This is a genomic window from Paenibacillus sp. GM2FR (assembly GCF_002803325.1).
In the GTDB taxonomy this organism is placed as follows: Bacteria; Bacillota; Bacilli; order Paenibacillales; family Paenibacillaceae; genus Paenibacillus_AQ; species Paenibacillus_AQ lautus.
Map to the genome: position 1 here is coordinate 3,512,715 of NZ_MKZM01000008.1, position 230,686 is coordinate 3,743,400.

Consider the following 230,686-nt stretch of genomic DNA (forward strand, 5'->3'; position numbering starts at 1 on the left):
CGATTCTCTCTCTAAAATTCATATAGGTTACCATATTCAATGCTTCATCCATTGGAAAGAACCCTGATTCAAGACTTTCTGTTGTAGCTACCGGTGTACCCCCAACGTATTTAGCAAGAAATAATGTATTACAAATACTCTCCTTCACATTTTGGAATATCCCGCAAAACCTTATAATCTCAATATCCACTCCAGCTTCTTCTTTGGTTTCCCTGATTGCTGCTTGTGCCAAAGACTCTCCAACTTCAACCACTCCACCTGGCATCTCCCAGCCTCTTTCCGGGCCCCGGATCAGTAATATTTCATTTTTATCATTCAAAACAACCGCAGCAGCAGAGACAAAATGTTTTGGTAGATTCATCATATTTCTCCTTGTATAAATTTCTTCGATATAAAGTCAATTTAGGTTAAGTGACTCGCTGACTGCTTTACTCACCAAACATGTTTTCCATTGGCTCTTTGCAATGCTGGTAACCATTCTTTTTGTAAAAATCAACACCTTCATCACTGGGCCATACAATAATGAATTCATATTTGTTTTCTTTTGCCCATTCGTTGATTTTTGATATTAATTTACTTCCTATTCCTTTACCTCGATAACCAGGTTTCGTATACACATTCGTCATATATGCAAAGGGATGTGTAATTCTCCCTGGTCTCGGTACCTTGTGAATGAGTTCTATGTATATGTTGGACACGACCATGCCGTCTTCTTCAGCAACCCAAATACTCCAAATATCACTTTGAAAAGCATTTAATAAAAATTCGTAACACTCCTCGTAGAAGTCACTATAGGTTTCATTTTTTAATTTTCCATCTAAATCGTCTTCCAGTGTAAAATCCCATCTCATTTGAATGAGTTGATCCATATCTTCCTTAGTCGCAATTCTAATTATCACTGAATCACCCCAGAATTCATTAAAATCACTTCACCTTTCAACTAAGATAAAGAGATCTCAGTAGGCTAGGTCCCACAGCGTGAAAGCAAAATGTTACTACTTTGTACTGAATTCTTGAATGTATTTCTTTGAATCTTTCCTGTATCTCTCGATGTAATTATTCTTGGAATATTCACTGATTACTTTTCTCCAAAAAGATATGGCAGATGTATTACTCTCCATTTGAGCTACTTTCCAATTTGCTTTGAATAAGTCAAATGCCTGTTTGGCTGCGGTGCGGCCTATCCCATTTCTTCTATATTTCTTCAAAATCATAAAATCATATATTACATGCGTTGGGTCTGGATCCGTATCTAAGTTTTCAAAAAGCCAACTAAGAATCCTACGATTACTCCTGAAGATAAAATGAAATACGGGTTCCATCTAGGGTCGCCTTCCCAATAGAAATCAATATTCACCCCATATGTTCCATCATCATTTAAATCCTGATTCGTATATCGACTAAAATCATAATGATAATATTGATACATGTTCGATAATGTTTCTTTCTCTTGAACTATAACGGGAAGAAGTTTGATTTCCATAACGCTATCCCCCTATTATTTCTGAAAGTTTCAAAGGTTCCGCCTACAGATCCGGTTTACCTGGTTTCCAACCTATTTCTTGTGACCAAATATGTGCCTTTTGTATGATCTCCCACACAATTGGAACTTTCCCTTCAACATATTTTTGTCTTTCATGTTTATATAATTCCATTAACCGGTGTTATCATTGATTTTATATTTCAGATTCACAGTCAAACCCTCATAATATTTAAATTTACAGATTTAAAAACTGGAAGACTCCTCTTATTTCTCCGCAATTCCCATGATCCCTCGCTTAAATTGATTCCGTTTATTATCGTATAAAGGGAGCATCTACTTTTTCAGAAAGTAACTCTTTATAAGCTTTCACTTTCCTAAACGTATTGCCCATCATTTCTTGATTACGATATTTACGAATTTCATCCAGATCAAATTTTGCAATAAATACGCCTTCCGACACATTATCCGCCAGCATAATGGTGTTATCGACCGATTTCCCATCAGGGTCCCACATCATTGGACTATAGGCACAAGAACATCCCGCATTTTCACCAGGAGGGTTCGCCATCGCAATACCAACCATATTTTCATATGCTCTTGTTGAAAGTGCCTGTAATCTAGGCTCCATGGTTCCACAATCATTGGGAACCAAAATGATTTCTGCCCCTTTTAACATCAATACTCTTGCGCTTTCTGGGTACTCTCTGTCGTAACAAATCATGACCCCAATCTTCACACCGTCAAAATCACATACTTTAAATTCAGTACCAGGCTCAAGCATACGTTCAGTATCAAAATCGCATGTATGGACTTTGCTGTACTTTAATAAAATTTCACCTTTACGATCAATTACAAATGCTGAATTTTGGGGACGCTTTACCCCTTTTGTAAAACCCGTGATGACAATTCCAATCGATAATTCTTCAGCAATTTCTTGAAAAGCTTTTAAGGCTGTACTATTTTCGTTTAATGCCGCCTCATACCAAGCTTTGAAGTCAGGATGATTCTCTATCTCTTCTTCGGGGAGCTTGGTTTCAACGATGTCGGGAAAGGCATATGCTGTTATCCAACACTCCGGAAATAATACAATATCTGCTCCAAGCTCTTTGGCTTTTTTTACGTAGCTCAATCCAATTTCCGTATTTAGTTTTTGATCAGGTTCACTGCAATTATATTGTACGACTGCAACTGTAAAGGTTTTCATCATTCTGCACCTCACATTTATAATCTTTTTTACCGTCACTTCTTTCAAAGATTTACAAGTTGCTCTTTAAATTTTTAACTAAATAAATTAATAGATCATCATCAACCATAACGGATTCTCCCGGTTTTACCGGAATATTTTTATAGCACATGCCCCTACCATCCATGACGTATCCACGAGAAGTATACATTCGTTGGGCATTTCCATAATCTCTGTACAGCCCTACACCTAGCCCTATGTATTTAGAGGTCTTTGACGCAATAAGCTCTAATTCATCAAATAATCTGTTTGCTATATGCTTTCTTCTATACTCAGGAAATACGTTCAAATCATTAATCTCCGGGATATTGTTATCAAGAAAATGAGGATACTGAGAATCATAGATCAAATGACAGCATCCCGCTAACGAATCATTGTAATAAGCAATCATGGTTACTCGTTTATTGGTATTGTTCTCATTTAGGCACTTGTGAACATAATCTCCTTGTCGATACCACCCATAACGCTTAGCAAATTCTTGATCCAATAATTCAGCTTCTTCTAATGTAGTTAGTCTCTTTATATTTATGATGTCCCTCATGTTTTATCTCCTTCTCGGAACTCATTCACGAAACACAGCGATTTTCTTCGAAATACCTACATACATCATCATTTTAATACTTTCAATTCATTCAACTCTGAAGACAACTACAGTACCTGTCTCATTATTTTTAAAGGGTTTACTAAATTCCTTGAACACTAGCTCCATTCCTGAAATATCATCAGGTAATGGTGGAGATATTACATAGTTATAGGATGCATGACCAGAACAACTCCCGCCATTGGTCATTCGACAATCATATTGTTCTCCAACATACAATTCAAAATGGCTAAGGCTATATAAACTTGAAGTCTGCTCAATTGTCATGTCCCAATCAATGCTGAATGTTACTACACTTGCATTAGCGTATTGTCGTATTGAGTTTAGTGTATAAAAGAATGCTCCTTTTACAACTGATTTTAAAACCGGAATATGTTTTCTGAACCTTGTTGGATCAACCATGGGTTTATAATGTTCTTCACCCATAAACGTTCCAAAAACGGCTTTAAGAAAATCCTCGTAAAGTTCAAACGTTGTCGCCCATTGTGAAATATACTCAAATGGCGGAAAACCTGGATTGTTGCCTGAAAGTTCCTTCCGTTGTTTCAACAATGCACAAATTTGCTCATCAATAGTAATCAAATTTTCATCATAATGCTCGGTTGGACGTTCAAATGGCATACGTTTCATCATTTTTCTCCTTATTCGATATTTTCAAATTACTCCTTGAACTGGAACTCATGATTGCAAGATTTCACATACCGTTCTGTATATTAATGAAAAGCCCCAGCATAGATAGTCATCTTAGGCTGAGGCGTGATGTCGAGCTTGTGCGCAGTTTATTCGGGGCTCAACTGCCATTGATTGCAACTTTTAAGCCCCAACACGTTTCGAACTATTTATTCAGTGGAAAAGGATGAATATTCATGACCGTATGCGTGAGTTTCCGTCTTATTCACACTTAGGGGCTTACATCCCTTGGTTATAAAAACTGCCGCTTAACCCGCTTGCATGCTTTCTACTTATAGACCGTTTACACCTCTTCAAGCTAACTTAATGACTGTGCTGCAAAATGGTAAAACGCCATGGCATCCTCTCCGGTGGCAAAACCGGCCTGTGCTATCTTGTCGCTGCCTCCGCCTTTACCGCGATAATCGGCCAGATACTGCTTCAAGAACGCACCGCAGGCAAGTCCGCTCTGTCCTCCCTGGGCGAGGACAACCTTATGGTCGGCGTTGGACACGAACAGCACGATAACGTCAGCTTCTTCGGTGAGTTTAGCCGCCAGGTTCTGCATATCCTTCAGCGGCTTGTCCGCAAAAACATGTTTGATCAGGCTGCCTTGACGTTCGGCCAATAGCTTCCCGGCCAGGTAAGCGTCATTCTCGGCCTTCACGGCGTTCAATTCTGTCTGGAGCTGCTTCTGCTCCTGGTCCCATTTTGCAATCCGATCCAGAATCTCTTCCTTTGCGGTATTAAACCTAGCCGAAAGGCTGCCGAGAATCTCCATTCCGGCATTAAATTCTTTTAACGCTCGATATCCGCATTTAAAATAGAGACGCATATGCCCCTTCTGCTTCTCGGCTCTCAGCAGTTTGATCATTCCGATCTCACCGGTTGCAGATACATGTGTACCGCCGCAGGCGTTATATTCGATACCTTCGATTTCTACGATCCGGATATCGTCGGTTACCTTCGGCTGCTTCACCAGCGGCAGGGCGGCAGCCTGCTCCCGACTCACAACATAATTCGTTATCTTTCGATTAAGGTAAACCTGATCATTGACTTCCAACTCCAGCATCATCAACTGGTCCTGAGCCAGGTCAGATCGGGCGATATCAATGGTGGCGTAATCCTGACCCAGGTGGAAACTGAGTGTTTCCGCCTGGCATACTTGCAGACATATGGCAGACAGGAGATTCTGGCCGCTATGATGCTGCATATGGTCGAATCTTCTATCCCAATCCAAACGGCAGCCAACCACTTCTTTCTCAGGAAAACGCTCGACTTTATGCAGAATTTCTCCTTCCTCCTGGACGACATCAAGAACGGGAATTTTATCGATCCACCCTAGGTCACAAGGCTGCCCTCCGCCGTGCGGATAAAAGGCCGTCTCCTCCATTACCAGATAGGTTCCGTCCTCCCGCTCCAGTTTTCGTGTTATTCGTGTCTCCCACTCCCGAATATGAGTGGATTCGTAATATAACTTCTTTGTCATTTTCTTGTCCTCGCAGTTCTCAGGTTAAATTAACTTTAGTCACAGCTTGCTGGCACTCATTAGTTTTAATTACATTCTACTTCTTCTTCCCTTTTTCTTGAAACTAAAATCATGCTCACTATACTTAATAATAGAACAACAAAAAACATATACAAGGTAATTGGGTCTCCTCCAGATGGAACTTCATCTGCTATATATCCCGAGATGATCATATTTACTCCTGATACAGAACTAGAAACAACTGCCAACATACCCACAGCATATTTATTAACTGCAGGTTTTTTTAACAATATTAAAATCAATGTGATTAGCAAACTAAAAATAAAAATACTCATAGAAAGTTTTATATAATAAAAAACATCTACTAACATGAATTCAGCTCCTATAAAATCTTCTCGAAAATGTACGGTCATCTTCTTCTCTGAATTTGGTGAACCCGCACATGGTGTAGAAGTGATGATTTTTGACACTCCAGCTAGGAGTATCCAACCACCATTTTGTGCTATCCGGAAAACTTCCTTCAATGTCTTTCATTACTTTTTTACCGATTCCTTGATTCTGATAGTTTGGGTCAATAAAAATTCGCCCTAGATTATGTACTTGATTGCTTTCTATAAATATCATAGCTCCCCCAATTATTTCTCCATTATAGAGCACTTTAAAGTACTCACAATTTAGCATCATCTCTTCTTGCCAACTTATGGAGTCATAGCCTAGTGGACCACAGATTTATTTCAACGAATGCATGAATTGTTTATAACGTTTTGGTCACAAAGAAACAACCCAGCCTGAGACTGTTCTTATCTTAGGCTGGGTATTTGTTGTCTGAGCTTCTTCCTTATACCTCGGGAAAAAATGTCGTTAAAAGCTATCTCTCTCCTGTATCTTGAAGAGAAGAATAACCTTCTTATCTTAGCTCCAACGGAATTAGCCAATGCGGGGTCACTTGCCTGGCTTCAGTTCATGAAACACGTCAGGGAGACAGTCATTCCCCCTTAAAACCAACCATAGTACGATGCCGTCCAATGATATTGAATTGATTTAGTTCAGTTACTTGATTAAAGAAACCTTTAATCTCGATATGAGGTTCTTCTAAGTCAATATTACGGTTTCCTTCATACATTTCCTTCGGAGCAAATACAGTAAGAAGTAATTCTTCTCCTGGATCAATATTGAGTTTATTATTTCTAGCCTCGATCTTAAAATCATTCCCTTTAGCACCGTTTTCAATTTTTATGGGAAAACTTAAATAAACATTATTTTGTACTATAATATGACTAGTTTTGTTCTGTAATTTTAGTGTGAACATTGTTCCATTTGATTCTTCTTTTTGTTCAACTAATTCTAAACTTATATTGTCAATGTCGTCAGTAGCCATTTCGTTGTTATTACTACAACTTACGCTAATTAGTAAGCACAAGATGACGGAAATGATGAATATTGGTTTTCTATACACTTTCTGAATCCCTCCCAAACTTCCTTATTCTTTTAGGCGGATAGTCTGACGACATTAATTCACTTTGTAAAAATACGGCCCACACATGTCTTCATGGGTATTCACATACGTCCAAGTAAAGTTTTTATCAAAAATATATATATCTTGTTGAGAATCAAAATCCTCCGCGACTATGGCATTTGCGTTACTGTATAGAAATACATCGGGAGAGTTTTGGTACATTACATATAATTCATCTTTTATTTCAGTATTAAAAGCATTTCTTGCTGCATTTTCTTTCAAACAACCTTGTATTTCATAACTAAAAATATGCCACTTATATTGACTGTAATAAATGCTTTCTTTTACATCATCACTAATGTTTAGTGTAAATGTCTTATCCCATCTATCCATAATTTCTGTTGCTCCATCAAATATATCTGAGATGTTTACAGCTTTTTCAATTAACTTTTCAATCAATTGAATCTCTTTTCTGATCAAGTTCTCTCCCCCTAAATAAGTGTAAATACTTTATTATACTTATGGTCCCTCTTCTCGACTTGCTTACAAAAGGCTCTCTCCTAGCATCGGTTCAACTTGTTCTATCCATTTATGCTCTTTATCTGCTAACAAGGTTTTCCATCCGAGTTCGATAACCGGGATTAAGTTCTTTTCTTGATCATCAATATAAACAACCGTTTGGCCGGATTCAAATTGTTTCCCGACATGTTGAAAAATTCGTATATCGGGTTTGCTTAAACCTACTTGATTTGAAATCGTTATGCTCCTGGTATACGGTTCTACTCTTTCTAATATTGGTTCCAACCATTCCTTACAATGGTTACTTACTATGTGGATATCTGCGATTTCACTCCACTCAGCCAAGTAATTTAAGCCAGGGAGTGGTTCCAGTGATTGCATTAATAATTCTCTGGCTTGCTCTTTGTTGATCTGCTTCATTCGCTGGCTCATCCATCCCCAAAATTCCTCTTCTTTGATCTTTCCTGTCCATAAATCTTTTCGAATCTCATCAAATTGTTCTCTGATGTCTTGAAACGAGATTTCGGAACCTTCAGATAATTTGAGCCAAACCGCAGATGAAAAATTACTTACTAATACACCAGCTAAATCTAATACCAGTTGTGGCTTGGCAGTCATCGAATCATCTCCTAAAATCTTATACAGGCTTTACCGAGGGGTTAGGCGAAGTGGAGGGCATCATTGAAATACTAAGAATCGTCACTATTTTTTATGTCAATTGAAATATGTTTTCTTAAATTAGTAATGTATGCGTATGCATCATTAATCTCAGTAATTCCTTCAACAACATTGTCCCTTAATTCTTCAATAAAAAATTTAAGCCCACTCTCTCGTAAATCTATATCCTTCAAATAATTCTCATTATAATCCTTGATAAAATCTGACTTGCTCTTATAAAGTTTAAAACGTTCTAAAACATAAAGTTCCTTAAGGGTGATGAATAAAGCTAGAAAATCCCTAAGGTTTCTCGCAACCAAGTTTACTGCATTTTCAAAAAACATGGGTTGTATAAAAATAATTGGGGCCTCTTCTAAATCTTTAATAGATTGATTAAACGTGTAAAAAGCGAAGTGGTCCCCACCTACCCCTGTTCTCCCAAAAACTACAGCATCCTCTGGTGTGCATTCATATCTGTCATCATCATGATTAAAGCTAATATAAAAACCTATATAATGATCGACAGTATGCCCATTTCGTTGATGTAGGTCCTTATCCAATTGAACAAGCTTTTCTAAGGTTTCTGGCATTTTGTAATTTACCGGCATCTAAGACTCACCCTGCTATATATTGTTTGTTATATTTCGCATAACCTCTTGTATTCACGAGCTACGTTTTTATCATTATTCATTGGTCTTGTTTAATTCTTGATTTAGTCTATCAATTTTGTCTTCTATTCTTCTCAAGCTTTCTTTTGTATTTTTTGTGTGTAGAATGAATCTATTTACAAATCGAAATAATCCAACAAAAAACAGTATAACTAATAAAACAATGAATATGATTTGAAATAACATTGCCATCGAAAAAAAGCCCAAGATATTACCCCCTTAATAAACTAAAAACTAAATTACGCATTCTTCCATGATTATACATCTGGCAACCAAGGCATGGTAGTCCTGCAGTGTGAATACGTTGTTATCTGATGTAATTTCTTCACTCGAATCAACGATCTTCCCTCGCAGTTCAATCATTTATCGACTGACGTGTTGCTGCCAGTTGGCACAGTAAAAGCTGCCGAATATCTCTGCAGCAGCTTCTTGGCTGTGCTCTTGGTCCTGCGGAGCCCCGTGTTACTTAAAGTGCACACTCTTTATTCAGATCTATCTTGACACTTAAATTCGAAAATCTCATCAACAGCTTGTTGATACCCACCAGATTGTCGAAAGGATTCCCTAATATTTGCAGCCGCTTTCTTAAAAGATAAAAGGCTTAACACGTGATCTGCAGCTTCACGTAGTTGATTTGCAGTCAAACTTTGCATGTGTAATGTAATGCCTGCTCCGATATTGGCGACTTGCCCCGCAATGATCGGCTGATCCGCGTTTTGTGGAATGACAATCAGCGGAACACCATAATACAGACCTTCATGGGTGCTATTCATTCCACCATGTGTAATAAATAATTTAGCGTATGGCAGTACAACGGTTTGTGGAACGTAATTTTTAACGATGAAGTTTTTAGGAATTTCCCCTACATCAGAAATTTGGACTTTACTCCCAATCGACATGACAATCGTATGCTCCGTGTTTCCAAATGCCTCAAAACAAAGCTTATAGAAATCCATTGCATGATTAAACACGGTACCCAGTGATATGTAAATGGGGTTTTTCCCCTCGATGGCAGTAAAGTCGAAGTTTTCTTGCGTTAATCGTGAAGAGATGGATGGCCCTACAAATTGATACGTTTGGTCGAATGCTTCTTCTTCAGGTTGAAACTCCCTTGTTGTATAAACGATCGTAAGCGGCGCTGGATTGCAAAACACTTCGTAAGGCGAATCGATCTCCACCTCATATTTTTCCTTCACCATTGCCGTCAGGCTTTGAAATGTATCGTTTATCGGTTTAACGATGTCTGCAGGGACATTTTTAAAAAATGCTTCCAGCATTTTATCGAATGATTCTCGTGTCTGTGCAAAAGTAGTACAAGAGTTGATTGCAGGAAGCTTAAGAATTTGAGCAAGTAATCGCCCACAGCCAAACATCGAATCATGGATGATATAATCAAAATGCTCTCCTTTGATCTGTTCAAGAACGCTTGGTATGACGATATCTGCCGTAAGTAAAAGACCGTTGATTCTTTGGAGCATATAATCTCTTCCACCTGAAATAAAGGCTTTTATAAATTTTTGATCGTCAAATGTTCGAACGGTTGCTCCCGTCTTCTCCATACGCTCCCGAAAAGCCTCTATACAAAAGTACACGACCTCTTCCCCACGAGAAATAAGCTCCTGCACAACACCAATCGTTGGATTGATATGTCCCTCTGATCCGCCATTAATAAATAATACACGCGCCATTTCAACCACTCCTTTAGGTATGCAGTTCTCTAAACTATGAATGAGTAAGGGGCACTGTCCCATACCATTGATCGAATCCATAATGGAATCACGTTTATCATAGTACAATACTTGAAAATCTCAAACTTGGATCGCCATATTTTTCAGTTAAGCAATGTCGTTACAGAGCCGGTTTTACTTCATGGACAGTTTTGGACCTGGGGTACCAAAAATCAAAATCGTTCGATATACATGTTTCAATCCAATGCGAAGTGGGTAATTGTATTAAACATATTATTGCAGTTATACAGTCCTACTCGAAAGGAACTCGTTGCCTGCTTACGCATTTTGCATATATCCATTTGGGCTGAGGGAAGTAATACGAACAGGGGCATACAGGCTTGGAATACTTCTTCGGATGGATGTAACAAGGGATTGCACAGTTTGGAAAGCTATAATGCATATAAAGGTGGAATTTTGGGTATGTAAGTCAATGCCATAACGAAGATTCTCAACTTAAATTGTTAGTACCCTCAGGGCTTCCTCTTAGATTGTTCTCCACCCCTTAATCATGCGCTTAATCCTATTCCATTTTGATTTCTTTTAATGCTAACTTGCTTAGCTTCATTTTCCATTTCTACATAACAATGCTGAAGCCTTCCCTTAACTCTAGCACCACATTTCCCCCAACATTTTTGGGTCCCCGATGGATGATATGCCAAATGCTCCGCATAATATGGATACTGCTTGCAAAGGGGCGATTGGATGATAGTACTGGAGCATGTGAACAAGGTTTACGATAATGGCTTTCACGCGCTGAAAGACATTAATCTCGAATTCAAAAAAGGGGAAATTACCGTCCTCATCGGACCGAGCGGCTGTGGCAAATCAACGACCATGAAGCTGATCAACGCGCTCAATACGCCATCGTCGGGTAAAGTTCTGATTGACGGTAAGGATATCTCGAGATTGAATCCGGTTGAACTGCGGCGCAATATCGGTTACGTCATTCAAAGCGTTGGTTTATTTCCGCATATGAACATCTCCAAGAATGCGGGCGTGGTTCCACGTCTGAAGAAGTGGGATAAAGACACAACAGATCAAAAAGTTAATGAATTATTGGACATGGTCGGACTGGACCACACCATTTATGGTACGCGCTATCCATCCGAGCTTAGCGGCGGACAACAGCAGCGTGTAGGCGTAGTGCGAGCGCTGGCTGCTGAACCCGATATCATCCTGATGGATGAGCCGTTCTCCGCACTGGATCCCATCAGCCGCGAGCAGCTTCAGGATGAGCTGATCCGGCTTCAGCAGGAGCTCAATAAAACCATTATCTTTGTTACGCATGATATGGATGAAGCTATTAAAATTGCGGATACCATCGTTCTGATGAAAGATGGTGAAGTGATTCAAACGGGTAAACCGGACAGCATTTTACGGCATCCCGCAAACGAATTTGTACGTGACTTTATCGGTTCCAAACGTCTGCAAAATGAAAATGAAAGCGCCTATGAAATTCCGCTTGTGGATGAAGTGATGATTACGAATCCGGTCACGGCATTCCCGAGCCGGGGATTAGCCGAAGCCATCAAAATGATGGAAATGAAGCGGGTCGATTCGCTGCTGATCGTGGACCGTAACCGTCAGCTCCAAGGAGCGGTTTCGATCTACCGGGTTCTCGACCAATACGGCGAGGAAGGCAAAACTGTGGCGGACGTTATGCATCCGGTCCGTTTTTCCGTAGCTTCAGGAAGCACGCTTCCGCAGGCCATCGAGATCATGGACAGCCATCAGCTCAGTAATCTCCCTGTCATAGACAGTAATAACCGGTTCCTCGGATTAATCACAAGAGGCAGTGTGGTTAAACATTTGGCCGAAGTCTATCCTACGATGGTTCCTCCGGTGCTGAACGGAGAGGGTGAGTGATATGAACGCATTTTGGAGTTTCATCACAGATCGCTATCCGGATATTCTGAAGGCATTGCAGGAGCATCTGGTCCTCTCATTCTCTGCCGTGCTTTTGGGGACTGTTATTGCCGTACCGATCGGAATCCTGCTGGTCTACAACCGGGTCGGCTGGCTGAACAGCATCGTGTTTTTCATTACGAACCTGTTCCAGACGATTCCAAGCCTGGCACTTCTGGCGATACTGATTCCACTGCTCGGCATCGGCATGAAGCCGGCCATACTGGCGCTGTTTCTGTACTCCCTGATGCCAATTCTGCGGAATACCTATGACGGTTTTCAGTCCGTGGATAAAGGCGTGCTCAATTCGGCCAGGGGGATGGGATACAGCACCGCCCAAACGATTTTGAGAATTCAGCTTCCCTTATCGCTTCCTTACATCATGTCCGGTGTCCGCATTACGACCGTGTACATCATCAGCTGGGCAACACTGGCTTCCCTGATCGGTGCAGGAGGTTTAGGCCAGCTTATTGTATCTGGACTTGGCGTCAACAAGCCCGAGATGATCTTCATCGGTGGCATTGGCGCTATACTCCTGGCACTTGTAGCTGACGGTCTGCTTGGGCTGCTTGAGGGCTGGCTAAGCAAACACTACCATCAGACTCAGACCCGGGACGCTGCGATATGAGTTACATCAACCGTAAACAGCGGGCCGGACGGAACAAGGAAGGCGTGATGAAACTGAAAAAGCTCAAGAGGATACCGATGTTAGTCTGCATGCTGGCTCTTGCCGTTTTTACCTCCGCATGCGGAATTCAAAGCGACATTACGATCGGCACTCAAACCTATACCGAAACCAAGATTATTGCCGAAATGTATAAAGCGCTGATTGAAGACCAAACCGATCTGAAGGTGGATATTATCCCGGATCTGGCATCAAGTTCTTTGGTCATCAATGCGATGAAACGAAACGACGTTCAAATGGCGACATTATATACCGGTGAAATTTTCAACAACCATTTCCCGATCAGCGGTACCAAAGACCGCGCGAAAGTCTTGCAGGAGGCGCAGGATGGATTTCAGGAGTACTTTGGGTTTACCTGGATGAATCCGCTGGGTTTTGAGAACACCTACGCATTCACGGTAAGAAAGGATCTGGCCGAAGCCAACGGGTACACCAAAATTTCCGATGTCAAAAAAGACATGGCCACCATGAAGCTTGGTGTAGATACGACGTGGCTGGAGAGAAGCACGGATGGATATCCGGCGTTCTCCAAAGCGTATGACATCAAATTTGGTCAGGTCTTCCCCATGGAAATCAGCCTGGTATACAGCGCGGTAGCTAATGAGCAGGTGGATATTGTGCTGGCCTATTCAACGGATTCCCGGCTGAAAGCCTACCAATTGCAGACGCTTCAGGATGACCAGCAATTCTTCCCTCCATATGACGCAAGTCCGGTATTGCGTTCCGACCTTTTGAAGAAGCATCCTGAAATTGAGGATACGATAGCGCCTTTAATCGGTCATCTGGATGCAGATACGATGATATCGCTTAATTATCAGGTGGACATTGAGAAGAAAAGCGAGCGGGAGGTCGCCATCGCGTATTTGAAAGAGCAGGGCCTCTTGAAAAGCTAAAGGAGGGTAAGCATGGAAAGTGAACATTTAACATTTGCCGACTTTTTGTCGTATATATCACGAAATCAAGAATTGCTCTGGGAGTATTTCATCCAGCATATTACGATGGTCGTTATCGGGCTGGGGCTGGCATTCATCGTCGGCGTGCCGCTTGGCATCCTCTGCTCTAAAAGCAAATGGGCGGCCAAAATCATTTTGTTTATCACCAACATCCTACAGGTAGTGCCGAGCTTGGCCATGTTAGTGGTTCTCATGTTATGGATGGGACTCGGAACGACAACGGTCATGGTGGGACTCTTCCTATATTCCCTGAATCCCATCGTGCGGAATACGTACGTTGGGTTAAAACAGGTGGATCCCAGCTATCTGGAATCCGGAAAAGGAATCGGGATGAGCCCCTTCCAAATGCTCGTGAAGGTGCGTTTTCCGCTGGCGCTGACGTATATCATGTCGGGCCTGCGTATCGCAGCCGTCATTGCCATCGGGGTGGTAACGATCGCTCCCCTCGTGGGAGGGGGCGGGCTGGGACGTGAAATCTATGCTGGACTGAACAGCAACAACTCCCTGCGGATTTTTGCAGGCGCCATTCCTGCCGCGGTGCTGGCAATCCTTGCGGATATCGTGCTCGGCATGCTGCAGCGTAAGATGGATCTAGCCAAGCGGAAGTCAGGAGCGGCTCCGTCGCCTGCTAAGATATAAAATATGAACTGAGGATTGTAGAGGGTACATTCCAAAGGGGCATTCCAGAAGATCTCAGATCTTGCGGGATGCCTCTTTACTTTTAATTGTTAGCATGAGTGACATCCTTATTTTAGAAAATCCAAATATATCCTTACAAGTTTACTTAGAATCTCAATACTTTCCTCTACATTATTGGTCTCCAAGGAATGATTTGCATTAGGAATTTCAATGACCTCTCTGACTTTGTCTATGTTAATTTGGTCTGCAAGTTCACGATGAAACACTTCATCTTTTGTACCATAAACCACAAGTCCATTAAACTTGTTGATATAGTGAATGGTGTCTTTAATTGGTGTCAAAAATAAATGTTTTATTGGAATTTCAAGTTTCCCATGAACTTCTCCAGCAACTATTGTCCCTAAGCTCTTACTAATAAAAACAACTTGATTGTACTTGCCAATGATTCGTTGAACCGATTCGTGGCTTTCATCTATTACTCTTTGCAGATCATTAATATCCAAATTCGTTCTCGCAGCTTGATATCCATACTCCAGTACCATTAAGTCAAAACCACTTTGAAGTGCGGAAGTTCCAGCAAAATGTAGACTTGGTTTATCACAAGGATAGTTTTTTCCGGGGAACAGAACAACCAACTTGCTGTTTTCCTCATAAAGTTGATAATATTTTTGTTTCATTTCCGTTTTCCAAAACGAGGGCACCGTTAAAGTCTCTAATTTCATTCTCTCCCATCCTTTCCTGTTTCGGATGATTCGTTTTAACAACCTTGATGAGCTTTATAATCATTCTCCATCTTCCATTTGCTTTTCAATAAATTCATCTTTAGTTAAGCCAAACAAGATAAAATCTAACTATTTGCTTCTATGATCATTTCCCCTTCACCAGTAGGCACTTCAAAACCCTCTAGGAATGAAGATAATATATCTTCTGTTATTGTAAATGCTGCATTGGCATCGAATCGCTGGCTCCGAATGCGAAGTCGTTCACGTAATTCATCAGGATGAACTTTCAAATATATTAGTTTCCACACTCCGCCTCCATCTTCAATTAACTTCTTATATTCATTTCGTCTTTTTCGTTGCCAAAAACTGAAATCGACAACCACATTGCGCTTTTCATTCAAGAGATTGACGAGTTCATTACGCAACTTTAACTCGGCTTCAATTTTTAATTGCTCATACATTTCAATGGGGTAATCAATTCCGTAACGACCATGTGTAGCCCAGATTTCTTCATCAATGGAAAGACGTACAAAACCTCTCTTCTCAAATCTTTGAGCCAATGTTGTTTTTCCTGATCCTGCTACTCCACACATCATTGCTACTAATGGAGCGGAAGCATCCGCTTGGTTAATAAAATCATCTATTTCAAAATTGATATGCAACTAATATTCTCCTTTCAGAGGTTGCTGCCATCTTGAACAGTCAACCAGAAAACTCACTTATATTTCCTTTACTCTCGTGTGTGCAAAATAGTCATGTATACCTATTTTCCCTCTATTAAAAAATAAAACTACGATATATAGAACCAAAATTATATTGGGAATTAAAATTAAATATGGATTCTTAGGCATTTCAATACTCCACCAGGGTTGTGGAACCAGAATAATTACATGTGTTAGCTCCCATGGCAACAGTCTTATAAAGGTTCTGCATAATGCTTGATAAAAATTGATCTTTGATCCGTCTTTATTCATAACCCTTAACTTTAACAGTCGTTTTCCAATAGTTTGCTGTTTACACATCTCAAACGTAATAAAATATGTCCAAACTGGCAAGGACATGGATAAAAGTACCCAAATCTCTATTTCAATCCCCCTCTGTAAATAATCAAAGGGAAAGCCAGAAGTTATTTTATACATCAGCAATTGAAGGAAAATAAGAATAAATGCAATAAAAATAATAACAAACCAATACGCAACTAACCGTTTAAGGAATAATTTCATCCTAACCCCTTCTCATACCCTGCTCCCCTACATAGGTTGATAGTTTACGGTATTAAATAATTCTTCAGAATAAGTGATTCTTCCTCCTGAATTTCTCAAGTTTCTGTTGAATAAGTGAATCGAATGCTTTGCCTCCTTCATGCTGAACATGTCCCCCCGATCGCACTTCTTCCCCCGAACACAAACAAAGGCCCGCAGCAGGTCATGATCATGACTTATGCTGCAGGCCTTCGTTCTTCGAAGCCTCCCCCACTACCATGAACTCTTTTTTCACTGTCTACCATGAGGGGAAATTACCACGGAATAGCGCTCTTTATTTCACGTCCTTATTCCTGATCAAAATAAACGGTTTTTCCTGTATCTGCGGATACATACACCGCTTCTAATATTTGTGAAACAATCATCGCTTCCCTCGGTTTAACCAAGGGTTCGGTATCGTTCACGATACTGTGAATCCATTGTTTGGCTTCATATTCGAAATCCGTCAATTCTTCTCCCCTGAATTGCTCTCGTGCATTCGGATTCACTTCGATTTTATTCAGGAACAAGCTCCCGTCCCGCTCGCCATTGATCCGCAGTTCATTTTTGGCAAAATCCGCCCCGCCCTTCGTTCCGCACAGCAGGTTGCCGCCACCTTCCGCAATGTTCAGGGCCCAGCTGGTTTCAATGATGACCGTCGCTCCGTTTTTGAACTTCACATACCCGAACGCCGAATCTTCTACCTCGAATTCGTTTGGATCCCAGGCCCCCCATTCGTTCGCGGCATTTTCGGTATACTTCAGTTTATGGAAGACACTGCCGACGACGCTCACCGGCTCATAGTTATCCATCAACCATAGGATCAGATCCAGGGAGTGGGTTCCAATATCGATCATGGGACCGCCACCCTGTTTCTCTTTATCCAGAAACACGCCCCATGTCGGAACGCCTCTTCTTCGGGTAGCGACCGCTTTTGCAAAATAGATATCTCCAAGCTCCCCATCGGCGATCATCTTTTTTAACAGCTGGCTTTTGGCGTTGGAGCGATTCTGGTACCCGACGGTAAGCTTCTTGCCTGTTCGCAAGTGGGCTTCGTACATCGCTTTGGCCTCCGCACCTGTGACCGCCATGGGTTTTTCGCACATGACATGTTTACCGCTTTCGAGCGCATCAATGGAAATCGTCGCGTGCGAGCTGTTCGGTGTTAGCACATGCACGACCTCAATCTCTTCCATGGCAAGCAGATCGTTGTAATTAGTAAACACCTTTGCGTCAGGCGTGCCGTATTTTTTCGCGGCTTCCTCGGCTCTTTCCGGCTTCAAGTCGCAGAAGGCCACCATCTGTACGTTGTCTACCTTGGACAAACACGGCATATGTTTGCCGTTCGCAATCATTCCGCAACCGATGATCCCTACTTTTACGGTTCTCATGGAATTCCCTCCCTCGCGTTATTTGAACTCTACCGTTCGGTTTTCCTTATGAGCGATGTATGCCGCTTCCAATAGCTCCGTCAATTTCGTTCCCTCTTCCAATCCGAAGGGCATCGGCTTGTCATGAATCAAGGCATCCGCCCATTGGATGATCGGAAGCGGCTGCTCTTTAGGAAGTTGAGTGGGTGAGATCCATCCGGAAAAAGGGGCATCGAGCTTCTTCGAGATGACTCTGACGGTATCATCTGAGATCATCAAGGTGCCCTCCGTTCCGTAAATCTCGAGAGCGGAAGGAGTTCTGTACGTCACCAGGCTCGTTTCGACCAATGCGACCGCGTTGTTGACGAACTCAATGGAGCACTGCGCATTATCTTCCACTGCACGATGGGTGAAATAATGAAACATGGAGGTGATTCGTTTGGGCTGACCTAACATCCAACTGGCTAAGTACATCGGATGACATCCCAAATCCATCATCGCTCCGCCGCCGGTTTGCTTCTCATCGTACCAGTATTCCGGAAGCCAATTGTTCAATGCGCCGTCGTGGCCGTTCCGAATGCGCAAAAGGGTGACATCCCCTAATACTTTGTCATCGATCAGCTGCTTCGCGAACAATTGGTGAGGCCTTGTGCGAGCGGGAAATGAAATGCAGAACTTGACCCCTGCTTTACGTACCGCCGCTGATATCCGATCACATTCTTGGACGGTAAGAGCCATGGCTTTCTCAGTAAAAATGTGTTTGCCGGCCTCAGCGGCAGCTACCATAACGTCAGCGTGCATGCTTGTAGGGGCATCCACCACGACCCCATCGATGTCTTCCCGCTCTAGCAGCGTATCCAAATCCGCTTCAAAATCCGTTCCCAATCGGGCAGCCCATTCGCTTCCGCGCTCAGGCTGTTCGTCCCAGACTGCCGTGAGTTTAACGTTACCGTGAGATTGCAACCTTCTTGCATAATCATCTGCATGAACATGCCACTTACTTAACATCGCAACGTTCAACATGGGTTTCCCCTCCGTCATCTTTTGTATTTTTTTACAAGATTTTAGTTTTCTTCAAAGGGTGGTGGCGTATAACTTGCTCCAAATGGCGCATCAGGCCTTGAAAAATCCCCCATTAAAGCTCTTCGCACAGGCGTAGTTCTTTGCATAAAGTTGACATCGTTATGAAAACGGTCCGAGGGCTTTACCCACGGAGGGCTATAGATGTAATGCATGGTATAGCGGTCGTAATCCCAATTATGTTCGTACGCCCGATGCCATACTGCGTTGTGAAACACCAGGACTGACCCTGCAGACGCACATATCACATGGCTGATCGGCGTACCCGAATTTGCAGTCCGGATTGAATCCGGTAGTGGAACGAGACTGCGGTGGCTGCCTGGAATCAACTCCATATTCCCCATGCCGGGTTCTTCCTGATCGGTCAATAAAAATGAAGCACGGAGCTGAATAAGAGGGACTGGGTACCCCAGATTCTTAAAATCGAAGGCGCTGGATCCGTCTTGATGCCAGCCTCCCATCCTCCCCATTGCCGGCTGCATCGTATTCCACCCGGACTGCATAATGAATCGATCGCCAAGTAACCCCCTTATCTTCGGTAAAACCGAGGGATGATCCATTAAGTTTTCAAGAGCGTGTTCAGACTCATACCCTCTGCCGACTTGACCCCAACCGACTGTACCTGCCGCTTCATGAAGTCGAATTGATGCCTGCAGGCATTCTTTGACCTCCTCTTTCGACAGCACATTCGGAATGACAAAATAACCCCACGATTCGAACATAAACTTATCGAGTTCAGTGAATGCGCCTGCTGAAACGACCGGGTTTAACATGAGTTGTCCCCTCTCTTGCATATTTAAAAGAAGACTGACCTAGTATTCATGAAATATTCGGGATGGCAGTGACACCATCCCGCAAACCTCTTCACTAGAACCCGACATCATCCCGTTCTGCAGCTTTTTGAGCCACGAACTCCGCCATTTCTTCCACGCCGGCAGCTCTAAATTTTTCTTGAACACTATGAAGCATATTCAGAGCTTCTTCATCTGACGCCGCAAAAAAGGCTTTCTTAAATTCCTCATCGAAATTCAAACTGCTGGTTTTATCGATATATTCCTGATATTTAGGCCACTCTCTTGCAAGGTAGCTGGCGCTTACTTTGTCTATGATTTTGATAGGCATTTTTGCCGAGAAACTTTCCTCCAGCTTTTGCCACTCCGTTTTTTGATCTTCCGGCGTAGGCCAAGTGACTTCAGAGGAGAATGCCCCGATGAACCTTCCCGGAAGATAACTGAGCCCTGCGTCTCTTTTCAGATCCGGGTTTTCATCGAATTGTTTTTTCACATCCGGGATCCATTGGGGTATCCCGTTTTCCATCGTGTAGTGCGTTCCTTCGATCCCGAAATACGCAAGCAATCGGCCTTCTTCGCTGTTGACATAATCAATGTACCGCAAGGCCGCATCGGGATCCTTGATATTAGCGCTTAAGAAAAGGGCAGGGAAACCGGAACGGCCGGGTTTTTCCACTTGCGTTCGAATGTTTCCGCTCTTATTCTTCATCGGTCCGAGCAGTTCATATTGCATTTCCGGATTCGTTTTATAAAGCGTTTTTTGTAAATCAACTAACATAGGCTGGGCTCCGAATACGGCAAGCTTGCCCGTCGTCAGCTTTTCATTCGCTGTTGTGCTCGTATTGTTGAAGGCTTCAAGATCAAACAAACCTTCCGTTAATAACTTTCTCATGTATAACAACCTAGCTTCATGATCCTTGGACTGCGTCCAGTGAATCAGTTTTCCATCCACTTCACGGTAGTCCGAAATCGTGTAATCCGTCCACCCGGCAAGGAATTGGCCGTAATCCCATCCATTCCACATGGTTCCGGCAGGGATGACCGGCTTCCCGCCAATATCCTTGAAACCGCCATCTCTGATCTTGATCAATAGATCAACTAGCTCTTCTTGCGTATCAATATCCTCCGCTTTTACGTTTAATGCTTTCAGGATATCTCCCCTGGCAAAAAGGCCGTAATTCCAATTATGAATGCTCTCAGGGGTCCCGTCCGGGGTCTCCGTAGGAATGAGATAGGTCTTGCCTTCAAATTCGGGACTGTTGAGATCGAACTCGGCAAAATCCTTCGCGATCCCGGTCGTCACAAGTCTTTTAATATTCGGGTATTTATCGAGATAAGGGGTTAAATCCAGAAGCTGTCCTTCCATGGCCGCCTTCTTGATGACTTGTCCTTCTCCTCCTGTCGTAGACCAGAAAGGTGCGTTAACGATATCCGGAACCGTACCGGAAGCAAAAATGGTGTTTAGTTTTTCTACTTCACTGGTTGTGATGGATTCCAGTTTCAACGTGACCCCGGTTTTTTCCCTAATTTGCTGGGCTACGGGATTATTCTCCTGGTCCTGCGGGAAACCGGCTCCGCCACCGTTCCAAGCACTGAGGAAAGTTAAGGTTACCGGCTTTATTTCTTCAGTACCTTGCTCTTTCGGACCCGTGTCAACCGTGCCTGTTCCCTCTTCTTTTCCTGTTCCCGAGCATGCCGTCACGAGAAGCATGAAAACGATTAGTGTTATGCCAAGCACACTCCTGAGCCTGTTCTTTCTCATCCTACAATCCCCTTCCATTGGAAGATTATTTATATAAAAGGCACAGCCTTTTATACCAACTACTCCTTAAGAGAACCTACCAGTACGCCTTTCACAAAATATTTCTGAAGGAATGGATACACACAGATGATCGGAGTCGTTATGATAATGACGAAAGTCATCCTCAAGGCTTCCGGCGTTACGCCTCGCAGCTCCATCTGCGCCTCGGTCATGTTTTGAATGGCAGATCCGCTATTTCCCGAGGACGACGTCATCGACTGGAAAGACGCTTCGCTGATCATCTTGTTAAGAAACGTAGCTGCAGGTTGAAGGTTTTCATTCTGTATGAAAAACTGACCGGTAAACCAGTCATTCCACACGCCCACCCCAACAAATAAGGCAATGGTAGCAAGCACCGGCATCGAAAGAGGTAGTATGATTCTTGCAAATACCGACAACTCGCTTGCCCCGTCGATTCGGGCCGACTCCGACAGACCCTCGGGGATCCCGTCGAAGAAGGTTTTCATGATAATCGCATTGAAAAAATTATATAGGGATGGCAGCACCAACACCCAAAACGTATCCAGGATGTGGATTTGCCGGAACAGGATAAACGTCGGAATAAGTCCTCCGCTGAACAACGTCGTAAAGAAAAAGAAGAATACGATATACTTTCTTCCGGGCAAACCTTTCCGCGAAAGTGCGTAGGCTAATAAGGCCGTCAAAAATACGGAGGCAACCGTGACCACAACGGTTCGGGTAATGGAAATATAAAACGAATTCAAGATCAAATGGTTGCTGAAAGCTTTAGCATAGTTTTCTAATGTAAACACTCTAGGAAAAAAATAGATTCCACCCTTCATCGCATCGTAGCCGTCATTGAAAGAAAGGGCTAGAAAATAAATAAATGGATAGAGTGCCGTAGCGCAGAATAAAAGCAGCACCGCATAGTTAAGCGTCATATACATTTTATCTGCTGGCGTCAGCCTTCTCACACCCATACACACACCTCCTTGTCTTCAGTGCTAGCTGATTACCATAACGATACGTTACTCACGCGTCTGGATATATTATTGACAGCAACGATGAGCAGCAGCGAAATCGCAGACTTGAATAAACCAATGGCCGTGGAATAGGCTAGTTGCCCCTGTTGTAGGCCTGTTTTTAAGACATAGGTGTCCAATATCTCCGAGACGCTTAATGTGGCCGGGGACTGCATCAGCCAGATTTGGTCAAAACCCGCGTTCAGTATTCCGCTGAGGGAGAATATGAGCAATATGCCGATCGTTGGAGTCAGGCATGGAAGCGTGATCTTAAATAGTTTGCTCCATCGACCTGCCCCGTCGATTTCCGCAGCTTCATACAAGTGCGGATCGATATTCGTTAACGCGGCTAAGTAAATGATCGAACCCCAGCCTACACCTTTCCAGATGTCGGAAATGATGACCAATGGATAGAATAATTCCGGCTTTCCCATAAAAAAGATCGGATCCAAACCCATTTGGTAGCGAATGTCATTAATAAGCCCAACGTTCGGAGACAGGATTTTTTGAAGTAAGGTAACGACTACGACCCACGAAACGAAGTGCGGCAGATAGGAAATCGTTTGAAACACTCTTTTGAATTTTTTGTGCATGACGGCATTGAGCATTAAGGCCAGGATCAATGGAGCTGGAAATCCGAAAAAAAGCTTAAGGGCACTAATGGATAACGTATTGCGGAGTACATCGTAAAAACTGGAATCGTTTAAAAACTGTTCGAAATATTTAAAGCCTGCCCACGGACTCCCCAATATCCCCAAATTGAATTTGTAATCTTTGAATGCGATGATAATGCCGTACATCGGATAGTAAGCAAACACCAGAAACCAGATAAGAGCAGGAAGCAAAAATAAATATATATGCCTGAAATACCATATTTTACTGAGTTTCTTATTCTTCTTTAATTGCTCAAATCCAGGGATAACCACACCCTTTGATACCATTTTCCGAACACCTCCTACATCTTCGTCGTATCGGATTTTTACGAATCCATTCCCGATAGCTTAGGAACAGAGCCAATGCCCATGATTTTCGATGTTTCGACGGTATATAGCGACTGTCTCCCCCTCCTTTATTGCAAGCGGTTTCATATCTATAGTTTAAATATATTCAATATGGTGTTGAAATCATTCCATAATTTCCTCATTTGGATAAAAAGTAATCTTCAGGTCAAAAAGGTTCTGGTGGTTGCATTAATGAATGCATGGGGGCTGCTTGAAAAGAAAGCGGTTGTTGAGCAAGAGGATGCTCCTATTCTTTAGGTTATAAATAACGGATTAAGCACCCCTTCTCGCATCCTTCTTTTCAGGCGCTTTATTCCTTGATGAGGGTACATTATATTCAATATATACATATGAAATTGTTGGAAGAGCTTCTGCTGAATTTCTTTATGGATTTGGGACTTATTATGGGGGGGGATTTGATGTGAGGAAGTTGTAGTTGACCTAGCAGAAGAGCCCAAACGCCCTCGCTTCGTTCGAATAGAAAGCGCGTCGGACTCGTTATTAGGTTACCTATATATAAGAGAGTAGCGGGTGTTGATATCATGAAGTGGAGAAAACGTTTTTTCCCGTCGTCTCGCCAATCACCAATTCCGGCTCCACTAGGGTTTTAACGAATTTTCCGTGTTGCCCGTCTTCACTGTTAATGACCTCAAGCAGCGTGCAAGCCGCACGGTAACCCATGTCTCGTTCAAACTGTTTAACATGCGTGAACGTGCTGTATCCTTCGATGATGGAAGTCGGATCGTCAAAACTGATGATGGATATGTCCTCAGGCACCTTCAATCCAGCTTGACGCGCCATCTGATAGATTTTCACGCCAAGACTTCCATTTAGCGTAATGTAGGCCGTTGCCATTCGATTTTGAATATAGCGGTATAGGGGATGTGTTTGAGCTTGCACCAAACTTCCGATTTCAAAATCGGTTACGATGTGGGCAGGGTTAATGAGTGATCCCTTTTCCTTGAAGGCATTCATATATCCATCGATCCGCTCTTGAACAGTAACGGTTTGTATGGGCGAATCAGAGCAAATAGCGATATCACGATGCCCCAGCTCCCACAGGTAATTGACAGCCATGTTAACGCCAAGCCTACCGTCTGATGCTATATAATGAGTTTCCACCCCAGGAAGGTAACGGTCGATGAGAACGAACGGAAAACCCGCAAATTTCATGCTTAATATTTCCTCGTTGAATAATTCCTCGTCAACCGGGAAAATCAGTAAGCCTTCCACTCCGATTTTACTGCATGTCTGGATAGCCTCTTTTTCCTTATCTAGGTTGCCCTCTGATAAATAGATAACGCAGCGGTAATCGTTCTCATTTAGTGCTTGCTGAATGCCTTGTATAAGCCTAATGGTAAAGTAGTCATAAATGCTCGGCATAATTAGGCCTATCAACCGTGTCCGCGTTTCTCCGCTAGTTTTATGGATTGGCTTTACGGCACTTTTAGGAGGTGTCATCGGAATTTCATATTCAGGATCGCTTACAAAAGTCCCTTTTCCGGGCACCCTCGTTATGATTCTTTCGTTGACCAATCCGGAGAGGGCATTCACCACCGTAATCTTGCTTACTCCGAAACGCTCCATGAGTTCCTTTTCCGTAGGTATACGGTCACCGATTTTCAATACTTGCGATGTTATCAAGTCGCGTATATACTCTTGAACCATCTGATACAAAGGTATTCTTTCCGTTGGGTTCATCCGAATCACCACATTTCAATCAATATGTTCAATATATACATTACGAAAGACGCCATCGTTTTATTCCATTAGGATGGAAGATATGCGTCGTGCAGCTGGATGTGAATACCCATAGACTCTTTGATGGGGAGGGTGGATTTTCTTTTACCTGAGAAAATAGCCCGCCCTGAAAGGGACTTTTTGTATGATCAAAACGACAAATCCCAGTAAACGAGATTAACATCTCCCGGTTTTAATTTGCCCGTTAGCATAACAAAAAGCAGCCGACTGTTCTAACATCGACTGCCTTCTTGTCTTTGTAAGCTATCTTGCATGCCCCTGCACTACCATAAATTCCACATGTGCTTTTAGGTCTGAAAAGAAACCAAGGTAGCCGTGTTCGCAACTCCAATCATCGTTATGATCAATGTGTTCACCATTGCACCGAGCCAAATATTTCCTGTCAATTTGTACAGGCTTCGACTAATCATTGCCGCTGCAAATAACAAGACCATAAAGGGAAGTAAAACCATGGGATAAAGTCTCGTCTCTTGCCAGAATGAGTTACCCGTCATAATGCTATGTCATCCCCTATAAAGAACTCCATACTATCGGCATCGCTCTGCCGGAACCATAAAAAAAGAGATCCCCGCCTTCGCGGAAATCTCCAATGCATTTGAAATGATCATTCATTATTCATTATTTAATGTTTTCTAAACGAAGAGTTCAACTTCCTTACGAACACTTACTATACCCGCAGTTCCCGCACGTCTTGCACCCCTCGATGTTAATCAAGGATGCCCCGCCGCAGGATGGGCACAGATCCAGCGACATGGAGCCCCCGCCTGCGTGCGCGCCATGTCCGCCATATCCAGCAGCTGGCGTTGCCCCGGCTTCGCCTGCATCGACAGGCGCCATCGTGGCCGCGACCGGTGCCGGATCATGGTCATGATCCGCCTCGGCGTTGTTGGCCACATGCGTTTCGAGTGCCTTCGCCACGGCGTCGGCGATGGACTCGACGCGGTTCGCGCCGAAGCCGATCGCGCCGGTGCCGCCGATGCCCTTGAGGTGCTTGATCAGCAGCTCCACCTTATTGCCATGGTCCCCGTAACGGAGGAACAGGGAGCAAACGCGGCCCAAGGCTTCCGCCATCGCGAACACATCCGATCCGGCTTTGCCGACGTTCAGGAAGATTTCGCTTGGAATGCCGTCCAGATCGTTGATCGTAATGTACGCCATACCGAACGGCGTGTTCATTTTATAGGTCGCGCCGCGCAGCACTTGCGGGCGCTTCTTGTATTGTTTATCCAGCCCGCTCTTGCTCGGTGAGGCTGTCACGGCCATGCTTGCAGCCGCCGGCTCCACGCTCGCCGCATCCTCAGCCGCTTGCCCTGCCGCGCTTTGCTCAAGCGCTGTTTCCGCAGTAGAAGCTGTTGTCGCTTCGGCCGCTTTATCTTCTTTTCTCTCCGTTTGCAGCACCTGCACGTCGCGGCTGCCGTCGCGGTAGATCGTTACGCCTTTGCATCCCAGATCGAATGCCAGCTCGTACAGGCGCTTCGTATCTTCAACCGTGAAGTCCGCCGGACAGTTCGCCGTCTTCGAGATGGAGCTGTCCACCCAACGCTGAATCGCCGCTTGCACGCGGATATGATCCTCGGCGGAAAGACTCATCGCCGTGACGTAATAGTCCGGAAGCTCCTCACCCGGATGGCTGTCCAGCCAATCCTGGGCAATTGGGACGAACTGCTCGTCGAAGCCGAGACGGCTTTGACGGAAGTATTTGAAGGCGAAGTACGGCTCGATACCCGTCGACGTTCCGACCATCGTACCCGTGCTGCCTGTCGGTGCTTGGGTGATGACGGTTACGTTGCGTGCACCTTTGTTGCGTACCGCTTCAGCAACTTCTGGATATACCTCGGTCATATTTTTCATGAATCCGCTTTGCAGGTACAGTTCGGCATCGAATGCCTGGAACGAACCCTTCTCCTCGGCAATATCGGCGGATGCAAGATACGCTTCGCGCGCGATGAAGCCATACAGCTTATCCAGGAACTCCAGCGATTCCGGGCTGCCGTAACGGATGTTCAGCTTGATCATCAGCTCGGCCAGACCCATCGTTCCGAGACCCACGCGCCGCTCTTTCTTCTGATTTAATTCGTTTTCTTCAAAATGGTACGGCGTCCGGTCAATGACATTATCCAGGAACCGCACGGAGTAACGCGTCGTTGTCGCCAGCTCTTCCCAGGCAACGTCATGATTCGCTTCATCATAGAACTTCGACAGGTTCATCGCGGACAGGTTGCATACGCCCCAGCCCGGGAGTCCCTGCTCACCGCAAGGGTTCGTACAGATAATCGGGTTGAAATACCAGCTGTTGGACATCTGGTTGTAGTATTCCATGAAGACGACGCCCGGCTCTGCCGATTTCCACGCGGATTCGATAATGGTATGCCAGACCTCGCGTGCTTTTACCGTTTTATATGGAATGATACTGCGTCCAGCTTTCTTCCATTTATCCAGATCGCCGTCCCACAGCTCATCATAATCCGGATCGGTAGTATCCGGGAACACCAGCTCCCAGTCCAGATCTTCCTTTACGGCCTTCATGAAATCGTTGCTGACGCATACCGACAGGTTCGCATTCGTAACTTGTCCCATCGTCTGCTTTACCGTAATGAAATCCTCCACGTCCGGATGCCAATCGTTAATCATCAGCATGAGCGCACCCCGGCGGCTTCCGCCCTGCTCGATCAATCCCGTTGTATAACTGAACAATCCGCCCCACGATACCGCACCGCTTGAAGATCCGTTCACGCCTCTTACAATCGCGCGCCGAGGACGCAGGGAAGACAAGTTAATGCCGACACCGCCGCCGCGTGCCATAATCTCGGTCATCTCGGACAGGGTTTCCATGATACCGCCCCGGCTGTCCTTCGGTGAAGGAATCACGTAGCAGTTGAACAGCGTCAATTCATCGCTTGCACCCGCTCCGGCTGCAATCCGTCCGCCCGGCACCAGCTTCCAATCATCCAGAATCTCGCGGAACTTCCCGCGCCACTCTTCCTGCAGTTCCGGCGTTGCCTCAACCGATGACATGGCGGCCGCGAGTCGATCCCACATTTCTTCCGGCGTTTTCTCGATGGTTAACGTCAGCTTCTCCACATCCGATTCCACAAGCTCGCCCTTCCGTGTCTTCACCGTGACCTTGCGGCCTTCGCGCTTCACGATTTCGCCAACTTCCTTGGTCGGAAATTTAGGATCATCCTTCGTCAGAACGAGCACCACATCGCCTACCTTAGCGTTGTTGGTGTCGGCATCCTTCCAGGCATACCGGTCCAAAAAGATCTTCTCGCTTAAACCTTCCAGCCGCTGATTCTGCATCGTACTCAAGAGCAACTACCTCCTATATAAGATATAAAATTAAAAAGATTCCCCAGTATATGCGCTCACCAACAACATAACCTGTTATGTAGCCGGTCAAACATCAAAAACCACTATACACACCATATATAGTGCTGTTAATTCATTATACTACACTATATATAGGTTAACTATGCCGATATTGTGAAAATTAAGCCGACAAATCCAAGCTCCCGCTCGCAAGCTTCCGCTTTCTTCCTCTCGCTCTCTTTTTCGCCATTCCCTATGAAAAAAAAGGATGAAAATATCCAATTCCAGCAGCCGTGCGCCCTTCGGGTTATTCCACGCCCTTCCGAATCCGTGCAAGGTTATGAAGACTTCTTTTTTCGTCCATACTACATATACACCGTTGGCCCGGAATCTTTCACAACAGGAGGAGATCGACATGAACCATCAGCCATCTGCCGACTCAGGCATGATTTTCGACCCGCGCCTTCCCGTTCCACTGCAGATCGACCGTTCCTGGTTTGACGATCTCGCCGGTCGACTGGACAAGGGCGGACCTTGGGGTGACTATCGTCTGGCCCAGCTTGCCGTGGAGGGCGAGAAATCGCGTCTCGTTACAAGCTTTGAAGAACTGCAATGCCTCAAGCACCTTGGCGGCTTGTCCCCGCTCCCCCATCAGACCGATACCGCAAGACGCGTCTTGTTCGAGATGTCGGGCAGAGCGATTCTGGCCGATGAGGTGGGACTTGGGAAGACGATTGAAGCCGGCCTTATTTTAAAAGAATACATCGTGCGCGGCCTGGTATCCAAAGTGTTGATACTGGTTCCGGCTTCCCTTGTGCTGCAATGGGTTCGCGAGCTCAACTCCAAGTTCGGCATTCCCGCGATTGCGCAGAAAAAAGCGTACTCCTGGGGCAATGATATCGTTGTCGCCTCCATGGACACGGCCAAGCGCGATCCGCATCAGGAGATTCTGCTGAACGAGGAGTACGATATGCTCATCATCGATGAGGCGCATAAGCTCAAGAACAAGAAAACGTCCAATTATCAATTCATTCAAAAGCTGCGCAAAAAATACTGCCTCTTGCTGACGGCCACGCCGGTGCAGAACGATCTCAGCGAGCTCTTCAATCTGATCACCCTGCTGAAGCCGGGTCAGCTCGGAGGCCAAGGGCAGTTTGCCGCTAATTTTGTTGTCGATAAACGAAGACCCAAGAACCAGGATCAGCTCAAGGATGAGCTGTCCAAGGTCATGATCCGTAACCGCCGCGGCGAAGGCGAAGTGAAATTCACCAAGCGATCCGTCCGCAATGTAGGGCTTAGCCTCTCGCCCGAAGAACAGTCATTATACGACGGCGTCACGTCCTTCGTCAAAGATCAGTATCAGGCAGCAGGGGGAAATTTAAGCAGTATGCTGTCCCTCGTTACCCTCCAGCGTGAAGTGTGCAGCAGCCGCGATGCCGTCTTCGTGACTCTTGTTAATCTGTCCAAGAAGCTGCCGGAGGACTCGCCGCTGCGCGATAAAATCTGGGAGCTGGTCTATCTCATCAAGGCCATCAAAGCCAACACCAAGGCGGAAAAAGCCATTGAGCTGATCCAGCAAATGAACGAGAAGGTCATTGTATTTACGGAATACCGCGCCACGCAGGAATATTTGCTCAATTATTTCCGCGATCACGGACTGATCTCCGTACCGTACCGGGGCGGCATGAACCGCGGCAAGAAGGACTGGATGATGGACCTCTTCCGGGGCAAGGCGCAGGTCATGATTGCGACGGAAGCCGGGGGTGAAGGCATCAATCTGCAATTCTGCCACCATATGATCAACTTTGATCTGCCCTGGAATCCCATGCGGGTCGAGCAGCGGATCGGACGTGTGCATCGTCTCGGCCAGACCAATGACGTGAAGATCTACAACCTGTCCACGTCGGGAACCATTGAAGAGCATATCCTGAATCTGCTGCACGAGAAAATCAACATGTTCGAGATGGTCATCGGCGGACTGGACGTCATCCTGGAGCGGTTCGAGAAGAAGGAATCCATCGAGAAGAGCCTGTACAAAATCATGCTGGAGTCCGGCAACGATGATGAAATTCGCCAGCGCATCAGTACACTGGGTGACTCGATTCACCATATTAAACAGGATATCGAGCAAGGAAGCATCGTCGAAGAAAATCTGAGAGAGGAAGAGGCCTAATATGACCATGACGCCGCAGGAGGTGCAGCAGCACTTCATGGCCTATTTGGAAGCCACCGAATGCACCGTCATTGAAAAATCGCCTGAGCACGTCACCGTGAAACTGTCGCCGCAAGCTGACAAAATGCTCACCAACCGCCCGTATTACTGGGGCTTCGTGGAACGTACCGGCGCTCCCGCCGAAACGTTGTCGTTCAATTTCGTGTTTGATCCGGAAAAATACGACGAACGGCTGGCAAAGACCAAAGAAGCCGAAACCAAAGCGCAGCTCGCTGCGCCTGCGCAGGATCCGCTCCTGGCCCGCTTTTATGGGAATGCCCCGGTGCTGCCTATCCTTGGTCCCGGCCGCATTCAGCGGGAGAACATCGGCTACGGCAGCAGCCGGCTCGCACAGATCTGGAATGCTTCCCGGGAGGAAGGCAAATGCGTCTATCTGTTCCAGCAGCGCGAGACCGAGCCGCGTCCGCGAGCCCGTTCCACTCCGTATGAGCAGTGGCTGGGCGTCTGTTTCAAGGTGGAGTTCAGCTGTGATCTCAAGCGGGAGGAATTGTTTTTTCTCGGCATCTCACTATCCAGCCGTTCGATCGCCCAAGACTTCCCGGCGGTCCTGAATGGACGCGAACTGACGCCCCGCTTGCCGGAGAGCGTTCATGTCCGCCCGGCTGCGCTCACCTTGCAGCAGGCCGTAGATGCGCTGGAGAACCATCTCATCGACAAGCTAAGCAAGCTCGACTATGACTGGGCCACAAAAGCAAGAGAACGTCTTGAAGATGAACTGTTGGTCATCGACAGCTATTACGAGGACCTGCTCAAGGAGCAGGACGAAGAGAAAAAAGCGCTTATCGAGGAGCAATATAAGAACCGCCGGTCCGAAATGCAGTGGCAGTACGAGCCGAAAGTGAGCTTGTCCGTCATAACCTGCGGTCTATTTCATCTATGTTCGCCTGTGGGTGCGTCATCATGACGCCCCTCTACAAAAGCAGGCAAAAAAAGAACCATTCTCCCTTCTCCTGCCGCGACAGCTTGCAACAGCCTTTGCAGAGCTTGTCCGATATGATGATTCCATCACATCCATGGCGTGTAGGGCCAAGGAAAGGCGGTTAATGATTTGAAACGGTGGAACATGAAACTTCATAACCCTAATGACAAGGATTTTAAGCCCAGATCACCCTATAATAAGCAGTTGAGCCGATATCGAATGTTGTCTGTCTCCGTTATCGTAACGACCATCCTGTCGTTCAGCACGGTCCAGCCGCAGGCAAGCATAGCTGCCGCAAGCCAAGCCGATGTTTCCAATTCTGCGGATAGCCTTAGTCTGACAGGCACTCCGTTTACAGCGGATCATCATATATTAGGCATTTCAGGTGTTAATCCGAACAAAGCCGTGGCTCAGGTGCCCGGGAGTTTGATGGACTTTGCTGAGGAGACCGTCGCTCAATTATCGGCCCATGCGCCATTTACGACCTGGGACGAAGCAAAACTCGAATTCACCCCGCTCGGTCCGGGCACGCACGGCTGGCTGGTCACGATTTCCGCTGAAGGACTGCCGCAAGGATACATGATTATCAGTGCAGGAGAAGAGGGTGGATATATCCTAAGTGAATACGGGATCGGCTCGACCCTTCCCTACAGCCAAGCTCCGCTGAAAGAGCGGCTCGCTGCGGAAGGTCTTATGAAGGCCGGAGGATCATTGCCTCAAGGGAGCATCGTGCGTAAGCTGTATGAAGTATCCCCTGTCTGGCAGGTCCAGCTCCCCGGCAAAAAGCCGGTCTATTTTAGTGCACTGAACAGCGAAGCGCTCCCGGATGAGCCTCAGAAGACACAAACAAAGACTAAGCCGGTATCCATATCCCTGCCTGCCGCAGCCAAAGGACTCGTGGCTTCATCCACGTCGAATCGTTGGTTTGCCGGAACGCCGTCCATCGCATCCGGGGACTCTCTTGATCCTTACGATAATCTGCTGTGGCTGACCTCAAGCAATCTAACGGCCCGAAGCAGCGCCGATCTGCGGAATTTACTGCAGGAGCACTCCACCCTGATATTCAAGTCCAAAAAAGGCAATGCCGCTTACGGCGCACCTTTTAACTTAACCGGCTGGCATCGCTGGTCATCGGGGAATCAGGAGAACCCGGCTGCGCTATATGTTTCGGTTCCCTTGCGGAATACGGACACCCTCCGTTTCCTGCCGGCATCCCGGTTAATCGGGCAGGGACAATTTTATGCTCAGCCGGAAGAATACGGCTTCGGCAGCTAACAAGCGATTTACGAATATCATATGCCATCCCATACAACAGCCCTCATTCCTGCAAAATATGCCATAAATGACAAAAGGACGCGGCCCTTTCACAGGGCAGCGTCCTTTATGATTTCACGGCGTTTTACAACTTGTTCACCCACATGGGTCGACAGCCATCCAGGAGCTTGGTCGCCCCAAACCGGAGATCGTGCGCACATGAAGCAACTCGCACGATGTACAAAATGCGGATTCATAATAACATGCAGCAGCAGCTACTTTGTCTTTTTTTTGCGTTTGGTGGTTACATCCTCTTTCCACAGCGACATGGAGAGCGGAATCATGCCGAACCACCTTGTGGTCCAGGATTCCTTCACCTTCGCCTGGCGCCGAACGTCCTTAGGCGTATCTATATAATGAACCACTCGTTCGGTAATGTACTTGATCAATTCATCGCCGCTAGCCATACGAATCAACTCCTTATGGTTTTTCCACATCCCAGTATCAGTTTGCTCCATTTCGATCGATTCTAGACGCACGCACTTGAACAGCATGATTTTTCCGCCAAATGCACATTCTAAAAAAGCCGAAAATTTTACGTGAAAGAAGGGAGCCAACATGATTAAGACAGCCATGGTATGGATGCTTCTCTTTACACTGGCACTCCCGAGTTCTGTTATGGAAGCCTATCCAGTGAAGGAGCAAGCCATGACGCGCCCCGCGCATGCCGTTCATCCCATCCCCATATCGACAACAAGGCTACTGACCGAAACGCCGGAATCCACCCACTCTTCAGGGCAGGAGATCGACCAGTCAGAACTAAGGCAGCTGCACCCTTTTGCCCATGATGTCATTATGATCGATGTGGGTCATGGCGGAATCGATGGAGGAACGTCGTATGGAGACATTCTCGAAAAAGATATCAACCTGGCCATTTCGCGCAGACTGTTCATGCTGCTTCGCAAGGAAGGTTATCATGCCGTCCTGAACCGCGATGCCGATTACGCGCTTAGCGACGACAACCGTTGGCATCGAAGCTCCTCGAGGCATCGCCGCGATCTGTCGCAGCGCAAGCAGCTCAGCAGTGAAATCCCGACCAAGTTGGTGGTCAGCATTCATGTGAATTGGGGAAAGAACTCGTCCAAGCGCGGAGGCATCGTTCTGCATCAATCCGAGGGACGCAGCACCCTGCTTGCGGACACCATTCAAGAGCAGTTGAATCTGGTTTACCGTAACAACAATCACATCATGGTAGGTAAACCATATTATCTGCTGAATCAAACCAAAGTACCCGCCGTCATTGTGGAAACCGGCTTTCTCAGCAATATGGAGGACCGGACATTATTAACCGGCCGTAACGGTCAAATGCAGATCGCCGAGGCCATTGCCGACGGGATTATCAGTTATTTAACAGCCCTGTAGTTAGGGGCTGTTTTTTTGCTATATAGACCTGCCTGCTCCAATAATTAGGTCTATCAGCCTTATATTATGTAACTTTAATTAACATCAATATGAAAAAAGTATCATTTTTTTTGAAATTGTGATAGAAATTCCGGGATATTATGATAGTATAACTAACATATAGAAAGATAGATTACTCAAATAGGAATTGGGGGAGATCGCGATGTTGGACTGGCTTGGCTATCGCCAGGGACTTCCGCTCTGGATTTCATGGCGTCTGAATCGTAATTTGAAGAACGATGTTGAAGACATATTCGAAGGTATTGCCGAAACGCGTAAAGAACTGCTGTTCACTTGGAGTTATGAGTATTGGGGACATCTGGAACGACTGAAGGAGCAGCTGAACAAGGATAACCCCCATGATTCGCAAGTCGGCAGCGAACGTCCTCGCCCTTTGTCTTCAGACACCCGGTTGAATCAGGAACAGCTCTTCTCTGCCTTGTATTCGCGCGCTACCGACTTTACGGAATTATTCTTGTTGAACCCCTCTGGTGAAGTCACGTACTCTACATATGCTTCACACATTGGAGCCAGCTATAGCAACAGCAGCCCTCTGGGCCAAGCGATCACCTATCTTACCGGTTCAGACACCGGCAAATTGCTCTTTGGGCCATATGCCGACCCCATCACGTTGACCATTGGCCCGCGATCCTCTACCTTTCACGACAAAATGACGCTTCTGTTCATGAATGCCATCTACACGAACGGCACGTTTGCCGGCATCCTGTGCGGCCGTGTGCCGAATGACGTGATCGGAGATTTAATCCAGCGGGAATCCGGCCACGTTTACCCTGATTCCGGCGACAACTACATTTTCATGGCCAAGCCCGAAATGAATCATCACATCGCTCCCGGAACCGCTCTTTCCAGAAGCAGGTTTGAAGATCGAACCTTTACTCATGGCGAGAACCTGAAGGACGGTGTTACCACCGATTGGGGAACCGTTTCCGTTAAAGAGCATACCGAGCTTGAGCTTATCTTCACCGATCCGGCGACGGGTCAGCTGCACCCGGGAGTAGCCAATACCATTGCGAACGGAAGCAATCTGTTCGTGGTCTTTCCGGGATATTCCGATTACCGCCACATTTCCGTGATCGGCAAAGGCGTCACGTTCCGCTTGCCCCATTGTCCGGATGTTTGGGGAATGATGTGCGAAGGAGATTTGGAAGAGGTTTACCGCATTCGCAGCATTCGCTTTAGACACGCTAAGCTCCATGGCGGATCCACCCTTTTGTCCAGTATTCTGATCGCTCTCATTGTTTATGTTACTGCTGCTTATGGGTCACCTGCATTCGCCGCAATTGTAGGAGGATTCGCCTGCTTGGTCTCTGGCCTTCTTACCTCTTACCTGATCGGCCGTAAAGAAATCGGGCGCTTCGCAGATCGTCTTCGCAACCTCAGCCGGTTCATCCGCATGAATGCCGAAGGCAGCGGCGATTTGACGCAGCGGCTGGATATTCACCGATTCGATCAGGACGAAACGCGCGAATTAGCCAAATGGATCAATAATATGATCGACTCCCTGGAAAGCATCATGATGCAGGTGAAATTAACGGCAGGCGATGTTTCCGCCAGCCAACTGGTCATGAATGACACAACGGCCGTCACCGTTACCTCCGCACAGCGTGTCAGCGGCAACATTAGCGAGATGATTCGCAGCATGCGCAGCCAGCTGCAGGATATCGATGCGGTGAAGGAAAGCGCGGAACAGATGCGGGAGACCCTACGCCAGCTGGAACGGCAAGCGAATCAACAGATTGATGTAGCCAAGAATGAAGTGGTCCGTATCGGAGACAAGATGTCCCATATCTCCTCAAAAGTCGAGGAAACGAATCAGACGATCCGGAATTTCATGGGAACCGTTCAGGAGGTCACCGGCGTGCTGCACGCCATCGAGCAAATATCCTCCCAAACCCATTTACTGGCCCTGAATGCTTCGATTGAGGCGGCGCGGGTCGGAGAACACGGACAAGGATTTGCCGTGGTTGCTAGCGAAATCCGGAAGCTGTCCGAACTGACCAGACAGTCCACGGAAGAGGTCCATCGAATTATCAGCCATATCTATAAAGACGCCCAGCAAGCCGTGCTATCAATGAAGGAAGGAACCAAGGTCGTGCAAGAAGGGAATCTGCTGGTTTCCGCTGCCTCCGAGCTGCTCGCCGCCGCTGCCGAGGATGATCTGCGAAAGCATCAGGCTGTTGATAAAGTGGTACAGCTCATGGAGAAAATTGCATCGGTCAGCAAGGAGAACCGGAAGATTTCCAAGGATGTGGAGAGCAAGGTACAGGAGCTTACACAGGAAATCGAAAGCGTAAGGTACACTTCCGGCAATGTTGAAGTTATTGCAAAATCCATGCAGCAGCTGGTAGGACAATTCAAGCTCACCGATTCCCGTATCCGATAAATTGAATGCACCTCAACATAAGTACAGCCTTCCATACAGGGATCCGAATCACCGGGACCTTGTATGGAAGGCTATTGTTTTTTATGGCCGTGCAGGGAGTGGGCTGACCATTGTCCGATAACCTTTGTACCGTCCAGTTACTCACAAGATGCCATTACATTGCCATCGGTTCTGCTATTGCGCTAATGCGCACGAAGCGGATCAGGCCTCCAGCTTGAATGCTCTCTGACCAGATCGCTGATACCGACAAACTCCACCTTTGTCTGCAGTTTCGGAATGGTTCCTTTCAGTGCTTCTGCCGTTCGCGTTCCATATTTGCCGACATGGCCAATGGCAATGCAGGATGTTCTCTCTTCCGCATGCTGTGCCGCAGTCTGCAGCTGCTTACTCACGTGCTGAACGGTATGAACATCATCCAGGAATATGTCATTGGCGATGGACGGCATCCCCTTCTCCGCTGCCAATTTGCCAACCACGCTGCGGTAGTTTGTCTTGCTGTCGATAAAGAACAACCCTCTCTCCCTGCATACTTCGAGTACAATGGACATGACCCGCTCATCCCCGGTAACCTTGGAGCCCATATGATTATTAATCCCTACGGCGTAAGGGACCGAATCGATTGCCTCTTCCATGCGTTTACGAATCTCCTCATCGGTGAGCGAACTCAGAATGGCACCCGGTCCTAGCCAGGAAGATCGTCCTTGCTTTGGCTCCATGGGCATATGGATAATGACGTCATGGCCTTGACGATGCGCGGCTTCGGCGTCCTTCACGCTTGTCGACAAAAAAGGCATCACGGCGACCGTGATCTTGACAGGCAGATTGAGCATTTCCTGAGTCCCTTTCTGATCATTGCCAAAATCATCGATGATGACGGCTAACTTTTTAACTTTCGCTTCTTGACCATGCCTGCTGCTCCCGGATTCTTTGTGCATCTCTTTTGTTTCTTGATGATGAGGAGCTGCCGCTGGGATCCTCATCACTCCCGCCCCATATCCGATCTGACCTGCGTTCACGAGGATCCATACCACACATAGCAAGATAGCCGATTTTTTATATACGTTCCGCATGGTTACTCCCCTTTCCATTCATTTTCATGCTAATGTACACCTAACCGTATTGTTTGAGAAAAGGTATGCAAATATGTAAGCAAGGTGCATTCAGCATAGACACACAACCTTTTTACTAAGAAATAAAAACAAGACACGTCCCGTCGCCGGAAAACGTCTTGTTTCATATTCCTTATTGATTCGGTTCAGCTCCCCTTCAAAAAGTAAAAAGCATCGTCATTCAGGAATCCCCCGCTCCCGCAATGACCCGCAGCGCATTTCCGACGGATTGCAGAAGATTGCCGGCCACCGTCAGATCGTTGGCTTTCTTATTCGCAGCCGTGCCCCGCAGCTCCGCGGTAATTTTAGCCTGAGCGGCGTTGGCTATCGACTGCATCGCATTTCCAAGGATGGAGAGCCGTTGACCTTCATCTTGCTGCTTCCTTCTTTTGGACAGCATTTTCGTTTGACCAAGCGCGGCAATATTCGTCCCCAATGCTTGCAGCCAAGCATAGGCCGCGAGCTGCTCCTGAGGATCCAATGACTTAGCTGGCAAGGCAATCCCTTCTTTCAATTATCCATATATTTCATTATTTAATATAATACGCGCATCATTTATTTTGGTTAAAGTCTTACATCCCGCCCCTTCCAAATCTAAACACAAAAAAAGCTCGTAAACTGCTAAAAAGCAAGTTTACGAGCTTCTTCAGAAGAATGCGGTCGAGAGGACTCGAACCTCCACGGGGGTTAGCCCACACGGACCTGAACCGTGCGCGTCTGCCAATTCCGCCACGACCGCGTATCATGTTCATCGCTTATAGGAGACAAGTCCTTATCAGCGGCGACAAGATATATAATATCACGCCATGTGAATCGAGTCAACATTTTTTTTGAACTTGATTAAAAACCTGTTTTTCGGTTAAAATAAGAACATAAGTTCTCATTCAATAACCATTTTCTATATAAAGGCGGTGATGTTGATGGCCATACCGGCTGTTACGACGGAGGAACGAGCATTGATCAAAAGTTATCTGCTGCTGATGTTCATCCATAAGGTGTTTGAAAGGGATTGCCGAATCATTCAGGAGAGCGGTGTCTTCAAGAGCCCTCAATTGTATGTAGAGGTTGTGGGGAACGGAGCCAAACGGGCTGCTGTGCTTCTTCGTGAGGTGAAGCAAGAATTTACCAAGCGGGCGATCAAGGTGTATGATATCGGGCAAAACCAGGAAGGAATCCAGGCGCGATATGCATGTCGTGGTTACATTGGTTCGATGAACATTCTATGGCCATCCTTCCGTGAGGAGATGATGGACCGCATGCGAGCCTATCTTGGACTGGTCTCGCCCGAGACCGAGTCCTCTATGCAAGCCCATCCTCCTGCCGCTGTTTCCGCCCGCTAAATCGCTGCCCCTTAAACAGAGAATAACCGTCTCCCCCTGAACAAGATTGCTCCGGTGAGACGGTTATTGGTGATCGCGAATCAATGAAGATTATGCTGCACGCGGGTCAGTCCCTGCGAGAGAGCATGTCCCGCGCTGGCGGCAGACGCCACGGCTACAGCCTCCATAATCTGCGCATCCGAGGCTCCCTTCGCACGGGCTTCCTCCATATGATAGAAGGTACACAGCTCATTATTGGCAAACAGTCCGATCCCCAGTGCGATCAGCTGCTTCGTTCGCTCATCCAGCTCGCCATCCTGAAAGCAGACGCCGGTGAACTGATGATACGCCTCTGCCATATCCGGCATGCTCTGCTTCAAATTCAGAATTTCATTCTTATAAGCCGAAACCTTGTCATTGGACATTTCCATAACCTAAAGCACCTCTTCCACAAAAAATTTGATGCGAGGTTAAGTTGTCCGACGAGTGCGAGATCTATGCCTACTCTTCGATCGGGCTTACTCTTGGATCTTTTTTAAGCTGGTAGCTGTAGCGGCGATCCAGTTTAACGACCCGCCGGTTTCTGCGGCGTATAATGACCTGCTCGGGGTCCCAGGCTACGACAAAGCCTATAATATCATTGGTCTCCAAGCCATCCCGCACAACCCGGACCAATTCGCCAGAGAGCCTAAGCTCATCAAGTCTTTCATCGCTAATCATCACCATACCTCCTTCATAAACTTACTGTGCAAAAAAAGACCTAAATGAGATCATTTAGGTCTTTTGAATGCGTTGCGATATCGACAAACATCCCGACTAAGAGATGTTCTATATACCCATTAACGCTGTGCCGGCTCGATACTGTCATTCTTCTCGTACCAAAAATCCAGAACGGTTGAAGACATGACGCGCTTTTCGATATATTCTACCTGCTGAGGCGTAAACTGTTCCTTCCACTCGAAGGAAACCTCCTCACACAATCCGGCAATCGTCAGCAGTTCTGACCAGGCAACATAGCGTTTGTACCAGAAAAACTGAGGATGTTCAATCATATAGGGATATAGATCATCAAACTCCGTATGTTTACAATCCAAAGCACGTTCAAAATGTACCTTTGCTTCATTCAGCTTCTCAATCAAAAACGGCTCGGTTACAGGTTGTTTCCCCATGGTGCTGCCTCCTCTCTCTTGCCTACCTCTTTATTATAAGCGAAAATCACGGAGGCGAAAAGATTTTGTTGTGATTTTAGGCTGAAATGCATTTAAATTCGTCTACGAATTTCCATGATTACGCACGCCAAAGGCCAGGGTACAAACGTTCATGACTTAAGGCCTACCTTTCAGCTCTATCCTGTCATGCCATAAGCGCTTGATATAATCCTGATCCTAGCTGAACGTAATCTTGCCGTCCTCAAGCGACGATATGGTGACAAGCGACTCCACATGAATATTCTGTTCGCGCAGCGTTCTCGCTCCGGCCTGGAAACTCTTTTCAATCACAACGCCAAGCCCGATTAATTCCGCCCCTGCCCGTTCAATGATCTTGATCAGGCCTCTTGCAGCGTCTCCGTTCGCGATAATGTCATCAATGAAGAGCAATTTATCCCCTTCACCGATAAACTGGCGCGATACCATAATATCCGTGACAATGCCCTTGGTGAAAGACGGAACCCGCTCACATAAGGCGTCTGGATCGGCGAGCAGCGTTTTTTTGCGCCGGGCGAATACCATGGGGACTCCCAATTCAAGCGCCGCGGCAAATGCAACAGAAATGCCGGAGGATTCCAGCGTCACGACCTTGGTCACGCCGCTCTCTTTAAATCTCGCCGCAAATTCCCGGCCCATATCCATAATTAAAGCCGGGTCCACTTGATGCGTCAGCAGGGCATCCAGCTTCAGCACCTGATCCGACAACACGACACCTTCTTTGATGATCCGCTCCTTCAACCAATCCATCCCAAAGACCTCCCACGATTCCTTTGTCGTAAAAGTAACATATTCCTCCTTGTACGGCAAGTACAAACGGATACTCCGTCATTTAACTGTACGGTTTCCGTCATCATTCCTGACATTGATCTCCGCTGCCTGGCACTAATCATGGGTCATGCCTCCAGCCAAGGACCTGGGACAGGTAGGAGTCATGTCCCAGCTGAGCCAAGCATACCTTGTACTATGCAGAACGATTAACTTTCAAGGGGGATGCGGGGCTTGCGTAATTCTATTCGTGTTTTACAGATCGCCTTTACATATATCGGAACCATCGTTGGCGCTGGCTTTGCTACCGGACGGGAAATCCTTCAATTCTTTACCCAATATGGTCACTGGGCTACCCTTACCATTCTGCTTACGACAGGACTATTCATTTGGCTCGGAACGAAAATCATGACGATATCCAGACGGATCGGGGCCAAATCCTTTGAGGACTTGAACAAATTCCTGTTTGGAGAGAAAGCCGGCGTGTGGATCAGCCGCTTTATGTTTATCATTTTGCTTGGAGTCAACAGCATCATGCTTGCCGGCGCGGGCTCTGTTTTTGTGGAGCATCTAAATTTGAGTTACCAGACCGGGTTGTTTGTCACGATGATCGGAACCTATTTCATTCTCAGAAAAGGCATCCAGTCCATCATGACGATGAATAGTCTCGTTGTGCCCATGATGCTAACCTTATCGCTTGCGATTATTTCTCAGACGATTCAAACGCCGGGTGCCACCCGATTCTTAACCTTAACTACGGACCACAGCCTGCCTTCGGTTTGGCTTGCGCCCCTGCTCTACACCGCCTTTAACCTGGTAATGGCGATGCCGGTGCTGGTCCCGCTCGGGAGCCAGACCGAAAGCGCCCGCACCGTAACCTGGGGAGGCATCATTGGAGGCACGGGTGTAGGCTTTATGCTGATGGCAGCACATTTTGCGATGTCCGCCCATATGCCCGGCATCGCCCAATTCGAAATCCCGATGGGCAGCATCGCCAACCAACTGGGCTGGCTGGTGCAGATCATCTATCTCATTCTGATCTTCCTTGAAATTTTCAGCACCTTCGTGGCGAATATCTACGGCATTACCCTGCAGGTTCAGCAGCGAACCTCGCTCTCGCCCAGAGTGATTACCCTTGGTATCATGGTGTTCTGTTATTTTTTCAGCCAGTTCGGATTCAGTTCCTTGCTCTCTCTCCTCTACCCGATGTTCGGGGGATTGTGTCTGCTCTGGGTGCTCCGACTGACTTTGTTCGGAATCCCCGAAATCAGGGGGAAATAAAGGGGCTTTCCCAAAGGATGGTAAATCTGCCTTTGGGAAGCCCCCTTCTTATGGCTGCATCGTGATGAATTGTGCATTGGGTATGCGTTCCATGGTTTGCTCCGCAACATGTCGATGACACGTCATCATGACGATTTGCCGGTCTTGCGACAATTCTGAGAGAAGCTCGAGCGCATGTCCGAGCCGTTCCCCGTCAAAATTAACAAACAGATCATCAAGCAATAACGGCAACCCAGCCGCATGCGGCATCGATTGGATCAAACCGAGCCGCATCGCCAAATATAACTGCTCCGCCGTGCCGCGGCTTAGCCTGCTGCTCTCCACCCATTCACCAGTCGGGCGTTCTGCCAGCAGGCTCTGATCCCCCATCCGCATGACAATCCGGCTGTACATGCCGCCGGACAGTATGGAGAAGTATCGGGATGCCAGCTGCAGCACCTGCGGCTGTTTCTCTTCCTCGTACATGCGGCGCGTGCGTTTGATAAATTCGGAGGCCATCGAACGTACCGCATATTGCGAGACTAATTCCCGCAGGGCCGATCGCTGCTCCTCCAGCTGCTGCAGGGCCGAATCCTGGTTTCCCGCTGCTTCCAGTGACTCTCTCTCCTGAAGCAGCCGCCCCCGCCGTTCCTGGAGCTCGTCCCGCAGGCGGATCGCGGCGGATACGGCTTCCTCCTTCTTGATGCATTGTGCTTCAAGTTCCGCAGCATCCGTCAGCTCCAACAGCTGTTCAAGCTGCCGGCGACCCGCATCATCCCATCCGCTGAACATGGTAATTTCGTGATGGCGGATCGTGCGAACAAGTTCCTCACGGCGCTTCGCAGCAGCTCCCATACGAAGAAAGGTCTCTTCGTCTGCCGATTGGGACGATGCAATCAGAGCCGCTTTGCGCAGCTGCAGCCCTTCCCGCTCCTCTGCAATCGCAGCCCCCTCTTTGCGCAGCTCTTGTATTCGCTCTGCAAGAGCCTTCCTCTGTCTTGAGTCCTCTTGATAGGTCTTCCATCTGGAATGGACGTTGCCGAGCTCAGCGACGGCTGGGATTCGGCTGCCGTTAGCGTCTCCTTGGGGATCCGCCGCAAAGATCTCATTGCATTGGATGACGTAATCCTCCGCCTCTTTTAACAGCACGTCCATTTTCACTCCAAGCGATTTCTGCTGCCGGATCAGCTCCTGCCCCTGCTCCACTTTGACGAATACGTCCAGCATCACGTCAGGCGACAGACTCTGCGGGAGTGATCGGGACATAAGCCAATCCTCCCACTGCCGTTCCAGCTCCAAATATCGCTTCTCTTCCTGATCAATGGCGCCCTGAACCGTTAGTAGTTCAGCCGCTTGCAGCGCAGCCTTCTCCTCAGCCGCCGCACAATCGGACGTCAATCGATCAAGCCGCTGCCTCCATGCTTGCCAGCCCTCCATCACGGATCGAAGCTCGCGCATCTGCGCCTCCACCATGAAGGGGTCGCGAGCGAGAGCTGCGTTTTTGTCCCTTCGACTGCCCGGAATCGTGCTTGCTGCGGCCGCCGCGTAAGGAGCAGAGACGAGCCTGGAATAGAGATGATCTACATGCTCCGTTCCCTGCCCGTCTTGAACCTGGGTCTCATTCGAAGCCGCACCATAAACCTCCCGGCTACGTTGACCGCTCCAGAAAACATAACCCATACCAATCAGCATCACGATACCTGAGACCACGGCGGCTTCCGTGGTTGCCGTCCATAACAATACGGCTACCAGCAGGAATGTCATAACAGCCATTCCCGCCAACAGACCCGCGTACATCTGAGGGAATCTGTCCCTCGACGACTGACGCGTGGAAGCAGGCACAGGCTGAGTCCGGGTCAATCGCCGTTCACGCCAACGCTCGATCTCCAGCTGCAGCTGATTCCACAGTGCGGCGGTCTCCTGGGGCGCTGCCGGCTTAATCATGGCAAAAGCCTCTTGTCCCCGGTCCATCTCCTCGCGCAGCTGCCGCCTGGCTTCTCGCAGCGCCGATTCGGCTGCCGCTGCAGAACGCTGGGCCCCGCGCTGTTCAATGAACAGCGCCTCCATCCGGCGATCATACCCGGCAAAGGCCGTACTGATTCGCCGTACCTCCTCGCGCTCCGAGGTGGATAAAGGCAGAGCCAGCAGCTCTTGCCGGGTCCATGCCGGATCAATTTCCCGAAGCAGCTGTTCCAGCCGAATCTCTTGAGATTTATATTCGGCCGTAAGCTCGGCAAGCTCCCGGTTTCCGGCTTCGTGCAGACTTCGTTTCGCCCACAGCTCCTCAATCCGTTCGCCATACTGTTCCATGAAACCATTCAAGGGGAGAGCGCTCAGCTTATGCTCCGCATCCTCGATCGCCCGCTCGGTGCGAATCGACTGGGCGAGGAGAAGGCGCTCCTCCTCCTGCATCTTTTCGTAGCGGGTGATTCCATCCGGAGGAAAGTTGTCACTGTCCATCAGTTCCTTCAATTCCAACTTGGCCTCACGCCATTCCAGCCAAGCCGGATGAATGTCCTGCGCTTTTCGAAGCAGCGACAAATCCTCGGCGTCCCTGGTACGATCCTGCTCCAGCAGGCTCAACCGGTCCTGTATTTCCAGAATGGATGTAACGGTCTCGTTATAGCGGGGAACGAAAGTCCGGCTCTCCGAAACCTGGGTTCTTAAATGCTCGATGGACTGCAGCAGCTTAGCGGTATGCTGAACCTTTCCGCGCGGCTTATACAGCTTGTCCATCTCCTGGGACAACTTGCGTTCGGCCTCCAGTATATTGCCCCCGCCGCCGATTCCGGCATGGAACAGGTAACCGCTCATCTCGGCAGATTGCAGACTGCGGATTTCCTGCAGCTCGCTTAACGAAATGGCAAACAGCTGACGAAACATATCCCTGGACACGCCGCCCAAGGCATATTGCTCCAGCTCCTGTTGTCCAAGCTCGATCACGATCCCGTTATCCGCTAGTTTATGAATATGTACGCGCTCGCCTCTGCCGGTGGCTGAATGTCCTTCTCTGGAACGGCTGTAGCGCCGGATCACCCAAGGCACTCCCTCCTTATCCAGTAAACGCAGCTCGCCGCCGTGAACGCCTTCCCCCGAAGGTTCGCCGCGTTCTGCCGGCGAGCCCTTGCCCGGAAATCCGTACAGCATGGCTCTGATAAAATACAGGACGCTGCTCTTTCCCGCTTCATTCGGCCCATACAGCACGGTTACAGGAGCATCGATCGCAAGGCTCTTGTCCCGGACGGCTCCGAAGCCTTGAATGTTCATCCGCTCTAGTCTCATATACCGGCACCTTCCCCTTGCGAACGGTCGCGGAGCAATAACCCTAAGGTCAGTTCCTCTGCTCTACTTACCCAATCCAGCATTTCCTCGGGACTGATCTCGTCCAGCAAAGAACGGATTTCCGCGTGCTCGAGCAGAGGCTCCAGGCTCTTGGCAACAACCCCGTCAGGATCTTGAACCCGTCCCTGTTCTCCTCGAACAAGACGAAGCAAGTCCCCTGCAAAGCTGTCTTCCGCAAGCAGCCTCTGCCTGTCGATCGCGTCCCCGGAATGAAGGGAGAAGCTCTCGATCCAGACGCATCCCCGATAGCCGCATGTCTGCCCCTTCGCGGCCTCTCTTCTCCGCAGATCGGTCAGCAGCTCATCGAGCACATATCCGCCTTCAAGCTGACGATGAACCGAACCTCGTCCGGTAATCCGAACACGGATCATGCTCAGTCCATCCGCGTACGCTGTGGCTATTTCGTTCAGAATGGATTCCAGCGAGCGTCTCCATTCATCGACATCCTGACAGGAATCTAGTGGCGCTTCAACGATGTTCCAGCGCATGGAATCGAGCTCATGGAAGCTCAGCTTTGAGTTGAAGTCCCCATCCACATCGACGATATAACATCCCTTGGGCCCCGTCTCCCGAACATGACGTCCCTGGATATTGCCCGGATACACAATATAAGGAGATTCCTGCAAGGTTCGACGGGAGTGAATATGTCCGAGCGCCCAATAATGAAATCCGGCCTGGATCAGCTCCCTTTTTGTACAGGGTGCATAGGTTTCGTGCTGGGGATCCCCATCCACATTCGCATGCAGAAGTCCGATATGGTAGAGCCCGGATGACGGGGCAGGATAGCGTACCGCAATATTATCCGTGACCTTCGAGGTCGGGTACGACATGCCGGCGATGACCGCCACTTCTTGACGATCCGATCGGCGAACTGCCGTTACGCTTGCAGGTTCGGCCCCAAACACATGGACATGGGAGGGGAGCGTCATGGACAGCTTGGTGCTGTCCAGCGGATCATGATTGCCATGGATCGCATATACCGCAATCCCTTCCATTCCCAGACGGTTAAGGGAATCCAGGAAGCGAAGCTGCGCGCGCAGCGAAATGTTGGAGCTGTCGTAGATGTCCCCGCTGATGACGATAAAATCAACCTGCTCGTCGATGGCGAGTTTAACGAGGCGCTCCAGCGCCCTGAACGTAGATTCCTGTACGAACGACCGCAGCTTGTCATCGAGTCCGCTTATGCCGATAAACGGACTGTCCAGATGTAAATCTGCAGCATGCATAAATCGAAAAGAAGTCATAACCGATCCCTAACTCTCTATCTTAGGTTGAAATTTCAAATACATTTTTTTCAGTTCATTCACGGATCTGGACAGGGAGTATTGATTCTTCGCCTTATCCGAAGCGGTCCGGGCGAGCTCGTAACGATAGAGCGGATCGCTGATGACCTTCTCAAGCGCAACGCTGAGTGCCATCGGATCCTCCGGCGGTACCAGCAGGCCGTTTACCCCATCCTCAATCTGCTCGGCGATGCCGCCGACATCGGTGCCTACCAGGGCAAGACAGCTGAGTGCCGCTTCTGCGAACACCGAGCCGAACGCCTCCGCTCTTGAAGGCAGTACAAAGATATCAAAGAACGGCATGAACTCTTCAGGATGCAGCGTATATCCGTAAAAAATCGTCTCCTGGTAGATGTCCAAGGTTTTGGCCATCTCCTCGAGCTCCTGACGGGAAGGTCCGTCGCCGATAATATGGAGGACGTAATCATATCCTTTGCGTTTCAGTTCCGCGCAGGCTTGGAGCAGAATATCCAATCCTTTTGCAGGTACCAGACGGCATACCGTAATCAACTGCGGAACCGCATTTTCATGAGGCACCGGTTTAAATCGTTTATCATCAAATCCGTTATGGATGACCCCGATCGATTCGGGCGTATTCACGTACGGAGCCATGTAATCCTTGAAGGAGTTCGACACCGTCAACAGACGGTCGCTGATATGCTCAAGCTCCTTATATAAAGAGACCAGAAATCTGTGCTCCAGCCCTCCTTCTTTGATTCTTCCGTTCAGGATGAGCTCGCGCTCGTAACTGGAATGCACGGTTTGGATGAGCGGAACCTCAGGGAATACGGCTTTCATCGACATGCCTGCAATCGGATGATGGCTATGGATAAGATCATAAGGCTTTTGAAGACGCAGACGTGTCCACCACAGGTAATCCCGGTAGGTCTGAAGGTATTTGGCTACGATCGGACTGTCTTCGAACTCTTTCCAATCAAAGGTGTGGAATATCGGATCCTCCTGGCCTTTGTTGCGGATCCGCTTGGGCAGCCAGAACATCTCCATCTCCCAACGGGAGGAATGAAAACGCTCCTGCAAATAAGGAATCATGGACGAGACGCCGCCCGGCTGTTCAGGAGGGAAGAATAATGCTTGAAGAAGTTTCATGGGGATCCCCCTTTCTCTAAATCTCTTTTCAGATTCTTTTTCGATATGATATATTAGAACATATGTTTCATGCAAAGGAAACCTATCCCTACTCAGGAGTGAATCGATTTGTCCTATGAATTGAGCTACTGGTCCACTTCTCCACTACCCACCATATTTGCTGTATGCGGAGCTTATATCGCGCTCATGATGCTGATCATGTGTCTCTTTATGTACAGCAAGCAGCGCAAGAATGCTTACATATATATGGCGGCAGCCTTCTTCTTCATTATGACATACGAGGGTCTGAACATCCATTCAGCTTGGACGGGAAAACCTGTTTTTTCACCGGAATCGGACGTCCTCCGTTTCATTCAGCTTTTTTCGTTTGTCCTGCTGAACGTCTCGGTTGTCATGCTGTACCGTAAAATCAAGACCATGCATTATTGGCTTCCCTTGTTGTCAGCCCTACTTCTTATGCTTCCGCTCATTCTTCCCTCATTTCTTCCTTACACCCTGGACCCGATATGGCAAAGCATATATTTTGATGGTTTTCAGCTCGTTTCGTTCTACCTGGCTTATACCCAAGTCACCCCGCGGATCGGACAGCCGATCAAATATGCGATTGGACTTGCCGTTTACGCTTTCTCGGCTATTCTGCAAGCCATACATACCTATTCCGGCAGTCTGTCGCCCGTTCTTCAGGGACTGGCACTCGCGCTGCCAGTGCTCTTCTACAGCATCGTGTTCTTTATCCTGTTCAGACGCATTGTCGAGCTGATGCAGTCCATCTACCGGTCCGCCATAACGGACGGATTAACAGGGCTCTACAACCGCAGGCATTTCATGAAGTATCTGGACCATTACGCGTCTCAGGAATTGAAGATATCCGCGATCTTCTGCGACATCGACAATTTCAAGAAGCTGAATGATACCCAGGGCCATGCCAGAGCCGATGAAGTGCTGAAGCAGGTCGCCGCCATTATGGAGGAAGAGCTTGAAGGTATCGGAATTACCGGCCGGTATGGCGGTGAGGAATTGGTCGCCCTGGTGGTTGACCGTAAAGTCAAACCCGCCCAGGTCGCCGAAAACATCCGTGCCAGGGTGGCAAGCGAGAGCATCGTGACCATCAGTATCGGCTACAGCATACTGCGCAAAGGCGTTCGCGGCGATGAACTCATGAAGCAGGCCGACAAAGCGATGTATCATTCCAAAACGACCGGCAAAAACAAGGTGTCCGATTACCGGTCATTAAAAACCTCATCAACCGAACCAACGGAATCCGCCGGATAACACAGGCTCAGGCTGCCCACTATATGAAGTGGGCGGTCTTTTTTTTGCTTGACATTTCTTTACTACGCCTGCGGCAACGTGATAAACTAATGACCGATTCCTTAAAGCCAGAGAAAAAAAGAACTCTGAACTGGGTTTTTTGCCTTTAACTACAGCATGTACCTTATTCTAAAGAAGGAGCAATATAACGAATGAGAAAGGAACTATTGCCTGTTGGCTTTGTCGCCAGCATGAATGATATTCTCGGGGATGCCTCGTGCGATTTTTGGGACAGCTACGATTTGCCCCGCACCCACGGGCTGCGTCTTAACCAGCTGAAAGCGGTTCATGCCGCAGACAGCGTAAAAAACCTCATCCGGCAATTCCAGCTGACGCCGGTCCCCTGGTGTGACACCGGATACTATTATGATGAAAGCCTGCGTCCAGGCAAACATCCCTATCATGCTGCTGGACTATATTATATTCAAGAGCCCTCGGCAATGTCCGCGGTCGAGCTGTTGAACCCTCAGCCCGGAGAGACCATCCTGGATCTTGCGGCAGCTCCTGGCGGCAAGACAAGCCATATTGCCTCCAAGATGATGGGCAGGGGACTGCTTGTCTCCAATGAGATCCATCCCGAACGGGCGCGGATTCTGGCCGAGAACGTGGAACGTATGGGAATTATGAATACCGTCGTTACGAGTGCGGCACCGGATCAGCTATCCCGCCATTTCGTTGCCTGCTTTGACCGGATCATGCTTGATGCGCCATGCTCCGGTGAAGGCATGTTTCGAAAGGATGCCGCTGCGATTGAGGAATGGTCTCCTGAACATGTGGATCTGTGCGTTGCCCGGCAGTGGGACATTGTCCAGGAGGCGTACCGGATGCTCAAACCGGGAGGAACCCTGGCTTATTCCACCTGTACGTTCAATACGGCGGAGAATGAAGAGATGATTGAGCACATTCTTTCGCAGTATCCCGATATGGAGCTGCGTGAAATGAAGCGCTTGTGGCCCCACTTGGAGCGGGGGGAGGGGCATTTTGTTGCTATCTTGGTCAAATCGGCGGCTCCCGAAGCTTTAAATGAAGACCTCGGTTACTCTGCGGTCAGCAGTAAATTCCCGGCTAAATCAAACCGAGGCAGCAAACACACGCCTGCGCTTTCCGCCCTGACTGCATTTCAAGATTGGGCGAAGCAGGACATCCCAGGATTTGAGCTTAACGGCGGTACTCCGATATTGTTCGGTGAGGAACTGTACTGGCTTCCGGTCAGTGAGAGCTTGGCATGGAATGACAAGCAGCTAAAAGGATTGAAGATGCCTCGTGCAGGTCTGCATCTGGCTCATCTGAAGAAGAACCGAATCGAACCGGCACATGCCCTCGCCATGTCCTTGCATCCTGGCCCAGCTGCCCGCAGCTGGGATCTGCCTTCAGATTCAGCCGAGATAGCTGCTTATTTGCGGGGAGAGGTGCTCTCCATTCCTTCCGAATACCGGGGATGGACGTTGGTGACCACGGATGGATTACCTCTGGGTTGGGGCAAAGCCAGCGGCGGACAGCTCAAGAATCACCTGCCCAAAGGCTTGCGAAATCCCAAGTAACCCTTCCGAACCGAATACCGATGGAACATAACCATGTATAACATACGTTCAAACGCGTAAAAAAGGCTGTCTCTCTGCATAAACAAACAGAGAGACAGCCTTCACTATATCCACCTAACCAAACCCTTTGTTACTCATCATAGGCTGCATCCTTAACTTCTAAACGGCAGCAGCTTTTTCCGGTAGGTCCGATTCTCCTCACATGACATGCTTTTTTTTCGCTCAATGCTTAAATCCCAAACTCCTCATTCATATCTTGCAATCCCTTACGTTCAGCTCTCGACCGGGGCCGTCCGTTCCTTCGCTGGATTCGAGGCGGATGGTCTACGAAACGTAGACGCCGCATCGGCATCCCGAATCCATAACGCCGCTCCAGCACCGATGAGCAGGAAGCCTGCAGCCCCGAGCAATGCTGCTCGATATGCCATCAGATTCGGCTCCACCTCCCCTGTCGCGCTCATAGTCCCCGTACCAACGGCAGCCAAGATGCCTGACAGAACGGCCAGCCCTATCGCAGGACCAAGCCTGTTCTGCACCGTGAACCAGGTCGAAGCGCGTCCCATCGAAGCAGGCGGGATGGTGGCAAAGGCCGCAATCTGAACAGCTCCCACCGTTTGCCCGAGGAAAATTCCCACGCCAAACAGCAGCACCCGTATAAACCACGGATTCGTCCCGGCATCTACCAAGCTTAGCATGATGAAGATAAACGCGGTGGCCACCAATCCCATCATGATCACCCGTCTTGGACCGAGTCTTGGATACGTCCAGGGTACGAGCTGCGAGGCAACCATAAGTCCGATGGCTTCGGGAAACGTCGTCAGCCCCGTATCCAGCGCGGACACATGCAGGGCGTTCTGATACATCAAAGGGAATACGTACAGCATACCCAGCAACCCTGCCGAAGCGCACATCGCGATGAAACCCGTCGTCCGAAACAAGCGATTCCCTAGCAGCCGCAAATCCAACAGCGGTTTTGGAGTTCTTAGCTCTACCCTCACCAGCGCAGCAAGCAGCAGGATGCCTGCCAAGCCGGCGCTCCATACTTGCGGGGCGTTCCACCCATGCAGCGGACCCTGGCTCAGGGCATACATGACCAGCGCAAGACCCGGCGCGGACAGCAGCAAACCCGGCACATCCAGTTTGCCGGCATCCGGCTCTTGATGTTCCTTCAGCCAGAATAGACCGAACACTAGCGCGGGAAAACCAATCGGCAAGCTCACGTAGAAGATCCACCGCCAGGTCAAATACTCTAGGAGCAGACCGCTCACAATCGGTCCGACTGCAGGCGCAATCGCAATGGGCAGGATGAGAGCCCGGGAGATTTTCGCGCGTTCCTCCGGCGGGAACATGCGGAACAACATCGCCATGCCGACGGGGGTCAGCAAGCCGCCGCCGATGCCTTGGATCACGCGAAACAGGGTCAGCGTTGCCAAGCTGTCAGCAAAGCTGCACAATACGGATGCACCCGTGAAAAGAGCCAGGGCCAAGAGGAACGTTCGCTTGGTTCCCCATGTATCGCCAAGCCAGCCCGCCATCGGCAGAACGATGGCTAAGCTGACCAAATAACCGACATTCAGAACCCCGGATGCCGCAGGCGGAACTTCAAGCTCCCGGCTGATCGTCTGAAGCGCCACGTTCAGCACGGTGGCGTCCATAGCAACCACAAACATCGCTGCCACATAGACGATGCATAATACCTTTTTCGGATTCAGCCCATGGCTCATGACCTAGGTTCCGGTATTGACCCGGCGCCGGCATACAGGCTCCGCGGCCGTAAATCGACCCAGTTCTCGTTGATATAGGAGACGCATTCCTCCCGTGTGGTAAGTCCCAGAACCTGATTCCAGCCGACCGGAATAGCCGCGAAACCCGGCCAGAGCGAATATTGGCCCTCATGGTTCATCAGTACAAGAAACTTGCCGTCGGCTTGCTCAAAAGGATTGGTCATGGATGAGTTCCCTCCTGTCCGTTGTTGTCTCTGTTTTAGATGCCATTTCCTCAAGCTTGCTTAGAATGCACTTGCCGATATAATCCAGTGGACCCGGCTGGCATAAATCCTTATGCCGGCATTCGATGTCGTGTCGCTCGATGTTGCCGCCCACATAAGGCTCCCACATCTCCGGTTCAATGGGGTCGAACCAATCGGGGATGATGGTGGAGTGGAAGAATAACATGTCTCCCTCAAACCGCTTCGGAACGTAAGCCTTTAACAATTGAACCGAATTTTCATAGGTTGTCTTCAAATTCATGATCGTCTCTTCCTCAAGGGACGAGAGCGCGCTGCTCTCGTTACGCAGCAATTCAAGGGCGGCCGCTATCGTTAACGGCGCGTCCCCAAGACCCGCTTCAATGCTTTCCCTGTCAAAGCCTCCAAGCGCCAGCAGCGCGGTCAAAGCCTCATCTTCATCGGGTTTATCCTTGATCGGCAAATAATGACTTGGATAAGCATCCAGTATGGCTAACAATTCAATGTCTTCACCCGCTTCCTGCAGCTGTACCGCAATGGACTGAGCGACATTGCCGCCCAAAGACCAGCCGAGCAGTCGATATGGCCCCGTTGGCTGAAGGGAACGGATATGATTGATGTAATCTGCCGTCATCTCTTCCAGTGATTCCGGCAGCTCCTCCGCCTGGGCAATTCCCCTTGCCTGCAGGCCGTATATCGGATAATCCATGCCGAGATGCTTCATTAAACCGGCGTAGCACCAGCTTAATCCTCCTGCCGGATGCACGCAGAACAGCGGAATTTGATCTCCATGCGACCGAAGCGGAAGCACGACCTGCAGCGCACTGTTGCCGCCGCCCATCTCAAGCTTGTCGACAAGTCCCGCTACGGTAGGCGCTTCGAATAAAGCTGCTATGCTTAATTCTTTGCCAAGGGCTTCGCGAACCCGGCTGATGAGCCGGACCGCCAACAAAGAGTGGCCGCCGAGCTCGAAGAAGCTGTCATCGATGCCGACCCGCTTGGCGCCGAGTATTTCGGCAAACAGCTCGCATAACACTTCCTCCTGCGGCGTTCGCGGATTGCGCCCATCCGCATCTGGCGCCATATCGGGAGCCGGCAGCGCTTTGCGATCAAGCTTTCCGTTAGGTGTAAGCGGCAGCTTGTCCATACATACGAATGCCCATGGAACCATGTAATCAGGAAGCAGCGAGGCGACATAACGGCGCAGCTCCGTACCCGAAAGCGACTCACCGGGCTTGCCGACAACATAAGCTGCAAGCCGCTGGTCTCCGGGCTGATCCTCACGCACCATGACGGCCGCCTGCGAGAGTGCCACATGACGGATGAGGACCGATTCGATCTCGCCAAGCTCGATCCGGAAGCCGCGTATCTTCACCTGGTGATCGGACCGTCCCAAATAATCCAGGGTGCCGTCAGCAAACCGTCTTGCCAAGTCGCCGGTTCGGTACATTCTTGTCCCCGGCGGACCGTATGGATCCGCCACAAACCGGTCGGCAGTAAGGTCGGGACGACCCCAGTACCCGCGTGCCAATCCTGCGCCGGCAACATACATTTCCCCGATAACACCATACGGAACGGGCTGGAGCCTGGCATCGAGCACGTATACCCGCAGATCCGGAATCGATTCACCGATCAGGCTGCCTGCTCCCGGCAGCGCAAGGCTTTGATTCAATTCCTTATAGCTGACATGCACGGTGGTTTCCGTAATACCGTACATGTTGATCAGACGCGGGGCATCGTCGGCATGACGCCGATACCAATCCGTGAGCCGTCCAAGCTCCAAAGCTTCGCCGCCGAATACAACATACCTCAGTGACAGTTTCTGCCCTATCCCCGCCTGCTCCCGATCCGCCTGAATCAATGGATAGAACGCCGACGGAGTCTGATTCAGCACAGTCACGCCTTCCCGGACCAGCAAGCTTAACATTTCTTCAGGCGATCTGCTGACCGTATGCGGAACAACGACGAGCCGACCGCCGTACAAGAGCGGCCCCCATATTTCCCATACCGAGAAATCGAAGGCATACGAATGGAATAAAGTCCATACATCGGTCTCATCAAATTGAAACCAATGCCGGGTAGAGTCGAATAGCCGGATGACATTCTGATGCGGCACGAGCACGCCCTTCGGTTTGCCGGTGGAACCGGAAGTATAAATGATATAAGCGGCATTCTGCGGCATAAGCAGCCCGAGGCGCTCGCGGTCGCTTGGATTCTCCTTGGAATAACCCTGCAATCGCAAAGCTTGTTCAGGCTCATCGACGACAACACGCATGAATCGTGCGTAACTCGGCAGCTGGTTTATCAGGTGAATGCTCGTAATAACGCATACCGGACAAGCATTCTCCATCATGTAAGCCAATCGATCCTCCGGGTACTCCGGATCCAGAGGAAGGTAAGCGGCTCCCGCTTTAAGCACGGCCAGAATGCCGATGACCATATCCACCGAACGCGGCAGGGCGAGAGCTACGATCTGCTCCGTGCCGACGCCTGATGCAATCAGCAAGTGAGCCAGCCGATTGGCGCGCTCGTTCAGCTCTTCATAACTCAGAGACTGGCCGTCATGGATAATCGCAATCGATTGAGGCGAGCGGCTGACCTGCGCTTCAAACCGCTGAGGCAAGGTTGCCTGCTCGGTGACCGGCAGCGGAGCACTCCATTGTCGCCGGATTTCTTCCCGTTCATGAGCGGTTAAAACATCCAGTTTGCTGATGGTTTTACTCGGTTCAATGACAGCACTTTCCAATATGCGCACGTATCGTTCCGCCATCGCTTCCGCCGTGCTGCGCTCGAACAAATCCGAGCTGAATTCAATGAAGCCGTCCACTCCGTCCGGTTCGCCGTTCCTATCACGCCGCTCGGTCAGTTCGAAGGTTAAATCGAACTTCGCCGTGCCCACGCTTTGCAGCTGCAGCCTCGAGGTGATTCCCGGAAGCTCAAGCGAAGTTTCCGGCGTGTTCTGCAGCACGAGCATTACTTGGAAGAGTGGATGCCTCGCCCGGGAACGCGGCGGGTTCAGTGTCTCGACAAGCCGCTCGAACGGCACATCCTGATGCTCGAAGGCTGCCAGGCTCTTTTCCCGAACCCGTTGCAGCAGCTCATCGAACGGCGGGTCTTGCGACGTGTCCACACGAAACACAAGAGTATTGATAAAGAAACCGATTAAATGATCCAGATGGTCGTCATTCCGACCCGAGACGGGACTACCGATCGGAATGTCCGTCCCTGCGCCCAGCTTCGTAAACAGCGCAGCCATCGCAGACTGAAACACCATAAACAAAGTCGCCCTGTTGTTCTGCGCGAGCGCATTCAACTGCTGATGCAGCTCACGGGATATCGGAAACGGTACGCTTCCGCCCTGATAGCTGGCCACGGCGGGCCTCGGATAGTCGGTAGGCAGCTCCAATTGCTCCGGCAAGCCGGAAAGCGCTCCGGTCCAATATTCCAGCTGGCGGGCAATCAGGCTGTTCTCATCGCCCGAGCTGCCAAGCAGCTTCTCCTGCCAAATGGCATAATCCGCATATTGTACCGGTAACGGAGTCCATGTCGGTTCACTCCCCAGGCACCGTGCTGCGTAGGCATCCGATAGATCCCGCGTCAACGGGGTAAGCGACCAGCCGTCTCCCGCTATATGATGCAGCAGCAACAGCAGTACAAATTCTTGATCGCCCAGCTGGAACAATTCAGCCCGCAGGGAAGTTTCGGCTGCAAGCTCGAAACGGTACCTAACGGCTTCGGCCAATCGATCCGCAAGCTCTGCTTCGCTGATCTCGGTCACCATCAGCTTCGGTCGTGTCCCCTCGGCATCCAAAATGTGCTGATACGAGGCCCCATCATTTTCAGGGTACACCGTGCGCAGCGACTCATGACGAGCCACCACATCACCCAGTGCCATTCGCAGCGCTGCCAGATCGAGTTCACCTGACAAGCGGGCCACAAGGGGAATATTGTAGGTCGGGCTCGGACCCTCCAACCGGTATAAAAACCATAACCGCTGCTGGGCAAACGACAACGGCAAGCGCTCGCCCCTTGCCGCAGGACGCACAGCCTGTCTTGCCGCTTGCGCATGATCGAGCCGCTTGACGAGACTCGCCGCCGTTGACGCTTCAAACAGGCTGCCAATGCTGAGCTCTACGCCGAAAGCTTCCCGGATACGGACCATGACCCGGCCGGCTAACAGGGAATGACCGCCAAGCTCGAAGAAATCATCGTCGATGGTAACCCTCGGCAAGCCCAGCACCTCGCCAAAAATCGTGCAAAGCATTTCCTCTTGCGGCGTTCGCGGCATACGCCCGGCCGCCAACCGAACATCAGGCACGGGCAGCGCTTTGCGATCCACCTTCTTGTTCGGCGTGAGCGGCAGCGCTTCAAGGGCAACGATCACAGAAGGCACCATATACTCGGCCAGTTTCTCTGCGGCGTAATTCCGTAAATCTGCGGTATCGATGGGGTCTGTCCCTGCTGCCGACGGGACGATATAAGCCACTAGCCGGCGATCACCGATCCGATCCTCGCGAATCATGACAAAGGCCTGCTCCACTGCCGGATGAGTGACTAGCACGGACTCAATCTCCCCCGTCTCGATCCGGAAGCCGCGCAGCTTGATCTGATGATCGGCACGTCCCAAATAATCGATCCAGCCGTTCTCCAGCCAGCGGGCAAGGTCGCCGGTCCGGTACATCCTGGACCCGGGAGGACCGAAGGGATCCGCGACAAACCGTTCCGCCGTCAAGTCGGATCTTCCCAAATAGCCCCGGCCAAGCCCAGTGCCCGCAATGTACAGCTCGCCCGTTACCCCTGGCGGAACCGGGGAAAGTGAAGAATCGAGCACATACAGTCTCGTATTCCACACCGGTCCCCCGATGGATGGCTTTTCCCGTTCATGATCGAGTTTGGCCGCCGTCGAATAAATCGTTGTCTCCGTCGGACCATATTGATTGTTCACTTCGCAGTTCAGATCTTGGAGCGCAAGCTTAAGACCGACCGGCAGCGCCTCGCCCCCGGTAATGACTTTGAGCCGTTCAAATTTTCCTGGACGGCAAGCGACAATCGACTGCCATAACGTCGGGGTCGCCTGCATGACGGTGGTCCCCGTCTCCCGCATTCGGCGTATGAGCGCCGATGCGTCGAGAATGGTATCCCGCATCACGATGTCGAGCGTCGAACCGCATGCCAGCGGCAGCAGCACCTCCATGACCGAGATATCGAATGACATCGTGGTGACCGACAGCCAGCGGTCCCGCTCCCCGATTCCCATACGCCCGCGCATATCCGACAGCAGATTAGCAAGACCTTCGAACGTGAGCATGACCCCCTTTGGCCGACCGGTTGATCCAGAGGTATAGATCACGTAAGACGGGTGAAGCGGCAGCAGCGGACGTATGCGATCAGTATCGACAGGATTATGAAACGCCTGCCGCTCCAATCGCTGGAGAGTAGTCGGAGCATCCAGCACGACCACGTTCTTGTCTTCCATGACAGCTGCGAAACTTCCAGCCAGTTCCTGTGTTGTTATCAAGCATGCCGGCTTCGCATCTTCAAGCATATAAGCGATACGTTCGTCCGGATAATCCGGATCTAACGGTAAGTAAGCCGCCCCAGCCTTGTGCACGGCGAGGATGGCAACAATCATATCCACCGACCGCGGAAGCGAGAGTGCCACGATCCGCTCTGGCCCTACATCACGGGCAATAAGCAAACGGGCCAGGCGATTCGCTCGCCTATTTAACTCCTCGTAACGAAGGGATAACCCTTCGCATATGACCGCCTCCGCCTGAGGAGTACGTGCAGCCTGCTCTTCAAATAATTGCGGTACGCTTAGCTGCGGCAAGGAACGGGTCGTATCGTTCCACTGAAAAAGCACCTTCTCGCGTTCTTCCGGCAAAATCAAGGCCAAGCTCCCGACGGGATCCATCAGCTCCGCTTCGGCCAAGCTGTCCAGCAAATACAAATAGCGATGTAAATGGGATTCTAACTCCTCTGCGCTATAGATCAGCGGATTGGCATCCATATCGATTCTCAGCCCGTTCCCGCCCAATCCGCCATACACGTTCATCGTCAAATCATCCACGGGACCGGACGCAAGATTGCGGACGCTGCCGCCGAAACCGCCAAAATTCAATTCCTCTGCAAAAGGCATCACATTCACGAGCGGTCCAAATAACCTGCGGTTGTCCGCAAGCAGCTTGAGATCGCGCCGGATGTCCTGATGCCGGTAGCGCTGATGCCGCTTGATCTCGCGATTCTCCCGTGCGACCTCCTGCAGCAGGTCGATCAGGCTCATATCGGGCCTAACGCGCACCCGGAGCGGCAGTAAATTCATGACCATGCCCGGAATGCGGATGGATGACGAACCTAAGCGGCACATCACCGGCAATCCAAGCACAACCTCCTCAGCGCCTGTTATACGATGTACATACAGGGCTGCTGCAGCCGCAATCACATCCGGCCAGCTTGTCCTTGCAGCTTGCGCAGCCGCCTGCCAGCGAAGCGTCGAAGAGGTCGGAAGCTGAGCCGAACGGCGCAAGAAGCTCCGTGCCGAACGCTGTGCCTGTCCCCCTAAGCTGACCACCTCCGGCTCATCGGCAAAGCGCTGCAACCAGAATTGGCGATCCGAGTCGAGCTGCTGCGACATGCGGTATGACGTATCTTCTTCCAGGATCGTCCGGAACCTGCCGAACGCTCCAATGCCGGAAGATACTCCGCCTGTTAATTCCGTGTAGAATTGGGAGACTTTTTGCAACAGAAGCGATACGCCGAATCCATCAATCACGATATGATGAATGCGTTGGTACCAATAGTAGCGATCGGCGGCGATCTTGAACAGCGCCTCCGTAAACAGCGGTCCTCGGCATAGGTCGATGGCTTGGGCAAGGTCATGCTCCATCCAGCTTTGGGCAGCAAGATGAGGATCCTCTTTCCCGCTCACATCCATCACATAAAGAGGCCAGTCAGGAGATGGATCGATCGACTGCCAAGGACCGTCTTCATCTTCGCCGAAGCGGGCATGCAAGGCTTCAGCCTCCCCCACCACTTGACGCAAAGCCTTCTCGAATAGAACCGGATCTACAGGTCCTCGAATCTCAACGCATTCCGCCGTGTTAAATATCGGATTGTCCGGGTCCAGCTGCTGGGCATACCAAATCCCCAGCTGCGCGCCGGACAGCGACCAGCGCTCCCTCTTCTGCTCAAGCATATCCATTCCCTCCTTTTACACCGTATAGTAATCATAATTGGGCGGTGACACGCACACGTTCTGCTTATCCGACAGCAATCCCCACCAGCCTGCCAGTGTCGGCTGCTCGGCCAACTCCACAAAGCTGATATCCAAGCCTTCACGCCGGAATCGCTCGGCCAAACTCATGATGCGAATGGAATCCAGTCCCCAGTATTCAATCAAATGGTCATCCTCACCGATGCTCAAGGGCTGTTCCTGCAGCAATTCCGCTACGTTCTCCCGCAAGGTTTGCAGCGTCAGCAGCGATTGCCCCTTCGCAGCATCCACGGTATTTGCCTCCCCGCTTGGAGCTTTAGAATGCTCCGAGACAAAACGCTGCTCTTGCGTTATTAACGAAGCAACTAAGCGTTCCGTGGTCAGCGTAACGGCACAGCGTTCGGCAGCATAAACAAGTGCCAGACGGTGCTTCTCTTCCGAGAAATCCGCAAGGGCATCCGCAATGAAGAACGGCTGGATGTCTTTCATAAAAGCTTCGCTGGCGGTCAGCAGACAGCCGATGTGAGCGTATATCCCGCAGATCATCAGCTGGTCGCGGCCTTGCTCGCGCATGATGTCATGCAAATTGGTTTTCTGGAAGGCGCTGTACCTCCATTTGGTTAACAGCATATCCTGTTCCGACGGCGCGACCGCATCCACGAACTTTTTCTGGTAGGGACCGTCGTTGATGCCGGATCCCCAGAAATCCTGCAGCAGACCGCGCTGCTCCGGTGCCTGGCCCCCGGGCTGCGCCGAATAGATCACGGGAATGCCAAGCTCTGCGCAGCAGGAACGCAGCTTCTGAATATGGGTGAGCAGCTCCACGACAGGCGATTGATCAGGTGTAAACGCGTCGATGAAATATTGCTGCATATCATGGATGAGCAGCACGGCACGATTCGGATCCGCCGTCCATGCCACCTTGTTCTTGGGCAGGTCTGCCTCCCCTGGCATTGGATAAGGTAAAATCTTAGGAAGTGCCATTAATATCTCCTCATTTCTATGTTATTTTGAAATATTCACCCGTGCGTCCTGATTCTGCGCCGCAAGCTCCCGCAGCTTCTTTTTGCTTACTTTTCCGACACCTGTGTGGGGGAAGGAATCCATAAATTCCACCCGATCCGGGATTTTGTACGCAGCGAGCCCTCTATTTCTGAGAAACACCTTCAGCTCATTGCCGCTAACCGTACCGTTATGAACGATAACGAATGCACAGGTCCGCTCGCCCAGATACTCGTCCGGCATGGCGACCACGGCGGCATCGTGCACGCTCGGATGGGCTAGCAGATGGTTCTCGACCTCCTCGGCCGCGACCTTGTCGCCACCGCGGTTAATTTGGTCCTTGGAACGACCTTCGATCACCAGATATCCTGAGGGTGTCATGCTCGCCAGATCACCCGTTCGATAGAAACCGTCTGATGTAAAAGCCTTCTCGTTATGCTTGTCCGCCTTATAGTAGCCGCGAATCGTATAAGGTCCCCGTGTCAGCAATTCCCCGACTTCGCCGGGAGCTACCTGGGCGTCATCCTCATCGACCAGCCTCACTTCATCGTACGGGGACATGGGACGCCCCTGCGTATGCACCGTTATGTCTTCGGGGTCATCCAGCCGGGTATAGTTCACCAAGCCTTCCGCCATCCCGTACACTTGCTGCAGCCTACATCCCAGCACCGTTTTCACGCGGTTGGCCGCCTCTGCACTGAATTTGGCCCCGCCTACCTGCAGCACCTGCAGATTGGACAGGTCTTCGGAGCGGGATGGTGCCGCTTCAAGCCAGATTAAGGCCAGGGGCGGGACGACCGCCGCGATCGTGACGCCCTCGGAGGCGATCAGCGGAAAGGCCGCATCCGGACTCGCTGATCGGGCGAGAACCACCCTTCCCCCGGCATACAGCGTCCCCAGCACGCCCGGCGAGCTGAGCGGGAAATTATGCGCGACGGGCAGCACCGCCAAATAAACGCTTTCCTTATCCAGCCAGCAGATTTCGGCGCTCATGCGCAAGCTGTAAATATAATCGTCATGCGTGCGCGGAATCAGCTTCGGCAGTCCGGTCGTCCCGCCGGACAGCTGCAGGAACGCGACATCGCCAGAATCTGGACCTTCCTCGTCTAATCCGCGTGAAGGACTGCCCGAATCATCAAGATACAGGTCATCCAGGGATAGAAATGACCCGGAGCCCGGGTCGCCTGCAACGATGACATGGCGCAGCGAAGGAACCGATGCCTGAACCTGAGCTGCCAAGTCACGGTAATCGAATCCCGAATCCTGATCCGAAATAATATAAGCGGCAGCTTCGCTGAAGCCGCATAGATATACGATTTCGCTCCGGCGGTGGACAGGCAGAGCGAAAACCGGAATTGCCCCGATGCGGAACAGCGCAAAGATCGTATCGAAAAATGAAGCGATATTCGGCAACTGAATAATAACCCGTTCCTGTGCTTTAATTCCGAGCTTAAGAAATCCCGCTGCCAAGCGGTCCACCCGGTTGTCCAGCTCAGCGTAGCTTATGCGCTGATCGCCGCTCACGATCGCAATCCGCTCCCCGTGCGCTGCCGCCCGCTTCCGCAGGAGCTCACCGAAGGTTTCGCCCTGCCAGCAGCCTGCCTCCCGGTAGCGGGCGGCAAACTCCTCCGGCCAAGCCTTACAACCTGTCAACATCCCTCATTCCTCCTCCAACATCGTGGTTTGTTGTTCATTCAAGCCCATGGCAGCCAGAATCGTGCGGAATTTGGCTGACGTCTCGGCTAGTTCGGCTTCCGCTATGGAGCCTGTCACGATTCCGGCCCCAGCGAACACCCGCAATAAGGTTCCTTCCGTTTCCGCGCAGCGAATCGTCACGGCCCACTCGCCGTCCCCGTTGGCATCCGACCAACCAACGGCTCCCGAATAGAAGCCGCGATCGAACGGCTCGATCTCTTGTATGACCTCCCTGGCCGCAGCGGTCGGCGTGCCGCAGATTGCCGGCGTCGGATGCATCGCCAGGGCAAGCTCCAATGACGTTATCGATTCATCCTTCAGGACGCCGTTGATTTCGGTAGACAGATGCCACATGGCTTTTGTCTGTACGAGCGAAGGTTCGGCGGGAACCTCCAGCTTGCTGCAATAAGGCTGCAAGGCCGATGCTACGGCATCGATTACGATGGCATGTTCATATCGGTCTTTGGCGGATGACAGTAGGGCTGCCGCCCGCCGCTGATCTTCAATGGGATCGGCACTCCGCGCCGCAGAGCCCGCCAACGGATTTCCTTTGATCCGCAGCCCCTTCTTCGTAACGAGCAGCTCCGGGCTTGCGCCAAACAGCGTCCTGGTGGATGCAACGGCATCCGGACTTGAAGTGTGGGACAACTCGGGTGCCAATGGTACGGCAAACGTATAGCCATGGGAGTGATGGTACGCTAAATGATTCAATAGGTGAGGAATGGACAAGGCATGGGGAAGCGTGATATCCAGCGTTCGGGAAAGCACCGCTTTATGGAGTTTCTTTTGACGAATGAGCTCCAGCAGTCGGTTCACGCCTTCCTTGAACGCCTCCGGCTCCGGAACGGAAAGGACCTTGTAACTGGAAATTCGGGGCATTTCCGGGGCCTTGCCTGCAGAGAATAGAAGGGAATCATGCCACTGGGCCGTTAGCGGAATAAACAGACTGGCCGGTTTTTGAATGTCAAAAGGTATGGCGCCTACAACAACGGCATCCGGCCGGCCCGCTTGCTTCGCACATTCCAGCAGTTCCACGATGCGCTCCGGCAGTGATCTGTGATCGGTCCCCGCGGGAACCGGCAACCTTGAATACTCTCCATGCGTTAACAACGTCTTGCGCGGGGATGAGAAGAAGAAAGACGAACCGACCCGGTATTGTTCCATAAGTTGCGCAGCCTCGGCTGCGGTTGGAGCATCATAGTGTACCATTTCAGTCTCCTCTCTGCTTATGAGCCTACCTAGTATATTGAAGTTAGAAAATCATGAGATCCGCGAATGCTCAGCATCCTAGCGTCGCGCCGCCATCCACGCATACGTCCTGCATGGTCAGGTGCCCGGCCCGATCGGATACGAGGAATACGACCGCATCCGCAATGTCGGAAGGAAGGGCGATTTTACCAAGCGGTATGCCGACGCGGAAGGAATCCGGCGCCCCCTCGATAATGGGAACTGCACCTTGATCATCCTTCCATAACAAACGCTGCATTTCGGTATCCGTAGAGCCGGGGGAAACCACGTTACAACGGATATGATAACGGGCATATTCGAGCCCCAAGCATTTCGTAAACATCGTGGACGCCGCCTTGGAAGCAGCATAAGCCGACATCTGGGCCCGCGGAACTTTGGATGCATTCGAGCTCACGGTCACGATAGCTCCGGAATTACGGCTCGCCATCCGCCTTACGACCGAGCGTGACGTGTAGAATACGCCGTGGGTGTTGACGTTGAAATGCGCCTGCCAATCCTCGTCGCGAAGCGACTCAACCCCACCGATTCGCAGCACTCCGGCAACGTTAACGAGAATCTCGATTGGACCGAGTTCCTCCTCAATCCGCTCGACCATCGCTTCAACCTCGGCACTGCAGCTGACATCCGTCCTGTAAGCCGCTGCCTGTACGCCTGAGCTGCATAGATCTGCCGTAAGGCGGATCAACTCGGCCTCCTTCCGGTCGCAAGCCGCGACAACGGCTCCTTGCCGGGCAAGGGCTCGTGCCACCGCTTCGCCAATCCCTTGGGCTGCACCGGTCACGAGGGCTACTTTCCCTCTAATACCTGTACTCTCCATGGTGATCATCTCCTTATTCTTGAGGATGGAGGGCAAACCGTAACGCTCTGCTGATGAGGACAGGCAGCACGGACAAATGCCCTTCACCTTCAAATTCCTTGAATTCGGCATGCATGCCATACCCGGACTGAAGAGCCAGGCGTTCAGCGAGTTGGGATGCGCTGATGCAATTGCCGGTGACATGGGACCTCTCGAACTCTCCTGCGCCAAGCAGCAACCGTACAGGATATGGCTCTTCCTTGACGCGTTCGACAAAGCGCTGCTCCAGCTCTTGTAAATATTCCTGATTCCAGTGAATAGAAGGGCTGCCCGCGATATAACACGAGAATGCCTGCGGTTTAGCGAACATGGCGTAGAGCGTGAACAGCCCGCCTAGGGAATGACCGAATATCGTCTGGCGACGGCGGTCGATGTTAAACTCGCCCTCGATCTGCGGTTTCAGTTCCTCCTCGATGAATTGCAGGAACTCAGCCGCTCCTCCCTGTTCCGGTACGGAACCCCCATCCAGCTTGTTCTTGAACTTCATGTTGGGGTAGGGCGTGTAATCATAGAACCGATTCGGGGCATACTGCCCCTCCGTCTCGTAACCGATACCGACTACGACCGCCGGCAATATCCCAGTTTTGTCCGGCCTATGGCACTGTAGGCGCAGTGTTTCGACCATCGTGTGAAACACGCTGTTGCCGTCCAGTAAATAGATGACCGGATATCCAGACGGCGGGGCCGGTCCCATCGGCTGTGCCGCAATGATTCGGTAGCGGCGCTGCCCTACCCTCGAGCGCATCACCCAATGCTCCGCATGGGGCAGCTCTACGCTGCGCCGCATCATATCAACGTAAGGCGTATGGTTGCTCATGCAGTGCCTCCCTATTGACCCGTGATGGAGCGAACGACATCATCCACGATTTTCTCGTAGGCAATAAGGCCGCTTCCCAGCCAGTATTCGTTATTCGCTTCATACACCTGCCCATTCTTGACCGCCGGCATGCCCTTCCAGATCGGGCTTTCCGTCATTTCCTTTAAGCGTTCCGTTCCCTGATCGTAGGCGTTAATGACAAAAATATAGTCCGCATCCAGCTGTGGCAGTATCTCCAGCGAGATGTTAGCTGCATTCTCGTTCTCGACCAGCTTGGACTTGCCCAGTCCCAGATCCTGATGAATCACATATCCGCAGAGATAATTTCCGCCCATCAAACTGACGCCTCTAGGTGCAAAACGAATGATGGCAACGTTCTTGTCCCCCACCACGGAATGAAGCTTCGCCTTCGCTTCGCTTGCTTTTTGCTGATAATTTTTCAAGGCAGTCTCGGCCTCCGAAGCTTTCCCAAGCAGTTCCCCCAAGGTGGTCAGCGATTTCTCAACATGACCGGAAGCATTTTTAAACACATACGTTGGCGCGATTTTGGCATATTTCTCATATGTACCGTCCGCAGCATAGGTTTCGGTATGAAGCACGATGAGATCCGGTTCATAGGACATCAGGGCTTCAGGTGAAGGTAAGCCTCCTGAAAAATCAATCAGCGGGACGCCGTCCAGCTCCTGCTGCAAATAGGTGTGTCCCATCTTGCCGTTGGCCCATTGCGCCACAGGCTTCACGCCGAGCTTCAGCAAAGAATCCTCCATGTTCGGTGCAAACACTTTGTTCACCTCCGCCGGAATCTTCACTTCATGCCCGAGTTCATCCGTTACCGTGCGCTCCTCCTTGGGTGACGTCTCCTCACTGTTTGTCCCTGTTTCTTCCGTCGACGTTTGGCTGCCCTCCACCTTACTGGACGTCTCAACCGCAGCCTTCTTCGCTGCAGGCTGATCGCCGCCCGCTGCTTCGGAATCCGCCTTGCCCCCACAGCCTGACAACAAGCCTATGACGATAACACAGCACACAAGTGCTGATGTTTTGATCCTCCAACTTCTTTTTCCACGGTTAAAACGTTCTGCCACAATGTATCTCCTCCTGTGATAATGATTCTCAATTAAGTCGAGTATATATTACGTAGCAAACGATTCACCATGGCTTTTATCCAGAACTCCGTTTGGACTATCTCCTGTAAACAGCAGCAATGCCTCGTCCAGCATTCTCGTCACGGCAAGAGCCGAATATTCGAACCAGGGATCGGACGAGATCATATAGACGCTGCCTCGAGCGACAGCTCGGAGTGTATGCCATTTCGCAGAATGCAAAAGTGCAAGCCAATAGCGGCGTGATGTGGCTTCAGGGCATACCGCAATCAGGATCCGGTCCGGATTGATCTGGAGCAAATCATCCAGCGTGATCTGTTGATTACGCATGGTATCCAGTCCGCAGGCTTCCTGGAGCTGCAAATCCTGATACAGCACCTCCTCAAGGCCCCGGTTACCGTATATATAGAGGCTTTGCCCATATATCCGCAGCGCGGCAACACGCTCATTTCCTACCACTTGCTGCATTCGTGAGCGGGCATGCACCACTTTCCGTTCATACTGCTCGATCCAGGAGTGTGCCTGTTCTTCTTTGTTCAGGAATGTTGCGATCGTCTCCAGCTGCTTCCTCCACCCTGCATGGGACGGAACAATTAAGGTGGGGGCAATAGGCTCCAGCTTGGCGATTTCCTCTTGACCGAGATGATCCATACCGATAATGGCGTCAGGTTTGGCCCGGAATAGCTGCTCGATATTTTCCTCAAAGCGGCTGTCCGGATAAGGGTTCGTCAATTTCAAGCGGGACTTGATCTCCGAGTTGTAGGCATTGTAGTAAAATGGGGTCCACTTCGCGTCAAGCGGCGCCGCGGCAGGAATGACATTCAACGCCACCAGCTGCCCGATGATCGAAGAGGAACAGGCCGCGATAAGCTGCCTCGAATTTCGGGCATATTCCGACGGCGAAATGCCCACCTTCTTTTTAAAGATACGGCTGAAGTAGAACTCATCCTTATAACCGACTCGCTGTGCAATATCCCGAAGCCGATCGTCCGATTCAGCCAAGTAACGCTTGGCGTGATTCATGCGGACATGCGTCAGGTAATCAATCGTGGTCTGACCGAATGTCTTCTTAAACAGGTCCACGAAATACTTTGGACAAATATTAGCCATTCCGGCCAGTTGGCCAATGGTTAACGCCTCGTTATAATGACAATCGATAAACTCCTTAATCTCAACCAGGCTGGTTCTTCCGCTACGATCCAAATCCAATGCGCTATCTATGTTCAGCTCTTCTTCCGTACGCATGAGTTGCCTCCTTTTTACGATAAAACGATTTGCAGGCTATGCAGGCATGTTTACCAGCTTTAATAATTGATAATGATTATCATTTTCACTGATAAAAATAGCATGCCATTTGCAGCGTGTCAATCCAAATTTGGAAGGAAATGCTTGTCCCCATGCTCTTAGTGAAACCTGTTAACAGGCTCCAAACCACGCAAAAAACCCGTCATCAGGCACTTTGTCCAAGTGTCCTGTGGCGGGTTCTCATTCATAATACAGTCGATTTACGACAAGCAGTATTTCACCAGTGCCTCGTGTACGCCGTCCTCATTGTTCGAAGTTGTCACCGCATTGGCTGCAGCCTTGACCTCGACCGGAGAGTTATCCATCGCAATCCCCATCCCTGCGTAGGTCAGCATCGTAATATCGTTGAAATAATTGCCGATGGCAAGCACCTCGTCCGGCTCATAACCTCTTCTTGCTGCCAGCTGCTGAAGCGCGCTTCCCTTGGATGCTTGACGATGCATCAGATCGATGAAGTACTCTCCGCTTCGCAGCATGTTGAAGGGAAGCGTCCACTGGCTCCAATCTGCGTAAACGCGGTCAATATCGGCGGATTCACCAAAGGTGGTAAATTTGACGACCGGGTCTGACAGCTCCTCCCATGTCGGTAAGTTGCTTGGCAGCATCAAGTAGTTCTCGTACATCGAACGCACCGGGCCGGCAAGTTCCTCCACTTGGTCCACATACATCTCGAATGCGGTGTTTACGTCAAAATGCACCCCGTGCTCACGGCAGTATTTCATGAAGGGCTCAAGCTGAAGCGGGTCCATACCGAACTGATGAACGATGTTATGGGTCTCCACTTCTACCGTTGCCGCACCGTTATGACTGATGACATAACCGCCTAGACCCATGCTTTTCATAAAAGGAATCGAATTCAGCGGTCCTCTGCCTGTGCACAGTACAATTTCCACTCCTTGTTTTGCGGCTTCCATCACGGTGTTCCGCGTTTTCTCCGTGATTTCATGATCATCATTCAGCAGAGTTCCATCCACATCAAGTGCTACCAATTTGTATGCCATTCTCCATCCATCCTTTAGTCTCTATTTCTCTATCGTGATCATGCCCTTCCGAGCAAAGACAGTTCTTGTTCGGTCAGCTCCCGGTACGTCCCGATTTCAAGATTTTCATCCAATCGAAGCTCGCCCATGCTGACTCTTTTGAGATAAACGACTTTTTTGCCTACTGCTTCAAACATCCGCTTGACCTGATGAAATTTGCCTTCATGGATCGTCAGCGAGATGCGGGACAGCTGGACACCGTCGCCTCGTTCCTCATGGGAATGGATCACCAGCTCGCCGGGCAAGGTCACGTATCCGTCATCTAAGGTAACACCCGCAGCAAACAACCGCACATCCTCATCGTCCACCCAGCCCTCTACAATCGCTTCATAGGTTTTCGGAATATGCTTCCGGGGCGATAACAGCTCATGAGCTAATTTACCATCATTCGTAAGCAGCAGCAGTCCTTCCGTGTCCTTATCCAATCTGCCCACCGGAAACGGCTCGAAGATCAGGTATTCCTCATCCAGAAGATCCAGCACCGTACGGTCACGAAGATCCTCGGTCGCCGAAATGACGCCCGGAGGTTTGTGCAGCATGAGATACACGAATTCCCGATATTGCACGGTCTCTCCCTCAAACTCAATGATATCCGTATAAGGATCAACATGTTTACCGGGGTCCTTCATTACCGTTCCGTTGACCACGATGCTCCCTTGTTTGGCCTTTTTCTTCAATTCGGCCCGCGAGCCGAATCCAAGATTGGATAACACCTTGTCCAATCTTTGCGTTGTTTTTTTGCCTTTAGCACTCATACCGATGTCCACCTCCACCCTGCCGGATACTCATTCTTCAATATTCCTGCCTGCCATTTGCCCCAACCGGCCGAGTATCCGTCTATACACACTAACACATAACCCTTCGCTTCAGCACCCGATCGACAAATCACGCGCTCTTCCGGAATCGACAAGGTTTCCCCTTTCAAATACCGGACCGCTTCTCCGTCCTCGGAGGACAGGCTGACATATCTGACAGCCTCATCCGCTTGAAGCGCTGTAGCCAAGGGATGTCCAGGTATAAACCGTTCATTCTTCAACTGTCCCATATACCATCCGGGACGAATCACTTTAAGCTGCTTCAGCCGGTCTTCCGGCAGGGGCGAGACATACACATGGTTCCCGTAGATTACGGGATAGCCGGTCAGCTTCATATCCAGCTGCTCGCGGATAAAGGCTTGGAACAGATTGATCGCAATCGAACCCGATGGAGAATCTGCTCCGCTCCGGCGGGATCCCTGTTGGCGCGCTGCACCTTTACCGTATTTCCCTGCTTTACCCGGGCGCTCCTCCCGAAGGGCCGCTTTTCCTTTACGCTCACGGGCGTGCTCTGTGCGGGAAGTTACAGCAAGCGACCCATTGACCAAGGCGTCTGGCTTGAATAGTGGAGCTTGTTCCCGTTCAGCCTCATGCATGTCCGGCTCGCCTTCCCGCTGAAGCACAGCCATGAAATGCCCTTCGCCTCTGACCTTATGCGGCCACAGTCTTGCGGTCCCGGAAAGCTGCTTCAGCACGTCCTCCTTCACATCTTCCTGTCCCGTCATCCAGTTCGTTTCCCCCGGAGAAAAAGATTCCGAATGATCCACCGGGATCACGTAAAAATCCGGCTGCTCATTCAGAAACTCCGCAATCATCCCTTCATTCTCCTCCGGCGAGAAGGTACAGGTAGAATACACCAGCCGACCTCCCGGTCGGAGCATGGCAGCAGCCGATTTCAGGATGTCCCGCTGCATCTCCGCAAACTTGAGCGGAGACGATTCTTCCCAGTACTTCAGCATGGATTCGTCTTTGCGGAACATCCCTTCGCCGGAGCAGGGGGCATCGATCAATATTTTGGAGAAAAATCCGGGGAATGCACCTGCGATCCGCTCCGGATCCTCATTGAGCACCACGGCGTTCCGTACGCCGTACATCTCCAAGTTTTTGGCAAGCGCTTTGGTGCGGTCCGGATGAAGATCATTGCTGACCAATACCCCCTGCCCATTCAGCTTTGCCGCAATCTGCGTAGATTTGCCGCCGGGAGCCGCGCACAGATCCAGCACCCGATCTCCCGGCGTTACGCCAAGCAGTTCGACCGGAGCCATGGCGCTTGGCTCCTGGATATAATATAACCCCGCATGATAGTAAGGATGCCGTCCCGGACGTTCACCAGCCTGAGTATAATAACCGGTTGAACACCAGGGGATGGGGGCAAGATCAAAGGGGGACAACTTCATGAATTCCTCTCTGCTGATCTTCAGGGTATTCACCCGAATGCCCGCATTCGGGGCTTGTTCATAAGACTTCATAAAATTGTCATAGTTTTCGCCGAGCAGCGATTTCATCTTCGCCAGAAACGGCGAGGGCAGTCGTAATGCCATACATAGTACCTACCTGTTCTGTATCGTATCGTTTGAAGTATATTTTCACCGTGTTGAAGCAAACATTCGCATGTTCCGCTCCGACTTTTAATATTGTATAATAAACTACATTAAAAAGGACAAGTCCTTATTTATTATTAATCATTAGGGGGTGGATCCATGAACCGCAAAAAAAAGAATAAATACACCGCACTATACGCCTTCGGCGGAGTCTTCGTCTTATTGATTGCTGCACTCATTTTCTTGAACGGTCAAGGAGAAGCAAGCGAATTGTACGGCGGCAAGAAGGTCTCCAGCCTGAACCCGGCTACGCAAGAGCTCCTTAATGATCCGAACTACCAGCAAATTATATTGCCGGATCAGCTGAAGAGCAAGGTCGACAACAAAGAGAACTTCTTTGTGTACTTCTTTGCATCCGACTGTCCGCACTGCCGTGCGACGACCCCGGAACTGATGCCTTTGGCGGATGATGCCGGCATTACGATGCACCAGTACAATCTTCGCGAGTATCAGGAAGGCTGGAGAGAGTACAACATCGAGTTTACCCCGACGCTGGTCTACTTCGAGAACGGTGCAGAGAAAGAACGCATGGTCGGCGGATTGAAACCGGAAGGTTCCAGTGAAGGCTACTCCATCGATGATTTCAAGCAATTCCTGGATAAGTATAAAGGGAGCGTGACGAAATGAACCGCACTCGCGCCATCCTCTTTACCTTCGTCATTTCAGGCATGCTGCTGACCGCATGCGGCGGTAAAGAATCCGCTGCCGGGCATCAGCACGGCGCCGATTCGGAACGATATGAGACAACGGCCAGCTTGACGGTTATGCCGGAGTTCTTGTCGAGTTATACCGACAATACGCAGGCAACCTATGCCACGGTCGGCGAACTAGAGGACATCATCAAGGAAATCAAATGTTATTGCGGCTGCATGGATGAGGAGAACGGCTACCATGATTCCCTCCACCGCTGCTTCATTGCCGAGAACAAGGACGGCGAAGTCAAATGGACGGACCATGGCGCCCAGTGCGGCATCTGCCTGACCGAGCTGCAGGATGCCAAACGGCTCCATGATGAAGGAAAATCCGTCGACGAAATCAAACAGTTCATCGATGACAAATATAAAGGTACCGAATCCTGATTCTGTACGGTCATACAAAAAAGAGCTGCCCAAAAGTAGATCCCTCTACAGACGGGCAGCTCTTTTTTCACTTGTTCCTTGGGTTACTTGGAATGTGCCCGCTCCGGCTTTCGCCGCTGCGGAATGTTCGGCTGGATGCGCTCCGATGCCAACTGAACTGCCTGCTTAAGCTCAGTATCCCCAATTTCGATCGTCAAATCCCTATAGGGGAATGGATGAACGCTATACGACGACAGCTGTTTGGCGGATTCCCGCACTTCGCTCACCAGCTTCCCCATCGAGATCCCCAGCTCATCGCCGGGATAACCCTCGAGGCGGGATACAGCGCTTGTGAACATTTTGTATGCTCCTCTTACGTTGTTGTTCCGGAAATGAAAAAGCCCGACAGCCACTTGCAAAAGCCCCTTATACCTGGGATCCCGCTCCCGCGCGAGCCACAGTTCCTCAAGCACCTCATGGCATTCAAAGTAGTCTTGATCCCGGTTAAAGTAGACGAGGTAAGCGACATACAGCGGTTCATAACTCATGTTCGTTTACTTTCTTCTTGGCTTCGGCCAGCAGCTCCTTCACCTCGTCCAGAAGCACCTTCATCGCATCCATGTCATGATCCTGAAATATCGCATTAAACCGGCTCTGAAAAGCAATCGCCTCGTTGACCAGGTGGAAGAAATACAGCTTGTGTATCGCGTTCAGCACCTGTGTCGTAATATTGGAATCGTCCTCGAACTGCCGCTGCGCCTCCAATATATCCTCCCGGATGCTCGACATTTCCGTATCCAGCGTATTCGCCGCTTCTCCGGCTTTCTTCAGCCGTGCCCGAATGTCATCCGGCAGACTTTCCCGGTACTTGTAGCTAAGCGAGTGCTCAATCGTCGCCCAGAAATTCATGGCCAGCGTACGGATCTGAATTTCGGCAAGCACTTTCTTTTGCCCCAGAGCCGTCTGCACCGGATACTCGATAATCATATGAAAGCTCCGATAGCCGCTCTCTTTGAAATTGGTAATGTAATCTTTCTCATATAATACGGTCAGGTCTTTCCGTGCCCGGATATATTCGGCTACCCGCCGGATATCCTCCACGAACTGACACATAATCCGAATGCCTGCGATATCCTCAATCCCGGTTTCCAACTCGTCCATCGGCACATCGAGGCGTTTCGCCTTGTCCAGTATGCTCGAGATCCGTTTGACCCGACCCGTTACGAATTCGATAGGTGCGTATTCCTCCCGCTTTTTCAGTTCGGAACGCATCGTCTTGAATTTAACCTTCAATTCCTCAACGGTCTGCTCATACGGAAGCAAAAATGTCCCCCAGTCTCTAACGTCCATCGCCTTGCCTCCTGTCTTTACCCCTTTACCGATGATTAGCCCCGACGGCTTCGGAAATATGGCTGAAGCCATCCCGTGCAAGCAGCTCCCGGAGACCGGAATGAAGCTTGCGGTTCACCTCAGGCCCTTCATAGATAAGTGCTGTATAAATTTCCACCAGGCTTGCGCCCGCGCGTATTTTGTCATAAGCATCACTTGCCGTAAAAATTCCGCCAGACCCGATAATTGGAAGCGCACCGCCGGTCTGCTTATATATCCGGGATACAATCTCCGTTGACCGGTTACGCAGCGGTTTCCCGCTAAGGCCGCCGGTTTCTTTGGCGTTACTGTGCGTCAGGCCCTTCCGCGAAAGCGTCGTATTCGTGGCGATGATGCCGGAAACCCCGCTTGCACGAATCGTATCTACCATGAATTCCAGTTCCTCATCGCTTACATCCGGCGCAATCTTCACCAGGACGGCCTTCTCGCCTCCATGAATCTTGGCTTGGCGGGACATTTCGTTCTTTACGGCCTCCAGCAAGGATGACAATTCGCTCCCATGCTGAAGGCTGCGCAAATCCGGCGTGTTCGGTGAACTGATGTTGACAACAAAAAAGTCGCCATACGGAAATAAAGCTTGAATGCAAGCTTCGTAATCACCGTTGGCTTTCTCGTTCGGGGTCGCCTTGTTCTTCCCGATGTTGACGGCAACCGGAATACGGCGTTCCTTGAGTCCAGACAGCCTTTTTGCCATCGCCTCGGCCCCTTCGTTATTGAAGCCCATCCGGTTGATGAGTGCCTCGTCCGGAGGAAGGCGGAACAAGCGCGGCTGTTCGTTGCCCGGTTGTCCCTTCGGGGTCACCGTGCCTACTTCCATAAATCCGAAGCCGATGGAGGAGAATCCTTTGACGGCCTGAGCATTTTTATCCAATCCGGCGGCAAGTCCGACCGGTGTCGGGAAATGAAGACCGAACAGGTCCACTGCCAAATCCGGTGTTTCGCTAACACCGTACATCCCTCGCATGACAGCGTCTGCGCCAACCACGCCGGAGGCACGTCCAAGGCCGCCAACCACAAGGTGGTGGGCTTTTTCGGGGTCGAGTTTAAAAAATATAGGTTTGCCTATGTTGCGGTACAGCACATCCACTCTTCCTCTCATCCAGTTATTTCTCTATCCTTCAGTTTATCCGTTTCTGTTTCAAAAAGAAAGTTCTTCAGCGTAAACCGGGGCGTTCGTCCTGGCGAGAAAGCGATATGGCAATTTCGGGACAAACCCCTTACAATAAAGGAAGATTGTACAAATCATATTTAACGATCATGAGAGAAAGAGGGGAAAGACATGTCAGCCAAACGTAAGCCTCCAACCTTGCAGCAGAAAAAAGAAGAGGTTAATAAGAAGGCCATACTATGGATTAGCTCCGGCATTGCTCTTCTTATTATCCTGATTATCGTTCTGATTGTGATCGCCCAGCCTTAATCCAGCCAGTGATACACCTTGCCCGGGTTGGTCTGCCCCTGGGCATGCTTGAGCTTAAAACGCTCTTTCGGCGTCCACAGGCTCTCGGGCAGAACCCCTTCCCGAATTTTCACGACGGTTCCCATCGGAACCAGATCAAACAGCTCCTCTACATCCTCCTTAAGCATACGAATGCAGCCCTCAGATTCATTTGCTCCGATGCTGTCCACATCCAGCGTACCATGTATCGCGTACAACGTATCGGACAGCTGCATTCCCCGCGTCCCATAGGGGCCCTTTGTGGTCCCGTTCGGATTAACAACCTTGTCATTGATATGAAAATCACCCAGCGGCGTTTTCACTCCTCCGAGCCCGACCGCATAATTGCGCAGCATGACGGTGCCGCTCACGACGGCCAGCCGATGACGTTTCCGGTCAATGATGACCTGAAGCGGCTGCTCAAAAAAAGGATCCCCGTTCGGCGAAGTCCCCCAATATCCAGGCTCTTCCGGTTCGTTCCCAGGCGACTGCTGTCCCGGTTGGTCCTCTGGGCCGTCAGTTCCTTGGGCTTGCTGCTTCATTAAAGCTCCAAACATCTCCTCCATCGCTTTCGAACGGCCGGACAGCCAATTGTTCGGATACGGGCGTGTCAGTTCATTCAAGCTTTTAGGCAGGCGTCCATGCCGAGCCTTATACTGGCTGACCGCTTCCTGCAGCACGGCCGTCTCGACTTGCAGATCCGCCCATTGCCCCGCGCTCCGCTTAAGCTGCGAACTATCCGCAGGCTCGCAATCACACTCCAATGCAGCTCCTTCATATGGCTGGATCGCAATAGCGCCCTTAGCATCCCGATGCAATCCGTATAAACGTTCCATGTCCTTGCTCCATAACAGCCACTTGCCCGATGGCTTCATCCCAAGCGCAACCGACCAATTCGGCAATGCCTGCGGATGCCGGAGCAATAAGGACAGGGCTCCGGCGGAATCCTTTCCCTGGCCGGAAGTAACGGCGGTGTACAGCGGTTCTTTAAGCGAATCCCGCTTCTCTTTGTTAACGGGCGAGGCGGATACCGGCTCATTCGGCGGGAACACATCCGATGCCACATCCCCGGGAACGGAACCCGGCGCCTGGGCCGGAGGAATAAATACGAGCAGCAATAACACCAGCGCAGCAAGCAAACGCCGGGTTCTTTTTCGCCTGCGGTCCTTGTCCTTCTCCATCTCCAATAAGCGCTGTTCGTAATTTTTCCATATATCGGAAGGGACCTGGCTAAGCTCGAAGGCTTCATAGACCCCCTCGGCCTTGTTATAGCAATAATTTGCCTTGCCTTGTTCACCGGCCTGCTCATACTCCTTGCCCAGCAGGTACCAGGCCATTTTATTATCAGGATGCGTCTCCACATACCTTTTGAGGTACAGCGAATTGTTCATTCGGGAGCCTCCTTTTATGACATTTTTACCTCTATTATCCTGTATATCGGTATCATTGCTCCAATTATGTATGAATTGTAAGGTTACGAAAAAACGCCCCCTGCCTTTGTCGGGCAGAGGGCGTCGGTATAAGTTCAAGATGGAATATCAGGGCTTAAAGCGGTACTGGTTATTCTGCGTTAAACGGCTCGTCTGCAATCCGAATTGAATCTGTTGGGCAGCCGTCGCATGCATCCAGCATATCGTCATGCATATCTTCCGGAATTTCGGTTACCCCGCGGTTGTTGTCTCCGTCAAAAATGACTTCTGCCAGGCCTTCGTCGTCGTAATCGTAAATATCGGGTGCCGTTGCGCCGCATGCGCCGCAAGCGATGCAGGTATCTTTATCTACCCAAGTAAACTTCGCCATAGTCTCTCTTCCTCCTGTATATCTATAAACATCTCTATAAACATAGTATAAGCTGACGGTATCCCGCCACCATCTACATATATTAATACAATTTTTTTAGGAATACAAATAAATTTCCTAACATTTTCCGACAAAAATCAGTTGTGCTCTAAGGAATGGAAGGAGCTTCAACTATCAAAAAAAGGCTAATCCATGTCCGGGTCCTTCGAGGTTGGCTGGACGGCATTTTTATTTTCGTTCCCCAGATCCCTTGCAAAATCCATCTGTAAAGATGTTCCTCTCCGCTTATGGTTGCGGATTAAAGACGACGGATCATCTCCCAGCATGCCGGCGGTCAGCACCGCACTCTCACCGAATTTATTGCGCAGCTCGTCCATAACCCGGGTGAGCGATTCTTTCTTCGGCTGTTTCTCGTAATCGAACAAATCCAGCTGAATGGCGGATTCCTCCTTCGCCATAAGCTGCTGCAGCGTAACGCCAAGAAGACGGAGGGGCTTATCCTGCTTCCAATGCCGGTGGTACAGCTCGCACGCTTCCCGGTAGATATCCTCGGTATTTTCCGTCGGGATGGCCAGATGCCTCGACCTGGTAATGGTCTTCATATCCGGTGTGCGCAGCGTAATCTGGATGCCGCTGGTCATCAGACCCTGCCTGCGGAGCCGGCGCGCTACCTGATCGCTCAGATTCAGGAGCACTCTTTTTGCCTCCTCCGCCGATGTAACATCCTGCGGGAGCGTGGTCGTGTGTCCGATCGATTTGCTCTGTTCCCGCTCCGCATTGACAGGAGCATGGTCGATGCCGCTGGCTGCCCGTTTCATCCATGACCCCATCACGCCAAATGTCGAGGTCAGCAGGCCTTCATCGGCAGCGGCGAGCTGTCCGATGGTCTGGATGTTCAGCTTACGCAGCTTATCAGCGGTCTTGCTCCCGATGCCGAACAGCTCTGCACAGGGTCTGTTCCAGAGCACCTGCGGGACATCCCGTATCCGCAGCACGGACAGCCCGTTGGGCTTTTTCATGTCCGAGGCCATCTTGGCCAGCAGTTTATTGGGAGCAATGCCGACGGAGCAAGGCAGCGACAGCTCCTCGCGTATGCGCTCCTGGATCTCCCGGGCGATATCCAGGGGGGTGCCGAACTGCTTCGATCCCGTTATATCCAGGTAACATTCGTCAATCGAAGTCGCTTCCAGCAGCGGCGTATATGCATAAGCTATATTCATGAATGCATTGGAATACTTGCGGTACAGATGAAAATTCGGTTGGATGATCATCAGGTCAGGGTAAATCCGCAGCGCCTGTCTCACGTTCATTCCAGTGCGGATCCCGAGCGACCGTGCCGCATAGGAGCAGGTAACAATGACGCCTTTTCGCAGCTCGATGCTGCCTGCAACAGCCGTGGGTTTGCCCCGGTAGCGCTCCGGCTCCTCCGCTTCGTGTACAGAACAATAGAATGCATTCATATCCACATGAAGTATAACGCGGCCGCTGGCCGGATAATAATTGTCGATATGTCCCACGCAGAATTCCTTCTTTCTTTTGGTACGGTTCTTCCTATTCTAAATTGCCGGCCTCTTTTTCGAGTTCGGTTTGAATGATTCTTACGTTTTCTTTATGACATGCCGCTGTAAATTCGGATCCAAATCCGTGCTCCTGCTGCAACCGGTCAAGCGCCGCATCATCGCCATGCATAACCGCCTGTCGCAGACGTTCCAGGTGGCTCCGGGCCGTCTCCACTCTTCGCTCCATGTCGGAACGACTTGTCGCATGCCGGCCATGCCCCGGAATCAGCAGGGATACCGGATGTTTCTTCAAAATCCATGAAGCTTTGCGAATCGTTTCATCGTAGTCCAGTGCGCTGTCGTAAATAAAGGGAAGCTCAAAATCGGATAAATAGTCACCCGCAGCAAATACGCCAACGGAGTCAACCAAGGTAAACAGGCCGTCTTTCGTGTGTCCGGGCGCTCTGTAGAACGTCAAGGTTGCAGAGCCGAGGATAAGCTGCTGCCCATCTTCCTCGATAACGAAGTCAAGCATGGGGAATTCTATGGGGTAATCGCGAGTAATATAATAGGAAGCATCAAACTCACGAATTAATTTCAATTTTTTCTCTTTCTCCGGGTGATCCCTGAGTCCCGCGCTCCCGATCGTCTTGGCGTCCGGAAACGCCTTGTAGCCGATAATGTGGTCATAGTCCCCATGCGTGAAGATCAGATACATCTCTCGGTTTCCCCGGACTGCCTTAACATGCTCCTGAATCTCACGGATTTCGTGCGGCAGCCAGTTCGGATCCATGATAATGATACAATCATCCAGCTCGATGACCGTTGAAGTTGTTTGGAATAATGCACTCTGAAAAACCGTCACCTTGTCATTAGAATATTGAATCATCGCATATGCCCCATTCCATTATAACTTGTTTAGACATTAAGAGTGCCTCTAACGTCTTGTTCGTAGGATTATGAACGCATGACTACCAGCCAGCCTAACGCCTCCAGCATACCGTTCCCCATAACAGGGGTCAAGAATAAGCCCCTATCGGTCGTTTGTTTTTTTACTCTGTTACTTTCCCGCAAAGAAATGCTATAATACAAAATTATAAACAATGCGGTCCAATCCCGGACACCCAAAGGAGGACATCATGTCTAAGTCCATTTCCATCTTTGATACGACACTTCGCGACGGAACCCAAGGCGAAGGAATCAGCTTGTCGGCGGACGACAAGGTCAAAATCGCCAAGAAACTCGATGCTCTTGGTGTTCATTATATTGAAGGCGGTATCCCGGGAAGCAACAGCAAGGACATCGAATTTTTCAAAAGAGTCCAGGATCTCGGTCTAACCTCAAAAGTAACCGCGTTTGGCAGCACGCGCCGCAAAGGCTCTATTGCCGACCAGGATGCCAATCTGCTTCGAATTCTGGAATCCGGTGTTTCTGCGGCCACTTTGGTCGGGAAGTCATGGGATTTCCACGTCCATACCGCGCTTCAGACAACACTCGAAGAGAATCTGGCCATGATCTATGATTCCATCGCCTTCCTGAAGCAAAAAGGCCTCGAAGTGATTTTTGATGCCGAGCACTTTTTTGACGGCTATAAGAACAATCCCGAGTATGCTGTTGCCGTATTGTCCAAAGCACGGGAGGCAGGTGCGGATTGGCTTGTCATGTGCGATACGAACGGCGGCAGTCTCCCGCATGAGATCTCGAGCATTGTGTCATCTTTAACGGGTCCATTGCCCGGCGCCCCGCTCGGCATTCATACCCACAACGATTGCGAGCTTGCCGTTGCCAACACCCTGAGTGCCGTACAGGCTGGTGTCCAGCATGTACAGGGAACGATGAACGGTTACGGTGAGCGTTGCGGTAATGCGAACCTGTGCTCCATCATCCCGAATCTGCAGCTGAAGCTGGGTTACGAGTGCATCGGAGACGATAACCTCCGCACGCTGACGAATACCGCAAGGTATATCAGTGAAATCGCCAACGTCAACATGCCTGTCAACCAGCCGTATGTCGGCAACGCCGCCTTCGCCCATAAGGGTGGCATCCACGTTTCGGCGATCCTGCGCGATTCCAGAACGTACGAGCATATCGAACCGGAGAAGGTCGGAAACAAGCAGCGCGTGCTGGTCTCCGAGCTCGCGGGGCAGAGCAATATCGTATCGAAGGCGCAGGACATGGGTCTTGACTTTGACCCGGCTAGTGAACAATCCAAGCATATTATCGGAAAGATCAAGGATCTTGAGCATGAAGGGTATCAATTCGAGGGCGCAGATGCCTCCCTGGAGCTGCTTCTTCGGGAAGCGAACGGAGAGCTCAAGGAATTGTTTACCTTTGAATCCTTCAAAATGCTGGTAGAGAAATCAGCCGGCCAGCCCGTCGTCTCCGAAGCCTTCGTCAAAGTCAACGTTGCCGGCGAGAGCATCTACACCGCGGCAGAAGGCAACGGTCCGGTCAATGCGCTTGACAACGCGCTGCGTAAAGCGCTGGTCCAATACTTCCCGACACTTAAGGAAATGCATCTTGCTGACTATAAGGTAAGGGTGCTGGATGACAAGGATGCGACGGCAGCCAAAGTACGGGTGCTGATCGAATCCAAGAACTTTGAGAATTCCTGGAACACCGTCGGGGTCTCCAGCAACGTCATTGAGGCGAGCTGGGAAGCGCTGGTGGACAGTATGCGCTATGCGCTCCTCGGCCAAATCTCACCGGAACAGGTGCATGAGTCCGCGGCAAGGCAAGGGTTGGTTAATCACTAAGGCTGCGTTCAATATAAAAAGCGCGTATCCGCCATGTCATGAACATGGTGGCCGCGCTTTTTTTGGTGTTTCCGGGAGTTTCCGCCGCTTGTCGCTTCACAATTAATTCAACAGCTTGGCTACCTTTTTGCGAAGATCCTTGGGATCCGGAGCGCCAAGAATGATTTCCTGGATCACGCCGTTCCGATCAATCAGCACATTCGTCGGGAAGACCTGGCCTTTATACAACTCCTCGAACACTTCTCCTTTGGGATCGAGAAGGATCGGATACCGGAGTTCAAAATCCTTAACGAATTGACGCGCTTTTTTCTCATTGTCATACTTGGACACGTTCACGCCGTAGATTTCCAGCTCATCTGCATATTCCGCTGCCAGCTTATCAAGCTCCGGGGCTTCTTGCTTGCACGGTTCACACCATGATGCCCAGAAATTGACGACCATCGCTTTATCGCGCGCTCCGCCGCCGGAATATGTCTTGTCGTCCATCCCCTTTAACGTGAAGGTAGGGGCAAGCAGCCCGGCCTTGGCACCTGTCTCCGTCGGGAGCGGCTTCTCCTGCATGAAGACGGCCTGGATATTGTCGCCGGCTTGATTATAGATTACAGCGCCTGCCGCGACAACAAGCAGGACGATAATGATGATATTTCGTTTCATAGGTATAGGTTCCTTTGCTAAACTTAGTTATAGAGGTTGTTCAAAAAGTCCGCTTTTGATAAGAAAACCTCTATCGAGGCCACTTCAAGGATGAGCGACCGCGATGCATAGGTAGGTTTTCTTGCGATATAGAATTTCATCAGTTCCACTGATAACTCATAAATTCTATATCTAACACGAAGCGAATCAGCAAGCAGCTCGGCATCGAATCTTGAATTCAGCCGGGCCTAAGCGGATGCTTACGAAGTCATGTTTCCTGCGGAAACATCTTAGGTGCTCACGTACCCAAAACGTACGCTCCGCTCCTCACTCCCTAGCTTCATCCAACTGAAGCGTTTTGAAAAAACGCACATCGGAAGCATAAGCTTCGGTGCTGAAAATCGATCTTTTTGAACACGCACTTATAGTCCCTATTGTACCCTGAAACCCTAATCTTTCAAACACGCGATCGACTCCAATTACAGCCCGGGAGGGAAAAAGATGAACCCGTCTGACACGGCCCTGGAGCAGCTTCTGCTGCACGCGGCGGTACAACAGCATATATCGGACTATACGTATCATTGTCTGCCAGAGGAGGCTTGTGGTGTCCTTATCGGGCACTCCAGCGCAACAAGCCGATCGGTAACCGTTACACAATTTATTCCCGTAAAAAATACAGCGGAGTTTCCGCTGCATTCTTTTCATCTGGATCCTGTTCAATGGACCCGCTTGGTTTTGACTGAAAAACGAATCGTCGGTTTGTTTCACAGTCACCCGCACACATCCCCTGAGCCGTCCGAAGAGGATCTGCTGCAGCTTCCATCCTTCGGCGGACTGCTTCAGGTATATGCCATCGGATCTCCTGCAGCTTCAACTTCATATGCTCCAGGCTTGAAACCACTGCAGCTTCATGCATACAAAATTATTCGGGGAACAGAAGCCTCAGAATTAACCAGCGATCTGCCATCCAATTCCTGGGGGCATCCGGGATCGGAATGCTACTCCCTCGCCCCGATTCCTTGCAAAATCCAAATCGAATAATGAGCTATCACGTGCAGCCATCATACTCGGGGTTTACGCCTCGCTTAAATAGACATACAAATCTCCAAGCGTGGTTGCATGGCCGCGCGCCTGAATTTCTTGCATATAATCCGCCCACAGCCGGGCGGTCATGCGCGCGTCGGACAGAGCATGATGTCTGCCCTCTACCGGAATGCCGCTGCTTCGCAGCAGCTCATCCAGACTGTAGTCCTTCTGCTCAGGATATAATCTCTGCGCAAGCATCATGGTATCAAGGAGCCGGTGGGTTAATCGAACCTTCGATGTCTTCCACAAGGCTGCGTTCAGGAATCCGCGGTCATGCGCAGCGGCATGGGCAACAAGCACCCTGCCTCCTATAAAAGCCATGAAATCATGCAGCCCCTCCATTAAAGGCGGGGCTGCATCAACCATATGCTGCGTAATGCCTGTCAGCTCAGCAATGAATGGAGGAACAGGAGCACCGCTGTTAACGATCATATGAAAGGTTTCGTTCTCAATCACTTGCTCCCCGATGACCTTGGTTGCACCGAATGACAAAATCTCATCACCGTGCTGGTGATTAAACCCCGTCGTCTCGAGATCAAATACGACAACCTCCAGCTCGTCCAGCGGGGTACCCAGCACCTCCGGCCTCCGGTTATCCTTCATCTGGGATCGGATGAAGGCCAGCTGCTGCGCCGTCTGCGCCCCGCGCATGGAAGCGATGGCGGAATTAAAGTTACCCGAACGGAGCGATCTCCAGAAGCCCCCGTTCGATTGTCCCGGTTCAGTCATGGGTTCCTCCTCTCCGCAAAACGGTGCTCTCGCTGCAATGACCGATGTATCCGTCTGACAACGCCAAGCGTATCGCGAAGCTCGTACTGCATGGTTTTGTTTTTGAGCTGCTCCTGCGAAATATACCCGCTGCTGGTGATCAGCCCGTTCTCCACCCGATGGGGCGTGTTATTCCTCAATCGAAGAGCCGTCAAGAAAGCACGCTGTACGCTTTCCAGCAGCAAATTGCCGCCCTCAAGCAGCATGACCTTCTCCATCCGCTTTTGCGTCGAGGTTTCGGTGATGCCTCTTTGCAGCGCCATCGTGCGGATGCTGTTCACAAGGGGAATGTAGACGCCATACTTTACGTCAAATTCACCGGCATGCTCACCAAACCGCTCCGTCACAATTCGCCCCATTACATTAAGCGTTGCCTTGTGCTTGACCGTGTTTCGCAGTACGGCATAGCCGATGTTCGGATGCAGCTCGACCGAGCTCCGGAAATGGTCGGTCCAAGCCTCCGATAGCTCGCCATCTCCCGCTATATGACGCAGATCCGAAGCGATGATGAAATTGCGAATCGGCTCCCACTGCTGATCTCCACACCACTCGCTAATCTGATTTTTCCAATCGCCAAGCTTTTTGCTCCATAAGGGTTCGGAACACATCACCTTTCCCGAACATTTGGGATAGCCTGCATACTCCAGCAGATTCACCAGCCGAAGGCCATATTCCCGAAAAAAGGGAAGCTGATCCTCCTCCAGCTCATCGCCAATGATCAAACCGTTGTCCTGATCGCTCCACAGCGTCGCTTCCTGCCTTCCGCTGCTGCCAAAAGCAACAAACGCATAACGCGCAGGAGGCCGGCCCAAGCCAGCCTCCCACATGTCCTGCTCACAGATTGCCGCGGCACGCTGTCCAATCAGATCGTGCATCGTATTGACGGATGCGATCCACTCTCTCAGCTCCATGTCATGACGCATCTCGATCAGATGGTTCTGACAAACGATCCGTTCATCTCGTAATTGCTGGGCTGTTGCTGCTGTCTGAATTTCCGAGAATACCGGAAACAGATTGACGGATTTCAGAGGTTTCATGCCGCGGCCTCCTTATTACATATTCATGAACCATCTAGAATTTAGTACTTATAAAGCCGTGTCGCTTCCAGGTACCGCTTTGCCCCCGGAACGAAACTCAGGGGACTTCCCTTCCGATTCCGCCAGAAGTTTCATTTGCTCCGGATATCCGTAAGTTCCGTGTTCACTGATATCAAGACCCACCAATTCTTCTTCCTCCGTTACGCGGATACCCATCGTAACTTTCATGATATACAGAATGATGAATGAGATCACGAGAACGAATGCAAACGTGCCGACCAGGCCCAAAAGCTGAACGCCAAGCTGACCGAAGCCCCCGCCGTAGAACAAGCCTTCTTTGCCTACGCCTGTAATTTCAACAAGTCTCGGTGCTGCGAACAAACCGGTGGATACGGCACCCCACATCCCGGCAATACCATGTACGGAGAATGCATATACAGGATCATCAATGCCTTTGCGGTCAAACCACTGAGCCGTAAAGAAGGTAATCGTACCGGCAACCGCACCGATAACGACAGCCGCCCAAGGTTCCACGAATGCACAAGCCCCCGTGATCGCAACGAATGCGGCGAGAATACCGTTCAGCATGCTGGGAATGTCCGCTTTGCCCAGAACCGCCCAAGAGATCAGCAACGCCGCAAGCGCACCTGCCGCAGCTGCGATATTCGTGTTTAATGCCACAAAACCGAAGAAGCCGTCCGTGAGTGCGGAGATGGTGCTGCCTGGATTAAATCCGAACCAGCCGATCCAGATGATGAAAACGCCGAGTACCGATAAAACCTGGTTGTGACCCGGAATGCTGTTAGGCTTCCCGTCCTTATTATATTTGCCAAGTCGAGGCTTCAGAAGAACGGTAGCCACCAACGCAGCTGTAGCGCCTGTCAAGTGAACAACCGTCGATCCGGCAAAGTCCTGCATACCCAGAGCCCCGAGCCAGCCGCCGCCCCATACCCAGTGAGCAACAATCGGGTAAATCACGATGGTGAACAGCAATCCGAACACGATATAAACGCTGAGTTTCGCCCGTTCGGCCATACCTCCGCAAGCGATAGCCAAGGATACGGCTGCAAAGGATAAATGGAACAGAAACATAATGGTTGTTGGCACATCGTAAGCGGACAGGGAATCAAAAGAGCCGGCCGCATTGTCACCGCTTAAGAAAAAACCTTCAAATCCGAAAAAGCTGTTCCCGTTACCAAATGCCAGGCCAAACCCTAGCGCCCAGAAGGCGACGATTGAAATGCCGAAGGTCAGGAAGGTTTTACCTGCAACGTGGCCTGCATTCTTCATACGAACCGATCCGGCTTCCAGCAATGCGAACCCTGCTTGCATGAAGAATACGAGCAATGCTGCCAAGAATACGAACACGGAGTTCAAGCCAGCCGTTAATTCAACATTCGTGGCTCCCCCATCAGCGGCGAATGCGCTCGCCGGGAATGCAAGCAATGCGATTACTCCCGCCATTAAACCTAGCCATCTTTTTTTCATGTTTTACACTCCCCTTAATGTAAACTAATATAACATCACCTTGAATTCATATTGTCATTATAGGGGGGATAATGAAAATCCGCAACGGTTTTTTTCAAAATAAACTTCACTTATGTAATATAATCTAACATTAAGTGCATGCAGTGCAAATCGTCTAACATCCTGTATAGTTAAGTAAAGACTAAGCTTCAAGGTTTTTTGTCACAACTATGACGTTTGACTGTATGGTTCATGATCATGTATCATATTTCTATTAAAATGAAAATATAAATGCATTCATTAATGTCCATTCAATGAAAGCTTGTGAGGTGATGAATGATGGGGATCACGAGAGGAAACCTTTTCCGGATCGGTGAGCTGGCCAAGGTTGCCGGAATCAGCGAAAGAACCATTGACTACTATACGAAGCTGGGTTTGATCTCCCCTGAGAAACGGACGTTAAAAAACTACCGGTTGTACAGTTCTGAAACCTTAAGCACTCTCGAACGTATTAATCAGTTAAAGCAAGAGAAATATACTCTCGATGAGATTAAGGAGAGGCTGGATCGCTGGAAGTCGGTTCCCGATGATTCCGAAATGACGGAGAAGCTAACTAAGCTCGAAATACAGATGAAACAGCTGGAACGGGATGTGAAGGAACTCAACCCGCTTCTAAGTGAATTAAAGCCAAGTCAAGCCCGGGAGGTACTCGCTAACATTCTTCCTAAAGGGGCTGCTTGCATCGAGTCGCTACAAATCTTGCTGAACCAGTTCACTTCGATGTAAATGGTGAAGAACCAAATAACAACTTTGTATGGGGGTATGATACATGTATTCTGACTGGATGTTTATTCTCATTATTATCGCTTTTATATTCTCGCTCTGGGCTCAGTTCCGGGTTAAAGGCACATTTAACAAATGGGCCAAGGTTGAGAACAGCACCGGCATGACCGGATACGATGCGGCCCGGCATATGCTGGATGCCAACGGACTCCACGACGTGCCGATTGAACCGGTGCCAGGCACGCTCTCCGACCACTATGATCCGACCAAACGCGTTGTGCGCTTGTCAGAGCCCGTTTATTATGAACGTACCATCTCGGCCGTCTCGGTTGCTTGTCACGAGGTCGGCCATGCGATCCAGCATGCCGAGCACTATCCGATGCTTGTAGCCCGTCACAAGATGTTCCCGGTCGTTAACTTCGCATCGGGTATCGCTCCGTTTCTCTTGATTGCCGGATTCCTGTTCCAAGCCATGAACCTGGTCGGTCTCGGCATTATCTTCTTCTCTTGCGCCGTTGCCTTCCAGCTTGTCACCCTGCCGGTCGAGTTTAACGCAAGTAACCGTGCCCGTCAGCTGATGGTTCAAGAAGGCTATATCGCCAATGACGAAGAACGCGGAGTTGCTAAAGTATTGAACGCCGCGGCCCTGACCTACGTCGCTGCAGCCTTGATCTCTCTGCTCGAGTTGATCCGGTATATCATGATCTTTACGAGCAACCGGGAATAAACCAATACGCACAACAACAAAGGGCTTTCCTCTCTACCATGGATGGGTGGAGAAGGAAAGCCCTCTTTTTTATATGTTATTTTTGATTAATGAAGCCAGGTTAGGGAGTTGATGCGTCAGTCCCCGCACCTTCCTTTTTCGGCGACGGATCAATGCCAAAATATTGAAGCAAAAACGCACGGAAGGCTTGCGCAACCGGTGGCAGCTTCTCGTCCGCGCGGTGAATCAGACCGATGGAACGCGTTACCTTCGGCTCCGAGATCCGGACGCGTGCTGGCTGCAGCGGATTCGTCTGGAACAGCGCCATTTCAGGAAGCAGGCTGACCCCCATGCCGGCCGCAACCAGCCCGCGGATCGTATCCGTCTCCTCGCCTTCAAAAGCAATTTTCGGCGTGAACCCGGCTTCCAGGCAGGCATGCCATACGATCGGGCGCAAGGAGTAGCCTTTGCTGAACAGCACAAAGCGCTCCTCCTTCAATTGCTCCAGCTTGATGGTCTGCTCCCCCGCAAGCGGGTGATTCGGCGGCAGGATCGCAAACAGCTCCTCTGTCAAGACGATATCTCCGTCCACTTGATCATGGCGATCCGGAAACGGAGACACAAATGCCAAGTCCACTTCAGCCCCGACCACGTCCCGGATCAGTGTCGGGAACATCCCCTGCTTGAACCGGAATTTCACGTTCGGGTACTTCTTCCGGAATTCAGCCACAATGGACGGAATCAAATGGATGCCCAGGCTGTGAGGGAATCCGATGCGGATTTCCCCCTGCTCCGGGTCCAGAAATTCATGTATCTCGACGACCGCACGGTCCAAATCCTTCATAATGCTCTCCACCCGTTTGCAAAAAAGCTGACCTACCGGGGTTAACTGCAGATTCCGGCCTTTTTGCATGAACAAATTAACACCAAGCTCTTCTTCCAACTGATGTATTTGACGGCTGACGGCTGATTGAGCCACATGAAGCTCTTCTGCCGCTTGGGTAACGTGTTCCTTTTGCGCAACCTTTACAAAGTATTGCAACTGTCGTAATTCCACGCCTTTTATCGCTCCATTCTTATTCCCTAGAAGACTTGAAGACTTTATCAAATCATCCAATTCTATTATAACAGACCCTCTAAGGTCCGATTATGTTCGACGTTTAAATAATCGAATCATGAGACCGTAGAGGAAAAATCCGCCTACCAATCCGCCGACATGTGCTACAAGGCTGACCCCTGGTGTAAACGAGAACAGTATCCCCAGAATAAGCAGGGTGAACAGCGTCTTGCGGGACGACTCATCCATGACATGCCGCTGGAACAGGGCGATGTACAGATAAGCGCCATAAGCTCCGTATATGGCTCCTGAGGCGCCTACAAGGAAGGTATAGTCCTCCATGCGCTCATAATAAGCCAATCCGATTACATTACCGAGAACACCGCTGAGCAGATACAGAATGGCAAATTTCCAGCTCCCCATGATTCTCTCCAGCGGGGGAACAAATACCAGCAGTGCGAAGCTGTTGAACAAAAAGTGGTCAAATCCGTTATGGAGGAACATCGCCGTAAAGTATCTCCATGCCTGATCAACGAACTGCGGCAAATCCGATAAAGCTCCATATTTCAGCAGCGTAACCGGGTTTCTGGAACCGCCGTCAAAGGATGTAATTACAAACATCACCAGGTTGATCACAAGCAGCAGCGATGTAACGGGATAATAACGCAAATAACTTTTCCAATTTTCATAACGTACGAATATCATAGCATCCTCCTCATCCTAAACCAGGCAGGGGTGCCCATAGTGGACATTCCCTTTTTAAAAAGATTATAATGTACCATGAACCTGATCACCAAACTTTGATATCCAAGGAGGAGATTTCTCATGGCTCAAGAACGTTCAGGAGCTGCCACTTTTAAAGGCAATCCTATTACACTCATCGGACCACAGCTCAAGGCTGGTGATGCCGCGCCGGATTTTACAGTGAGCAAAAACCTGCTCGAAGACGTATCTCTTAAAGATTATGCCGGTAAAATCAAGCTGATCAGTGTCGTTCCTTCCCTCGACACCGGGGTATGCGATGCTCAGACGCGCCGTTTCAATGAAGAAGCAGCTGGTCTAGGCGATGATGTGGTGATCCTTACGATCAGTGCCGACCTTCCGTTCGCCCAAGCCCGTTGGTGCGGAGCTGCAGGCGTTGACCGGGTCATTACGCTATCCGACTATAAATCGCGTTCCTTCGGTGAAGCGTACGGCGTGCTTATCAAGGAATTCCAGCTCGACATGCGTTCGATCTTCGTCGTGGATACTAACGATACCATCACCTATGTAGAATACCTTGGTGAAATGACGGAGCACCCGAATTACGAAGCCGCGATCGATGCAGTAAAATCTTTGCGGTAATACGCCAAAGGCTACATACACTGCACACTTTTAAAAAGCGGGAGAGCAGCTCTCCCGCTTTTTCTTATTCTACTAAGCATCCACTTTATACTTGCTCAGTTTTTTATCCAGAACAGCGTACAGGTTCAAGATAACCCGGTAGTTCGCGCCCAGATCCCCTAGGGAACCGCGGGACGCCGAATACATATCAACTGCGCTGCGAACCGGACTGATGCCGAGCACGGATACGGTAATGTCCAGTGTACGTCCAAACGAGGTTCTTTTCTCGAGCGTGATTTCTCCCACGGATTTAACCTCATGCAGAACTTTGTAACCCGGAATTTTTTTCAGTGTCGAGGAAACCTCTTCAAAACACTTTTCTTTTGAAAGATTGTAATAACGCGTCTTCAGCTTGGGATCTTTAGCACGGTCGCTTGTGCCGTCATAGCTGCGCACGATACCAATTAGAACTCGTTTTAATGACAAAGACCGTTCCTCCTTTATAAATGACCGTTCCTTTCCATACTCTAGTTTAACATTGTTTATGCTTTCAGCAAACCTTTATATATAGCAAAAAGACACCTCTTTCACTTCGAATTCGAAATAAAAGAGGTGCCCATTCATTGGTTAAACGAAACCCGCCTATGCCGTCCGGTAAACATTGTCTTCGAACCTGCATTAGCAGGTGGGTGACCGCAGAACCGCTTATGAATTCCCCTTGTCATATAGACAGGGCATTTCAGCCACGATTACGTATAGATCTCCCTAGACATCGTCATTGGTTCAAAACAACGGAAAACCGAAACGAACATCGCAGGATGTAGTCTTATTATAGGGGGTTTTGCCGGAAAAGTAAACCTCGCATTATTTAAGGTTTCGATCCGTTCTCTCCCTTTTTGGCAGAATCCATGCTTTCCAGAAGGGCTTGTTCGGTTTCGGACTCCTCTTCCTCGGCTTTCTTCATCTTCTCCTGCTGTTCCTGCATTTTGGTGAAGGTGGCATAGAAGTTAAAGAACGCGAACAATGCCATCAGGCAGAACAGGAAGAACACGAACAGCACCGGCATCTGCGTGCCGATATACGCCAAGACAGCGCTTCCGATCAAAGTCGAAAATACGCGGAACGGACGAATCAATGTCAGCAGCACCGCATTTTTCAACAGCTGCGTCGTTTTCATCTCATAATGAACGGCCATGGAGAAGAAATTGAACAGGGAGACAAACAGCACGATAAGCAGCACGAGCATCACAATGCCGACAAGCTGGAAACCATCAAGCTGCGTCATATAAACCGTGTAATCCACGTACATAATCACGAACAGCAGCGTATAAAAAATACCGCCGATCATGCTCTGCTTGTAATTTTCCTTATAACCCTTGAAAAATGTTTTAAATACGGACACATCCGGATTGCCCATCACCCATTTGCGTACAACGGTAAATAAAGCCGCCGTAGCCGGAAACAAAACAAACGGTGATAATATTCCCAGAACCCAGTTGGATAGCAGCTGCTCATTATGCGCCTCCGGTGTCTGAACGGCCATCAGGAATTTGGTTAGAACGATAAACAGGAAAGGCGATGTACAAATAACCCACAAGATGTTCGAAAAAGCAATTCGGGTAATCCACTCGGTGAGCTTGTATAAGCCACCCATGGCTCCTTTCATTTCCAAATCCGTTTCCTCCTCACTCAAATCATGCATGTATCTATTAATATACCTTATTTGGTACATGCATTGCCAGAGCCTAATTTAAACGCACCTGGGTGAATGTCCAATCCATCGCCGTGGTTTCCCCATACGATATCTCGTAATCCGTTCAACAAGCTTGAATTTCCAAATTTAAAGAGGAGGGATTATGTATGTCTTGTGAAGGTGGCGGCGGTTACGGCTACGGAAATAATGTTGGAATTGTCCTGGTTCTGTTTATTCTCCTTGTCATTATTCTCAGCACATTCTACATCTAATGTCTCTTTGAGTCATGAAGTGAAACAGATCGGATGTTACTGCCCTAAAACTGCGAGTTTAAAGGGGATGCACCTTGGGTGCATCTTCTTTAAACATGAACAAAAGACGAAGCGCGGCTCCACTTGGTGTGAGCAGCTGCTTCGTCTTTTAATGTTCGGTTACTTCATTTCAGAAGAAGTTAACCTTTAAATACTATTCGTCTCCGCCCCGGTTAGGACGACGTTCGCCGCCGCCGCTGTAGGAACGAGGTTTACGGTCACCGCTATTGCTGCGGTCACGGTTGTAGCCACCGCCATCGCGGTTGCCATAACTGCTGCTGCCGCCATCACGGTTGTATCCACCTTTGGAGTAGCCGCCACGGTTACCACCGCCACCGCTACCGCCTTCACGACGATAGCCGCCGCCACCGCTGTTGCTGCGTCCGCCATAGCCTCCGCTTGGCTTGCGGCCACTTCGAATATCCGGCTTCCGGCGCTTTGCGCGGATCGGATCTTCCGGAGTCAAGTGAATATCGGAGCCTTCCTTCTTGTCACCCGTCAGGATTTTCATTGCAGCTGCCAGCAATTGTACGGAATCGTACTGCTCCAGCAATTGAATGGCAAGACCTTTATACTCGGTCAATTCGCCCTGCTCAATGATTTCAAGCACACGCTCAGCGATGATCCGTTGTTTACCTTCAATCGCTTCAGCGATCGTAGGCAAAGGTTTACGTGGAATACGGTGACGAGTCACACGCTCGATGAAGTACAGATGATCCATCTCACGAGGAGTTACGAAGGACCAAGCTGTACCTTCTTTACCCGCACGGCCTGTACGTCCGATACGGTGTACATAACTTTCCGGATCTTGCGGCAAGTCAAAGTTCACAACATGGGTAACGCCCGATACGTCGAGACCGCGTGCTGCCACATCGGTTGCCACGAGGACATCGATGCTTCCGTCACGGAATTTCCGCATAACGGTATCACGTTGGTGCTGGGACAGGTCGCCATGAAGGCCATCTGCCGAGTATCCGCGTTTTTGCAATGCTTCTGCCAATTCGTCAACACGGCGCTTGGTACGTCCAAAGACGATCGCAAGCTCAGGCGACTCCATATCCAGAAGGCGGCTCAAGGCTTCGAATTTTTGACGTTCAGGAACTTCGATATATGCTTGGTCAATCAGAGGTGCACTAACGTGCTTAGGAATAACGGATACATGCTCAGGTTCTTTAAGGAACTGGGATGCCAACTTCTGAATGTTAGCCGGCATAGTTGCGGAGAACAGCAAGGTTTGACGTTCTTCAGGAACAAGCTTAAGGATCGACTGGATGTCTTCCATGAAGCCCATGTCCAGCATTTCATCCGCTTCGTCCAATACAACGGTTTGGACATCATCAAGTCGGATGGTTTTTCTGTTGATGTGGTCAAGTAGTCGACCTGGTGTGCCGATAATGATTTGAGGCTTCTTTTTCAAAGCGCGGATCTGACGCCCGATATCCTGTCCACCGTAAATAGCCAAGGAACGGATTCCTTTAAAGCGGGACAGTTTACCGATTTCTTCAGCAACCTGGATGGCAAGTTCACGGGTCGGTGTCATAATGAGAGCGACGATACGCTCCTCTTCCTTGGCGATTTTGTGGATAAGAGGAAGGCCGAATGCTGCTGTCTTACCAGTACCTGTCTGTGCTTGTCCAATCATATCCTTGCCGGTAAGGGCAATCGGAATCGATTGGGATTGGATCGGTGTGGCTTCCTCAAAGCCAAGTTCGGTAATTGCTTGCAGCACGCGCGGCTCCAAGCCAAAATCTGCGAAATTTTTCAATAGGTTCATACTCCTTCTATCTGTGGACTTCCACTTTCTTCTCTGTATTCTTAAGTAGTGGTAACGTTTATAGGCTTTCCCGGCCAGCAGGATTTTCTGCACGAGGTGAACCGGTATATTTCTCTTATCACCAGTATGGTGACTGGTTAATGTATAATCATCCTGATAAGCTTGCAAAGTTATCAATGTAACGGACTACTCAAGAATATCCAATACATTATATCACAAAACATTTCTGGAATACCAGCAAGCTTAAAGAAGTCATAATAACCGGGAGGTGATTCCTATGTTGAAGCGTCTATGGACCTATTTCTCGATCGTGTTCGGCGGCATCATTATCGCCGGCGGATTTAATTTGTTTCTGATTCCCCATCATCTGCTCAGCGGAGGCGTTTCCGGCGTCGCTCTGATTATCGGCTATTTCACGCCGCTAAATATCAGCATCCTGTATTTTGTGCTCAATATCCCGATTCTTATAACCGGTTGGTTCAAGCTCGGCAAAAGGTTCGTTGGTCTCAGCGTTCTCTCGGTTATCGTTACAACCCTATTCCTGGAGCTCATTCCGGTTACTCCGGTTGCAACCGACATGCTGCTGTCCTCCGTTTTCGGCGGCGTGCTTGTCGGATTCGGCACCGGGCTCTCCTTTCGAGTTGGCGGTTCCACCGGGGGCTTTGATATCATCGGCTCCCTCGTTACGAAATACCGGGACTTCCCCGTTGGAAGTGTGCTCGTGACGCTGAACGCCATCGTCATAATGGCAGTTGCTTATTTGGAAGACGACTGGAACCTGGCCCTCGCCTCCATGGCCTCCATCTATATTGCCGGAAAAATGGTGGATATGCTCCATGTCAGTCATATCAAGGTTACGGTCTTTATTGTCACGAACCAGACGGAAGCCCTGCTGGAGAAGCTGCTTAAGCGCCCCCGCGGTATAACCAAGATCAAAACCGAGGGGGCCTTCAGTCATAAAGAAAAGGATATGCTAATGACCGTCACGACGCGATATGAGCTGGCTGAGCTAAAACAAATCATTACGGAGACAGACCCCCTGGCCTTCGTTAATATCGTGGAAACCACGGCTGTCATGGGTCAATTCCGCAAGAACTAAATATTTACCACCTGTGAGGGTGTGGTAAATTTGTGGTATAATATTGGTGCGCGGTTCCTACAATATTCATGAGATCTTTTCCCGGGCATCGCTTTGGCCCAATTTTAATTGTTTTTCCGTTTTACAAAAGAACGTCCTGCCTAACCAATTTGGAAGGAAAGGGTGATTTTTATGGAAATGGAAACGGTAAAATTGTCACAAATCGTCATGAAGTGGTTCCCGGAAATGATACCGTTCTTTAGACAGAACGAACTGAATTCCATGATCGTTCTTAGGGACGGGCTGAGTATTCTGGAGCAGGAGGACGCTCTTGAAATCATTCAGTTCAGCATTTGCGAGCATCAGAACCAAACGCCGCTTCATTAATTTTAATGCTACACGTAAATATCGCACGACAAGTGTCGTTATTCTCCGGTAAAATTCACCGGTGAGTAACGGCATTTTTTTATGGATAAATGTAAATTCTATAAGCACGTCATTCCCCACCAAAGCAGGGTAAGCTGCTGTAAACGCTATCCACCTTCTTATGGTTGTTATATTCCGATGCTAGTCACTCCCCATGTTCACATGTTGTTCACGGCCAACTGCCACAAATGTCGATTTTTAGCGTTTAAAACGCCCTCGACCCGTTTAATGAACTAAGTACGCTCACCCGCCGTTTCCAATTTATTGTCGATTGTAACAATCCTGTTCTTTTTGAAGGCATCCGTTCCTTTATAATCATGATGTGAATGTACACAAGGGAGAGAGTAATTATGAATATCATCTTGGCTTTATTCATCTTGGCGTCCGCGGGCTTCGGCGGTTCCAGTCCGCAAGACAACAATCTTACCGCCAAACTTCAGGCTTCGTTAAATACCGCCATGATTCAGGGCATGCACCAAAATAACAACCAGGGTCAAGGACACTCCGGCATCAAGCCAAACACGACGGAAATCGATCCGCAGATTGACGCGCCTAAAGTCAAGGGCATTTATGTAACGGCTTATAGCGCAGGCGGCTCCAGAATGAATCAGCTCGTGGATCTTATGGACAAGACCGATCTTAATGCGATGGTCATTGACATCAAGGACGATGAAGGATACATAACGTACAAAACCGATAATCCGAAGCTGAAGGAACTCGGTAAATCCCAGCCTTTTATCAAAGACATCAAGCAGCTGATGAAGCGGCTGGAGAAACACGATATTTATCCGATCGCCAGAGTTGTCGTGTTCAAGGATACCATTCTTGCCAAGAAAAACCCGGAGCTTTCCTTCCGTAAAGGAGACGGCAGCGTCTGGACCAATGGCGGGGGCGACAGCTTCGTTAACCCGTACAGCAAAGAGGTTTGGGATTACAACATCGAAATCGCCAAGGAAGCCGCAAAACTCGGATTCAAGGAAATCCAGTTTGATTATGTCCGTTTTCCGGAGGGCTTTGAGAAACGCGCCGATTCCCTGAAATATACCAAGACGGATCAATCGCGTGTGGACGTGGTATCCGATTTTGTGCAATATGCCCGGGAAGAACTGGCGCCGCTCGGCATACGCGTATCCGTTGACATCTTCGGGTATGCTGCTTCGGTACCCGCGGCGGAAGGGATCGGCCAAGACTTCGTCAAAATTTCCAAGAACGTGGATGTCATCAGTCCGATGGTATACCCAAGCCATTACACGGCAGGCTGGTTCGGCTCCCCTGTACCGGATAAGGCTCCATACCAGACCATCAAAGGCTCCATGGAAGATACCCACAAAAAGCTGGAAGAGCTGGGGGATCAAAAACCGATCATTCGGCCTTGGATTCAGGACTTTACCGCGAGTTGGCTTGGAAGCGGAAATTATGCCAAGTACGGTAAAAAGGAAATCGAGGAGCAGATTCGCGCCCTCAAGGATACAAACGTCGATGAATATTTACTCTGGAATGCTTCCAACCGTTATACGGAAGGCGTCACTCATAAATAATTCAATTATCCATTCGTTAAGGGTCGGCCCATCAACAGGACCGGCCCTTTTCTGCGTTCAAATCGATCGGTGAGCTTACTTGACAGCAGATGCTATGATGAAGATTAGGGCCGGGCTTCGGGCCCTGAACATGCAAACCTGACGCACTCCGATTCAACCGCTGGTTGAGTTCTGGCTCGCCGCTCAATAAGCCAGTTATTGTTCCCATCCTTAGCAAGACCCTACAATATGGGGGCAGCATCATAAAAACTACAATAAGAAAGGCACATCGCACATGCAACCGACCACTACAACACGGGGAAAGCTGAAGCAATTCGCGATTATTCTTATCCCCATTCTGATTACACAGCTAGCCTTATCGGCCATTACTTTTTTTGACACCAACATGTCCGGAAAATTCAGCTCCGCTGACTTGGCAGGCGTAGCGATCGCTACAAGCATCTGGATCCCGGTCCAAACCGGCCTCAGCGGAATTCTGATGGGGATAACCCCCATCGTTTCGCAGCTCGTTGGCGGGCGTCAGGAACATAAAGTCGCTTACCAAGTTAACCAGGCGCTCTGGCTGTCCATCTTACTCGCCATCGTCGTGCTTGGGATCGGGTATGCCGTTGTACCGGGCATTCTTGGAGCCATGAGCCTCGAGCCGGAAGTTCGGCGGATTGCCTCCCAGTTTCTCGCCGCCATATCGATCGGCATCATTCCGCTATTCGCCTACACCGTGCTCCGCAGCTTTATCGATGCTCTGGGGCAAACTAAAATTTCCATGGTGATCACGCTGATTACCCTGCCGGTGAATGTAGGCTTGAATGCGTTATTCATTTATGGATTCTGGGGCTTTCCAAGAATGGGGGGCGTGGGCGCCGGCCTCGCTTCCGCGATTACATACTGGACCGTTCTCATCATTGCCATGGTGATCATCCATAACAATCACCCGTTCTCTCCATTCGGCATCTTCAGGCAGCTTCAGGGTGTTTCCTTGAGTGCATGGAAAAGCCTGTTAAAAATCGGCGTGCCGATCGGGTTCTCCATCTTCCTCGAGACCGCTGTTTTCGCAGCAGTGACGCTGCTCATGAGCAGCTTTGATACGGCGACCATTGCCGCACACCAAGCGGCCCTGAATTTCGCTACGACACTGTACATGCTGCCGTTAAGCATATGCATGAGTCTGACGATCCTTGTAGGCTTCGAGGCCGGCTCGGGACGCATGAAGGATGCCTGGAAGTACGCTAAACTCGGCATCAGCACAGCCGTTATCCTGTCGCTCATCACGGCTGTCATCCTGTTTATGGCCGGCCGCCAGGTCGCCGGATTATATTCCAACGAGCCTGCGGTCGTGGCGCTGATCCAACAGTTTCTGTTGTTCGCGATCTTCTTCCAGATCTCGGACGCTATCGCCACTCCGACCCAAGGGGCGCTGCGGGGCTATAAGGACGTTAATGTCGCTTTCATGCTCGCTTTTTTGTCGTTCTGGGTGATTGGCCTGCCAGTAGGATATGTGCTCGCCAACTACACCGATTGGCAAGCCTTCGGCTACTGGATCGGCTTAATCACGGGCCTTGCCGTCGGCGCTGCCCTGATGCTGATGCGTCTGGTCAAAGTTCAACGCAAGTTCGCACGTCAAGTCAATGCGCAAGCCCGATCCGCATCCTAAACGTCTATCGACGTACTTCTCAGAAGACAGACCGCTTTTAGCGGATTTTTCTTGCGAGACAAGGATGATAAACCTCTGAAGTGTATACTTTCTCATCGCTAAAAAAAGACCGTCTCCATGCAGAATGCGTTCTGCAATGGGAGACGGTCTTTTTGCTTATCGTCCGAAATTAGGACAAGGCCTAATTTATTGGGATAATCGCAATGCCAAATCATATAGTTCACGATTAAATTCTTTCTTCGTATTAACGACCTTGTCAATATCCGTGAGGACCAGCTCACCCTTGATGATACCGCATCCTTTATCGGATTGGCCGTCAATCAGACTGCGAACTGCAAAATCGCCAAGACGGCTTGCCAGGTTGCGGTCAAACGGAGTCGGAGCTCCACCGCGCTGGATATGTCCGAGCACCGTTACCCGTGCATCGATCGAGGCATGGCACTCTTTAAGATCACATACGATATCCTCGCCGCGTCCGACGCCTTCCGCTACGATGATGATACTGTGACGCTTGCCTTTTGCAAAATTTTCGCGCAAGCGGGTTGCCACTTCATCAAGGTTGTACTCCACTTCCGGCACCAGAATGGTCTCTGCCCCTGAAGCAAGACCCGCATGGAGCGCAATGTCGCCGCAGTGGCGTCCCATAACCTCTACAACGGACGAGCGCGCATGGGAAGACATCGTGTCACGCAGTTTGTTAACGGCGTCTACAACAACGCTCACGGCTGTATCAAAGCCGATCGTATAATCCGTAAAGGAAATATCGTTATCAATCGTGCCCGGAAGGCCCATCGTTTTGATTCCGAGTTTGCTGAGCTTGTTCGCCCCATGGTAAGAACCGTCCCCACCGATAACGACCAGCCCGTCGATGCCATGCTGATTCAGAATCTCGGCACCCTTCTGCTGCCCTTCCGCCGTCTTGAACTCTTCACAGCGGGCGGAACGAAGGATCGTGCCTCCGCGCTGGATGATATCCCCTACGCTGCGAAGATCCATTTTGACGATGTCGTTCTCCAGAAGTCCTTGGTAACCGCGCTGAATGCCATATACTTCAAGACCATAATACAGACCGCTGCGTACAACGGCGCGAAGCGCCGCGTTCATCCCTTGGGAATCGCCACCACTTGTAAGAACTGCAATTTTTTTAACCTCTGCCATGTTTCTTTTCCTCCTTCAATGTCACTCATGCTTATGCTTGCGAATCCATCGGCTGTTGACGTAGAAAAAGATCCGGGTCATCGGACTCTTCTTCATCAAACGTTTGGATACGGAGCGAACCAGTTGCTGCTCGCTGACTTTTGGATCGGATAAATATAACGCCAGTAACCCCTCAATGATCATACGATGAAAAGGGGTCGAGGGAATTGTTCTGACATCCTTCCGGGCCCACTCAACAATGGAAGCTATACGGTTCAGCATCGTATCGGCATCTTCGTAATAATTACAAAAGTTCAGATCGCCGCCCAGCCTGTCTTCGTCTTGATCAATAAGATAATCCAGCATAATGTGGAGACTGCATACATTCGGAAAATAAGACGCATGAATGGACGAAGCATCCTCGTCATCCAGAAACGGATCGGTTGCAGCCAAGAATAGCATGAACACACCCAAGGTTGATCCCGTTGCTGCCGCAAACTCATTCCACCGCAGATGCGGTGTCCGGTGAGCATGCAGGGACCACCATTCAAGCAATGCCGCTTCCCTCTTATCCGGATGGATGTGCTTGTATACCTGCAAATCGGTATACAGCCCAGCCAAATCCCTTATGTAGGGCTTTGCCGCTTCATATCCTGATAATTGACCGATGCAATCCCGGCATTTCTGGACAAGACGGAGAAGGTAACCTCCATCCTCCCTTTCGGTCCGGAGTGCGTAATAATCGGCCGGCTCAGTCTCAGGCGTAACGGCATCCAGCATCGACTGATGGAGCTGTCTGAAATCCGCTGGGTCCAGCGAAGTACTACGGTCACATAAATTATCGAGATAATCGCTAATTGTCTGGTAAGCTACAATCAATGGAATGAGAATATGCTTCTCCGGCAGATTGGCTGCGGCATACACCGCACCGCCCTGGCAGTGGAATCTTTTGTTATCTATACTGGCCAGTGCCTGCTTTCGTAGCTCCTCATCCGGAATTTGCTCAGCCTCCCGGCGCCACTTCTCCAATTCGATCCGCACTTCCGGGAGTATGAATTTGTACACCCGGCTCATCAGCCCGACCGGACTGCGCGGAACCTTACGGCTTAGCTCTTGATTATTCAATGAACTCTGCCTCCACATGGTTGTCTTTTTATCCCTATCCAAATCAAACCTATTATAATATGATCGTTCATTTTGCACAAATAACACAAATCATTGACGGCGTAGGGTAGTTGAGCGCGTCCTATTATCCATCTATCTCCATTCTGCGATATGTTATATACTAGTCGGAGCTGAATAACAGACCATGAACCTCACGAATTGCGTATATGCGCCGGGTTCATAAAAAGAACGGAGAACCCCAGCATGAAACTTCCCGCTACGAAAAGACCGGATCAGAATTGGCTGCGCGCCTTTATGTTTACGATATTTGGCACGACAGCTCTCGTCATTTCCTATTTCCCGCTATATTTCAAAGAAATCGGCTTCAGCAGCGCACAGATCGGTTATCTGTATGCCATCGGCCCGCTTATATCCATGTTCTCCAATATGATTTGGAGTTACACGAGCGACAAATACCGGACCATCAAACGCATTATGAACATTCTGATAATCGGTCAGCTTGTCACGATGCTTGTTTTGTGGCAGGTTGCAAGCTTCGGCGTTGTATTGATTACAATCAGTTTGTTTTATTTTTTCTACTATCCGGTCTATCCCCTGGCGGATACGATGGCGATCCAAACGGCACAGAGGTACGGACGCAGCTTTACCGTCATTCGCGTATTCGGCTCACTCGGCTACGCGTTCTTCGCGCTTGCTATTGGATATGCCATCGGTGCCGCGGGCGCATCGGCCACACTGGCCATCGGCATCGGAATCGGCGTGTTCACGCTGCTCTGCTCGTTTCTTCTCCGCGACGGAGTTGCTGCCAAGTCGGAGCCTGTGGAACTGGCAGCCCTCCTCAAGATATTGCGTTCCAAAGAAATATTGTGGTTCTTCGGCTGCTCGTTCTGTCTTACCATCGCCCACCGTATGAATGAAGCCTTCCTCACGCTTACCTTATCCGACCTGGGTGCAGGCGAAGGACTCATCGGCTGGTCCTTGATGGTCTCGGCTGCCAGCGAGATCCCGATCTTCTTCCTGCTAAGCAAGTATGGCGACAAGATGAAGGAGCTTCCCCCTGCTGGCTTTTGCAAGCCTGATGTTCGCGCTCCGTTTCCTGCTCATGGCCCTTGCATCTGACCCGTTGTCCGTACTCGCGGTTCAGTCGCTTCACAGCATTACGTTCGGCGTGTTCTATGTAACCGCCGTGCGGTATATTACCCGGATCATCCCTTGGCAGTACCGCGCGACCGGCATGGCTCTATTCGTTATCTTCTGGTCAAGCGTTTCAGGACTTCTCAGCGGAGCCTTCGGCGGTTTGCTGTTTGAAGCCGCAGGAAGACCCGCCTTCTATCAGCTCGCTGCCCTCTTGGCCTTTGTCGCTGGTCTCGGGTTTCTTTACCGGCACCTCTTTGCCAAGCCGGAGGATATGAATGTCGGCGGGATCAGCGTTTAGACTACCCGCTTGCATTTTCCTCCCTTGCTCCAAAAACAGCAAAGGCAAGTACGGACCAGATATTCATCCGTACTTGCCTTTGCTTACTGATGACAATGGCTTGACCCATCGGAACACAAAAAAGCACAGTTCTCTAAACCGAGAACTGTGCTTCATGCCTTGGTAATTCTATAAGATCTCCGTATTGGGAGCTAACTTACAGTTTTGTTACGTTGGCTGCTTGAGGACCACGGTTACCTTCAGTGATGTCGAACTCAACCGCTTGACCTTCTTCCAAACTCTTGAAGCCTTCTTCTTGAATTGCGGAGAAGTGTACGAATACATCCTCGCCACCTTCAACGGAAATGAAGCCGTAACCTTTTTCTGCGTTAAACCATTTAACTGTACCTTTCAAATGAACAACCTCCTAAAAATACCGCCATCTATGGCGAATATCCATATTATATCCCATGTTTTCTGACAATGCAATCCGTCAATTCGCCCTAAGGGGCTTTTTTTGAGCCACTATTTAACAGAAGATTATTTGCTTTTACGCCCGCGAGTGCGTTATCATTTACCCAAAAGCCTAAGTAGCAAACGGAGAATGCATATGATCAAAAAACATGAAATATACAAAAAAGACAAGTGGAACATGATGACGGTTGAAGTTCAGGGCCGGTACATCGTTCTCCGCGAAATTTCGGACCAGTGGGGTGAAGAGACCCATACCTTTATGAGTCGGCCAGCCTTGATGCACTGGGCTCAAAACCGTTTCCCCAAAGCAGATTTTGAAGGCCGGGAAGATGAGTGGAGAGACATGATGGCTGCTTTTAAGCAGGTGTAGAGCATGGATTATACGAATATCGTCATCTTCATTATCCTCGCGTTCAGTCTCGGTGCCATCATGATCATGTACCGGGATAAGATACCGCCAAGACTGAGGAAGGGGATGGCCCTGATTGCCGTCGCCTTCATCTTGTTTGCCTTTTACCTTATTGTATACAGCTTCTTGAATCTGGGTTCCTCGTAAATTTATAGGATGAAAGTGGCGGGTACGCGGCATACTATCGCTCGGATGCTTCAATTCGAGGAGGTATGATGCCATGAGAGGCGCCAAGGTGCTCTGCATTACGATTGCAATCAGCCTGATCGCTCTATCGACTACCCGCAACGAAGTCTTATCTGAAGGAACCCGGACTCCAACTAATACCTATCATTCAAGGAGGATTTCCATGGAACAATTGTTAAAACGCGCTGATGTCCCTAAAGAGCATCAATGGAAGCTTGAAGATTTATTCGCTGACCAGAAGGCTTGGGATGCGAGCTTTGCGGAGCTGAAGAATCTTCTGAAACGCACAGCCGATTATCAAGGCAAGTTAACCAACGCAGCTTCCATCAAGGAATGCTTCGAGCTCGAAGACGAAATCTCATATCACGCCGAACGCTTATACGTATATGCCCATATGCACCATGATGAGGATACGGCAAACCCTACATATCAAGCACTGACTGCCAAAGCCAAGAAACTGAACGTGGAAGCCGGAGAAGCCCTCTCCTTCATCACACCTGAAATTCTGTCCCTGTCCGAAGCGGAACTGGATAAACTGATCGATGACCCTTCCCTCAAGGAATTCAAATTCACGCTGACCGAAATGAAACGGGAGAAAGCGCACGTTCTGTCCAAGACGGAAGAAGCGCTGCTGGCTCAAGTCGGCAACCTCTCCTCTGCGCCGCAGACCATTTTCGGCATGCTTAACAATGCGGATATGAAATTCCCGAAAATCAAAAACAAGGACGGCAAGGACGTCGAGCTCACGCACGGCAACTATATTCAATTCCTGGAAAGCCCGAACCGCGAAGTTCGCGAGCGTGCTTTCAAAGCCGTGTACGAAACCTACGGCAAGCAGAAAAACACGATCGCAGCTACGCTGAGTGCCAATGTAAACAAAAATATTTTCTATTCCCGCGTGCGCAAGTACCCTTCCGTTCTCGAAATGGCGCTCTATGGCGATAACATTCCGAAGGAAGTTTACACCAACCTGATCGACACGATTCACGAGAGCCTGCCGCTTCTCCACCGCTACATGGAGCTCCGCAAGAAGCTGCTGGGCGTGGATGAGCTTCACATGTACGATTTGTTCGCTCCGCTCGTAGAAGAGTACAAGTGGGATATTACTTACGAAGAAGCGAAGCAAATGACCAAGGAAGGTCTTACGCCGCTGGGCGAAGATTATCTGAGCAGCCTGCAAGCAGGATACGACAACGGCTGGATCGATGTATACGAGAACGAGAACAAACGGACTGGCGCGTACAGCTGGGGCGCTTACGGCACCCATCCTTATGTGCTGCTGAACCATAAAGATAACCTGAACAGCATGTTTACCCTTGCTCATGAGATGGGTCATGCGCTTCACTCTTACTATTCCGACAATGCCCTGAAATACCGCGACGCCCAGTACACCATCTTCCTGGCTGAAGTGGCATCCACCACGAACGAGGCGCTGCTGATGGATTACTTGCTGAAAAATGCCAAGGATCCGAAGCAGAAAATGTACCTGCTCACCTACTATGCCGATCAATTCCGGACAACGGTATTTCGTCAAACGATGTTTGCCGAATTCGAGAAGATTGTGCATGAACGCGCGGAGAGCGGCGAATCCCTGACTCCTCAGGATCTATCCGACATCTATTATGAGCTGAACGTGAAATATCACGGCAAAGGCATGCAGGTGGATAAGGAGATCGGCATGGAATGGGCGCGGATTCCTCATTTCTACAACAGCTTTTATGTATACAAATACGCGACCGGCTTCTCGGCTGCGACCAGCTTCTCCAAGCAAATCCTGGAGGAAGGCCAGCCTGCCGTTGACCGTTACCTCGGCTTCCTGAAGAGCGGCGGCAGCGATTACTCCATTAACATTCTCAAGAAGGCCGGCGTGGATATGTCCTCACCGGAGCCGATTCGTGAGGCGATGAGCGTGTTTGAAGACATCATCAGCCAGATGGAGCAATTGACGAAATAAACATCCTCTATTGCAGGATGAGCGAATCTCAATTGACCAGTGGAATAAAATCCCTTGCCCTTTACAGGCAAGGGATTTTATACTGTTTGGAGGAAGGAGGTGTTCCCCATGAAAATTCAATGGTCGCTAATCGCAGCCTTATTGTTTGCCTTGATTACGGCTGTATTCGCCGTCATCAACGTCAATCCGGTCGCAGTCAATCTGTTATTCGGCACCGTCAATGTACCGCTGATTCTGCTGATTATCGGGTGCTCGCTGATCGGGGGACTCATTGTCGGTACGTTCGGCATTTACCGTCAATATCAAATGCAGAAGGAGATCCGTTCGTTAGCGGAGCAACTTATACATATCCGTGAAGTAACGGGATACACCCCGGAAGTACAAGCTGCGGAAGAGGAAAGCAAGAAAGAACAAAAGGACGCCCCCGCTGAATAGGGCAGGTGTTCGATTGAACCAAGGAGGCTTAACAATTCGTGTCGATACAACCGAATGAAACTTATGTGCTGGACCTGCTAAAAGAACTGCTCGATACTCCGAGCCCTACGGGTTATACCCAAGACATTATGAAGCGGATCGAACAGGAAGCCGCAACGCTTGATGTTTCGCTGGAATGGAATGAAAAAGGCGGTGCCATTCTGTCCGTTCCCGGACAAGACGGCAGCCGTACGGTTGGTCTGAGCGCTCATGTGGACACACTTGGCGCGATGGTTCGTGCCGTGAAATCAGAGGGCACACTCCGCCTTACCTCCGTTGGCGGATACATGATGAACAGCATTGAGAATGAATACTGCATCATCCATACTCGCAGCGGCAAGAAATATACAGGCACCATCCTGTCTACCCATCCTTCCGTTCACGTGTACAGCGATGCACGCGATTTCAAGCGCCAGGAAGCCCATATGGAGGTCCGGATCGACGAGTTGGTGGAGTCGGCCGATGATGTGAAGAAACTCGGCATCGGGGTTGGAGATTTTGTTTCCTTTGATGCCCGTCCGGTCATTACGCCAAGCGGTTACATCAAATCGCGCCATCTGGATGACAAAGCCAGTGTCGCCGCACTCTTCGGCTTGCTCGAAAGCATGAAGCGGGATAACTGGAAGCCTAAACACAATGTGAAGCTTCTCATCTCGAACTATGAAGAAGTGGGACATGGCGCTGCCTATATTCCTGCCGACATCAACGAAATGATTGCGGTCGATATGGGCTGCATCGGCGATGACCTGAGCTGCAAGGAAACCGATGTGTCCATCTGCGCGAAGGATTCTTCCGGTCCCTACGACTATGACATGACCAGCCGTTTGATCCAGCTGGCCGAAAGCGAAGGCATTGCTTATGCGGTGGATGTCTACCCTCATTACGGCTCTGACGCTTCCGCTGCGCTCTCCGCAGGCAGCAATATCAAGGCCGCGCTGATTGGTCCCGGCGTTCATGCATCCCACGCGATGGAAAGAACGCATAAACAAGCCGTTCTTAACACCGTCAAACTGCTCGCAGCTTACGTAAAGTAAATCATTCATAACCAACGTCTATCCACGTACTTGCACAAAAGACCGTCCGCGTTTGGTGGATGTTGTTCTTACGATGATCAAAAGGGTTCAGCCTTCGCTGAAACCTGATACTAACAAAGGGGCGTCCCGCCAAGGCATTATGCCTGGGGACACCCCTTTTCCTATTGATATGGATCGCTTGAATCATTACAATTTCTTGCTCTGTTCAATCTTCTCTGCGAGCTCGTTCAGGTAGGTCCAGCGCTCCATCAGATGCTCCAGCTCACGCTCCGTTTCTTCCTGAGCCTTCATCAGCTCCTGAAGCCTGGCTGCGTCGCTGCCGGCGGTCTCCATCTCCGATTGAATGGATGCCAGCTTGCTCTCGGTATCCTCGATGAGACCGTCAATCTGCTCATACTCCCGTTGTTCTTTATAACTAAATTTCAAGCGCTCCCGCGGCGCTTCTTTAGTCGAGCTGTTGTCCGAACCTCCATTATCCCCCGACGCTGACTTGAAACTGGATGCTTCCGTCTTGCTCCCGGCAGCTTCACCGCCGTGACGCTGCATCCATTCCGCATATTCGCTGTAGGAGCCAACATGGACACGAATCTGACCCTTGCCCTCAAACGCCATAATCTTGTCCACCGTTCGATCCAGGAAAAAACGATCATGGGATACTACGATACAGACGCCCGGGAACTCATCCAAATACTGTTCCAGGACAGACAATGTCTGAATGTCCAAATCATTCGTCGGTTCATCCAGCAGCAGCACATTCGGCGCGCTCATCAGCACCCGCAGCAGATACAACCGGCGCTTCTCTCCTCCGGACAGCTTCGCAATCGGCGTCCACTGCAGCGCGGGCGGGAACAGGAATCGCTCCAGCATCTGGGCCGCGGTAATCGCCGAGCCGTCCGCCGTGCGGACAACCTCCGCCTCATCCTTGATATACTCAATCACGCGCTGACTGCCATCCATCTCCTGATGCTCCTGCGTGAAATAACCGAGCTTGACCGTCGGTCCGAGCACGACTTCCCCGCCATCCGGCTGAATCCGCCCGGCAATCAGATTGAGCAGCGTGGATTTGCCGCTGCCGTTCGGGCCTACGATACCAATCCGATCCTCGGGAACGGCAATGTAGGAAAAGTCCTGAATTAACGTTTTGTCGTCAATCTTCTTCTGGAGACCTTCGATCTCCAGAATTTTGCGTCCCAAGCGGGTGGAAGCGACCGATACGTCCAGCTCACCGGAGCTGTGTACCATCTCCTGATCCTTGAGCTTCTCGAAACGCTCAATTCTCGCCTTCTGCTTGGTTGTACGGGCCTTGGCACCTCTGCGAATCCAAGCCAGCTCGCTCCGCAGCAAATTCTGGCGCTTCTGCTCGGAAGCGGCCTCACGCTCCTCGCGTTCTGCCTTCAGCTCCAGAAAACGGCTGTAATTCGCCTCATACCGGAACAGCCGTCCGTGATCCAGCTCCAGCATGACATTGGCCACCCGATCCAGAAAATACCGATCATGCGTAATCATGAGCAGCGCACCGCGGCGCTTCTGCAAATACTGCTCCAGCCAGGCGACGGATTCATTGTCGATATGGTTCGTCGGCTCGTCCAATATGAGCAAATCGGAAGGCTGGATCAAAGCGGCGGCTAATGCCACCCGCTTACGCTGGCCGCCTGAGAGCGTCCCCATCTTCGCGTCATAATTCCGGATGCCCAGCTTGGACAGGATGGTTTTCGCATCGCTTTCTAGCTGCCACGCCTGCAGCGTATCGAGCGTCTGATTGAGCTTCAGCAGTTTCTGCTGCAGCTCCTCATGACTTGGATGCAGCTCCAGCAGCTCCATCGTTTCGGTGTACTCCCGCACCGCCTTCATCTCCGGAAGACCGCCCTCAAACACCTGCTGCAGGACGGTTTTGTCCGGATCAAACTCCGGGTTCTGTGCCAGGTAACGCACCCGGATGCGATTGCCCATCGATACTTTACCGGAGTCGGGCGGCTCGATCCCTGCGATGACGCGCAGAAATGTGGATTTCCCCGTGCCATTAACGCCGATAATGCCGATTTTATCCTGATCCTCCATTCCGAAGGACGCATCTTGAAACAGAATTTTGTCTCCATAACTTTTTGTTACCTGTTCGACGGTCAAAATATTCATTGTTATGATCCCTACTTACATCTATAGATTTCGTTGATTCGTTGTTTCATCGGTAAGATGGATACATTATAACGCAATAAGCACTGCAATCCCATAAGCTGCCGCGCCGCCGAGAAGTGAACTGACCAGATTAACTGCATCGTTGGACATCCAGGCAGCGCCGCGCGTACGCACGGTATCTTGACCACAGTGATGAGATACTTCCACCGATTTACCGCACACACGGCAGCGATACATCACTTGTAAAGTCGCTCCGAGATACGAATCGGCAAAAGCTCCTACCAATCCACCCGCAAGGGCTGCAAGGACATACGGCAATATCTCTGCATTCATGCCGCTCCATCCGGCAAGCAGCCATCCGCCTGCGCCTATCAGTATGCTCCCTACCGCTGCAGCCGTGGAGCCGACCCAGGAGACGCCGCCGGATTCCCCGGCGGTCAGTACCTTGCCGTTCAGCACGGAGCGCGGAGGCTTCCGGCTAAGGCTGCCTACCTCCGTGGCCCAGGTATCCGCCGTTACCGTAGCCATCACACCTATAAACAGGAATACCCACAGCTCGGACGGAAACCATGCATTTAACAGACATAGCACCATGCCGATGCCGCCATTGGCGAATACCTGGCCCGCATCCCGCCGGCCGGTCTTGGCATAGGATTTCTCCAGGTCTGCCTTCCGCTGCTTCCCGTATCGGGAAAGCAGTGTGGACGTAATGAAAAAAAGAAGCAGGGTTCCGAACCAAAACACGTTCCCTGCTCCGTAATATATGGTACCCATCAGAATAGCGGCTGCGGCTCCGGATTCCGATAGCGATCGTTTCCTGTACGCGGCTCCTGCCACGATAAGGGCACCTGCCGCTCCGATCAGCCAATCCATCTGTGACCCCTCCCATGTTAAAGCATATCAGATTACCCGATTTCGCAGCGGCCCAGACGGACATCTCCCCAGTACAATTCGAACACGTCGCCGGATTCCGTCGGTCCTACGCCAGCCGGCGTCCCCGTGAAGATTAAATCACCCTGGCCAAGGCCATAATGCTCGCCGATGTAATCGATGATGCGCTGGAGGGAGAAGATCATATCCTTCACATTCCCGCGCTGTACCTCTTCGCCGTTCTTCCTTACGGTAAAATCCATATCCGCCAGCTTCGCGGTTCCGGGAAACGTTATGGATGGCGTAAGCGGTGCGGAAGATTTAAACGCTTTTGCCGCGGTCCAAGGATGTCCCTTCTCCTTAATGACCGACTGTACGTCACGCAGCGTGAAGTCGATGCCAAGGGCCATCGTTTTTACAAGCTCATCAACACTTTTACCTGGCGCGTAATCCTCCGCGAGTTGTATAACAAGCTCACCTTCAAAATGAAGACTGCCGCGGTCCATCGGCAGCTTCAGCACGCTGCCGTCCAGCGGAACGACGGCATGCGACGGTTTTAGAAATATCATCGGCTCTTCCGGTACGGCATTGCCGAGCTCCGCCGCATGCAATTGATAATTACGACCTACACAATAAACGTTATTCACCAGGGCACACATACATTAAAACCTCCATTTTCTTCGCCAGAATGGAACTTTGGGTGCTATTTTATTAATAAAAATCTGACCCCATGTATCGGGGCGGTTCGTACAGATCATGATGGCGGGATTCATTCGAGCGAGCGATCTCATGCTCTTCGCATCATCCACCGTCCAGGCCATCGGCGTAATGCCGTTCTTCACCAAATCCGACGCGAAGGCCGCATCCAGATGGGAGTAGCCGATGGATAAAAAGGAGCATTTCATTTGCTTCAAGCGTGCTACCAAATTGCGAGGATGCGCATCGATAATAAGTCCGGTTTTCACTTCAGGATCCAATTCCTTCGCTTTGATCAAGGCTTTCGGTTCAAAGGAAGTAAGCACCACATCCGAAAGCATCCGGTGGGCATGAATCCGTTCCAAAACGGCTTTCTCAAGACCGGGATACATGTCTCCGCTCGTTTTGAGTTCGATATTAAGCTTCAATCGGCCTTTGACAAGCTGCAGGACTTCATCGAGCGAGGGTACCTGCTCTCCCCTGAATTGGCGTCCCTTCCATTCGCCGGCGTCCATCCTACGGATTTGCTGCCAGGTCAGATCCTTCACCTTGCCCTTCCCGGTCGTCGTACGATCCACGCTGAAGTCATGTATCACGACAGGGACCCCGTCCTGAGTCAGTTGCACATCAATTTCCATCCAATGCACGAAGGGTTCATCCATCGCCATCTGAATGGCTGCGCGCGTATTTTCAGGTGCTTTACCGGAGAACCCCCGGTGAGCCACACATAAATTATTCATGGTGGGACCTCCTTGATGTAACATTTAACGAATTATTCCACAGCCTTGCCTGCTATAACTTCACCATCAAGCGCTATTTTGACGCCGCCGACGGAGCGCTTCTCCACCTCTTTCAGCAAGTCTTCAGCTTCTTTGCCTTCAAGCGGGATGACCTGTCCGATCTCCGTACGGTAAGGCGTCAGCTTCAAGTCACAGTCTCCTTGGTTGCTGCATGATGCCTGGAATACGGCTGTTTTCCACGTATCTTCATTCGACGATTTGGTAAATATGAAATTACCTGTACTATACGCAATCCACTTGCCTTTGTACTGCTCCAATCCCTGCAGCACATGGGGGTGCCCGCCGATAATCAGGTCAGCCCCACCGTCAATGAACGCGCGTGACAGATTGATCTGATGGACATTCGGCGCCTTATGAAGCTCCTCTCCCCAATGGGCAATCACGACCACCAGATCGGCTTTGGAACGTGCCGCCTGAATCGCTTTAACCGCCTTGGGAAGCACATGATCATAAGCCCCAGCCACCCCCGGCCTGTTTTCCAGCGCGTACCAGGTCGTCTCCGGAAGCACACGGCTGAATCCAAGCAATGCAACCGTCATGCCCTGAAGCTCGAAATACTGGGGCGCGAAGGCTTCTTCCTCATTCCGTCCTGCCCCCACGTAACGGATATCATGGTCCTTCAGATGCTTCAGGGTATCCAAAAGTCCTTCTTGGCCTTGATCCAGGATGTGATTGTTAGCCAGATTAACGGCCTCTACCCCGGCATCTCGAAGGGCCGGCAATACATCCGGCGAGGACTTGAATACGAATTTCTTATTGGCGGCGCCAACGCCTCCGTTCGTAACGGGCGTTTCCAGATTAAGAACGGTCAGATCATCCTCCAGAAATGCCGTACCCAGATTCATGTAGGGATAATCATACCCGTGATTCTTCAGCGCATCCTCCACTTTGCCCGAGAACAAGGTATCCCCGGCAAAATGCATCACCACCCGCTTGGCGGTAGCGGAATCAGCAGGATCCTCTGCTGCGCTGCCCTCCGGCTCGGTCATATCGGAACCTGGGGGGTCGCCGGTCTCCGTCGTCTTTGGAGGCTTCGGATCCGCCCCCTCACCGTCAGCTTGTTGTCCGGAGCCTGGGCTATCCGTTCGATCCCCTTCCATGCCAAATTCCGGCATACCAGGCAGATAAGCCGTTTGCTGAACAGGATCTTCCTTAAATTTAAAATGATAGACAAGCAAAGCAGCGATCATAACAATCAGACATAAGTTAAGTATGATCCAAACCTGTCCGGTTCGCTGCTTACGGGCCTTCTTTTCGGCCTTGCTTTTCTCTGATCGTGACAGATGCATAGGTCACTCCTTTATTCCCTTATGAGCTCGCGTAATAAGTCGCTCCCCCCATTATACCAGCTTCCCTATAAAGAATAGAACCCCCCGTCGCCGGGGAGTTCATATCTAAGCATTCTATTCGAATTTCGGGTAATAACGGATTTACAGGCCTATCAAGGTGATCACGGAATCACTGAGCGCTTCCATGTAAAGCGGGTCGCTGTTCAAGGAGTCGATGCGCTCGAGCCGCATATCCATTTCTTTGGCAATGCTCTTGGCTTCAATATCCAGATCATACAGGACTTCAAGATGATCCGAGACAAAACCGACCGGCGCAACCAGCACATCCTCGACCTGCTCTTCTTTATTCAGCGTTTGCAGCGTATCCAGAATGTCCGGACCCAGCCAAGGCTCCGCCGTCCGGCCAGCGCTTTGCCATGTGAACTGCCACTGCTTGACGCCTGCCTGTTCGGCTACGGCTTTGGATGTCTCAAGCAGCTGCTCCTGGTAAGGATCTCCGATGGACAAGATGCGTTCCGGGAGGCTGTGAGCACTGAACAGCACTCTCACGCTGTCCCGGTCAGCCCCTGCTTCCTCGAACTGGTTCAGCTTGGCGGACACCCGATCGGCAAAGGCCTCGATCAGTTTCGGATGCATGTGATAGCTCTCCACAAACGAAATCTCAAGTCCCAGCTCATCCGCTTTGGCCTGAGCGCGCTTCACGTAGGATCCGATGCTCATGGTGGAGTAATGAGGAGCCAGCACAATGCCGACGGCTTCCTTAATGCCGTCCCGGACCATTTGCTCAACGCCATCTTCGATGTACGGAGCTGCGTGCTTCAGTCCCTGATAGCATACAAACTCAAGATCGATCGCGCGAGGATCCGCATTTAATGTATCCTGCAGCGTGCGTACCTGCCGGTCGGTATTCTCGCGGAGTGGAAACACGCCCCCCACAATCGCCTCATAGCGGTCTGTCAGCTCCTTGAGCTGCTCCTCCGACGGCTTATTCCCGCGACGGATGTGGGTATAATAACTCTCGATTCCTTCCATGCTCTCCGGAGTGCCGTAGGACATAACCAACACGCCAATCTTGTTCTTCATACCATCTCACCTCTGACTAATAAAATATTCAACATTTAAGAGCGTTGTGCACCTGCCTGCAGTGCCTGAGCGGAGTATTCGTGAATATACGATGTCAACTCACGCAGTTTCTCTAGCGAAGCCTCCGGGAATAAACCGTGCCCTAGATTAAACACAAAGCCGGGCTCCTGAATCCCCTGATCGATAATCTCCTTCGCATACTGCTGGATGACCGGCATCGGCCCGGTCAGAACGGTCGGGTCCAAATTGCCCTGAACAGCATACTTATGCTCTAAGCGGCGGCGTCCTTCTGCAATGGACACTCTCCAATCAAGACCGATGACATCCGTTTTCAGATCCGTAAGCGTTGGCAGCAGCTCGCCTGAGCTCACGCCTGGAAAATAAATTTTCGGAACACTCAGATCCTGAAGCTCTGCAAAAATACGCTTAATGGTTGGAAGCACAAACGTTTGGAAATCCTGTGGAGACAATGCCCCCACCCAGCTGTCAAACAATTGAAACGCTTTCCCACCGTTAGCGACGTGGGCACGCAAATAAGCGATCACCATATCCCCGAGTTTGTCCATCAGCGAGAACCATACCTTCGGCTCACTGTACATGAGCTCTTTTGTTCGAAGATAGTTTTTGGATGGTCTGCCTTCGATGAGATAGCTGGCAATCGTGAACGGAGCGCCGGCAAACGTGATTAGCGGCACTTCCAGCTCCTTATCCAGGATACGGATCGTCTCCAGGACATGTCCAAGATCTCCCTCGACATCAATCGGGCGCAGTTTCTCTACATCCGCCGCAGTTCGGATCGGATTATCAATCACGGGGCCGATATTTTTCACAATATCGAAGTCTACCCCGATCGAGGCAACGGGATTCATAATATCGGAATATAAAATTGCCGCGTCCACACCAAGCTTCCGTACGGGCATCAAGGTTACCTCTGCCGCCAGCTCCGGTTGACTGCATATTTCCAGTAGGGAGTACTTTTCTTTAATCTTTCGATACTCCGGGTCGTAGCGTCCCGCTTGGCGCATGTACCATACAGGAACGTGGTTCACTTCCTGCTTGCGGCAAGCGCGGATGAATTGATCGTTATAGGTCATGATTAGGCCCCCATCAATGTGTATAAAGTTTCCTAAATTTCATTATGCCCTTTTTAAAAGTAAGTAACAACCGTCTTACATGGACATCCTATGAAAATCACATGACAATCTTATGACATTGTTAGCTTTTGGCACTTTTTAAATATGTTATACTGGAAGAACGGCATTTTTAGGGTAGCTCCACCATTCGTCCGGTCATTCCGGGCTCGACAGCTTAGAAAGGAAGTGAAGGGCACATTGACCAATTGGAAAATCAATCTCATTGTGCTTTGGTTCGGACAGTTTTTGGTCAACTCCGGGATGACCATGATCACCCCGTTCCTGACATTATATCTGGCGCAAGACCTGAATGTCGTTGGAGACCGGGAAATAGGACTATGGGCAGGATTGATATTCGCAGCCAACTTCCTGACATCATTCATTTTTCAACCGATCTGGGGAAAAGTCGCAGATAAATACGGACGCAAAATCATGCTGCTGCGCTCCGGCTTCGGCATGGCGCTGGTCATTGCCTGCATGGGCTTTGCTACCCATCCATGGCATCTGCTGGTTCTGCGTCTGCTGAACGGTACCATATCGGGATTTAACCCTGCTGCGATATCGCTCGTATCGGGCACAACGCCCAAGAATCGAATGGGATTTGCGATGGGCATCATGCAGTCCGGACAAGTTGCCGGCACGATTCTCGGTCCGTTGATCGGCGGACTCATGGCCAGTTGGGTCGGATTCCGGCCGATCTTCTATATCACTGGCGGACTGATCTTTGCCGCCTCGATGCTTGCTTTGTTCCTCGTTAAGGAAAATTTCAACCGCGAGCAGGCAGCCAAGGCGCCTCAGCCTTCGGTTATTGCCGGGCTCAAGGAGCTGAGCCACATTCCGCAGCTGCCGGCGTTATTCGCCGTCACGTTCCTGCTGCAATTCGCCATGATCAGTCCCATGGCACTGCTCCCGCTGTACGTTCAGAAGCTTCATGGATCCGCGGTGGATATTGCGATATGGGCCGGGTTTGTTGTAGCGGTGACAGGTCTGTCGAATATGATCGCCTCCCCGATTCTCGGCAAGCTCAGCGACAAGGTCGGCGCACACCGCATCTTGACCTACGCCTTGATCGGGACGGGACTTACGCTGATCCCGCAAGCCTTCGTTCAATCGGTGTGGCAGTTGATTATCGTGCGGTTCATGATGGGCGTCTTCATGGGCGGGCTGCTGCCGAGCGTCAACGCGCTGATTCGCTCTTACACGCCGGACGGCATGGAAAGCCGCTCCTTCGGATTCAATACAAGCTCGCTCGCGCTTGGCAACATGCTGGGGGCGGTGATCGGCGGATTCTTATCCGGCTTCATCGGAATCGAAGGATTGTTTATTACGTCCGGCTGCCTGTTGATCATCAATATGATGTGGGTGAGACGAAAGCTGTTCTCGCAAAAGCCTTCGCCCAAATATCGTTGATCCCCCGGAGTCTTTCATCTAAAGAAGGAGGTAGTCTCCCAATCCAAACAACAAGGGGCTGTCCCGTGGTCTATATCGACCCGAGGACAGCCCCTTGTTATTATCGGTTTATGATTTCATCCTTTAACGCGTGCCAGGATCAGCCCATCATAAGCAGGCAGCAGCGTGCTGACCAGCCTCTTGTCCGTCGCAATGACTTCATTAAACCGGCGTACCGCTTGAACCGAAGGACCGTTCTTGTCGGAATTCAGCGTTCTGCCGCGCAAAAAGCAGTTGTCCCCGGCAATAAGGGCACCCGGATTCGCAAGCTCCATGGCATAATCCAAGTATAGAGGATAGTTCTCCTTATCCGCATCAATAAAGAAAAAATCGAAGGTCCGTCCTTCCTGCTTCAACGCTGCCAAACTGTCCGCAGCCGGCCCGATCCGGTACTCCACCCGATCCTGGAATCCGGCCTTCTCCAAATGCGTGCCTGCAAGCTCTGCGTATTCTTCCTTCAGCTCGAGTGAGGTGAGCTTGCCGTCCGCAGGAAGTCCTCGGCACAGACAGATTCCGCTATAGCCGCCAAGGGCGCCGATTTCGAGAATATTCCTTGCGCCGGCTGTCTGGACGAGCATGGTCAGCAGTCGGCCGTATGCCGGTGCCACCGAAACCTCCGGCATCCCATGCTCGCGGATGGCCTCTATCACATACTGAAGCTCTTCATCTTCAGGGTATAATTGGTTAACATAATCATCAGGGGTCGTAAGCAATGAAGCCGCCTCCTTTATCTTGATAAAATACGCTGTTTCCCGTTAAACCTAACGAGAACTATCATATGATAATTGTCTTAGTCAATGCAATCGCCTATACTATATAGATTGAACCGGCGGCGACTATCGCCGTACACATGTTAAATGGAGTTGACATCGTTAATGCCTCGATTAAAATTGATCGCGACGGCCCCGATGGGGCTGGAAGCCGTCGTTGCCCGCGAGTTGAAAGAGCTCGGGTACACCGACATGGAAGTAGAAAATGGCAGAGTTACCTTTTCGGGTGACCTGATTGATATTTGCCGCTGCAATCTGTGGCTCCGGACGTCGGACCGTATTCTCGTCAAGATGGGTGAGTTTAAAGCCTTTACCTTCGACGAGCTCTTTGAAGGAACAAAAGCTCTTCCATGGGAGGAGTGGATTCCGGCGGATGGCGAGTTCCCTGTGGAAGGGCGTTCCCATAAATCGCAGCTTAGCAGCGTTCCCGCCTGTCAGGGCATCGTGAAAAAAGCAATCGTGGAGAAGCTGAAGCTCTCGCACCGTACGGAATGGTTCCCCGAGGACGGCCCCCGTTATGTAGTCGAGGTTTCTCTCTTGAAGGATAGAGCCATACTGACCCTGGATACCACAGGACCAGCCCTTCATAAACGCGGCTATCGCAAGCTGGTTACGGAAGCTCCGCTGAAGGAAACCATGGCTTCCGCTCTGCTGCAAATAAGCCGCTGGGGCGCCCATCGTCCGCTGTATGACCCGTGCTGCGGTTCAGGCACCATTCTGATCGAAGCCGCGATGATGGCCTGGAATATTGCTCCCGGCCTGCGCCGCTCGTTCCCATCCGAGCATTGGGATATTATTGGGGACAACCTCTGGGAGGATGCGCGCGAGGAAGCTTTTGACGCAGTGAAGGACGATATTCCGCTGCATATCGCCGGAAGCGATATCGACCCGAAAGCGATCGAAGTAGCCAAAGCCGCCGCCAAAAGCGCGGGACTTGCCGGCGAAATCGACTTTAAGGTCCTCCCTGCAGCCAAAGCCATACCTGAAGGTGAATATGGTTGTATCATCACCAATCCACCCTATGGCGAACGGTTAAGCGAGAAAGAGGAGGTTGAACGTCTCATTCGCCAGCTCGGATCCGTAACGCATTCACTCCCGACCTGGTCCTTCTTCGCACTCAGTCCGACCAAGCAATTTGAGCATTATTTCGGCCGCAAGGCGGACAAGCGCCGCAAGCTGTTCAATGGCCGGATCGAATGCCAGTATTATCAATACCTGGGCCCCTTGCCGCCGCGTAACAAATCGGTGGAATAACGAAATGACGCTTCTTGCAAACGCCGCCCTTGGGCGGCTTTTTTGCTGCATCGTCGTTTGATTTCATGCCGGGCCAAGCTATAATTAGAAAAGTGTCTATCGACGTTCTTGCATAGAGGACTGACCGCGTTTCGAGAATGTTTTAGTTTGAGATAAAGGAGGATACCCACGTGCTCTCATCCCCATCATGGAGCGATATCCGAAGCCGGGTCTCCAAAGGGCTGCATTACCGGTACACCGCATATTTATTATTCCTTATCCTCATGATGTACAAGCTGGTCATGCTTGATCATCATCTCCATATTACCAACATGAAGCTGGATCAGGCCGATTATGTGATCGCTGTCGGCTCACTCCTGCTGATATCCTTCTGGACCTTGTGGCTTCCGGCAAGAGGCCGGCTTGCGGCTTTAACTTTATTAAATCTCTTATGGACGGGGATCCTGTACGCCGATTTGATTTATTACCGCTACTTCGATGATTTCATAACCGTGCCGGTGCTTATGCAGGCCGGACAAGTTGGTTCCCTCGGGGATAGCATTCGTTCCCTGGTTCATGCGTACGATCTGTTCTTTTTTATCGATTGGCTTATTGTTGTCCCATTTACCGCCGTCATGGTGTTCCGCAAACGGAGATCCACCCTTGGAACCTATACACTCCCGGGGGAATACCGCCAGCATCGGCAGAGCCGGATCATTCGCCGGTTGGTAACAGGCACGCTTGTGTTCATCCTGGGCATGGTCATGACTTTCGTTCCTATCAAGAAAGCATCCAATACATGGGCCGTTGGCCTCTTTGAAGGCAATTGGTGGAATATTACGCTGTATAATGTGACGGGACTGATCGGCTTTCACGGATATGATATCTACCGTTATGGACGAGATCATCTCGTGGGGCAGCCCAAGCTGGCGGAAGAGGAAATCAATCAGATCAAGGCATGGTTTGATGCCAAACGTATGGAGCCGTCCGGTGCGGACGCCTTGTTCGGAAAGTATAAAGGCAGCAATGTCATCATGATTCAGACGGAGGCCTTTATGAATTTTGTCATCGGCCAGTCGATCGGCGGGCAGGAAATCACCCCTAACTTCAACCGGTTGATGCAGGACAGTATGTATTTCAGCCATTTCTATCATCAAACCGGTCAAGGGCGAACGTCCGATGCGGATTTTGTCACCCACAGCTCCCTGCTTCCGCTGCCCACAGGTTCCGTATTTACGCGATATGCTGATCGCGAGTACGATACGCTTCCGGAGATTCTGAAAGAACAGGGTTATGGCGCAAACGTGTTCCATGCCTATGACAGCAGCTTCTGGAACCGGACCACGATGTACCGGGAGATGAATTACGACCGTTTTTACAGCAAGAAGGATTTTGAAATGAACGATGTAGAGGGATGGTCATTGAGCGACAAAGCGTTCTTCGCGCAATCGCTGGATGCAATGGAAGGCATCAAGCAGCCCTTCTATTCCTTCCTGATTACGTTAACGAGTCATCATCCGTATTATGTCCCCAAGGATGGTGTGAAGCTGGATACTGGGGCTTTTGAAGGCTCGATATTCGGGAACTATCTACAGTCGATCCACTATGTTGATGAAGCATTCGGCCAGTTCGTCGAGCAGATGAAACAGCAAGGACTGTGGGATAACACCATATTGATCATCTATGGGGATCACGACAATTCGATCAAGGAAAAAGCCGACTATGAGAAATTCCTGGGACGAGAGCTGAATGCGCTCGACATGGAGCAAATCATGAACCAGGTTCCCCTGCTCATCCGCCTGCCTGATGGAGGGCATGCCGGAGTATATCCGGAAGCCTCCGGCATGATGAACGTGACCCCAAGTATTCTTCATCTTCTCGGCGTTCCGAAAGAACCGTATTACTGGATCGGAAGCCATCTGTTTCATGACAATCCGCGTCTGATTCCGCTGCGCAGCGGCGCATTCTCCGATGAGAAGGTGTTTTACCTGCCCACCGAGACGGCCGGACTTGAAGGGGGAACCTGCTACGATCTCGCTGCACGTCAGCCGACCGATATCCAGGCCTGTCGTGACGGTTATGATGAGACACAGGAGATACTGCGGATTTCCGATCAAGTGATCACGTATGACCTGCTGAAGTTATTTAAATCGCAGGGCGAAGCGAATGCCCGATAACCGGGCTTAGCGATAGAAAATTTCAAATCTTATTTTAGCCTCTGATCGCTGTTGAGTGAGGCTGCTTTAAACCAAACCAACCAAGCTGATCTTATCCATCAGCCTGGTTGGTTTTTTGGCTAGGCAGTAATCGAAAACGCACGCCAAGCTGCATTTATGAAAGGATCATCAGTTTCCTGATTGCATTTCTTATATCAAGTCCGGCGGGTAACCGACTCAAGCTGTTTTCTCCGGTTGACAAGCGTTCCGTACATCAGCACAAGCCCCATCCATGCCAGGATAGCTACAATCCCTAGCGTCATATAGGCAATGTCAGGTGCAAAGAGCCGTATTGAATTCCAAGGGGAGCTTGTCAGACGCATGAAGAGCGGAATGATGCCAACTGACATCGCAAAGAAAACCAAACTCAGCGGAAGCGTGAGATATAACTTCAAGTTGCGTTTCTTCATTCTTAGCAGCAACCATATCAGAATAGCGAGCAGGATGATCAAAGTTCCCGCCAATCCCCAAATCACCGGATGGACTCCAGCGGAAGGCGGTTTTGGGTCTTGTCCATCTAATATCCCCCTCAAATCCTTGGAGACCTGAAACAATCTGGCTTCCTCCAAAATGTGATCCTTGTTGGTTAATATAACGGCCCCTACGCCCCGCTCAGGGATGAAGAAGATTTCCGCCCGTGCCTCCGGCGTTGATCCGGAGTGCCATATCAGGGTCTCGCCTTGGTCCGTCTCGCTTATTCTCCAGCCAAAACCATAGGCACGATCCGGTCGATGCTGAACTAAAGGTGACAAGAACAGCTCCTTATATTCGCGACTCAGCAGCATGTCGTTATCTTCGAGCAAAAATTGGAGATACCGCGTCATATCCTCGATACTCGCCGTGATATAACCATAAGAAGCACCGCTATTGTCATAGGGAACGCTGCTCACTCGCGGATAGCCGAACCACGATTGATACCCTTGTTCAAATCCGGTTCGAACCGCTCGCTCCTCATCGGCTGCAGCCGTACTCATGCCCAGCGGGCCAAACACATGCTGCTCCATATAATCGGCATAGGTTTGACCCGAGACCTCCTCCAGAACTGCACCCAGGATCATATAATTAGCGTTACTGTATTGATGTTGTTCTCCTGGTGTCCTGCTAAGCATCGCGTTCGAGAGATTGCGCACATTCTCTTTCAGGCCAGAAGCATCCTTCGCACCCACATCGGAATACTCCAAGCCCGTATATGTACTATATCCGCTCGTCTGAGCCAGTAATTGCCTTATCGTTATCGATGACACCTCAGAAGACGCTTCAGCCGCAAACCATGGCAGATAGGCTCCAATGGACTTATCCAAATCCACCTTGCCCGACTCCACAAGTTGGACAATCCCTAACGCCGTCATGGATTTGGAGATGGATCCTAGTAAAAATGGAGTTTTGGAGCTGACTGTACTGCCTTCTGCTGTAACGCCATAACTATTCGTAAACACCATGTCCCCATCCTGTAGGATGGCAACGGAAAGGCCCGGAATTTGATATTCTTCCATCGCCGCCTTCATGTAAATGTCAACCTTATCAGCCATGACTTCTTCCGCTTTAACTACATTCCCCCATGTCGGAAGCACGAATGCCAGAACGGTTAGAACGACATGCGTCCACTTCTTTCTCATAACACGCTTTCTCCTTCTGTAAACAGGGAACGTCTATATTTTCTTTTACCGAAGACGTAGACCAGAATCGTAACGAGTGCCGAAATCGAAAGGCTGAATACGATCAACATCATATTCCACCACATCTGATCGGATATCCGGTACAACAGATTGAAGCTTGTTATCTCATACCCCTTCACCCATGCCGTCGTTAATGAGAAGGAAAACAACAGCTGACATATGATATAAACCACCGTATAGACCAGTGGATATTTCAGAAAGCCCCATACGCTCAACCGCCCGCTACGCGGTCCCGGTTCTTTAGGAACAGACTCGAGATCCCTGGCGTCTTGTACTCTAACCAAACCTTGCACCTCTGCATAATCCCTGACATACATATTGGGAGAGCCCAGATCTTCAAGACCATACTCCCCATGCTCCCGGCTTGCCTCCAAATGTTCCTGAATCTGTTCCTCAACTTCATCCATCTGGCTTGACGTAATATCGTACCGTTTCAACTCACGGCGAACGTTCGCAATAAATTGCTCTTCTTCATAGGACAAACTCATGATCTCTGGCTCTCCTGTTCCACGCCATCGGCCATTCGCTGCACATTCGATGAAAGCAATGATTGAATATCCTGCTGCAGCTCCTGCCACTCCTGGATTTTCTTATCCAGAAACAAATCTCCGCTAGGCGTTATTTCGTAGTACACTCTGGCTTTGCCGCTCTCGCTAAGCTCCCTCGTATCCGTCACCCATCCCTGATCTTTTAGCTTGGACAGGATTGGATAGATGCTTCCTACTCCCTTCAATTTCAGTCGGTGCTTCTCCAGCTCCTTCATGATCTCGTAACCATAACTTTTGCCATGGCTCAGAATGGCCAATACGCACATTTCCAAATGCCCTTTAATTAAACTTGTTCTATCCATGACAACAATTTAACAAAAATATATATCGGAATCAAGTATATAATTCAAATGCGTATAAAAACGACAAAAAGTCCGCTCATTAGCTCGAAAGCTATTGAACGGACTGCACAGGATCATAAACTACTTTTTAGCTGAACGAAGCTTGGACAGACGTTCCTTCTCTTCGCCTAACAACTCTTCGGCCAATTCCACCGCGTTTTCGTTCCCCTTCTCAATCACCTGGGAAACCGCTTGCTCCGTGTGGGATAACGAATTCTCCGCTTGCTGAATCAGCTGTTCCGTCGGGTGGGACATTGCCGAGGATACGGCACGGTGCAGCTTCTCAACGGAATCTAGCGCGCTGTTGCTGGGATTGTTGGAATGAAGACTGGAATCGTGACTGTTCATGACGGATGCTCCCTTCTAAAGTTATTGTTCCTGTTGCCCTCTTAGCATGGATGGCGGAGCCAGGAACTATACCCGTAGAATGGGAATACCACGAAACTTTGATGAAGGTGTGTCAAACAGCCTGCTGTTTGTTTGTTATTTCACAAACGGCAGCGCTTTTGCCAGCACTTCATCCTCGGTAGGCGCGCTGACATAGCGGCCATTGATATAAATAAATGCGCGTTTGCCGCAAGGACCGCAATAGGATTTACAGCCGATCTTAATGTCGGCATCCGGTACCATTTTCTTAATTTTCGGGATCATTGTCTTCAACTTCGTATGTCTGCACTTCTCGCAGACGCGAATATCATTAGCCATTGTACATTACCTTCTTTATTCTGAAGTAACCTAGTGGTCGCCGTGATTGCCCTGGGACGGATTCGTAATCACAAAGCCTTCCTCAGGAAAATAAAGATAGTCGATTTTGACGCCGTCCAGGAAAGGTTGTCCCGCCTCCAAAATGACATCGATTTCTTTATCTGTGGTTACGATGACATCATTTTCCTTCGGCGTATCCAGATCCAGACCGTAGTGGGCATGATCTCCATGCGCATGGGTAACCAGCACGCGAAGTTTCTTGTCCTTGTTCTCTTCCTTGTCCAGCTCTCGCTTTAACACCTTGGCGGCATTTCGTGTAATTTTACATTTCACGTATATTCATCTCCTCACGGATGTTTCATTCAATATGTTATTGTAGACCCCTGCCGGCTTTTTCGCAAGGGTCCTGTCTGTATTGTTACAGCCCGAAGCCCATTTACCGTACGCGCTTGGCGGTGCCTTGATCCTCACCGTGCAGGCCCGGATATTTCCGTTCGACGCGGGATACGAACCAGTTCATCAGCAGCATCGTAACTCCGATATCATCAATCGGCAGCAATGGCATAAAGTCCGGCAGCACCCAGTACAGCACAACCGGAACCAGGAATAACAGCTTGTCCCCGAGTGTAACCCGGGAAGAGGTTAAATAACCGAATATCCGCTGGAATACGTGCGTCCAGCGCCGAAGCGACCATAATCTTCTCCACTTCATGTTGTTCCCTCCATTCCACGCAGCATGTCTATATCATTACCCAAATAGCAAATCTCTAAGAAATCCCGGCATAAACCATATTCCGTCCGGGCCGCAAGCGGTAAAAGGGCGAAAAGAGGCCACTGCCTTGTGATCCATGAAAGCAGCGGCCGAATTCTTCTATATTGTATACGTTAAATAGACCTTTTCGTTTCAAAATATCCTATTCCAAAGACATAAACGCAGCTAGAATGGATCCCACCTCGACGCACAGATCCTCGAAATCCTCAAGCGGCAGCGGATTCATCCCATAACCAATCTCCACGGTAAAGCCCGGCCTCCGGTATTGCTGAATGAACCAATCCTTGTATCCCGCATCGCTGCCTTGCAGCTTCACCGGCCTGTAACCGCCGGCCTGACCTAATCTTCTGGCCATGTCCTCACTTTCCGGAGGTTCGTAGTCCCTGTAATTCCAATAGATCTCCCTGCCTTGGCTGTGAAGGGAAATGGCCCGTTCCGGAGATATCGATAATGTATGCTGATATACGGCTTCGGCTTCCGGCTCGCTAAGCGGCTTAGTCCCCGCATAATCCTGCGGGGAGGGGCGGACTTTCCCCCTACGCGCGACTTCCTCATGCCAATGTGCAGGGAACTGGTCACCCAAATCCACGCCGTTCATATTCGCCTTCCAGCGCCGAAAATCCTCGCGTCCGCCATTCCAATCGAGCAGTCGTTCATAATATGGATGAGAAGGAGTGACTCCTTCCTGTACGAGCTCTACCCCATCCGGGTTTGCCATCGGCACAACCCATAACGTATAGTTCCGGTACCAGGCATCCGGCTCCTGAAAATAAACCGGCGACCCTTGCGATAATGCCCTGCCGTATTCCTCCATGAAACGCATCAGACAAGGGGTTGTGATCCATTCATTGGCATGCAGTGCTGCATTAATGTGAAGGTTCTTAGGGCCTTTACCGATTTTGGCCGCATATAGTGGTTTGCCGAGCACACTTCGGCCGATGACACTCCACTCGATAACAGGGTAGCGCAGCTGCATCTCTTGTATATCGCGTTCCAGATCCCCCGGTCCGTATTCGCCGGTTAATCGTATCATGCGCTTATGCGTGGTACCCGGCAGAACGATCGTTTTTCCCTGTGGCAGATGATGAGCCGATAACCCGGGATTCAGTTCTTCCAAGGCTTCCTTCCGAAACCGGAACGTATTGGCAATGCTATCAAAGGTATCATGTTCCTGAATGACATACCTTCGGCGCAACGATGCAGGAAGATAGAGCATTTGCCCCTGCTGGAGATACGGCTGCTGCGCCGCCCATGGATTCGCCGTAATCAGCTGTTCATACGCCAGACTATATCTGGCAGCCACGCGTCTCAGCGTGTCGCCTTTCTGTACGACATATTGCTGCATAATGGATTCCTTTCCGCGGCAGAGCCGCTTCAATTAGCGTCCATTCCATGTATATGAGCGGCCGGTTGTCCAACATGTATGATGCAAAAGATCGAAAAAGGGGCGTGAGTCCCGCTCTTTTTCTAATCCTGGCACCGGAAATTAATAAAGGCAGGACAAGGTCTTATTCCTTGTCCTGCCTGCGTTTCCTGCTCTTATTCATTCAGATTAGCTCTTAGGTATGAACTGTGAATTATAGCTTCGTAATTTGCCAGACAACAGGTGTCCGCTTGATATGCTCTCCGAGCCATTCGGTCGCAATGCTCTGAAAAATGACCGGATCCCCTGTACAGAAAAATTGATGCACCGGACTCTCCATGCTGCTCGCGAGCTGGCCTTTATCGTACAGAATCGTGCTGACCTCGCGAGCCGTCTCATCGGCGGAGCTGATCAGTTTCACGGACGGCCCCATGACGGTTTGGATCGTATTCCTCAGGAACGGATAGTGAGTACAGCCCAGGATCAGACAATCAATGGAGGTATCCTTGATGCCTCTCAAGGATTCTTGCACCACCTGCAGGGCATCCTCGGATCGGAACAATCCGTGTTCGACGAGCGGTACCAGTTCGGGACAGGCTTGACTTTCCACCTCGATGTAGGGCGAGAGCTGTTTCAGAGCCGCTGTATATGCTCCGCTGCCAATGGTTCCGACTGTACCGATTACGCCGACGTTACCGGTCTTCGTTGCACTTATGGCGGCACGCGCCCCTGGGTGAATGACACCGATGACCGGTACAGGCACTTTGGACGAAATATAATCAAGCGCCGCCGCCGTAGCCGTATTACAGGCGATCACAATCATTTTAGGATCATACTGAATTAAATAATCTACAATTTGCTCCGTAAATAAACGGACTTCTTCCGGCGTACGGGGTCCGTAGGGTGCGCGGGCTGTATCTCCGAAGTAAATAATTTTCTCTCTCGGGAGCTGTCTCATCACTTCTTTAGCGACAGTCAGCCCGCCGACACCCGAGTCTAGTATTGCGATTGCTTGCTGCACGAACCCACCGCTTCCTTCTTGTCAAATTCATGGTTTACTGTGATACCATATGTCATTTCGGATCGAAATGTACCTTAAATCTTACCCCAATTCCCCCCTATCTTCAACAAGGGCGCCGCTGCAAAGAGAGTTGGTTATTTGTTCAAGCAATTGTAGGACTCTTGCGCCAGTCGGTGACCATAGGTAGTTTATACTATAGTAAGCGCGCGTATAGTAAAGGAGAATTCTACGTGAATGACAACATACATCATACCGACCTTATGGAAGCTGCGAAGCAGTATATCCAGCTTTGTTATGCAGAATTAAACCGTTCTCCGGAAGAAACCGAGGCCCGGCTCAGGGACATCCGCTCACAGATCAAGCTGACAGGTACATATAAGCATACGCTCGAGGAACTGACGCACGGGGCCAAAATGGCTTGGCGAAACAGCAACCGCTGTATCGGCAGACTGTTTTGGGATCGCCTAAAAGTATTCGATGCCAGGCACTTAACGGAGACCGCTGACATTTTCTCAGCACTTCTCCACCATATCGAGAGTGCCACCAATGGCGGAAAAATCATGCCAACGATTACGATTTTCAGGGCCGCACATCCAGGGGAGGCCCCACTTATGATCAAAAACCACCAATTGATTCGGTATGCGGGTTACGAAACGCCGGATGGGACGATTGGCGACCCGGCTTCCCTATCCTTCACGAAGGAATGCATGGAGCTGGGGTGGCGGGGAGACTTGACCGACTATGATGTGCTGCCGCTGGTTGTGCAGCAGGGGAATGAGCCGCCGGAGTGGTTTCCGATACCTGAAGCCTACGTGCTGGAGGTCCCCTTGGAGCATCCCGAACTTCCAGCTCTTAAAGAGGAAGGGATAAAATGGTATGGGGTGCCTTTCATCTCGGACATGCTGCTTGAAATCGGCGGCATTATATACACGGCCGCACCGTTCAACGGCTGGTATATGGGAACCGAAATCGGAGCCCGTAACCTAGCAGACGAAGGGCGCTACAACAAGCTTCCGCTTATTGCCAAGCTGATGGGTCAAGATACTTCCAGCGTGACGACCTTATGGAGGGATCGCGCCTTGGTTGAACTCAATGCTGCCGTGCTCTATTCCTTCAAGAAAGCAGGCGTCAGCATCGTAGACCATCATTCAGCAGCAGCCCAATTCGGTTTGTTTGAACAGCGCGAACAGCAAGCCGGGCGGGAGCTCACAGGGGATTGGAGCTGGCTGATTCCTCCGGTCTCGCCGGCTACAACACATATTTTCCACACCTCTTATCATAACGACATCCGTTCGCCGAATTTCCATTACCGGAGCAAAGGGCAGTAATCGGGACTTTATTTCGAATCATTTATACACAGCAAAGCCGGGGCTCTGTGCCGCCCCGGCTTTCATGTATTTTGGCGTAATCCTTATCCTCGTAAATGATGTGCTGAAGCGATTATTTGATCCTGGATTCATCGTTGATCTTCACTTCAGTAACAGTGGCTGCATAATCCTCTTCTTCAAAATCCTCGTCAAACGAGGAGACCTGCGCAATTTCCTCTTCCGCCAGCCAGCTTTCTTGCCGGTTGCGCCAGGACTGAATGTCGGAGATCACGTTCTCCGCCCGATCTGTCATGATGCCGATCAGGTTAACCCCCTGCTCTCCTACCTTCTCCGCTGCCTCCTGCACCTTGGTGCCGATGCCGCGGGCGCCGTCGGCAATGTCATTCCGAAGCTCTTTGCCGGATTTTGGAGCCAGAAGAAGTGCGGTAACAGAACCTGCAACACTGCCGATCAATACTCCCCAGAGGAGTCCTTTGCTCTTCTCTTTCATATTCCATCTCTCCTTCTATTTGGCTTGCCCTTCGCCGGACTTGGAGGTGTACTTGTTCCATGAATGCCAAAGCGTCATTCCGGCATCAACCCACCGGAACATCTCCCCGATCTGCCGTTCATTATCGAGGCGAGCACGTTCCAGATGCTCAATGGCGGTTATGGAAGCTTTTTTCCCTACAGCATGAACCGCATCGGCCGTCTTGGCTACCGCTGACGCAACATCGGACATGGAAGCGGCAAATGCTTCACCGGCCGCCAGCTGTCGCTGAATCATCTCTAACGAGACGGATGCCTGCTCCAGCACTTGCGAGGCTTCCTGCGTCAATCGGGTACTGTCTTCCTCAAGGCGGCCCAGCATGGTCTCGGCCCGCCCGATCAGCTTTTTAACCGACAGCATCATGATCACCGCCGCAACCGCGATCAGAACGATGCCGATGGCAGCGGCCAGCGCACTCCATTCTGTCATGGGGAACTCCTCCTTTCGTCCGACCGGGCGAATGCCTAGTCGCTTGATGCATTATAAGCAGCATGGGCTTGTCTTGACACAACATCGGCGTTTTTTTATTCCGGCACCGAAAAACCACGAGGATCCCCAAAGCTTCGGAACATGCCAGCGCTCGTAAGGAAGCCAACAAAAAACAGACCGTTCAAGGATTCCCTGAAGGTCTGTTATGGATGAATCGTATGGAAGAGCCCATGGCATCATGGGATATCTCTTAATTGTACTATACAAGCATCAGTACATCTCGTTTTTTAAATACTCACGGACATTTCCCGCAAACTGCTCCAGCACATCAGGCAGAATCGAGGTTAAAGAATGAAGCGCATGCCTGTCCCAATCATAGTAATCCTGTACAAGCGGTTTACGCAATCGTACCAGCTCAAGCAGCACCTTATGAACCTCTTCGGGGAACACCTTTTCCTCATGATTAATATCCATGATATCTTCATAGCTGCTGGCATCCCGCATAATAAATCCGTCAATCAAGTAGCTGCCGACATCCGTTACGACTTCGATCGCCAGATGAAGCGCACGCTCCTGAACCAAGCCCAGTACCAGGCCTCCGTCCCATGTTTGTGCCGCAGCACGCAACCCTTCCGCAATTTCGGGAATCGCGCTCAGGCGCCGTTCAATTTGTTCTTGATTCACATAATACACCGCAAATCTCCTCCAGCCTGTTGTTGTAAGGTCTATATCATTGCCTACACTTCAAAATCTACGCTAAGCGTATGATCTTTCACCGTATTAATGTATTGGATCACTTCCTGGTGAACAGGATGAACGGCATATGCTTGCAAATCTTCAAGATTGTCCACTTCAACGATCAAAGCCAAATCATATGAGCGCTCGGAGCGAATAACATCGGCACCCGCCTCAAGGGATCTTAGCATCGGAATCTTGCCATCCATATCACGCAGCACCTGAACCGTCTTCTTAATATTCTCGGCGGATGAGTCCTTCAGTTTGAAAAAAACAATATGTTTAATCATCGTCCGTTCCTCCATCTCTAGCATTTATGTAAATCTTTCGTATCTATCATACCCCGTTCGTCCGGAAAAAGAAATCGCTCCCACCAACATATCGGACATATCAGCTGCGCCAGATCTAACCAAATAGGAGCACCGTCTGGCTTACACCAGAATGTGCTCCAAAAATCAGCATTCTATTTAAGGGAACAACCGCTGCAATCACGAACTTAATGGGTTCAGCATGTTCTGGGCAATCCAGACGCCGGCGGCTCCCGCCTGAGCAAGCCCCCTGGTAATTCCGGCGCCATCCCCGCCACAGTATAGCCCCTTGATTTCCGTCTCGAAGGACTCCGACAGCTTCGGCCTTGCGGAGTAGAACTTTGCCTCCACCCCGTAGAACAGCGTGTGCTCCGACGCAATCCCCGGTGTGACTTTATCAAGGGCTTCGACCATCTCGATCAGGCTTTTCATGGTATTGTACGGCAGCACCAAGCCAAGATCACCAGGAACGGCCTCCTTCAGCGTCGGCTCCAGAAATCCTTCGCGAATTCGGCCTTCGGTGGATCTCCGGCCACGGAGCACGTCGCCGTATTTCTGTACAATGACCCCGCCGCTGGATAGATCGTTAGCCCGCTTGCAAATTTCACGCGCATATTCATTAGGCTTGTCAAACGGCTCCGTAAACTTATGGGATACGAGCAGCGCAAAGTTTGTATTGGCTGATCCCAATGCCGGATCTTTATAAGAATGGCCATTGGCTGCCATAACTCCGCTATGGTTCTCAACCACAACATGACCGGAAGGATTGCTGCAGAACGTACGCACCCGGGTTCCAACCGAGGTGTTAAAGATGAATTTGCCTTCATACAAATGCTCATTGATCTCGCGCATGACCACATCCGAGGTTTCCACCCGAACGCCCACGTCTACTTGGTTATTATGCATTTTCAATCTGCGTTTTTTAAGTATGCCGGTCAACCAGGCAGACCCGTCGCGGCCGGGAGCAATCATCACCAGATTCGCCTCATGGACCTCTCCGCCCTTCATCGCAATGCCGGTGACGCGGTGAGTTCCGTCTTCTTTGACGGTAACAATGTCCTCGACTTCCGCCCGGAAAGCCATATCAATTCTAGTCTTCAAATATTCATATATCGACTTCAGAATCTCCAAATTCTGCTCGGTTCCAAGATGTCTTACCTGAGCACGCAGCAGCTTCAGGCCTGCTGCGTATCCACGCTGTTCAATATCCCGGATCGCATTTGTTGTCGGGTCCGTAATGGCGGGTGTCGCTCCATGCTCCAGATTGATAGCGTCGACATATTGGATGAGCTCCATGACTTTGGAGCCGGGCAAATAATCGGTCATCCAGCCGCCAAACTCCGTGGTGATGTTGAATTTGCCGTCGCTGTATGCGCCCGCCCCACCAAATCCGGCTGTTATCGAGCAGGCCGGCAAACAACCGGCAAATTCCTTACGTCCTACTGCCGGTGGACAGAGCTTAATCTTCTCCTCCAGGATCGGACAGCTTCTCCGGTAAATATCATGTCCCTTGTCAACCAGCAGCACCTTGCTTCCTGGTGACTTCAATGTCAGTTCATAACAAGCGAAAATACCGGCCGGACCGGCACCCACAACGATAACATCATATTTGCTCATCATATCCCCCTGTGTGTTTGACTGTCGCTTCTGCACACCGCTTCTGGACACAAAAAAATCCTGCTTCGAATAGGTATGCTTGCGCATCCTATTCGTAGTCAGGAATTTAAGGTCCCTTGTAGAAACCCCTGAACCTTATTTTCAGGGATATACGAATAAGCTTCTTTGTTCTTCATCAACCATAGTTAATATAAAACGGATTTACGAATGAGTCAATAGATAATTCGTTTATCGTTCGGATTTGACTCCATACATCCTCGTCTATAACCTCTTTCCCCTCTATAAATATCATGAAAAAGCGAACGATACATCAAAATAATCAATCCAACAGGTAGGTCTATCGGACCATTACATCCGACTTATAAATCAGGTAACAACGAAATGGAAACAATTGTTTGATGATTGGCTATTGAAAAGTGAGTGTCGAATATTGTAGTATTGTGTTAAAAAAATCGGAGGAATTATGCCTACACAACTGCAGCAAGAAAAACACTCCATTGAGGCGTGGTCCCTGATCAATCGTAAATATTTGGGGAAAGGTGTGCGAGTCAAGCGCTTTCGCCGGCCGACCCGCTGCCAAATTCGCAACCGCGTCCTACTAGCCGTACTTATGGCCAACGATATCAAATTGTCGCAATTGGCCGAGGAACTGGGAGTATCCTCCCGTAGTGTCAGCGCCTGGGTATATGAGGGACGCGTTCCCGGTAAAAACAACCTGGAGAAGGCCTGTGACTACTTGGGTTATCCCCGCCACATTCTCTTCAGGGAAGAACTGCTGGACAAGTCACCTTTAATCTGTCAGCCGGCGCCTTCCCGTTTCATGAAACGCACCCTGACACGATCACCAGTTAGCAATCGGATTCTGACAGGTCTGTGCATGGTTCATGATTTGTCGGTAAGCGATGTCAGCCGCTGGATCGGCGTTCATCCCGGCACATTCCGCAAATGGCTGCACCAGGGCACCGTGCCGTCAGCAGCGTTCCAGGAAAAAGCGGAACAGTTCTTCCGTATCCCTAAATCTGTTCTATTCGCAGATTGCGCATTAAAGCAAAATTCCTAATTGAAGTTGCACGTTATATTATAACCATACTTACTATTCAACCAATGCTCAGCTTGCCGGGTCGATCCGGCTAAGCCGGGCTTATTTTCTGTTACGGCATATTTCGAGATGATCAGGGAATACAAGTAACATTCCGTTTGCATCATCCAACAATTGAGGTGACAGAAAGATGACGCTACGTCAAAAGCAAATTGGTGCTGCATTGGGATTGCTGGCCGGAACAACCATGGGAAGCGGTTTTGGATTCCTGCTGGGCTGGCACTCCTTGAATCTGATCGTCCTGGTGGTCCTCTTCGGTTTATTCGGAGTAACGGCTGGTCTTTGGCTAGGCTCCCGAATGATATTCAAAGAGTTGCCTTAATGAACGATACGATTCATCGTTCTGCCTCTTCCTCGCTGAGAATGGAGGCAGAACCACAAAAAGAAGACCGGAGATTCCGGCCTTCTTTGTTATTCATTCGTTATGGGGCCTCGCAGAAACAACATATAACGGTCAAGACACAGCAGCGCCTTCGTTCCTGGGAGCTTCAGCAGCTTCATCGGTGATAGCTCCCGTGGCAGGGCGGCCGACAGTCGTATCCGGTATATCCTGGTTGATCCAAGTTTTGCCTCCGTCCTCGGTTTTGGCTTGACCGCTGAATCCCGTTTCAGGCGATGTGAAATGGAGAAATCCGGCATTCGGCGTGCTTCCAATCCGAATCCACGTCTCCCCGCCATCCATAGTGCGGTACAGATCGTTATTCTCCATCACCGTCCACGCCTGCTTACCATTCAGCGCGAAGATTTGACGTACGGTGCCTTTCGGCTGAGCTTGAACCTCCCATTCCGTACCACCGTTATCACTAAAAGCAATCCAGCCTTCTCCGCCAATCCAGCCCGAGCTATGATTAATGAGCCGGACCGCCGTCACATCCGCTAAATCCACATCGGGCTCAGCGGCCTGATGATCTGGAGTAACGTCCGTATCCTCATCCGGTTCTGCAACAGCACCGCTTCCCGCGGCGTCATCGTCTTCTGAGCCGGATGAGGGCTCTGTCTCCGGGGCATCCTCATTCGAAGAATTCACCGATTGCTCCGGTACCGGAAGCTCAGCCGTATTCCCCTCATCCGTCGATTGACATCCAACAGACAAACTAACGACAACAAGCAGCAACAAAATAAAGCTAAGCCCTTTTCGAGGTTTTATCACAGGATCACACCCCTTGTATTCATAATAACCAGCCAGTAATGCTAACAGGTCTTATATTATAAATCCAACTCCATCGAATTTACCCTAAAGCTGAACGGTTCCTCTTGTTTAGTATAACGCGATTTCCACATGAAGAGGAACGAAAAAAGCTGTTCTTCAAGTTAAATTTCCACTTGAAAAACAGCTTTGCTTCATAGATGCGGTCGAGAGGACTCGAACCTCCACGGGGGTTAGCCCACACGGACCTGAACCGTGCGCGTCTGCCAATTCCGCCACGACCGCATGTTATGTAAGTCGTGATCGAGTTGATCACCGTAATTAAGAGTATATTACGCCCAGAGTTAAAAAGCAAGCATTTTTTTAAAAAAAATGTCGAAACCATCAAACTATATATGGTTTCGACAGCTCAAGTTGATCTCAGATGGTCCATTGATCATGTATGACGCCAGATAACACCCAGTTCTCCCCATCTTGTTCAAATACAAGCCGGAGGCTTTCCCAATCCATCCCCGCATAATCAGGATGAACTCCATCGAAGTAATACTCGACGATGACAGCTCCCTTATACTGGCTGCTTGCATTGTTCACCGTATTTCCTTCGCTCTTGGATTGGTTGTAACCGATCCATGGCGCTGCGGCAAAATAGCGGGTATAGATGAATTTATTAAAATAGTTCTCAAAATTCATCGAGATTGGTTCTCCGCTGCCATCATACTCACCCCATCGGTATAAGGTATCGTGGTTAAATCCCTTCCTCAGCTGCTGCTTGCCAAGTGTGACATCCTTCTGCCGGTCAACATGCGCATAAGGGGAAAAAGTGATCCCGTTTGGATGAGCGAGCTCTGCAAGCTTTTCAAAATCCTTGTTTTTCAAAAATGTCATCGCTTGATCACTCATCTTGGACAGAACTGCTTCTGCCTCCTTCGGTGTGAGTAACGGATAGATCATAGCTTCTTTAGCCTGGTTATTCCAAACAACCTTACCTCCCAGACCCTCTGCCGAGAATCGGAGGGGGATATAAATACGTCCCTCCTTGAGCAGAGGCGGGGCATCCAGGGTCACAGCTTTGCCGTCTTTCATGGCATGATTCTGCCCCACGGTGTAACTCGTTGTATGTGTGCCATTACTTACAATGGCCGTCTGCTTGGCTTGGTCCCAACGCACTTCGGCTCCCATCGCTGTTGAAATGCCGCGGAAAGGCACCATCACCCTGCCGTTATGAATAAAGGGAGGTGATTCCAGCAGAAGTCGGCCTCCATTCACCCGAACTTCGATAGGTCCACCTGAGGATGTGTCCGCAGCCCAAGCTTCTCCCCCATATGCCACGGAACCGGTCATCCCTAACACTACCGCCACGATCCCAGCCAGCAGCCTTCTCACGCCTTGACGTTTCTTCATCACAAACTCTCCCCTCCTAAAGCCCGGTTCACTATCTATTTTCATTATATAAGATCTATAACCCTTAGGCCCATCTATAAACGGATTTACTATACTTCTGTCCCAGCCGTCTCGATTGGATAAAAACTCTCCACTGTATGTTTATTCAATAAACCCTTCATACTAATACAACGTTGTCATGGATTGGCGTGTCATAAACCATATGAAATGTGAGGAAATAACGATGTATATCAAAAAATATGCGATCATCCTGCTGTTAGGCTCCCTCTGCCTTTCTTATACCGTGCTTACAGATTGTCTGTTCGGGTTCCCATGGTATAACTTTATCATCAACTGGCAGTTTACTCTATTCTCCATCATAGAGAAGCTAACGGTTACGGTGCTGCTATGTCTCCTGATCCTTCCCGATTGTTATCGGGCATTCAAAAATAAAAAGCCCCGTGATTCAAACCAAAGTCCTGGAAACGCGGGACAAGGTTCATGAATCGGAGCTAGATTCGGACTTTGCCTTTCCCTCAGAACTTACCCTGCGTATCAAACCGATCAGGACAAGCAGCAAGGGCACTGCGATTGAAAATATAGGGAGAACCGTATATAGATGTTGGCTTCCTTTCATAAGATGCTCGCTATACGAGCGGGCGAGAATCATCGAATTACCGAGCATGATCAAAGCGAAAGGATAAATCAATTTTTGATAGGGAATGTTGAACAGCTCGGATGCAGAGATCAATGCAGCATAATAATACAGACTTATTTTGAAAAAGACACCAATAATTAGAACCATCACGATCAGAATTTCCGTCCGCTCAATGAACTCCGAAATATTGGCTTTTCCGACCATCGTCAGCAGTGGAAAAACCGAACGCTCCGTGATGTTGTCCCCAAGCACAGAAATGGTAACGGCAGAGGTTAGCGCCAGCATCATTCCGCTGAATAAAATAGCCAGATACCCTGCCTTAATCCCGCTCTTCTGCTGGCTCAGATGCGGAAGGAGGACCGTAGCAACGATCAACTCCCCAAACGGAAAATTCATATTTTTTTTCAATACAGATTCAATGATGGGTTGTATGCCGTTACCCAGAACAGGAAGCAAGCGATGGACTTCCACGATCGATGAAAATACGATAACCAGGGCGCTGAATACGCTGATCAGCAGAACAATCGCCAAGAAGATCAAAGCGGTACGCCCAAGCACCTCCAAACCTTGATGAAGCACAAAAGCAACGGTCATCACCATGATCAGATTGACAATGAGGAGGGGTGTCTCCTTAAGGGCTGCCGAAGCCATTACCAATAACCCTCCGTCCACGATATCTCTGGAGCCTGTATACAGATAAAACACGCAGTAGGATACCCCCACCAATCCCCCTAAATATTTCCCAAGCAATATTCGATAATAAACCGTCGGCAAATGATCAGGAAACATGGAGTATAAGTAAACATTCAGCGAATACATCATCGTCCCGATTACCATGCCAATCAGCAGCCCAATCCACGAATCCTTACCAGCCTGCAGCCCCATGTTCACCACAAGTGTTGTTCCGAACTGAAACAGTACCAGCAACGAGAAGAACTGCAGCGGACTGATTTTCACCTTCACTTTTCAGCTCTCCTTTACTGGGTCTTCATGTTGTATTTAAAGGATCGATCTCTTGTCTGTGAGTTACGCACAACGGATTTCACATGATATTCCACTTCCAATTGCGGAAAGATAACATCCCATCGCCCCTTCATCTTGTGCCAAGCTTCGGGTCTGGCGCGCTCTACCGTTTGGCCGAATTCCAGGATATCGCTGTTCGCTTCCTGGCACTTTTTCACGGCTAATTTCAGAATGTGAGCCACCTCTTGGTTAGCGGCTGCTTCAATCGTTCTCATCGAATCCGGATTCCGCAGGTCGATGTCGCTCATCACTTCCCGGATCGAGTAGTTAAGTTCGACGAATATGTGGATAACAGGTTGAATCGGATCTTTAAACTTCGCTTCCAGCCGGGTCTTTGATCGCATCACGTCCAATGCAATTTCGCCCTGTCCATTTTCAAGTTTTATATTTAATGGCGTTGCTTGCATTTTGTTCTTGATCCACACGGTTCCCTTGCTCTCTTCCTTGGTCATCCAATCTTTAAGTTTGTCGCCCTTAAAAATAGCCAGATTGGAGATAACGCCCAGACCCGCGCTCTCCGAACTTTCAAGATTGGATTTCTTTACGGCTCGCTGCGCATCACCTTCGATGAAAACGCCGTTAATGACAGGCCCGCCACCGGGAACGAGCAGATCCCGAATGACATCATCCACCTCTACACGGAAGTTCTCGCTTAATTGTCTCGAGGTTAACTCAATCTTCTGTACAAGCGCGAAGGCCGTAATCTTCCCGATGGGCGTCAATACAGCAACCACGTCTTCCGCCCTTTGCCCTTCTGCGGCCACCAATATTTCGGTCGTCAATCGAATATCGGAATCGCGGTCCAAATAGTCGAATAGATCGATAATTCCGTTTCTTGCCACCTCGTCGGATATAACAATTAATCCCGTGTGGGCAAGCGAAATGATACGCGGTACTTTTCGAGACGTATTTCGCAGCGCTTCGATGATCGTTTTTCCGGATGCTTTGTATATGGATGTCGGTGTCGCTCCCCTGCCCGTTTTGCCGGATATTTCATCCGCAATGATGGTCTGGAAGGAAATCATATATTGCTGCTCTTCTGCCTTCCAGTCAATGCCGATACCGGCAACAATGGCCCGCTTATTCAATTCAGTCGCATCCCAGCAGCCCGTTATCGTACTTAGGCAGCAGCATAGGAGGACGATAACCCACCATCTGTATCTGCACATATCCCGGCCACACCCCTAACGTTATTTACGATTGGCCTCAGCGGCTGGAACAGCCGTATTTCGGTCCCCGGCACTACTGTTATCCCTCTCGGCATTCCGGTAGTGTAAACCGGATGTATTCCCAGCTTCCTGCGATGCAACTGCCCCCGAAGCACCTTTTTGTCGACTGCTGCCTGAATGAGTTGCGGACAAGGCTTCCGCTTGGAGCGACTTGAAAGGCATACGGATGACAGCGTCTTTTTGATTCCGTAATCGGAAAGGGCTGATCGGCGATAGATAGGGAACTCCGAACGAACGGAGACTATTCATATGGGCAACCAGAATGATTAATCCCAGCGTCAGCCCGTAAAATCCGAACATGCCGGCCAGTATCATAAAAGCAAACCGTATTAAGCGTCCGGCGATAGACAGGTTATAGGCTGGTATGGCAAAGCTTGCAATACCGGTCAAAGCCACGACAATGACCATGGCTGGCGTAATCAGCCCGGCTTCAACGACTGCCTGTCCCAAAATCAAAGCACCGACAACCGAGACGGTCTGCCCGATGGCTCTAGGCATCCTCACCCCGGCCTCACGCAGAATCTCAAATACGATTTCCATCAGCATCGCTTCGACAAAGGCGGGAAACGGAACCCCTTCCCGTTGAGCAACCAAACTGATTAGCAATAAGGTTGGCACCATTTCGTAATGGAAGGTAGTTAGGGCTATATAAACCGATGGACCCAAGATCAATATAATAAAACTGAGATAGCGGACAATCCGCATCACAATCGCAATATCAAATCGCTGTGCATAATCTTCGGGTGATTGGAAGAAGTGAACAAATAAGGTTGGAAGGACCAGAACGAAGGGGGTACCATCAACCAGGACAATGATCCTTCCCTCCAGCAATTTACTGGCGGCATCATCGGGACGCTCCGTATTGTAGATCGTGGGAAAAGGGGTTACCGTTTTGTCCTGTATAAATTCTTCAATATAAGCCGATTCCAGAATACCTTCAATCTCAATGCCATTCAGCCGTTCTTTAATCTCCTTTACGATCCCGGGATCTGCTTTTCCCTTCACATACATAAGAGCAACGTGGGTATGGGTTACGGTGCCAATTTTCATAGTCTCGAGCCAGAGATCGGGGGATTTCATCCTCCGCCGGATAAGGGATATGTTGGTGGCTATGGACTCCACGAAGCTATCCTTGGGTCCGCGAACAACAAGCTGGGAGGTCGGCTCGGTAACGGATCGCCATTCCCCGCCCTGCGTCCCCGCCACGATGGCTTTCTCAGCACCTTCCAGCAGGATCACCGTATCCCCGGACAGAATGGCCAGCATCATGTCGTTCCATTCGGTCATTATTTTGGATTCGCCCATTGACAGCCCATCCTTCATGATTTTGTCCAGGAAGGCATCGGGTCCCTCACCCTTACATAAATCGGGGGTTAAACGCAGGAGGGAATCCATTACGAAATGGTTGACCATCTCAGGATCGCTGAGCCCGTTCAAGTATACAATGGCGCAGTTCTCCTCCGGTTGACCGCCCAGCTTCAAACGCCGGGTAACAATATCCGGGCTATCCCCGGACTCGGTCCGTATGCGATTAAGCAGCTCTTGTATATGGCCTGAAATCACGGATGACCCTGACTTCGGGGATACCGCCTGCTCCTCTGATTTCTTGGCGGGAGCCGGGCGGCGGTTACGAGATCGGTAGCGTATCATGTCGGGTACCCCCATTCTTCAGTTAACTCCATTATTTGCTTTACATTCCTTTTTCATGCGGAGAGAAGAAAGAGGGATTGGGACGCTGCAAGAAGAATTGTCTAACATTAAGATTACATACGCATAGGAGGACTGTATTTGAAACGATACATGTTGCCATTGATCATCCTGATTATGAGTTTGCTTTATATTTTCTTCATTCCATCCGAACCCTTGGTCATGAAACTGCTGTTCAAGCTCATTCCGATGTGGCTCATCATCCTGTTTGCCTATCGGCAATTCCCGCCCCATGCCTCTAAGGTTCACTATCTGCTGTTAACAGGACTGTTCTTCTGCATGATCGGTGACGGGACGCTCATCTGGTTTGTTGTCGGTCTTTCTGCCTTTCTGATCGGACATCTGTTCTATACGGCCGGCTTCTTGGGACAGTGGCGTTATTCAGGTCCTCGCCTACTTAGCATCGTTCCGATTGCAGGCTATTCGGTTTGGATGGGCATCCAGTTGGTGTCTTCGCTCAAATCGAATGGAGAACAGGCTTTGATTATTCCTGTCATCGCTTATATCACTGTCATTTCATTCATGCTCTGGACAGCCATCATGACCGGGAATCGATATGCGATGGTTGGAAGCCTGCTCTTTGTCATCTCGGACTCGATCTTGTCCTGGAACATGTTTGTTGCCGATATCCGCTTTTCGAACATATGGATCATGACCACGTATTACGCAGCCCAGTTCCTGATTGCCAGCAGCATCCCGGCTTTTGATAGCCCTCAAGCAAAGGCCTTAGGAAGCTCGTCCCTGAATACATCTGCCGCCCCATAGAAGACGAAAAAAGGGCTGAGTCCGGTTCCACCCGGGCTCAGCCCTGTCCAGCATATATAGTCCAATCACAGGACCTGACCATGTATCATTAACACATCAAACAAATCCGATAAGCTCTTAATCTCGCCAGTTCATGCGAACCTGCTTAATTCCCTCTACCTGCCACAATTGCTCGAACAATCCGTTAATTCCCTTGCTGTTAAAAGAATACACCCGGAATTCCATCGTCACCTTGGTCGAATCGTCTTCCGTCGTATCATTATTCACGATCATGCCTTCCACCGTCATATTTGCCTTTTGCAGCAATTCGGTAATGGTGCTCACATGAACCGGACGGTCTCCAGCCTCAATGATGATCTTCAAACTGCCTGACTTTTTGATAAAGAGAAATTTCGATTCCAATTTATTCAACACCAGCGTGCTGACCAGAACAATCGCTGTCGTTATGATCGCGGGCCAGTAAAAACCGGAGCCGACACTTAAACCGATAGCCGCTGCTACCCATAGGGTTGCCGCCGTGGTAAGACCTGAAATGATATGATTGGAACGCCGCAATATAGCCCCCGCACCAAGAAAACCGATACCGCTTACAACTTGTGCCGCCAGCCGGGCAGGATCAAACCTCGCATTGGGATGATTGATCAGTGCAGAATCAAAACCGTAAATGGAAGTCAGCATAATCAGCGTTGATCCGACAGCCACCAAGAGATGGGTTTTTAAACCGGCCTGCTTATTTCTGCGTTCCCGCTCCCAACCGATTAAACCGCCAAGCAATGCAGCGAACAGCAGCCGCATCAGCATGGTCTCCGTATCCAGTTGAAACACATCCATTCCCTAATCTCCACCCATCTTAGTCATGTAAGGCGGCTCTTCGCTATACCATATGTTCATCCTGCCAGCGCCACAGCTCTTTGCTGGAAGTGGATATGCCGATTACACCGCTCTTCAAAGCTGTATCAAAATCCTCCAAATCGATCATGAGTCCTCCTGCGATGACGGGCACGTCCACCTCTGCACGAATCCGTTCCATGATCCGCTGACACACCATGCCCGGCAACACTTCAATAGCATCCGGATTAGAGGCCTTAATCATCTTGATCCCGTTGTCCAGGGAAACGGAATCGAATACAAACAGACGCTGAACCGTTAACAAGCCCAGTTTCTTCGCTTCTACAATCGCCGTGTTTTTTGTCGTGACAATACCGTCAATGCCAACCTTTTCAGCTAAATACTTAACCCCCGTTTTGTCTTTACCGATTCCCTCGATCAGATCAAAATGCACAAACGAGAGCTTGCCCGCCTCCCGAATCTGCTCGACGATCGATTCGATGATAAAAATATCGGTCTTAAGAATAAACACGATGTTCGATTCGGTCGCTAATACAGCAGGAAGTTCCTCGGCATTCATTAATGAAGTAATAATGGGCTTACGCTTCAAGCAATACGAAATTCGTTGTGCACCTTCAACACTGGTTTTCATATTTTCACCTCGTTGCCGCAGCAACATCTCCAATTCTCCCGTTGCCCCGGCATATTTTTGTAAATCATCATGACTTTGCTTCGTCTGCCTGCTTCACGGCAGAACCGCTGAGATAAATATCGTAGACCGAATTCAACACATAGGTGGGCTTCACGCTGCTGTCCATCAGATCGTCCCTGCTCGATACCCCGGTCAGCACCATTGCCGTACTCATCCCTGCCTGATTTCCCATCTTGATATCCGTCTCCAGCCGATCCCCTGACATCAGACAATCTTCCGCCTTCACTCCCAAAATATCAAGAGCCGTCAGTGCCGTCAAGACGGAGGGCTTGCCCATGACGGTCGTAATTGTGATGCCGGCAGTGCCTTCGATGGCACCGATCATGCCGCCGCAATCCGGGACATCGCCGCCAGGCATCGGACATGTTCGATCCGGGTGGGTGGCAATCACTTCGGCGCCCCGTTTAATCGCCTGATAGGCAAAATCCAGATGACGGTAGTGAAAATCCCGATCCCACGACACAACCACAACGTCGGTTTCCTCCGGCGATGATGCGAATCGTATTCCATTGTCCAACAGCTCGTTCTTCAATATTTCCTCACCAATGACATACACATTTGCGCCGGGATGATGTTTCTGAAGATAATGAATCGTAACGAGCGCAGGATTCAATATATGATTCAGTTCCACTTGAATGCCAAGCTTCCTTAATTTCTTCAAATAGTTTTCCCTGGAATCTATCGTTTTGTTGGTCAAAAACAATAGCTTCTTATTCAGTCCCTGCAAATAATGAATGGTCTCCACCGCACCATCAATGGCCTCAGCCCCAAGATAGATCGTACCGTCCAAATCAAAAATATACCCTGAATAATGATCCATATTTCGTTCTCCTCTGCATGTTCAATCTGTATTTTCGCCCGTAAACGTAAATTGGACATGTTCTGGTCAGATCAGTTCTGTTGGACCCACAGTCCCCATCCGTAAAGTATACATATGATGGTGTCATGTCCTTTAGTCCTTTGGACAAGCAGTTCCACGCGGATACAAAAAAATGAGAAGCACTTTGCATTGAAAAAGCCTTCACTCATGACAAATGAAAGATTCTCGTTATGCAAAGGGCTTCTCATCATCTCTGCCCAGCTCTATAACTTTATATGGTTATACTACATCCACATTTTACATTTGACAAGATGATCCTCGTAAATAAAATCCTATCGATTCATCGCCGACATGGCGGTGGATTGCTCGGCTTCCTCGTCGGAGCGCGATTCGGTTACGCCTTCCCGATCCGGCGAATCCGTAAACCGTTCCATCCTGATGCCTTCCGCCATCCCCCATGCCAACTGCAATTGATCCTGCAGCAGCTCCCACTGCCTGTCGACTTCCTCATGATTCCATTCTAAATATTCTCGCATAAGCCTCATCACGGGTGCTATGATTCGCTCGGTTTTTTGCCGGTCAAATAATATCCAGCCTGTTCTTCTTAACAGAAAATCCACTGCGGTCATCGTCATCTCATAGTCGATGGAATACTCGATTTCCGCACGTAACAATCGAGACTCGATCGTATCTGCTTCCTGCGAAGAGACACCGATCCGGTTCATCAGTTCCATCGTATTGGAGCCGTACCTGTTCATGAGGGTCACTATATCTTTAGGCCTGATGCCGAGGGATTCACCCTGCTTGATTAACTTCTTCCGAACCTCTTCATAGGTGAGGCCGTTCAGGTCGCCTCCGCTGATAGGAACCCGATCCGTCGTACAAGGAGGATAAATGGTGCCATCAGCGTCTTGAAGCTGTCTGGCTGCAAGGTTCACCACCTTTTCGGCCATTTTCCGGAATCCGGTCAGCTTTCCGCCTGCAATGGTGATCAATCCGGAATCGGATATAAACATCTCATCTTTTCTCGATATTTCCGAAGGACCTTTTCCTTCCTCGCGGACGAGTGGCCGTAACCCCGACCATCCGGATTCGATATCGTCCGGCTTCAGCCTTGCTTCCGGGAAGGCATGATTTACCGCATCGATGAGATACCGCCGATCCTCCTCGGTAATACCGGGCGTCTCAATCGCCCCCTCATACACGGTATCGGTCGTTCCGATGTAGGTCTTGCCCTCTCTTGGAATGACAAAAATCATTCTGCCACCCGGCACATCGAAATAAGCAGCCTGCCGTATCGGAAGCTTGGCATGATCCACCACCAGGTGAACGCCTTTTGTTAAGAGCAGCCGCTTTCCCTTGAGCGAGTTATCCTTGAGTCTGATCTGATCCACCCATGGCCCGGCGGCATTGATGATTTTTTTGGCGCATATCGTATAGGTCTTACCACTCACTTGGTCTTCTACGTGAGCCCCTACTACTTTTCCTCCCCGATACATGAATTCCTGGACTTTGGCGTAATTCGCGATGAGCGCTCCCTTGGCCCTTGCAGACTTCATCACTTCAACCGTTAATCGCGCATCATCGGTTCGGTATTCATAATAATAACCGGAACCTTTCAATCCCTCCTTTCGAAAGAGCGGTTCAAGGGTTAGGGTACTCTCACGCCGGAACATCTTCCGCCGTTCACTGCGTTTGACCCCCGCCAGCCAATCGTACAGATACAACCCGATCGCGCTGGCAAGATATCCATACGTGCCTTTTTTATAAATTGGGAGCAGCATGGGAATTGGCTCCACCAGATGTGGAGCGCTCCGGTGAAGCAGTGCCCGTTCAGAACCCACTTCACGTACTAAGCCGATCTCTCCTTGCTTCAGATACCGAAGACCGCCATGAATCAGCTTCGTTGATCTGCTGCTTGTTCCCGAAGCAAAATCATTCATTTCCACCAATCCGACGCTCATCCCTCTGCAGCTGGCGTCCCAAGCAATTCCCGCACCCGTGATACCGCCGCCAATCACCAGCACATCCAGCTTTTTTGCCGACATGCCCTGCAAATATTGGGTCCGCATCTTGGCGGATAAGCTTGTGTCCACCTGACATTCTCCCCTCTGAATTTAAAATAAAGAACCTATTTCATAATAAGAAAAAGAACCGCTTCTGCTAGGAATGCATACCAAATACAGTACGCATTTAAGCAAAAGGGTTCTCCGTTATCTCCGCCACTTTATGCAATAAATATGATTATTCATTATAGGTTGCTTTTATACTTATGTCTACATGGAGCCTATTCAGAACCTTTAAAGCCGATTCTCACTTTTTCCGTAAAGCCGATGGAGCCATGCTTTTATATTTCTTGAAGGTTCGGCTGAAATAATAAATATCATTAAACCCGGTCGCAGCCGCGATTTCGGATACGGTAAGCGGACTTTCGCGAAGGAGATAATCCGCCCGGTTAAGCCTCGTCTCATTCACATACTCCGTCACGGTCCGGCCGCTGATCTCCTTGAACAGACGGCTGAAATGAAAGCGGCTGAGACCCGCCATGCCGCATAGGAGCTCCACTGACAAATCCTCCCGGTAATGCTCCTCGATATACTTGAATATCGGGGCAAACCGCTCCACATTCTTCATCCGCTCGATGTACTCATCCAGGGTAAGAACCGTCGCTACATAACCTCGTACAAGCAGCGTAAGCAGCCGATACAGCTCTGATTTGACGGCCAGCTCATAACCGAACTCCCGCTGTTCCAGCTCATGAATGATAGACAGCATGGAGGCTAGCGCATCATCCCCGCTAATTCGATTCTCGAAGATCAGCCGATTCTGGGTGATGGGCGTGATGAATTTCATCTCGGTTGCATCCAGCGAATGGCTCTGAAGCAGCGAGAAGTCCGCGATTAACGCATAATAAAACAAATGATCCGACAGGCTGAGGCCGTAATGCAGCTCATTCCGGTTAATGACGATCATATCGCCTTCCTTGACCGTGAAGGTGGACGAGCCGCACTCCAGGCTCGCTTCCCCTGATACAATGTATAAAATTTCAAGATGTTCATGCCAATGGTGGTTAAACAAAACCTGTCCCCGTCCATCAAACTCGCAACGATGAACCTTGATCGGAAACTGAGGATCCGGCATCGTCATCGGTTCTCGCAGTGTTGTGTCCAATGTTCTGATCTCCTTCCAGTAAGACAGCACAATTGTACAAACAAACAGCACGGTTTATCATGGTGTCTTCCTCTAAAAGCATTATAATACGAAAGTGTAATGCAGTAAATTCAGAGGAGTGAACTCATGAAATCTATTAATGTTGGCGTCATTGGCACGGGATCGATCTCTGCTATGCATCTGCAATCCTATCAGAAACATGCGAACGCGAATTTGCTGGCCGTGTGCGATTTAAATGAAGAAAGAGCACAGCGTGCAGCTGAAAAATACGGTGCTACCAAAGTGTACACCGATTATAATGAACTTCTGGCTGATCCGGAAATCGATGCAGTAAGCATCTGTACCTGGAACAATACGCATGCCGAAATCAGTATTGCGGCACTGAATGCGGGCAAACACGTCCTGGTTGAGAAACCTCTCTGCCGTACCGTTGAGGAAGCGCTTCAAGTACAGGAAGCCGTTAAATCCTCCGGCAAGCTGCTTCAGGTCGGCTTTGTAAGACGTTATGACCCTAATGCTCAGATGCTCCGTGAGTTTGCAGACAAGGGTGAATTCGGGGACATCTATTTCGCGAAGGCTTCCTCGGTTCGTCGTCTTGGCAATCCAGGCGGCTGGTTCTCAGACATTGAGCGTTCCGGCGGCGGACCTCTTATCGATATCGGCGTGCATGTCATTGATCTGTGCTGGTACATGATGGGTCGCCCCAAACCGGTTTCTGTCAGCGCCAATACATATCGGAAGCTGGGCAATCGCTCGAACGTCCGCAACCTCTCCTTCTACAAAGCGGCTGACTATGACGCTGAGAAGAACACGGTTGAGGATATGGCGAATGCGATGATCCGTTTTGAGAACGGTGCCTCTTTACTGGTGGACGTCAGCTTCACACTTCATTCGAAGGAAAATCTGCAATCCGTTAAATTGTATGGAGACAAGGGCGGATTCGAGATTGATCCTGAAGTGGTCATCGTTACGGAGAAGCACGATACCATCATCAACATCCAGCCTCAAACGGACAACAAAGGATTCGATTTTGACGCGGCTTTCCAAAGCGAAGTCAATCATTTCATTTCCAGCATCGAGAACGGCACGTCACCTCTCAGCCCGGTAGAAGACGGCGTTGAGATCATGAAGATTCTGTGCGGGATCTATGAATCCGCCGAAAAAGGGGTTGAAGTTCTCTTATGAAACTAGGAATAAGCTCGTACAGCCTGTACCAGGCCATGAACAAAGGCGAAATGACCATTACCGATGTCATCGACTACGTTGCGGAAATCGGCGGAGAGCATATCGAGATCGTTCCGCTCGGCTTTAACCTGAAGGAAACACCGGAGTTGATCGATACGATTAAATCCCATGCCGCATCCAAAGGACTTGAAATCTCCAACTATGCCATCGGCGCTAATTTTGCGGAATTGGATGACGCTGCTTATGAAGCGGAGATTGAACGAGTTAAAGGCGAAGTAGACATTGCAGCTGCGCTTGGCGTCAAGCTGATGCGCCATGACGTAGGCTCTTCCAAGGACTTGTCCATCACGCATTTCCTAGAGGAGCTTCCCCGTTTGGCCAATGCATGCCGTATCATAGCCGATTACGCGGCAGAACGCGGCATTACCACAAGCGTGGAGAACCATGGCTATTTCATTCAGCATAGCGACCGCGTAAAAGCGCTGGTTCAGACCGTTAATCACCCTAACTTCAAAACAACCCTGGACATCGGGAACTTCCTCTGTGCAGATGAGGTGTCCACCGTGGCTGTCAAGAACAACATCGGCCTCGCTTCGATGGTTCACTTCAAAGACTTCTATTATCGCCCGGCTCACCGCGCGCCTGGATCCGGTTGGTTTAACACCTCCAGCGGCAACTGGCTGCGTGGCGCGATTGTCGGCCAAGGCGATATCGATATGCCGGAAGTCGTTCGCATCGTGAAGGAATCCGGATATGACGGCTACATCTCGATTGAATTCGAGGGGCTGGAAGATTGCCGGACGGGAGCTAAGTTTGGATTGGAATATCTCCGTAAAGCCTGGAACGAAGCTTAAAGCAGACGGCTTATGGATGACACAAGGATGATATAAGGGGGATATTAGGATGTCGAAACCTATCATGCCTAACAAAATTGGCGTTATTGTTGACAGCTTTCGGGTTGGAGTAAGAGATGGTCTTCTTAAAGCAAGGGAAGTCGGTGCAGACGGCGTTCAGATCTATGCCGTTCACGGCGAAATGGATCCGGCCAACCTCTCTGCTGCGGCCCGAAAAGAACTGAAGGATTACATCGATTCACTGGGACTTGAAATCTCCGCCCTCGTTGGTGACCTTGGCGGACACGGCTTCCAGGACCCTGCTGAAAATGCGGCTAAAATCGAGAAATCCAAGCGAATCATGGAGCTCGGCTTGGAGCTGGGAACCAATATCATCACCACGCATATCGGTATCGTGCCGCAAGATCACAACAGCCGCGTATACGAAACGATGCACAAAGCTTGCCTGGAGCTTAGCACATTCGCGAAGTCCATGAACGCATTCTTTGCCATCGAGACAGGTCCGGAGCCTTCGGCTCATTTGAAATCATTCCTGGACGGTCTGGGTTCCAACGGTGTATCCGTTAACTTTGATCCCGCCAATATGGTCATGGTCACTGGGGACGATCCGGTACAGGGTGTGTACAACCTGAAGGATTATATCGTTCATACGCACGCGAAGGACGGAATCAAGCTGGTTGATTACATCGACCCTCGTGATGTATACGGCGATTTCGGATACGAGGCACCTGCCCTTGACCATGACAAAATTGCCGATATGGCGGAATCCGGCGAGAAGTTCCGTGAGGTGCCGCTTGGAGAAGGCGGCGTTAACTGGAATGCTTACCTGCAAGCTCTCAAGGATATTGGCTATACGGGGTATCTGACGATCGAACGTGAAGTGAAAGCCAATCCGGAAGCGGATATCAAGCTCGCCGTAGACTTCTTGAAAACATTCAGAGCTTAACATTCACACAATCATTCAGAGTTCTTGCTGCAGGATGTCAAGGCTATTGCTTGATACGCAGCCGTGACTCATTAACGAAACAAGGCCAATCAGGCTATTCCCTGATTGGCCTTGTTTCTATTGGTTTTACTCTAAAGTAAGTAAAATTAAGAGACCACCTGTTTCCCCGATACGGCCTCCAAAGCGCCGTTCGCTCTCGCGGAACGAATCTCGGCTTCAATAATTTCTAGCGATCCGGCAGCGCTTTCTGGGGTACATACCGTTACCGGCTCTCCTTGTGCTACATGCTCAATGAAATACCGGAGTTCACGGTAATAGCCAGAATCCCCGGACAGCTCAGCCGTAAAGCCTGGAGCGTCTTCAGGATACACCGTCAGTTTATTATTCTCGAACACCAGCGTAGCCTCCTCGAAATTCACCCGATATCCCATATAAAAACCGTGTTCGCCGTGCAGTGTCCAATCCGCATGAGCGTTAATCACTTTGCCATCCGGGAAACTGTAGTGGGTGGATACGATATCGTACGAGCTCCCTTTAATCATCGTTTTGGCGAATGTTGATACCCGCTCCGGTTTGCCCATAAGCCAATGGATCATATCCACGTCATGCACATGCATGTCCGTGATACAGCCACCGCTCTTGTCTCCTTCCAGGAACCAGCCTTGAGGCGGCTCCGATCCCCGGAAGAATTCGCCTGCAACGATGCTTCCATAACGGCCGTCCTCCACGCATTCTTTTAAATATTCATAGGCTGGCCAAAAACGCAGGCATTGTCCGATCATGAGCGTTTTTCCTGCGCGCTCGGCTGTTTTCACCATGCGCCAGGCTTCCTCGGAGCTGCCTGCGACAGGTTTCTCGCACATGACGTGAATGCCCCGCTCTAACAGCATGCAGGACATGTCTGCATGCAAATAAGTCGGCAGGCATACATCCACAATATCCAGCTCTTCATGCTCCAGCATTTTGTCCACATGGTCATAAAGATGATAGGGCTCCAGGTCGTATACATCCCGTTCGGTCGCCATATTGCCGTTGGCTTTGCTGTCCTTAAGCTCATCGATACGCAGGTCGCAAATCGCCACCAGCTGGATGTCCGCACCCTCTTCGGCTAGTCGAACATAATTGTCAAAATGCATGCGGCCCATGAAACCAAATCCCAAAATCCCGATTTTCAGCATCCTTATTCCCTCCGTATCCCTTATTATGATTGGCCTTGATGCTCGCGTGCATCTGGCTTGCGCAAAGATGGCGTACGTCCAAGAATCGCATCCATTGCATTGGATGTATTAAATATGATCTGCTCCGAATAGTGGGTATACGCCGGGATCATCTCTGCCGTAACATAGTTGTCATAGCCGATCAAACGCAGCGCTTCAACGACGGCCGGATAATTAACGTCCCCTGCCAACAGATCGACAAAACCGTGAAGCCCGCCTGCCTGTCTGCGGTAATCTTTGAAATGGACTTTTTTGATCCGCTTACCCAAAATCCGAATCCAGTGCTCCGGATAACCGTTATTCACAACATTGCCTACGTCGAAATAGGAGCCGACATATTCGGAACCGATCTCATCGATGAAGGTCCGCAATTCCAGTGGTGACAGCAGGAATTTATTCCATACATTCTCGATCGCGATGGCAACGCCGGCGCTTTCCGCGTAAGGAACCAGCTTGCGAATGGATTCTTGAGCCCGCTCGTAGGCATATTCGTAATCGATGACGGCTGAACCAGGAACAAAATCGACCCCGACCGCCCCTGGGATCACAAGTATGGCATCCACTCCGAAAGCAGACGCAAGTTCCAGCTGCTTCTTGCAAATATCCATGGCCTTCTCACGGACAGCCGGATCATCACTGGTCATCGGATATTCCCAATACAAACCTGTCGCCAAACCCGCGATATCCAGGTCCGCTTCTTTCAGCTGTGCCGTTATGGCCTGTACTTCTTTATCGCCAGCCTGCAGCCCGAGCTCCCCTGTTTGGTTTAGTGACAATTCGATTCCTTCAAACCCGGCTTCTTTTGCCAATCGGATGCAGTCGGAGATGGAAGCATCTCCCGGGAACGACCAGATATTAATCCCTTTCTTCATCGTGAATCCCTCCTAAAATCAATAGGTTGATGTTGTAACACTCGTTTTCTGAAACGCATCATTTGACTTTTTCCGTCAAGTTGTAAATAAACCTTTAGGATGTAATAATACTTATATAATAAATAAATTTTCCACCAAATGATTTAGATAGAAAAGTGATTATTTGGACAAATCCGTTCTATTTACCATCTCTTAAAAACTTTTGGGAGTGAGCATACAATGGTCGATATGGACCTCGATTTTCCGATACAACGCGAAGCGCCTTTTCGCGAATGGTCACCCTGCATTCACTATGCGCAGTTTCAACGCATGGCGACGGGATCACTCCCGCAGCGCAGGTTATACGATTTTGAGCTGCTCTATGTATACCAAGGGGAAGCCGCTACAACGATGTACGGGAACCGCTATCGCATCGAGGCCGGTCAGCTGATTTTTCTGCCGTCCGGTGTTTACCACCAGAATGAGGTGGTTTCCCATCCTGACGCGCGGTTTCTGGGGATTCATTTTGATTTTTTTGATGAGCTGGACATTCAGACCGAAGCGGACATGATCGTGAATGAAGTCGTGCTGGATACGGATAAATTCGCGCATGAAGCGGTGTCCTCCGAATTCCCCCCACTCTCTTCCCGTGTAATCTACACGCCACCATTGCCTTGCGTTCAGATGATGGAACGAATCGTGGAAGAATTCACCCTGCGTCCCGCCGGCTATGAGCTTGCTTGCAAAGGGCTGATGCTGGATGTGCTGGTGCAACTGCTTCGGACGCATCCTTCCCAGGCCTTGACGGAAACGTCACCGCACGATGCCAAATTGATTGAACTGATGTCTCAAATCGAAAAAACTCCAGCCAAAGACTGGAGCAACAAAGTGATTGCGGAGCATTTGATGTTAAGCCCGGATCATACCGCCAAATTGTTTAAACGCTTTGCCGGGATGCCGCCAAGTGAATTCGTGCAAACCGTTCGTCACCGGGAAGCACGTCGGCTTCTCCGGGAATCCGACATCTCGATCGAGGCGGTTGGCGAAGGGGTCGGATACCCGGATATTCATTATTTTAGCCGAATCTTCCGCAGACTGGAGGGGATTACCGCTACCGATTACCGCAAACTCTCAAGAATTCTGTAAGGTGGGCAGACCATGGTCAGCACCTGCATGCGTTCGAAGCCAGCGATCCATTCGATCGAGTGCTTCGCTCAATTGATCGGACGAAGTTGCATACGAGCAGCGAATAAAGCCTTCGCCCCCGGCGCCAAACACATGACCGGGTACAACGGCGACCTTTGCCTCCCGAAGCAATCGCTCCGCAAACTGCTGCGAGCCCAGACCCGTTCCGGTTATGCTGGGGAAAGCGTAGAAAGCACCCTGAGGATCGCGGCAGCCTAGGCCGATATCGGTCAGACCTTGCACAAACATCCTTCTGCGTTCATCATAAGCCCGCTTCATTACGTCCCGATCCTCGAGTCCATTCCTTAAACATTCGAGAGCCGCAATCTGCCCCATTATAGGTGCGCAGAGTGCAGTATATTGATGAATCTTGACCATGGCGCTCACCAGGTGGGAATCGCCGCAGAGGTATCCGACCCGCCAGCCCGTCATGGCAAAGGCTTTGGAAAATCCGCCGATGACGATGGTGCGCTCCCGCATTCGAGGCAGCGAAGCAATGCTGGTATGCGTGCGGCCGTAGGTAAGTTCGGCATACATCTCGTCTGAGATCACCACCAAATTGTGCGTAACCGCAAGACGTGCAATCGGAAGCCAATCCTCATAGGTCATAACGGCGCCTGTCGGATTGCTCGGAAAGTTAACAACGATCGCTTTCGTCCGGGGTGTAATCACCTTCTGCAGCGCGTCCGCCGTCAATTTGAAGTCATGCTCTGCGGAGAGCTCCAGTTCGACGACAGTTCCTCCGTTCAATTGCACAAGAGGAGCATAAGCGACATATCCCGGCACGGGAATAATAATTTCATCCCCCGGCGAGATGAGCGCCCGCAGCGTAAGGTCAATCGCTTCGCTGCCGCCAACCGTGACCAGTATCTCGCTCGTCGGTTCATATTGCAGCTGGAATCCGGCAACCAGATATTCCGCAATCCCTTCCCTTAGCTCCGTTAGCCCTTCATTCGGCGTATACATCGTGCGGCCATGCTCCAGAGCTCGTTTGCAAGCCTCAATCGCACACGAGGGCGTCACAAAATCCGGTTCACCCACGCCGAGAGAAATGACGTCACCATCCGCTTCCGCAGCATTAAAAAATTGCCGGATGCCGGAAGGCGGCATGACTTGCACCGTTGATGTTAGAAAGCTGCTCGTTGTATTCATATGCTTCTACTCCTTGCCTTCGCTTTTTCGTTCCGATAATGAAGTTTCAATAATGGCATCCAGAAGTCCGCTGAACGAATAACCCGCCGCTTCCGCGCTTCTTGGCAGCAGACTGTTCTTCGTTAAACCCGGGAGCGTATTGACCTCCAAAATATAAGGAGTATCGTCCTTCAGGATGATATCGATCCGGGCATACACCCTGCACTTCAGCGCCTTATAGCATTGAAGCGCAGCCGTACGCACCCGCTGCTGAAGTTCGGCGGGAAGCTCAATCACCTGCTCATCCGCTTCGCCCTCTTCGTATTTGGATGTATAATCGAAAAATTCGGAGTTCGGCTTGATGGACACAATCGGGAGCATCTCACCTTTCAAAACCGGGCAAGTGATCTCTTCCCCCTCGATCATTTGCTCGATCATCACGGAGCGGTCCCATCGCAATGCCTCTTCTACCGCTGAGGCAAGGGCAGCCGCATCACGCACGATCCGAGTACCAACGCTGGACCCGCCCGCGTTCGGCTTCACCACGACAGGATAACCGAGTCCCTCCACGTCGGCGGCGGCCAGCTCCTCCATACTGCTGACCATGACCCAATCGGCTGTAGTCAATCCCTCGTACCGCAGCAGCTTCTTGCTCAGGTCTTTATCCATGCAGACACTGCTGGAGAGAACGCCGCTTCCGGTATACGGGATGCCCAGGGAGTCGAGTGTGCCTTGCACCGTCCCGTCTTCCCCATATTGCCCGTGCAGGGCGAGCAAAGCCATATCGATGCCTTCGGTTTTGCTGATCAGCTCGCGTTTATCGTTAATCTCGATCGGATAAACCTCGTAGCGGCTTTTATCCAAATGCGCGATCATCTCTTTGCCGGTCATGAGCGAAACTTCCCGCTCGGATGATACGCCTCCCATGATGACGCCAACCTTCATGATGTAGACCTCCTAAAAAGTTTAGTATGACAGCACTCCGCATGTGGATTATTCTTCCGATCTCTGTTGCCCTCAGATTTCTACTGATTTGATTATTCGTAGTTGAAATCCGACGGGTGCATTGGCTTCCGAAGCGAGCTTTCCGTTAGAAAGCTTTCAGGAGAACGCTCCGCTTCTCCAGAATAATTCTGCCTTCTTCGTTGAAGTCAGAAGATCTTTTTCTCAAAGAAGCATTCCTTGGATGCTAATCATCACTCCGCGCGGATTATTCTTCCGACCTCTGTTGCAGTCCGATTACATTAGCTTCCTTGCCGCCTCGCCGATGATCCGAATCCCCTGCTCGATATTCTCGTCGGAGACGCGGGAGAATCCGAGACGCATGGTGTGATGGCCCCCGCCATCGGTATAGAAAATGTCGCCTGGCGTGAACACCACGCCCTGGGCGGAGCAGGCTTCCAGCAGCTCACGGGTTCGGAATTCGGGACCGAATTCGACGAACAGGTGAAGCCCGCCGTCCCCGGACAACCGCTCCATTGGGATCCACTCCTCGCAGCAGCGGATCGCAAGCTCATATTTTCGCTTGTACTCGGCCTTCGCCCTCTTTAAATATTTCTCGAAGTTGCCGTTGTACAAATATTGAAAGAGCAGGGATTGATCCAGGGTGGATGTGTGAATGCTGCGGGCACGTTTCACGCTCTCCAAATAATGAATCAGGGTTTTGTCGGCTAGCACCCAGCCCACTCGCAGGCCGGGAAACAGGATCTTGGAGAAGCTGCCCAAATAGATCACGCTGTTGTTCTCGCCGCCTGCACATGCAACGAGCGGCGCGATGTGCGAGCCCGAATAGCGCAGCTCTTCGTTGAAACCATCTTCGATAACGGGAATCTCGTGCTCATTCAGAAGCCGCAGCGCTTCCAGCCTCTTCTGGTGGGACATCACGATTCCTGTAGGATTATGATAGGAAGGCACGAGGTAGGCCATGTCGTACGTCCGCTCCGACAGCTCGCGCGCGAGCTCCGTCAGGCTGATGCCGTCATGCTCCATCTCAACGCCGGTAATGGCGTACCCGTGCATTTTAAAATTTTTAATGGCTGTATGATGGGTGGGATTCTCGCACAGGATGCGGCCATGCCCTTTGTTCAAGGCCGATAACACCAGACTTAAGCCTTCCGTAAAACCGCTGGTGATCAGCATATCCTTACCCTCCATATTCACGCCCTTGTTCTCCATGTAACGGAGAAGGTAATCAATAAGCGGTTTATAGCCCTTGGCGTAACCATAGTTTAGAAGTACATCGCCTTCAAGCGACATCCGGTCCAGGAATGCACGCTTGACATTTTGCAGGTCGAACAGCTTCTCATCGGGAGCGATGCTTGTAAAAGATATAGAGCCCTTCTCGGCTCGAATACCGTGCTTCATCAGATCATGCGCTTCCGCAAGCCTGGCGTATTCGTTCAGGCGAGGACCCCAGTCCAGCCGTTTGCCTTCAGGCTGCAGCGAAGCTCCGCTGATTGAAGGGGTAACAAAGTGCCCCTGCCCTTTGACCGCATAGATAAAGCCTTCGTCCTCCAAATCCGAGTACGCGCTCAGCACCGTATTGCGGCCCACTCGAAACAGCGCGCTTAGCTCACGCGTGGAGGGAAGCTTCTGATCGGCTTGCAGCGCGCCGGTCGTCATCAAGCGCTTCATGTAATCTTTGACTTGAATATAGGCCGGCCGGTCATTCGCCAACTTGAAATCCAAATACATCGTCCGTTCCCCCTTGCTCTTATGATGGCATATTTTCGGAGATACCACTAGAACCACGGCAGGCCTCTTTCGCCTCGGGCGTGGTTTACCCGGTACGGCTAAACGTTCCCAGTACCCCAAACATCTTATCTCTATGATCGGTCTGCCCTTGACATCGGTATACTTTAGAAACATGCCATCTTCCCTAACCATGGAACCATAATGGAACTCGCCTAAGCAAGTATGCATCCTGGAAGAAACCATCCGGGCGAGGAAAAAGCAGCCGTTATGCAAATCAAAAACTGCCCCACCTTCTCTAAAGAAGATGGGGCAGTTTTACGGATGATTCATGCGGCCTAAATCGCCTGATTAGTCTAAATAAGCTGCCAGCCCGCTTACTTCACAACCAAACTTTCCTTAATCTTATCGTTGATCCACTGCCGCTTCGACAGCAGCCATTCCTGATCCCTCGGGTACGTCTTGAAGGTGATCGGCTCTTCGAGCCCTTCCTCCAGCGCCTGTAGCACAGCCTCCCTGCCGATCTGTGTCTCCAGCAGTTGAAGCGCTCTCAAATCTTGAAGCGCTTCCTGGAATACCTTCAGCCGAATGGATTCAATCGGTCCTTCTTCACCAGGGTATACCACAAAAGCATCCCCGGAAGGAAAACCGCAATCCGCATCCGTCACCTTGAACGGATCAATGGCGCGTTTCGAGTATTGCGAATTCCAAAAGTTATACCCCCAATGGAGAAATCCCTCGATATTAAACTTATACAGCTGAATCCCGATGATCCGGTTTCTTGCCGAAGGCAAATTGAAGAAACGGTTGGACACTTCCTTGTACTGGGAACAGCAATAATAGGTCCACAGTGGCGTTACCTGTTGATCCAGAAAAGGCTCAATGTGATTGCTGGCCGGAATCGGACGCTTCACCAGCCCCTGCTCATAGAACGAAATATCGGAGAGCGCGTCAATGATCGGGTAATCCGGCAGCAGCTCGTTCATCAACCGGCTTGCATGACCGTAAGCCTCCAGATGGGACTCGGATGGCTCATCGGATACATGGAAATAACAGCGCTGCTCAAGTCCCCGGCTTTCAATCCAACCGGTGAGGGCCGGTATGAATTGCCGGATGAAGGCATGATACGCTTCTCCGGTTGCATCCGTCTCCCATCCGAACAGCTTCTCAGGCTTTCCGTTCACGTTAGCGATAATCTTCGGCGCATGCCCGGCTCCCCACTGGGTGAAAAGATGCGAGAATTCCAGGTACTGAATCCCATTAGAATTACACAGGTCTGCCCAGCGGTCCAGCTTATCAAACCCAAACGCATACGTTCCATCCTGGGTAACAGCCACGTCAACCAGCTGCACCGTTGGCCGTTCTCCGCCCACTTCCGTATCCAGCGGAGGCGTAAACAATGGGGTCAGGATCATATTGATGCTATGCTGAGCGGCGGTCCGCATAAATTGACCGATTAACGTCCAGTGCCGTTCACTAAAAATCTCCACCTCGTAGTAGTTCGCCAAGCAATCGGCATGAAACCATTCCGTATGAATCAGCGTCTGGTCCGGCAAGGTTGCCGGAATCACCTCCAGTGTAAATACCTCTTCCCCAAGCGACTCCCCCGATTCCGCTTCAAAACGAAGCCGGATTTCATATGTACCGCCCTTAATCTCACCCTCAGGCTGTACCGTAATCCATAAACTTCTCCACTGGTTCGGGCATCCGGTTACAACAGACTCTGATGCCAAAGGCAGCAACGGGTCCGGATACAGCCCGGGAGCAGCTCTTAAGATAAACTCGTCATGATCATGATACGTGGGCAGCTCCGATGGAACCAGGCCTACAGAACGGACGGTAATCCGTTCGCTCAACGCGGATTGCAGATGAACTCGGATGTTTTTCAACAAGCGATTGGAACGGTAAGCAACTTGAAACGAGAACGTCTCATTGCCAAACGAAGACCCTTTGTCATACGAGGCTTGGGACAGTTCTTCATCGGCAAATACTTTGGTCAAAGAGCTCAACAGCCGGGTCTCAAAAGATACGGAATGGCTCATGCAGGTTACATCCTCTCTACAATGAAATGGGGTGCTTTCACGTACATCTTACACTAATCTGGGTGGAACGGAAGGTAAAATTTACGTTTTCGAAAAAAAGGAGCCACCGCCCTTTTGCGATGGCCGCCTTATCATGGCATTCCATAGCGGAATTCCATACCGGATATCCGCCAGATGTTAGAATGCTCCCATCAATCCTTCGAGCTCCGGTATACTTCAAAGCCCGACAGGCGCGGACACCATCTCGATTCCAAAATGGTAAGCCGGATATATTGAGTCCGCACAGCGGGAAAACGGCAGATGCGTTTGCGCCCGATCACCGTCCCGGATTGGATTGCGTGCCAGTTCCCATTTTCCATATATTCAAGCTCGAAGCGCTCGATCCGCTGCCCGTACCGGTATTCAGCCAATACGATATGATCGAAATCGATCGCTTGCCCGAGGTCCAACTCAATCACGGCGTATTCCGTACCCTCCTCGGGACTCCAATACGTATTCTTGCTGCCATCGACCATATTTCGTGCATCCGATCCGGCTTTCGTCTCGGATGCCGTAATATCCGCACCGGCAGCCAGATTGGTATCAAACGTTGTTCGAATGGCGTCCCCGAGTTCCTGCAGACGCTGCAGATCGAACTCATGAACCAATCCGCGGGTATCCGGCGGAATATTGAGCAGAAAAGTGGCATTGCCGCCAACCGAGCCGTAGTAAATATGCAGTAATTCCTCCAGTGACCGGACCTTATCGTCTTCGGACGTATGATAGAACCAGCCGGGACGGATCGAGGTATTGACTTCGGCCGGATACCATACCAGCTCCTTCTCGCCCTGAATGACGTTCCGGCTGCCAAGATCCTCTTCACTCGATTCATAGCGGCGCGCAAACGCCCGGTCATCGGTTTGCTGCGACTTTTCCTGGATCGCTTCATTCTGGCGCAGCGACGCAGGAACGACGCTCCACTCCGACTCCCTGCAATGCCCCGCCTCATTCCCGCACCAGCGAATATCCGGTCCGCATACCGAAATGGCGGCATTCGGCTGCAATTCCCGAATCAGGGCATAGTACGCTTCCCAATCGTATTCCTGACGCTTGCCGTTCGGGCCTTCGCCGCAGGCTCCGTCAAACCAGACGCAGAATATCTCGCCGTAGCCGGTCAGCAATTCTCTTAATTGGTTCAGGAAAAATTGATTATACCTCGGCGAATCGCCATATGACGGTTCATGCCGGTCCCACGGGGATAAGTAGATGCCAAACTTGATCCCCGCTCTCCTGCAGGCATCGGCAACCTCCTTCACCACATCCCCAAGCCCGTTTCGCCAAGGGCTGCTCTTCACGGAGTGCTCCGTATATTGACTCGGCCATAAACAGAAGCCGTCATGATGCTTGCAGGTCAGGATCAAGCCGCGCATCCCGGCGCTGACACAAGCGCTGACCCATTGATCCGCATCCAGCTGCGCCGGATTGAACAGCGCAGGATCTTCTTTTCCCGTGCCCCATTCCATATCCGTGAACGTATTGATGGTAAAATGAAAGAATGCGTAGAACTCCATCTCCTGGACGGCTAATTGACGTTCCGAGGGCTTAATATTGGCAGCGTATTCAATGAAATTGTGCAAGCGATAAACCTCCTATACCTCTATCCTTGGTTGTCTAATGCTTTCTGATGAATCTCCAGATACTTATCCAGCTGCAGTCCCTTAAATCCGCTGACATAGGCATCCCAATCCTTCTCGATGTCCTTGCTGCCGGTTACAAATTGGGCCAGATTCGATTTCACGTAATCCTGAATCGTCTTCTGAATCTGTGCGATGAAGGTGGCGTCTTTCGGATCGATGAACACATCCGTCGGGTACACCAACTCCGGTTTGGCAAAAGGCTCGTATTTCTTCGCAGCCAGCCACAAGCGATACTCATAAGCTCCGTTGCCAAGCGGATCTTCCGGAGCGACAAAGGATTCCCGGAGGGAGTTCACCATCAGCATCGTTCCAAGCTGCCACCAGGTTACGTCAAGTGATCCCTCGGGTACATCCCGCTTCAACGCTTCGTATGCGGCCGGCTCGCCATTGTAATCAAGCGCACCGGACTCCGCCTTCCGCCATCCATCTCCTTCAAAGCCCCAGGAGGTCATCACGGTGCCTTCTTCGGAGAACAGGTAATCCGCCAGCTTGATTGCCGCGATCCGCTGCCCCTCCGTCGCTTTGTTCGTAATGACAAACGATCCATCCCCTGCTCCGACGCTATAACCTGCAAGCTGCACGCCATTCGGTCCTTTCAGCGGGGGTACGACATCATATTCCTTATGGCGGGGCTTGGCATCGGTTGGTTCCAGCACGCTGCTGATCAGCGCATAACCAACGGCGCCGACCACATTGTCCGCTTTGTTGCCGAGCTGCTTGACGGCATCGCCGTTTTGGGTAAACGCTCCTTTGTCGATCAGACCTTCGCTGTACAGCTTGTTGAGATATTTTAAACCTTCCTTCCACTCGGACTCAGCCGCGGACAAAATCACCTTGCCATCCTTCACGCTTAAATAAGTCGTGCCATTGTTATATATAAAAGCATTCATCAAAAAGGCATCAACTCCTCCTCCCCACACATCGAGCGAAGTGGTCATCGGAATTTCGTCGGCCTTGCCATTGCCGTTCGGATCCTGCTCCTTAAAGGCTTTCAACACTTCATAGAACTCATCGGTAGTGGTTGGCATCTCTAGACCTAACTTCTCAAGCCAGGTTGTATTGATCCACATCCGCTGGCCATACGTACAGTGCAGGCACTCATTCACCTTCGGAAGCGCATAAATATTGCCGTCCGGCGCGGTCATCGCCGATTTTAAATAGGAGACTTCCTCTAGCGCTCTTTTAATGTTAGGTGCATGCTTGTCGATTAACTCATTCAAGGGGATAAAGGCCCCTTGCATACCGTACTTGATCTGATCCGCCTTGGATATGCCGGCATTCATAATGAGCGCCGGATAGTCTCCGCTGGCCAGCATCAGCAGTTTCTTGTCGTTGAATACCGCGTCGGGCGTCGTATTCCATTTGAACGTAATCCCCAGCTTCTCTTCGATATGCTGGGAGAACGGATTGACATCGAGGCTCTCGATGCCGGCGGACTGAGGAGCGAATACCGATAGTTCAACGGGTGCCCCTGACTCCGGAGGGCTTGCCGGACCTTCAGTTCCTGTTTCACTTGTCTTGCCGCAAGCGGATAGAACCAGCACTGCCACGAGAACCAGACTTAAACCTAATCCAGTGAACCTTTTCAAATCAATTCCTCCCTAATATGGAATACCTGCGCGTACTTCGTAAGCGAAACCGTATTTTTGCATATACCCCCTATATGTCCGAACATCGGAAATACCCTATTCTATAATGCCGACCCCACCTCCTTCACGAAATAGGAATCACCCTTTCAAGGACCCGATCATTACGCCTTTGACAAAATATTTCTGCACAAACGGGTAAATGATCAATACCGGGGCGCTTGCCACCACGATCAGCGAATACTTCAGCAAATCCTTCAGCCCTTCGCGGACCAGCAGCTCATTCACGTTGGTCACCATCTCGGCGCTGACGGAATTCAGGATCAGAATATCCCTCAGGAAGATCTGAAGCGGAAACAGGCTGCTGTCCTTCAAATAAATCAGGGCATTGAAATAGGAGTTCCAATGGCCGACGGCATACATCAGCCCGAGCACGGCCAGAATGGGCTTCGAAAGCGGAAGGACGATTTTAAGGAAAAAGGTAATGTCGCTGCTCCCATCCATTTCCGCCGCTTCAGCCAGTTCATCGGGGATCGTCGTCTGAAAAAAAGTCCGGGCGATGATGACCTGGAATACAGCTAGCGCACCCGGTATAATCATGGCCCAGCGCGTGTCGAGCATGCCGAGCGACTTCACGAGCAAATAGTTCGGTATGAGCCCACCGTCAAAAAACATTGTGAACACCAGCAGCATCATAATGATGTTGCGAACGTAAAACGTTTTGCGGGCGAGCGGATAGGCAAGCATCACCGTGAATGCAACGTTTACGATCGTGCCGACAACGGCATAGAACAGCGAGTTGCCAAACCCGATCAGAATGTTGGAATTCTGGAACACCGCTTTGTATCCGATCAAGGTCACATCCACCGGCCACAGCCACACTTTGCCCGAGGACACCGCACCCGGGGAGCTGAAGGATGCGCTTACAATATGGAGCAGCGGAAACAGAATGACGATCAGAACGACGGATAAAAACAAATACACGATACCAAGGAAAATCCGGTCTGCAGCGGACTCCCGTACGGTTGACCTGCTCATGCGATTCCTCCTACCATAGACTTGTGGATGAGACTTTTCGGGATACGTAATTGACGATAACCAACAGAATGAAATTGATGATGGAATTGAACAGGCCGATGGCGGCAGAGAAGCTGAAATTTGCTCCGAGCAGACCGACCTTGTACACATAGGTGGAGATGACCTCGGACGTGTTCTGATTGAGCGGGTTTTGCATGAGATAAATTTTCTCAAAGCCCAGGCTCATCAGGTTGCCAAGATTCAATATGAGCAAAATGACGATGACCGGAAACAAGCTGGGGATATCGATATTGATGATTTTTTGAAGCCGGGTTGCCCCGTCCACTCTTGCCGCCTCGTACAGATCGGGATTGACTCCAGCCAAGGCCGCAATATAGATGATGGCGCCGTAACCGGTGAACTGCCACACATCGGACCAGACATAAATCGACTTGAACAGTTCCGGCACGCCAAGGAAATCAACGGTCTCAAGCCCGAGCGCCCGGAACAGATTGCTCATCAGCCCCGTATTGGGCGAGAGGTTCACGATCAGAATCGAAACGATGACCACCGTTGAAATGAAGTACGGCGCGTATGTCACCATCTGGACGGTTTTCTTGAAGCGGCCGTTCCTGATCTCATTCAGTGCCAGCGCCAACAGAATGGGTGCAGGGAAACCGACCAGCAGGCCGTACAGGGAAATTTCTAGCGTGTTGCGGACATACTGCCAGAAGAACGGAGCATCGAATAATTGCCGGAAATAATCGAATCCTACCCAGGGACTGCCGAATATCCCCTGTACGACGTTGTATTCCTTGAATGCAATCAAGACGCCGAACATCGGAACGTATTTGAAGAGGATGATGTAGACTAACGGGAAGAATACGAGCAGGTAGAACTGCCAGTGCTTCATCAGCTTCTTCCTCGTTCGGTTCATGGGCTTGTTCGGTGGTAGATTCGTTGGTGCCTGTGCATCTGCAGGTACTGGGATTGCGCTGCTCATACGAGCCAATGGGGTCACCCTCCTTCGCTTTGTGTTGATCCCAAGTCTAGAGCGGACGGCTGCATCCGATCAATAAACAAGATTCTCCGAATCAACGTATTTCCGCGGGCAAGGTGTAATTTTAGGGCTGCCAGGCCGTGAGGCCGATAAACCTTTTTCCGTCGCTAAACTAATCTCCGCTTACAGCAAAAAGGCCCGCGGGACGGTTCATCCGCAGGACTCTCTACTTGGTTCATGTAGGCATGGATGGGCTCAGATGGGTTGTTAGTTCCCGTAATTCTGCTGCCTAAAAACAGCTTGCTCACGGTAATCCCCCGGCGACATTCCCATCAGCTTTTTAAACATCCGGCCAAACGAAATGACATTGGAATACCCGACTTCGGTGGCGATATCCTGTACGGGCAGCAAGGTTTCTTCCAGTAGTCTCCGGGCGTGGTTCATCCGCAGCTCAATTAAATAATCCACGAATTTCTGGCCGGTTTCCTCCCGGAACAGCTTGCTCAGCGTCTTCCAGTTCATATTGAAGCGTTCGCTTAAATAGTTAAGGGACAGATCCGGGTTGCTCGAGTTTTGTTCCATAAACCTCCGCACCTTCAGAATCGTGTCCGCATGGTATCTGCCCTCCATGAGAGCAAGCATGCTCTCGAACAGCTTGGATAAAGCTTCGCCAAAGTCCTGTTCCAGCTGCTCCAGCGTATCGGACGATTGAAGGGCATTCCGTAAGGCAGGTTGTCCCTCTGTCAGCCACAAATCCTGAAATTCTTTTGCCATGCATGACATTTCCCGTCCCAACGAGTACACCATGTAATCCGCCAGGTTCACCACGCCGTCCCGGTCCAGCATGTTTTGTCCGATGTTATGGATGAGGGTGTTGTACTTCTCCTGCCAATCCTTATTGACGAGTCGGAACGATTGGGCCATCGAACGAATGAGGTTCAGAAAATCGAATGCATGGCCCCTCTCCTCCCCGGATACTTGGGCGTAATGAATGATTCGGTTCTCGCCGAGGATCATTTTGTATTTCAATGCGGTGAGTGCCTGCTCATAGGATTCCGGGATCTCCGTGTATCGCTCCGCTTTCTCCCCTATGCCCACGGTTATGGTCAGCTTCAGATGCTCCTCCACCCACTGGCGTGCTTGCTCCAGCAGCATGGCTACATGCTGATTCGGATTCTGGTCTTCCGCCGCCGCGAGAACTCCGAGCTTCGAGGCTGAGATCCATTCCGTCCAAAGCATCGTATCCTGCCCGGCTGCGATTTCTTGAACGACGCTTTTTAAGGCAAACTTGATCAAATACTGGTCCTGCTGCGGGTACTGCTCGCAAAACAATGGATATTTATCGATTTCGATGACATTGACGATCTGGGATGTGGACAAGTCCGGCAGTCCCATGGCATCGCGCTGCTCATTCCACTGCTCCATATGGGATGGGTACTGCCCCTCCATCAGCTGCTGGAACAGGTACGCTTTGCGCAGCAGCAAATCCTCACGATGCTGCTGCTGAAAGCTGCTCGCCTGTTCCAGCATGCTTTCCAGTGCCGATTCGATAAATGCGAACTCATCCTGTTTACTGTTATGGATCAGCGCGCTCGTTTTGGACTGCGAATAGTTATGAATCCGGGATACAATGGCTTCAATTGGTTTATAGTTTCGGCGTGTAACCAATACGATCCAGACGACCCCGGCAACGCACATGAGCAAGCCGACGATAAACCAGACATTGTACAGCTGGCTGACGATACCAACCACTCGGCCTTGGGTTAGTCCTCCCTCATATACCCACCCGGTATATGGCGACACCGCTTGGGAGACAAGCTCCCCGCTTTCGACTATTGAGGTGTCGGGGATCATGGACCGCCCCTGCGTATCCTTCATATGAATGAAACTAACATCGGGATTAACCATGCCCTGAATCATGTTATGTATGGCGTCCACCTTGATGTTGACGGCAATAACGCCTTTGCCATGGGTAACGAAGGGCGCATCTCGTACCAGGGTTATCACATGCTGCATGCTATTGAAGCTGAATTCCCGGAAATTCCGTACAGTACTCCATTTGGCCTCACTATTGACCTGGCCCAAATAAGGCTTAAGAAAGTCATAATCCGCATAATCCTGTAAGTTAAATGAGGACGAAGTACTCAGGACGAACTCATCCTGGGTCCGCACGAGCACCATGGAATCGACCAGTGGATTGGACACCTTGAACTGCTTCATGGCCTTCACCGCCTGCATGTTCAAATAGACGTTGTCCTGATCCTCTTGATTGAAAAATCCCGACATATCGGGGTTGAACAGCAATTCCTGCACCAGCATCTGATCGATAGCCTTCAGCGAATTATCCACCGATCGCATCGCCTGCTGAATCATCGTCTCATTGGCCTGAATCGCGCCCTTCCGCGACTGCTCACCGAGCATTTGAAAAAAGACAAAAAACACAAAGGAAATCACGATAAAGAAGACCGGCATATACGATAAAAGCTGACGGTAAAACCATGCTTTTCTTCCCATAGGCATCCCCCTAAAGCGAACTAATTCCTTATCTCATCGCCGATTTGAAGTAATATCATCATAGAAGAATAAACGGGGATTACCAACCCTTTTTTGGAGCGTGGAAGAAAAACATGTCTAAAGCCTCACGACTTCCACAGCATTTACGCCGCCCATGACCTATGGTAATTATCCTTAGTCATAAGCTGCGGCAGCAGAGGGAGATCAACCGACTATAGACCGGAACTACGGATTTGGAGGAGTCGGCACTGCCGGTTCTCCCTCGCGGCCAAGCCGCCGGCTTGCCGTTTCCCTGCGTCCCGTCGCGGGGACATGGGCTCCCGCTTTTGCCAAACCGAACCTCGGCATATTGTTGTACAGACATTCATATTGTCCTTCCGGAACCAAATAGGTTTCGTGGAATATCCCTACGTCCCCTCCCGTTCCAATCTTGCGGTTGAAATCCCGCCATGCCTTCAGGTGATTGGCTCCGTGACGGGCATAATGCTCCAGGTGTTCGAAACTCCTCCAATATTGAATAAGAGTGAGTCCCTTGCCGGAAAAATGATAGGTACCGTCCATGAAGCCGAGCTCCTCCTTGTTCCGGTACAGCTCCTGAAGCATCGGGGACATGGCATTCATGACAGGCAGCCACTTATGGACCGCCCACCACTTGTTAATCCGAAACCCGATCACGAATACAACGAAGGATCCTTCCATGTGTGCGGTATATCGACCTGGAATGACTTTGCTCATGCTTGCTCACTCCCCTTCCTTAATTTCGAGCAGACCTAAGTGCGTTTCGTAAAAGCAGCCGATTTCCGTGGAATTGTACAACTGGGCCGTCAGAAACGCCCCGTAAAAAACAGTGAAAGAAATCTGTACGGCTTGCTCCAAGGTTAAGGCTTTATTCAGCCTGCCGGCTTGAGCTTCCTCCTTCATGAACCGCTCGAATAAGGCATACATGTTGGGCGATTGGCTCCCCGCTTCCTCGTGACCGGGAAAAAGCAGCGATACTTCGGCAGGACTTAGCTCCGGCATGCAGGGCTGCATGTTCTGCTCCGCGAGAAAGGAGATCAGGCTCGGCATCATGCCCGGCCTCACTTGATGCTCCTTAGCCACTTGGGACAACAGATGCCGGAACGCCTGAAACCCTTTTTTCCCTTCCGTGTCGATCTCGATAACCCGCTCAGTCAGCCATACCCGCATAAAATAAATCAGCAGATCCTCTTTGCGTTGATAAAACTTAAAAAAAGTGACTTTTGATATTTCGGCTCGCCTGCAAATGTCCTCCAGCATAACCTGGCTGAACATCCGGTCCTTCATTAACGATAGTGCCGCCTCATACAGTGCGATTTTGTTCTTAGCTTTCTTTAATTCCCTTAATGAGATATCCGGATCCATTGTGTTAGCACCTCTTTAAAGTTAACTTATGTAAATAAATTAACACGAGTTAATTTATTTTGTCAACATAACCAAACAGACAGACAAAACACCCCTAACATCAGCCACGCTGATGCAGGGGTACCGCATACATTCACTTTTGTCTTTTGAATATGAATCCTCTTCATTTACCAGTACATATCCCAATCTTTATAGACCCTTACCAAAGCTTCAAAATATAAATAGTCCCCCCAAATGCAGCATTCGTCAATTCCGTTGCCGAGCGGCTTTCCGTACACCGCATGCTGCAGAATGCCGTTGGATCCTGGGAGCGATACCGTCGTATAGCGATCGCTTAATGCCCCCAAAACGCGCAGTGCCGCGTTCTCGTACGTACGGCGCCGCGGGTGTGAGAGAGGCAAATGCTTTGCCAGTTCCAGCATTCCGCATACCGAAATGGCGGCGGCCGAGCTGTCTCTCTCTTCCAGCCCTTCGGTGAATATCAAATCCCAATAACACACATAATCCTCAGGCAGCCGATTCAAAAAGTAATTCGTTACCCGCTCCGCATCATGCAGCAGCGATTCTTCCTTCATATATGCATAACTGAGCGGTAAACCATAAATGGCCCAGGCCTGACCGCGGGACCAGCACGAATGATCCGAATATCCTTGGGACGTTTGCCCAAACCTTGGTTCTCCGCTCTCGACATCCATATAATACGTGTGATACGTTGAGGAATCCTCACGGATCAAATAACGAGCGGATTGCTGTGCATGGCTTATGGCGGCACGACGATACTCCGGTTTGCGGGTTTCCTCCGTCGCCCAATAGAGCAAAGGCAAATTCATGCAGCAGTCGATGATCATTCGGCCGCGCTGTGACGGTTGGTCCAACTTACCCCAAGCCTGAATGATACCGGCTTTCTCGAAATACCGCTCCATTAATAGGTCTGCTGCGGCAAAGGCAATCCGTCTCGCTTCTGTATTCCCGGTCAGCTTATATGCGGCAACGCAGGACAATGAATACAAAAATCCCAGATCATGCGTCTCCGTGGCGATTCGTTTCTCCACGCGCTCCTTATAGCTGTGGAGCTGAAGCTCCGCAGTCGACCGGTACTTGGCATCTCCCGTGACTTCATAAGCCAGCCACAGCATTCCGGTCCAGAATGACGAGGTCCATTCCGTGTTGCCGATTGTCTCGTAGATATTATTGCGGCTGGCAGGGGACGGAAAACGATTGGAGAACATGTCTAAATTCTGATCGATCCGATGAAGAACGAATTCGATGGCGGCTTCGGTCCTTTGCTGCGTCCATGTCGTTACCTCGCCGTATTTTAAAGGTTCCTGAATCGCTTCCATTTCTGATTGGCCACTCCTCTCTCGCGTTCAACGTTATTATCCGCTAGCGCTCGCCCGATATTTGCCGGGGGTGACCCCCTCTAACTTCTTGAAGGCCCGGATGAACACAACATCATTGGTATAGCCAACCAGTTGGGCCAACTGCGCATTGGTCAGTTCCGATTGCTCCATCAATGTCTTCGCTTTCTCAATCCTCGCGCGGGTAATATAGTCGGTGATATTGCATCGATTCATCTTCTTAAAGAAACTCGAGATATATTGAGGCGTCATGCCGAAATGATCGGCAATCATACCAAGTCCTAAATTATAATCGGTTAAATTCCTGTCGATGAATGCCATAATATCCCGTTGCAGCTGGATACTATGATCGCTGTGCTCCGTATGAAAGAGACGGGTCAGCTTTTCATACAAACGTTTCGTCTCAGCCTGCATTTCATCACTTGTGGCACAACCGAATATATGCTTTACAGGGTCAAAGTTCGGGCCCAGCAGGCTTTCATGATCCGTGTTCGTCAAATTCAGTATTTTCAGAAATGTGCTTATGATATTGAAGAACAAGCATCTGCCCAGTTCAGGGGTCATGCCCGCCGAGTTAAAATTCATCGTATAAATATTGTCCAGCAGCTTAGCGACGTTCTCCTTGTCTCCGCCTCTCACATGGTTGACAAGCTGCGTCTCGAATTCGATCGGATAGTAATAATGATGCTTAATGTCCCGCACATGACCGAAGTGAATGATGGAATTTCTTCCGCTGAACATTCGGTAATCCAGAGCGGCCATGGCTTCGAGATAAGCACTGCCGATTGTTCCGTTTCCTGTGTGTATGCTGCTAACGGCAATCGTCACGGAAATATGGAAACGATCCTCCAGTACCCGGAGAAATCGTTCGGCAAATTCATGAAGGAAGAGCTCAGCCTCCCCGCTCTCAACTGGATGGAAATTGACCAGGAACGCTACCCGGTCGCGTTCCATATCGACGGCGAATCCCTGGTGGCCCGAATTCGCAATGTCCGTGCCGATATTCGAGACAATAAACCGGATTTGCGTCCAATCTTGCTCCGATGGTTCCGGCGACAGCCTTGTAATATCCACTGCCTGAACGATGATGACTGCAAACATATCGGACCGGAAGTGGATGCCCATGGTCGTTAAAGACGGCCCTCCCTCCTTCCCTGCATGATCCGGATCGATGTAACCGCGAATGAGCCTTGACAGAAAATCGGCTCGGATGACGGGGCTTTGCCGGAACAATCGCTCCCTCAGATCCCGCTCCTCTACAAATGATCCTTCGATCGTTTGCAAAATGAAATCATATTCGTTGGTGGCTGGTTTACCCTGAATGGGCTTTCCCTGGAGAATGGCATCAACCACGCGTTTAATGGGGCTATACTGGCGGTACCCAAACCAACATGCGACGCCTGCTCCTGCGAGAAGTGATGCGATAAACACCGACAAAGCCATTCTTTTCAGCTGCGTCACTCGCTCCATGAGACTATCCATCGGCATGACGGACACGTAATGCCAGCCCGCCTCCTTGGATTCCGTAAATGTTATCATGCTGTCCGTACCGTTCAGCATTTCTTTAAACAATCCCGATGGTCCGGCAAGCCTTTCCGTCACCTGTTCGGACAGTTCCGTGCCCGAGGAGCTTGCGATGACTCTGTGTTCCCCGTCGACTATATAAATCTCGCTGTCATTTGCGGACTCGATTTGCCGGAACATCTCCTGAACCTGCTGCCCATCGATCATGATAACGAGCGTTCCCCGGATATCGGACACATCATGGACCGGAAGTGATTGCGCGTAGGTGATCACGTCCGCCGGGTTGCCGTTACCTTGGTTCGGACTCTGCAGCAGCACATCGGAGGGCAGGAATGACATGTTGTGGTAGCGGCCAAGCATGCTCTGCTTCCAAGTTTCAAAATCCATATTTTCAAATCGGTAATACTTGTCGTAGAAGGCTCTTGCATCGGTTCGCATGCCTGGCTTCAAGATGACGTCTCCCGACTGCAGGTGAACATAGAAATCCTTTACGAATCCGCTTACAAATGTTTGATAACGGTTCAGGTAATCGCGGACGAACTCCACCTGACGATACGATTCCCCTTGATCATGCCGATCAAGGTTCAGCAGATTAGCCAGCTTGGGGTTAAACATGATTTGCTTCGCCAATATATCCACTTCTTTGAGCTTGCTGTCCATGGAAAGCCGCAGCTGCTCCAGCATCGCCGAATTTGAACGCTCCGCATTGTTTTCCATCACGTTTTCCACCCGTTCATACAGAAACAGTCCAACGGTCATCGGCAGCAAAAGTATGAACATATACGAAACGATCATGGTTTTCAAGACACGTCCCCGGCTGCTTTTGCGCTTGCCGGGCAGAAGGCTGGGTATCGAGATCATGACGCATTCCTCCAAGAAAATGTATGGAAACCTATCATCTTGAATCCTTCGCCAAACTGCCTTCCTAACCCTTTAAAATCCGATCACAAAAGATAAGTGCAAACCTCCCGTTTGACGGCATACGTGAAGCCTATAGGCTGGGTACAGCAAGGTTCTACACCTGAACCAATCGCACCGAACGAAGCTTCACGGACGCCGCCTGCCAAATTTCCGGTCCGTTCGGCTTCGGCTTGGCAAGCTTCGTCGATAACGTCAACGCATAAGTGCCCGGTTGCTCAATCACGATGCGACCGATCGACGAGTGAACCTCGGTATACGGATGCTGACAGGATATGGAGTCGCTGACGACCACATCCTCTTTGGGAACGCAAGCTGCCGTCTGCCCTGCTGCCCGGACGGTAACTTCATGATCATATTCTTTTTCCCAGACGGCACCGGATTTTTTGAAATTAACGAGCACGACTTCAAACACGCCGGGCGATGCTGCCTTAAAGGTCCACCGGGCCTCGTTCATCCCGCTGCCTGTCGTTATTTCCGATAGTACCAAATCCAGTTTAATGGCGTCCTGTGCCTGTTGAATAAATCCCCGGTCTACCTCAAGCCCGCCTTCGACCTCCAATGCGACAACCGACACATAATCTTCCGGGGGAAGCTCCGGCAGCCGGATCCGCATCGCATAATGATCCGTTTCCAGATGATAGCTCTGCTCCACAGGGAGGCCACTGGCGTTCCCGTCCGCCAGCAGGTAAGCTTTTTTAACTTTGTTTTTCACTCCGTTCAATACCAGTTCTTCAGCAGGCCAATAGTGATTGAATACATGAAGGTAAACCATCTCCCCTTTCACCGTAACGGCCCCCCATTCCAGTTCATAGGGGAACGGGCTTGCACTGGTGCCGTATACCGCCCCTCCATTTCGCTCAAGCCAGGCACCCACTTCCTCCAGACGTTCAACCGACTTTGCCGGAATCACGCCTGTTTCTGTCGGACCGACATTGAGCAGCAGATTCCCGCCCTTGCTGACGATGTGCACCAGCTTGCGGATTAAAGCATCCGCCGATTTCCATACTTGATCCTTGGTGCTGTACCCCCACGATTGGTTAAGGGTCATCGGCGTTTCCCACTCCCTGGTTTCCTCGCCATGCATCGGGATTTCGTTATCTCCCTTGGATTGATAATCCCCGAAATCAGGCCAATGGCTCACCCTGCTGTTAATCAGGCATTCGGGCTGAAGCTCGCGGATCATGCTCACGATAGCTTCACTTTCCTTCTTCGACAATCCCCCGGACGTGTCGAACCAGAGCAGGCCGATTGGGCCGTATTCCGTCAGCAGCTCGCGTATTTGCCCCTTCGCTTTATGGTTCCAATAGCTGAAGAACGCTTTTTTCTCCAGCTCGTAGTCCCATAGATTGTTGTACGTGTCATGGATCGCGTGCGGATGATGCCAATCAATCACATGGGAATAATAAAAGCAGAGCCGGATTCCTTCCACCCTGCAGGCTTCGGATAATTCCTTCAAGGGATCTCGGCCGAATGGAGAAGCGTCGACGATATTAAACGGATCCGTCCGTGAATGGTACATGGCGAAACCGTCGTGATGCTTGGCCGTGATGACGATATATTTCATGCCGGCCCTTTTAGCGCAAGCCACCCATGCCTTGGCATCAAACTGTTCCGGATTGAATTCCGCAGCAAGTTTCTCGTATTCCTTGACCGGAATTTTGGAGAAGTACATGACCCACTCCCCTTGCCCCAGCAGAGAATAAACGCCCCAGTGGATGAACATGCCGAATTTGGCCTCCTTCCACCACTGCATCCGGTTCTTTCTTTCCAATGCGGTTTCCAATGAGTCCGTCATCGCTCTCCTCCTATTCCTTAATGGCGCCGATCAAAACGCCCTTGACGAAATATTTTTGCAAAAACGGATACAGCAGCAGAATGGGCAATGTCGATACGATAATCGTCGCATATTTAATTGTATCCGCGATAGCGATCCGGTCTCCCGAGGCTTCCGTCATCATGCTGTCGGTTGTATTGGTAATCAGGATTTCGCGCAGCACGAGCTGAAGCGGGAACAACTCCCGGTCCCTTAAGTAGATGAGCGCGCCGAAATACGAATTCCAGTGCCCCACGGCATACCATAAAACCATGACCGCGATGACGGGCATGGACAGTGGAATGATGATCCGGAACAGAATAATCAGATCGCTTGCACCGTCGATTTTCGCCGATTCCTCAAGACTTATCGGGACGGACTGAAAGGCGGTCCGCATAATGATCATATTAAACGTCCCGATCATCCCCGGGATAAGCATCGCCCAGATCGTGTTCAGCATCCCTAGATTATTGATCAGCAGATAAGTCGGAATCAGGCCGCCTCCGAAAAACATGGTGATGACGATCAGCATCATCAGCAGGTTTTTGAAGTACAAATTTCTGCGGGACAGCACATACGCGCCGATAGCGGTAGCCACCAGATTGATGACCGTGCCTACAACGACGTAGATCAGCGTGTTGCGGTAACCCGTCGTAATCATCGGATTTTCAAACACCGCCTTATAGGCGTCGAAATTGATATGGAGCGGCATCAACAGCAGCCCGCGGTGCTGGGCCAGGGAAGCGGGATCACTGACCGAAGCGAAGGCAACATATACGAATGGGTATAGGGTGACGAAACACAGGCTTATCATGATCAGCGCGTTGAAGCAGGTGAATATTTTTTCTCCGGCGGATAATTTGTTTGCCATGACCGACGCCCCTTTCTACCAAAGTTTATGTTCGCTGACCCGCTTGCTGATCGAGTTCGCCAGAACCAGCAAGATAAAGCTGACCACCGAGTTAAATAATCCGACGGCGGTCGTAAAGCCGTAATCCGTCTCCAGAACCCCTCTCCGGTATACAAAGGTCGAGATCACGTCCGCCGTTTCATAGGTAAGAGGGCTGTACATCAGCAGCACCTTCTCGCTGCCCACACTGAGCATGGAGCCCATATTGAGAATAAAAATGATGATGATGGTCGGCAGCATGCCCGGCAGCGTGATGTGCAGCATCTGCTTCCAGCGCCCTGCCCCGTCCATCTTGGCTGCCTCGTACAAGGTCGGATCGATGGTGGCGATCGCCGCCAGATAAATGATCGATCCCCAGCCCACGCCCTGCCAAATGCCGGAGCCGACATATAGGGGGCGGAACCAGCCCGCTTCACTCATGAACGGGATCGATTCTATACCGAAAAAGCCCAGGAGCTGATTAATCAAGCCGTCTCTTGCGAGAAAATCGAACATGATGCCGGTCACGACGACGATGGATACGAAATGCGGCAAATAGGATATCGTCTGGACCGTACGCTTAAACAGGCGGCTGCGGATTTCGTTCAGCAGCAAGGCCAGGATTATCGGTGCCGGAAACGCAAAGATGAGCTCGTAAACATTAATCAGCACAGTATTGCGCAGAAGGCGTTCGAAATAATAGCTGTCGAAGAAATTGCGGAAATGCTCAAAGCCAATCCACTGGCTTCCCCAAATGCCGTCAGCGATGCTGAAGTCTTTGAAAGCCATCAGCAGGCCGTACATGGGGCCGTAGTGGAAGACGGCATAGTACAGAATGACGGGTATCGCTAGTATGTAAACGAATTTGTTCCGTCTCAAATCTTTAACAATCGTTGACCATTTCCCTTTGCGATGCTCAAGGAGATAATCCTGCGCAGCAGACAATCGAATCCCTCCCTCCAAAAATAAATTGCACGCCAAGAGCGGCTGAGACAGAAAGAATGTTTCCGCCGCTCCAGGGCGATCTACCGTTGTCCGTAACGCTCCAAGGCTTTCTGCTGTATTTCAAGCGCTTCTTTCAGCCCCATGCCTTCAATCGTTTTAACGTACTTATCAAATTGATCCAAAGGCTCGGCACCCATAACGAACTTCAAATACATCTCGTCCTTGTATGTGTTGATATCCGTCATAATGGAGGCATAGCGGCTGCTCTCGGATTGGGTCGGCGTTGTGCGCGGCATTTTCTTCTCCATGGTCGGCTCGGCCCAGATGATCTTGGATTCCAGCTGATCCGGCTCGGTGGTATATTGTTCATCAAACCGAATATCGAGCATGAACGGTCCGCTGAAAGTGGCGCGGTTATGCTTGGACATGGACTGGATCAGCGGCAGCCCGGCCTTGTCGTTCAACACTTCCGGCTTAAACACCGGCTTGCCGTCCTCCATCGTGTAGCTGACGCCCTCTTTTCCGAAGTTGAACAACAGGGTGCCTTCCTCGGAATATCCGTAATCCAGCCACTTGACGGTTTCGATCGGGTTTTTGTTGCTGGTCGTTATCGCCGCCCCTACCCCGGTAAATGCGTGGTCTTTATAACCCCAAATCTGCTTGTCGCCTTTGTTCATCACAGGGTAAGGGGCTGCCACCAGCCTAAAGCTCGGATCCTTATCCTTCATCAGCGTTCCATACTTGCCGATCCCACTGCCTGTGTATAGAATGGCGGAACCGATCTGCCCGCCGGTGATCTTCGCCTCCAGCATTTTCGCATCGGTCGTGGCAAAGTCCGGATCAAGCAGTCCCTCCTTATACCACTGGTTCATGAGCATTAAAAACTCCTTGAATCTCGGATCCGTCGGACCGTATTTTACTTCCCCGTCTTCTTGGTAAAATCCGGCATTGATTCCCCATGCGCCGAGAAATGCTGTCGTTGTATCGACATCGCCCTTTGCCAGATACAGCGGAATCTCATCAGCCTCACCATTGCCGTTCGGATCCTGCTCCTTAAATGCTTTCAGCACGGCGTACCATTCATCGATGGTGGTTGGCATCGAAAGTCCAAGCTTATCAAGCCAATCCTGCCGGATCGTCGGTCCCAGAAATACCTTGAGCCTGTCGTCGGTGCGCAGGAAAGGGAACGCGTATATGCTGCCGTCATCGGTCATGATTTCTTTTTTCCATTCCGGATTATCCTCAAGCACCTTTTTAAAATTCGGGGCATATTGATCGATCAAATCGTTGAGTTTGATAATTTTGCCGTCCTTGATCGCCTTTTCCGGACCGCCAGGGTAACCGGCCCATGAATATTCGATGACATCCGGAAGCTTATCCGAGGTCATCATAAGGTTGAACTGCTCCGTAGCCTGCTGACCCTGCGGCGGATGCTGAAAATCCACCTTCACGCCGGTGACCTTCTCCAGTTCCTTATACGCCTCGATATCGTTATAACTCTTCATCGTGGCGGATACTTGACTGACCATCTGCACCCAATAACTTAATTGCGATAAAACCGGTGGGGATTCAGGATTTTCCTTCGCTACCGGTTGATCCTTGTCCGGGCCGCTGCAGCCGGCCGCCGTCATGACTGTGACGGCAGCGAGCAGAACGATCCAGAATGGCTTAAACCTGTTTAACTTCAATATCATTCGCCTCCCTTTTTATTCGCGTGCTGTGCGAACTTCTTGTTTGTTATGCACCTACTTTACAGATCCGTTTGGCGGTTGAACACTGCCGTGTTTTCTAATTGTGCAATACTTTCTTAAGCCGGTACATGGTCTAAATTTAATCTCGGACTGATTTTTTTAGTGATTGCATGGTCTTGAAAGATTTAAAGGGCGGCCGGAAAGGCCGCCCCTTGCATGAAGGTAAGCTGCTAGGAAACCTCGCTTCGGCTTCGAATGTAGGCTATGTCCCCAAGAAGAAGCTCCGCGAAGCCTGCATCGATATGCTTGCCCTGCTGTGCTTTGATGGCGTGCTCCAGCGAAGTCAGCGCATCTTCGGCGGCTTCGCTTCCGGCCGGGTGCTGCTGGAAATCCGCGATTTTGGCCAATAAGCTTTGGGAGATGCCATGGTTGTCGATCCAGCCCTTCTCTTCCCCTGCTCTCACGATATCGTCGAGCTGTTGCTGATCGACAACGACTTCGAATGGGTATTCGCGAGCCGTGATATTCCCGGCTGCATCTTCGGCCATAATCCGAAGAGTGTGCGGTCCGGCCGTTAGCGTTAACGGGTCTCTAACCAGCGTTTCTGCAGCTTCCTTGCCATCCAGTTCCACGATGACGCCGGATACACCGCTTAATGAGTCCGTGATTTGAGGTGAGATGGTGAACCGCTCGGTCTGGTATACGGACTGGGTCACGTTTGCCCTAATTTCCGGCCCGGTCCGGTCGATCTTCACCGTTTTGGAAGCCTCGTCGCTTGTCACGCCCGACATCGCGGCCGCCCGGGCATGTATCGTTGTCTCGCCTTCCGCTTCTACAAGTATGGGAGCCGTGTAATCCGTCCATTTGCCCTCGGATCCAATCTTGTACTGGCTTCGCATGCCCGCCGCTTCGGCTTCCGCTGTCATGGCAACGGTGAGCTTCACCGATTCACGGTTCCATTCGGCTTCCATGTCGGCCTTGATCTCGGGAGGAGCGTTCAGCGTATGCGTCTCCCGCAGCCGCCACACCTCCTGCGAAGGCATCGGGAGATTCAGGGCGTCAACGCGGGAACGAACTTCTTCTTTGGAATACGGCAGCGCCCATTTGTCAAAGAACTCCGTCAGATTCTCACCTGCGATGGTGGATGCCATGATCACAAACGTATCGATCTCCTCTTGGTTCGTCGCAGGCAGCTGCGATGCTGGCAGCTCCCGGTACGCCTTATGAAGCTCAGCGTAGAAATCCCACCCGTAAGCTAGCGACAGCTGACGGAACATCACGAGATAACCGAAGAGATCCAGCTGGCCCGAGCTGCCGAACGACTTGTTTGGTATGTCGCTTTCGATATAATCAAATGCGCGGTCGTAGAAGTCCTTTCCTTCCGCGTTCCGAATCAATAAGTTGCTGCTGTTGCCGAATTTTTCTTGGACATATAAAGAATAAATATTAACGGTAATTTCGCCCGTTACGTTCCAGTTCCAAGCTCCTTGCTGATATTCGTGGCCGGTCTCGTGCCAGAAGCCCCATCCACCTTGCGTTACGCGGGATATGTCAACGGCATGACCCGCGGAAGGATCAATGTGGAACATGATGGGATAACCGGCATGCATATAACCCGCGCTAATCTGTCGATCCGCAACATAACGGAACGGAAGGTCTATACTCTTATGCGGCAGCGGTTGATTCGGGGAAAGCCCTGCAACTTCCTCTGTATAGTCCACGATCGCGTCCCACTTCTCCAGTAATTGCTGCGGATCTCCAAGCTGCCTGATATACTCTGACGGAAGCGTCAAGATCACTCTGCGTCCCTGCAGTTCGGCCCAGGGAGCAGGATAATCACGAACAGCGTTCTCCCATTGATCGGGAGAGGTCTCTCCAAGGATATAATACGGCGCTTGAACCCCGCCGCTGATTTCAATATTCGTCTCAACACCAGGCTGCGGCTTGGTCGGAATCAGGTAAATCAGACCGCCATACGGGCTGCGAATCCGATTTTCACCCGGAAGAAGCGATTTTCGCTGCGTTATGACCGGAGGTCTTTCCCATTCTGTTTTACTTGTCAAATTGTCCGTGTGTGCCCCAACCTGCACATCCAGATGCTGCGTGCCTTCAGGGACCTGAACCGTCACCCATTCCCCGGCCGGCGCGTATATCCCCGTGCTGATCCAATTCTTTGGAACCGTGCCTTGACGTAAATAGTCAAAGGTTGAATAATCAAAATTCACGTGAACCGATTGTCCCGTCACCCGCGGGGCGTCCGTCGGAACGGCTCCAGGAAATTGATCGGCATAAGGGGATTTGGGTGCCGTCAGATCATTGCCGATCCGCCCTAATTGAAAAGCTAACAATGCACTGGTATAGGGCGCTTTGGATCGATCCAGCGGAAACGTAAGCTGGGACTCCAAATCGCTGGCATCCTGCTCGATCACGGCATACAGCGGACTTTGAGGGGTGATGCTGCTGACGGTTCCACCGGTCACCGAAGCGATGACCTGCAGCTTCTTATCTGCGCCGGCGCCCGGCCGCCCGACGTTCACCTGATCTGGCAACAGCGTTCCTGCCTCAATCGCTTCAGCCTGCTCTAGCAGCTTTAGCGAGTGATAATTGGCGGATTGCTCTGGCGTCAATTTAGGCAAAGTTTCCGTTCGAGTCGATGCCGTATTGTTCATCAGACCAAGACCCATCCGGTTCAAAAGGCGCTGTACCGGGAAATCCTCACTGAGCCTGCCCGAGCGGCCCTGATATTCATTCCCGAGAAAGACATGCGGATACTGCTCCATCACCCATCCCTTTAAGGGGACTACGACATGACCACCCTGCGCGACGTAATCCTCGAGGACGTCGATCTCACTATCCTTCAGCGTGCCGTCAACATAAGCTACGGGGTAGCGGGACGGATCCAAATGCTCAGGCGTGAATTGCTCCAACCGGACCAGATCGATCGGCACATCGGTTTCGATGGTATAATTCTTCCACGTTGCCGACAACATGGGTAATCGGCCCTTGCCTTCCAATGCCTCCTGATAGGTCAACGTCTCGGAATCCTCGGTCAGCCACAGGAGGATGTTACGGGCCACCGTCTTCCGCTCATCGGTAATATCGGGGGTAAACTTGAAATAAGAATCGTCGCCTGCAACAACGACTTTGCCTTTTCCGTAACGGGCAGCCGCAAGAATTGGCGTCGTGTCGGGGTTGACCGCCAGAACGAAGGCTTGATCTCCGATGGCGGCAACCCCCCCGTTATACGTGGCCGATACCGTCGGATAACCGGACAAATCCTTGTAAATAACATCCAGATCCTGTTGGGTCGCCATATTCGCGGCCGTGTTTGAGTCTAATAAATGAACATCAGCCTGCTCTGTCATACCATTGGCCGCCATCAGTGTCGTTCCTGCTGGCGGAACGGCCACAAGCGCGCACGCAACTGCCAATAACAGCTTCAGCCACTTTTTGGTGTGGAAACCCATAGTCAACCGTTCAACTCCTTTGTCAATGATTTTGTAATCACAATGAGAAACGAATAATTTCAATTCCACCTCCCCCTGCGGCCTCTTCTCCCACGTCCTAAATATAAAACGGCCGCCCGGAACACCATACAGTCGATTTTTAAGATCGGGCTGTATTTTCTCCGGGCGGCACTAACTTTTCTTAATATTCGGTTGACGGTAATCAAACGGTATAACTGTTTCTAATGATCAGCCCCTGGCTGCGGCATCCGCATAGAAAATAATCGTGTAAAATTTCGTTGTCTCGTTGCCAGGGTTCACGTACCGATGGGGCCGGTTAGCCGAGAAATGCACGGAGCTTCCGGCAGGCACGGTGTAGCTTTCGTCTTCGCGCCAGAGCTCCAGCTCCCCCTGATGTACAAAAATATACTCCTCAACGCCATCATTATGAGCTTCAGATCCGTGATCGCAGCCCGGATCCATCATAACCATGTAGGACTCAAATTTAGTGCGCAGGTTGTAGGAGAACAAAGGGTATACCCGGTACGCGCCTTCGGCCTCGTGAAAAGGCTCCACGTCCTCCGGTGATACCACGGTTACTTCGGTTTCCGCCTCTTCGATGAGCGTGGTGAATGAAATGCCGAGGCCGCTAACGATGCGCCATAATACGGAGATCGTCGGGTTGGAATCCCCCCGCTCGATCTGTCCCAGCATGGCTTTGCTTACACCGGTCAACTCGGCTACGTTATCGAGGCTGAGGCCCCGTGATTTGCGGATGGCTTGCAGATTTCTCCCTACCTTTTTATGAATGGGTTCCAAGTGTAACCATATCCTCCTTCTGAAACTAAGCCGTTAACTGATCTTGCTCTGATCCGCTTGCGGCTTCTCCATAAGCTTTGACACCATATCATCGGTCATATGGTTCAAATCATATTGTACATCAAATCCCCATTCTTCGCGTGCTGCAGTTGCATCGATGGAATCCGGCCATTCATTCGCAATCGCTTGACGGACAGGATCCACGTTATAGTCGAGGCTGAAATCCGGTATGTGCCGGCGGATGCTGGCCGCAATCCCCTCAGGATCAACGCTCATTGCCGTGACATTAAAGGCATTACGGTGCTTCAGCTTGGACGGATCCGCTTCCATCAATGTCATGATGGCGGAAATCGCATCCGGCATGTACATCATATCAAGGTAGGTCCCTTTATCAATATAAGAAGTGTAGCTGCCATTGCGGATGGCGTCTACATACATCTCAACCGCATAATCTGTCGTTCCCCCGCCTGGAGGCGCGGAGTGGGAGATCAGCCCGGGAAAGCGCAATCCGCGGGTATCCACTCCGAATTTATGGTAATAGTAGTCACACAACAACTCACCGGAAACCTTACTGACTCCATACATCGTTAACGGGCGCTGCAGCGTGTCTTGCGGCGTTGCTCTTTTCGGGGTGTCCGCTCCGAATGCCGCGATGGAGCTCGGCGTAAAGAACTGGCAGGATAATGCCCGTGCCGTCTCGAGCGCGCTTAACAAACCGCCCATGTTCAGGTTCCACGCCAGGGCAGGATTGGATTCTGCCTTGGCGGACAACAGGGCTGCCAGGTGGATAATCGTATCCGCCCGGTGCTCTTTGGCCGCTTCGTGGAAAGCGTGGTGGTCGGTTACATCCAGTATTCTGAACGGTCCTGATTGCAACGTTTCATGCTGAATTTGGCGAATGTCCGTTGCGAGAACCGCTTCTTCGCCGTATATCTTCCGCAATTTTGCCACCAGGTCTGAGCCAATCTGACCGAGCGCACCGGTTACCATAATTCGTTTCATCACTTGTGCCCCCTTATTAGATCAGACCCAGCTCGCGTCCGATGGTTTCATATGCGGAAAGTGCGCGATCCAGCATCTCCTTCGTATGGATGGCGGTTGGCATATTCCGAACTCTTCCCGTGCCTTTTGGCACCGTCGGGAATACAATCGATTTGGCATACACGCCTTCTTCGTACAATCTGGTGCTGAATTTCTGGGTGGTAGCTTCATCTCCAATGATGCAAGGCGTAATCGGAGTTTCCGTACGGCCGACAGAATAGCCAAGATTTTTGAGCCCTTCCTGCAGGTATCTCGTGTTCTCCCACAGCTTCTCTTGAAGGTCCTTACTGTTCCGCAGGATGTCGATAGCCGTGATGCAAGCGGCTACGGTGCCTGGAGGCAGCGCCGTGGAGAACAGGAACGGTCGGCTGCGGACCTTGAGCCAATTCACCAGATCCTGGGATCCGGCAACATAACCGCCGACGGCTCCAACCGCCTTGGACAGCGTGCCGATCTGAATATCTACCCGCTCCGATAAACCGAAGTGCTTCACCGTACCCGCACCGTTTCCAAGTACACCCGATCCATGCGCGTCATCTACATAAGTGATCAAATCATAGGTTTCGGCAATCTCCACGATTTCGGGGAGCTTCGCAATATCGCCGTCCATCGAGAACACGCCGTCGGTAATAACCATAATTTTGTTATATAAACCGGATTCTCTCGCTTCTTTCGCTTTCGAACGCAAATCGTCCATGTCCGAATGGTTAAAACGAATAACCTTCGCCTTGGTCAATCGGCAGCCGTCAATAATGGACGCATGGTTTAATTCATCCGACAAAATCGCATCCCCGGCACCCATCACCGCCGAGATCGCCGCCATATTGCAATTGAAACCGGACTGATACGTCAGCACCGCTTCGGTTCCCTTGAACTGCGCAAGCTTCTCCTCAAGCTCTACATGAAGTGCAAGCGTTCCGTTGATGGAGCGAACAGCGCCGCTTCCGGTCCCGAAATCGGTCGTAGCCCGGATGGCCGCTTCTTTCAATCGCTCATCATTCGCCAGTCCGAGATAGTTGTTGGAAGATAAATTCACGAATTCACGACCCTGAATGGTAATAAGCGGGCCATTCGGACTTTCAAGAGGCTGGATGGTATTATAGAGCCCTTGCTGCTTGAGTTCCGTTAGATTATCCTGTAAGAAAGCGCTTAACGATTGACTGGACATATGAAATTCCTCCCGTGGATCCGAAGTATCTTAACGTACATATCATTTACCATTCCATTGTATGCAAAAAGTCACATGCATGCAATATCCTGCACAAAAATATGTTATATTGCATAAACAAAAAAGCCATGCTTCCTCAATCGAGAAAGCATGGCTTCTTCATGGTTATTCTCTTAACGTCCAAATATCGGTTTGCGGCTTAGGCAAATTCAATGAGGCAATCCTTGCTTTTCCGTCTTCCGTCAGACCTATTGCCCATTTGTCGAAAAATTCAGTCAGGTCCTCTCCAGCCGTTTGAGAAGCTATGACGGCAAAAGTATCGACCGTGCCTTGAATTTCATCGCGGGATAATTCGCGGTATTTCTCGAATATCCGGGTATAGAATTCCCAGCCGTAAGCAAGCTGAAGCTGCTTGAACATCACCAGTCTTTCATAATTGCCGATTTGACCGTATTTTTTTGCCGGATCATGACGTTCTACAAATTCGATTCCCCGGTCATAATAATTCTTGCCGTCATTCCCGATTTTCAATAGTTCGGAGGCATTCCCGTACTTCTCTTGGGTATAAAGTGAGAACAGGTTAACGGTCACTTCCCCGACATCGCTCCAGGTCCATGTCCGCTGCTGGTATTCATGCCCAAGTTCATGCCAGAATCCCCAAGCGCTTGTTTTTACATAATGGACATCCAGCAGGTTGGCCGCATAACTGAACGGCATCATGATCGGATATCCCGCATGCATTGCCCCCGATGAGATCTGTCCGTCGGCGACGTAACGGCGATTCAATTGATGAGCGGTATGCGGCATCGCCCTGTCCGGATCAAGACCTACCAGTTCATCATAACTGTCGTAGATTTCGTCCCAGGTCCGCATTAACTCCTCCGGGTCGGTTACTTGGCGAATCAAATCCGAGGGGAACGTCAGGATAATACGTTCGCCTTGAAGCTCCGCAAAAGGGACGGCAACCGGCCCGGTGCGAATGCTCTCCCATTCCTCAAGCGTAGTCTTGCCAAGCACGTAATACGGTGCTTCCGCCGCACCGCTGATCTTGACGGTTGCCCGGAAATCATCCTTCGCCTTTAGGGGAATGAGATATATGAAGCCACCATATGGGCTGTTAACTTGATGGATGCCCGGGGTCAGCTTCTGGTGGTTTACGATAAGCGGAACTCGTCCCCACTTGCCGGATCCTCTCAAATCGTCATCATGCGAACCGATTTGAACCGTTAAATGCTCCACGCCTTCCGGTACTTCAAGCGTAATCACTTTACCGGGGGGTGCATACAATCCGGTACTGATCCAGTTTTTCGACGGAAGGGCGTGCGTGTACATCGTATTGGGGAAATCAAAGTCGACCTCGACTTCCCGGTCGTTCACGATGACCGCTTCCTCCGAAACTACTCCCGGAAATGCGTCGGCATACGGAGATTTCTCGTTGGCCGGATCCAAGGTAAAATGACTGAAGCGGAAGTTATGCAGCGCATTCGTATAGGGCTGCTGAAATTTTTGGATCGGGAACACGGCGGGCGGCAGGCTGCCGGCCTCCGTATCTGCCCAAGCGTACAGCGGGGATTCGCTGGATAGTGTTTCGAGTGTCTCGTTTAGTATATGGTAGAGCCGCTCCTGTTTTTTGTTCGCAGGGGTGCCCGGCGGGCCGATATCGATTTGATCGTAAGTGATCGTTCCCTCTTCCACTTCCTTGCCTTGAGCAAGCCGTGTCTTGATATGATGTTTGTTGGCTTGCTCATAGGTCAATGCCGATTCGCCCACACTAGACTCCGAGCCTCGGTTCATCAGCGTCAGCCCGGCCCGGTTAAGCAGCTTTTGAATCGCAAAATCACGGCTCAGTCTGGCTCCCCTCAGATTACCGACCTGAAGCACGATTTCCTCAGGGGTATCACGCGTTATTCCCTCGATGCCGCTCAGGTTATCCGCCACGACAATGCCGCCGCCTGACCTTAGATATTGATCCAGCGCATCCAGATCCTTTTCCTTCATCGTTGGGTCTACATAGGCTGCCGCGTATTTTTGCGGATTCAGGTTTACGGAATCCCAACTGTCGATTTTCACCAATTCAATGGGCAAATCCGGGTTTACCGTAAGCCCGGCGGAGGTCGTTATCAATCGAACCTTCTTCCCAGATTTCTTCAATGCATCTTCATAGCGGTTCGTATAATCGTTTCCTTGACCTTGATTCGTGGTGGCATCTTCCGTCAGCCACCATAAAATATTCCGGGCCAGTTTACCGGCAGTATCACCCGCCGACTCAGTCAGATTGAAATACTCCTTGCTCCCCGCGACAACGATACGCCCTTTGCCGTAACGGGCTGCCGAAATCGTTGGAATATAATCGGGCACGTTGATATTGAATGCCGTATCCCCTACTGCAGCAACACCGCCGCCAGCGAAATATGGAATCGCTTGCAATTCCTTATAAAATATGCTGAAATCGTTCTTAAGTACGTCCAGTGGCGTTCCTGCCGACCAAGCGGAATCAGTCGCTCCGGATGATTCAATTTCGGGCATCCCGGCGGTATTTGCCATAGCAGGATCCGTCACCGTCCGTTTACTGATCTCCGCAGGTTCGGCAGATGCAATGGATGCGGTCATTAATAATATCGCGGACCCGATTACTGCGTATTTCTTAATCCGTTTCATCATCATCATTCCTTAACGATTCCTCCTCGATTTCCTTTGATATCCTGATGGAATGGCAGATCAGCCATAAGCTTTGAATTCATTTCCTCCCCCTTGATATGTCATGGAATGCGATTTCTCATTTAGCTTAATGAATGCCGCTCGGATTTGAAATGCATAAAAAACACATCAATGTATCCAAAATACACAACCGGTAGGGGGCAGCCAATGGATATTAACCACCTGAAGTTGATTCAGAACTACCTGGCTAACGCGAATCTTCGCTTATCCATTGCCAAGGTTGATAAAGTGTCCCAGAACTGGCGCTTCTTTAATATGAGGCCGTCCTATAACGCCCTTTATTTTATAAGGGAAGGGGAAGGCTGGATTAAGATCGACGAACAAGAATATCATCCCTCCCCCGGGCAAATCGTGCTCATGCCAGCCGGATCGGTTCATTCCATCTCTGTCGTGGGCGACAATACCTACAGGAAGTTCTGGTGCCATTTTACCGCCAAGGTGGACACGCTGAACTTGTTTCAGCTGATTCATCTTCCCCACGTGCTGGATGTGCCGGACGAGTCATATATGGAGCTGTTATTCAAGGAACTGATCGATGCCTATCGGAGCAGCGCCTGGACCGCCCCACTGCAAAGGAACGAAATACTGATGAAGCTTGTCCGACATTATCTTGACATCGTTCCCGAGGGCCAAATCTCGCTGTCCATGCTGCCCGATATGCAGAAGCTGAACACGGTATTCCAGTATATCGAGGAGCACATCAAAGATAACGTCAGCGTGGAACAGCTGGCAGGACTTATCCATTATAATCCCAACTATTTCATCCGCTTCTTCAAATCCAAAATGAAGATGACACCTGTGCAGTATATTATTAAAGTCAGGATCGAGAAGACAAAAGGTCTACTGATGACCACGGATTTGACGCTGGAGGAAATCGGGAGGAAGGTGGGAATGGAGGTCCATTATTTATGCCGGGTATTCAAGCAGTCCACCAACATGTCGCCGGGGGAATTCCGTAACCAGATCATGTCCAACCGCTAATAAAAATCCCCCTGAGCGGGTTATCGGAATCCTTTTCCGATACCTCCCAGGGGGGATATGAGGGATGACTATTTGATTACGAGTTCCAAATCTCAGGGGTCACCGTTCTTTTGGATGCATTCTCTACTGCTCTACTCATCTATGGTTCCTCCCCCTCACCGAAAAAAAATTTCTCTGTAAGAAAGGTATACCATACTGCTGTCGTTGTACAGTAACTCTTATAAACTATAGCTAACTATAGCTGGAAGCTATACCCATCAAAATCTGGTGGATATCGCTTCATGCAGCGCCTCGACATAAGCGGCAGCAAGCTTGGATAGGGTCGCATTCTTATGGCTGATCCATCCGACGTTGATTGTCTCATCGCATGCGAGCGGAACCGGAATAATCTCGTTCCCGTTCAGGTCAGCGCTCAGCACCCCGGTTGAAATCGTATAGCCATTCAGACCAATCAGCAGATTGAACAGGGTCGCGCGGTCATTGACACGGATGCTTTTTTTATGGGACAGCGTGCTGAGGATTTCCTCAGAGAAGTGGAACGAATTGTATTCCCCTTGCTCAAATGACAAATACGGATAATTCTGAAGCTCGTCAATGGTCACGATGGACTGCTTGGCCAACGGATTTTTGATGCTGATAAAAATATGCGGTCTGGCCGTAAACAAGCTGGTAAACTGCAGTCCTGCATCCTTCAACAGCTTGTTGATCACCTTGGCATTAAATTCATTGAGGTACAGAATGCCGATTTCGCTGCGCAGGGTCTTGACATCCTGGATGATTTCATAAGTCTTCGTCTCCCGCAATGCCAGCTCATATTCATCCTGTCCGTATTCCTGAACCAGCTTCACGAAGGCATTAACCGCAAAGGCATAGTGCTGTGTGGATACCGAAAAATGCTGCGGAGAAGGCTTCGCGTTCAGATAACGCCCCTCCAGTAGTTCGGCCTGCTCTACCACCTGTCGTGCATATCCTAGAAACTCCGCGCCCTCTTTGGACAATGATATGCCTTTGTTGGTCCGCTCGAATATCGTAATGCGGAGCTCCTCTTCCAGATCCTTGATCGCGTTGGACAGGCTGGGCTGAGAAATGAACAAGCGTTTGGCCGCCTCATTCATCGAGCCTCGATTGGCTACTTCAATGGCGTATTTCAGCTGCTGTAAGGTCAAGAATATCCCCCTCTTTAATTTTGAATTCAGATACCGATAAATAAATCGTATAGAACCATTTTTCATATTTTAAAATTATATATCTCGATTTGAAGGAAAACGCTAACTCCTGTCAAATACGGTAGGATATATCGAGGTTTTCATGTCATTATATCGAAAGATAAGGAGCGCGATAAACTTTTTATGCTGAAACAAAAGAACAAGCTTATGAATTCAGTCTCACTGGCCGTCATGGTTATTGCCGGCATCGTACATCTGCTCGCCCGGAAATTTCATCTGTTTGATCACACCATGCATGCACATGGCATGCTCACATCATCCGAGATGGAGAGTCAGTTCGGCCCTACATTGTATATGCTGCTTGCCCTCCCTATTGTTCTACTGGCAATAACTTTGGCCATCTATGCAAGACGTTCGGATCATCCGATGATTCCGTACTTACACACGCTCATCCTTACGCTTGGAAGCGTTTCGATGATTGCCGGCGCAGGCGGTCACGTCGAATTTCACTTTTCCATCTTTATGGTTGTTGCTGCATTATCCTATTATAAAGATATAAGACTTATCATATTGATGACGGCTATATTTGCCATACACCATTTGCTTGGCTATCTGGTCATTCCTGAACTTGTGTTCGGAACAACCAGTTACTCGCTCACCATGCTTCTCATACATGCCTTATTCCTGATCTTCACATCGGCAGCAACCAGCTGGCAAATTCTCAGCACACTGAAGATCGAAACATTATTAAAAGAGGAGCAGCATCAACAGCGTGCCGCGATCATTGAGGAGATCACATCGAAATTGTCGCAGACCTCCCTCCAATTGAATGACACGGCGCTGCAGCTAAGCAGTCAATCAGGGCACAGCACAGAGATCAGCAAGCATCTTGGCGGAGTTGTTCAGCAAGTAGCCGCCGGAGCACATCATCAGTTACATGTTATGAAAGCGAATACCGCCGCCATTGGCGATATTGCTGTAGGAATCCGGCATGTGGCAGCTTCGGCAACAGAAGCCGCAGCTGCATCCGAAGAATCCGCCAGACAAGCAGAGTTCGGCAGTCATATGATCGGTAATATCGTATCCGAGATCAGAAATACCGGTCAATCCGTCACTAGATCGCAAGAGGCGGTAAATACGTTAAACCACCATATTGCCCGGATCGGACATATATTGCAGGTGGTTCAAAGTATTGCAAGCCAGACGAATTTGCTGGCATTAAACGCTTCCATCGAGTCGGCAAGAGCCGGCGAGGCCGGTAGAGGGTTCGCGATTGTAGCGGGTGAAATCCGCAAGCTCGCCGAGCAATCCTCCGCCTCCGTTGAGGAAATCACGGAGCTGATCCGGACTATACATAGAGAAACCGCCGATCTGTTAGGCAGCATCGGCCAAGTGGACCACAACATGAACACCGGGTTGCAGGTTGTAGATCAGGCGAAGGCTTCATTCGAAGTAATCTATCATGCCGTAAAGCAGGTAGCGCTCCAAATGCAAGAAATCTCCGCATCCACACAGCAGTTAAATACGGGTTCCGACCAAATGAATCAGTCCATTCAAGAAATGACCCAGTTTACAAGTGAAACGGCGGAGCATACTCATGAAATCGTCGAAGCGTTCCGGGGACATTTTGAATCCATTAAGCAAGTCTCGGATGCAGCCGACATCATGACCAAGCTGGTTGCCGATTTAAATCTTATTATAGAACGTTTGAAGGAGTGAAAGTGGGGAGTCCTGCATTCTCCATAACCATAAAATGGGACAGTCGCTTGGACTGTCCCTTAAGCACTTCGCGCTTTCTGGATGCTCTAAATATTCACCTTATAACCCAGAGCTAATTCATCCCCGGGCAACCCCCGGATTCCCCAGTTATGCTGCGGTGTTTCAAATATCATAATCTCCACATCCTGCGGTGCGATATGCAGCGTATTCTGAATCCGTTCGAATAACAATCGAATCAGATGTTTCTTGGCCTCCACAGTACGACCTTCAAATACGCTGATCTCGATCACGGTGTAGCGATCCGTTCTGCCGTCAGGGAAGTGGAAATCCTCCCCGTTCATGGGAAAAAACCGATGGAATTTCTTATCCGCCGGAAGTTCAAATGCGTCTACCACGCACGAATGTATCACTTCCGACAGCTGCTCCTTCACCGGGTTCAGCTGCTCCCGGACGCCGTAAATTTTGATCTGCGCCATGCTCTGCTCATCTCCTCTAATCTCATCTAAACTAAAGGCTATGTCACTTTGTCGTTATATTCGTTTCAGGCAGTAAATAATCCTTCCCGCCCCGTACCTATTCCCCGGTCTGGAACTGCTTCTTCGCCCACTCGACATAGGATGGATGGTTACGGATCAATTCCTCATGCGTCCCGCTTCCCGTAATTTGTCCTTTTTCAAGCACAATGATCTGGTCCGCCTCGACGACGGTCGATAACCGGTGCGCGATGACCACGGTCGTACGCTCGACCATCAGATTGTTCAGCGCCTTCTGCACTTCATGCTCGGAGTCGCTGTCCAGGCTTGCCGTCGCTTCATCCAGAAGCAGGATGTCCGGCTTCCGAAGCAGCGCCCTTGCAATCGCCACCCGTTGACGCTGACCTCCGGATAACTGGATGCCTCGCTCCCCAACCTCCGTGTCATATCCTCTCGGCAAGGCCTCAATAAATCCTTCGGCATAGGCCAATTTCGCCGCTTCGGCAATTTCCTCGTCGGAGACCGGCTCCTCCCGTCCATAGACGATATTGTCCCGGATCGTTCCGGTCATCAGCGGGCTGTCCTGGGACACATATCCTAGCTTTCGCCGCCAGGACTCCAAAGTATAATCACGGATCGCTTCCGAGCCAAAGTAAATTTCCCCGCCGGATGGCGTGTAGAACCGCTCAATCAAGGAAAACACGGTGGTTTTGCCGCTGCCGCTGGGTCCTACCAGCGCGGTGACCTTCTTGGCAGGTATCGAAAAGGATACCTCGGACAGAATGGTCTCGCCTTCATGGTAAGCAAACGTCACCTCTTTAAATGCAACGTCCCGATGCCCTTCCGGTGCAGTACGCACCGCACGATCGTCGCTCTCCGGCTCATATTCGAGGATAAGCCGCAATCTCTCGGTTGCCGCCATCACCTTCTGGAGCTGGGAATAGAACGTGGCAAACTGGCTGAAAGGAAACATGATCTGGAACAGCAGCAGGATAAACGATACCAGCTCGCCTGCGCTAAGCGCGCCGGAAGAGACGCGAACGCCGCCGTATCCGATGATGACCACCAGCAGCACAACCATGACCATCGACATCAACGGAATCAGGACCGAGTTGATCCTGGCTTCCTTCATGCCAAAACGATACAGGCTGTCCATATCCTCGTACCCGCTTTTCTCCTCCCTCCGTTCTGCGTTGGAGGCTTTCACCAGGCGGATCTCGCCGATCACCTGGGTCAGCATGGCGGACAGCTGGGCCAGCTGTCCATACATACTGATGGAGATTTTGTACATTTTTCCGCCGATGGGCATTAATATGCCGAACCCGACCGGAACGGCAATCAGGATAATGAGGGTCATCCGCCAATCCAAGTAAAACAATATGGCAACCGCCCCCAAAACGGTCAATAGATTCGAACAAAAAGCGATCAGATGATCCGTGATCAGCGTCTTTACTTCATTCGTGTCGTTGGTCACACGGCTCATCGTCTCGGCCGAGCGATGCTTGTCGAAGAACGGAACCGGCAAGGCTAGCACCTTCGTCCAGAGCCGTTTCCGAATTTTGTTCACCGTCTGGTTCCCGACATAGGCAAGCATATAATACGAAAGTCCGCTGGCCACGGCTTCCAGCAGGAAGAGGACGGCCAGAAAGCCGACCATGCGAATATTAAACGCATCTGCGGCAAAATTATCGATGAGCTGGCCGGTGATGAGCGGGACGATAAGTCCCGTCACCGCCCCGACCAAACTTAATACGATCGCCAGAAAGAGCACCAGCTTCGGAATGCCCGAAGAACGCAGCAGCTTGATAAAATATCGAACCGTGGTTTTTGTTACCTTGCCTTTCTCATCTACGGCTTGCTCCATACAAACTTCCTCCCTTCTCGTTCAACCCGTCACATATAGATTTCTTTGATAAAGCGGCCGGTAAACGAGGCTTCCACTGCAGCCACTTCTTCGGGCGTTCCTGTCGCCACCAGGGATCCACCGGCTGCTCCCCCGCCAGGCCCGATATCGATGATCCAATCGGAATTCCAGATCAAATCCAGATTGTGTTCAACCAAAATCACAGTGTTCCCCGCGTCCACCAAGCGGTTCAACAGAACGAGCAGCTGCCGGACATCTCCCGGGTGAAGCCCGGTTGAAGGTTCATCCAGCAAATACAGCGTGTGATTCTTCGTTTTTTTGCTCAGTTCCTTGGCCAATTTAATCCGCTGCCCCTCACCGCCGGATAAAGTACTCACCGATTGCCCCCACTTCAAATACCCCAGTCCGACATCGCAGAGCAGTTGGGTCAATTCCATGATTTTCGGTCGATCCTCCAGAATCGACAGACTTTCCTCAATGGTCATATCCAAAATGTCGGAGATGGTGTAACCGTTATAGGTCACGCGCAGAACCTCTTCCTTAAACCGCTTGCCCTTGCAATCCGGACAACGTACTTCCAGCTCCGGAAGGAAGTGCATATGCACGGACACGACGCCAAGGCCTTGGCATGTCTCGCATCGCCCACCTTGCGTGTTAAAGGAAAAGTGCTTGGCCGTCAATTGACTTTCCTTGGCTTCCGGCAAGCTGGCGTACCAGTTTCTGATATGGGTGTAAACATCGGTATACGTAGCAATGTTGGAGCGCTGCATTCGGGATACCGGTGATTGGTCAACCGTAATCAGCTGCCCTACCGATTCCCAACCTGTGATGGCCTTGCAGCCGATTGGAGTTGATTGATCACTTCCGGATTCCGCCAGAAGATCAAACAAAAGTGTGGATTTACCAGATCCCGATACGCCTGTCACCGATATGAGACAGCCGAGCGGGAAAGACGTCGTGATATGTTTCAGATTTCTTAAATGTGCATCCTTGATCGTCAGCAGGCTTCCGTTTCCAGCCCTGCGCCGACTCGGTGCCGTGAGCTTCGTGTTATCCCGGAAGTAGGATCCGGTCACGGACTGGGGATTATGGATCAATTCCTCCAGCGTTCCTTGACCGACAACCGTACCGCCCATCGTTCCCGCACCCGGTCCGATATCAATGATATGGTCAGCGGCCCGCATCACTTCTTCGTCATGCTCGATGACGAGCACCGTGTTGCCCAAATCTCTCAGTTGTTTCAGAACCTGGATGAGTCCCCTGGTATCTTTGGGATGCAGTCCCGTTGTCGGTTCGTCCAAAATGTAAAGTACCCCCGTGAGGCCTGATCCCAGAATCGATGCGAGCCGAAGCCTCTGGGCTTCTCCGCCTGACATGGTGACGACCTGCCTCTCCATGGACATGTAACCCAATCCGACATCCATAATACGTTGTAGTCTGACGACGGAATCATGAATGAGCGGTTCCACAATCATTAATTGGTCCGCCGTCAGCTTCTTCAGCAGTGCCTCCATCCAGTTCAAGGCTTCCCCGATCGACCAGGCGTTGACTTCGTTAATGGAGACGCCCTCTATCCGGACGCGGCGGCTGTCCTCCTTGAGCTTCGTTCCGTGGCAGTCCGGACAGACATGCTCATGAAACAGGGAGGCTTCCCCGGACTCGCTCCCCTTCTCCCGGTACCTTCTCCATATTCCGGTAACTACACCCTCGTACTTGCCTTGTCCTACGGACTTCGGCGGCTTCATCTCAGGAAAATGCCGGCTGAACTGCTCGCTCTCAACGCCGAAATACAGGAGATCACGCTGAACCTCGTCATAATCCCGAAGCGGCATGAACTCATCGAATGCGAACCCGTAATACTTGGCTGCCGCTTTCAGAATGCTGGTGTTATAATCGGTAAGAGCGCTGTACCACGTTGCCACCCCGCCGTCTCTTAGGCTTAATTCCGGACGGAACACGGCACCCATGTTCAGACTCACCGTTTGACCGAGTCCGCTGCATGTTACGCATGCGCCTTCCGGCTTGTTAAAGGAAAAATGCGACATCGTCAATTTTTCGAGACCATGGCCGCATCGCCTACAATGAACCGTCTCGTGGGAATCGCTGATCTCTTCCTCATCCGCAAGTCCGTGATAGGCTTCTCCATCCACATGAGGTATCACCGTATCGCCACAGGACGGACAGGTACGTTCACCAAGCTTGGCAAACAGAATTCGAAGCAGCGTGTAGATATCCGTCACCGTTCCGATGGTGGATCTTGGATTCCGGTTCGTAATGTGCTGTCCCACGCTGATCGACGGGGAAAGTCCTTCAATCGAATCCACCTTCGGCTTGCTGACCGAGTCCGACACCATGCCCATGGATTCCATGTACTGCCGCTGGCACTCCCGCTGCAGTGTATCCATTGCGAGCGTCGACTTCCCGGAGCCGGACGGCCCTGTCATGACAACCAGTTTGTACTTCGGGATTTCAAGCGAAACATTCTTTAGGTTGTTCTCCCGGGCACCGCGAATCTTAATCGTTCCTTCCATTTCCAAACCTCCTAAAGTGTTGTGGAGCTGAGCTTCATTGAGAACCTTCACCATAAAACTCGCTTCGAATACTCTTTCATTTTGGAACCTTAGCTCCAATACTTCATTTTACAAACCCATCTTACAACATTGATGCAAGTACAAAATCCCAAACATAAAAAGGTTGATCTATCGCCGATTTCGATATCAAAAGCCGTCACGGAGCTTTAAGGTTTATGTATAATGTTTGGTGCCGTTTCATTTGTGTAAACACAGCATTGACTATATAATGGGCTACAAATAAGTACTTATCGTACGTTCTGAGGAGAGCGGTACCTATGCCGAAAAAAATCGCACCCGAATTTTATTTTATTGGCAACCATCCCGTACTGGATTTCGTCAATACCAAGATCGCTGTCAACGGTCAACCGCTGGATTTGCTGGATACATTCGATTCTTTACTGGATTGGATGGTGAAGGCGAACCTGCTGTCGGTGGTGGAACGCAACCTGCGCAAGGCGGTATATAACGGCAACGAGGAGGAAGCCGGAATCGTGGAAGCCGCCAGATTGCTACGCGACCACCTCTATCATCTGATTCAGCCGGGCAGTGTGAACGAGAGTTCAACAGAAGCTAGCCTGCAGTATGTCAATGGGCTGCTGAAGGAGCAAATCCTTCGCACAACGCTTGTGGCGGAAGGGAACGCGTACAGCCGCAAAAGCCGGATGCTTTTTCGCAAGCCGCTGGATCTGTTGACCCCGGTTGCCGCATCTGCCGTTGATTTTTTAACCACCCATGACCTGAAATTGGTGAAAAAATGCGAAAATCCGGCGTGTGTGCTTCGCTTTTACGACAATAGCAAAAATAGCACAAGGCGCTGGTGCAGCCCCAAAACATGCGGGAACCGCATGAAGGTCGCTGCCTATCTGGAGCGTCAGAAACAGCAGCAAACGAAGGAATCTTAGATAAATCATCTAAGATTCCTTTTTTAATACTCAAAACAACACTTTACAGGTTAATAATTAGGATATATAATACCATTAAATCGTTTATGATGGTTAATAAAATCACAGGGGGTGCTTTTTTCTTATCATTCCGACCAGTCAAAAGGATCTACATAGCAAACGCATCATAAAAAATCGTAGGTTATTCAAGGAGGCGTTTATCGAGTGGAACACAAAATCCAGTACCGCACGGCTCAAATCGAAGGTTTGGATATTTTTTACCGTGAGGCGGGGGCTCCCGGCTCGCCTGTTGTCCTGCTGCTGCATGGTTTCCCGACTTCCAGCCATATGTATCGTCAATTGATTCCGGCCCTTGCCGATCAGTACCACGTGATTGCACCGGATTATCCTGGTTTTGGTTACAGCAGTGCGCCTGACCATGATCAGTTCCGGTACAGCTTTGACCATTTCAGTCAGCTCATCGAGGAATTGCTCGCCCAATTAAATATCAAGAGCTTCTACATCTACCTTATGGACTATGGTGCACCCGTCGGGTTCCGGATTGCGGCGCGACAACCCGAGCGAATCCGAGGCCTGATCATTCAGAACGGGAACGCCTACGATGAGGGGCTCGAAGAATTCTGGAATCCTATTAAAGCTTACTGGGAAGATCCCGCGAACCCGGATAAACGCGAGGCCCTGCGCTGGTTAACCAGCATCGAGGCAACGAAGTGGCAATATACTCATGGCGTCCATGATACCTCCCTTATTAGCCCGGACACCTACACGCTGGATCAAGCGCTGCTGGACCGCCCCGGCAACCAGGATATCCAACTGGATTTGTTCTTGGATTACGGATCAAATCCTCCGTTGTACCCGGCTTGGCAGCAGTATTTCCGGGATGCGCAGCCACCAACGCTTATTGTATGGGGACAAGGTGACCACATCTTCCCTGAGAACGGGGCCCATCCGTATTTGCGTGATCTGCCCGAAGCCGAGCTTCACATCCTGAAGGATGCCGGGCATTTTGCGTTGGAGTCACATGGACCGGAAATCATCCAATACATTCGCGCATTTTTGGAACGACAATCATCATGACATAGATTAAGACGAGGATCCGCCATTTTCCCGGCAGGCTTTTCATTGAGCCATGCTTCATGATACAATCCCCCAGAAAAAAGGATTCAGGCAGATCCGCATGTGGCAAGGGGGACCATCATGGGTATCAGACCGATTGATATCGCCAAGAAACTGGGGGTTACCACAAGTGCGCTCAAGCACTATGAAAAATGGGGAATTGTCCCTCCTGCGAAGCGTGCTTCGAACGGTTACCGGATATATACCGAGGAGCATGCCGCTTACTTTGAATGCATCAGAGCCATGTTTCCCGGTTTCGGCGTAGACGTTACAAAGCAAGTGATGATCAAACTGCAGGAGAACGAGCTGGATGAAGCGCTATGGATCGTAAGCGAGGTCCAGGCCAATCTGCAGCAGGATAAAATCCTCGCGGAGCGGACCATCCGCATTCTGGAAACCGAGCAGCTTGACGTTGTCGATGCCCGTGGCCGGAAAAGAGAGTTGACTATCGGGGAGGTTGCGGCAGAGACCGGCGTTCCTACCTCGGCCATCCGCCACTGGGAGAAGGAAGGCGTCCTTAATCTGCCCCGGGATCAGGATAACGGCTACCGAAGGTTCGATGGCGCGCAGATCCGGCAGATCATGATCATTCGGATTCTTCGCTCGGCTAATTACCCGCTGGAAGTCATCAAAGATGTACTGCATGAACTCGAGCATCATCAAGTTCATAATGCCAGACGGGTGCTCAAGGACACGCTTGTATACCTCAACTACCGCAACCATAACCAAATACGCGGCGTGCACTATCTATATCAGCTGTGCCAAGTATTGAAGTTAATGTAAGCCCCATTTCCAATTCGCGCTATGGTCTACACATACAAAAAAAACAAACACGAAAGCTCCGTCCGTGTTTGTTTTTTTGTATATTTATTGATCCTTGATAACCTTATGTACTAGAGGGATTTGAAGAGTTTCCGCCGATTATTCCAAGCGATTAGCTCGTTATGGAGTCTGGCATGTTCTTAGCTGTCATGTGCCGTTTGTGGATTAACTTTGATGGAACCGACGGAGGTAGTCAGGGATATTTTCGCTCCGCCGCCGTTTACATCGCTCTGCCCCCGGCTTGCGCCTGTAATCTGTCCCAGCTCGGTTTGCGTATCCAGCGTATATTTCATGGACGGCGCAAACGTAGCCGTGATGCTGCCTGCCGATGTGGTGGCCGTCAGCGTGCTGTCCTTATCGATCTGCTCTAGATCCAGCTTCACGCTGCCCGCTTCGGATACGATCTTGGAATTGCCCGTGATTTCGGTTTTACCGAGCCAAATTTCCCCGGCTCCCAACTGAAGTTCAAAAGCTCCCTTCAATTCGTTCAGCCGAATCTTTCCAACATCATTCTTGATGCGGATATGGTGCAGGTCTTCCGGTACTTCGATCACATAATCAATCATGAATCCGGAATCGCCAAATTGCTTCTGCGACCAATCCCATAGACTCTTGCTGGAGTCCTCCCTAGGGTGCGTTCTTAATTCCAGCGTACCGTCGTTGAGCGTAAAAGAAGTGGCCGCCTGCTCCGTAACTTGGGTACGAATATTGTCATTCTTGAAGAAGGTTTCGTTAAACCATACGGTGGTTTTTACTTTGATCTCATTACCGGGTACAGCGATGAGCTCAATATTGCCTACGGCATGGTCGATGCCCAGTCCCTCGGCTGCTCCCGCTTCCTGAGCCGTCGTCAACTCGAACTCTTTCCCTTCCCGCTTTACTTGATCACTGATAGCCAGCGCTGAATCGCCGGCAATATTTCCGACTTGCGCTAGTTTATCAAGCTCCTGATTTAATGCTTCCTCCGCATTATTGGCGGCATCGCATCCCACCAGTACGGCAAATATCAACAGCGATGAGATTTTCACTGCCATCATACTCTGTTTTCTCATAAAAACCTCCACGTCCATTCCTCTTTATGTATATATCCATTATATCGTGAAGGAAAAAGTTAACACGCTGCCACGGACCAGTTTCTTCCTGGACCTTAGTCTGGGACGCCCCCTCCGTCTTTTGTATGACGCTGCGCGCACGAATCATTCCTCCAACATCATGCGCGGTTCTCATGGCTGGTCTATTCGCAGCACGACCTTCCCCCGAACATGGCCGGACTCCACGATACGATGCGCTTCTGCCGCTTCGCTCAGCGAAAACGTCCGGGACACATGGATCTTCAGTTCCCCTTGTTCATATAATTGAACCAGTTCGGCCAATCGATCCTTGGATCGCTGACTGCGGATCGCGCGAACGCCCAATTCCTCTACCCGATCGAAGGCTACAATCGTGCCGATGCGGCTCCGGTCGCCGACAAGCTCCACCGAAGCCCGCAGCGCTTCTTCCCCGGCGGCATCCAGCGCTGCACTCACTCCCTCGGGGGCTGCAGCCTTGACCCGGTCTACAAGACCTGGGCCATAAACAACAGGAACAGCACCCAGTGAACGAAGATAATCATGATTTCGCTCGCTTGCCGTTCCGATGACCCGGGCTCCCCAGGCATGAGCGATTTGGACGGCAAAAGAACCCACGCCACCCGCTGCCGCATGAATCAAAACTGTATCCCCGTGACCGACCCCTAACGTCCCAAGTGCCGTATGAGCGGTTTGCCCCGATGCGGTCAAGACACCGGCTTCTTCCCAAGGCATGGAATCCGGTTTGCGTACCACTTGATTTGTGCTGACCACCACATACTCAGCGTAGCAGGCGAGTACAGACCAGCCAATGACGTCCTCACCAACCACAAAGCCGGTGACCCCCTCACCTACCTGATCTATCGTTCCGGCGAACTCGTTACCGAGGATTTGCGGCATCCGCAATGTCACGCCGGGCGGTGCCCAGCCGCTCCCCCTGATTCCGCAGTCGGCCGGCTGTACGCCAGCTGTCTTGACGCTAACTCTTACCTGACCGCTACCGGCCTGAGGATCTTCAAATTCCAAGACACGCAGGACATCCGGCGGTCCAATCGTACGAAACGCAGCGGCTCTCATATCGATCATCCTTTCATGAATCCCTTGATCTTCTTTCTGAGATCATTCTATAATCATCGATAGATAATAAAAAATACAAAATTGTCTATGTATATATATACTGGAGTATATAAGCAAGGGCGGTGGACCGTAATGGAAATGTTACAGCTGAAGTATTTTGTAACCGTAGCAAGACTTGAACATATGACCAAAGCTGCAGAGGAGCTCCATATTGCTCAGCCGGCGCTCAGCAAGACCATTTCCAGACTCGAAGAGGATCTGGGCGCTCCGTTATTTGAACGCCAAGGCCGGCAAATCCGTCTCAATCCGTATGGCAAAGCATTTTTGGCAAAAGCCAAAGCAGCGCTGCAGCTGCTGGAAGAAGGACGGCGGGAAGTCGAGGATCTGGCGGGACTGGAGCATGGGCGCATTCATATGGCCCTATCCAACATGGAGCAGCTCCGTGAGCCTTTAAGATTGTTTCTAAGCAAACATCCGAAAGTCAACTTTCATATCATCCAGTCTTCGATGGAGGATATGGTTCAGACCATTGAACATAATGAGGTTGATTTCTTTCTCACTTCCATGCCCATCCGGCACCCGGATATACGCAGTTTGCCTTTGCTCGTCGAAAAGGTGTTCTTAGCCGTTCCCCCTACCCACCGCTTAGCCGGAAAAAATCAAATTCACTTAAGCGAGGCTGCAGGAGAATCGTTTGTCGGTTATAAAGAAGGCCATCCGTATCAGAAGATGAATAATGAGTTTTGCAAACAAGCCGGTTTTCAGCCGAAGATCGTCTGCGAGGTGGAGGATCCCGGAACCATAGCCGATTTGGTCCGTTCCGGATTTGGCGTGGCTTTAATCGGTGAATGCAGAAGCGGCGAGGAATTAAAGCTGACGAAGCTAAGCATTCAGGAGCCTCTGGCCCGCCGCATATTCCAAATTGCATGGCTGGAATCCAGGTACTTGTCCAAGGCCGCGATTTCGTTCCGTGATTTCCTTGTGGAGTATTACGCGGAATCACGGTAAGGGGTCACAAGGGGTCCTCCCGCAAGATCTTAGATCTTGCGGGAGGACCCCTGCTTGCTGTTAGAAGACACTCCGTGTACGAATCGTTCCTACCATCGCAGTTGCCCCCACATTTCTTGGAATGGTTCTGGGTAAAGACGAACTGTGGGGGTAATGGCGAACACTGACGCTTGTCCGGAATCCTTTTGTCCTCTCCGCTACGCCGGGCAGATTTCTTACTTTTTTAGACGCAAAGAAGCCGTTTTTCGGTAAAATGGAGGTGCTATCCAAACCATTAATGGATTTGGAGGAAAATATCCCTCGTCAAAGACAGAAATGGCGGTACAGGGCTGACCTCCCTGGAACCGCCATTCCTTTATTTTTTGCTGTTTTTTCATCCACTGAGCCGTCTCATCGAGTAAGCAGACTTACTAATGGGACGGCCCCTTAGCAACAGGATTGCCAATCAAATCCTATACTCGAATTCCATCATGCCCGTCTCTAATCGTCATCTTATTCAAGCCAACTTGCTACCGCATTTTAACGTCATCGCCATATTGCGCACTGTACGCTCCATATTGGCGGCGGCTTGTCTTATCGCATCGTCCAGGCTGCATACGCCGGGCACGATCGTGAACACCATATCGATGCCATGCTCAAGCACCGCTTCATGCCCGCCCGCAAGCGAGCCCGCGATGCCGATGACCGGCACTCCGTACCGCTTGGCCGTCTTGGCCACGCCCATCGGCGTTTTGCCGTAAATCGTCTGTCCGTCGATGCGGCCTTCTCCCGTAATGACGAGATCCGCATCCTTCACATGCGAAGCCAGCCCCGTCGCTTCGATAACAATATCCACGCCCCGCTTCAACTCAGCGGCCAAAAAAGCGAGCATACCGGCGCCAAGCCCTCCGGCTGCGCCAGCGCCGGGAATCTGGGCCACGTCGCGGCCCAAGCATGCTTGAATCATCGCCGCATAATGGGCGAGATTGCCGTCAAGCTGCTGTACCATGGCCGGATCGGCGCCTTTTTGGGGGCCAAATACGGCCGAGGCGCCGCGCTCTCCGGTCAGCGGGTTATCCACATCGCACGCAGCCACGAAGGCAACCTGCTTCAGCCGCGGATCGGCTCCGCCCGTATCGATGCGGGCAATGCGATGCAGCTCTCCGCCGCCATGGCCAATTTCCGAGCCATGAGCGTCAAGCAGCCGCACCCCGATCGCCTGCGCCATGCCGGCGCCGCCGTCGTTCGTGGCGCTGCCGCCCAAGCCGAGAATAATCGTGCTGACGCCTTCGTTCAGCGCCGACGTAATCAGCTCGCCGGTGCCGCGCGTCGTCGTCGCGAGCGGATTGCGCTGCTCCGGCGGCACAAGCGCTAGTCCCGAGGCGGCCGCCATTTCGATAATCGCGGTCTTTCCGTCACCAAGTATGCCGTAGAACGCGGTCACGGGGGTGCCAAGCGGTCCCGTCACTTCGCGGTGAACCAATCGTCCACCTGTCGCATCCACCAAAGACTGCACCGTGCCCTCCCCGCCGTCAGCCATCGGCACATTGACGATATCCGCTTCGGGATATACGGCGCGCATTCCCTTCTCTATGGCATGACATGCCTCTAATGCGGATAAACTCTCTTTAAATGAATCTGGAGCAATTACAACCTTCATTCTCTCCACTCCCTCTCCATCAGTCTAAACCAACTGCCTGAACCATCATTTTGCCGCAGATTACAAGAACCAGCCGAACACGCCGAACACCAGTGTCGATACGGCGGCCAAAACGAGACCGATTGCGGTCTCATACGGAATAAGACGCAGCCGCTCCTTCATCGCCATATTGACGCTTCCGCCCGTTGCGTGGAAGAAGCTGCCGTGCGGCATATGGTCAAAGACGGTCGCCCCGGCGTGAATCATCGCCGCAGCCCCCAGGGAAGCAACGCCAAGCCCCATAATCGTCGAGCCGAACACCGAGCTGGCAACCGCGGTACCGGCTGTTGTCGAAGCGGTGGCCAAGGACATGAACGCGCCGCTGATTGGCGCAAGCAAGTAAGCCGGCAAGCCGGAGGTGGCTAGACTGTCGATGATGACATCCTTCAATTGCGAATTCGATATAATGCCTGCCAACGTCCCCGTGCCGAGCAGCATGATAGCCACGCCCGACATTTTGCCCAAGCCCGATACCGCAAATTGATTGATCTGCTTGATGCGGCCCATGCACAAGGCGCCAACGAGGCCGCCGACCGGCAGTGCGATAACCGGATCGATGACGATGCCGGCCAGCGGGCGCAGTGCCAACAGCACAATCGCCGTGATCGGAGCCATCATCGCCGCCAGGAAGCTCGGAAGCTGCTGAGCGCCGTCGTCTACGCTTTCCTGGCCCGTGATCTTCGTTCCCTTTTTGGACAGGCGCTTCGCGATCAGATAAGTGGCAAAAAGCCCAAGGACAGCCGGTATGATTCCTGCCATCATCATCGATGTCAGTGGAATATTGAATGCCTCTGCCGCCGAGATGGCGTTCGGATTCGGCGACATAATGTTGCCGGCCTTCCCACCGCCGATCATGGCAAGCAATATCGCCATGCGGGACAAGTCGGCGCGCTGCGCAATCGCGATCGCAATCGGCGCCACCGTAATGACCGCGACGTCGATAAATACGCCGACCGCCGTCAGTACCATCGTCGCGAACGCCAGCGCAAACAGCGCACGCGTCTCGCCGACCTTGCGGACCAACGTTTCAGCAATCGTCTTCGCGCCGCCCGATTCAATCAGGACGCCGGCAAGCACGCCGGCTGCCAGGATGCGCAGCACGGCCGGAATCATGCCCTTCGCGCCCTCCATCATCAAATTCACCGAATCAACCAGCCCGATTCCGCCGACGACCCCCCCGGCAAGTGCCCCAATCATCATGCCATAGGCCGGAGGGACTTTACGCAATATAAGCACAATCGCCACAACCAATGCCGTCAAAGCACCAAGTACAGTTACAGATACGTCCATAGTCAAGACCCCCTAATGTGTTGTCTCCATTCGTTATACTATGACTGTACCTGTAATGTGAAAGCGCTTCATCATGCATAAAAATGAAATAAAGCGCTTTATAGAACATGTTTTTTGTTCAAATGCACAAATCATGCATGTTCCTTCCAGACGCCGTCACTCTCCGGCTTCCTCTCTTCTTAGCGCGCTTAGCCAGCGGGCCGTCATCAGCGTATATAAATCGCGAAAATGCTTCGGGTCTTTGCCGGTCGCCTCATGAATGCGCTGCAGCCGGTAGCGAAGCGTATTCCGATGAATCGACAGCCGCTCGGCGATGCGCTGCTGCTCGCCGTTCTCATCATAATAGGCCGCCAGCGTCTGCTGCAGTTCCCCGCTCTTATCCTCCTGCGCGAATCGCCACCATAGCCGCTTCAGCTCTTCCACCACCCACGAAGGCGTAACGTTCGCTGCCACGGTCTCATTCGGCATATCTTCACTGTAGTATACCGTCTGCTCCGGGAATATCGCCTGGCCTGCCCGCATCGTATCTTGCGCGGAACGGTAAGACGCGATTAAGCCGTCGATGCCGGAATACGCCTTGCCAACCGCAATGCGGAGCGGTGCAATCCGCTTCTCCTCCAGCAGCCTGCGAATGTGACGGATGCCTTCGCATATATCGGTGTTCGGCTCCCGCGGATGGAGATGGGGCTTATACAACACGATTTGGCGCGTATTGCGAATGGCGATCAGGTCGATGGCGGGCCGACCCTCCAATATTTCAACCACCTGCTTGAGCGTAGACAATGAATTCGCGTCCTGCGCACCGGTCAGCTCCATAATGCATGCAACCCGCGCCTTATCCGGATGGAAGCCAATCCGTTCCGCCTGGAGGCGCAGCATGGCGTTATCCTTGCCGTCCGCATGAATGACGGACTGAAGGAAATCCTCCTTCATCCGCTTATCCCATTGGGCTTTTTCCAGCAGATCTGCTTGCTCCAAGTACATTTCCGCCGTCATTTTCACCAGCTCGCCGTACTTGGTCACCTCGTTCGGATCGCCGGTAATGCCAATGACCCCAACAACTTCGCCCTGGAAGTGAATGGCCAGATTCGTTCCGGGCAGCACCCCTTGCAGCTTGCGCGCGCTTTCCTCGTCAATCTCGAAGCGACCTTTCCTCTCAATCGCAATGAGCGCCCCTTCATGCTTCTGATATAAGCGCGAGCGGTCGCCAGAACCGATAATCCGCCCCCGTTCATCCATGACGTTCACATTATAATGAATCACTTGCATCGTCCGCGTTACAATTTCTTGCGCCAATTCCTTCGTCAATCTGCTCATCTTGTCTATCCCCTGTCTATGTCCGCCACGATATGAAAAAACGCCCTCCATCCGATAAGCGCGATTAATCGCATTCATCCGGGATAGGGGCATTCAGTTTCGAATAACGTTATATACGCCCTAAATGTGAGTGTTAACACAAGAGGAAGGGAATTTCCTCACGAAGTAGCTGTTATTCGGTGAGGTACTCTAATTAACGGTTATTTTGTCTGAGTATACGCTTTCGCGTTTCTTTTGTAAACTCAAACACCACCAGTATAGCCTCAAGAGAACGCAGGTAATCATGATTCCGTCGCTTGCGGTTGTGAGGTGGGTTTCTATCTAACCTCCATGCCAATCAAATACCCGGGCATACACAGGTTGCCTCTACTCAATGAAGAGGTGTTTCTCGCTGCTCCTCACCCACCGTTTAGCCCTGGCTCCACATCTATACTACTTCACGGTACGGTTATAATCCTGGATTTTGGTCGTAATTTCTTTCGCTGCGTCGTCCAAGGCCTGCTGTGGTGACTTTTTATTGTTCAGTACCTCCTCAATCGCACCTTCCACAATCTGTCTTGCCTCGGGGAATACGCCCATCACCGCCCCCTGGGTCGCTTTAACCAGCTTCGTCTGGTGCAGCTGATCAATGGCCGTTTGGAATTGCGGGAATTTCTTCAGATTCTCCTTCACGCTTTCTTCTTCATACGCCTTCGTGGTAATCGGGAAGTACCCGGTATTGATATGCCAGTATGCCTGCTCCGATGGGGAGGTTAAAAATTTAATAAACTCCCATGCGGCTTTTTGCTCTGCTTCCGGACGGCTGTTCATCATCCAGAGGCTTGCTCCGCCCACGATAACGCCGCCTTCTCCCGCTCCTTCCGGCTTCGGAAGGAAGCCTGTGCCTACTTCAAATTTGCCTTCCGCGCTATCCACAAGTCCCTTCAAGGCTGCGGTTGAGTCCAGGATCATGGCGACCTGACCGGCCGAAAAGGCCTTCTTGGAATCATCGGTTTTACGTCCCAGATTATTGGCTGCCTTGGAATCGATCAGATCCTTCCACCAAGTCAGCACCTTCACACCAGGCTCGGTATTGACAAGCGACTCGGTCGCCAAATCGTCTCTGCCATTGCCGTTGTTCACATACTCCGCACCCTGATTGGCAAACAACTGCTCCATAAACCAGCCGTATATGGCAAAATTCGCTCCAACCGCCTTCCCTTTTTTCGATATCGTGTCTGCCGCGATTTTCAGTTCTTCAAACGTCTGGGGCGGACTTTCCGGATCGAGCCCTGCATCCTTGAACAGGTCTTTATTGTAATACAGTATCGGATTAGAGGAGTTGAAAGGCATGGAATACAGCTTATCCTCAAACGTATAATACCCGCTGATGTTAGGCTCTAGCTGCGACACATCCCACTGATCCGCATCGATGAACTCCTGCATGGGTGTAATTAGTTTGGAATCGATCATAAACCGGCTGCCGATCTCGTACATCTGGACCACGGACGGTCCCTCGTTTGTACCCATCGACGCCTTCAGTTTACTTAACAGGTCATCATAGGTTCCCTGATATACCGCCTCTACCTGCACCTTGTCCTGCGAAGCGTTAAAGTTAGCGACTAATTGATCAACCACCTTGGTTGTCGCGCCTCCCATCGCATGCCAGAACACCACTTTTTGAGTGCCGGCATCGGTCTTTGGTACGGGATCCCCCCCTTTTTCAGACTCCTCGCCCATGTTAATGTTACATGCGCTAAGCAGCAGCATGATCGCAGCTAACACGATACTAACCAGCCTCGTTCTTCTTTTCATCCGCGATTCCCTCCCCTTTCGTTCGTAAAATGTTTCCTATGATAAACCTGTCTATGACAGGCCAACCACCGCACTAACCTTTCAACGCACCAGCGGTAATTCCGCGCACCAATTGTTTAACGCCAAATGCCAGCAGCACAAAGGAAGGGATCAGCACGATGGTCACGCCGGCCAGAATCAGGTTCCATGACATCACCTCAGCATGCTGCAGCATAGCCACCCCGATCTGCACGGTTCGCATCGAGGCCTGGTTCGTGATCAAAAGCGGCCACAAGAAGTGATTCCAGTGCGTCAGAAAGGTATACACCGCCAAGGTAGCAATGGAAGACCGGGACAACGGCAGCACCATGGACAGATAACTGCGGATATGACCGCACCCGTCGATTTTCGCCGCATCAAACAGCTCACGCGGGAGCTGCAGAAAAAACTGGCGCAGCAAAAACACGCCAAAAGCCCCTGCCATAAACGGCACAATCAATCCCTGGTAGCTGTCCATCCAGCCCCAATCCTTAATAGTCAGATAATTGGGAATAATCGTGACTTCCCAAGGAATCATCATCGTTGACAAGAAAAGTCCGAACAGCAGTGTCTTGCCCTTAAAATTCAGAAATGCAAACGCGTATGCGGCCAGACTCGATGTAATGACCTGACTGATCATGATGGCCGACGAGACGATGAAGCTGTTCAGAATAAAGCGAATAATCGGAAAGCCGGAGATGGCCTCCGTAAAATTACCCAGATAGAAGCTCGACGGGAAGAGCGGCGGTGGAAAATTAGCGACCTCCTTCTCGGTCATAAAGGATGAGAACACCGTAAAGATAAGCGGATATAACACAATCAAAGACAGGAGGATGAGCAGCAGATAGGTGAACAGGGACGTGATTCCGCGCAGAGTCATTGGTAATGCACCTTCTTTTCCAGAACTTTAGACTGCAGCAGCGTAAGGAGCAGAATAATCGCAAACAGGATCAGTGCCTGTGCGCTGCCGATGCCAAACCGGAAATTGACGAAGGCATCCTGATAAATGGAGTAAACCATGACATTGGTGGAGTTGATCGGGCCACCCTTGGTCAGGATGTGAATTTGTCCGAAGGCTTGGAATGCACCGATAACCGATACAATCAAAGCAAAGAAAATCGTGGGTGACAGCAGCGGCAGTACGATTTGGATAAAGGTCCGGATCGGCCCGGAGCCGTCCATTTTTGCGCTCTCGTATATTTCCTCCGGAACTCCCTGTAAACCGCTGGACAGCACAATAAACAGAAACCCCATGTTCATCCAGATCGTCATGATCGAGATCGAGATCAGAGCCCAGGAAGGATCGGTTAACCAAGGGATCGGCCCGAGATGAACGAGGCTTAGAAAATAGTTCAGCATGCCCGCCGTAGGATGAAACAGCAAGAACCATATAATCGAGCCGGTCCCCACGGAAATGACAATCGGCAATGAGAAGACAAACTGAAACACCTTCATCCCTCGCAGCTTGTTGTGGGTAATGGCGGCAAGAAACAGTGACCATATCAGGGAGGTGGGCACGGTAAACACAATAAACATCAGCGTTACGCCTAGATTCTTATAGAATGATTCGGTTGATAGAAGCCGGATAAAATTCTCCAACCATACAAATTCAACAACCTGACCCCGCGGATCCGTTATCGTCATGCTGAGATAAACCGATTTCAGCATCGGGTAGAACAGGAACATCATAAACAAGATGATGGAGGGTGCCAGAAATCCATAGGCTAAAGCATGCTCACCCCAGAGCCTTTTTCTTATCGCTGCGCTTTTAGGTTTCTTGCTGTGTAAAACGCTTTCATTATTAGACAACCGACATTCCCCTTTCTTCGAAAATTTCGCTCTGCCATTCGAGAAGACGCAAGGATTCGTAAAAAAAGAGAACAAAAAAACACATAAACTGCATGCCGAAAAACAGGCAAGCAATTGATGTGATTCTCCTCTTCTCCATCACATAGGCAGCATGCTTTATACAAATCCTCCCTTCATTATTATCAATAACAATGAAAATTTAGAACATTCCATGCCTTGATATTTCGAGGGTTGACAATACCTGGGAATCGATTATACTCTTGAGTAAACACTCAGTAAATTAAATTCATCATGTAATCAAAAAAGGAAGCCATCTGCCTATGCCTACAACAAGCAAACGAAATGCCAAGAAGGAACGGATATTGAACGCCGCTCTGAAGCTGTTCTCGCAGCAGGGATTTCATGCGACGACAACCAAAGAGATTGCTTCTGAAAGCGGCGTTGCCGAAGGGCTAATCTTCTACCACTTCGGAGATAAGCGGAAGCTGCTGCTCTACCTCGTGAACAATTTTTCCTTTGTTGCGCAGCTTCAAGAGGATGCGGGTGAACTGTCGAAGCTTCCTGCGGAGGAAGCCCTGTTTCAATACGGCTTAGCGTACCTCGGGTTCCTCAGGACGAACATGGATTATCTGATGCTCATTTGGTCACCTGAACTCATAAGGGATGCCGAGGTATCCAATGAGGTGTCCCGGCTGATCGAAGGTTTTGGGACCACAGGCAGCAGCATACTCAAACAGGCGGCGGGATCGAAGGATCAACCGGAACAAACGATTCAGGTTGCGATGATGATGCTGACCTCCTCCATCCTGGTCTATTGCATGCTCCATTCCCGTTTCGGGCAGGAAGCGCTCCCGCTCGGGGACGAATCCTATATTCGCGAGCTCGTCCGGCTGCTGATGCACGGTTTTAATGAAGAATCCTAAGTCGCGATGTTCATCTCAGGAAGGATCGAATAGAAAAGCTGATCGCAGAACAGAAAGAACCTCTCTGCATCAGCTTCTTTTGTCCACTAAATTTGAGTGTTTACTCAATTTATATCCGTATCGCTAATATTGTTAGATGGAAGGGAGAAATGAGGATCATGCTGTCCATCATGCCAGATTGGAGTTTCGCCATGATGTTGTGGCTGCTGCCGGTTGTATTTTTCATTCACGATGGAGAAGAGATCGCCACGATGGAATGGTGGCTAAGGAAGAACAAGAATAACCCCAGGGTCTCCCCATTCTCGCCTGTTTCCATTCCATGGGATAAACACATTACCCTGCAATTCACATTTGCCGTCCTGCTGATCGGCTTCATTCTCACAAGCGTAACGGCCTTTACAGCTCTTAACTTCGAAAGCAGCAGCCCATTCAATGCGCTGTTCGCGGGCTTTGTTACGGTGTTCCTGCTGGATGGCGTGAAACACGTGGGAGCATCGATCGCCCTGTGGGCATACACCCCGGGTGTCATTACTGCCGCCATCCTTGAAATTCCGTACGGGATATATGCGCTCGATCGCCTGCTTCATGCAGACATCATCAATATGACTTCACTCGCCCTCGGAACCATCATCGCCCTGCCGATCACCCTGCTGCTGGTATGGACGGGTCTCACGCTTGGAAAACGTATTGCACCTTTCCGCGAAGACATATAGAGCATTCCTTCCATGTTCCGACAATAAAAAAATGCTTCCGGACTTCTTCATCCGGAAGCATGCTTCTTCTCACTCTTTCGCGAATCCTACAAGCTCCAATCGCGCCTAGGCTTATAACCTGCCTTCTCCAGGAATTCCCGCTCCGTCTCCGGACCAAGACCCTGAATCCCCACCTTGGCGCTCATCGACGTAATCAGCATCCGGCTGGCCACTTCCAACGTTTGCAGGGCCATCCGCGCTTCGCGAATGGTCGTATCGTACACAACCACGCCATGGTTCTCCAGCAGCAGCACATTGGCGAGCTTGGCCTTATCCCGAACGCCCTCGCCCAGCGCGTCACTGCCCGGATGATAGTAAGGCACCCGTTCGATTCGCTCCAGATAATACATGGTCTCTACGAACATGTTGGACGGGAGCTCCAGATCGGAGCAGGCAATAAGTGTTGTATAGAACGGAGAAGCATGGAGCACTGCGCCGATCTCCGGACGGCTCTCGTAAATCGCCCGATGCATCGGTGTTTCTTTGGACGGTTTGCGCCCCTGTGCTCCATATACATTTCCGGACAGATCACATTCGATCAGGTCCGATTCTTCCAGTTCGCCAAGGAAAGTCCCGCTGGCCGTAACCACATAACGGTCCCCTTCCGTTCTGGCGGAGATATTCCCCGCATTACCCCACGCGAGGTCATATTGCATCATATATTTGCCGGTATGCTGCAGTTCTTTTCTAATCGTTTCCGCGCTAGCCATGATATCTGCCTCCTGTATTTCAGCGTTTATTCTACTTCAAATTTAACCACTCATTTGACGAGCTCGACCCGTACTGCTATTTACCGCCTAACAAGTTCGGCAGGAACATCGACAATTGCGGAAGATACGTGATCAGCAACAGGTCAATGATCAACACAATATAGAACGGCACCATCCCCTTTGTGATCTGATCCAGTCGGATCTTCGCGATCTGGGCCGATATGAACAGATTGATGCCGAGCGGCGGCGTGCACATCCCGATTGCCAGGTTGACGATCATAATGATACCGAAATGGGTCGGGTCAATCCCGAATTCAGCTGCTACCGGCGCCAGCAGAGGGGCCAGGATGATGATCGACGCATTGGATTCCATGAACATGCCCACGATGAGCAGGAACACGTTGACCAGCAGCAGGAACACAATCGGATTATCGGATATGTTCACGAAGAAACCTGCAACCGCCTGCGGAATTCCTTCACGCGTCATGATCCAGCTGAACAACCCGGCGCTTGCAATGATGAACATGATCACGGATGTTGTAATCGTGGATTGCGTCAGAATGTTAATCAGCTTGGAGAATTTAATCTCTTTATATACGAATACGCCGACAATGAATGCGTACGCTACGGCAACGCCGGCAGCCTCGGTCGGCGTAAAGATACCGCCGTAAATTCCGCCAAGAATAATGATCGGCATCAGGACGGCCCAGAAGGATTCCTTAAAGGCCTGCCATACTTCTGTCGGCGTCTTTCTCTTCTCGCGCGCATAGCCTTTTCGTTTCGCAATAATATAAACGGCAATCATAAGCGATAAACCAATCATAATTCCCGGAATGAGACCCGCCATAAACAGATCGCCGATGGAAGTTTCGGCAGCTACCCCGTATAGAATCAACGGAATGCTTGGCGGAATGATAACCCCCAACTCACCGGACGTCGCTTGAAGGGCACCCGTAAAGTTCTTGTGATACCCCCGGGAGATCATGGCCGGAATCAGGATACTGCCCAGCGCCGCGGTTGCCGCGGCGGAAGAACCCGATATAGCGGCAAAAAACATCGAGGTTACAATCGTTACAAGTCCGAGTCCGCCAGGCAAATGGCCTGTAAGCGCATTCGCCAGGTTCACCAGTCGTCTTGAAATCCCGCCGAATTCCATCAAGGTACCCGCGAACACGAAGAACGGAATCGCCATGAGCGGGAATGAATCCGTTGACGTGAACGAGCGCTGTACGAGTACAAGCAGCGGCGTGCCGCCTTCCCACCAGATCGCTACCGCCGACGCCATCCCCATCGATACGGCAATTGGGACACTAATGGCGAAGAAAAGGATCAGACATCCGAATAGTACGATAGGCATTATAATCCTTCCTCCTTCGCTGGCGGTATGGTATCGGAAACGATCGTTTCCAGAATGACCGCTACCGCATTCATGATGAGCAGCACCGCTCCAATCGGAATAGCTGCATAAGGAACCGACATGCTAAGCCCCATCGCTGCTGACGATTGTACGGAGACCCGGCCCAGAATATCGATGCCCTGGACCAGCAAAAGAACGAAAAACACGATGCATATCGCCATGACGGTGATTCGAATCACCTTTCGGTTGACTTCACTCACCAGCTCCGGCAGCAGCTCGATCGCTACCAGCCGATGATGGCGCAGCGCCAGCGAGGAACCCAGGAATACAAGGTAAACCATCAAGTATCTGGCAAGCTCTTCGGACCAGTGAAGCGGATATCCGACAATCCGGTATATAATCTGCATGATAATCAGGATGGACATGACACCCAGGATCATGGCCACTGCGATGCCCACGAGTTTGTTGAGCGTATCGATCGCTTTTAATGTCTGCCGCATGGCTTATCCCCCCTCTTGAAGAAAAAATAGTTATGGCGTGTTGATAATTTTGTCGTACAGCTCTCTTCCGTACATGTTGGCAAAGCGTTCATGCACCGATTTGGCTGCCGCCTCGAACGGTCCCTTATCCACTTCCACAAACTCCGTACCGAATTCCTTAAGCTCATTGATGATCTGCTCTTCTTGTTCAAAGACCAGCTGATTCTCGTATTCTGTCGCTTCCTTGGCCGCTTCTTCAATAGCCTGCCGCTGAGACTCATTCAAGCGTTGATACGTCACTTCGCTCATCGCGAGCATCACGTAACCGTATACATGATCGGTCATCATCATATATTTCTGCACTTCCTGAATCTTGGAGCTGGCCGTAAAAGCAACCGGATTCTCCTGCGCGTCAATAACCCCGGTTTGCAGCGATGAATAGACTTCGCCAAAGGCCATCGGCGTCGGCGTCGCGCCCATCGCTTCCCAAGCCGCAATGGAAGCCGGAATCTCCGGCACGCGGATTTTCAAGCCGCGCAGATCGCTTGGCGTTTCAATCTTCTTGTTGGCGGTCAGCTCGCGCGGGGTTCTCATCCAGAACTCCAGACCGCGAACCTCGGCATTGTCGAGCAAGCTCTGCTTCAGTTCATCGCCGACATCCCCATAGAGCACGTTCTCCAAATGCTGCTTGTCCCGGAACAAATACGGCAGCTCCAAGATGGCATAAGGACTGTAGAAATTCGATAACACGCCCGCCGGCAGCGCAAAATCCACCGATCCGATCTGCATCCCTTCGATCAGGTCACGGTCATTCCCGAGCATCGAGCTGGCATACACCTCTACCTCTATCTCGCCGCCCGTTTTTTCCTTCACCAATTCCGCAAATTTGAGCGCGCCCAGATGCCACGGATCGGATTCGCCCGTAATATGACCGAGCCTCAGCTTCATCGGGCCCTCATCCGTATTCGGCTTCGTCATAAATAAAGCGCTTACAATGAGCAGTGCAGCCACCATGACAACTGCGAGTCTTTTCCACATTTGTCGTTCCCCCAATCTGATATGAAGTTCCTGCAGCCTCCGCCGCTAGAAGCAGAAGCTGCGGGGAAATGTTGATTATGAAAAGGTGACGATGACCTTCAGGGACGAATCTTCCTTCTTGTCTACCAGGCGGAACCCTTCCGCTGCATCTTCATAAGACAGTCGGTGGGATATGACGGCTTTGACGTCCACCGCTCCGCTGGCTAATAAATCGATGGCCGATATGGTATCCTCGCGCGTATACGTCATGCAGCCCACGATTTCCTTCTCGGTTTGCTGCAGATTCACGATATCGAAGGTTTGCGTGCCATGGAACATCGCTATCGTTACGCAGCGGCCGCCTTTGCGAAGCAAGGCAAGGGCATCATCCACGATCCCGGGAACCCCGGCTGCAATCAGCACCTTATCAAATTCGCCATCGATTTCCGACTTGGCTTCCTCCGTCCAACGTTCCTTGCCGCGGATGTTTAAGGTGTGAGTAGCCCCCATCTCCTTCGCCGATTCAAGCGCATATTCCATGACGTCCGTCACCATGAGCGTTGTAGCGCCGGCAGCCTTCGCAGCCGTCATGGCGAGCAGCCCGATCGGTCCGGCACCGAGAATGGCGACCTTGTCTCCGACTTCGATCCGGGCCTTGCGTACCGCATGGACCCCTACCGCGAAGGGCTCAACCAGCACGCCCAGCTCATGGTCCAGCTGATCCGGCAGTTTGAAGACGCATGCCTCCGGCGCCGCAAAATACTCCGCCATCGAACCGTACCAGCCCTTCAGGCCCGGTGCTCCCCGCTCCGCGCAGTAATTCGTTCTACCCGTCAGGCAGTAATTGCATTTGCCGCAGCCGACCTGGGGCTCCACGGTTACCCGATCGCCGATCCGGAAGGATGTGACGTCCTTGCCCACCTTTACGATTTCTCCGGACACTTCGTGGCCGATAATGACAGGCGGCTTCCGAAACAGGTGCAGTCCTTTGTAGGTATGAATATCCGAGCCGCAAATGCCGGCTGCTTTTACCTGGATCAGCACCTCACCTGCCCCGATCTCCGGTATGTCCACGTCTTTAACGACAACTTTGTACGCATCCTCCACATATACAGCCTTCATTGTCTCTCCCCCTTGATGTAATTCAAAATCGCGGTGTGATCCCGTATCTCTCTGTTATATAAATAGCGCTTGCTTTGATTCCTGCAGATGCTTGCGCATCACGTCGGCGCTGCTCTCCTTGCCGGTTTTCAAGGCTTCATAGATCTTCCAGTGATCCTCCAGGAACTTCTCCATCCGGTGCGGATCCTTCCGCAGATGCCGCCGGGTGATTCGCTGCAGATGATCATGGTAGTTCAGCAGCACCCGGTGGATTTCCTGATTGCCCGTGCACTCGCATATGATCAGGTGGAAATCATGGTCGGCCTGGGCGAAATTCTTGACGTCGAGCCGGCTGACGATATCGGCAGTTTCGGCTAAATTGCTCTCCAGCTCCTGCTCCTGCTCCGGCGTCAGTCTGGATTCGACCTGCTGGCAGTTGAACGTCTCCAGCGCGATCCGAAGATCGTAGATATCCACGATCCGGTTCACGGATAAATCATTGATGATAATGCCCTGCTTCGAGGAGACCGTGACAAAGCCCTCAGCTTCCAGCCGCGTCAACGCTGCTTTAATCGGCGTCTTGCTCATCCCCAGCAGCTCAATCAATTCCCGCTCGGACAAGAATCGTCCCGGCTCAAACTTCTCGTTCAGAATGCTTTCCTTGATTTCATTGTAGGCCACGTCTTTTAACAGAAGAGAAGAAGTGGTCCCTTTGCTTTTATCCATCATCATTCGTTGATTCTCCTATCTTGGCTATTGATCCCATGCTATTGATCCGGTTCAGGGAACCCGGCATCCCGTACTTTGATAAAATAATCCGGCGATCCCAGCTGCCCGCCCTTGAGGGCCAATTCCAGACCGTCAAGGCCGGCGTCATCCGAATATACCCTGCACAGCGGAGCCCCGGGGGACACGTCCCATATCATCTCCAGCCCGTAGGCGCCCATTTCGCTGGTGACAAAACCGGAGGTATCTCCTCCAGCGACGACAATCCGGCGGAGCCTGGCTTGATCCATGACCCGCTTCGTTAACTTCCCGAGGCTTCTGCCGATAAACTCGCCCGCTTCCGCTCCGATCAGTCCCATGGCCTTCAACCGCGTTCGCGTCTCACCGATCGCTTCATCCTCCGGGCCAAGCGCCGTATAGAGCACCACGCTTTGTCCCTCGGCGAGAATGTCTACAGCTTGCTGAACAAGTTCCGACTGGGCAGTATCATGGGTATCCTCGATCACGTCTGGCGTAATGCGAATGCCGCGGAACCCTGCGGCTATCGCCCGCTCAATCTGAAGCCGACTGACCGGCGAGGCACTCCCGGACACCACCAGAATCGTATCGGTAGGCCGGACCGGCGCTTTGGCCGTGCTATCCTCCAGCGAAGGGGAAGCAAGTCCAAGCTCATCCCAATGGGCGGCCAAGGCGTATTCGACGCCGGACGAACCGACAACGAATGCCCCCGCCCCTTCCGGCTTGTCCTGAATCAGCTGCCCGCAACGCTTGAGCCTGTCCTCATCCAGCGCATCGAACAGCAGAATTCCCGGCTTCTCTCCCAGTTTATCACGATAACGGCCAAGAACCGCATCCTGGTCTCCATCCAATTCGACAATATCCATCAAAGCAATGGTATCGGCCGTCTGCGCCGCCAGATGAAGACGCAGATCCGCCTCATGCATCGGCGTGGAAGGATGCTGCGACATGACGGGATGCCGGTCCAAGCGGTACACCGTATCCTGCATTTTCGCAAAATGCTGGCCGAACAGCGTATAGCGTCCTAAGCGGGGGGCTCCGACCAGCAGCGGAACCGTAACCTGATCGGGAAAATAGTCTCTTGCCACCCCAATTGCGCAGCCGATACTGCCAACCTCCGGTGAAGAATCGAAGGTGGAGCATGTCTTATAGTGAACGAGCGGCGCACCGCTCATGGACAGCTTCTCAAACACCGGCCGGAGCTCGGTCTCCATATCCTCAGGGGATTTGGCTCTGCTGGTACCCGCTACCCCTATGCAGCGCAGGCCTACAAACTTCTTAAGCCGATCAAGCGAAGGAGCTTCCAAAAACAGCACCGTGCGGTAACCGCTTCGGGCCAGCGCCTCCATCGCATCCGTCGAGCCCGTGAAATCATCGCCATAGAAAGCAAGCAGCAGCTCATTGTGGTTCATGCGTGTCCCTCCTGAATCTATGATAGATCTATCATAGATCTATTTGAGACTTATTGTATGTGCAGCGCTTTCAAATGTCAACTGTCTTATCGATTTGAAGTGAGATATGTCATTGCGAAACCCGCCATGGAATGACCTCGCATTCCTCAACATATTAGCCAAGCGCTGGCTCATAAACTTAATGGATAGCAGTTTAACCGGATAGGTTACGTAAAAACCATATGGAGGGAGATGCAGATTGATGGAGGATCAGAACCGGAACAGAGGAACTCATGACCGCATACCACAGCCGATACGCAGCGACGGAGCAGGCGGGCCGGACTATGGCCCTCGGGATGTGATGAGGGATATCGAGAATCCCGACATGCTTGTGCCACCGGCAACGGATGCGGGCTTGATGCCCAATCTGAAAATGTCGTTCTCCGACACGCATATGCAGTTGAATCATGGCGGCTGGTCGCGGGAGATTACCGTACGGGACCTGCCGGTTGCCACCACGCTGGCGGGCGTCAATATGAGCCTCACGCCCGGCGGCGTTCGGGAGCTTCATTGGCATCAGCAGGCCGAGTGGGCCTATATGATCTGGGGCAGCGCAAGAATTACGGCAATGGATGCAAGCGGTAGAAATTTCATCGCGGATGTGGGGCCCGGCGATCTGTGGTATTTTCCTGCCGGTCTCCCCCACTCGATCCAGGGACTCGAGGAAGGCTGTGAATTCCTGCTGGTTTTTGACGACGGCCACTTCTCGGACCTGAACACCTTATCGATCTCCGACTGGTTTGCCCATACGCCAAAGGATGTGCTGTCCGCCAACTTCGGCGTTCCGGAGAACGCTTTTGACCATATCCCGAAGGAACAGGTTTATATTTTTCAGGATCAGGTGCCAGGTTCGCTCGAAAGCCAGAAGGTCCAATCCCCTTACGGAACAGTGCCGCTAAGTTTCAAGCACCGGCTGCTGGCGCAAGAACCGATCATAACCCCCGGCGGAAGCGTAAGAATCGTGGATTCCAGCAATTTTCCGATCTCCAAAACCGTTGCAGCCGCGCTCGTTGAGATCAAACCGGGCGCCATGAGGGAGCTTCATTGGCATCCGAATCAGGATGAATGGCAGTATTACCTGGCCGGACAAGGACGCATGACCGTGTTTGCCGGCAATGGAGCGGCGCGGACCTTTGATTACAGAGCCGGTGATGTGGGATATGTCCCCTTTGCCTTCGGCCACTACATACAGAACACGGGCACGGAATCCTTATGGTTTCTGGAAATGTTCAGAAGCGACCGGTTCGAGGATGTTTCCCTGAATCAATGGATGGCCTTGACCCCTCGGGACCTGGTCCAGGATAACCTGAGAGTTGGAACCGAAGTCACCGATGCTTTGCGCAAGGAAAAGTGGCCTGTCGTGAAATATCCGGGATATTCGTATTACCCGAGGTAAGTTCTAGCCTCCCCCTTTGATCGAGGACATTGCCTGTTCGATTAAACGTCATGCAGACCGGCCAAGAGGATTTTATTCCAGGGCCGTCTGCCTTTTCCGTCATGCGGACATTTGACTTTTCTTTCCTCCTGCCATATAGTTCATTAATGAAACTATTTCATACGTGAACTATTTGAAAGGAGAACTATTGTTGAACGACAAGGCAAAGCAATGGATCGACCGATATGTGGATGTCTACCTGCTGGTCACCCGGCGGATTAACGCCCAGATTCGGGAACATCTCGGTGAAGATCTGACCAATGACCAGTTTCAGGTTGTGCGCATTATCAACAGCATGGATCACTGTACTTCATCCCATCTGGCGGAAACGCTTGCCGTCGGCAAGAGCTCGATTACCGCTATCGTCAATCGTCTCGTGGATGCCGGCATTATTGACAGAACCCGGGACGAAGCAGATCGCAGGCTGGTTTATCTGACTTTAACGGAATACGGACATACGATTTTTGAATCTGCCCAGGAGCAGATGAGGGAGATCATCTCCCCTTACCTGCAGCATTTTGAAGAAAAAGATATCGAAATGTTTATCTCGATGTTCGAGAAACTGGGGCAATTGATGTTGGAATCAGGGGGGAGAAAGAATTGAAAGCCATACTGAAAGCAAGATGGGCCATTATCGTGCTGTGGCTGGCAGCCGCAGTCGTGCTGTTTTTGTTCGCGCCATCCATGTCGGACTTGGTGCGGGAGAAAGGGCAATTATCCGTACCGGACGGTTACACCTCTTCACGCGCTGCTGAAATTCTCAAGGAAGCCTCCGGCGGCGAGGGCGGGGAAACCCTTCACCAGGTTGCGCTCGTCTTCAATAAACCCGATGGGTTAAGCGAAACGGATAAGGAGAGCATACGGGAGGGCGTTCAAGCTTTAAATGACAAAAAAGAAAGCCTCCATATCGATTCCATCAATGAACCGTTCACGCAAACGGAGCTGGAAGACACACTGATTGCCAAAGACGGCAAGACCATCATGGTCGCGCTTCAGGTCAGCGGAGGCCAGGAAGCGGTGAAAGAGCTGCCCGAGAAGGTCGATCAGGTGCTCGAAGGCGTTCAAGCGGATCATTACCTGACAAGCGAAGGACTCATTAATGAAGATACCATCGTCAGCTCGGAGGAAGGCCTGAAGAAAACGGAATATATTACAGTCGTCTTTATTCTCCTCATACTATTCGTTGTATTCCGTTCCTTCGTCGCACCGTTCGTGCCGCTGTTGACCGTAGGGCTCAGTTATATCGTGTCGCAGTCGGTTGTCTCTTTTCTCGTGGACCAGTTCAACTTCCCGATATCGACCTTTACCCAGATCTTTATGGTGGCCGTCATGTTCGGTATCGGGACCGACTACTGCATCCTGCTGATCAGCCGGTTTAAGGAAGAACTCACCACGTCGGAGGATACCAAGACGGCGATCATCGAGACTTACCGAAAAGCCGGCGGCACCGTGCTTTATTCCGGGCTTGCCGTATTTGTCGGCTTTGCAGCTATCGGGTTATCCAAATTCATTCTGTACAAATCCGCGGTTGCGGTTGCGATCGGCATCGCCGTTATGCTTCTTGCATTGGTTACAGTCGTGCCGTTCTTCATGGCGGTCCTTGGGAAGAAACTCTTCTGGCCGTCACGCGGCAAGCTGGAGCATAGCGAAAATAAGCTTTGGGGAGCGGCAGGTTCCTTCTCTCTTAAGCGTCCTTGGGCTGCGCTGCTTGTCGTAGCTGTTATCGTGGCCCCTTTCCTGGCTACGTACAGCGGCAAGCTGTCGTTTAACAGCCTGGAGGAAATCGGGCCAAGTTACGCTTCGGTTAAGGGCTTTAACATTATTTCGGACAGCTTCGGTCCCGGACAATCGCTGCCATCCACCATCGTGATCAAGAACGATGACCGGATGGATACGGCGGAATACATGGGACTCGCGGAAAAAATCAGCCGTGAAGTGGAAAAGGTGGATGGCGTGTCCAGCGTACGCGGGCTCTCCCGTCCAACCGGTGAGCAAATCAACGATTTCCTCATTCCAACTCAAGTCAAAACGTTAAATGAAGGATTGGGAGAGTCCCAAGACGGACTGACCCAGATTCAGAATGGACTATCCGAAGCAGGCAAGCAGCTCAGCGAGAATACGCCGAAGCTGAATGAAGCCGCAGCGGGAGCCAAAGAGCTGACTAAGGGAACCGCCGACCTCAAGGACGGCATCACGGAGCTTGGCCAAGGCCTCAGCGCCATTCAAAAAGGAATCCAGAGCGGCAGCGCAGGTGCAGGCGAACTCAAAACCGGACTTGCGCAGGCTGCGAAAAGCGCGAAAGAGTTAGCTGCAGCCCATGCCCAGCTTCTCCAAGGTTATAAACAGCTTGATACCGGATTAACAGCTCTTGACGGCGGCGTTGCCGGACTTAAAGAGCAGCTGGGCGGTGTTGCGGCCGCACTGAGCGGACTTGAAGGCTCCTTCACGGGATTGGAGAGCAGCCATCCGGAACTCGTTCAGGATACCGACTACCAAACCATTAAAGGTACCGTTACCCAAACGGCCGCAGGCACAGCCGAGCTGGCAGCAGGGTTAGGACAAATCTCCGAGCAGCTTAAAGGCGCGTCTGCAGGATTATCGGAAGCCAATGCCGGCTACGCTAAGGCAGCTGCCGGGCAAACGGCGCTTGCCGACGGTCTTCAGCAGCTCGTGGCCGGTATCGCCGAGCTTCAATCCGGCCTTTCGCAGGCAGCTAATGGGCAAGGACAGATCGTGAGCCAAATTCCTTCCATTACGGGCGGTCTGGACCAGCTGCAGGGCGGCCAAAAGCAGCTTGCCGACGGCTTTGGCGACCTAACCGGCCAGATCGGAGAGCTGACGGAAGGACTGAATTCCAGTGCGGACGGATTGAAACAAATTACGGACGGACTGCATTCCGCTCAGGATTATCTGCAGCAGATCCAGGACGTTCAGGATGAAGAGCTCAGCGGGTTCTTCATTCCGCAGGAAGCCCTTGAGAATGAAGAATTCCAGACGGTATTCGATACCTATCTCAGCGATGACCGCAAAGTGATGACGCTGGATGTGGTTCTGGCAACCAATCCGTACAGCGAAGAAGCGCTGGGCAGCGTCGAACAGATACAAGCGGCGGTGGATCGCGCAGTAAACGACACGAAATTGGAGAACGCCGAGGTTGCCATCAGCGGCATTACCAGCACGAACAACGATTTGCAGAACATATCGAATGAAGATTACTCGCGAACCGTAATTCTCATGCTGAGCGGAATCTTCATTATCCTGGTCGTGCTGCTGCGCTCCATCGTGATGCCGATCTATCTGATTGTCTCACTGCTCATCACGTACTTTACGGCTGTCGGCGTTACGGAGATGATCTTCGTTCACGGCTTCGGGTATTCCGGCATTACCTGGGCTACTCCGTTCTTCAGCTTTGTCATGCTGATCGCGCTTGGAGTGGATTATAGCATCTTCCTAATGGCGCGCTTTAACGAAAACAAGTCCTGGAATGTTCAGGATGCCATTCTGCATGCCATGCGCAACATGGGTACGGTCATCCTGTCTGCGGTGGTCATCCTTGGCGGTACCTTTGCGGCGATGTACCCGTCCGGCGTACTGTCCATGATGCAGATCGCAACGGTTGTCCTGGTTGGACTTGTGCTCTATGCACTCCTGTTCCTGCCATTCTTCGTACCGGTGATGGTCCGTATCTTTGGCCGGGCCAACTGGTGGCCGTTCACTCCCAAGGAGCAGGACGCAAAGGGCAGTCCATCCGGGCATGACGTAGGAATGTAGCCATTATAAAGAATGACCCAAATCTAATCATGATCACAATAACCGCCTTTTTCCTGATTCATGACAGGTAAAAGGCGGTTATTTTCTACCCGATTTCATTAAAGGTAAACGGAACGCTTGTCCGTCATTACTTGGGGCTACTACCAAAGAACCGAGCGAATGCTTTTTATTGGGGAATAGCTATACGATCGTCACATTTTCTCGTATATTAAGAAGAAGAATTCTCGGATCTTAAACCATACCAAACCTAAAAGGGAACGTGAACCGTGCCAACACGATCTGCAAACCATACCTATCGCATTCAAATTAAAAAGATTCTTCAGTATATATTGGCAGTTGCTGTTTTTCTGTCCGTGCTCCTCAGCATTCGGTGGTATTGGATCGAGACCTTCGTTCCTCCCCACCATCCGAAAGCCTCCCAAGGGGTGCTCGACTTACGCAGCTGGGACCTCATTCATTCCAAGTCCATAACATTGGATGGAGAATGGGAGTTCTATCCTGACATGCTTGCCACAAAACAAGAGCTGGAGCAAACCAATCCGCAGCATCGCTATGTGCAGGTTCCGGGAAATTGGCGGGGGAGCCAAACGAAGGAATCCGGATCTGCCTATGGTACCGGAACCTATCGGCTTCGTATTCTGGTCGATCCATCCTTAACCGCTCCCCTATCGTTCTGGATCCAACAGATTCAGGCTTCGGCGAGCGTCGAGATAAACGGCCTTAAGATGGGAGAGATGGGCAGGACCGGAGAAGACGGCAAAGACACCTATTCACCGGCTCGAAGTCCCTTCGTTGTCGATTATATGCCCGCTCCTGCTGATCAAGAAATTGACTTGATCATTCGAGTTACCAACTTTGAGAATCCGTTCGCCGGCGGAATTGTAAATTCCATCAAGCTGGGATCCAGCCAAGCCATCCATGATGAACGCGGACTTTCCATCGACCTTCAGCTCATTACATTCGTTGTGCTCATCCTTCACGGACTGTATTCCTGCATCTTGTTCTTATTCAATCCGCGGGAATGGACACTTCTTGATTTTTTTCTGCTGCTTCTCACCGCATCCGTCACGATTGTAGTGTCAGATGACGATTTACTGCTGAAATGGCTGCCCATCAATTACGCTTGGGATCTTAAAATCTCCATCTTGTCTTATTCTTGGCTATCTTTTTTCATATTGAAAATGACCAGAAGTTTCACCTTGAAGACCCGCAGCCGATGGTTTACCGCTTATGGCGTTTCCCTGCTTCTATATTCCGGATTTATTGCAATCGCGCCTGCTTCGCTTGTTTTCTGGACGGTGGAGTATAAAGTTTTTACCGTTTTTTATATACTGCCAATCATCATCTCGATCTATATGTTCGGGAGAATGGTGGCAGCAAGCAGGAAGGACGCGATCTTTCTGCTCTTGGCAGCCAGTGGTGTTTTCTCCAGTGTTATTTGGGGAGCACTCATTAAATATCAGGAACTTCCAAAAGTGTATTACCCCGTTGATGTCATCGCGGCCATCATCGGTTTCTCTGCCTATTGGTTTAAGCGTTATTTCCGCAACGTCGATAAAATCAGCAAGCTCAACCGCGAATTGCAGAAAGCGGACAAAATGAAAGACCGGTTTCTGGCCCAGACGTCACATGAGCTGCGAACGCCGCTGCACGGGATCATGAATATCGCCCAGAGTGTCTCGGACAGGGAACAGCATAATATGAACAATCGAAGTGCGGAGGATATGCAGCTCCTTGTTAAGGTTGGACGCCAGATGTCGCATTTGCTGAATGATCTACTCGACGCCGTAAGGCTGAGGGAAAAGCGAATCGTACTGCATGCCGAGCCGCTATCTCTTCCCTCTATCGTAAATGGCGTTATCGATATCCTGAAGTATTTGCTGGAAGGAAAAGCCGTGCAGTTGAAAATGAATATCGACACATCCGAAGCCCTCCCTCCAGTTATGGCTGATGAAAAGAGGCTTGTGCAAATCCTCATGAATTTATTGCATAATGCCATCAAACATACCGAGGAAGGAAGCATTGCCGTAACGGCCAACGCCAAGAACGGACAAATGTTCATCGAGGTAACGGATACGGGAACGGGAATGGATCAGGAAACACAGCAGCGGGTATTTCTGCCCTACGAACAAGGCGATCCCGGATACGGCGACACCAACGGCATAGGTTTGGGCCTTAGCATCAGCAGAGAATTGGTCGAGCTTCATGGCGGCTGGATGACGGTTCACTCCGAAATCGGAAGGGGTTCAACGTTTACCTTCACGCTTCCTTTGGCTGATTCGACTGACGTAGAGATGTCCCCCGATATATCGGCCGTTCGGTTCGAGGCTTATGAAGAAATGGCGGCAAGCCGGAACGACCTGAATGACCAGCCGCTCCAAACCGCAGAAGTCCCGTCAGCGGAAGAGCAGTTGAACATCCTAGCCGTTGACGATAACCTTGTAAATTTGCGAGTGCTTGCGAGTATATTGATGTCTGAACCTTACCACCTGCAATTAACAACTTCGGCCGGAGAAGCGCTGGAATTGCTCGGAACGAGGTCATGGGATTTGGTAATCGCTGATGTCATGATGCCGCAGATTTCCGGTTACGAGCTGACACGGAAGATAAGAGAGCGTTATTCCTCTTCCGAGCTCCCTGTGCTTCTGCTGACGGCGCGAAGTGAGCCCTCCGACATGTATGCGGGGTTTCGGGCCGGTGCCAACGATTATGTCACGAAACCAGTGGATCCGATGGAGCTTAAATACCGTATCCAGTCATTGATTACGCTAAAGCAGTCCGTGAACGAGCGTCTGCGTATGGAAGCTGCCTATCTGCAAGCGCAAATCCACCCGCATTTTTTGTTCAACACCTTGAATTCAATCCACGCTTTGAGTGAAATTGATGTGGAACGAATGCGAAAACTTAACGAGGCTTTTAGTTCATACCTGCAAATCAGCTTTCAATATCAAAACTCCGGCAAATTTGTCTCACTATCGGAAGAACTCGAACTTGTACGCGCATATTTGTATGTTGAGAAGGAGCGACATGGCAACAGGCTCCATGTCAGATGGAACGTGGATCAGAATATGAACCTCCTGCTTCCTCCCTTAACGATTCAGCCTCTGGTCGAGAATGCGGTACAGCACGGTATTATGAAAATAGCCAATGGCGGAACCGTACAAATTCGTATTGAACGTCAGCAATTTTCCACGCTGATTGTGGTCAAGGATGACGGCATGGGAATGAGCAGAGAAAAAGTACAGGAGTTGCTGGATGCTCCGCGAGAGGACAAAAAAGGAATCGGCCTCTACAACACGAATCGCAGGTTGATTCAGACGTATGGGAGCGGTCTTACCATTCAAAGCGAGGTCCATGAAGGGACAAGCGTGTCTTTTGTCATCCCGGATTCGGAGGAATAGCGTCTCTTAACAGAAAAAGGAGGGCATCCCGCCAGATCTAAGATCTTTGGATACCTCCTTTTTTAAAACATACTTGCGAATTCGATTGCCGAGTGTGGCTTTTTCCTTCTGCCATTAACTTATTACTCATCGCCGCAAACCGAAGATGCTTCAGTCTAGTAGCTCACGATACAACTCCGATATAAAATCCGTCATACCCCTTACTTCCCACCGTTTGAATTGCCGTGCCGGAAATGGCGGAGTGGGCGGAGAGCATATCCATGAATTTGCGGATACCGTGCACCCGGGGGTCTGTGCTGTGATGATCGATAACTTCTCCATCCCGGATCACATTATCGCTAATCATGACGGTGCCCGGCCGTGAGAACTGTAACGCCCACTTCAAATAATTGGGATTGTTGGGTTTATCGGCATCGATGAAGATCAGATCGAACGGCTCCACCTTCTCCTCGGCCAACTGCTCCAGCTGTTTCAGGGCATCGCCTACCCGGATTTCCACTCTATCCTCCAGTCCGGCCAATGCCACGTTGGATTTGGCAACCTCGGCATGATGCGGATCAAGCTCCAGTGAAATCAGCTGCCCGCCATCCCCAATCGCCCTAGCCATCCAGATCGTACTGTAACCTCCCAGTGTACCGATCTCCAAAATTCGTTTGGCTCCCTTGATCTGAACGATGACGTTCAGCAGCTTACCTTGAGCCTTGGATACATCAATTTCCGGCAATCCGGCCTCCCGATTTGCAGCTAACACCTTCTCCAGCACCTCATCATAAGGAATCAAATGTTCTGTGAGGTAATCGTCCACTTTTTCCCAAGTTGCAGCTGCAGCTTCCTTCTTTTTCATATCCGTTTCCTCCCTTATTCTCCATTTGGATCTTACAAAATCATTGTATGTGATTTATTGTTATAGATATAATATATATTTAAGCAACTTACATAACTTGAATATATGAATGGATAGGAGTGCGCTTCTCATGAATTTACACGCATTACGGCTCTTTCACGTCATCGCCACAACGGGTAGTGTTACCCGTGCTGCCGAATTGTTAAATATAAGCCAACCCGCCATAACAGCCCAGGTAAAAAAATTCGAGAAGGAACTCTCCCTTACGCTGTTCAAACCACAAGGCAGGGGCATCGGGTTGACGGAGGCCGGTGCCGAGCTCGTCCCGCTTGCCAAAAGACTCTTCTCTGTCGAGCAGCAGATTGAACAATTCTGTCTGGATTATCGCAGCGGTTCGAGGGGACAAATCCGGATGGCGGCAACTTATCTTCCTTCCCATTTTCTCCTGCCGGCCTGGCTGGCGAAATACAAGCAGCGGTACGAAGAAGTAGAAATGAGCATAACCACCACGAATTCTAGCGATGCGCTTAAGCAGCTGTTACATATGGATGTCGATCTTGCGATATACGGCGGACTGCCAGAGGAATCTCCGAATACGATACGGACCGAGGAGCTGTTCCGGGATGAGTTATGGTTTGTCGTATCCCCCGATCACCGTTACGCCAATCAGCGCATCTCCCTGGATGAGATGATGAGAGAGCCTTTTGTTATGCGGGAGGAAGGCAGTTCAACGCGGGAGCGGTTATTTGCCTTATGTCGTACCCATAGCGCGCCTTCCCCGCGGATCACGCTGCAATTCAATGGTCTGCACGAAGCGATCACGGCCGTCATTGCCGGATACGGCGCAAACTTTGTATCCTCACTTGTCGTGCGGGAGTATGTGGAGCGCGGCGAACTGAGCCGGGTCTATGTCGATGGAATCGAGCTGCAAAATATCATTGCGGTCTGCACCCGCAAGCATGAATCGTTATCCGCTGCCGCCATGAACTTCGTGGATATGATCCGGAATCAGTCATAAGTTACCGTTACATTTCCCCTATACATATTGCCTGCCGGGCTTCTCGTATTCTGATGTGCCGTAATTCCAAAAGGGCTGTCCCCCCAAGATCCAGGATCTTTCGGGACAGCCCCCTTTTTTTGTCTACTCTTCTAAGCTTGATTCGTACATTCGCCGAACGCGTTACCCTTTAATGGAGCCGATCATGACGCCTTTCTCGAAATATTTTTGCATGAACGGATAAATGAGCAGAATCGGAAGCGTCGATACGATAATGACCCCGTACTTGATCTGATCGGCATAGCGCTGGGCATACCCTCCTGCATCCCCGCCTGTTCCTGCACCGCTCGAGAACACCTGGTTCGACAGCAGAATATCCCGCAGAACGATTTGCAGCGGCTGGAGCTTCGTGTCCCGGATGTAGATCAGCGCGGTGAAGAAGTCATTCCAATGCCCCACCAAATAATAGAGTCCGATGACGGATACCAAGGCTTTGGACAGCGGCAGTGCCACCTTGAAGAAAAAGGTGAAATGGGAGCAGCCGTCCATGACGGCCGCCTCATGCAGCTCCTGCGGCAGCGAGTTCTCAAAAAAGGTCCGCGCAATGATCAAATAGAACACATTCACGGAGAAGGGGAGTATAAACACCCAGATCGTGTTGGTCAGGCCAAGCCCCTTCATCAACAAATAGGTAGGAATCAGCCCGCCGTTAAAAAACATCGTGATCACGAAAATAAACATGATGATCCGTCTGGCGCGAAATTCCTTTCTCGACAGCACATAAGCCGCCGGAAGCGTAAACAGCATGTTAACCAAGGTGCCGAATACCGTGTAAAACAGCGTATTTCGGTACCCCGTCCAAATCCGCATATCCTTGAAAATCTCCTGGTAACCGAAAAAGCTGATGTTTTTAGGGATAAACATAACCTTCCCCGTAGAGACGAGTGTTGAGTCGCTGAACGAAGCAATGATGATAAAGTACAGCGGATAGGCGATCAGCAAAAAAATCAAACCGCACAGAAAACCCAATGTGACCTTAAACGCTATCTCCTTGCCGTTGATGCGCGTTCTGGTAAGTTCATGTTCCACAACCGTTTCTCCTTCCCCGATCATTAGAATAGGCTCGTTTCCGACATTCTCTTCGAGATCGTGTTCATCGCATACAAGAATACGAAATTGATGAGCGTGTTAAACAAACCGATGGCCGAAGCCAAGCTGAATTGATTGGAGATGATCCCGATTTTATAGACGTAGGTGGCAATGACCTCCGAGACGGGAAGGTTCAGCGAATTCTGCATCAGGAATATTTTCTCGAAGCCGGTCCCGAGGATATTCCCCATGCTGAGAATAAACAGGATGATGATGGTGGGTATGAGGGCGGGAATGTCGACATACCGGATCGTCTGCCATCGGCTGGCCCCATCGATTTTGGCAGCATCATACAGCTGGGGATCCACGGTGGACAAGGCTGCAAGATAGATAATGCTGTTCCAGCCGCAATGCTGCCATATGTCAGAGAGCACATACACCGGGATAAAAGTCGAGGTGGAGGCTAACAAATTGATATGTCCCAGCCCCACCGCCTTCATAAAGTGACCGACAACTCCGGTTTCGGAGGATAGCAGCACATTCAGCATGCCGACCAGCACGATAATGGATATGAAATGAGGCAGGTATACGGTGGTCTGCATCAGCTGCTTCATTTTTTTTCTGCGGATCTGGTTAAGGATGAGAGCTAATATAATCGGAGCCGGAAAGCCGAGCACGATCGTGGCCAGACTGATCAGAAACGTGTTTCGCATCAAATCCGTGAACAGGTAACTGTCGATGAATTGTTGAAAGTAGGCGAGCCCTCGCCACTCTCCGCCGGTCAGGCCTTGGCTGAAATCGTAATCCCGAAACGCAAGCTGGATGCCGTACATCGGGACATAGTTAAACAAGAGAATAACGGCAATCGCCGGAAAAATCATAATCCACAGCTGATAATCTCGTCTGAAGGTGTTCTGTCTTTTACGGAATTCCATATCCTCCCTCCTAGTTTTGATTCATGTAGTCATCATAATATTTCTGCATGATTTCCAAGTTCTGCTTCAGGCCTGCTTTCTCGCTCTCCTTGATGTACGCGTCCCATTCGGCTTCCACGCCGCCCTTGGTCACCCATTTGGCAAAGCTGGATTCCGCCAGATTCATCACGTTGGTGTTGTTCAGGCTCATGGCGTTATTGTCCATGGTGGAATATTTAATAAACATGCCGGGGAACACGTCCTTGTCGGGATCCACGTCTTCTAAAGCAGCCTCTAGCGGCTCCGATTGTCCCAGCACCTCCTGCATATCGGTGCCGAGCGTCAGCTTCAAGGAATCGGGAATATAAAATGCGCCGTTGTCCGCCATCGTTGAGGTCCATTTCCATGTGCCCGGATCCATCTTGGCA

General features: G+C 50.5%; 206 protein-coding genes, 2 tRNA genes, 1 other RNA gene, 1 pseudogene and 1 riboswitch (2 of these 211 only partly in view). Of the genes and pseudogenes, 59 read left to right on the plus strand and 151 right to left on the minus strand.

Going from position 1 to position 230,686, the window contains the following annotated elements; all coding sequences use genetic code 11:
- From PAEVO_RS15920 to PAEVO_RS15990, 15 genes and pseudogenes are all read right to left on the minus strand, one after another.
- A protein-coding gene (locus tag PAEVO_RS15920; protein ID WP_207797482.1) for an NUDIX hydrolase crosses the window boundary here: on the minus strand, positions 1–361 show its 5' portion. The gene continues 47 nt to the left of window position 1, outside the view; the window shows 361 of its 408 coding nt (coding positions 1–361); it begins with the start codon at positions 359–361; the stop codon falls past the left edge of the window.
- A gap of 67 nt (positions 362–428) precedes the next feature.
- The gene (locus PAEVO_RS15925) at positions 429–899 is read right to left on the minus strand and encodes a GNAT family N-acetyltransferase (protein ID WP_100538418.1); all 471 of its coding nucleotides are present in this window, start codon (positions 897–899) and stop codon (positions 429–431) included.
- Between the two features lie 96 nt (positions 900–995).
- Complete coding sequence (locus PAEVO_RS34405) at positions 996–1,322, minus strand: GNAT family N-acetyltransferase (RefSeq protein ID WP_347708116.1); 327 nt, start codon at positions 1,320–1,322, stop codon at positions 996–998.
- The gene (locus PAEVO_RS34410) at positions 1,253–1,483 is read right to left on the minus strand and encodes a hypothetical protein (RefSeq protein ID WP_243390797.1); all 231 of its coding nucleotides are present in this window, start codon (positions 1,481–1,483) and stop codon (positions 1,253–1,255) included. The genes PAEVO_RS34405 and PAEVO_RS34410 overlap by 70 nt, the downstream gene beginning before the upstream one ends.
- A 313-nt stretch (positions 1,484–1,796) precedes the next feature.
- Positions 1,797–2,687, minus strand: coding sequence for a carbon-nitrogen hydrolase family protein (locus PAEVO_RS15935; RefSeq protein ID WP_100539478.1), 891 nt, complete (start codon positions 2,685–2,687; stop codon positions 1,797–1,799).
- A gap of 52 nt (positions 2,688–2,739) precedes the next feature.
- A complete protein-coding gene (locus tag PAEVO_RS15940) occupies positions 2,740–3,267 on the minus strand; it encodes a GNAT family N-acetyltransferase (protein WP_100538419.1) in 528 nt (175 codons plus the stop codon).
- A gap of 87 nt (positions 3,268–3,354) precedes the next feature.
- The gene (locus PAEVO_RS15945) at positions 3,355–3,957 is read right to left on the minus strand and encodes a hypothetical protein (RefSeq protein WP_100538420.1); all 603 of its coding nucleotides are present in this window, start codon (positions 3,955–3,957) and stop codon (positions 3,355–3,357) included.
- A gap of 358 nt (positions 3,958–4,315) precedes the next feature.
- Positions 4,316–5,485, minus strand: coding sequence for an alanyl-tRNA editing protein (locus PAEVO_RS15950; protein ID WP_100538421.1), 1,170 nt, complete (start codon positions 5,483–5,485; stop codon positions 4,316–4,318).
- A 65-nt stretch (positions 5,486–5,550) separates the two neighbouring features.
- Complete coding sequence (locus tag PAEVO_RS15955) at positions 5,551–5,856, minus strand: hypothetical protein (RefSeq protein ID WP_100538422.1); 306 nt, start codon at positions 5,854–5,856, stop codon at positions 5,551–5,553.
- Between the two features lie 11 nt (positions 5,857–5,867).
- A pseudogene (locus PAEVO_RS15960) lies at positions 5,868–6,208 on the minus strand (GNAT family N-acetyltransferase); the annotation flags it as partial.
- 262 nt (positions 6,209–6,470) lie between these two features.
- The gene (locus tag PAEVO_RS15965; RefSeq protein WP_100538423.1) at positions 6,471–6,941 is read right to left on the minus strand and encodes a hypothetical protein; all 471 of its coding nucleotides are present in this window, start codon (positions 6,939–6,941) and stop codon (positions 6,471–6,473) included.
- A 54-nt stretch (positions 6,942–6,995) separates the two neighbouring features.
- On the minus strand, positions 6,996–7,421 hold the full coding sequence (locus PAEVO_RS15970) for a DUF4275 family protein (RefSeq protein WP_243390798.1): 426 nt from the start codon (positions 7,419–7,421) through the stop codon (positions 6,996–6,998).
- 63 nt (positions 7,422–7,484) lie between these two features.
- A complete protein-coding gene (locus tag PAEVO_RS15975; RefSeq protein ID WP_100538425.1) occupies positions 7,485–8,078 on the minus strand; it encodes an HAD family hydrolase in 594 nt (197 codons plus the stop codon).
- A gap of 71 nt (positions 8,079–8,149) precedes the next feature.
- Positions 8,150–8,725, minus strand: a complete 576-nt coding sequence (locus PAEVO_RS15980) for a hypothetical protein (protein WP_100538426.1) — start codon at positions 8,723–8,725, stop codon at positions 8,150–8,152.
- A 542-nt stretch (positions 8,726–9,267) separates the two neighbouring features.
- A complete protein-coding gene (locus PAEVO_RS15990; RefSeq protein WP_100538428.1) occupies positions 9,268–10,473 on the minus strand; it encodes a macrolide family glycosyltransferase in 1,206 nt (401 codons plus the stop codon).
- Between the two features lie 744 nt (positions 10,474–11,217).
- Here PAEVO_RS15990 and PAEVO_RS15995 point away from each other — a divergent pair.
- Genes PAEVO_RS15995 through PAEVO_RS16010 form a run of 4 tightly spaced genes read left to right on the plus strand, consistent with a single transcriptional unit; the run spans position 11,218 to position 14,697 of the window.
- Complete coding sequence (locus tag PAEVO_RS15995; RefSeq protein WP_100538429.1) at positions 11,218–12,381, plus strand: ABC transporter ATP-binding protein; 1,164 nt, start codon at positions 11,218–11,220, stop codon at positions 12,379–12,381.
- A 1-nt stretch (position 12,382) separates the two neighbouring features.
- Positions 12,383–13,048 carry an ABC transporter permease gene (locus PAEVO_RS16000; protein WP_100538430.1) on the plus strand — a complete coding sequence of 222 codons (666 nt, stop codon included), beginning with the start codon at positions 12,383–12,385 and terminating at the stop codon, positions 13,046–13,048.
- On the plus strand, positions 13,045–13,998 hold the full coding sequence (locus PAEVO_RS16005; protein ID WP_243390799.1) for a glycine betaine ABC transporter substrate-binding protein: 954 nt from the start codon (positions 13,045–13,047) through the stop codon (positions 13,996–13,998). The genes PAEVO_RS16000 and PAEVO_RS16005 overlap by 4 nt, the downstream gene beginning before the upstream one ends.
- A gap of 12 nt (positions 13,999–14,010) precedes the next feature.
- A complete protein-coding gene (locus tag PAEVO_RS16010; protein ID WP_100538431.1) occupies positions 14,011–14,697 on the plus strand; it encodes an ABC transporter permease in 687 nt (228 codons plus the stop codon).
- A 107-nt stretch (positions 14,698–14,804) separates the two neighbouring features.
- Here PAEVO_RS16010 and PAEVO_RS16015 read toward each other — a convergent pair whose 3' ends face one another.
- The 9 genes from PAEVO_RS16015 to PAEVO_RS16055 form a co-directional block, all read right to left on the minus strand.
- Positions 14,805–15,419, minus strand: coding sequence for an alpha/beta hydrolase (locus PAEVO_RS16015; RefSeq protein WP_100538432.1), 615 nt, complete (start codon positions 15,417–15,419; stop codon positions 14,805–14,807).
- Between the two features lie 125 nt (positions 15,420–15,544).
- Positions 15,545–16,015: an ATP-binding protein gene (locus PAEVO_RS16020; RefSeq protein WP_100539480.1), complete on the minus strand. Its 471-nt coding sequence runs from the start codon at positions 16,013–16,015 to the stop codon at positions 15,545–15,547.
- 123 nt (positions 16,016–16,138) lie between these two features.
- A complete protein-coding gene (locus PAEVO_RS16025; protein ID WP_100538433.1) occupies positions 16,139–16,642 on the minus strand; it encodes an RDD family protein in 504 nt (167 codons plus the stop codon).
- A 326-nt stretch (positions 16,643–16,968) separates the two neighbouring features.
- Positions 16,969–18,051 carry a Gfo/Idh/MocA family protein gene (locus tag PAEVO_RS16030; RefSeq protein ID WP_100538434.1) on the minus strand — a complete coding sequence of 361 codons (1,083 nt, stop codon included), beginning with the start codon at positions 18,049–18,051 and terminating at the stop codon, positions 16,969–16,971.
- Positions 18,052–18,069: 18 nt separating this feature from the next.
- On the minus strand, positions 18,070–19,053 hold the full coding sequence (locus PAEVO_RS16035) for a Gfo/Idh/MocA family protein (RefSeq protein ID WP_100538435.1): 984 nt from the start codon (positions 19,051–19,053) through the stop codon (positions 18,070–18,072).
- Between the two features lie 41 nt (positions 19,054–19,094).
- Complete coding sequence (locus PAEVO_RS16040) at positions 19,095–19,883, minus strand: phytanoyl-CoA dioxygenase family protein (RefSeq protein ID WP_100538436.1); 789 nt, start codon at positions 19,881–19,883, stop codon at positions 19,095–19,097.
- Between the two features lie 94 nt (positions 19,884–19,977).
- Positions 19,978–21,663: an extracellular solute-binding protein gene (locus PAEVO_RS16045; RefSeq protein WP_100538437.1), complete on the minus strand. Its 1,686-nt coding sequence runs from the start codon at positions 21,661–21,663 to the stop codon at positions 19,978–19,980.
- Positions 21,664–21,722: 59 nt separating this feature from the next.
- Complete coding sequence (locus tag PAEVO_RS16050) at positions 21,723–22,643, minus strand: carbohydrate ABC transporter permease (RefSeq protein WP_100538438.1); 921 nt, start codon at positions 22,641–22,643, stop codon at positions 21,723–21,725.
- 32 nt (positions 22,644–22,675) lie between these two features.
- Complete coding sequence (locus PAEVO_RS16055) at positions 22,676–23,626, minus strand: ABC transporter permease (RefSeq protein WP_100538439.1); 951 nt, start codon at positions 23,624–23,626, stop codon at positions 22,676–22,678.
- Between the two features lie 174 nt (positions 23,627–23,800).
- Between PAEVO_RS16055 and PAEVO_RS33860 the strand changes: the two genes are divergently transcribed.
- Complete coding sequence (locus PAEVO_RS33860) at positions 23,801–23,944, plus strand: hypothetical protein (protein WP_165789675.1); 144 nt, start codon at positions 23,801–23,803, stop codon at positions 23,942–23,944.
- A 282-nt stretch (positions 23,945–24,226) separates the two neighbouring features.
- Here PAEVO_RS33860 and PAEVO_RS16065 read toward each other — a convergent pair whose 3' ends face one another.
- The 3 genes from PAEVO_RS16065 to PAEVO_RS16075 form a co-directional block, all read right to left on the minus strand.
- Complete coding sequence (locus PAEVO_RS16065) at positions 24,227–25,387, minus strand: GntR family transcriptional regulator (RefSeq protein ID WP_100538441.1); 1,161 nt, start codon at positions 25,385–25,387, stop codon at positions 24,227–24,229.
- Positions 25,388–25,734: 347 nt separating this feature from the next.
- On the minus strand, positions 25,735–25,881 hold the full coding sequence (locus PAEVO_RS33865) for a hypothetical protein (protein WP_165789676.1): 147 nt from the start codon (positions 25,879–25,881) through the stop codon (positions 25,735–25,737).
- A gap of 220 nt (positions 25,882–26,101) precedes the next feature.
- Positions 26,102–28,747: an adenosylcobalamin-dependent ribonucleoside-diphosphate reductase gene (locus tag PAEVO_RS16075; RefSeq protein ID WP_481856499.1), complete on the minus strand. Its 2,646-nt coding sequence runs from the start codon at positions 28,745–28,747 to the stop codon at positions 26,102–26,104.
- 424 nt (positions 28,748–29,171) lie between these two features.
- Between PAEVO_RS16075 and PAEVO_RS16085 the strand changes: the two genes are divergently transcribed.
- The 3 genes from PAEVO_RS16085 (at position 29,172) to PAEVO_RS16095 (ending at position 33,183) form a co-directional block, all read left to right on the plus strand.
- The gene (locus PAEVO_RS16085; RefSeq protein ID WP_100538445.1) at positions 29,172–30,929 is read left to right on the plus strand and encodes a DEAD/DEAH box helicase; all 1,758 of its coding nucleotides are present in this window, start codon (positions 29,172–29,174) and stop codon (positions 30,927–30,929) included.
- Position 30,930: 1 nt separating this feature from the next.
- Entirely contained in the window at positions 30,931–31,893 is a 963-nt protein-coding gene (locus PAEVO_RS16090) for a YqhG family protein (RefSeq protein ID WP_100538446.1), read from the plus strand.
- A 159-nt stretch (positions 31,894–32,052) separates the two neighbouring features.
- A complete protein-coding gene (locus PAEVO_RS16095) occupies positions 32,053–33,183 on the plus strand; it encodes a hypothetical protein (protein WP_100539481.1) in 1,131 nt (376 codons plus the stop codon).
- A gap of 254 nt (positions 33,184–33,437) precedes the next feature.
- Here the strand turns inward: PAEVO_RS16095 and PAEVO_RS16100 are convergent, their stop codons facing one another.
- On the minus strand, positions 33,438–33,629 hold the full coding sequence (locus PAEVO_RS16100; protein WP_100539482.1) for a YqzE family protein: 192 nt from the start codon (positions 33,627–33,629) through the stop codon (positions 33,438–33,440).
- Positions 33,630–33,780: 151 nt separating this feature from the next.
- Here PAEVO_RS16100 and PAEVO_RS16105 point away from each other — a divergent pair, with 151 nt between their 5' ends.
- Together PAEVO_RS16105 and PAEVO_RS16110 are read left to right on the plus strand one after the other, a co-directional pair.
- Positions 33,781–34,584 (plus strand): N-acetylmuramoyl-L-alanine amidase, encoded by an 804-nt coding sequence (locus PAEVO_RS16105; RefSeq protein ID WP_243390801.1) that lies wholly within the window; start codon positions 33,781–33,783, stop codon positions 34,582–34,584.
- A gap of 202 nt (positions 34,585–34,786) precedes the next feature.
- Positions 34,787–37,027 carry a methyl-accepting chemotaxis protein gene (locus PAEVO_RS16110; protein ID WP_100538447.1) on the plus strand — a complete coding sequence of 747 codons (2,241 nt, stop codon included), beginning with the start codon at positions 34,787–34,789 and terminating at the stop codon, positions 37,025–37,027.
- A gap of 182 nt (positions 37,028–37,209) precedes the next feature.
- On the opposite strand, the gene PAEVO_RS16115 is transcribed toward PAEVO_RS16110, so the two are convergent.
- From PAEVO_RS16115 to PAEVO_RS16125, 3 genes are all read right to left on the minus strand, one after another.
- On the minus strand, positions 37,210–38,097 hold the full coding sequence (locus tag PAEVO_RS16115) for a divergent polysaccharide deacetylase family protein (protein WP_100538448.1): 888 nt from the start codon (positions 38,095–38,097) through the stop codon (positions 37,210–37,212).
- 220 nt (positions 38,098–38,317) lie between these two features.
- Positions 38,318–38,632, minus strand: coding sequence for a DUF6944 family repetitive protein (locus PAEVO_RS16120; RefSeq protein WP_100538449.1), 315 nt, complete (start codon positions 38,630–38,632; stop codon positions 38,318–38,320).
- A 159-nt stretch (positions 38,633–38,791) separates the two neighbouring features.
- Positions 38,792–38,875 (minus strand) — tRNA-Leu (locus tag PAEVO_RS16125).
- Between the two features lie 181 nt (positions 38,876–39,056).
- On the opposite strand from PAEVO_RS16125, the gene PAEVO_RS16130 reads away from it, so the two are divergent.
- Positions 39,057–39,476 carry a YhjD family protein gene (locus PAEVO_RS16130; RefSeq protein ID WP_100538450.1) on the plus strand — a complete coding sequence of 140 codons (420 nt, stop codon included), beginning with the start codon at positions 39,057–39,059 and terminating at the stop codon, positions 39,474–39,476.
- A gap of 80 nt (positions 39,477–39,556) precedes the next feature.
- On the opposite strand, the gene PAEVO_RS16135 is transcribed toward PAEVO_RS16130, so the two are convergent.
- The 4 genes from PAEVO_RS16135 to PAEVO_RS16150 form a co-directional block, all read right to left on the minus strand.
- A complete protein-coding gene (locus tag PAEVO_RS16135; RefSeq protein ID WP_100538451.1) occupies positions 39,557–39,886 on the minus strand; it encodes a carboxymuconolactone decarboxylase family protein in 330 nt (109 codons plus the stop codon).
- Between the two features lie 70 nt (positions 39,887–39,956).
- Positions 39,957–40,175: a hypothetical protein gene (locus tag PAEVO_RS16140; protein ID WP_076325776.1), complete on the minus strand. Its 219-nt coding sequence runs from the start codon at positions 40,173–40,175 to the stop codon at positions 39,957–39,959.
- Positions 40,176–40,294: 119 nt separating this feature from the next.
- Positions 40,295–40,624: a hypothetical protein gene (locus PAEVO_RS16145; protein ID WP_071221736.1), complete on the minus strand. Its 330-nt coding sequence runs from the start codon at positions 40,622–40,624 to the stop codon at positions 40,295–40,297.
- Between the two features lie 216 nt (positions 40,625–40,840).
- Positions 40,841–41,410 carry a xanthine phosphoribosyltransferase gene (locus PAEVO_RS16150; protein WP_100538452.1) on the minus strand — a complete coding sequence of 190 codons (570 nt, stop codon included), beginning with the start codon at positions 41,408–41,410 and terminating at the stop codon, positions 40,841–40,843.
- 252 nt (positions 41,411–41,662) lie between these two features.
- Here PAEVO_RS16150 and PAEVO_RS16155 point away from each other — a divergent pair, with 252 nt between their 5' ends.
- Entirely contained in the window at positions 41,663–42,709 is a 1,047-nt protein-coding gene (locus PAEVO_RS16155; RefSeq protein ID WP_100538453.1) for a YkvI family membrane protein, read from the plus strand.
- A gap of 48 nt (positions 42,710–42,757) precedes the next feature.
- Here the strand turns inward: PAEVO_RS16155 and PAEVO_RS16160 are convergent, their stop codons facing one another.
- Genes PAEVO_RS16160 through PAEVO_RS16170 form a run of 3 tightly spaced genes read right to left on the minus strand, consistent with a single transcriptional unit; the run spans position 42,758 to position 48,420 of the window.
- The gene (locus PAEVO_RS16160; protein WP_100538454.1) at positions 42,758–45,970 is read right to left on the minus strand and encodes an AAA family ATPase; all 3,213 of its coding nucleotides are present in this window, start codon (positions 45,968–45,970) and stop codon (positions 42,758–42,760) included.
- Positions 45,967–47,256 carry a metallophosphoesterase family protein gene (locus PAEVO_RS16165; RefSeq protein ID WP_243390802.1) on the minus strand — a complete coding sequence of 430 codons (1,290 nt, stop codon included), beginning with the start codon at positions 47,254–47,256 and terminating at the stop codon, positions 45,967–45,969. The genes PAEVO_RS16160 and PAEVO_RS16165 overlap by 4 nt, the downstream gene beginning before the upstream one ends.
- A gap of 27 nt (positions 47,257–47,283) precedes the next feature.
- Positions 47,284–48,420: a glycosyltransferase family 4 protein gene (locus tag PAEVO_RS16170; protein ID WP_100538456.1), complete on the minus strand. Its 1,137-nt coding sequence runs from the start codon at positions 48,418–48,420 to the stop codon at positions 47,284–47,286.
- Between the two features lie 108 nt (positions 48,421–48,528).
- Between PAEVO_RS16170 and PAEVO_RS16175 the strand changes: the two genes are divergently transcribed.
- Positions 48,529–49,692 (plus strand): GGDEF domain-containing protein, encoded by a 1,164-nt coding sequence (locus tag PAEVO_RS16175; protein WP_100538457.1) that lies wholly within the window; start codon positions 48,529–48,531, stop codon positions 49,690–49,692.
- A 191-nt stretch (positions 49,693–49,883) separates the two neighbouring features.
- A complete protein-coding gene (locus tag PAEVO_RS16180; RefSeq protein WP_100538458.1) occupies positions 49,884–51,272 on the plus strand; it encodes an RsmF rRNA methyltransferase first C-terminal domain-containing protein in 1,389 nt (462 codons plus the stop codon).
- Positions 51,273–51,544: 272 nt separating this feature from the next.
- Here the strand turns inward: PAEVO_RS16180 and PAEVO_RS16185 are convergent, their stop codons facing one another.
- From PAEVO_RS16185 to PAEVO_RS16245, 13 genes are all read right to left on the minus strand, one after another.
- On the minus strand, positions 51,545–52,996 hold the full coding sequence (locus PAEVO_RS16185; RefSeq protein WP_100538459.1) for an MDR family MFS transporter: 1,452 nt from the start codon (positions 52,994–52,996) through the stop codon (positions 51,545–51,547).
- Entirely contained in the window at positions 52,993–53,220 is a 228-nt protein-coding gene (locus PAEVO_RS16190; protein WP_100538460.1) for an MbtH family protein, read from the minus strand. The genes PAEVO_RS16185 and PAEVO_RS16190 overlap by 4 nt, the downstream gene beginning before the upstream one ends.
- On the minus strand, positions 53,204–60,433 hold the full coding sequence (locus PAEVO_RS16195) for an amino acid adenylation domain-containing protein (protein ID WP_100538461.1): 7,230 nt from the start codon (positions 60,431–60,433) through the stop codon (positions 53,204–53,206). The genes PAEVO_RS16190 and PAEVO_RS16195 overlap by 17 nt, the downstream gene beginning before the upstream one ends.
- A 15-nt stretch (positions 60,434–60,448) precedes the next feature.
- On the minus strand, positions 60,449–61,435 hold the full coding sequence (locus PAEVO_RS16200) for an isochorismatase family protein (RefSeq protein WP_100538462.1): 987 nt from the start codon (positions 61,433–61,435) through the stop codon (positions 60,449–60,451).
- 21 nt (positions 61,436–61,456) lie between these two features.
- The gene (locus tag PAEVO_RS16205; RefSeq protein WP_100538463.1) at positions 61,457–63,109 is read right to left on the minus strand and encodes a (2,3-dihydroxybenzoyl)adenylate synthase; all 1,653 of its coding nucleotides are present in this window, start codon (positions 63,107–63,109) and stop codon (positions 61,457–61,459) included.
- A gap of 3 nt (positions 63,110–63,112) precedes the next feature.
- Entirely contained in the window at positions 63,113–64,357 is a 1,245-nt protein-coding gene (gene dhbC / locus PAEVO_RS16210; protein ID WP_100538464.1) for an isochorismate synthase DhbC, read from the minus strand.
- A 70-nt stretch (positions 64,358–64,427) separates the two neighbouring features.
- The gene (locus PAEVO_RS16215; RefSeq protein WP_100538465.1) at positions 64,428–65,213 is read right to left on the minus strand and encodes a 2,3-dihydro-2,3-dihydroxybenzoate dehydrogenase; all 786 of its coding nucleotides are present in this window, start codon (positions 65,211–65,213) and stop codon (positions 64,428–64,430) included.
- A gap of 13 nt (positions 65,214–65,226) precedes the next feature.
- Complete coding sequence (locus PAEVO_RS16220; RefSeq protein ID WP_100538466.1) at positions 65,227–66,069, minus strand: alpha/beta hydrolase; 843 nt, start codon at positions 66,067–66,069, stop codon at positions 65,227–65,229.
- A gap of 11 nt (positions 66,070–66,080) precedes the next feature.
- Positions 66,081–67,151, minus strand: a complete 1,071-nt coding sequence (locus tag PAEVO_RS16225) for an ABC transporter substrate-binding protein (protein WP_100538467.1) — start codon at positions 67,149–67,151, stop codon at positions 66,081–66,083.
- Positions 67,152–67,199: 48 nt separating this feature from the next.
- Positions 67,200–68,414: an ABC transporter substrate-binding protein gene (locus PAEVO_RS16230; protein ID WP_100538468.1), complete on the minus strand. Its 1,215-nt coding sequence runs from the start codon at positions 68,412–68,414 to the stop codon at positions 67,200–67,202.
- 260 nt (positions 68,415–68,674) lie between these two features.
- The gene (locus tag PAEVO_RS16235; protein WP_100538469.1) at positions 68,675–69,475 is read right to left on the minus strand and encodes a Cof-type HAD-IIB family hydrolase; all 801 of its coding nucleotides are present in this window, start codon (positions 69,473–69,475) and stop codon (positions 68,675–68,677) included.
- A 38-nt stretch (positions 69,476–69,513) separates the two neighbouring features.
- Positions 69,514–70,269: a pseudouridine synthase gene (locus PAEVO_RS16240; RefSeq protein WP_100538470.1), complete on the minus strand. Its 756-nt coding sequence runs from the start codon at positions 70,267–70,269 to the stop codon at positions 69,514–69,516.
- Positions 70,266–71,870 (minus strand): RsmB/NOP family class I SAM-dependent RNA methyltransferase, encoded by a 1,605-nt coding sequence (locus PAEVO_RS16245; protein WP_100538471.1) that lies wholly within the window; start codon positions 71,868–71,870, stop codon positions 70,266–70,268. The genes PAEVO_RS16240 and PAEVO_RS16245 overlap by 4 nt, the downstream gene beginning before the upstream one ends.
- Before the next feature lie 159 nt (positions 71,871–72,029).
- Here PAEVO_RS16245 and PAEVO_RS16250 point away from each other — a divergent pair, with 159 nt between their 5' ends.
- Positions 72,030–72,557 (plus strand): thioredoxin family protein, encoded by a 528-nt coding sequence (locus PAEVO_RS16250; protein WP_100538472.1) that lies wholly within the window; start codon positions 72,030–72,032, stop codon positions 72,555–72,557.
- The gene (locus tag PAEVO_RS16255) at positions 72,554–73,009 is read left to right on the plus strand and encodes a PCYCGC motif-containing (lipo)protein (protein ID WP_100538473.1); all 456 of its coding nucleotides are present in this window, start codon (positions 72,554–72,556) and stop codon (positions 73,007–73,009) included. Before PAEVO_RS16250 ends, PAEVO_RS16255 begins: the two co-directional genes overlap by 4 nt.
- Positions 73,010–73,092: 83 nt before the next feature.
- On the opposite strand, the gene PAEVO_RS16260 is transcribed toward PAEVO_RS16255, so the two are convergent.
- The 3 genes from PAEVO_RS16260 to PAEVO_RS16270 are packed head-to-tail and all read right to left on the minus strand — an operon-like array spanning position 73,093 to position 75,458.
- Positions 73,093–73,536, minus strand: a complete 444-nt coding sequence (locus tag PAEVO_RS16260) for a DUF309 domain-containing protein (protein WP_100538474.1) — start codon at positions 73,534–73,536, stop codon at positions 73,093–73,095.
- Positions 73,526–74,338, minus strand: coding sequence for a GTP diphosphokinase (gene yjbM, locus PAEVO_RS16265; protein ID WP_076325749.1), 813 nt, complete (start codon positions 74,336–74,338; stop codon positions 73,526–73,528). Before yjbM ends, PAEVO_RS16260 begins: the two co-directional genes overlap by 11 nt.
- 25 nt (positions 74,339–74,363) lie before the next feature.
- Positions 74,364–75,458: a quinone-dependent dihydroorotate dehydrogenase gene (locus PAEVO_RS16270; protein WP_207797508.1), complete on the minus strand. Its 1,095-nt coding sequence runs from the start codon at positions 75,456–75,458 to the stop codon at positions 74,364–74,366.
- Positions 75,459–75,656: 198 nt separating this feature from the next.
- Here PAEVO_RS16270 and PAEVO_RS33870 point away from each other — a divergent pair, with 198 nt between their 5' ends.
- The gene (locus tag PAEVO_RS33870) at positions 75,657–75,794 is read left to right on the plus strand and encodes a hypothetical protein (RefSeq protein ID WP_015736685.1); all 138 of its coding nucleotides are present in this window, start codon (positions 75,657–75,659) and stop codon (positions 75,792–75,794) included.
- Here PAEVO_RS33870 and PAEVO_RS16275 read toward each other — a convergent pair.
- From PAEVO_RS16275 to PAEVO_RS16290, 4 genes are all read right to left on the minus strand, one after another.
- Complete coding sequence (locus tag PAEVO_RS16275) at positions 75,791–77,203, minus strand: L,D-transpeptidase (protein WP_100538476.1); 1,413 nt, start codon at positions 77,201–77,203, stop codon at positions 75,791–75,793. The two genes, PAEVO_RS33870 and PAEVO_RS16275, sit on opposite strands and share 4 nt — an antisense overlap.
- A gap of 169 nt (positions 77,204–77,372) precedes the next feature.
- Positions 77,373–77,612, minus strand: a complete 240-nt coding sequence (locus PAEVO_RS16280; protein WP_009594795.1) for a ferredoxin — start codon at positions 77,610–77,612, stop codon at positions 77,373–77,375.
- A 185-nt stretch (positions 77,613–77,797) separates the two neighbouring features.
- Entirely contained in the window at positions 77,798–79,129 is a 1,332-nt protein-coding gene (locus PAEVO_RS16285) for a DNA polymerase IV (RefSeq protein WP_100538477.1), read from the minus strand.
- A 34-nt stretch (positions 79,130–79,163) separates the two neighbouring features.
- Positions 79,164–80,000, minus strand: coding sequence for an MBL fold metallo-hydrolase (locus PAEVO_RS16290; RefSeq protein WP_100538478.1), 837 nt, complete (start codon positions 79,998–80,000; stop codon positions 79,164–79,166).
- A 250-nt stretch (positions 80,001–80,250) separates the two neighbouring features.
- On the opposite strand from PAEVO_RS16290, the gene cimA reads away from it, so the two are divergent.
- The gene (gene cimA / locus PAEVO_RS16295; RefSeq protein WP_100538479.1) at positions 80,251–81,867 is read left to right on the plus strand and encodes a citramalate synthase; all 1,617 of its coding nucleotides are present in this window, start codon (positions 80,251–80,253) and stop codon (positions 81,865–81,867) included.
- A gap of 102 nt (positions 81,868–81,969) precedes the next feature.
- Here the strand turns inward: cimA and PAEVO_RS16300 are convergent, their stop codons facing one another.
- A complete protein-coding gene (locus tag PAEVO_RS16300) occupies positions 81,970–82,521 on the minus strand; it encodes a TlpA family protein disulfide reductase (protein WP_100538480.1) in 552 nt (183 codons plus the stop codon).
- 480 nt (positions 82,522–83,001) lie between these two features.
- Here PAEVO_RS16300 and PAEVO_RS16305 point away from each other — a divergent pair, with 480 nt between their 5' ends.
- Entirely contained in the window at positions 83,002–83,541 is a 540-nt protein-coding gene (locus PAEVO_RS16305; RefSeq protein ID WP_100538481.1) for a M67 family metallopeptidase, read from the plus strand.
- Positions 83,542–83,574: 33 nt separating this feature from the next.
- On the opposite strand, the gene PAEVO_RS16310 is transcribed toward PAEVO_RS16305, so the two are convergent.
- From PAEVO_RS16310 to PAEVO_RS16320, 3 genes are read right to left on the minus strand one after another with little or no spacing between them, the layout of a single operon-like run.
- A complete protein-coding gene (locus PAEVO_RS16310; protein ID WP_100538482.1) occupies positions 83,575–84,315 on the minus strand; it encodes a 3'-5' exonuclease in 741 nt (246 codons plus the stop codon).
- A complete protein-coding gene (locus PAEVO_RS16315; protein ID WP_100538483.1) occupies positions 84,312–85,391 on the minus strand; it encodes a DUF294 nucleotidyltransferase-like domain-containing protein in 1,080 nt (359 codons plus the stop codon). The genes PAEVO_RS16310 and PAEVO_RS16315 overlap by 4 nt, the downstream gene beginning before the upstream one ends.
- Positions 85,392–85,439: 48 nt before the next feature.
- Positions 85,440–86,879 (minus strand): ammonium transporter, encoded by a 1,440-nt coding sequence (locus tag PAEVO_RS16320; RefSeq protein ID WP_100538484.1) that lies wholly within the window; start codon positions 86,877–86,879, stop codon positions 85,440–85,442.
- A gap of 315 nt (positions 86,880–87,194) precedes the next feature.
- On the opposite strand from PAEVO_RS16320, the gene PAEVO_RS16325 reads away from it, so the two are divergent.
- Entirely contained in the window at positions 87,195–87,644 is a 450-nt protein-coding gene (locus tag PAEVO_RS16325; protein ID WP_100538485.1) for a MerR family transcriptional regulator, read from the plus strand.
- A gap of 43 nt (positions 87,645–87,687) precedes the next feature.
- On the plus strand, positions 87,688–88,368 hold the full coding sequence (locus tag PAEVO_RS16330) for a zinc metallopeptidase (protein WP_009594846.1): 681 nt from the start codon (positions 87,688–87,690) through the stop codon (positions 88,366–88,368).
- A gap of 100 nt (positions 88,369–88,468) precedes the next feature.
- Here the strand turns inward: PAEVO_RS16330 and gltC are convergent, their stop codons facing one another.
- Together gltC and PAEVO_RS16340 are read right to left on the minus strand one after the other, a co-directional pair.
- On the minus strand, positions 88,469–89,404 hold the full coding sequence (gene gltC / locus PAEVO_RS16335; RefSeq protein WP_100538486.1) for a glutamate biosynthesis transcriptional regulator GltC: 936 nt from the start codon (positions 89,402–89,404) through the stop codon (positions 88,469–88,471).
- Between the two features lie 90 nt (positions 89,405–89,494).
- Positions 89,495–90,109 (minus strand): rhomboid family intramembrane serine protease, encoded by a 615-nt coding sequence (locus tag PAEVO_RS16340; RefSeq protein WP_100538487.1) that lies wholly within the window; start codon positions 90,107–90,109, stop codon positions 89,495–89,497.
- 120 nt (positions 90,110–90,229) lie between these two features.
- Here PAEVO_RS16340 and tpx point away from each other — a divergent pair, with 120 nt between their 5' ends.
- Positions 90,230–90,748 (plus strand): thiol peroxidase, encoded by a 519-nt coding sequence (tpx, locus tag PAEVO_RS16345; protein ID WP_071223106.1) that lies wholly within the window; start codon positions 90,230–90,232, stop codon positions 90,746–90,748.
- Positions 90,749–90,820: 72 nt separating this feature from the next.
- On the opposite strand, the gene PAEVO_RS16350 is transcribed toward tpx, so the two are convergent.
- The 3 genes from PAEVO_RS16350 to PAEVO_RS16360 all read right to left on the minus strand — a co-directional run bounded on the left by PAEVO_RS16350 (position 90,821) and on the right by PAEVO_RS16360 (position 92,399).
- The gene (locus tag PAEVO_RS16350; protein ID WP_006211699.1) at positions 90,821–91,213 is read right to left on the minus strand and encodes a DUF1499 domain-containing protein; all 393 of its coding nucleotides are present in this window, start codon (positions 91,211–91,213) and stop codon (positions 90,821–90,823) included.
- A 145-nt stretch (positions 91,214–91,358) separates the two neighbouring features.
- A non-coding RNA gene (gene ssrS, locus PAEVO_RS16355) (6S RNA) lies at positions 91,359–91,550 on the minus strand.
- 45 nt (positions 91,551–91,595) lie between these two features.
- Positions 91,596–92,399, minus strand: coding sequence for a YesL family protein (locus PAEVO_RS16360; protein ID WP_100538488.1), 804 nt, complete (start codon positions 92,397–92,399; stop codon positions 91,596–91,598).
- A 188-nt stretch (positions 92,400–92,587) separates the two neighbouring features.
- Here PAEVO_RS16360 and PAEVO_RS34115 point away from each other — a divergent pair, with 188 nt between their 5' ends.
- Entirely contained in the window at positions 92,588–92,692 is a 105-nt protein-coding gene (locus tag PAEVO_RS34115; RefSeq protein WP_207797483.1) for a YjcZ family sporulation protein, read from the plus strand.
- A gap of 193 nt (positions 92,693–92,885) precedes the next feature.
- On the opposite strand, the gene cshA is transcribed toward PAEVO_RS34115, so the two are convergent.
- On the minus strand, positions 92,886–94,496 hold the full coding sequence (gene cshA / locus PAEVO_RS16365) for a degradosome RNA helicase CshA (RefSeq protein WP_100538489.1): 1,611 nt from the start codon (positions 94,494–94,496) through the stop codon (positions 92,886–92,888).
- 286 nt (positions 94,497–94,782) lie between these two features.
- Here cshA and PAEVO_RS16370 point away from each other — a divergent pair, with 286 nt between their 5' ends.
- The 4 genes from PAEVO_RS16370 to PAEVO_RS16385 all read left to right on the plus strand — a co-directional run bounded on the left by PAEVO_RS16370 (position 94,783) and on the right by PAEVO_RS16385 (position 99,198).
- Positions 94,783–95,604, plus strand: coding sequence for a YitT family protein (locus PAEVO_RS16370; protein ID WP_100538490.1), 822 nt, complete (start codon positions 94,783–94,785; stop codon positions 95,602–95,604).
- A gap of 171 nt (positions 95,605–95,775) precedes the next feature.
- Entirely contained in the window at positions 95,776–95,970 is a 195-nt protein-coding gene (locus PAEVO_RS16375) for a hypothetical protein (RefSeq protein ID WP_006211704.1), read from the plus strand.
- 389 nt (positions 95,971–96,359) lie between these two features.
- Entirely contained in the window at positions 96,360–97,547 is a 1,188-nt protein-coding gene (locus PAEVO_RS16380; protein WP_100538491.1) for a putative glycoside hydrolase, read from the plus strand.
- Between the two features lie 274 nt (positions 97,548–97,821).
- Positions 97,822–99,198 (plus strand): MATE family efflux transporter, encoded by a 1,377-nt coding sequence (locus PAEVO_RS16385; protein ID WP_100538492.1) that lies wholly within the window; start codon positions 97,822–97,824, stop codon positions 99,196–99,198.
- A 186-nt stretch (positions 99,199–99,384) separates the two neighbouring features.
- Here PAEVO_RS16385 and pfkA read toward each other — a convergent pair whose 3' ends face one another.
- Both pfkA and PAEVO_RS16395 read right to left on the minus strand, forming a co-directional pair.
- Positions 99,385–100,356, minus strand: a complete 972-nt coding sequence (pfkA, locus tag PAEVO_RS16390) for a 6-phosphofructokinase (RefSeq protein WP_100538493.1) — start codon at positions 100,354–100,356, stop codon at positions 99,385–99,387.
- Positions 100,357–100,377: 21 nt separating this feature from the next.
- Complete coding sequence (locus PAEVO_RS16395) at positions 100,378–101,460, minus strand: tetraprenyl-beta-curcumene synthase family protein (RefSeq protein ID WP_100538494.1); 1,083 nt, start codon at positions 101,458–101,460, stop codon at positions 100,378–100,380.
- A gap of 243 nt (positions 101,461–101,703) precedes the next feature.
- Here PAEVO_RS16395 and PAEVO_RS16400 point away from each other — a divergent pair, with 243 nt between their 5' ends.
- Together PAEVO_RS16400 and PAEVO_RS34665 are read left to right on the plus strand one after the other, a co-directional pair.
- On the plus strand, positions 101,704–102,579 hold the full coding sequence (locus PAEVO_RS16400; RefSeq protein ID WP_279300456.1) for an MFS transporter: 876 nt from the start codon (positions 101,704–101,706) through the stop codon (positions 102,577–102,579).
- Complete coding sequence (locus tag PAEVO_RS34665; protein WP_279300457.1) at positions 102,563–102,895, plus strand: MFS transporter; 333 nt, start codon at positions 102,563–102,565, stop codon at positions 102,893–102,895. The genes PAEVO_RS16400 and PAEVO_RS34665 overlap by 17 nt, the downstream gene beginning before the upstream one ends.
- Before the next feature lie 196 nt (positions 102,896–103,091).
- On the opposite strand, the gene PAEVO_RS16405 is transcribed toward PAEVO_RS34665, so the two are convergent.
- Positions 103,092–103,289 (minus strand): cold shock domain-containing protein, encoded by a 198-nt coding sequence (locus PAEVO_RS16405; RefSeq protein WP_006211711.1) that lies wholly within the window; start codon positions 103,287–103,289, stop codon positions 103,092–103,094.
- A gap of 195 nt (positions 103,290–103,484) precedes the next feature.
- Between PAEVO_RS16405 and PAEVO_RS16410 the strand changes: the two genes are divergently transcribed.
- The 5 genes from PAEVO_RS16410 to PAEVO_RS16430 all read left to right on the plus strand — a co-directional run bounded on the left by PAEVO_RS16410 (position 103,485) and on the right by PAEVO_RS16430 (position 107,405).
- Entirely contained in the window at positions 103,485–103,718 is a 234-nt protein-coding gene (locus PAEVO_RS16410) for a hypothetical protein (RefSeq protein WP_100538495.1), read from the plus strand.
- A gap of 3 nt (positions 103,719–103,721) precedes the next feature.
- Positions 103,722–103,904 (plus strand): hypothetical protein, encoded by a 183-nt coding sequence (locus tag PAEVO_RS16415; protein ID WP_100538496.1) that lies wholly within the window; start codon positions 103,722–103,724, stop codon positions 103,902–103,904.
- 202 nt (positions 103,905–104,106) lie between these two features.
- On the plus strand, positions 104,107–105,897 hold the full coding sequence (gene pepF / locus PAEVO_RS16420; protein WP_100538497.1) for an oligoendopeptidase F: 1,791 nt from the start codon (positions 104,107–104,109) through the stop codon (positions 105,895–105,897).
- A 108-nt stretch (positions 105,898–106,005) separates the two neighbouring features.
- Positions 106,006–106,332: a LapA family protein gene (locus PAEVO_RS16425; protein ID WP_100538498.1), complete on the plus strand. Its 327-nt coding sequence runs from the start codon at positions 106,006–106,008 to the stop codon at positions 106,330–106,332.
- Between the two features lie 38 nt (positions 106,333–106,370).
- Positions 106,371–107,405, plus strand: a complete 1,035-nt coding sequence (locus PAEVO_RS16430) for a M42 family metallopeptidase (RefSeq protein ID WP_100538499.1) — start codon at positions 106,371–106,373, stop codon at positions 107,403–107,405.
- A 186-nt stretch (positions 107,406–107,591) separates the two neighbouring features.
- Here PAEVO_RS16430 and taeA read toward each other — a convergent pair whose 3' ends face one another.
- The 7 genes from taeA to hemE all read right to left on the minus strand — a co-directional run bounded on the left by taeA (position 107,592) and on the right by hemE (position 115,370).
- A complete protein-coding gene (gene taeA / locus PAEVO_RS16435) occupies positions 107,592–109,538 on the minus strand; it encodes an ABC-F type ribosomal protection protein TaeA (RefSeq protein ID WP_100538500.1) in 1,947 nt (648 codons plus the stop codon).
- 66 nt (positions 109,539–109,604) lie between these two features.
- Positions 109,605–110,411 carry a DUF92 domain-containing protein gene (locus PAEVO_RS16440; protein ID WP_100538501.1) on the minus strand — a complete coding sequence of 269 codons (807 nt, stop codon included), beginning with the start codon at positions 110,409–110,411 and terminating at the stop codon, positions 109,605–109,607.
- Positions 110,412–110,443: 32 nt separating this feature from the next.
- A complete protein-coding gene (locus PAEVO_RS16445; protein WP_100538502.1) occupies positions 110,444–111,067 on the minus strand; it encodes a fumarylacetoacetate hydrolase family protein in 624 nt (207 codons plus the stop codon).
- 3 nt (positions 111,068–111,070) lie between these two features.
- The gene (locus PAEVO_RS16450) at positions 111,071–111,844 is read right to left on the minus strand and encodes a glycerophosphodiester phosphodiesterase (protein ID WP_100538503.1); all 774 of its coding nucleotides are present in this window, start codon (positions 111,842–111,844) and stop codon (positions 111,071–111,073) included.
- Positions 111,845–111,876: 32 nt separating this feature from the next.
- Positions 111,877–113,193, minus strand: a complete 1,317-nt coding sequence (locus tag PAEVO_RS16455; RefSeq protein ID WP_100538504.1) for a CapA family protein — start codon at positions 113,191–113,193, stop codon at positions 111,877–111,879.
- A 141-nt stretch (positions 113,194–113,334) separates the two neighbouring features.
- Entirely contained in the window at positions 113,335–114,276 is a 942-nt protein-coding gene (gene hemH / locus PAEVO_RS16460) for a ferrochelatase (protein ID WP_100538505.1), read from the minus strand.
- A 35-nt stretch (positions 114,277–114,311) separates the two neighbouring features.
- Positions 114,312–115,370, minus strand: a complete 1,059-nt coding sequence (gene hemE, locus PAEVO_RS16465; RefSeq protein WP_100538506.1) for a uroporphyrinogen decarboxylase — start codon at positions 115,368–115,370, stop codon at positions 114,312–114,314.
- A 237-nt stretch (positions 115,371–115,607) separates the two neighbouring features.
- On the opposite strand from hemE, the gene PAEVO_RS16470 reads away from it, so the two are divergent.
- Positions 115,608–116,819, plus strand: coding sequence for an MFS transporter (locus PAEVO_RS16470; protein ID WP_100538507.1), 1,212 nt, complete (start codon positions 115,608–115,610; stop codon positions 116,817–116,819).
- Positions 116,820–116,935: 116 nt separating this feature from the next.
- Here the strand turns inward: PAEVO_RS16470 and PAEVO_RS16475 are convergent, their stop codons facing one another.
- The gene (locus PAEVO_RS16475; RefSeq protein ID WP_100538508.1) at positions 116,936–117,571 is read right to left on the minus strand and encodes an O-methyltransferase; all 636 of its coding nucleotides are present in this window, start codon (positions 117,569–117,571) and stop codon (positions 116,936–116,938) included.
- A 162-nt stretch (positions 117,572–117,733) separates the two neighbouring features.
- Here PAEVO_RS16475 and PAEVO_RS16480 point away from each other — a divergent pair, with 162 nt between their 5' ends.
- Positions 117,734–118,882, plus strand: coding sequence for a THUMP domain-containing class I SAM-dependent RNA methyltransferase (locus PAEVO_RS16480; RefSeq protein WP_100538509.1), 1,149 nt, complete (start codon positions 117,734–117,736; stop codon positions 118,880–118,882).
- A 170-nt stretch (positions 118,883–119,052) separates the two neighbouring features.
- On the plus strand, positions 119,053–121,038 hold the full coding sequence (locus PAEVO_RS16485; protein WP_100538510.1) for an LTA synthase family protein: 1,986 nt from the start codon (positions 119,053–119,055) through the stop codon (positions 121,036–121,038).
- A gap of 194 nt (positions 121,039–121,232) precedes the next feature.
- On the opposite strand, the gene PAEVO_RS16490 is transcribed toward PAEVO_RS16485, so the two are convergent.
- From PAEVO_RS16490 to racE, 9 genes are all read right to left on the minus strand, one after another.
- Positions 121,233–122,693, minus strand: coding sequence for a serine hydrolase domain-containing protein (locus PAEVO_RS16490; RefSeq protein ID WP_100538511.1), 1,461 nt, complete (start codon positions 122,691–122,693; stop codon positions 121,233–121,235).
- A complete protein-coding gene (locus PAEVO_RS16495) occupies positions 122,690–123,241 on the minus strand; it encodes a hypothetical protein (protein ID WP_100538512.1) in 552 nt (183 codons plus the stop codon). The genes PAEVO_RS16490 and PAEVO_RS16495 overlap by 4 nt, the downstream gene beginning before the upstream one ends.
- A complete protein-coding gene (locus tag PAEVO_RS16500) occupies positions 123,238–123,603 on the minus strand; it encodes a PadR family transcriptional regulator (RefSeq protein ID WP_100538513.1) in 366 nt (121 codons plus the stop codon). Before PAEVO_RS16500 ends, PAEVO_RS16495 begins: the two co-directional genes overlap by 4 nt.
- Before the next feature lie 120 nt (positions 123,604–123,723).
- The gene (locus PAEVO_RS16505) at positions 123,724–123,990 is read right to left on the minus strand and encodes a hypothetical protein (RefSeq protein WP_100538514.1); all 267 of its coding nucleotides are present in this window, start codon (positions 123,988–123,990) and stop codon (positions 123,724–123,726) included.
- Between the two features lie 135 nt (positions 123,991–124,125).
- Positions 124,126–124,347 (minus strand): YuzB family protein, encoded by a 222-nt coding sequence (locus PAEVO_RS16510; protein ID WP_100538515.1) that lies wholly within the window; start codon positions 124,345–124,347, stop codon positions 124,126–124,128.
- A gap of 30 nt (positions 124,348–124,377) precedes the next feature.
- Positions 124,378–124,680, minus strand: a complete 303-nt coding sequence (locus tag PAEVO_RS16515) for a heme biosynthesis protein HemY (RefSeq protein ID WP_100538516.1) — start codon at positions 124,678–124,680, stop codon at positions 124,378–124,380.
- 103 nt (positions 124,681–124,783) lie between these two features.
- Positions 124,784–125,059: a hypothetical protein gene (locus PAEVO_RS16520; protein ID WP_100538517.1), complete on the minus strand. Its 276-nt coding sequence runs from the start codon at positions 125,057–125,059 to the stop codon at positions 124,784–124,786.
- Between the two features lie 202 nt (positions 125,060–125,261).
- Positions 125,262–126,464 (minus strand): M14 family metallopeptidase, encoded by a 1,203-nt coding sequence (locus PAEVO_RS16525; RefSeq protein ID WP_100539484.1) that lies wholly within the window; start codon positions 126,462–126,464, stop codon positions 125,262–125,264.
- A gap of 232 nt (positions 126,465–126,696) precedes the next feature.
- Positions 126,697–127,503: a glutamate racemase gene (racE, locus tag PAEVO_RS16530; RefSeq protein WP_100538518.1), complete on the minus strand. Its 807-nt coding sequence runs from the start codon at positions 127,501–127,503 to the stop codon at positions 126,697–126,699.
- Positions 127,504–127,763: 260 nt separating this feature from the next.
- On the opposite strand from racE, the gene PAEVO_RS16535 reads away from it, so the two are divergent.
- Positions 127,764–128,831 (plus strand): nitric oxide synthase oxygenase, encoded by a 1,068-nt coding sequence (locus PAEVO_RS16535; protein WP_100539485.1) that lies wholly within the window; start codon positions 127,764–127,766, stop codon positions 128,829–128,831.
- 112 nt (positions 128,832–128,943) lie between these two features.
- On the opposite strand, the gene PAEVO_RS16540 is transcribed toward PAEVO_RS16535, so the two are convergent.
- The 5 genes from PAEVO_RS16540 to PAEVO_RS16560 form a co-directional block, all read right to left on the minus strand.
- Positions 128,944–129,321, minus strand: coding sequence for a YtxH domain-containing protein (locus PAEVO_RS16540; protein WP_100538519.1), 378 nt, complete (start codon positions 129,319–129,321; stop codon positions 128,944–128,946).
- Between the two features lie 15 nt (positions 129,322–129,336).
- Positions 129,337–129,789, minus strand: a complete 453-nt coding sequence (locus PAEVO_RS16545; protein WP_100538520.1) for a DUF948 domain-containing protein — start codon at positions 129,787–129,789, stop codon at positions 129,337–129,339.
- A 270-nt stretch (positions 129,790–130,059) separates the two neighbouring features.
- On the minus strand, positions 130,060–130,482 hold the full coding sequence (locus PAEVO_RS16550) for a DUF86 domain-containing protein (protein ID WP_100538521.1): 423 nt from the start codon (positions 130,480–130,482) through the stop codon (positions 130,060–130,062).
- Positions 130,483–130,526: 44 nt separating this feature from the next.
- Positions 130,527–130,814 (minus strand): Dabb family protein, encoded by a 288-nt coding sequence (locus tag PAEVO_RS16555; protein ID WP_100538522.1) that lies wholly within the window; start codon positions 130,812–130,814, stop codon positions 130,527–130,529.
- Positions 130,815–131,012: 198 nt separating this feature from the next.
- The gene (locus PAEVO_RS16560) at positions 131,013–132,449 is read right to left on the minus strand and encodes an NAD(P)/FAD-dependent oxidoreductase (RefSeq protein WP_100539486.1); all 1,437 of its coding nucleotides are present in this window, start codon (positions 132,447–132,449) and stop codon (positions 131,013–131,015) included.
- A gap of 75 nt (positions 132,450–132,524) precedes the next feature.
- Positions 132,525–132,624: riboswitch (purine riboswitch) on the minus strand.
- 288 nt (positions 132,625–132,912) lie between these two features.
- On the opposite strand from PAEVO_RS16560, the gene PAEVO_RS16565 reads away from it, so the two are divergent.
- The gene (locus tag PAEVO_RS16565; protein ID WP_071223142.1) at positions 132,913–133,509 is read left to right on the plus strand and encodes a helix-turn-helix domain-containing protein; all 597 of its coding nucleotides are present in this window, start codon (positions 132,913–132,915) and stop codon (positions 133,507–133,509) included.
- A gap of 169 nt (positions 133,510–133,678) precedes the next feature.
- Positions 133,679–133,870 (plus strand): hypothetical protein, encoded by a 192-nt coding sequence (locus tag PAEVO_RS16570; RefSeq protein ID WP_100538523.1) that lies wholly within the window; start codon positions 133,679–133,681, stop codon positions 133,868–133,870.
- Positions 133,871–134,002: 132 nt separating this feature from the next.
- Here the strand turns inward: PAEVO_RS16570 and PAEVO_RS16575 are convergent, their stop codons facing one another.
- From PAEVO_RS16575 to PAEVO_RS16585, 3 genes are all read right to left on the minus strand, one after another.
- Positions 134,003–134,698: a WD40/YVTN/BNR-like repeat-containing protein gene (locus tag PAEVO_RS16575; RefSeq protein WP_243390803.1), complete on the minus strand. Its 696-nt coding sequence runs from the start codon at positions 134,696–134,698 to the stop codon at positions 134,003–134,005.
- 198 nt (positions 134,699–134,896) lie between these two features.
- A tRNA-Leu gene (locus tag PAEVO_RS16580) sits at positions 134,897–134,980 on the minus strand.
- Between the two features lie 135 nt (positions 134,981–135,115).
- Positions 135,116–136,096: a copper amine oxidase N-terminal domain-containing protein gene (locus tag PAEVO_RS16585; RefSeq protein WP_100538524.1), complete on the minus strand. Its 981-nt coding sequence runs from the start codon at positions 136,094–136,096 to the stop codon at positions 135,116–135,118.
- Between the two features lie 223 nt (positions 136,097–136,319).
- Here PAEVO_RS16585 and PAEVO_RS16590 point away from each other — a divergent pair, with 223 nt between their 5' ends.
- Positions 136,320–136,580: a YczF family membrane protein gene (locus tag PAEVO_RS16590; protein ID WP_100538525.1), complete on the plus strand. Its 261-nt coding sequence runs from the start codon at positions 136,320–136,322 to the stop codon at positions 136,578–136,580.
- Here PAEVO_RS16590 and PAEVO_RS16595 read toward each other — a convergent pair.
- The 3 genes from PAEVO_RS16595 to PAEVO_RS16605 are packed head-to-tail and all read right to left on the minus strand — an operon-like array spanning position 136,575 to position 140,635.
- The gene (locus tag PAEVO_RS16595; protein WP_100538526.1) at positions 136,575–137,696 is read right to left on the minus strand and encodes a GerAB/ArcD/ProY family transporter; all 1,122 of its coding nucleotides are present in this window, start codon (positions 137,694–137,696) and stop codon (positions 136,575–136,577) included. The two genes, PAEVO_RS16590 and PAEVO_RS16595, sit on opposite strands and share 6 nt — an antisense overlap.
- Before the next feature lie 14 nt (positions 137,697–137,710).
- The gene (locus PAEVO_RS16600) at positions 137,711–138,925 is read right to left on the minus strand and encodes a Ger(x)C family spore germination protein (protein ID WP_100538527.1); all 1,215 of its coding nucleotides are present in this window, start codon (positions 138,923–138,925) and stop codon (positions 137,711–137,713) included.
- A 21-nt stretch (positions 138,926–138,946) separates the two neighbouring features.
- On the minus strand, positions 138,947–140,635 hold the full coding sequence (locus PAEVO_RS16605) for a spore germination protein (protein ID WP_100538528.1): 1,689 nt from the start codon (positions 140,633–140,635) through the stop codon (positions 138,947–138,949).
- 138 nt (positions 140,636–140,773) lie between these two features.
- Between PAEVO_RS16605 and PAEVO_RS16610 the strand changes: the two genes are divergently transcribed.
- On the plus strand, positions 140,774–141,457 hold the full coding sequence (locus PAEVO_RS16610) for a lysoplasmalogenase (protein ID WP_100538529.1): 684 nt from the start codon (positions 140,774–140,776) through the stop codon (positions 141,455–141,457).
- Between the two features lie 117 nt (positions 141,458–141,574).
- Here the strand turns inward: PAEVO_RS16610 and PAEVO_RS16615 are convergent, their stop codons facing one another.
- The 5 genes from PAEVO_RS16615 to PAEVO_RS16635 form a co-directional block, all read right to left on the minus strand.
- Entirely contained in the window at positions 141,575–142,288 is a 714-nt protein-coding gene (locus PAEVO_RS16615) for an MgtC/SapB family protein (protein WP_100538530.1), read from the minus strand.
- Between the two features lie 43 nt (positions 142,289–142,331).
- Entirely contained in the window at positions 142,332–142,937 is a 606-nt protein-coding gene (locus PAEVO_RS16620) for a glycerol-3-phosphate responsive antiterminator (RefSeq protein WP_100539487.1), read from the minus strand.
- 67 nt (positions 142,938–143,004) lie between these two features.
- Positions 143,005–143,817, minus strand: a complete 813-nt coding sequence (locus tag PAEVO_RS16625; RefSeq protein ID WP_100538531.1) for an HAD-IIA family hydrolase — start codon at positions 143,815–143,817, stop codon at positions 143,005–143,007.
- Between the two features lie 332 nt (positions 143,818–144,149).
- Positions 144,150–145,913 carry a glycerol-3-phosphate dehydrogenase/oxidase gene (locus PAEVO_RS16630; protein WP_100538532.1) on the minus strand — a complete coding sequence of 588 codons (1,764 nt, stop codon included), beginning with the start codon at positions 145,911–145,913 and terminating at the stop codon, positions 144,150–144,152.
- A gap of 217 nt (positions 145,914–146,130) precedes the next feature.
- Positions 146,131–146,988: an AraC family transcriptional regulator gene (locus tag PAEVO_RS16635; protein ID WP_100538533.1), complete on the minus strand. Its 858-nt coding sequence runs from the start codon at positions 146,986–146,988 to the stop codon at positions 146,131–146,133.
- 126 nt (positions 146,989–147,114) lie between these two features.
- Here PAEVO_RS16635 and PAEVO_RS16640 point away from each other — a divergent pair, with 126 nt between their 5' ends.
- From PAEVO_RS16640 to PAEVO_RS16650, 3 genes are read left to right on the plus strand one after another with little or no spacing between them, the layout of a single operon-like run.
- Positions 147,115–148,173, plus strand: coding sequence for a Gfo/Idh/MocA family protein (locus PAEVO_RS16640; protein ID WP_100538534.1), 1,059 nt, complete (start codon positions 147,115–147,117; stop codon positions 148,171–148,173).
- Positions 148,170–149,027: a sugar phosphate isomerase/epimerase family protein gene (locus tag PAEVO_RS16645; RefSeq protein ID WP_100538535.1), complete on the plus strand. Its 858-nt coding sequence runs from the start codon at positions 148,170–148,172 to the stop codon at positions 149,025–149,027. Before PAEVO_RS16640 ends, PAEVO_RS16645 begins: the two co-directional genes overlap by 4 nt.
- Before the next feature lie 49 nt (positions 149,028–149,076).
- Positions 149,077–149,973, plus strand: a complete 897-nt coding sequence (locus tag PAEVO_RS16650; RefSeq protein ID WP_100538536.1) for a sugar phosphate isomerase/epimerase family protein — start codon at positions 149,077–149,079, stop codon at positions 149,971–149,973.
- Between the two features lie 146 nt (positions 149,974–150,119).
- Here PAEVO_RS16650 and PAEVO_RS16655 read toward each other — a convergent pair whose 3' ends face one another.
- Entirely contained in the window at positions 150,120–151,151 is a 1,032-nt protein-coding gene (locus PAEVO_RS16655; RefSeq protein ID WP_100538537.1) for a Gfo/Idh/MocA family protein, read from the minus strand.
- A 23-nt stretch (positions 151,152–151,174) separates the two neighbouring features.
- The gene (locus PAEVO_RS16660) at positions 151,175–152,062 is read right to left on the minus strand and encodes a sugar phosphate isomerase/epimerase family protein (RefSeq protein ID WP_100538538.1); all 888 of its coding nucleotides are present in this window, start codon (positions 152,060–152,062) and stop codon (positions 151,175–151,177) included.
- Between the two features lie 219 nt (positions 152,063–152,281).
- On the opposite strand from PAEVO_RS16660, the gene PAEVO_RS16665 reads away from it, so the two are divergent.
- Positions 152,282–153,187: a helix-turn-helix transcriptional regulator gene (locus PAEVO_RS16665; RefSeq protein ID WP_100538539.1), complete on the plus strand. Its 906-nt coding sequence runs from the start codon at positions 152,282–152,284 to the stop codon at positions 153,185–153,187.
- On the opposite strand, the gene PAEVO_RS16670 is transcribed toward PAEVO_RS16665, so the two are convergent.
- The 22 genes from PAEVO_RS16670 to PAEVO_RS16775 all read right to left on the minus strand — a co-directional run bounded on the left by PAEVO_RS16670 (position 153,173) and on the right by PAEVO_RS16775 (position 186,548).
- Positions 153,173–154,378: an aminotransferase class I/II-fold pyridoxal phosphate-dependent enzyme gene (locus PAEVO_RS16670; protein ID WP_100538540.1), complete on the minus strand. Its 1,206-nt coding sequence runs from the start codon at positions 154,376–154,378 to the stop codon at positions 153,173–153,175. The two genes, PAEVO_RS16665 and PAEVO_RS16670, sit on opposite strands and share 15 nt — an antisense overlap.
- Positions 154,379–154,384: 6 nt before the next feature.
- Positions 154,385–155,302, minus strand: a complete 918-nt coding sequence (locus PAEVO_RS16675; RefSeq protein ID WP_100538541.1) for a D-alanine--D-alanine ligase — start codon at positions 155,300–155,302, stop codon at positions 154,385–154,387.
- A 294-nt stretch (positions 155,303–155,596) separates the two neighbouring features.
- Positions 155,597–157,051, minus strand: coding sequence for an aminotransferase-like domain-containing protein (locus PAEVO_RS16680; RefSeq protein WP_100538542.1), 1,455 nt, complete (start codon positions 157,049–157,051; stop codon positions 155,597–155,599).
- Between the two features lie 374 nt (positions 157,052–157,425).
- Positions 157,426–159,090, minus strand: coding sequence for a DUF4091 domain-containing protein (locus PAEVO_RS16685; protein WP_100538543.1), 1,665 nt, complete (start codon positions 159,088–159,090; stop codon positions 157,426–157,428).
- Between the two features lie 191 nt (positions 159,091–159,281).
- A complete protein-coding gene (locus PAEVO_RS16690; protein WP_100538544.1) occupies positions 159,282–160,706 on the minus strand; it encodes an alpha-L-fucosidase in 1,425 nt (474 codons plus the stop codon).
- A gap of 20 nt (positions 160,707–160,726) precedes the next feature.
- Positions 160,727–162,355 (minus strand): ABC transporter substrate-binding protein, encoded by a 1,629-nt coding sequence (locus PAEVO_RS16695; RefSeq protein ID WP_100538545.1) that lies wholly within the window; start codon positions 162,353–162,355, stop codon positions 160,727–160,729.
- Between the two features lie 138 nt (positions 162,356–162,493).
- Positions 162,494–163,390, minus strand: coding sequence for a carbohydrate ABC transporter permease (locus tag PAEVO_RS16700; protein WP_100538546.1), 897 nt, complete (start codon positions 163,388–163,390; stop codon positions 162,494–162,496).
- 10 nt (positions 163,391–163,400) lie between these two features.
- Positions 163,401–164,372: an ABC transporter permease gene (locus PAEVO_RS16705; RefSeq protein WP_394057324.1), complete on the minus strand. Its 972-nt coding sequence runs from the start codon at positions 164,370–164,372 to the stop codon at positions 163,401–163,403.
- A 264-nt stretch (positions 164,373–164,636) separates the two neighbouring features.
- Entirely contained in the window at positions 164,637–166,883 is a 2,247-nt protein-coding gene (locus PAEVO_RS16710; protein WP_100538548.1) for a helix-turn-helix domain-containing protein, read from the minus strand.
- A 225-nt stretch (positions 166,884–167,108) separates the two neighbouring features.
- Positions 167,109–167,618, minus strand: a complete 510-nt coding sequence (locus PAEVO_RS16715; RefSeq protein WP_100538549.1) for a DUF4188 domain-containing protein — start codon at positions 167,616–167,618, stop codon at positions 167,109–167,111.
- Between the two features lie 6 nt (positions 167,619–167,624).
- Positions 167,625–168,266 (minus strand): TetR/AcrR family transcriptional regulator, encoded by a 642-nt coding sequence (locus PAEVO_RS16720; RefSeq protein WP_100538550.1) that lies wholly within the window; start codon positions 168,264–168,266, stop codon positions 167,625–167,627.
- Between the two features lie 167 nt (positions 168,267–168,433).
- The gene (locus PAEVO_RS16725; protein ID WP_100538551.1) at positions 168,434–169,606 is read right to left on the minus strand and encodes a glycoside hydrolase family 88 protein; all 1,173 of its coding nucleotides are present in this window, start codon (positions 169,604–169,606) and stop codon (positions 168,434–168,436) included.
- A 36-nt stretch (positions 169,607–169,642) separates the two neighbouring features.
- The gene (locus PAEVO_RS16730; protein WP_100538552.1) at positions 169,643–172,009 is read right to left on the minus strand and encodes a helix-turn-helix domain-containing protein; all 2,367 of its coding nucleotides are present in this window, start codon (positions 172,007–172,009) and stop codon (positions 169,643–169,645) included.
- Positions 172,010–172,163: 154 nt separating this feature from the next.
- A complete protein-coding gene (locus PAEVO_RS16735) occupies positions 172,164–173,864 on the minus strand; it encodes an alpha-L-fucosidase (RefSeq protein ID WP_100538553.1) in 1,701 nt (566 codons plus the stop codon).
- Positions 173,865–173,874: 10 nt separating this feature from the next.
- On the minus strand, positions 173,875–174,753 hold the full coding sequence (locus PAEVO_RS16740; RefSeq protein WP_100538554.1) for a carbohydrate ABC transporter permease: 879 nt from the start codon (positions 174,751–174,753) through the stop codon (positions 173,875–173,877).
- 15 nt (positions 174,754–174,768) lie between these two features.
- Positions 174,769–175,716 (minus strand): ABC transporter permease, encoded by a 948-nt coding sequence (locus PAEVO_RS16745; RefSeq protein WP_100538555.1) that lies wholly within the window; start codon positions 175,714–175,716, stop codon positions 174,769–174,771.
- An 80-nt stretch (positions 175,717–175,796) separates the two neighbouring features.
- A complete protein-coding gene (locus PAEVO_RS16750) occupies positions 175,797–177,404 on the minus strand; it encodes a type 2 periplasmic-binding domain-containing protein (protein ID WP_100538556.1) in 1,608 nt (535 codons plus the stop codon).
- A 233-nt stretch (positions 177,405–177,637) separates the two neighbouring features.
- Positions 177,638–180,937 carry a M60 family metallopeptidase gene (locus PAEVO_RS16755; protein ID WP_243390804.1) on the minus strand — a complete coding sequence of 1,100 codons (3,300 nt, stop codon included), beginning with the start codon at positions 180,935–180,937 and terminating at the stop codon, positions 177,638–177,640.
- Positions 180,938–181,102: 165 nt separating this feature from the next.
- Complete coding sequence (locus tag PAEVO_RS16760) at positions 181,103–181,672, minus strand: helix-turn-helix domain-containing protein (protein WP_100538557.1); 570 nt, start codon at positions 181,670–181,672, stop codon at positions 181,103–181,105.
- A 33-nt stretch (positions 181,673–181,705) separates the two neighbouring features.
- Complete coding sequence (locus PAEVO_RS16765) at positions 181,706–182,674, minus strand: NAD-dependent epimerase/dehydratase family protein (RefSeq protein WP_100538558.1); 969 nt, start codon at positions 182,672–182,674, stop codon at positions 181,706–181,708.
- Between the two features lie 16 nt (positions 182,675–182,690).
- Entirely contained in the window at positions 182,691–183,881 is a 1,191-nt protein-coding gene (locus PAEVO_RS16770; RefSeq protein WP_100538559.1) for a glycine C-acetyltransferase, read from the minus strand.
- A 165-nt stretch (positions 183,882–184,046) separates the two neighbouring features.
- Positions 184,047–186,548: a M60 family metallopeptidase gene (locus tag PAEVO_RS16775; protein ID WP_100538560.1), complete on the minus strand. Its 2,502-nt coding sequence runs from the start codon at positions 186,546–186,548 to the stop codon at positions 184,047–184,049.
- A 198-nt stretch (positions 186,549–186,746) separates the two neighbouring features.
- Between PAEVO_RS16775 and PAEVO_RS16780 the strand changes: the two genes are divergently transcribed.
- The gene (locus PAEVO_RS16780; RefSeq protein ID WP_165789677.1) at positions 186,747–187,580 is read left to right on the plus strand and encodes a helix-turn-helix transcriptional regulator; all 834 of its coding nucleotides are present in this window, start codon (positions 186,747–186,749) and stop codon (positions 187,578–187,580) included.
- 257 nt (positions 187,581–187,837) lie between these two features.
- Here the strand turns inward: PAEVO_RS16780 and PAEVO_RS16785 are convergent, their stop codons facing one another.
- A complete protein-coding gene (locus tag PAEVO_RS16785; protein ID WP_100538562.1) occupies positions 187,838–188,746 on the minus strand; it encodes a LysR family transcriptional regulator in 909 nt (302 codons plus the stop codon).
- 183 nt (positions 188,747–188,929) lie between these two features.
- Here PAEVO_RS16785 and PAEVO_RS16790 point away from each other — a divergent pair, with 183 nt between their 5' ends.
- Positions 188,930–190,465, plus strand: coding sequence for a methyl-accepting chemotaxis protein (locus PAEVO_RS16790; RefSeq protein ID WP_100538563.1), 1,536 nt, complete (start codon positions 188,930–188,932; stop codon positions 190,463–190,465).
- 86 nt (positions 190,466–190,551) lie between these two features.
- Here PAEVO_RS16790 and PAEVO_RS16795 read toward each other — a convergent pair whose 3' ends face one another.
- The 3 genes from PAEVO_RS16795 to uvrA all read right to left on the minus strand — a co-directional run bounded on the left by PAEVO_RS16795 (position 190,552) and on the right by uvrA (position 195,333).
- The gene (locus tag PAEVO_RS16795) at positions 190,552–190,941 is read right to left on the minus strand and encodes a tautomerase family protein (RefSeq protein WP_100538564.1); all 390 of its coding nucleotides are present in this window, start codon (positions 190,939–190,941) and stop codon (positions 190,552–190,554) included.
- A 97-nt stretch (positions 190,942–191,038) separates the two neighbouring features.
- Positions 191,039–192,802 carry an ABC transporter ATP-binding protein gene (locus PAEVO_RS16800; protein ID WP_100538565.1) on the minus strand — a complete coding sequence of 588 codons (1,764 nt, stop codon included), beginning with the start codon at positions 192,800–192,802 and terminating at the stop codon, positions 191,039–191,041.
- Between the two features lie 29 nt (positions 192,803–192,831).
- Complete coding sequence (gene uvrA, locus PAEVO_RS16805; protein WP_100538566.1) at positions 192,832–195,333, minus strand: excinuclease ABC subunit UvrA; 2,502 nt, start codon at positions 195,331–195,333, stop codon at positions 192,832–192,834.
- A gap of 317 nt (positions 195,334–195,650) precedes the next feature.
- On the opposite strand from uvrA, the gene PAEVO_RS16810 reads away from it, so the two are divergent.
- The 3 genes from PAEVO_RS16810 to PAEVO_RS16820 all read left to right on the plus strand — a co-directional run bounded on the left by PAEVO_RS16810 (position 195,651) and on the right by PAEVO_RS16820 (position 198,176).
- Positions 195,651–196,277: a CGNR zinc finger domain-containing protein gene (locus tag PAEVO_RS16810; RefSeq protein WP_100538567.1), complete on the plus strand. Its 627-nt coding sequence runs from the start codon at positions 195,651–195,653 to the stop codon at positions 196,275–196,277.
- Positions 196,278–196,481: 204 nt separating this feature from the next.
- Positions 196,482–197,354, plus strand: coding sequence for an alpha/beta fold hydrolase (locus PAEVO_RS16815; RefSeq protein WP_100538568.1), 873 nt, complete (start codon positions 196,482–196,484; stop codon positions 197,352–197,354).
- Positions 197,355–197,474: 120 nt separating this feature from the next.
- Positions 197,475–198,176, plus strand: coding sequence for a MerR family transcriptional regulator (locus PAEVO_RS16820; RefSeq protein WP_100538569.1), 702 nt, complete (start codon positions 197,475–197,477; stop codon positions 198,174–198,176).
- Between the two features lie 179 nt (positions 198,177–198,355).
- Here the strand turns inward: PAEVO_RS16820 and PAEVO_RS16825 are convergent, their stop codons facing one another.
- Entirely contained in the window at positions 198,356–199,267 is a 912-nt protein-coding gene (locus PAEVO_RS16825) for a DUF4097 family beta strand repeat-containing protein (RefSeq protein WP_243390805.1), read from the minus strand.
- A gap of 171 nt (positions 199,268–199,438) precedes the next feature.
- Positions 199,439–200,359 (minus strand): NADP-dependent oxidoreductase, encoded by a 921-nt coding sequence (locus PAEVO_RS16830; RefSeq protein WP_100538571.1) that lies wholly within the window; start codon positions 200,357–200,359, stop codon positions 199,439–199,441.
- Between the two features lie 132 nt (positions 200,360–200,491).
- On the opposite strand from PAEVO_RS16830, the gene PAEVO_RS16835 reads away from it, so the two are divergent.
- Positions 200,492–201,367 (plus strand): LysR family transcriptional regulator, encoded by an 876-nt coding sequence (locus PAEVO_RS16835; protein ID WP_100538572.1) that lies wholly within the window; start codon positions 200,492–200,494, stop codon positions 201,365–201,367.
- 496 nt (positions 201,368–201,863) lie between these two features.
- Here PAEVO_RS16835 and PAEVO_RS16840 read toward each other — a convergent pair whose 3' ends face one another.
- The 6 genes from PAEVO_RS16840 to PAEVO_RS16870 all read right to left on the minus strand — a co-directional run bounded on the left by PAEVO_RS16840 (position 201,864) and on the right by PAEVO_RS16870 (position 209,222).
- Entirely contained in the window at positions 201,864–203,006 is a 1,143-nt protein-coding gene (locus PAEVO_RS16840; protein ID WP_100538573.1) for a glycerate kinase, read from the minus strand.
- Between the two features lie 60 nt (positions 203,007–203,066).
- Positions 203,067–204,335, minus strand: a complete 1,269-nt coding sequence (locus tag PAEVO_RS16845) for a GntP family permease (RefSeq protein WP_100538574.1) — start codon at positions 204,333–204,335, stop codon at positions 203,067–203,069.
- Between the two features lie 156 nt (positions 204,336–204,491).
- A complete protein-coding gene (locus PAEVO_RS16850) occupies positions 204,492–205,652 on the minus strand; it encodes a sugar diacid recognition domain-containing protein (RefSeq protein WP_100538575.1) in 1,161 nt (386 codons plus the stop codon).
- Positions 205,653–206,084: 432 nt separating this feature from the next.
- Positions 206,085–207,446: an ABC transporter substrate-binding protein gene (locus PAEVO_RS16860; protein WP_100538577.1), complete on the minus strand. Its 1,362-nt coding sequence runs from the start codon at positions 207,444–207,446 to the stop codon at positions 206,085–206,087.
- A 73-nt stretch (positions 207,447–207,519) separates the two neighbouring features.
- Complete coding sequence (locus tag PAEVO_RS16865; RefSeq protein WP_100538578.1) at positions 207,520–208,344, minus strand: carbohydrate ABC transporter permease; 825 nt, start codon at positions 208,342–208,344, stop codon at positions 207,520–207,522.
- Positions 208,341–209,222 (minus strand): carbohydrate ABC transporter permease, encoded by an 882-nt coding sequence (locus PAEVO_RS16870; RefSeq protein ID WP_100539489.1) that lies wholly within the window; start codon positions 209,220–209,222, stop codon positions 208,341–208,343. The genes PAEVO_RS16865 and PAEVO_RS16870 overlap by 4 nt, the downstream gene beginning before the upstream one ends.
- 371 nt (positions 209,223–209,593) lie before the next feature.
- Here PAEVO_RS16870 and PAEVO_RS16875 point away from each other — a divergent pair, with 371 nt between their 5' ends.
- Both PAEVO_RS16875 and PAEVO_RS16880 read left to right on the plus strand, forming a co-directional pair.
- The gene (locus PAEVO_RS16875) at positions 209,594–210,196 is read left to right on the plus strand and encodes a TetR/AcrR family transcriptional regulator (RefSeq protein ID WP_100538579.1); all 603 of its coding nucleotides are present in this window, start codon (positions 209,594–209,596) and stop codon (positions 210,194–210,196) included.
- A 170-nt stretch (positions 210,197–210,366) separates the two neighbouring features.
- On the plus strand, positions 210,367–210,909 hold the full coding sequence (locus tag PAEVO_RS16880) for an HXXEE domain-containing protein (RefSeq protein ID WP_243390806.1): 543 nt from the start codon (positions 210,367–210,369) through the stop codon (positions 210,907–210,909).
- Positions 210,910–210,995: 86 nt separating this feature from the next.
- Here the strand turns inward: PAEVO_RS16880 and PAEVO_RS16885 are convergent, their stop codons facing one another.
- The 7 genes from PAEVO_RS16885 to PAEVO_RS16915 form a co-directional block, all read right to left on the minus strand.
- Complete coding sequence (locus tag PAEVO_RS16885; RefSeq protein WP_100538581.1) at positions 210,996–211,658, minus strand: class II aldolase/adducin family protein; 663 nt, start codon at positions 211,656–211,658, stop codon at positions 210,996–210,998.
- Positions 211,659–211,734: 76 nt separating this feature from the next.
- On the minus strand, positions 211,735–213,015 hold the full coding sequence (locus PAEVO_RS16890) for a TRAP transporter large permease (protein WP_100538582.1): 1,281 nt from the start codon (positions 213,013–213,015) through the stop codon (positions 211,735–211,737).
- Positions 213,015–213,515: a TRAP transporter small permease gene (locus PAEVO_RS16895; RefSeq protein WP_100538583.1), complete on the minus strand. Its 501-nt coding sequence runs from the start codon at positions 213,513–213,515 to the stop codon at positions 213,015–213,017. The genes PAEVO_RS16890 and PAEVO_RS16895 overlap by 1 nt, the downstream gene beginning before the upstream one ends.
- Before the next feature lie 30 nt (positions 213,516–213,545).
- Complete coding sequence (locus tag PAEVO_RS16900) at positions 213,546–214,532, minus strand: TRAP transporter substrate-binding protein (protein WP_100538584.1); 987 nt, start codon at positions 214,530–214,532, stop codon at positions 213,546–213,548.
- Between the two features lie 75 nt (positions 214,533–214,607).
- Entirely contained in the window at positions 214,608–215,633 is a 1,026-nt protein-coding gene (locus tag PAEVO_RS16905; protein WP_100538585.1) for a zinc-dependent alcohol dehydrogenase, read from the minus strand.
- Positions 215,634–215,687: 54 nt separating this feature from the next.
- Positions 215,688–216,344 carry a GntR family transcriptional regulator gene (locus tag PAEVO_RS16910; RefSeq protein ID WP_100538586.1) on the minus strand — a complete coding sequence of 219 codons (657 nt, stop codon included), beginning with the start codon at positions 216,342–216,344 and terminating at the stop codon, positions 215,688–215,690.
- 35 nt (positions 216,345–216,379) lie between these two features.
- Positions 216,380–217,768, minus strand: a complete 1,389-nt coding sequence (locus PAEVO_RS16915) for a four-carbon acid sugar kinase family protein (RefSeq protein WP_100538587.1) — start codon at positions 217,766–217,768, stop codon at positions 216,380–216,382.
- Between the two features lie 241 nt (positions 217,769–218,009).
- Here PAEVO_RS16915 and PAEVO_RS16920 point away from each other — a divergent pair, with 241 nt between their 5' ends.
- The 4 genes from PAEVO_RS16920 (at position 218,010) to PAEVO_RS16935 (ending at position 226,414) form a co-directional block, all read left to right on the plus strand.
- Positions 218,010–219,203: an oxalate decarboxylase family bicupin gene (locus PAEVO_RS16920; protein WP_165789678.1), complete on the plus strand. Its 1,194-nt coding sequence runs from the start codon at positions 218,010–218,012 to the stop codon at positions 219,201–219,203.
- A gap of 190 nt (positions 219,204–219,393) precedes the next feature.
- Positions 219,394–219,846 carry a MarR family winged helix-turn-helix transcriptional regulator gene (locus PAEVO_RS16925; protein ID WP_100538589.1) on the plus strand — a complete coding sequence of 151 codons (453 nt, stop codon included), beginning with the start codon at positions 219,394–219,396 and terminating at the stop codon, positions 219,844–219,846.
- Positions 219,843–223,013: an MMPL family transporter gene (locus PAEVO_RS16930; RefSeq protein WP_100538590.1), complete on the plus strand. Its 3,171-nt coding sequence runs from the start codon at positions 219,843–219,845 to the stop codon at positions 223,011–223,013. The genes PAEVO_RS16925 and PAEVO_RS16930 overlap by 4 nt, the downstream gene beginning before the upstream one ends.
- Positions 223,014–223,279: 266 nt before the next feature.
- The gene (locus PAEVO_RS16935; protein WP_100538591.1) at positions 223,280–226,414 is read left to right on the plus strand and encodes a hybrid sensor histidine kinase/response regulator; all 3,135 of its coding nucleotides are present in this window, start codon (positions 223,280–223,282) and stop codon (positions 226,412–226,414) included.
- Between the two features lie 163 nt (positions 226,415–226,577).
- On the opposite strand, the gene PAEVO_RS16940 is transcribed toward PAEVO_RS16935, so the two are convergent.
- Positions 226,578–227,258 (minus strand): O-methyltransferase, encoded by a 681-nt coding sequence (locus tag PAEVO_RS16940; RefSeq protein WP_100538592.1) that lies wholly within the window; start codon positions 227,256–227,258, stop codon positions 226,578–226,580.
- A 130-nt stretch (positions 227,259–227,388) separates the two neighbouring features.
- Between PAEVO_RS16940 and PAEVO_RS16945 the strand changes: the two genes are divergently transcribed.
- A complete protein-coding gene (locus PAEVO_RS16945) occupies positions 227,389–228,276 on the plus strand; it encodes a LysR family transcriptional regulator (protein WP_100538593.1) in 888 nt (295 codons plus the stop codon).
- Between the two features lie 162 nt (positions 228,277–228,438).
- Here PAEVO_RS16945 and PAEVO_RS16950 read toward each other — a convergent pair whose 3' ends face one another.
- The 3 genes in view from PAEVO_RS16950 to PAEVO_RS16960 are tightly spaced (at most 10 nt apart) and all read right to left on the minus strand, a layout consistent with a single transcriptional unit that may run on beyond the window.
- Positions 228,439–229,368, minus strand: coding sequence for a carbohydrate ABC transporter permease (locus PAEVO_RS16950; protein ID WP_100538594.1), 930 nt, complete (start codon positions 229,366–229,368; stop codon positions 228,439–228,441).
- Positions 229,368–230,279, minus strand: a complete 912-nt coding sequence (locus PAEVO_RS16955; protein WP_100538595.1) for an ABC transporter permease — start codon at positions 230,277–230,279, stop codon at positions 229,368–229,370. The genes PAEVO_RS16950 and PAEVO_RS16955 overlap by 1 nt, the downstream gene beginning before the upstream one ends.
- 10 nt (positions 230,280–230,289) lie before the next feature.
- Positions 230,290–230,686: the 3' portion of an ABC transporter substrate-binding protein gene (locus tag PAEVO_RS16960; protein WP_100538596.1), read on the minus strand. 1,223 nt of this gene lie beyond the right edge of the window; only the last 397 of its 1,620 coding nucleotides appear in the window; the start codon falls outside the window, past its right edge; it ends in the stop codon at positions 230,290–230,292.

Excerpts from the sequence above, each read along its gene's own strand:
- PAEVO_RS34405 (WP_347708116.1), bottom strand. The coding sequence starts at position 1,322 with ATGGAACCCGTATTTCATTTTATCTTCAGGAGTAATCGTAGGATTCTT.
- PAEVO_RS34410 (WP_243390797.1), bottom strand. The coding sequence starts at position 1,483 with ATGGAAATCAAACTTCTTCCCGTTATAGTTCAAGAGAAAGAAACATTA.
- PAEVO_RS15935 (WP_100539478.1), bottom strand. The coding sequence starts at position 2,687 with ATGAAAACCTTTACAGTTGCAGTCGTACAATATAATTGCAGTGAACCT.
- PAEVO_RS15940 (WP_100538419.1), bottom strand. The coding sequence starts at position 3,267 with ATGAGGGACATCATAAATATAAAGAGACTAACTACATTAGAAGAAGCT.
- PAEVO_RS15945 (WP_100538420.1), bottom strand. The coding sequence starts at position 3,957 with ATGAAACGTATGCCATTTGAACGTCCAACCGAGCATTATGATGAAAAT.
- PAEVO_RS15950 (WP_100538421.1), bottom strand. The coding sequence starts at position 5,485 with ATGACAAAGAAGTTATATTACGAATCCACTCATATTCGGGAGTGGGAG.
- PAEVO_RS15955 (WP_100538422.1), bottom strand. The coding sequence starts at position 5,856 with ATGTTAGTAGATGTTTTTTATTATATAAAACTTTCTATGAGTATTTTT.
- PAEVO_RS15975 (WP_100538425.1), bottom strand. The coding sequence starts at position 8,078 with ATGACTGCCAAGCCACAACTGGTATTAGATTTAGCTGGTGTATTAGTA.
- PAEVO_RS15980 (WP_100538426.1), bottom strand. The coding sequence starts at position 8,725 with ATGCCGGTAAATTACAAAATGCCAGAAACCTTAGAAAAGCTTGTTCAA.
- PAEVO_RS15990 (WP_100538428.1), bottom strand. The coding sequence starts at position 10,473 with ATGGCGCGTGTATTATTTATTAATGGCGGATCAGAGGGACATATCAAT.
- PAEVO_RS15995 (WP_100538429.1), top strand. The coding sequence starts at position 11,218 with ATGATAGTACTGGAGCATGTGAACAAGGTTTACGATAATGGCTTTCAC.
- PAEVO_RS16000 (WP_100538430.1), top strand. The coding sequence starts at position 12,383 with ATGAACGCATTTTGGAGTTTCATCACAGATCGCTATCCGGATATTCTG.
- PAEVO_RS16005 (WP_243390799.1), top strand. The coding sequence starts at position 13,045 with ATGAGTTACATCAACCGTAAACAGCGGGCCGGACGGAACAAGGAAGGC.
- PAEVO_RS16010 (WP_100538431.1), top strand. The coding sequence starts at position 14,011 with ATGGAAAGTGAACATTTAACATTTGCCGACTTTTTGTCGTATATATCA.
- PAEVO_RS16015 (WP_100538432.1), bottom strand. The coding sequence starts at position 15,419 with ATGAAATTAGAGACTTTAACGGTGCCCTCGTTTTGGAAAACGGAAATG.
- PAEVO_RS16020 (WP_100539480.1), bottom strand. The coding sequence starts at position 16,015 with ATGATGTGTGGAGTAGCAGGATCAGGAAAAACAACATTGGCTCAAAGA.
- PAEVO_RS16025 (WP_100538433.1), bottom strand. The coding sequence starts at position 16,642 with ATGAAATTATTCCTTAAACGGTTAGTTGCGTATTGGTTTGTTATTATT.
- PAEVO_RS16030 (WP_100538434.1), bottom strand. The coding sequence starts at position 18,051 with ATGAGAACCGTAAAAGTAGGGATCATCGGTTGCGGAATGATTGCGAAC.
- PAEVO_RS16035 (WP_100538435.1), bottom strand. The coding sequence starts at position 19,053 with ATGTTGAACGTTGCGATGTTAAGTAAGTGGCATGTTCATGCAGATGAT.
- PAEVO_RS16040 (WP_100538436.1), bottom strand. The coding sequence starts at position 19,883 with ATGTTAAACCCGGTCGTTTCAGCAGGCGCATTCACTGAACTCGATAAG.
- PAEVO_RS16045 (WP_100538437.1), bottom strand. The coding sequence starts at position 21,663 with ATGAGAAAGAACAGGCTCAGGAGTGTGCTTGGCATAACACTAATCGTT.
- PAEVO_RS16050 (WP_100538438.1), bottom strand. The coding sequence starts at position 22,643 with ATGGGTGTGAGAAGGCTGACGCCAGCAGATAAAATGTATATGACGCTT.
- PAEVO_RS16055 (WP_100538439.1), bottom strand. The coding sequence starts at position 23,626 with ATGGTATCAAAGGGTGTGGTTATCCCTGGATTTGAGCAATTAAAGAAG.
- PAEVO_RS16065 (WP_100538441.1), bottom strand. The coding sequence starts at position 25,387 with ATGAACCCAACGGAAAGAATACCTTTGTATCAGATGGTTCAAGAGTAT.
- PAEVO_RS33865 (WP_165789676.1), bottom strand. The coding sequence starts at position 25,881 with ATGGTCTTGTTATTTGCAGCGGCAATGATTAGTCGAAGCCTGTACAAA.
- PAEVO_RS16075 (WP_481856499.1), bottom strand. The coding sequence starts at position 28,747 with ATGCAGAATCAGCGGCTGGAAGGTTTAAGCGAGAAGATCTTTTTGGAC.
- PAEVO_RS16085 (WP_100538445.1), top strand. The coding sequence starts at position 29,172 with ATGAACCATCAGCCATCTGCCGACTCAGGCATGATTTTCGACCCGCGC.
- PAEVO_RS16090 (WP_100538446.1), top strand. The coding sequence starts at position 30,931 with ATGACCATGACGCCGCAGGAGGTGCAGCAGCACTTCATGGCCTATTTG.
- PAEVO_RS16095 (WP_100539481.1), top strand. The coding sequence starts at position 32,053 with ATGAAACTTCATAACCCTAATGACAAGGATTTTAAGCCCAGATCACCC.
- PAEVO_RS16100 (WP_100539482.1), bottom strand. The coding sequence starts at position 33,629 with ATGGCTAGCGGCGATGAATTGATCAAGTACATTACCGAACGAGTGGTT.
- PAEVO_RS16105 (WP_243390801.1), top strand. The coding sequence starts at position 33,781 with ATGATTAAGACAGCCATGGTATGGATGCTTCTCTTTACACTGGCACTC.
- PAEVO_RS16110 (WP_100538447.1), top strand. The coding sequence starts at position 34,787 with ATGTTGGACTGGCTTGGCTATCGCCAGGGACTTCCGCTCTGGATTTCA.
- PAEVO_RS16115 (WP_100538448.1), bottom strand. The coding sequence starts at position 38,097 with ATGCGGAACGTATATAAAAAATCGGCTATCTTGCTATGTGTGGTATGG.
- PAEVO_RS16130 (WP_100538450.1), top strand. The coding sequence starts at position 39,057 with ATGGCCATACCGGCTGTTACGACGGAGGAACGAGCATTGATCAAAAGT.
- PAEVO_RS16135 (WP_100538451.1), bottom strand. The coding sequence starts at position 39,886 with ATGGAAATGTCCAATGACAAGGTTTCGGCTTATAAGAATGAAATTCTG.
- PAEVO_RS16140 (WP_076325776.1), bottom strand. The coding sequence starts at position 40,175 with ATGATTAGCGATGAAAGACTTGATGAGCTTAGGCTCTCTGGCGAATTG.
- PAEVO_RS16145 (WP_071221736.1), bottom strand. The coding sequence starts at position 40,624 with ATGGGGAAACAACCTGTAACCGAGCCGTTTTTGATTGAGAAGCTGAAT.
- PAEVO_RS16150 (WP_100538452.1), bottom strand. The coding sequence starts at position 41,410 with ATGGATTGGTTGAAGGAGCGGATCATCAAAGAAGGTGTCGTGTTGTCG.
- PAEVO_RS16160 (WP_100538454.1), bottom strand. The coding sequence starts at position 45,970 with ATGAGACTAGAGCGGATGAACATTCAAGGCTTCGGAGCCGTCCGGGAC.
- PAEVO_RS16165 (WP_243390802.1), bottom strand. The coding sequence starts at position 47,256 with ATGCATGCTGCAGATTTACATCTGGACAGTCCGTTTATCGGCATAAGC.
- PAEVO_RS16170 (WP_100538456.1), bottom strand. The coding sequence starts at position 48,420 with ATGAAACTTCTTCAAGCATTATTCTTCCCTCCTGAACAGCCGGGCGGC.
- PAEVO_RS16180 (WP_100538458.1), top strand. The coding sequence starts at position 49,884 with ATGAGAAAGGAACTATTGCCTGTTGGCTTTGTCGCCAGCATGAATGAT.
- PAEVO_RS16185 (WP_100538459.1), bottom strand. The coding sequence starts at position 52,996 with ATGAGCCATGGGCTGAATCCGAAAAAGGTATTATGCATCGTCTATGTG.
- PAEVO_RS16190 (WP_100538460.1), bottom strand. The coding sequence starts at position 53,220 with ATGACCAATCCTTTTGAGCAAGCCGACGGCAAGTTTCTTGTACTGATG.
- PAEVO_RS16195 (WP_100538461.1), bottom strand. The coding sequence starts at position 60,433 with ATGCTTGAGCAGAAGAGGGAGCGCTGGTCGCTGTCCGGCGCGCAGCTG.
- PAEVO_RS16200 (WP_100538462.1), bottom strand. The coding sequence starts at position 61,435 with ATGGCACTTCCTAAGATTTTACCTTATCCAATGCCAGGGGAGGCAGAC.
- PAEVO_RS16205 (WP_100538463.1), bottom strand. The coding sequence starts at position 63,109 with ATGTTGACAGGTTGTAAGGCTTGGCCGGAGGAGTTTGCCGCCCGCTAC.
- dhbC (WP_100538464.1), bottom strand. The coding sequence starts at position 64,357 with ATGGTACACTATGATGCTCCAACCGCAGCCGAGGCTGCGCAACTTATG.
- PAEVO_RS16215 (WP_100538465.1), bottom strand. The coding sequence starts at position 65,213 with ATGGAGAGTACAGGTATTAGAGGGAAAGTAGCCCTCGTGACCGGTGCA.
- PAEVO_RS16220 (WP_100538466.1), bottom strand. The coding sequence starts at position 66,069 with ATGAGCAACCATACGCCTTACGTTGATATGATGCGGCGCAGCGTAGAG.
- PAEVO_RS16230 (WP_100538468.1), bottom strand. The coding sequence starts at position 68,414 with ATGCGTACGGAAGAAGAGCTGAACATAGATAGCGCATTGGATTTGGAT.
- PAEVO_RS16235 (WP_100538469.1), bottom strand. The coding sequence starts at position 69,475 with ATGGCATACAAATTGGTAGCACTTGATGTGGATGGAACTCTGCTGAAT.
- PAEVO_RS16240 (WP_100538470.1), bottom strand. The coding sequence starts at position 70,269 with ATGAGTGCTAAAGGCAAAAAAACAACGCAAAGATTGGACAAGGTGTTA.
- PAEVO_RS16245 (WP_100538471.1), bottom strand. The coding sequence starts at position 71,870 with ATGGCATTACGACTGCCCTCGCCGTTTCTGGCGAAGATGAAATCGCTG.
- PAEVO_RS16250 (WP_100538472.1), top strand. The coding sequence starts at position 72,030 with ATGAACCGCAAAAAAAAGAATAAATACACCGCACTATACGCCTTCGGC.
- PAEVO_RS16255 (WP_100538473.1), top strand. The coding sequence starts at position 72,554 with ATGAACCGCACTCGCGCCATCCTCTTTACCTTCGTCATTTCAGGCATG.
- PAEVO_RS16260 (WP_100538474.1), bottom strand. The coding sequence starts at position 73,536 with ATGAGTTATGAACCGCTGTATGTCGCTTACCTCGTCTACTTTAACCGG.
- yjbM (WP_076325749.1), bottom strand. The coding sequence starts at position 74,338 with ATGGACGTTAGAGACTGGGGGACATTTTTGCTTCCGTATGAGCAGACC.
- PAEVO_RS33870 (WP_015736685.1), top strand. The coding sequence starts at position 75,657 with ATGTCAGCCAAACGTAAGCCTCCAACCTTGCAGCAGAAAAAAGAAGAG.
- PAEVO_RS16275 (WP_100538476.1), bottom strand. The coding sequence starts at position 77,203 with ATGAACAATTCGCTGTACCTCAAAAGGTATGTGGAGACGCATCCTGAT.
- PAEVO_RS16280 (WP_009594795.1), bottom strand. The coding sequence starts at position 77,612 with ATGGCGAAGTTTACTTGGGTAGATAAAGATACCTGCATCGCTTGCGGC.
- PAEVO_RS16290 (WP_100538478.1), bottom strand. The coding sequence starts at position 80,000 with ATGATTCAATATTCTAATGACAAGGTGACGGTTTTTCAGAGTGCATTA.
- cimA (WP_100538479.1), top strand. The coding sequence starts at position 80,251 with ATGTCTAAGTCCATTTCCATCTTTGATACGACACTTCGCGACGGAACC.
- PAEVO_RS16300 (WP_100538480.1), bottom strand. The coding sequence starts at position 82,521 with ATGAAACGAAATATCATCATTATCGTCCTGCTTGTTGTCGCGGCAGGC.
- PAEVO_RS16305 (WP_100538481.1), top strand. The coding sequence starts at position 83,002 with ATGAACCCGTCTGACACGGCCCTGGAGCAGCTTCTGCTGCACGCGGCG.
- PAEVO_RS16310 (WP_100538482.1), bottom strand. The coding sequence starts at position 84,315 with ATGACTGAACCGGGACAATCGAACGGGGGCTTCTGGAGATCGCTCCGT.
- PAEVO_RS16315 (WP_100538483.1), bottom strand. The coding sequence starts at position 85,391 with ATGAAACCTCTGAAATCCGTCAATCTGTTTCCGGTATTCTCGGAAATT.
- PAEVO_RS16320 (WP_100538484.1), bottom strand. The coding sequence starts at position 86,879 with ATGAAAAAAAGATGGCTAGGTTTAATGGCGGGAGTAATCGCATTGCTT.
- PAEVO_RS16325 (WP_100538485.1), top strand. The coding sequence starts at position 87,195 with ATGATGGGGATCACGAGAGGAAACCTTTTCCGGATCGGTGAGCTGGCC.
- PAEVO_RS16330 (WP_009594846.1), top strand. The coding sequence starts at position 87,688 with ATGTATTCTGACTGGATGTTTATTCTCATTATTATCGCTTTTATATTC.
- PAEVO_RS16340 (WP_100538487.1), bottom strand. The coding sequence starts at position 90,109 with ATGATATTCGTACGTTATGAAAATTGGAAAAGTTATTTGCGTTATTAT.
- tpx (WP_071223106.1), top strand. The coding sequence starts at position 90,230 with ATGGCTCAAGAACGTTCAGGAGCTGCCACTTTTAAAGGCAATCCTATT.
- PAEVO_RS34115 (WP_207797483.1), top strand. The coding sequence starts at position 92,588 with ATGTCTTGTGAAGGTGGCGGCGGTTACGGCTACGGAAATAATGTTGGA.
- PAEVO_RS16370 (WP_100538490.1), top strand. The coding sequence starts at position 94,783 with ATGTTGAAGCGTCTATGGACCTATTTCTCGATCGTGTTCGGCGGCATC.
- PAEVO_RS16375 (WP_006211704.1), top strand. The coding sequence starts at position 95,776 with ATGGAAATGGAAACGGTAAAATTGTCACAAATCGTCATGAAGTGGTTC.
- PAEVO_RS16380 (WP_100538491.1), top strand. The coding sequence starts at position 96,360 with ATGAATATCATCTTGGCTTTATTCATCTTGGCGTCCGCGGGCTTCGGC.
- PAEVO_RS16385 (WP_100538492.1), top strand. The coding sequence starts at position 97,822 with ATGCAACCGACCACTACAACACGGGGAAAGCTGAAGCAATTCGCGATT.
- pfkA (WP_100538493.1), bottom strand. The coding sequence starts at position 100,356 with ATGGCAGAGGTTAAAAAAATTGCAGTTCTTACAAGTGGTGGCGATTCC.
- PAEVO_RS16400 (WP_279300456.1), top strand. The coding sequence starts at position 101,704 with ATGAAACTTCCCGCTACGAAAAGACCGGATCAGAATTGGCTGCGCGCC.
- PAEVO_RS34665 (WP_279300457.1), top strand. The coding sequence starts at position 102,563 with ATGGCCCTTGCATCTGACCCGTTGTCCGTACTCGCGGTTCAGTCGCTT.
- PAEVO_RS16410 (WP_100538495.1), top strand. The coding sequence starts at position 103,485 with ATGATCAAAAAACATGAAATATACAAAAAAGACAAGTGGAACATGATG.
- PAEVO_RS16415 (WP_100538496.1), top strand. The coding sequence starts at position 103,722 with ATGGATTATACGAATATCGTCATCTTCATTATCCTCGCGTTCAGTCTC.
- pepF (WP_100538497.1), top strand. The coding sequence starts at position 104,107 with ATGGAACAATTGTTAAAACGCGCTGATGTCCCTAAAGAGCATCAATGG.
- PAEVO_RS16425 (WP_100538498.1), top strand. The coding sequence starts at position 106,006 with ATGAAAATTCAATGGTCGCTAATCGCAGCCTTATTGTTTGCCTTGATT.
- taeA (WP_100538500.1), bottom strand. The coding sequence starts at position 109,538 with ATGAATATTTTGACCGTCGAACAGGTAACAAAAAGTTATGGAGACAAA.
- PAEVO_RS16440 (WP_100538501.1), bottom strand. The coding sequence starts at position 110,411 with ATGGATTGGCTGATCGGAGCGGCAGGTGCCCTTATCGTGGCAGGAGCC.
- PAEVO_RS16445 (WP_100538502.1), bottom strand. The coding sequence starts at position 111,067 with ATGTGTGCCCTGGTGAATAACGTTTATTGTGTAGGTCGTAATTATCAA.
- PAEVO_RS16450 (WP_100538503.1), bottom strand. The coding sequence starts at position 111,844 with ATGAATAATTTATGTGTGGCTCACCGGGGGTTCTCCGGTAAAGCACCT.
- PAEVO_RS16455 (WP_100538504.1), bottom strand. The coding sequence starts at position 113,193 with ATGCATCTGTCACGATCAGAGAAAAGCAAGGCCGAAAAGAAGGCCCGT.
- hemH (WP_100538505.1), bottom strand. The coding sequence starts at position 114,276 with ATGAAGAACAAGATTGGCGTGTTGGTTATGTCCTACGGCACTCCGGAG.
- hemE (WP_100538506.1), bottom strand. The coding sequence starts at position 115,370 with ATGACCTATAACGATCAATTCATCCGCGCTTGCCGCAAGCAGGAAGTG.
- PAEVO_RS16480 (WP_100538509.1), top strand. The coding sequence starts at position 117,734 with ATGCCTCGATTAAAATTGATCGCGACGGCCCCGATGGGGCTGGAAGCC.
- PAEVO_RS16490 (WP_100538511.1), bottom strand. The coding sequence starts at position 122,693 with ATGAGAAAGAAGTGGACGCATGTCGTTCTAACCGTTCTGGCATTCGTG.
- PAEVO_RS16495 (WP_100538512.1), bottom strand. The coding sequence starts at position 123,241 with ATGAGTTTGTCCTATGAAGAAGAGCAATTTATTGCGAACGTTCGCCGT.
- PAEVO_RS16500 (WP_100538513.1), bottom strand. The coding sequence starts at position 123,603 with ATGGATAGAACAAGTTTAATTAAAGGGCATTTGGAAATGTGCGTATTG.
- PAEVO_RS16505 (WP_100538514.1), bottom strand. The coding sequence starts at position 123,990 with ATGAACAGTCACGATTCCAGTCTTCATTCCAACAATCCCAGCAACAGC.
- PAEVO_RS16510 (WP_100538515.1), bottom strand. The coding sequence starts at position 124,347 with ATGGCTAATGATATTCGCGTCTGCGAGAAGTGCAGACATACGAAGTTG.
- PAEVO_RS16520 (WP_100538517.1), bottom strand. The coding sequence starts at position 125,059 with ATGAAGTGGAGAAGATTATGGTCGCTTCGGCGCTGGACGCACGTATTC.
- PAEVO_RS16525 (WP_100539484.1), bottom strand. The coding sequence starts at position 126,464 with ATGCAGCAATATGTCGTACAGAAAGGCGACACGCTGAGACGCGTGGCT.
- PAEVO_RS16535 (WP_100539485.1), top strand. The coding sequence starts at position 127,764 with ATGGAAGCTGCGAAGCAGTATATCCAGCTTTGTTATGCAGAATTAAAC.
- PAEVO_RS16540 (WP_100538519.1), bottom strand. The coding sequence starts at position 129,321 with ATGAAAGAGAAGAGCAAAGGACTCCTCTGGGGAGTATTGATCGGCAGT.
- PAEVO_RS16545 (WP_100538520.1), bottom strand. The coding sequence starts at position 129,789 with ATGACAGAATGGAGTGCGCTGGCCGCTGCCATCGGCATCGTTCTGATC.
- PAEVO_RS16555 (WP_100538522.1), bottom strand. The coding sequence starts at position 130,814 with ATGATTAAACATATTGTTTTTTTCAAACTGAAGGACTCATCCGCCGAG.
- PAEVO_RS16560 (WP_100539486.1), bottom strand. The coding sequence starts at position 132,449 with ATGAGCAAATATGATGTTATCGTTGTGGGTGCCGGTCCGGCCGGTATT.
- PAEVO_RS16565 (WP_071223142.1), top strand. The coding sequence starts at position 132,913 with ATGCCTACACAACTGCAGCAAGAAAAACACTCCATTGAGGCGTGGTCC.
- PAEVO_RS16570 (WP_100538523.1), top strand. The coding sequence starts at position 133,679 with ATGACGCTACGTCAAAAGCAAATTGGTGCTGCATTGGGATTGCTGGCC.
- PAEVO_RS16585 (WP_100538524.1), bottom strand. The coding sequence starts at position 136,096 with ATGAAGAAACGTCAAGGCGTGAGAAGGCTGCTGGCTGGGATCGTGGCG.
- PAEVO_RS16590 (WP_100538525.1), top strand. The coding sequence starts at position 136,320 with ATGTATATCAAAAAATATGCGATCATCCTGCTGTTAGGCTCCCTCTGC.
- PAEVO_RS16600 (WP_100538527.1), bottom strand. The coding sequence starts at position 138,925 with ATGTGCAGATACAGATGGTGGGTTATCGTCCTCCTATGCTGCTGCCTA.
- PAEVO_RS16605 (WP_100538528.1), bottom strand. The coding sequence starts at position 140,635 with ATGATACGCTACCGATCTCGTAACCGCCGCCCGGCTCCCGCCAAGAAA.
- PAEVO_RS16615 (WP_100538530.1), bottom strand. The coding sequence starts at position 142,288 with ATGGATGTGTTTCAACTGGATACGGAGACCATGCTGATGCGGCTGCTG.
- PAEVO_RS16620 (WP_100539487.1), bottom strand. The coding sequence starts at position 142,937 with ATGAAAACCAGTGTTGAAGGTGCACAACGAATTTCGTATTGCTTGAAG.
- PAEVO_RS16625 (WP_100538531.1), bottom strand. The coding sequence starts at position 143,817 with ATGGATCATTATTCAGGGTATATTTTTGATTTGGACGGTACGATCTAT.
- PAEVO_RS16640 (WP_100538534.1), top strand. The coding sequence starts at position 147,115 with ATGAAATCTATTAATGTTGGCGTCATTGGCACGGGATCGATCTCTGCT.
- PAEVO_RS16645 (WP_100538535.1), top strand. The coding sequence starts at position 148,170 with ATGAAACTAGGAATAAGCTCGTACAGCCTGTACCAGGCCATGAACAAA.
- PAEVO_RS16650 (WP_100538536.1), top strand. The coding sequence starts at position 149,077 with ATGTCGAAACCTATCATGCCTAACAAAATTGGCGTTATTGTTGACAGC.
- PAEVO_RS16655 (WP_100538537.1), bottom strand. The coding sequence starts at position 151,151 with ATGCTGAAAATCGGGATTTTGGGATTTGGTTTCATGGGCCGCATGCAT.
- PAEVO_RS16660 (WP_100538538.1), bottom strand. The coding sequence starts at position 152,062 with ATGAAGAAAGGGATTAATATCTGGTCGTTCCCGGGAGATGCTTCCATC.
- PAEVO_RS16665 (WP_100538539.1), top strand. The coding sequence starts at position 152,282 with ATGGTCGATATGGACCTCGATTTTCCGATACAACGCGAAGCGCCTTTT.
- PAEVO_RS16670 (WP_100538540.1), bottom strand. The coding sequence starts at position 154,378 with ATGAATACAACGAGCAGCTTTCTAACATCAACGGTGCAAGTCATGCCG.
- PAEVO_RS16675 (WP_100538541.1), bottom strand. The coding sequence starts at position 155,302 with ATGAAGGTTGGCGTCATCATGGGAGGCGTATCATCCGAGCGGGAAGTT.
- PAEVO_RS16680 (WP_100538542.1), bottom strand. The coding sequence starts at position 157,051 with ATGTATTTGGATTTCAAGTTGGCGAATGACCGGCCGGCCTATATTCAA.
- PAEVO_RS16685 (WP_100538543.1), bottom strand. The coding sequence starts at position 159,090 with ATGAGCCATTCCGTATCTTTTGAGACCCGGCTGTTGAGCTCTTTGACC.
- PAEVO_RS16700 (WP_100538546.1), bottom strand. The coding sequence starts at position 163,390 with ATGAGCAGGTCAACCGTACGGGAGTCCGCTGCAGACCGGATTTTCCTT.
- PAEVO_RS16705 (WP_394057324.1), bottom strand. The coding sequence starts at position 164,372 with ATGAGCAGCGCAATCCCAGTACCTGCAGATGCACAGGCACCAACGAAT.
- PAEVO_RS16710 (WP_100538548.1), bottom strand. The coding sequence starts at position 166,883 with ATGGGAAGAAAAGCATGGTTTTACCGTCAGCTTTTATCGTATATGCCG.
- PAEVO_RS16715 (WP_100538549.1), bottom strand. The coding sequence starts at position 167,618 with ATGAGCAAAGTCATTCCAGGTCGATATACCGCACACATGGAAGGATCC.
- PAEVO_RS16720 (WP_100538550.1), bottom strand. The coding sequence starts at position 168,266 with ATGGATCCGGATATCTCATTAAGGGAATTAAAGAAAGCTAAGAACAAA.
- PAEVO_RS16725 (WP_100538551.1), bottom strand. The coding sequence starts at position 169,606 with ATGGAAGCGATTCAGGAACCTTTAAAATACGGCGAGGTAACGACATGG.
- PAEVO_RS16730 (WP_100538552.1), bottom strand. The coding sequence starts at position 172,009 with ATGATCTCGATACCCAGCCTTCTGCCCGGCAAGCGCAAAAGCAGCCGG.
- PAEVO_RS16735 (WP_100538553.1), bottom strand. The coding sequence starts at position 173,864 with ATGACGGACTCATTGGAAACCGCATTGGAAAGAAAGAACCGGATGCAG.
- PAEVO_RS16740 (WP_100538554.1), bottom strand. The coding sequence starts at position 174,753 with ATGGCAAACAAATTATCCGCCGGAGAAAAAATATTCACCTGCTTCAAC.
- PAEVO_RS16765 (WP_100538558.1), bottom strand. The coding sequence starts at position 182,674 with ATGAAACGAATTATGGTAACCGGTGCGCTCGGTCAGATTGGCTCAGAC.
- PAEVO_RS16770 (WP_100538559.1), bottom strand. The coding sequence starts at position 183,881 with ATGTCCAGTCAATCGTTAAGCGCTTTCTTACAGGATAATCTAACGGAA.
- PAEVO_RS16775 (WP_100538560.1), bottom strand. The coding sequence starts at position 186,548 with ATGATGATGATGAAACGGATTAAGAAATACGCAGTAATCGGGTCCGCG.
- PAEVO_RS16780 (WP_165789677.1), top strand. The coding sequence starts at position 186,747 with ATGGATATTAACCACCTGAAGTTGATTCAGAACTACCTGGCTAACGCG.
- PAEVO_RS16790 (WP_100538563.1), top strand. The coding sequence starts at position 188,930 with ATGCTGAAACAAAAGAACAAGCTTATGAATTCAGTCTCACTGGCCGTC.
- PAEVO_RS16795 (WP_100538564.1), bottom strand. The coding sequence starts at position 190,941 with ATGGCGCAGATCAAAATTTACGGCGTCCGGGAGCAGCTGAACCCGGTG.
- PAEVO_RS16800 (WP_100538565.1), bottom strand. The coding sequence starts at position 192,802 with ATGGAGCAAGCCGTAGATGAGAAAGGCAAGGTAACAAAAACCACGGTT.
- uvrA (WP_100538566.1), bottom strand. The coding sequence starts at position 195,333 with ATGGAAGGAACGATTAAGATTCGCGGTGCCCGGGAGAACAACCTAAAG.
- PAEVO_RS16810 (WP_100538567.1), top strand. The coding sequence starts at position 195,651 with ATGCCGAAAAAAATCGCACCCGAATTTTATTTTATTGGCAACCATCCC.
- PAEVO_RS16820 (WP_100538569.1), top strand. The coding sequence starts at position 197,475 with ATGGGTATCAGACCGATTGATATCGCCAAGAAACTGGGGGTTACCACA.
- PAEVO_RS16825 (WP_243390805.1), bottom strand. The coding sequence starts at position 199,267 with ATGAGAAAACAGAGTATGATGGCAGTGAAAATCTCATCGCTGTTGATA.
- PAEVO_RS16830 (WP_100538571.1), bottom strand. The coding sequence starts at position 200,359 with ATGAGAGCCGCTGCGTTTCGTACGATTGGACCGCCGGATGTCCTGCGT.
- PAEVO_RS16835 (WP_100538572.1), top strand. The coding sequence starts at position 200,492 with ATGGAAATGTTACAGCTGAAGTATTTTGTAACCGTAGCAAGACTTGAA.
- PAEVO_RS16840 (WP_100538573.1), bottom strand. The coding sequence starts at position 203,006 with ATGAAGGTTGTAATTGCTCCAGATTCATTTAAAGAGAGTTTATCCGCA.
- PAEVO_RS16845 (WP_100538574.1), bottom strand. The coding sequence starts at position 204,335 with ATGGACGTATCTGTAACTGTACTTGGTGCTTTGACGGCATTGGTTGTG.
- PAEVO_RS16850 (WP_100538575.1), bottom strand. The coding sequence starts at position 205,652 with ATGAGCAGATTGACGAAGGAATTGGCGCAAGAAATTGTAACGCGGACG.
- PAEVO_RS16860 (WP_100538577.1), bottom strand. The coding sequence starts at position 207,446 with ATGAAAAGAAGAACGAGGCTGGTTAGTATCGTGTTAGCTGCGATCATG.
- PAEVO_RS16865 (WP_100538578.1), bottom strand. The coding sequence starts at position 208,344 with ATGACTCTGCGCGGAATCACGTCCCTGTTCACCTATCTGCTGCTCATC.
- PAEVO_RS16875 (WP_100538579.1), top strand. The coding sequence starts at position 209,594 with ATGCCTACAACAAGCAAACGAAATGCCAAGAAGGAACGGATATTGAAC.
- PAEVO_RS16880 (WP_243390806.1), top strand. The coding sequence starts at position 210,367 with ATGCCAGATTGGAGTTTCGCCATGATGTTGTGGCTGCTGCCGGTTGTA.
- PAEVO_RS16885 (WP_100538581.1), bottom strand. The coding sequence starts at position 211,658 with ATGGCTAGCGCGGAAACGATTAGAAAAGAACTGCAGCATACCGGCAAA.
- PAEVO_RS16890 (WP_100538582.1), bottom strand. The coding sequence starts at position 213,015 with ATGCCTATCGTACTATTCGGATGTCTGATCCTTTTCTTCGCCATTAGT.
- PAEVO_RS16895 (WP_100538583.1), bottom strand. The coding sequence starts at position 213,515 with ATGCGGCAGACATTAAAAGCGATCGATACGCTCAACAAACTCGTGGGC.
- PAEVO_RS16900 (WP_100538584.1), bottom strand. The coding sequence starts at position 214,532 with ATGTGGAAAAGACTCGCAGTTGTCATGGTGGCTGCACTGCTCATTGTA.
- PAEVO_RS16905 (WP_100538585.1), bottom strand. The coding sequence starts at position 215,633 with ATGAAGGCTGTATATGTGGAGGATGCGTACAAAGTTGTCGTTAAAGAC.
- PAEVO_RS16910 (WP_100538586.1), bottom strand. The coding sequence starts at position 216,344 with ATGATGATGGATAAAAGCAAAGGGACCACTTCTTCTCTTCTGTTAAAA.
- PAEVO_RS16915 (WP_100538587.1), bottom strand. The coding sequence starts at position 217,768 with ATGAACCACAATGAGCTGCTGCTTGCTTTCTATGGCGATGATTTCACG.
- PAEVO_RS16920 (WP_165789678.1), top strand. The coding sequence starts at position 218,010 with ATGGAGGATCAGAACCGGAACAGAGGAACTCATGACCGCATACCACAG.
- PAEVO_RS16940 (WP_100538592.1), bottom strand. The coding sequence starts at position 227,258 with ATGAAAAAGAAGGAAGCTGCAGCTGCAACTTGGGAAAAAGTGGACGAT.
- PAEVO_RS16945 (WP_100538593.1), top strand. The coding sequence starts at position 227,389 with ATGAATTTACACGCATTACGGCTCTTTCACGTCATCGCCACAACGGGT.
- PAEVO_RS16950 (WP_100538594.1), bottom strand. The coding sequence starts at position 229,368 with ATGATCGGGGAAGGAGAAACGGTTGTGGAACATGAACTTACCAGAACG.
- PAEVO_RS16955 (WP_100538595.1), bottom strand. The coding sequence starts at position 230,279 with ATGGAATTCCGTAAAAGACAGAACACCTTCAGACGAGATTATCAGCTG.